Below are 228,288 nucleotides of genomic sequence, written 5' to 3'. Positions count from 1 at the left end.
ACGGGCAACAGCAAGTGGCAGATCGAGTGCAAGGCGCGGAATCTGGCGCGTCAGTGCATCGGCCCGGACGCGCGCATCCAGGTTGAGTTCAACCGCGGCCTGAGCAACGTCCCGCTGGCTCATCTGAACACCACTGCGACCTGGATGACAACCTGCCCGTCGGTTTGAACACCACCGGCCGCCTCCTCGTCACCTTCGTGAGGATCACGGCGATCGGCTGACCGGAGACCGCTCAGGCGGTCCTACCATGTTCCCGAAGACTCGGGAACGGGCCACATCTGTTTCGCCTATTCCTTTCCAGCGTGAGATATCACCGCTCCCTTAAATGGATGGTGTTGCCGCTGGGTCTCGCCTGCGGTGCGGGCGCCGCGACAGTTCCCACGGTGCGGCGATGATCGCTCCCAGCAGGGCGCTGAAGACGAGGTGGACGATGTACACCAGCATCACGCCGCCGGAAGTGCCGGCCTTCTGCAAGTCAGAGTGCCAGGCGCTCAAGTCGACGACGTTCCACACCACGTACGCCATTGTGACAACGCCGCCGGTGACGAGTTCGAATCGATCACGTCGGATGGCCGCCGCGACAACGTTGCTCACCGTCCAACCGCATGCAAGGGCGTAGGGCAGGGGTGGGAACACGATGTCCAGCATGCCGTAGGAGATGAAGGCCGCCCCGCGTCCGCCGGTGTGCTGATAGACCTCCCAATAGCCCAGGTTCGCCAGGACCAGGATCAGTCCGGGGAGGAGCCAGAGGCTCAGCCGCCGCCGAGCCGCCAGGAACGCCGTAACGAGAACGGTGGCATAGGTGACCACATCGATCCCGCCCGCTCTCACCGACATGATGGCCGGGTCGAAAACGGCGGCCACCACGCGCAGAAGCGCCCCAGTGATCACGGTGGCCATGAGCCCGCGAGCAACCGGGCGGAGCCGGGATGGAGCGGGCTCCAGGGAGGATCCGCCCGGCTCGACGGCGGTCGGGAACGCATCGCCCTCGTTCCGCGGCGGCCCCGGCGGGACGGTGCCGGCCGCCGTCCCGGCGTCGTCGCCCAGCCCGGCGGCGTCGTCCAGTGCGGGCCGGCCGCTGCCCAGCAGAGTGCTCAAGACCTGGCGCGCGGTCGGCCGGATCCGCGGGTCCTTGGCCAGGCACGCGGCCAGCGTCTCCCGCAGCGGCGAGGCGATCGGACCCAGTTCCGGCTCACCGTGCAGGACCCGGTGGAACACGGCCGACACGCTGTCGGCGCCGAACGGAGGCCTCCCGGTGGCCGCGTACACGATGGTGCAGGCCCAGGCGAAGACGTCGGCCGCGTAGCCGACCGGTTCTCCGCTGATCTGTTCGGGGGCCATGTAGCGGGCGTTCCGACGCTGCGGCTGACGGTCCCGCTCGTCGCCTCCAGACTGCGGGCGATACCGAAGTCGATGACGCGCGGTCCATCCGGCCCCAGCAGCACGTTGCCGGGCTTGAAGTCGCGGTGCACGACCTGAGCCTGGTGGATCGCGACCAGCGCGGTGGCGGTGCCGATCGCGAGCCGGTCCAGGTCCGTGTCCGTCCGGGGGCCCTGCTCGCGAACCACGCGCTGCAGCGACGGCCCGGAAACATACTCGCTGACGATGTACGGGACATCGCCCTCGACGTCGGCGGCGAGGATGCGCGCCGTGCAGAATCCCGCCACCTTGCGTGCCGAGGCGAGCTCCCGTTCGAAGTACCGGCGGGCCTGGTCGTCGTGCCCGAAGCCGGCGTGCAGGAGCTTGACCGCGACCGGGAGGCCGGACTCCGATTCGCCGAGGTAGACCACGCCCTGCCCGCCGCGCCCCAGGCGGGCGGCGAGGCGATACCCGCCGACCTGAACCGGGTCGTTCGGCAGCAGTGACTCTCCCGCCGGCGTGGGAGGCTGCGCACCCATGCTGAAGATCCCGATCGTCCAAGGGTGATCACGTCGGCGCCATGATGTCACGTTCGCCGGGCGATATACGTTGACCGGTACGCGATTCCAGCAGAAATCAAATCCATGCGGCGGGTAGGAGGGTGGGTTTGAGTTAGGCCCGCTGGCGGGAGTCTCCGGGGACCTTGCGCAGTCAGAGTGACCAGTCAAACCTTGTGGGGTCAGTGTTGATCCGGATTCGCATGGTGACAACAAGGCCGGTCAGGATTGCAACTCGGGCCAGCCGAGGTCTTGGAGCATGTGGCGCCACCCCTTGTTACCGCCGCTGTATCGTTTCCCGCCCAAGAACAGCGCCGGGACGCCGTCGTCCACCACCAGAAGCCGGGCCCACGCGCCCTCGTGAACGCTCCGGCGCCGCCACCCCCCGAGTATCCGCTGCGCCATACCCGTGCGCCCGGTGGAACATCGCATGAGGTGCAGGCTGTATCCGAGAGTGGTCTCGCCGGACTCAACACCCCAGTCTCCGGCGAAGTGCTGCTGGTTGAACCGGTAGAGAAGGCCCTCCTCGCCTGGCCAGGGCCGCAGCTCTTCCGCGGGCCCGTCCAACTCGTGCTCAATGACCACGAAGTACCTCTCAACACGTGCCGCGCGTCGCTGCTTGCTGTTGAGTTCCGCAATGGCCAAAGCCAGGTGTGGCGCAGCTGCGGACAAAACCTCCAGCGTCAGGCTGCGCTCGCGCGACATGCTGCTCCTCCACAGGCCCAGCGGTTATCGTCAACGCGACTGTAGAGCGAGCCGTCCGAGGTCGTCGACAAGCCAGTCGAAGATCCGCTTGGCGGGGTGGCGCTGCTTGTGGAGTGCGTCCAGATCGGCGCAGACGGATACGGACAGTCGTATACAGGGCAGTTCACGGCCGTCGGCCGCGACGCCGGTCTCCACTCGGCTGTGATGACCGAGAGACAGGGGTCGTCGAGGGCGCACTGCGGGCGTCGCGCGGTGGCCGAGCGCACTGAGTGAGCCGGGAGAGGTCCCGGGCCACCGGTATAGCGTGCCGTACATGGCATGGTTCGGTAGGAAGGGCTTTGCGGGCGTCACCGGTCCTGACCTCATGGCGCGGATGCCGCCGGTCACCGAGCCCAGCAAGACAGAGCAGTTTGCGGAGCATGCACGCCGGCAACACCGGGCGGACGAGCCCTGGACCCACATTCAGAACTTTTCCTACACAAAGCTGCTGTGGGACAGGGATGACGCGCCGCTCTATGTTGGGGTGAGTGGCAGATCGGCGATCCTGCTGCGCCTGTCCGGTCAGATGCGCGCGAGCCTCGACGGGCTCGGCGAGCTCATCCGGCGCAAGGGCGCCCAGTTGTTCCTGCAGGGCCACCGTCTCGGGCAGTACGCAATGGTGCGGGTGGTTCTTGAGCTGCCGGAGCACGACCTGATCTTCGAGACGCCGCTGACGCTGGCGCACGGCGATGTGCAGGAGTTCCTTTCGGCCGGGTGCCAGAACGAGGCAGTGGAGTTGCACGTGGCTCACACCAACGATGCGCGGCCGCTGCGGCTGGCCTGCCAGGCTGCCGGAATTCGCCCCGTCGTGGATGCCGCACTGGACGTTGTGTGCGGCCTCGACCATCCGACAACACCGGCCGAACAGGCCGCACCTGCTGCCGAACTGGAAGCCAGGTTCCCCAGAATCAGCGATGGGCTCAGTGGCCGGACTCGGATACGGCTGACCGTCACCGGGGCGGCGGACGAGGTCGTGAGGGTGGAGACGCGCAACTGACGTGAATAGGAGTGGCGCGAGCCGCTGCGCCCCCTGGGCTCGGCTGCGGACGTGCGCGAATAGCACCGGCAAGGATCCGCGACACCGCACCATCGACCGGCCCACCATCGACCGTCTCATTGAACACGTCGCTGTCTTCGTCGAACCGCCGCATCATCACTGCCGCGCCTCGGCCCGGCTTTGAGCCCGACCATGCCCGCCAGCGCCGCCGGGGCCGACTCGATTCATCGACCGGCACCACGCCTGACCGGAGCCGACCGGACAAACCTCCACACCCCGTCGGGGGAGGCGGCGCCGAACCGCTCACGAAACACCGGGTGAGGCCGTCTTGGGTCCCGCTGATGCTCTCGGGGTTCGGTGACCTCGGCCAGGCCGCTGTCGGCGGTAACTCGCCCGAGTCCTCCACAACTTCCTGACCTGGGCTCCCGACCCGCCTCACGATCTGCGCACCCTGGTCCGCTCCGCCGCCCGCCTATGCCGCTACCTACGCGAAGAGGTCCTGGAAGTGCTAGCCGACCCGGGTGTGCACGTTCTGCCGTGGATCGGGAGTATCAAGATTGTTGGCGGATGCGGTTCCGGACGGTCTGCGGGTGGGTGTGCAGGCGGGCGGCGGTGCTGTGTCTCATCAGGGCGGCGTTCTGCTCCTGCATGACCGCCAGCAGCAGAACCCGCTTGGACGGGAAATGGTCGTACATCACCGCCCGCGCACTTTTCGAAGGTGGTCGGGGGTTCGGCAGACGCTCTGTGGCGTGGGCTGTCTGTGCGATAAGGGTGCTGAGGAAGCTCTCTGGTCTCGGCGGATTCTACGAACGTCCTCAGCAAGTGACACAGTTACTTCATGCCAGTGAAAATGCAGAGGATGGGCAGGCGACCAGTGCGGAATGCGGATGATGCCTATGGTGCCCGCGCCAGTAGTTGCTGGTCTGTGTGACAAGTTTCCGGCGCCGTTCTGAAGGCTGTCCGTAACGCCGAGCATCAAGATTGTTGATCTCGATGTGGAGCAGGTGATCCGGGCCGATCGGGACGAGTGGGTGCCGGTGTTCACCGGCCTGTCAGTGCGGCAGTTCCGCCGTCTGGTGCGGATCGTTGCAGGTAGGGGTGGTGAGCAGACCGGCACCGGGCGGCGGTGGAGCCTGCCGCTGGTCGACCGGGTTCTGCTGATCGCGGTGTACTACCGCATCAACCTCACCTCCGGCAGGTCGCGCTGCTGTTCGGGGTATCCAAGTCCGCCGCGCACCGGGTGGTCGAGCACCCCGCGCCGCCGCTCGCACTTGCACCGGTCACCCGCCGGCACAGCCCCGACACCGTGCTGATCGTGGACGGCACGCTGGTGCCCGTCCACGACCGGACGATCACCGCCTCGTCCAAGAACTACCGGTACTCGGTGAACATGCAGGTCGTCATCGACGCCAACGCCCGGCCGGTCGTCGCGTTCGGATGCCCGGTGCCGGGCAACCACAACGACTGCACGGCGTTTCGCGACTCGGGTGCTGACCGGTCCTGCCACGGCGCCGGCGTGATGGCCGACGGCGGCTACCACGGAAACCAGCAGGTCATGATGCCCTACCGGCGGCCCCGCGACGGCAGCGAGCCGCCCGCCTGGCAGCACGAGCTCGACACCGTCCATAAGCGTGTCCGGGCCCGCGTCGAGCACGCCTTCCTCGCCAGGTTGCGCATGAGGGCGATGCCGCGGGTGGCGGCCGGATCCCGGTGAGCTTCATGCGGGACGTGGGGGGATGCGGCCGTTGGTGCGATTTCGGCCTCAGGTGCCGGGTCGTGCCCAGGCGCTGCGGAGTGCGGAGGCGGTGCGTTGCAGGGCGTCCTTGGCAGCCGGGATGGCGGCCGGCATAACGAAGAATGCGTGGATCTGGTCGGCGTAGCGCACGTGCTCGACCGTGACTCCGGCTTCCCGCAGCCGGTTGGCGTAGGCTTCGCCCTCGTCGCGCAGCGGGTCGTTCCCGGCCGTGATCACTAGCGCTGGGGGCGCGGCCGCCAGCGTGGCGGCGTCGGTGTACAGGGGCGACACGCGCGGGTCGCGTGGATCGGCGCCGCTGCGGAGGTAGTGGCCGGTGAACCAGTCGATCGCCGCCTTGGTCAGCAGCAGGCCCTCACCGTTCTCCTGGATCGACGGGTGTGAGCCGGTCAGGTCGGTGGCCGGATACACCAGGACTTGCAGGGCGAAGATTTCTGGCAGTTGGGCGGCGAGGACGGCGCTGAGGGTGCCGCCGGCCGAGTCCCCGCCGACGGCCATCTTCGAAGGATCGCCGCTCAGGGAGTCGATGTTGGCCGACACCCACTTGGCGGTGGTGATGACGTCTTCGACGGCGGCCGGGAAGGGATGTTCGGGTGCCAGCCGGTAGTCGACGTTGACCACCAGGCAGCCGGCGCGTTGGCACAGCTCACGGGCGGTGGTGTCGGATGCGGCGGCGCTGCCTAGCACCCATCCGCCGCCGTGGATCCAGATCAGGACAGGGTGGGGGCCGTCGCCGTCCGGCCAGTACAGGCTGACCGGGACTCCGTCGGCCGACGCGTCCTCGGTCCGGGCCACCTGCGGCGGTTCGCCGGCCAGGTCGGACAATTGGGCGTAGGCCTCGCGGGCATCAGGCACGGGCAGTTCGTTGAGCGGAGGCACACCCGGTGCCTGGATCATGTCCAGCACGGCCCGGGCTGCAGGGTCGAGGCCCATCGTCTTCTCCTGTCCTGGCAGGTAGGCCCGCTAATCGAGCCAGTGAGGCAACGTAGCGTCGCCCCCTTGTGCGTGTAAGGGTGGATCAACCCGTTCTCATGCCTGTCTTGTGTCTGGGCCGTCAGGGTGACCGAGTGCCGCGTCCCGTGCGCCTCGACCGTGGACTCGCGCCGGCTTGGCCGCCACCGCAGGGCCGGGGCCGCGCGGCCCCAATGAACGCGACCACGCTCTGGTTCGCAGAGACGCGTGATGACCACGGCCCTGTCAACCGGTCGGCGTCCCGCCCAACTCCGTCATGGTCGCGAGGACGTGGAAGCCTCTGGGCGTCACCGATTCCGGCCGAGGGCGCCGACGGCACCGACCATCGCGTCAGCCGTGAGCCGTGAGCCGTGAGCCGTGTGTCGCGGTGACGTCATATGATGTGGGTCTCATGTCCGGAACGGCGTCTGCGACTCGGCACGCGGGCAATCTGCGGGTCGCCGTCACCAGCTTCGTGGGCCGGCGGCGCGAGATCAGCGAGGTGCGCCGGCTCGTGTCGGTGTCGCGGCTGGTGACGCTGACGGGTGTGGGCGGAGTGGGGAAGACCCGGCTGGCGCTGGAGGTCGCGGCGCGTTCGCGCGGTGCTTTCCCCGACGGGGTCTGGGTGGTGGACCTGGCCACCGTCGAGGACGGGGCCGAGGTGGCACAGGCCGTGGCCGACACGATCGGGATCGCGGACCAGTCGGCCCGGCCGCCCGCAGACAAGATCGCGGGGCACCTCCTGCACCGGCAGGTCTTGATCGTCCTGGACAACTGTGAACATCTGCTGGACGAGTGCGCCGCGCTTGCCGACCTGGTGCTGCGGGCCGCTCCGGACGTGCGGGTGCTGGCCACCAGTCGGCGGGCGCTGGCCACGGCCGACGAGCACTTGTTCACCGTGCCGCCGCTATCGGTGCCCGATCCAGAGCGTTTGCCGGATGCCGCGGTACTGGGCCGGTACGACGCCGTGGGCCTGCTGGTCGAGCGGGCTTCGGCCGTCCTTCCGGGATTCACTGTCACCGCGGCCAACCATCGCGATGTTGCTCGGCTGTGCGCCCGCTTGGACGGGATCCCGCTGGCGATCGAGCTGGCGGCGAGGCGGTTGCGGTCGTTGTCGGTGGGGGAGTTGGCCGGTCGGTTGGAGGACCGGTTCGCGCTGCTCACCGGCGGTGACCGGGTGGCGCTGCCGCGGCAGCAGACCCTGCGGGCCCTCATCGACTGGAGCCACGGGTTGTGCTCGGAGCGGGAGCGGCTGCTGTGGGCGCGGCTGTCAGTGTTCTCCGGCGGGTTCGACCTGCCCGCCGCGGAGGGTGTGTGCGCCGGTGACGGGCTCGCCGCAGGGGAGATCGTGGATCTGCTCGGCCGCCTGGTCGATCAGTCGATCGTGCTCGGCGAGGACCGTGACGGCGGGATGCGGTACCGGCTGCTGGAGACGGTCCGGCAGTACGGCCGGGAGAGACTGGCCGGTTCCGGTGCCGAAGCGGTGCTGCGCGGCCGGCACCGCGACTTCTATCTCGCGCGCGTTCGCGGCGTGGCCGGTGCCTGGTGCGGTCCCGGCCAGGAGGCGGCGCTGGCCCGGCTGCGCGCCGATCACGGGGATCTGCGCGCCGCGTTCGAGTTCTGCGCGGCCGACCCGCAGGGGGCCGGCCCGGCGTTGGAGATGGCGGCGGTGCTGCGGCACCACTGGTATGCGGGCGGCTTCCTTCCCGAGGGGCGCCGCTGGCTGGACCGTGCCCTCGACCTGCCCGACCAGCCATCCGGGGCGCGCGCCACGGCGCTGTGGGTGGCCGCGTGGGTGTGCCTGCTCCAGGGCGGCCACCGTGTCGCCGCGGATCGGCTCACCGAGTGCGAGGCCCTGTCCGTCGACCTCGGCGACAGCACCTGCCTGGCGTATGCGACGAGCCTGCGCGGCACGGCGGCGCTGTTCGAAGGCGATCCCCAGGCGGCCGTCGAGCACTTCGCGGAGGCCATAGCCGAACTCCAGGAGACGGGCGACGTGCACGGCGCCCTCATGGCGATGTTCCAGATGGCGATCTCGCTGGCCCACCTGGGCGACACCGATCGCGCGGCCGCGGTCTGCGAGCGGGCTCTGGCGATCAGCGCGGAGCGGGGCGAGCGGTTGGTCCGCTCCTACATCCTGTGGGTGCTGGGCTTCACCACCTGGCGCCGCGGCGACCCGGTCGGCGCGACCGCGCACACCCGGGAGGCTCTGGCGATCCAGCGCGGTTTCAACGACCATGTCGGCGCGGGGCTGATGATCGAGCTGCTGGCGTGGCTGGCGTCCGCGCGGGGGCAGGACGCTCGAGCGGCGCGCCTGCTCGGCGCCGCGCGTTGCGTCTGGGCCGGGGCGGGGACCACGATCTCGGCGATCGGGCCGCACCTCGCGGCGCATCACGACAGCTGCGAGCAGCGGACCAAGCGGGTGTTGCCCGACGTCGAGCACCACGCGGCGCGCGCGGGCCTTGAGGAGCTCACCGTCGCCGAGGCGATCACCCGTGCGCTCGATGAGCAGGCTCCCCGGACCGGCGGTGCCGCGCGGGCGGCCACAAGCTCGGCGCCGGCCGTGTCGCCGGGGCCGGACGCCGCGGACGGGTTGACGCCCCGTGAGCGTGAGGTCGCCGGGCTGGTCGCCCAGGGTATGAGCAACCGGGCGATCGCGCAGGCGCTGGTGATCTCGCCGCGCACTGTGGACGGTCATGTCGAGCACATTCTGGACAAGCTCGGCTTCACCGGACGGGCCCAGATCGCCGCCTGGGTGGCCGAGCGGCGTGCCGGTACGACAGGTACGACAGGCCACCCCTGACCGCCGCCTCTGGCCGCCGGTGAGCCACGTCCCGCGTAAGGCTGGGAACGGGTACTCGTATGGGTGGTTCTACCCGCGCCCGACGCCGCCGGCCCCTGTGACGCTGACCACAGCCCATGGCCGGTACGACGAGGAGGAGGACCCGGAATGACGGTGACAGGCGGATCGGACGGCGTCGCCGAACGGCACGGGGGCCTCGAGGTGCCGCCCGGGCGGCTGTTCATCGGCGGCCAGTGGCGGGCCGCAGCGGACGGAAGCGTCACCGAGATCCTCGACCCGGCGACGGGCGCGGTGATGACGACCGTCCCCCGGGCCGGGGTCCGGGACGCGGCCCGGGCGGTCGAGGCGGCGCGTATCGCGTTCGACGAGGGCTCCTGGTCGGGAATGAACCCGCGGGAGCGGGGACGAATCCTGCTGCGCGCAGCCGAGTTGCTGCGCGGCCGCGCCGCAGAGTTCGCGGCCTTGGAGTCCGTCAACGCCGGCAAGCCGATCACCTTCACCCGCAACATCGACGTTCCGACGCTGATCGAGACCTTCGAGTACTACGGCGCCCTGGCATCCGGCATCGAGGGCGCGGCCCGACCGACCGGCCGGCCCGCCCTGGCCTACACGCGCCGCGAGCCGGTCGGTGTGGTCGCCGCGATCACGCCGTTCAACTTTCCGCTGATCCTGTCCGCCACCAAGATCGCGCCGGCACTGGCGGCCGGGAACACCGTCGTGCACAAGCCCGCCGAGGAGACCCCGCTGAGCGCCCTGAGGCTGGCCGAGGTGCTGCGGGACGCCGGCGTCCCCGACGGTGTCCACAACGTGGTCACCGGCGACGGAACCGCCGGGGAGTCGCTGGTGCGCGACCCCCGCGTGGACAAGGTCGCCTTCACCGGCTCTACCAGCGTGGGCCGGCGGGTCGCCCAGGCCGCCTCCGAACGGCTGGCCAAGGTGACCATCGAGCTCGGCGGCAAGGGCGCCAACATCATCTTCGCCGACGCCGACATCGTCGCCGCGATCCAGACCGCGATCCAGGCGTTCGTGTTCAACACCGGCCAGTTCTGCATGAGCGGCAGCCGCCTGCTGGTCGAGCGCCCCGTCTACCGGGACGTGGTCGAGGCCCTGGCGGACGCCTGCGGGCACATCCCCGTCGGTGACCCGTTCGCCGAGGACACCGTGGTCGGACCCATGGCCGGACCCAGGCACCTGGCCAAAGTCCGCTCCTACCTCGACCGAGCCGCGAGCGACGGCAGCGTGCGCGTGCTGGGGGGCGGGAACACGCCGGCCGACTCGGGCGGCTTCTACCTCGCCCCGACCGTGCTGGACGGCGTCACCCAGTACTCCCCCTACGTCCAGGAGGAGATATTCGGCCCCGTGCTCACCGTGCAGCCGTTCGACACCGAGGAGGAAGCGGTCCGGCTCGCCAACGGCACCCCCTACGGTCTGGCGGCCGGCCTGCAGACCGGCGACATCGGCCGGGCCCACCGGGTCGCGGCGGCGCTGCGCGCCGGGATCGTGTGGGTCAACGGCTGGGCCGTGCTCGATGTCGCCATGCCCTTCGGCGGCTGCAAGCAGTCCGGCTACGGACGCGAGAACGGCCCCGAAGGGCTGGAGGAGTACCTGCAGACCAAGTCGGTGGTCGTCGCGCTGGGCTGACCCCGCGCTGACCCGACGCCGAACGAGCGACGCGAAACGAGGAGGAACACAGCAGTGATCACGACAACCGGCGCGGTGGTGGACGGCCCCGGTGCGCCGTTCACCATCCAGGAGATCACCGTGGACGCCCCGCGCGCAGGCGAGGTGCTCGTCCGCATGGTCGCCGCAGGACTGTGCCACACCGACCTGACCGTCCGGGCCGGTGGGATCCCGTTCCCGCTGCCCGGCGTCCTCGGGCACGAGGGCGCGGGCGTCATCGAGCAGATCGGCCCCGGCGTCACCAAGGTCGCCCCCGGCGACAAGGTGCTGCTGACCTTCACCTCCTGCGCGCACTGCGCCGCCTGCCGCGCTGGGCACCCGGCGTACTGCGACACCTGGCTGCCGCGCAACCTCATCGGCGGTGCCCGCGATGACGGCAGCGCCACCCTCTTCCGTGGCGGCGACCCGATCGGCGGGCGCTTCTTCGGCCAGTCCTCGTTCGCCCGGCACGCCTTGGCCGACGAACGCAGCGTGATCCGGGTGGACGCCGACGCGCCCCTGGAGATGCTTGCGCCGCTGGGCTGCGGCGTGCAGACCGGATTCGGCGCGGTCTGGAACGTCCTGTGCCCGACGCCTGGATCAACGCTCGTGGTGTTCGGGGCGGGCGCGGTCGGCCTGTCCGCCGTGATGGCGGCAGCCCAACTGCCGCTGTCGGCGATCATCGCCGTCGATCGCGTTCCCACCCGCCTGGACCTGGCGCTCGAACTGGGCGCCACGCATGTCGTCGACGTCTCCACCGCCGACACCGGCAAGGCGGTCATGGACATCACCGGTGACCGCGGTACCGACTACGCGATCGACACCACCGGCAACCCGAGCGTGCTGCGCACCGCCGTGGACACCCTGTCCATCCGTGGCGCCTGCGCGGTTGTCGGCGCCCCGCCCGCGGGCACCGAGGTTGCACTGGACGTCCAGGGCCTGCTGGTCGGCAAGACGATCATCGGCGTCACCCTCGGCGACGGCGAACCCGGCACGTTGCTGCCACAGCTGGTCGACCTCCACCGACGCGGCCGACTGCCCCTGCACAGGCTCGTCCGGCACTACCCGCCGGAGGAACTGGAAACCGCCGCCGCCGACATGCACCAGGGCGCCACGATCAAACCGGTGATCCGCTTCTGACCACCCCGGCCGGTCTCGGACCTCCTCTCGGCGAGGACGGACGGCGGTGACCCACCGCCCGGTGTGCAGGCGCCGGGTCCGCCTCGGCGAAGACGGCCCGGACGTGATCGTGGGCGGCGGCGCTGCGGCCATCCTTTTCCGCCTTCCGCCAAACGGAGTACAAGTTCCTCCTCGGCGGCATGCTGCAACGCTGCTGCAACATCAGCCATGCCTGATGACCCCGTTGCGGAACACGACGATACTGCGACGAGCCGGCCTTGAGCACGTTTCGCCGGATGAAAGACCTTAAGGCTCGCCATCGCGGGTCGGCCGGTTGCCTGATTCTGTTAGCCATGAACGTTGAGAGCGCACTGACCCTTTTTCATCCTCGGGTGGCCTGGTAGTTCTGCAGGACGGCGATGGCTTTGACGAGGTGGCCGGCCTTGCTGGGGCTGCAGCGCAGTTTGCGGAGGATGCGCCAGCTTTTGAGGTGGGCGTTCGCGCGTTCACCTGGTCCGCGGAGCTTGGCGTGGGAGCGGTTGGCCAGCTTCTGGGACTCGGGCTTGTCCTTCCCTTTGTACGGCGTGATGACGACCGAGGATCCGGCTCCTTGGTACGCCTTGTCGGCCAGGGTGAGGATCCCGGCGGCTCGCAGTGCGCGCGGAATGCCCCACACGCGGGCGGCGGTCAGGTCATGGGCGCGGCCGGGCAGCGCCCCTGACGTCCAGATGATCGTGCCGTCGGGGCTTGCGATGACCTGGATGTTCATCCCGTGGTGCCGGTGTTTGGCCGAGTAGTAGGGCCGGTCGGCTCGCACCCGGTCGGTGGCGATGAGCGTTCCGTCCAGGACCAGCAGATGCAGCCCGTCCTTGCTGGCCGTCCGCAATGCTCGTCCACCAGCACGTCGCGCACCTGACCGCCATGCGCGGTGTCGGCGTCATTACCGCAGCTCAAGCCTGGGTGTCGTGGTCAGGTCCCGGCCGCTTCCGCAACGAGGCCGCTTTCGCCGCTCTGGCCGGTGTGAGCCCGATCCAGGCCAGCAGCGGACGGAACGTCCGGCATCGCCTCAACCCCCACGGCGACCGAGCGCTCAACCCGTGCCCTGCACCACATCGTCAAGTAGTTACGGGTGGGTGAGCGGTGGACCACGCGTCAACTGCCGGGGTAACGGGGACATGACCCCGGTGGCGTGCCATTCGGATGCTGGTCCGTGCGGCGCGGTGCGAGTGGAGTCAGTATGGGTCGCACGCTGAGCTGCGGCCGGTCACGGCGACATGGGCTTGTGCACCGTGGTCTTGGCCATGCCGATCAGCTCATCGCGAGCAACAAACGGCAAGCTGATCGCCTCCGAGCCCTGGCTGACCACGGCGAAGCAGGCGTTGACGCGCTCGCCTGAGCTCGTCGCTTGGGCGTCACTTGCAGAAATCACCTCGGGAGTGCCGAGGAAGTCGGTTGCTGCGAGTACCGACACCACTCATGCTGCTGCCATGGCAGACGGCATCGTCAAGTTCTTCAAACCTGAGAAAGGCTGGGGAGCGATCTCCTCTCCAGCGCTCCCGGATGGCCTCGACGCCTGGGTCCATTTCAGCGTGATCGAGATGGACGGTTACCGGGTTCTGGAAGCCGGAGATCGAGTCGAGTTCGACTACGAAGCTGCTCAACAGGACAGCTTCCGATTCCGAGCGACCCACGTCCGCAGGCCGGGGAGATGACCCGATCAGCTCGGTGCGATGTCTTCCAGCCCGTCTCGAGGAACAACTGCTCGGTGTAGACGCTGCCGGGCTTCATCCCCGCCGACTCGGCCCCCGGGCCCGACACCAGCATGGTCCGAGCGCCGAGCAGCCGGTGTGTGCCGGGCTGCAACCGAGTTCGGTGTCGAACGTGCCGTGTTCGTCCGAAGTCGGTGCGGTCAGTGCGACCGTGGTCCGTCCTCGGAGATCCTTTACCTTCTCGGCGTTATGGATGCCTGATGTGTAAGACCGCCGCGGCAAGCTTGGGGGAGGCGGGCCGGGGCCAGGAGGCCGCCCGCGCTGGTGAGCACGCTACTCGGGCCGCCTTGGCCCACGGGCTGAGCGGTTGCCGCCGCAGCCCGTGCCGATCACCGGCGAGCGCCTCGCGTTGCGCCTGAGTGAGCGGTTGCGGCGGGCAGGCCCGGGGGTCGGCCAGCGCGCCGCTTCCACGCACAGGCCAGCGCGGCCCTGTGACGGCTCCTCTCCGTCGGCGTCATCCGGATGAGGTGCCACTTATTCGGGGTGGTGGCCTGCTGGTATCGGCCGTTGGAGAGTAGGTGTCAGGTCGTCGGCGGTCCCGCCCGCTGCCAGGCCACCCGGTCCGCGGAATCGCGCCAGCGAACGGGCTGCGGAAGACGTCATCGTCCTGGCCTGTCCGCGCTGTCCATTGGTCGTTCTCATGACGACGCCGTTGATCACACAGTCGCCCCTTGCGGTGTGGTACGCCCTCGCCGGTGATCGCATGGCTGTGTCAGTACCTTCCGACGGACTCGGAGGCGGCCTTATGCGAGGCGGTGAGCAGGGTCTGCCGGGCGGTCTGTTCCGTGGTTCGGGCGTTCTCGGGCACCGGAGCCCTCCGCTCGCCGCGATGGCGGTCGCGGCCGGTTTCAGCTTTTCGGCACCTGGCGCAGGTCAACGCCATACCCGAATCCGGCCACACCTGTGCGTCCGGGTCCTTCTCTTGCGCCCCCGCCCGATGTCGACGAACTGGCCCTCGCCGTTCTCGGCTGGGCATCCGATCGTGTTCGGTCTTTTCTTCGTCTCATCTGTAGTGCGAACGGGTCGGCCGGACATGAGGGGGTGCGAGGCCGACCCCGTGGTCTTGCGGAAGGACGTGGTGATGCTGGATCCGCATGACAGATTCGCCCGGGCGTATGAGGAGCATTATCCGGCGATCGTGCGTTACGCGGCGCGCCGGATCGATACGGAGCGCGCCCGTGACGTGGCGATGGAGACCTTCCTGGTCGCCTGGCGGCGGCTGGAAGAGTTGCCGGAGTCCGCAGACGCTGTGCGGCCGTGGCTGTACGGGGTCGCCCGGAAGGTGCTGGCCAACGAACAACGCGCCAACCGGCGGCGGGACCGGCTGCTGGGCAGATTGCACACGGCCCGTGCGCCCGTCGCCGAGCCAGACCACGCGATCTTGACGGTCGAGGCCATGGGCGTGCAGGAGGTCATGCGCCGGCTGTCGCCGCGCGACCAGGAGGTGCTGCAGCTCATCGCCTGGGAGGGCCTGGATGTCGCGACGGCCGCGCAGGTCGTCGGCTGCTCAGCGAAGACGTTGTCGGTGCGGTTGCTGCGTGCCCGCAGGCGCCTGGAATCGGTGCTCGCCGCCGATGACGCTCACCCGTCGGCGGCGGCCGCGCCGCCCGGACGTTACGCCACCACCGAAAGGAGCCGGTCATGACCAAGTTCGGTGCGACCAACGCCGACCAGACCATCGACGAGGCGGTCGCGTACACCAGGAACGTCCTGGCGTGGGGGAATCCCGTGAACGACACCGACTTGTCCGACGCCGCCCACGATGAGCGCGGGAGGGCGGACTTCTACCGGATCCTGAACAGCCAGGAGCCCTCCAAGTCCCGCAGCCGGCGTCGGCGCTGGACGGTCGTCGCGGCCACGACGCTGATCCTGGCGGGGTTCGGAGCGACGGCTGACGCCACCGGCATCGTCCCGACCGGGGTCATCAAGAGCTTGCGCGCCGGCGGCGACAGCAACCTGCGGCCGCTTCCTGACAAAGCCGAACTGCGTAGCCAGACCCGAAGCCCCGACGGCGATGTCGTCCAGTACTGGGAGGCGCCGAACAACACCAAGGGGATCTGCTCCTACATCCGCGTCATCGCGCACCACGGCAAGGAAGAAACAGACGGCGGTGGCGTCAGCTGCGCGATGCCCGACAACACCCCAGGCGTACAGAAGACGGCATGGGACCGCGTGGCGCATATCGAGTGGGAGCCGGCCTTCGGTGATCGGATGGCCGCATACGGGCACATCCAGCCCGGGCTGAAGACGGTGACGCTGCAGGTGACGCTGACCGACGGCAGGCGCCTGGCCGTCCCCGTCCAGCGGGACGGCTACTTCCTGACGATCCTCCCGGCCGATGTGGAGACTCAAAAGATCCCGGCCGATGTTCAGGCCCACGGACAGCCCGCCATCAGCGCGTGGCTGCGGACCCACCCGGGAGTCCGAGTCCAGACCGTCGCCGCGCTCGACGCGAACGGCAAGACCCTGGTGACCGACCACGAGGACATCTCGGCGCCATAGGCACCCGCGCGGTTCCGGCCACCAGATCCGGACAAACGGGGCAACGGTGTCCCGTCCCGCAAAGGGATGGGACACACCCACGCCGTGCGTAGCGGCAATGTCCGAGCAGCAAGGTTGGGCATCAGCGATCTGCCGCTCCGGGACCGGTGATCAGGGTTTCCTCGCCGGCTGAGCCGCCCCACACACGATTGAGCCGCCCCACACACGATCACGAAAGCCGGCGGATGTCCGTGGAGAACGCCGCGGTGCAGCGGACCGGCCGGTATCACTTGTGGCCGTTCTCGGCAGGGAAGGAACGCGAGTTGTCCACCGTGCGGCCGACGAGGACGGCCGCGCCTGCGCGTTGAAACTGCTGAAGTCCGAACTACTCGCCGAAGACCTTCGGTGTCGCGCACGCCGCCGAGCCCATGTGACGAGGGACGGGCAGGCCCGCCTCCGCTCCAGCAAGTCGCTCACGCAATTCCGCACGCTCCGCAGAGGGGCAAGGAGCCACACGCATGTCCATCGTGTTGATCTATTACCTGCTGCTCGCGGCCGGCTGCGTCGCCGTATTCGGTCGGCTCGTGGTCGAGCAGCGCCGTCACACCCGGAACCTCGAGCGGATCCCCGTGCGGATCATGGTGAACGGGATCCGCGGCAAGAGTTCGGTCACCCGTCTTACCGCCGGGGCCTTGCGCGGGCCGGGCCGTACGGTCGTGGCGAAGACCACCGGGTCCGCGGCGCGGTTCATCGCGCCGGACGCGACCGAGACCCCGATCTCCCGCCGGTTCGGGGTGGTGAACGTCATCGAGCAGGTCGACGTCGTACGGCGCGCGGCCGAGCTGGACGCCACCTGTCTGGTGGCCGAGTGCATGGCCGTGCAGCCGGACCTGCAGGGGTTGAACCAGAACAAGCTCATCAAGTCCACGATCGGGATCATCACCAATGTCCGCCTCGACCACGTCGAGGAGATGGGCCCGACGCTGGAGGACATCGCCCGGTCACTGTCACGGTCGATGCCCTGGGACGGGGTGTGCTTCACCACCGAGCGCGAGCACTTCAACGTCCTGGCGTACGAGGCGCTGCGGCGGAACTGCACGCTCATCAGCGTGAACCCCGACAACGTAACTGACACGGAGATGGCCGGCTTCGACTGGATCACCTTCAAGGACAACGTCGCCCTCGCCCTCGCCGTCGCCGACTACCTGGGCGTCCCACGCCGCGAGGCTCTTGCCGGGATGTACGCCGCGCCGCCGGACCCGGGCGTGCTGCGGGTCGAGCGGCGGCAGGTCGGTGGCGCCGAGCTGCACGCGGTCAACCTGTTCGCCGCGAACGACCCGCAGTCAACGCTGATGAACATCGAGCTGCTGAACTTGACCGGTCGGGACGTGCAAGTCGTCATCAACTGCCGGGCCGACCGGATGGAACGCAACGCTCAGATGGGGGAGATCGTCGCGGCGATCGACCCGTCGCAGGTGTACCTGATCGGCTCCCCGACCCGCTCGGCGTACCGCGCGATCTCCCCGTCGCATCAGCCCCGTGTCGTCGACCTGGGCGGCGAGGAGCACACCGGCCCGGCGCTGCTGGAGCGCATCGGCGCGCGCCTTCGACCGGCCACGACCCTTCTCATGATCGGCAACATCCACGGCCGGGGCGAGCACCTGCTCGACGCCCTCGGCATGGGCTCAGTGAACTAGGAGACCTCCCCATGAGACTGATTCCCGCGGTCGGCATCGATGTCGGCCCGACCCTGTCCGCGGTGATCCTGGCGATCGGCCTGCTCTGCGCACTCATCTGCTACCTGGTCACCAACCTGTCTCCAGGCGGGCTGATCGTCCCGGGGTGGTTCGCCCTCACGGTGGTCGAGTGGCCCAAGACCCTGCTCATCGGCGCCGGCGCGACCGTCGTGACCTACCTGGTGATGATGCTGCTGCGCCGGAACGCGATCCTGTACGGCAAGCGGCTGTTCGCGGCGACCGTCTTGGTCGGTGTCCTGATCGAAGTCGGCCTGTTCCTCACCTTGCGAGGGCGATTCCCCGGATTGTTCCCGCATGACACTCTCGGGCTGGTCGTGCCGGGCCTGATCGCCTACCAGGCGTCCAAGCAGCGGATCATGCCCACGCTGGTGTCGCTGGTGTCGGTCGCCGCGGCGGCTTGCGTGATGCTCACAGCGGGGGTCGCGCTGTCATGAGGAAACCCATCATCGGCCTGGTGGCCGTGGCCAGTGCGGCGGTCATCGCGTTGGTCCCGCAGATGAACCACGCGATCGTGGATGCGAAGCAGCGCGCACACGTCGGGCACTCGGCACGGCCGTTGCTTCCCGGTTACCGGTACATCCGGTCCCAGCGCCCGGACCGTACGAACGTGTACAACGAGCGGGACCACCTGGTCGCGACCCTGACCGAGGGCGCCCGCACCGTGGTGTTCCGGCCGAGGGAGCGCACGTTCTCAGATCCGCAGGCGGCCGCGCCCGTCCGCACCAATGCGTGGGTCCGGTTCGCGCCGACGCCGTGGCGGTTCGGCCAGCAGGACACCACGGCGTTCCGGGCCTGGTTCGCGCGCGAGGTGACCAACACATCGCCGGACCTGTTCGCTCACGCGATGCGCTACCTCACCGGGCACGCCGAGGACGCCGGGTTCGGCCGGTACGCCAAAGATGATGTGCACCGGGTACGCGGCGCGGACTGGAACGACTACCTCGGCGTCGCCTGGGGCGATCTCCAACCCGATCCGCGCCTACGCCGGAACCTGGACTGCTCCGGGTACGTGCGGCTCGTCTATGGCCACGACATGGGCGTCAAGCTGTACCCCGACACCGGCTTGCACGCGGACGGCCTCGGCCGGTTCTCGCGCTCGATGGCGGCCGGTACGCCAGGCGTGGTCATCGCCGACAGCCGCCCCGAACAGCTGACCGACCTCGACGAGCTCCAGCCGGGAGACCTGGTGTTCTTCGCCCTGCACTCGCGCACGCGAATCTCGCACATGGGGTTCTACCTCGGCCGGGACGAGCAGGGGCACCGCCGGTACCTGTCTTCGCGGATGCGCGCGAACGGCCCGACGTTCGGCGACGCGGGCGGCGCAGCGGTTCTGGACGGAGACGGATACTACGCCCGGCACCTGCGGCTCGTGCGACGCCTGTGACCGCTCCCCGACCGCCGGCGGCTGGGCAGATGCTCGCTGCTCGGTGCCCGACGGCACCCCAGGCGTACAGAAGACGGGCATGGGACCGCGTGGCACATATCGCGTGGGAGCTGGCTTTCGGTGATCGGATGACCGGATACGGGCACAACCGGCCTGAGCTGAAGACGGTGACGCTGACCAACGGCAGGCGTCTGGCTGTCCCCGTCCAGCGTGGAATCCAGGGGAACGTGCTGCAGCGGAGGCAGGCGCCGCGGTCGCTGTGAACGTTCTCGGCGTCATCGTCTTCACGCTGGCGTCGCTCTCAACAGCCAGATGACTGATCTTCGGCCGTGCGCCATCACGGTGGGCATCAGCGATCTGCCGCCCCGGCCCGTGATCAGGCTCTCCTCGGCGGCTGAGCCGCCCAACAATCGATCAAGAAAGCCAGAGGACTTGCGTGGAGAACGCCGTAGGGCAGCGGATCGGCCGGTACCGCCTCGTGACCGCGCTCGGCGCGGGAGGCATGGGTGTCGTCTACCGAGCGACCGACCAGCACGGCCACCAGTACGCGCTGAAACTGCTGAAGCCCGAACTGGCCGAGCACGCCACCTTCCACAGGCGGCTGGCCCGTGAGGTCGACACGATGCGCCGGGTGCGCAGTCCGCACGTCGCGGAGGTGATCGACGCGGACGTGACAGCGGAGCGGCCGTACATCGTGACCCGCTTCATCGACGGCCAGCCCCTCGATACCGTCGTCCAGGCGATCGGGCCGCTTCACACCGAGCTACTCCTGCGGCTGTCGGCAGGCCTGGCCGAAGGGCTCGTCGCGATCCACGAGGCGGAGATCGTCCACCGCGACGTCAAGCCCAACAACGTCATGCTCGTCGACGGCGACCCGGTACTGATCGACTTCGGTATCGCACACGCCACCGACGCCACCCGCCTCACCCAGACCGGGATGTTCATCGGTACGCCGGGCTACCTGGGCCCCGAAGTCATCGAGGGAAAACCGCCCGGACCAGCGGTGGACATCTACGGATGGGCCGCGACGGTGGCGTTCGCGGCGACCGGCCGGTCGCCATTCGGCACCGGATCGCTGCACGCCGTGCTCGCCCGCGCCATCTCCGGCGAACCAGATGTCGAGGGGGTGCCCCCGCAGCTGGAACCGCAGCTGAAAGCGGCTCTCGCCCGTGACCCGCGGGACCGCCCGTCGGCGACGCAGATCGCGGCCTGGGCACGTCGGGGCCACGCCGCCGCGCCGGCACTTCCCACCGCACTCACCCCCGCCGACCAGGCGGACTCCACGACGCCGACCGCCATTGCCGTGGACTTCGGTCCGGTGGCCGGTCACCCATCACCGGACTGGCCCGCACCGAAAGCCGCCCGATCGCCGACTGCGGTCCGATCGGCGAAGACACCCGGGTCATCGGCGGAACATCGCTCATCGGCAAATGCCGCGCCACCGGCCCGACCGGCAGTCGCGGCCGAACGCACAACGGCGGCGCACCGCAGACCGACCCGGCGCCGCAAGCCGCCGTCGCGTTACCCCAGGAAGACGATATCGACCGCGCACATCGCCCTCACGCTCGTAGCAACCGCCTGGATCTTCTGGAAGCTCACTCCGGCGCCGTCGGGGTACCTGCCGATTGATGGACCGTCCGGCTACATGCACATCCTGTGGTTCAAGATTCTCTCGCTGATTCCCGGCTGAGCCGACCGGCGATCGAACCACCCGGATCGTCGATCTGCCGTACTCCTCAACAGACGCCAGACCCGGCGTCACGGGTTGTGCGCGCTGGCGACGGTGCCCGGTGCCCCAGACAGCTGCGGCGGCCGATGAGGAAACGAGTGTGACGTCAGCAGGGCTGGTCGCCGGGTCCGGATCTGTCCGGTGGTCGTGAGATCCCGTCGGCGATGCCGGCCAGCTCGTCGAGTGTCGTGTCGACGCGGTCGAGTGGGATGCCCGGCGGCCGGGCCCTGATCCATTCCCAGGTCACGATGGACGTCCCGGAGGCACGCCACGCCCGGCCGGTGCCCTGGAGCAGCATCGGGGCCAGTGCGCTCACCGCCCAGGACGCCCATGCGGGATCGGCGGTGTGGACGTGGAAGCGCTCGTCGATGCGCGGGTCCGCCGTGGTGATCCCCGGCCGTGGCGGCAGCATGGCGGTACGGGGCGTGAGCTGCAGGCGGGGGACGCGTGCCGGCAGGTCCACCAGCGCGGCGATCCAGTAGCTCGAACTCTCCCGGCCGCGCCGGCCGAAACCGTCGTCGAGGATTTCCTGCTCGGCCGTGTAAAGGAACACCACCGCCGATCCTGCGCGGTGGGCACCGCGCATGACGTGGAACAGCCGGTGCCGTCGCCGGCCGGGCACGTAGTACGGCGTCGGTTCGGGGAGTTGGGGGTGGAACGGTTCACCGTGCAGCCGTTCCAGGAGGGCTCGGTGCTCTTCCGCCGAGGTGATCAAGGTCCAGCCACGCGCCTCCGCGAACTCACGGACGGCCCGGACGCCGTCGCGATGGTCCCGCATGAATCCCACGGATCGCACTGTAATCCCACACCCGGTCATCACCGGCCACAAGACCAGCCCCAATCAACTCGACCCATGGCACCACCGCAGCCGACAGCAGGGTGTGTGGGCTCGTCATATCCGACTCGAGCGGGGGTTCACCGGCGGCCGCCGTGTCTGCCCTTGCGGGCGGCGTCCAGGCCCTCGCGAATGGACTCGCGGATGCTATCGCGTTCGGTCTCGGTCATCGCGGCGAAGAAGCTGAATAGGATCCGGCCCAGCCGGACGGGTCGCAGATGCCCGGCAGCCGGCTGGCGAGCATTTCGGTGGGGCCGTCAGTCGGCGAGCGCTGTCAACTCGGCGGCATCCCACCACAGTTGCCGGCGCTTTCCGGCGGAATTCAGCGCGCGGCGTGGCGAGTGAGATTTCCCTGGCGGGAAATTCCAGGGCGGGTACGAAGAAAGATGATCAATGCGCCGAGACCTGAGGCCAGCGATATCAGCATGAGAGGCGCGCGCACCGCGTACTCGCGTATGACGCCGATGCTGTCCGCGTACGCAATCGTGGACGGGTGTCGCGGATCGTAGACGACGGCGAGTTTCTCGCCGGTGCGCGCATACTTACACCCGTAGAACTTTTCCACCTCGATCTTCGGCGTGCCATGGCTCCGGTCGACGAAAGTGATGTCGCAGGAGTTGCCCGTGGATCCCAGCACATCGGCAGTGACCCGGACGCCGTGGTGTCGGAGCAGCTCGGCGTGCCGCTGGGCGTCGCGGATCGCGAAGGTCGGCAGTGTCACCGCGATGGCGGCGAACAGAAGACACCACACCCAGTTGGCGGCGGAACGATGAGTACGGAGGTTTCCAGCCGGTCCAACAGCCAAAGCAGTACTCCCTGTGCCATGCCGCGTTCGGTCCCCGTGCCGCACCGCAGATTGAGGGGCCCCGCGCTTTCCGGACAGCTGACTGATGGGTGATCCGCGGGCAGATCTACGCTGCTTGCTGCCGGCCCAGATACTCTATGTGGACCTCAAGAGGGGTCCGATACCCGTTCGCGGAATGAAGTCTGCGTCGATTATAGAAGCCCTCGATGTATTGCACAACCGCGCGGCGTGCTTTGCTGCGTGTGGCAAATACCATACGGTTGAGCCACTCGTTCTTCAACGCTCCGAAGAACGATTCCGCCATCGCGTTGTCCCAGCAAACCCCGGTTCTTCCAACCGACCTGCGCATGCCGTATCGGCGCAGGTGCCGGCCGAACTCATCGCTCGTATGGTTCGACCCGCGATCGCTATGGAAGATGCAGCCCTCCTCGATGTTGACGTTTCCGGCTGCCGAGTCCAGGGCGGTCATGATGAGCGAGGTCTTGAAGTGATCGGCCATCGCCCAACCGACCACCATCTTCGAATGGCAATCGATCACGGTCGCCAAATATAGAAAGCCTTCCCAGGTCGGGATGTATGTAATATCACCGACCAGCTTGGTGCCTGGACGCTCGGCGGTGAAGATCCGGTTGACCAGGTCGGGGATCGCACCGGGCTCGCCGGCCTGGGTGGTGACCGGCCGCCACGGCCGCGGCTGCACCGGCACAAGCCCCAGCTCGCGCATCAACTGCCGCACCAGCTCCGGCGAGACCTGCTCACCCGAGCGCGCCAGCACCGCGTGGACACGCCGATAGCCGTAGGTCTCGTGGTTGGCCTCGAACACCGCCTCGATCATCGGCTTGAGGCGTTCCCGGCGTTCGGCAGTCGCCGACAACGGACGAGTCCGCCAGTCATAGAAGCCGGACCGGGAAACGCGCAGCCAGGCGCACATGTCAATGATGGCGTGGTTGGCCTTCTCCGCATCGATGAGCTCGTACTTGGCGCTCACCGATGATCCTTCGCGAAGAAGGCCGCGGCTTTTACCAGAAAGGCGTTCTCCTCGCGGAGCCTCCGGTTCTCCCGCTCGAGCTCAAGTTCCCGGGCGCTCTTCTTCTCGCCGCCGCCGCTTTCCGTCGACGCGTCGCCGCCGTGCCGCCTGCGGTAGTCCTTGACCCAGTTACCAAGCGTCGTGTCGTGGATCCCGACCTCACGGGCTACATGGGCGATGGGGCGTGGGCCGTCCAGGACCATGCGGACGATCTCGTCCTTGTGCTCCCGGGTGAAATGCCGCCTCTGTCGTGCCAACGACCTTCCCTTCCGGTTCTCCTCAACCCTAGTTGGGGACCTGTCCGGAAGATCCAGGGCGCCTCAGTACAGCGGATGAGGTACCTGGCAGCCGTGCGTCGGTGGCGACTTCACGGACTGTTACAGCGACCTGAAGAGGGTCGGATCTGCCCGCAAAGGAGAGGAAGCATCATGCCGCAGTCACCGCGCGCCCAAGCGAACAAGGAAGCAAGGGATGCGGGAACCGCTGCCAACGTAGCCGGCTGCAGGGTCGTTACCGCAGCCCAGCAGCTGGTCAACGACCGCTACTCACCCGCTGCGAAGCAGCGGCTGGCGGACGCCATCGCTGAGGGGGAAAAGGCCATGGCGAAGGCGGACGAGAAAACACAAGAGGCCATCGACACCAAGTGAGGCCCTGGGGGCCAGCTAGGTAACGGACGGCCGGTACTGGCACCTTGGGAACCCGGCAAGGGCCGGAACTGATCTATCCCTGTTTCGGTGGTTCGTCGCAGCCATCGGAGCAGGGATTTCCTTTCGCCCGGGCTGGCCGTCTCGCCGGTGATCCTGGCGTCCGAGTCGGCCTTCGGGCCCACGGCGGTGCCGTCGGCCCCGTCCCGCGCGTCGTGCCGTCCCCTCGCCCGGCGCCCGCTTCCCACGGCCCTGGCCGCCTCGAAGTGACGATGCTGACCTGCGCGGTCCGCGCTGTGTCGATGGGGCTGCAAACGCTTGGCGCGCCTTTGACCACGTGCACGGTCCACTCCGGCTCCGCCCAGAGCACGCGGGATGGTTCGGCCAGTGGTCAATGGCCAAGCTAAGGACTCGTGTCACCGGGACGCCGGGCTTCGTGGGGCCCGGAGGGTTGCCGCAGTCTGCCGAGTGCGGTGGCGATTTCTGGGTCGTCTCGGCCGTGCCGGCTGGTTATCCAGCGTGTCATTGCGTCGGCGTCGGCGTCTCTCAGGACGCGGTCGCGCAGCCGCTGATGCAACCGTTGGCGCAGCGCCACAATTCCTGGCGCGCGGGAGGCGGGCAGCAACGGGCCCGGGTAGCGATCCAGTAGTTCGGCCAGCCCTGCAGCGGCGAGGTCACGGTCGAAGTCGATGAAGTCGGCCTGGATCGGGCCGGTCAGCCGGTACGGCTCCGAGGCGAGGCGATATCCGACCAGGCGGCGCAGCCGTGCCAGCTCGGCGCGTATGGTGACCGCCTTCCCGCCCGGGCCGTAGATCTCGTGGGCCAGTTGCTCAGCGGTCAGGCCGCTGGGAGTGGACAGCAGAACGGCCATCAACTCGCCGTGACGGCCACTGAGCTCGTGGCCGACACCGTCCACCCGCAGCCACGCACGGCGGGCTCCCAGCCCACCGAAGACCAGGACGTCTTGATCTGCGATCGTGGTGGGCTGCGCCAAGACGAAGAAAGGACCGCCGGGCGCCAGTCGTTCGGCGATCATCGTTCGCCCATCGGGCAGCAGTGTGAGGCCCTCCGCCATGGGTTCGGGCAGCCGCCGCGGCAGCCAGCGGGGTGGGGAGGCTTGGATGACGTGGCCGTCCGGGGTGACGATCGCGCTGTTCACGCCCGTACGACGGGTCAGGCGGTCGAGGTAGAGATCATGCTGTCGTGCATGCTCGCGGGCGGCCGCCTCACGCAGACATGACTCGGCCACGCGGGCGGCACTGGTCACCGCCGCGAGACTCAGTTCACGAGGGACTTTCACACTGTTGGTGAGGTCGACGACCCCCAGGAGAGAGCCGGTCAGCGGATCGCGAATCGGCGCGCCCGAACAGGTGAAGGAGGTCGCCACGGACATGTAGTGCTCGGCGCCGTATACCTGGAAAGGTCGCTGCGTCACCAGGGTGGTCCCGACGCCGTTGGTCCCGGCGGCCTTCTCGTTCCAGGACGCCCCCAAGACCAGGTGCACCCGCTCGGCCTGCCGCAGCGTGCTCGCCTCCCCCGCCGACCACATCAGGTTTCCGGAGGCGTCACTGACGAAGAGGATGTGACCAGGTTCGGAGACTGCCGCACGCAGGGTTCCCAGCAGCGTCGGCCAGACCTGGGCGAGAGCATGCTCACGCCTATGCGCCACCACGTCGTCCTCGGCCAGCAGCACCGGGGGCAGCTGCCGGTCGGGGTTCACTCCGCTGCGCCGGGCGCGCTCCCAGGAGTGGAGTACGGCCTGCCGCGCTGCTGCGGCGTTCCCGCCAAGCGCCAGCTCACGCTGCCGCTCCAGCCGACGGATCTCAGATCGCTCATCCATAGGACCGCTTGTCAAGTTAGGGTGCCGCACCCGGGCGCGCAACCCCATTGCAGCCCCGGTGGCCACCTGTTCTCCGGCTCGGCGTGCGACCCATACTGACTCCACTCGCACATCGGAGGATCTGATGCCCTACTTCGAACTGACCGGCGGCGTTCCGCTCTACTACGAAGATCACGGCAATGGCGCGCCGGTGGTGCTCCTGCACGGCTGGACGATGAACAGCACCTTCTGGGGGGACAACGTCCCAGCCTTGGCAGCCGGCAACCGCGTCATCACGGTCGACCTCAGAGGCCACGGATCGTCGGGCAAGACACCGGAAGGACACACCCTGGGGCAGTACGCACGCGACGTTCGGGCGCTCATCGAGCACCTCGAACTCGATCACGTCGCCCTTGTCGGCTGGTCGATGGGGACCGACGTCATCCTCTGGTACGTCCATCAGTACGGCTGCGACCGGCTGCGGTCGGCCGTCTTCGTCGACCAATCGCCCCGCTTCCTCAACGCCGACGACTGGGATTTCCCTCTGCTCGGCAACTACACGCGCACCGACTTGGCGGTGTTCGCCCAGACCGTGCGCCATGCCCGTCCGGACGCCATCAAACCCTTCATCGCCGCATGCTTCGCCGAACCTCCAACCAGCGATGTGATCGATGCCGTCTATGCCGAGACGACCAAAACCCCCACTGAGGCGGCCCTGAGCGTGTGGATGGACATGGCCCACGCGGATCTGCGCCCCCTTCTGCCCCAGGTGACGGTGCCGGTTCTGCTCGCCTACGGCCGGCGAAGCAAGGTCTTTCCCGGCGACCTGGCCGGCCTGCTCGCCGAAGCCCTGCCCGATGCCCGCTCTGTCCGCTTCGAGCACAGCGGCCACGTTCCGTTCGCTGAAGAGGCCGAGCGCTTCAACGAGGTCCTCGCTGAGTTCCTCGCCAAGCCAGAGTGACCACATGGGCCTCGCCGACCCCTGCTTCGGTCCTACTGGACCCGTTTCCCGCCTTTCAGTGAAACTCTTGCCGGGCGGAAGGTGTGCGCATCAGCATGTGGCCAGGAGCGGATCGGGCCTGCAATGTGACCGACGACGAGCATGCCCTGCGCCGGTTCGCCGATACGCCTCCGACCCTCGACGCGTGGACCAGCCATCAGGGGCTCCGGGAATGCAGTGCACTCACCGTAGCGGCACTGGTCCGATTAGAGGTCTGGAGCACAGAAAACCATGATGAGCCGCAACGGAGCGGATCGGTCCGCGGTTTGTGTGATGGGGCGCCAACGACCGGGCGGCGTCGACGCCGGTCAGCCGAATCTGGCACGGGTGTACAACCGCCTCCTAGGCGGGAAGGACAATTTCGCAGCCGACCGCGAGTGCGTGGACGGGATCCTCAAGATCGTTCCGCAGTTCGGTCATATCGCCCACGCCAACCGCAGGTTCATGGAGCGGACGGTGCGGTACCTGGCCAGGATGGGAATCACACAATTCCTCGAACTCGGCTCGGGTCTGCCCGCCAGACCGAATGTGCACGAGGTCGCGCAGGCCGTGATTCCCGGAACTCGCGTGGCCTACGTCGACAACGACCCCGTCGTGGTCAGTCATGGACATGCGCTGCTGGCCGTCGACGGTGCGACCACGATGATCGAAGCCGATCTGCGGGACCCCGTCGCGCTCTTGCACCGCCAAACCCTGCTCGACCTGGAACAGCCGGTAGCGGTGCTGCTCTTTTCCGTTCTCGACCACATCAACGACGGGGACGATCCTGCCGGCATCGTTGCCTGGCTCATGAGCCAGGTCGCCTCAGGCAGTCACCTGGTCCTGTCGCATTTCACCAACGACTTCGACCGAGATACATGTACGACCCTTGCTGATTTCACACACGAGAACGACATCTCAATGACCATCCGCAGCCATGAAGATATTCAGGGTTTCTTTTCAGGTCTGACGCTACTTGAACCCGGCCTGGTGCAGTTGCCCCAGTGGCGACCGTCGCTGCGAAGGAGCGACACCAAAATCCGCCCCGCCACCGACCGCATATGGGCGTATGGCGGTGTGGCGCGCAAACCTTAACGACGGCCGACGGCGACGACCCCCGAGACGCTGGCGCTCGTCGCGCACCATCTGCGTCAGCCACCCGAGTATGACCAGGACCTGCGCAATCCGCTCCCGTTGCACCGCGCTCGCATGGCGGAGGAGTACATCCTGCCGCTCGTCGACGAGCCGGAAGATGATGTTGAGGCCGCAACGGACGAGTAACCAGCCGCCCGGCTCGCGCAAGACGTATACGTCCCGATCAGACCGGCAGCGTTCCCCCGGCACTGCAGGCCGTTGGGCACCTCTGCCGGCCACCGGCACTGTCGCCGACCGCTGGCTCGGCCGGGCCGATGAACTGCTGACCGCCCGACGCCAGCCCGACGACGCGGCCTTTCTGCGGTTCTACACCCCCGAGTATGGCGTATTGCAGCGCGCCACTTACTACATGTCGAGGCCGCGGGCTTTACCAGAGATGCGCAGTCCGCTCGCCGACGTCCACGGCCGGGACGGGCGCGAGGGCTTCGTAGTGGTGCGTGCGTCCAAGTTCTCCTGCTCGGCGACCGGGCGCCGGTGGGGCGGTTCGTTTCTGGTGCACGGTCCGGTTGATCAGGTCTCTCAAACCGACTCCCCGCGGGCGACGAGTGCGTGCCGACGACGTCGATGTTTCGGCGTCATAGCTGACGGCTCATGTCGTCAGATCGGTGTGCCACCTCATCCCCCCGGGAGGCCTCTACGATGGTGATCCGAGAACAGACGTCTCATGACCCGTTCGGCGAGTGGGCGAAGCACAAGGGGCGAACTGGCCGCCGGAAGGTCGCCAGTGGTGCCCGACCGGCCGGGAATGGCCTGCGCTTCGCCTTCTATGGGCGGACCTTGACCACCGGTCATCAGGATCGGCGGACGTCGTACGGGTGGCAGCGTGAAGTCGCCGACTCCCTTATCGCCGACGAAGGCACGATCGTGGCCGAGTACTTCGACGCCGATGCTCACGCGAGGCGCCGTGGTTACGACGTCCACGGGCGGCGGCACTGCTCGAAGCCCTGACGGCCCGCACCTTCGGTTGTTGGAGGTAGGCAAGGGGCGAGTTTGTTCAGCCTCATGGTGCGCAGGTTCGAACCCGGTGCGGGACACACACAGCATCTACGCAGCCACGACCAGGCACAACACGTGGCCGTCTGGTCGTAGAGGCTCAGATATCTCTGAAGTGAAGACGGCGGATCTGGGAGCTAGGCCCGTGACCTCTACCGTGTCAAGGTCGTCCCGGTCAACCAATGACCTGCACATTGTCGAAATGCCGCAGGTCAGTGTTGGTCGTTAACGTTTGTTAACGCCTGTTCAGGACGGTTCGGGAACCCTGCGTGCTCCCGCCGTTCCCCGCCCCGGGCGGGAGCAGCGGGAGCACGCAGGGGCAGCGGCGGTGTGCGGCTTCCTCGTTTCGGGCTAAGTAGGGGAGCTTTGCCCTCTGGGTCTCTGCAGACGGTCGCTCATCCTTTGGTGCACCCCTTCCACATGTCACAGGCATCGTCAATGTCCTGACCACGATGAGTGTGGTGTGCACCGTGAGCAGCGCCTCGACATCGAGACCGACCCGCTCGGCGGTCTGCGGCGCAGGAGACGCTGGCGTTCGGCCAGTGGGGCGTGGCCTCCTCAGCGGGCGACGCTTCGACGTACGAGGGGAGCCGGGCCGGTGGCCGCCTTCTCGGACGCCGTTTCGATCACTTCGTCTAGGACGTCGCGGGAGCGAAGCAGATCGGCGATCATGCGCTCGATGCGCGCGCGCTCCGCGGTGAGTTCGTCGACCAGTCGTGGGGTGGCGATCTCGTTCGGGCGACCGTCGGCGTCTTTCATGCAAGGCAGCAGTTGTGCGATCTTCCGGCTGTTCAGGCCCGCGGCATAGAGCGTCTGGATGCGTATGACGCGGTCGACCGCCCACTCGCCGTACTCCCGGTGGCCGCCGGGTGTCCGCTCCGCGCGCAGCAGTCCTTGTGCTTCGTAGTAGCGCAGGGAACGCTCACTCACACCGCTGCGCCGGGCCAGTTGGCCGATCCGCATTCCGCACCTCGGGTGACGATGACTTGAACCTGACACTGATGACAACTTTTACCATGCCGGCTGAGCGACTCGTTTGCGAGGAGGCATTGATGAGTGATTTGACCGGCAAGGTGGCGCTAGTGACCGGCGGCAGCCGTGGGATCGGCGCGGCGGTATCAAGTCGGCTGGCCAAGCAGGGGGCGGCGATCGCGCTGACCTACGTCCAGGGCTCGGACCAGGCGCGCGAGGTCGCCAAGCAGATCGAGGCGGACGGTGGCAGGGCGGCGGTCATCCAAGCCGACCTGGCACATCCAGAGGCGGCAGCGCATGCAGTGGAACAGACGGTGAGAGAGCTAGGCGGCATCGACATCCTGGTCAACAACGCGGGCTTTCTGACCTACGGCCCGGTGGCGGAAGTGTCGGTCTCGGACCTGGACCGGGTGCTCGCCGTGGACGTCCGGTCGGTGTTCCTGGCCGCCCAGACGGCCGCCCGGCACATGGGCGAGGGCGGGCGGATCATCAGCGTCGGGTCGTGCTTCAACGGACGCGTTCCCGGCTCGAACTTTGTCCTGCAGGCGATGGCCAAATCCGCGCTCATCGGGCTGACCAAGGGACTGGCCCGGGAACTGGGGCCGCTCGGGATCACCGCCACCATCGTGGACCCGGGCCCGATCAACACCGACATGAACCCGGCCGACGGCGATACAGCGGACTTCCAGCGATCCCTCACTGCCCTGGGACGGTACGGCGAGGCCGAGGACATCGCCGCCGCAGTGGCCTACCTGGCTGGCCCCGGTGGCCGCTATGTCACCGGCACCTCGCTCGCCGTGGACGGCGGGTACACCGCCTGACGGGGTCCCCACGCGCCCTCGCGGAATCCGCCGCAGCGACCCCAGTGCGGCCGAAGCGAACAGCACAGCGGTCCAGACGAGCGTGGCGTCGGCCGAGGGAGTGGGGTGTTCGCGTCGAAGAGTACGCGCTCTTGAATCCGCAGCTGCGGCCCGGCGCAAATGCCGGCCGCCATGGTCCTTGTGACTGGGAAGACGGTCTACCGGATCCGCCACCGTAAACGTCGACGCGAGTGGTGAAGGTAGGGGCGCGGCGATGGTCCCGCCCCGGATGCGGACGTCAGTACGTCTCTCAGAGGCCAAAGTCGACAGACCTCGTGAACCTCCTGAAGGAGTAGCCCTGCACGACCTTGTGGAGTTCGGTGAGGCTCTCCCACAGGAGCCCCGCCCCGTAAGGGTCGACCAAGGCTATATCCCGCTCTTCGCTGGCGATCTCGCGGCCGACGTGGCCAGCAGGTTCACCAGAGGCGAGAGGGCACCGCAGGTCCGCCACGACCGGCCTGAGCGTCGTCGACTCGTCGAATTCTGGGAAGTCGAGCCCGAACATCAGGACTACCTGCAGAAGTACCCAAACGGCTACACGTGCCATTTCCCCCGCCCCAGCTGGAGGACTGCCCAAGCGGACCGCCGGAGCCTGACGCTGCGGGACGGCGCGGGCGTCAGTGCGCACCGTTCTCGGCGATGCGCTGGGCGACCTCCCGGCCGGGTGACGAGGGCGCGCGGTGGCCGGTGGACCATCCCCGCGTGCCCGGGGAGCACCGTAGCCGAACCGGGTTCGCCGACGCCGCATCATCCCGCGTGCACGGGGAGCACAGTTCCAGCCACCGGCCGTCCGTGCCGGCGATGGGACCATCCCGCGTGCGCGGGAGCACCGACATACCGGAGGCGTCCGGGGTGACCGTGGAGGACCATTCCCGCGTGCGCGGGGAGCACTACACCGAAATGGTGCCCGAGACGTTCGCTGCGGGACCATCCCCGCGTGCGCGGGGATGGTCCCGAGGCCGCCATCGCGCGGGTCGCTCCCAGGCCGTGCTCCCCGCGGAGCGTCGCATGGTTGAACGCGTCGACCTGTGCGAGGTCGAGGAGGTCGACTCCGACGACCCGTGGGTGTGCGAACTGCCCGCCGCCCATCCGGGAGGGCACAGCTTCGAACTCGAGTCCGGTGGCGGACGCGCTCTCACGCCACAGCGTGAAATGCAGATGGTGGACGCGGTTCGTCGCGTTCTGGCCGAGGACAGGGCCCGTGAGGAGCCTGAGCGCAGGAATTAGCGGCAGCCCGTCGAGCTCTCGGTTCGGGCAGGGGGATGACGAGGTGGAGAACGAGAATCCGCGCTACGGGCGGGTCTCCGGGCACGGCACGATCACCGAACCCGTTCCGCACGCGGTCACCGAGGGTGCGCGTGTCCCGAGCGGCGGACGGGTTCCGGTCCGGGCACGGCGGGATAAGTCGGGCGGGAAGCGCGGTGACGCGGCCCGATAACCGGCGCGACAGGGTGAGGAAGAACAGCGCCGCCGCAGGTCGGCGGCGGGTCCGGGGCGCCTGGTCGAGGCCCTGGCCGCGGTCGGCTTCAGACGTTATGTCCACCCGCCCGTCACGGCCGGTCACAGCCCGCGCGACGGGCATTCGAACGAGAAGTCGCGCCACGGCACCCCCGGGCGGCCGCCAACCGCGACTTTTCGTTCTCATGCTCGTCATGGCCCGAGGCAGGCGTACCAGGAGGAGGGCCCGTACACCTGAGCGCCTGTTCCTAATCCCCAGAGTGATCGTTGACCTTGATGGTGATACCGCCGCGTGGCGACGCTGATGGCGGTGTGGACGGTGCCTCGCGCGCCGTGAGACGACGCGCTTGGAGGAGATGGGCCCGCTTGATGCGGCGGAACGTCGGGCTCGCGCGGGCTTACCGCTGGGATGTCAGCATGTCGATCTCACCGCCTGGTGCGAAGGGGTCGAAGCCGTGCTCGATCAGCCAGCGGATCGGTCGCAGGGTTCGTAGCGACCACCATGCGCGGATCACGTCAAGGTCGACGTCGGTGCCGTAGCCGGCGATGACGTCGCCGAGGTGTTCTTGGTGTCCGAGTGTCAGGGTGGCGAGGTCGAACAGGGCGTCGCCTTGGGCCGCCTCGGTCCAGTCGATCACACCGGTGATCTCGTCACCGTCGGTGAACACGTGGGTGACCTGGAGGTCGCCGTGGGTGAACACCGGTGTCCATGGCCGGAGTGCGGCCTCGGCGATCCGGCGGTGGCGCGTGACCACGTCGGCGGGGAGGACGCCGTTGGTGATGAGCCATTCGCATTCGCCGTCGATGTGCGAGGCGACCTGGTCGGGGCTGCGACCGGGCCATGGCGGCAGTGGTGCGTCGTGCAGCTTCCGTACGGCGGAGCCCGCCGCGGCCCACGCCGCCGGCGACGCGGTCGGCGGTTCGCCGAGGCGGCCGAGTGCCTTCCCGGGGAGGGCGGCGAGCGCGAGCACGGGTGGTTTCCGCCAAAGGACCCGCGGAGTCGGGATCGGCGCCATGGCCATCGCCTCGACCTCGACATCGGTACGCGTCTGATCAGCGTCGATCTTCAGGAACACCTCACCGACGCGCAGGGTCGCGCACTCGTGATGGGCGACGACGACCTCGACCTCATCCACGTCTTCCACGCCGGTCATTATCGACGGGGATGACCACCGACGTCGCCGAGCTTTTTCCCGCGCGACCGCGCGTGGGGCGGGCGTGCCTGGGTCGCGTCCAGTTGCCCGCAGGTGGTCAAGCGGGCGGTAGCGGTGCGGCTTCAAGGTCGGGTTGCCGAGTGCGGATCGTCTGCGGACTGTCTCTGTTGCCCCTTCATTCGGAAGGTGCGCACATGCACAGCATGCGTGGTCAAGAGAGAGATCGGGAGATACGACCATGATGGCCAATGGTGATCCCAAACCTGATCCGGCCCCCCCGGTGCCCATCCCACCGATTCAGCCGGATGAACCGAGCGACCCCGCGCCTATCCCGTGGCCTCCGCCGTGGGCAAAGTGAGGCGTTCGTAGGACAGTGAACTGGCACCCCGGGGGAGTGGTATCCCCGCTCCTCCTGGGGTGCATTTTCGTTAAGGCCGTCGAGGTCGAGCACACGATGATGTGGCTGCTGGCTGCTGGCTGCTGGCTGCTGGCTGCTGGCTGCTGGCGGGTGGGCTGGGAGAATCGTGGGTGTGGGCGCGCGTAGGGGTGTGCAGGCGTGCGCGAACTGCGGGCGTTCGTTGAGCTCGCTGGCGATCCAGTCCAGGTCGGTCTGATCCAGCTTCCGGAGGTCGGCGTTCTTAGGCATGTACTGGCGCAGGAGCCGGTTGGTGTTCTCGTTGGTCCCGCGTTCCCGGGGACTGCGCTTGTGGCAGAAGTAGACCTGCATCCCGGTGTCGGCAGCGAGCGCCTGGTGCTCGGCCATCTCGCGGCCGCGGTCCCAGGTGAGCGTCTGCCTGAGTGGTTGGGGAATGCGCAGCAGTCGGCGGGTGGGGTAGGGGCGGACCTCGTGGGCCTTGATGCCGTCGGGTAGAGCGACCAGGGCGGTGAACCGGCTGGTGCGCTCCACCAGTGTGGCGATCGCCGACGGGCGCGTTCCCATCATCAGGTCGCCCTCCCAGTGGCCGGACAGGACGCGTGCGTCGACCTCGGCTGGGCGGGCGCTGATGGAAACCATGTTCCGGATGACGCCGCGGCCGGTGCGCTGTTTGGCGCATTTGGGCTGCCGCATGGGGCGTGTGGTCCGCAGTCGTTGGGTCAGTGTCCGATCGAGGTTGCGTCGGCGGCGCGGGTCGAACAACGACAGGTAGATCGCCTCGTGTGAAATCTGCAGATCGGGATCGTCGGGGAAGCTGCGGCGCAGCCAGCCGGAGATCTGTTCTGGAGACCAGTGCGGGGTGAGCTTGGCTTCCACGATCGCGCACAGCTTCGGGGTGCGGGTCAGCTTTGGCGCCTTGGGGCGGCGGGCGCGCTGGTAGGCGGCCTGATCGGCGGTGACGGCGCGGTAGGTGTCCCGTCCGCCATTGCGCGCGATTTCGCGTGAGATGGTCGAGGCGGCCCGGCCGAGCCGGCGCGCCAAGAGGCGGGCGGATTCCCCTGCTGCCAGGCCGCGCGAGATCTCTTCCCGCTCGGCGCAGGACAGGTGCTGGGTGGAGCGTTGCTGAGGCTGATGGCGGATGCCGCCGGTCTGCGCGAGGTATCTGCGGATGTGATGCATCGGCACGCCCAGCACGCGTCCCATCGAGCTGAACGACTCACCTGCGCGCCATCGCTGCCAGATCTCGTCCTGCCGAGCTGGTGAGAACCCGTAGTCCCGCACACGACCCTCCATCACCACAAGATCAACTTATGGCGATGCACTGATCATTTGAGCCCAAGATCGTTTGTGAGAGCCGGGGTGACCGCCACGGCGACGATGACGGATCAGCACCCCGACTGCCCCACCAATGGCAGACTCTGTCGGGAATCCTTCTGTGGTTCGTTCCGGCATGGTCGAGGCAAGGCCGCATGCTGCCGGCCGAGTCGTGGTCCACCTGTTTCTGCTGTCTCAGCAGGCCATCGGCGCAGGCGATCGTCGACATGTCTCCTCGGCGCCGACCAGGGCGACGAGGCCGCCGCCCTGACGTCGTCCGCAATCGAGGCCCTGCACGCGGAAGTCGAGTGGATCGCGCTGGACAACATGTCCAGCGAAGAAATGCGGTACATCGTCGTACTGCGCGGGACGGAAGGGCCCCGACTCGAGGCATCCGGCAACGTCACGTTGTCCACGGTCAGGTCCGTCGCGCAGACCGGGGTCGACGCGATATCCGTCGGCGGCATCACGCACAGCGCGCCGGTCTTCGACCTCAGTCTTTTGTTGACACCGACGACGCTCGCGGGCGAATCGCCGCGCGCCGCGGCCGATGGACGCCCGACGCAGAGGTTCGGATGAACCACCGGGAAGCGTACGGTGCGTCGTGGCTAGGCGGGAATGGAGCCCGCATCGCCGGCGGCCGGATCCGGGGCACGGAAGGTGCGACGGTACGCCGCCGGGGCGACTCCGGCCTCCGCCGCGAGGTGCCGCCGCAGCGAGGTGGCGGTGGCGAATCCGACCTCGTGGGCGACGCGTTCCACCGGCAGATCGCTGGACTCCAGCAGGTGCCGGGCCCGCCGCAGCCGCTGCGAGGTCAGCCAGCGGCCGGGGCTCAGACCGGTCTCCTCCTTGAAGCGCCGGGCGAAGGTACGGGTACTCATCGCCGCGTGCGCGGCCAACTCGTCCAGCGACAGCGGCAGTTCAAGCCGCTGCAATGCCCAGTCGCGGGTCGGCCCGGTGCCGGTTGCGCCCGTCGGCGGCAGTGGCCGCTCGATGTACTGTGCCTGCCCGCCGTCCCGGTACGGCGGCACGACGCAGAAGCGGGCGGCCTGGTTGGCGACCTCGGTGCCGTGGTCCTGGCGCAGCAGGTGCAGGCAGACGTCGAAGCCGCTGGCCGCCCCCGCTGAGGTCAACACGTCACCGTGGTCGACGAAAAGAACGCCGGCGTCGAGCTCGACCCGGGGGAACAGTTCCCGGAAGTGGTCGCTGAGCGCCCAGTGGGTGGTGGCCCGATGCCCATCGAGGAGACCGGTGCCGGCCAGCAGGAAGGCACCGCTGCAGATCGACACCAGACGGGTGCCGGGCCGGACCCTGGAAAGCGCGTCCAGGGCCTTCGAGTCCGTGGCGGCGGCCGGGGCCTGGGTGATGGCGTACCCAGGGATGATCACGGTGTCCGCCTCGGCCAGCACCTCTGGGCCGTGCCCGGGGGTGACGGTCAGGTCCGAGACGGTGCGCACGGACTTCCCGTCCACGCCCGCGGTCACCACCTCGTAGCGGCCACCGGCGGAGCCCAGGACGTGTTGAGGTATGCCGAGTTCGAAGGGGTAGATCCCGTCGACTACGAGGACGACCACCTTGTGGGCGGCGGGCCGCGGTTCTGGGCGCATCGCGCGATCCGGTTCGGCGGTGCGACCGGCTAGGTCGCGGGCGCCGGGAGTACCGGGGGCGGCATGGCGGATGGGCATGGCGAGAATGTATCGGAGGCTGACCTTTCTGCCATGGCCGAGGCCGGCTCGAACGGCAAGGATCGAGGCATGACCTCGAAGGAGGCATTTGAGAACCCGCCCCCCGGGCCGTCGTCGGGATCGAGCAATCTGAGTGTCAATTCGAAGTCGGACGTGTCCGGCCGAGCACAGGAGGTTTCCATGGCCAAGGGCTACTGGGTCAGTGTCTACCCCGCCATTTCCGACCCTGAGGGGCTGACTGCCTACAACGAGCTGGCGGGTCTGGCTGTCCGGGCTGGGGGCGGGCGCGTCCTGTCCAATTTCGGTCGAGTCGTCGCCCACGAGGCCGGAATCACCGAACGCGTCGTTCTGATCGAGTTCGACAGCTTTGAACAGGCGGTCGCGGCATACGAGAGCGAGGCTTACCAGAAGGCGCTGGTGGCCCTCCCCGACGGCTTCGAGCGCGACTTCCGCATCATCGAAGGCATCGACTGACCGGCGCCCAGCCATCGCTGAGCATCCGTCACCTGATACGCACGCGGTGCTGAACGACGACTCACGAGACGAGGTCCGGGCCGGCTGGACTGTCTCGCTGACCTCGTCGACGAAACTCACGCTCGCCCGAAGTGAACCGCGAACCGCTTCTCACACGACAGATCGGTTCAGCGAACACACGGCTTCGATGACCAGGGGCGCATCCTGCATCCATCTGCCGTGTGCCCCGTCGGGCTACTCAGGGTACTGATATACAGTTTGAAGAACCGCAGGTCAAGACCTCTTTCGGGGTGGTTTCGACCGGCGGTTTTTCTGTTGTTGAAGTAGCCCAGGGACGCGCCTGACTGCGCCAGGCTGTCGTAGAGAGCGTTCGCCATCTTGAAGCAGATGGTCAGGATGCTGGCGTGACAGGGTGCGTGGGTGCTCGTACTGGCGGTGGGCGGGTGTCTGGAGCGTAGATCGTCCGTCAGGGTGGTTCGTGGCGGTTCCGGCTCGCGGTACGTGACGCGGCTCCTACGCTCACCCCTATGTCGGATTCCGGGATGCTGGAGCGGATCGTCGCTCGCCGAGTCGAGCTGGAGGAGCAGGAAGAGCGGCTGGTCAAGCAGCTGGCCGAGGTGCGGGTCGAGCGGGACGAGCTGGTGGTGGCCGAGCGTTTCGCGCAGCGGGTCAGCGACCGCGGATGACACACGCGCAGCCTGGGAAAGCCCAGGTCAGTCCAGGGCCTCGTCGTCCTCGTCCAGCTCGGACGCATCCGGGTCGCGCAGCGGGGCGCAGGTCCCGGCCGGGGCTGCTGGCCTTGATGTTGAACAGGTAGCGGCCCAGGAAGTTGATGTGCCGCTCCTTGAGCGGGGAGAGGCGGGCGACGTCCTCGTCCTTGATGCCGTGGCCCTCGGTGCGGAGTTGGGCGACGGCGGCATCCAGGTAGCGGGTGTTCCACAGGACGACGGCGTTGAGGACCAGGCCGAGCGCGACGAGCTGGGCCTCCTGGCCCTCGCGGTACGCCTGGCGGATCTGGCCCCGGCCGCCGTGGCAGATCGCACGGGCCAGGCGGTGGCGGGACCCCCGCACGGTGAGCTGCCGGTTCATCAGCCGCCGGCAGGTGTCGTCGACCGGGTCGACCACGGCGAGCGGGTGCATGGTCTTGTCGATCCGGCTGTACTCGGCGAACGCGGCCCCCAGCGGGGTGGGGTGGCCCTCGCGGCCGAACATCCGCAGCAGGTCGTACGCGCGCACCTGGTTGGTGATCAGCGATCCGGCGACGCGGAGCATGTCCGACCAGTGCGTGACGATCCGCTTGAGGTTGACCTTGTTGCAGGCTACTGCGTCCAGCGGCCCGTATCCCGACGGTTCGTCGCCGTCGGGCAGGTCCGCGCGCCAGAACCGCTTGTCGTTCAGGTCATGGAAGCGCGGGGCGAAGCGGAAGCCGAGCATCTTGTACAGGCCGAACGCCATGTCGGAGTAGGAGGCGTTGTCGGTGGCGACCATCTCCGGCTTCACCCCGCGGTCCAGGTTCAGCCGGTCTTGGGGAACATCGGTACAGCCGTTATCGGTGAGAACGATCATGGTCCGACTGTGGTCGCCGGGAGGGCGTTGACGCGGTTCTCGTACTCGCGGCGGGCCTGCGCTGTGCCGGGATGGCCGGGGTGCCGTCGAGGGGCTGGCAGCGGTCGAGGAGAGCGCGATGGCCTGCGGGCGCGGCGCTCACGCGGAGGGTGTAGCCCTGGCCGCGCCGTACGATCACACCGTGGTCGAGCGCGACCCGTTCGGCGTCGTCCAGCTCGGCGGCGTGGAGATAGTCAGCGACCTTGCCCGGCATGTCGAGGGTGACCGGCAGCTCCGGGGTCGCCGGGGTGTTCTCGTGGCAGGCCCCGGTGTGCTCGGGCATGAGGTCGGTGATGGCGGTGCGGATGGCGCCCGGCTGACGCCGTGCTCGCGGGCCAGGGCGGCGATGGACCGGCCCTCCAGGTAGGCGGTGCGGACGGCGGTGGTCTTCTCAGCCGCGATGGCCGGGCGTCGGCCGCCCTGTGGCCTTTGGCCTGGGCGGCCCGCAGTCCGTCGTAGGTCAGCTCGCGTTGGAGGTCGCGCTGGAGTTCGCCGGCGGCGGCGAGGGTCTGCACCATGAACTTCACCGTGGACAGCAGTTCTCCGGTGCGCGGGTGGCGGGCGGTGAGGTCCATGGCGGAGAAAGCGCCGTCGTGGATGCGCAGGGCGAGGCGGTCGCGGTGCAGGACGTCGAGCACGTCGAGGATGTGCTGGGTGCCGCGTACGAGGCGGAACATCTCGGAGATGTGCACGGTGTCGCCCGGCCGCGCGTAGTTGAGCAGTTCGCTGAACTTCGGCCGCTGGAGCGGGTGGATGGGGCTGGAGGTGCCGGCCTGTTCCTCGAAGGTGACTGGGTCCTCGATCTAGGCCTCGTCGAGGACGAGGTGCTGCCGGGCGGTTGACTGCTGGTCGGTCGAGACCCGCTTGGCCTCGAAGGTCATCGGGGATTCCTGGGAGGCTTGTGGAGGAAGGGTTCGAGGCGGGCGGCGGTCTGGCGGTATCGGCTGACGGGGACGAGGTGGACGCCGTCGAAGGCGCCGCTCTCGCGGATGGCCAGGACGTGGTCGCAGGCGGCGGCGATGCCGGCGTCGGGGTCGGCTTCCACGGCTTGGACGAGTGCGTCGGGGATGGTGATGTCGGGGATGGTGGCGGCGAGGTTGCGGGCCATGGTCGCGCTGGCCAGGACCATCACTCCGGCGTAGACGGGTGCGTTGATGGTGATGGTCTCGCGCCAGCGCAGCAGGTCGTCGAGGCTGTAGCTGACCTGGGCGAACACGAAGTCGGCCTGCTGCTTCCAGGCGGGCAGCGGCCGCATGCCGGAGGTGACGCCGATCTGGAACTCCGGATGCCCGGTGAAGACGGGGTCGGAGGTTGCGGCGCGGGCTTGGTCGAGCATGGACCGCACGGTGAGTTCGCCGGTGCGGTTGCCGGAGGCGGGCTTGTCGCCGTAGACGAACAGGAACCGCTGGACACCGTAGGCGGCGGCGGTCAGCAGGTCCCGTTGAAAGCCGAGCAGGTTGCGGTCGCGGGCGTTCAGGCAGGCGATCCCGGTCGCTCCCATCGCCTGCACCTCGTGGGCGACCGCCACGCTCGACACCGTCGCCCGCCCGATGTGGTTGTCGGGGATCAGAAACGCGTCCGCGACGGCGTCCAGTACCCCGATCTGGTGTCGTACCCGCCGAAGATCCGGTCGGGTCGGCGGCTCGATCTCACACACCACCTCGAACCCACGTGTCATGCCCCTCACCCTAGACGGCCGGCCACCGGGCCCGTAGAGCCATGATCAATCTCAGCGCCATCGGTTGTCCGCAGGTTCCTCAACCCCGTACCTGGCGGCTGGGGACACGTTCGGGAGCGGAGGGCACACGGCGGGTGCTTACACCCCGAGTCGCGGAGCCAGGGCGGCAGCGGGAGATGAATCAAGCCGGATGAAGAGGACTACGGGAATCCGTGCAGAGGGCTACGGGAACCGACAACCTCTGCACGACCGGACGCGGCCTAGAGGTGTCGAAAAACGTGTCGGGAAGTCGAAGTGTTCAACTAGTCGGGCAGCACCTTTTTCGTACAGTCGCCGCTCCTTGGAGGGACCGCATCGTGACGTCGTGACGAACACCGAACTCCCGGCCGGCCCGTCGCTGGAGGACTCGCTGGCCCCCGAACCCGCGATGGGCGGCGGCATGTTGATCGGCTACGCCCGGGTGTCGCCGGCGGGCAGCGGCTGGACCGGCAGACCGCCGCGCTGAAGGCGGCCAGGTCCCGGATCTACGCCGACAAGAAGTCCGGCAAGAACGTCGAGCGCGAGGAGCTGGCCAAGGCGCTGGAGTAGGCCCGGCCCGGCGACACGTTGGTGGTGCCATCGCTGGACCGCCTCAGCCGGTCCCTGCAGGACCTCATCGCGATCGTCGCCGAGCTGCGCACCCGCGAGATCGGGTTCCGCAGCCTGCATGAGGCGATCGACACCACCACGTGCGGGGGCCGCCTGGTCTTCCACGTGTTCGCCGCGCTGGCCGAGTTCATCCGCGAGCTGATCGTGGAGCGCACCCGCGAGGGCCTGGAGGCCGCGCAGGCCCGCGGGTAGCGCCTCGGGTGGCCGCCGGCGCTCACGCCGGACCAGGTCCGCCAGGTCCATACCCTGTTGGCCTGTGCGGACGAGTCGGTCTCTTCCATCGCCCGGCTGCTGCAGGTGAGCCGGTCCACGCTCTACAAGTACGTGCCCGAGGCCAAGGGCGGCGCCCTGGCCGTCACTGCGGACCAGGTCCGGCCGGGACCGATCCGGAGCCGGACCATGATGTCGTCCGCGACGCCGTCAGCGACGCCGTCCGCGACGACGAGGACGCCGACGCCGGGGCCGGGTGGGCAGCGCGGTTGTCAACGTGGCCGTCGCGCTCCGGGCGGCCCGGCGGCACGGAGCCCCCGGTGCGCCCTGACCCGGACGGGTTGAGGGCGTCCGCCACGGCCGGTGTCGGGTTGATCATCCGGACGGCGGCGCTGCGCGTCGTCCTCACAGTCGAGACGTCGATCGCGGCGCGGCCGCCCAGCGCGCTACATCAATATCAGGAACCCAGAAGGCACTGCCCACCGATTGGAGCTCTTGAACCGGGTGACGCACGGAGGCCCGTTGCTTAGCGTGACCGGCTTCGGCGGATGTTCAGAGACATGATCGTCCCCGGCCTGGGCCCACGAGCGAACATCGAGCGAACATAGGGTTTGGATCGATCCAAATCAGCCAGAAACACTCTCGAACTCGGCGAGAATGGGCTGGTCGGGCGGGGTGCGCCGTCAGGGACTTGAACCCCGAACCCGCGGATTAAGAGTCCGCTGCTCTGCCAATTGAGCTAACGGCGCGTGTCGGCGCGGGTCTCGGCCGTGGCCGGGGCCCCTCGCGACAGGAAGAACAGTATCAGGACCTGTGGACCAGTGCGAACCGGTTTAGTCGCGGACGGGGAGGACGCTCATCATGCCTCGCCAGAGGGCTATGGCGGTGGCGCGGGAGCTCACGCCGAGCTTGGCGTAGATGCGGTTGACGTGGTTCTTGACCGTCTTCTCGCTGAGGAAGAGCTGGCGGGCGATCTCGCCGTTGGAGCGTCCGGTGGCGATGAGGTCCATGACCTCCGATTCGCGGGCGGACAGGCCGAGGCTGGTGCGGGACGCGTGGCGGACGCCGCGGAGGAGGTCGTGGGCGGTGAAGGAGCCGGGGACGAGGTGGCCGCAGGCGCCGGAGCGGAGGGCCGCCTCGGCGCCGGGGGCGTCGTCCGCGGCGAGGATGAAGACGCGGGAGGACGTGCTGAGCGGGGAGGTGTGGGCGGCGGCGCCGGCGTCCAGCAGGACGATGTCGGGCCGCAGCCGTTCGGCCAAAGGGAGGGCCGCGGAGGGGTCGGGGGTGTCGGCGACGACCTCGAGCTCGTCGCTGGCGTCCAGCAGGGAGATCACGCTCGCCCGGACCCGCGGGTCGCCGTTCACCACGATCACCCGCAGTGGGGCCGTCTCGTCGACACTCATCCGTCGCCCTTGGCGTGTCGCTGACATCTCTTAGGGACGGAGCATAACCGGACGATCATCGAGAGTCGATCGGACACGGCGGACGGCCGGGGCCCGGGAAGAACCCGAGACCCCGGTCTGACGACCGGGGTCTCGGGTCTGGGGTGAGTGAGGGGACTTGAACCCCCGACATCTTGGACCACAACCAAGTGCTCTGCCAGCTGAGCTACACCCACCGTGGCCGGGACCGATCCCGGCTCCAAGTAGTGTAGCGGCTCCCGGAGGGTGGGTCAGCCGGAGGTGACGCCGGCGGCGATGCCGCGGGCGGTGTCGGAGTCCGGGCCGGGCTGCGGGACGAAGACGGCGGCGCGGTAGTAGCGCAGTTCCTGGATGCTCTCGGTGATGTCGGCGAGGGCGCGGTGGCCGCCCTTCTTCTCCGGGCTGGCGAAGTAGACGCGCGGGTACCAGCGGCGGGCCAGTTCCTTGATGGAGGAGACGTCCACCATCCGGTAGTGGAGGTGGCCGTCGAGGGCCGGCATGTCGCGGGCGAGGAACGACCGGTCGGTCGCGATGGAGTTGCCGCAGAGGGGTGCCTTCTTGGCGTCCTTCACGTGGCTCCGGACGTACTTGAGGACGATGTCCTCGGCCTCGGCGAGGGTGACGCCGCCGGGGAGCGCCTCCAGGAGACCGGACTTGGTGTGCATGTCGCGGACGACCTGGGTCATCTGGGTCACCGACTCGGGCGGCGGTTTGATCACCACGTCGACGCCCTCGTCGAGGATGTTGAGCTCGCTGTCGGTGACCAGCGCGGCTATCTCGATGAGCGCGTCGTTGCGCAGGTCGAGTCCCGTCATCTCGCAGTCGATCCAGACCAGCCGCTCGTTCATGGATTCACCCTACGGCCATGAACGACTGCGCGGGGCATTGCGGGCGTTCGATTTAGGAGGTCACGCGGCGGGTGATATGTCCGGGGACGGGGATGCCGGGGCGGAGGAGAGGGTCGGGGGCGGGCGTGCCGAACGTCTGCCGGACGGGGAGGACACCGGCCCAGACGTCCAGGTCGTAGTCGGATTCCTCGTCTCCGGGCGGGCCCTGCCGCACCTTGACGGACGCCTCGTCCAGGGAGAGGGCCAGGACGGAGACACCGGCCATCTCCTTGCGGGTCGGCAGGCGGGCCACGTCCCACTGGCCGGGGGCCAGTTGCTCGGTGACGACGCGGAGGCCGGTCAGCTTCTCGTCCGGGTCGTCCACGAGCCGGGGTGTGCCGAAGATGACGGCGCTGCGGTAGTTGATCGAATGGTGGAACAGGGAGCGGGCCATGACGATCCCGTCGAGATGGGTGACGGTGACGCAGATGTCCTGGGACGGCCCGGCCATGAGGCTGCTCGCCCCGCTGGAGCCGTGCACGTAGAGCGTGTCGTCGAGACGCCCGTAGCCGGTGGGAATGACGCGCGGCGAGCCGTTCACGGTGAGGCCGAGGTGGCAGATCATGCCGTCGTCCAGGATCTCGTACAGGACGGAACGGTCGGCGCTGGAACGTTCCGGATAGCGGCCCAGGCGTGTGCGTGCGGTCGAGGAGAGTGGGTTCATGTCCGTTTACGCTAGGAGACGAGTGGCCTGGCGGGTATGGCCACTTGATGCGTATAGCCGGAGACCACTTTGTCGATCGATCTGCCCCTCTCCATCGAGAGGGACGACAAGGAGCCGATGAGCGCGCAGCTCGTCGCTCAGTTGCGCGCCGCCATGGGGGAGGGACGGCTTGCCGCGGGGGAACGGCTGCCGTCCAGCAGGGCGCTGGCCGGCCTGCTCGGTGTGAGCAGGACGGTCGTGACGGGGGCCTATGAACAGCTCTATGCGGAGGGCTGGCTGGAGGGCCGGCATGGCTCCGGCACGTACGTCACCGAAGGTGTCGCAGCCCCACCGACGCCGAGATCACAGAAGCCCAAGACGAAACCAATAAGAAGGACAGCGGCCCCACACGAGATCGACCTGAGGCCCGGTATCGCGTGGATCGGAGCGCTGGACACGCCCGCATGGCGCAGAGCCTGGCGGCTGGCGGCGGGAATGCCTCCGCAGCAACGTCAAGACCCGCACGGGTTGCCGGGCCTGCGACGAGCGCTCGCCGATTACATCAGACGCAGCCGCGGTGTGACCTGCCCTCTGGACGGCCTCCTCGTCACGCGTGGGGCGACGAACGGGATCGATCTCCTGGCCGCGACCGTGCTTCGTCCGGGGGACCGCGTGGGCGTCGAGGAGCCCGGCTATGGCAGAGCACGCGCGGTCCTCAGGGGACGTGGCGCTGAACTGGTTCCCTGTCCTGTCGACGAGCACGGCGTCATCGTCGATGGTCTTCCCGATGACCTGCGCATCGTCTACACGACGCCGTCGCACCAGTATCCGATGGGCGGCGTCCTGCCCGTCCCGCGCCGGCAGGCCCTGCTGGCGTGGGCGAGGCGCAACGGGGCGCTCATCGCCGAGGACGACTACGACGGCGAGTTCCGCTACGACGTCGCGCCCCTGCCCGCGCTCTACGGCCTGGACCCGGACGTGGTCGTCTACCTGGGCACCACGGCCAAGATCCTCACCGCGGACATGGGCGTCGGCTGGCTGGCCGGACGGCCCGACCTCGTGGCGGAGGTGGCGCTGCGCCGCGAGGAGTTGAACGACCGCACCGCCATCGTGCCGCAGGACGCGTTGAGGGTGCTCCTGGAACGCGGTGATCTCGACAGGTACGTCCGCCGGATGCGCGGCGAGTACGCGCGCCGCCGCGAGGTGGTGGTGCAGGCGCTGAGCGGGCTCCGCCTGCTGGGTGACACGGCCGGGCTACATCTCGTCGTGGACGTTCCGGAACACGTGGCCGACCGCGTCGTCGGCGAAGCGGCCGGACGGGGGGTCGTGGTCGAGACGCTGGACCGCCACCACATGGGGCCGGTGCGGGCTTCCGGCCTGGTGATCGGTTACGGAGCCGCCGCGACCCTGGCCGAGCTCCGCAAGGGCTGCGAGATCGTCCGGGATCTGGTCGGGTAGCGCGCAGCGCGAAAGGGCCACCGGCGCGGGCACGGGCCGGTCTCCAGCCGGGACGGTCTCCCGGCCGGGCCGGTCAGTTGGACATGGCGGGCGGGCCGACCGGCACGGGCTCCGAGGCCGGGTGCAGCGGTGCGGGGAGTCCCGGGGGCGGGGGATCGTTCTGCGGCGGGCGGACGGTCTCGGGAGCGAGTGGGCGCGGCGGCAGCAGCCGGGGTCCGCCCGGAGCGGCCGGAAGGCGGGGCTTCGGGATGGGCGCGACCGGGGTCTCGGGACCGGTGATGCGGCGAATGTCGATGCCGCCGGGATCGGGACGGTCGAGCAGCGGCACCTGGGAGGCTCCGTAGTGCCCGCCGCGCGCCCAGTCCCTGCGGCTGCGGTGCGCGTGGTACGACTGCGGCGACGGCAGCGGGGGACCGGCCGGCCAGCGGCGCGCGACGCCCCACGCGTCCAGCCACTGGACGATCGCGTCGAGTCCGGCCAGCGGCGATCCGGTGAACGGTGACCGGGACTGGCCGATCACCATGATCTGCGCGCAGACGCGTCCCTCCCGGCCGACCCGCCCGCCGAGCAGCCGGGCCGCGCGGGTGATCGGGAGCAGTTGGACGATCTGGCCGGTACCGGGATGCCACACGAGGTGCGCCGGCCGTTCCTCCTTGACGAGGTCGGCGGCCACCGAGCGCGCGGAGACGGTGTGCGGGTCGTGCTCACCGGCGCACCAGACCGCGCGGGGAGCACCTCCCCGCAACGCTCCGCCGTCGTGTCGTGCCGGCATGCGGCCGGCTCCCGGCAGCCATGCGTCTGCCACGGTGCGTCCCCCCCAATCGGGCGGTCTAGGCCCCCGAATGGTCTAGTCCTCTTCTCTTAGCCCAGCGAGACTCGTAAGTCCAGCCTGCCGTCTTATGGGCCGGGATGACGGCTCTCGGCACCCGTGCCTGGTTGGACCCAGTCTGCTCGGGTGTCGGTGCAGATGAGTACCCCCGGTGTAAGAGGATTCCACCTTGCGTCACCATTTTCCTCTGAGACTCTCACGAAATCACCCGTCCGGTATCGGACGTCGCGATGTCGGCGCAGGTCAGCGCCGATTCTGGAGAGAAGGTGAGGTTCGCCTCCAAGTCGGCCGGAAGTGGCCGGGAAGACACCGCCTGCGGATGGTAGGGGGGCGGGGTTCACAGCCCGGACCGAGCCGCGTTCTAATAGAGCGTCATGACCGTTGACGCAGAACTTCCCGCCGGAGTGCCCGGCATCGACGTCCCCCGGCTGGCGGCCTGGCTGGCCCGTGAGCTGCCCGGATCGGGACGGATCGGCGCGATCGACCTGATCGCGGGCGGGCGTTCGAACCTCACGTACGGGATCACCCTGGACGGCGACCGCCGCGTCGTGCTGCGCAGGCCGCCGCTCGGGCACGTCCTGCCGACGGCGCACGACATGGGACGCGAATACCGGGTTCTGTCGGCGCTCGGCAGCGGGACGTCGGTGCCCGTGCCGAGGACGCTGGCGTTCTGCGACGACGAGGAGGTCATCGGCGCCCGCTTCTACCTGATGGACTTCGTCGAGGGACGCGTCCTGCGGACCCGGGAGGACGCCGCGGACATCACCCCCGGGCAGGCGCGCGGACTCAGCGAGGCGCTCGCGGCGGCGCTCGCCGCGATCCACACGGTCGACGTGAAGGCGGTCGGGCTGGGCGACTTCGGCCGGCCGAGCGGTTACATGGAGCGGCAGCTCAACCGCTGGGGCAAGCAGTGGGACGGTTCACAGCAGGCCATCCGGGCCACCGGCAACACCCACGACCTGCCCGAGTACGACCGTCTCGTCGCGCGGCTCGCCGAACGGCTGCCCGCGGACGCCCCGGCCCGCCTCGTGCACGGGGACTTCCGGCTCGACAACGCGCTCGCCCGGCTGGAGCCGCGTCCCGAGATCGCGGCCGTCGTCGACTGGGAGATGTCGACGCTGGGCGATCCGCTGTCCGACCTCGGGCTGACGCTCGTCTACTGGGCCGAGGCCACCGACGACCAAGAGCTCCCGGTCGGCGCGACCATCACCGCGGCGCCCGGCTTCTTCGGCCGCCGGGAGTTCACCGAGCGGTACGCGGCGCTGACCGGCTTCGACCTCGCCGACCTCGACTTCTACGTCGCGTTCGCGTGCTTCAAGCTCGCGGTCATCCTGGAGGGCATCCACGCCCGCTACCTGCAGAACGCGACGGTCGGCGAGGGCTTCGACCAGATCGGCGGCGGTGTGCCGCTCCTGCTGGAGCGCGCACACCGCACCCTCGACGCCGGCTCTCTCTGGTAGGGAACCGGGATCATCCTCCGGGCAGGCCCGCCTAGCAGATGTAGGACACCGACGCGGATCCACCGGGCGAGACGGAGACGGAGCCGGTCTGCTGGCCCAGGCAGAAGCCGCTCGCGCGCGACACCCGCACGCCACTGCTCTGCCCGGCGCCGAGGTGCCCTGAACCTCCGGCCCGGACGGGCCCGGACGTGCCGGTGACCTGCCAGTCGACCGGGCCGCCGACCGCCCTGATCGTGACGGTGCAGGAGTCGCTCCTGCCCATGTTGCAGCCGGAGACCGACAGACGTCCGGGGGACGGCGGCTGCGGCGCGCGTGTGGTCGTCGGCGGCACCGGCGACTTGGTCGACGGCGTCTCCGACGGGCTCTTGGACGGCGACGGCGACTCCGACGGCGACTTCGACTCGGTCGGGGACGGCGACGTCACCGTGGGCGACGGGTCGGTCGGGGCGGGCTCGGGCGTGCCCGAGTCCCCCGGCGAACCGCTGCCGCCGGGCACCGCCGGGCCGGTCGCGGCCGCGTTCGTGCCGTCGTCGCCACCGCCCAGCCAGGTCATCGCGCCGGCGAACAGCACCAGGACACCGACGCCCACCGCGACGGCGGCGAGCAGCGGCCCGCGCCGGCGGGGCGCCCGGTCACTCCGCCGCGGCGCGGTCTGCTGGTAGGGCAGCGGCCAGCCGTACTCGTCGAACGGCTCGGTCCAGGCGGCGATGGCGCGGCGGTTGCCGGCCCGGTCCTCGGCGGTCGCGGCGGTCAGCACGTCCAGCCGCAGGTCGGCGGGGATCGCCGCGATCGGCAGCACCGACAGCAGCCGGTCCGGCGGCAGCGCCGGCGTCTCCCGCGCCCCGCACACCGGGCAGTTCTCCACGTGCCGGACGAGCGCCGCCGACGTCTGCGGGTCCAGCGGCCACGACTCGGTCAGCGCCGCGACGCTGGGGCAGTCCTTCCAGTGGTTCTGCGCGATGAGGGACGCGTGCAGTGCGGCGGCGAGGTCCTCGCGGGCCTTCTCCACCAGCGCGAGGGTCTCCTCCAGCGGCATCCCGAAGATGCCGGCCAGGTCCACCTCGTCCAGTTCGTGCCGCACCGACAGGTCGATCGCCTCGCGCTGCCGCCCGTTGAGCGCGGCCAGCGCGCTGTGCGCCAGCAGCCGGCGCTCCTCGCGGCGGGCGAGCTGCTCGGAGGTCAGCTCGTCGTCGGCCTCGGGCGCCTCCTGCCCGGTGTGCCGGTTCGGGCTGTCGCGGCGCCGCATGCACTCCTTGCGGGCGATCGCGTACAGCCAGCCGCGCAGCCGCGCCGGCTCGGTGAGCCGGTCCACGTGCTCACGGGCGGCGATGACGACGTTCCGCAGGGCCCCGGCCGCCTCGACGCGGTCGCGCAGCAGGCCGTGGCAGTAGTCGTAGAGGAACGGCGCGTAGGTGTCGTAGACCTCGGTCAGTGCTATGACGTCCCCGGCCCGCAGCGAGTCCGCCAGCCTGATGTCGTCGCTCTGCCCGGGCCCTGGCTCACCGGCCACGGGAACCCTCCCAGTCGAGTTTTTCGGTGTTCAAGAACGTGCCCCCGGTCGAGCCCCGAACCCTGTCGGCCGACTCCGGTTGCCTGATCTTGCCACCAAGTCGCTGGAATTTCTCCCCTATGTGAAGATTTCCGTGACGAATGCGGCACGCGCCGTGGCCGAATCGCCTTGTGGGACGGCCCTTGCGCAAACAAAAGTGATCTGGATCACGTTTGAGCTCAGTGTCGCCTCAGCCTCTGCCCTCGCCCGGCCGGCACGTCCACGAGACCGCCGCGCTGCCGTTCGGTGAGAAAGTGACGGCTCCGTTGCCTGACCTGGTGCAATCCTCGGGAAGGCTGACCGTGGCGGTGCTCGTCCCGCCGCTGGGCAGTGTGCCGCCGCCGCTGACGGTGAGGGGGGACGGTGCGGACGCGGACCATGTGACGCTCCCGCCCACCGCGCGCACCATGATCGAGCAGTCTTCTCCGGGAGAAAGCTGGCAAGAGCCGCTCACGACGAGCCTGCCGGTCTTCGGAGTCGTCTTGGTCGCCGTCGGCCGGGGCGTGCGGGACTGTGTCCGCGTCCGTGTCGGGGTCGGCGTCGGTGTGGTCGTCGTGGGGGTGGGCGTCGGCGTCTCCGACTCGGTCGGCGTTGGGGAGTCGGACGGGCTCTCGGACTCGGCCGGGGAGGACGGATCGAGGACGGACGCCGACGCCCTTCCCGAGGGGCCGTCCGCGCTCGTCCGCCCGCCGGACGAGCCGGACATGACGAAGTACGCCCCCGCCACGACGACGATGACGGCCGCCGCGGCGGCCAGCGCGGCCCAGAGCCCGCGCGGGGCGCGCCGTCCGGAGGAGTCGTGCGCGGCCTCCCGGTCGACCATGGAGGGCCAGCCCCATGGGTCGAGCGGCTCGGCGCGGTGCGCGATCGCGGCGAGGTCGGCCGCGAGCGCGGGGTCGGTGGCGGTCGCCATGACGAGGCCGCGCAGGTCGGTCGGCATCATCGCGACCGGCAGCACCTGCAGGAGCCGCGCCGCGGACACGGTCCGGTCGCGCCGCGGGCCGCAGACGGGGCACGACGCGATGTGGTGGACGAGCCTGCCGACGACCTGCGGCGGCAGCGGCCAGCCCCCGTCGTCGGCGATCGCGGCGACGTCGGGGCAGTCGTCGCGTCCGACGCGGGCGATGTAGGCGGCGGCGAGCGCCTCGTCCAGGCGGGCGTGCGCCTCGCCGGTCAGGTTCGTGGCCTCCTGCGCGTCGATGCCGAGGACGCCGCCGACCTCGCTCGCGTCCAGGCCGTGCCGCAGCATGAGGTCCAGCGACTCGCGTTCGCGCCCGCGCAGCCCGGACAGGGCGCCGTGGACGAGCCGGCGGGCCTCCTGCCGCCGGGCCAGTTCCGCGTCGTCGAGGAAACCGTCCTCGACCTCGGGCGCCTCGTGACGTTCGGCGGGTCGGCCCGGGGCGCGCAGCCGCCGCATGGACTCGTTGCGGACGAGCGCGTACAGCCATCCGCGGAACCGGTCGGGCTCGCGCAGCACGGACACGTGCGCGTAGGCGGCGATCAGCGCGTCGTGCAGCGCGCCGGCGGCCTGGTCCTGGTCGCGGAGCAGCGCGTGACTGTAGTCGTACAGGCGGGCCGCGTAGTGATCCATGACCTGGATGAGGGCGCTCGGATCGCCGGCGGCCAGCGACCGCGCCAAGCGCTCGTCGTCGGCTCGATCGAAATTAGGCCAACCGGACACAGGGTCCTCCCGCGGGCTGTGCTAGGAATCCTCGTCCGCATCGTCAGGGACGGGCTTGAAATTCGAAGAAGGGGAGCGGATGCGCTCTCCCGGCTCCGGTCGCGGACCGGGCGCTCTTCCCCGTCACGGGCCAGGGAGGAAAGCAGGTTGGAGGCCCGACGGCCCCGCTCCCCGTCGGGCCTCCATAGAAAAAGACGGTCGACGGTCGCACCCGGTTGACACCGATGGCGGGAAAAATCCAGAACTACCTGCCGCAGCCGGAAGATCACCGAGCGCTGGTCACCGGATCACTGGATCCGCCGGGACAGCATCTTCAGGAAGATCTTGGAGATCTCCTGCGGGGTCTGCGCGACCTGGACGTTGCCGTTCGTCGCCGCGGCGATCTGCTCCAGTTCGTTCCGGTCGACCCCCTTGCCGAACCCGATCATGTTGACCTGGATCGGCTTGTTCGGGTCCTGCATGTCCTTCAGCTGCTTCAGCGTCTCCGCCAGCGACGGGCCGCCGTCGTCGTCGTTCTTGCCGTCCGTGAGCAGCAGGATCGAGTTGCCGAACTCGGGCTTGTAGGTCTCGTTCATCTTCTTGTAGGCGGCCAGCATCGTCCGGTACAGGCCGGTGTCGCCGTTCGGCTTCGGCTGCATCTGGTTGAGCGTCGACAGGACGAGCCCGCGCCGCGTGTTCGACCCGATCCGGTCGCCGAGCGCGCCGATCGGCACCGTCTCCTTGTACGGCACGTCGCCGTTCATCTTCGTCGAGAACAGCCACTGGCCGAGTTCGGTGTCGTTGGACATCATGCTGAGCCCGCCCTGCGACACCTGCGCGATCGCCTGCAGCCGGTTGGTGTCCGGCCCGACCTTCTCGGCCATCGACCCGGACACGTCGATCAGCGTGAGCATGCGCAGCCCCAGCGACAGCTTCGACCACGCCTGCATGACCTTCGCCACGTCGGCGCTCTTCGGCGCGGGCAGCTGCCGCGGCCGGGCCGGGCTGACGCCCGCCGCCTGGGTGAACCCGGACGGCGCCTTGCCGTCCGTCGTCCGGAACCCGGCCTCCAGGACGTCCTTGCGGGTCGCCTCGGTGCCCAACGCCTGCTCCAGCAGCCGGGCGCCCTTCTGCTTGGCGTCGTCCTTGCTGGTGACGGTGAACGGGTAGTCCATGGACAGCGTGCCCTCGATCGGGTACAGCGCCACCGCGGGCTCGGCCGGCTTCGTCCGGTTGTACTGGTAGAGGGCCTGCTCGGACGACAGCGAGATCGGCTGCTTGCCGCTGCGGTCCTTGCGGAAGTGCTGGAACTCCGCCTCCACGGTGGGGACGGTGCTCTCCCGGACGGTCCGGACGATGCCGGTGAAGATCGAGTCCCGGTTGGGGTCGTTCGCCAGCAGCGTGCTCGTGACCATCAGCGAGCCCATGCCCGCGGCGTTCTTCATCGGGTCCGGCACGACCAGCCGCACCGAGCCCGCCGGGATCATCTGGTTCTTGGTCACCGCGCCGCCCGCGACGCCGCCCGCCGCCTTCAGCAGGTTGTCCCAGGACGGGCTGGCGGTGATGCCCTGCTTCTTCAGCTGCTCCGCGAGCGTCTGCGGCAGCCCGACGACGATCGGGCTCTGCGCCACCGAGGTCTTGGTGGAGATGACGCTGCCCTTGTCGCCCTTCTCCTCGTTCGACTGGGCCAGCGAGCTCCACAGCGACGAGTCGGGGATCCACACGTCCGGGCGCTCGTTGGACGCGTTCGCCACGGCCTGCCCGGACAGCACCGTCGTCACGGCGGAGGGCTCGGCCTTCTTCACGGTGGCCTTGACGCACTTGCCGTCGACCTTGTGCTTGGCGTCGTTGAACCGTCCGGCCGCCTTCTCCACGACCGGCGCGATGTCGGGCGCCGCCGCGACCGACAGGTTCATCGCGTCGTCGCCGGAGCAGCCGCCGCCGCTCTCGGCGAACGCGTAGACGCCGACGCCGAGCAGCAGCGCCAGGCCCACCGCCCCGGCCATCGGCCCGATCAGCGCGGTCGCGCTCCGCTTGCGCTTGCGGCGCCCGTACTCGTAGCCGCCGGACCCGCCGCCATAGCCGCCGGACCCACCGGAACCGCCCGAGTCGCCGGACCCGCCGCCGTAGCCGCCGGAGTCGCCCGGCCCACCGGAACCGCCGAAGAATCCCGACGGGCCGCCGTCCGAGCTGCGGATGGAGTCGTACTCGCTGTACCCGGTCCCGGCGAGCGGCGAGGACTCCGGAGCGGGCCCCTGCGGCGACGCGGCCCTCGGCTCCCGGCCGTAGCCGCCGGACCCGGCCGGGCCCGGCCGCCCGAGCCCGTAACCGCCCGCGTCGGACGCACCGCTGAATCCACCGGACCCGAAGACCGGCTCCTCGCCCGACTGCCGGGGCGTGAACCACTCGGGGGTCTCACCCGACGCCCCCGGGGCGACGCCGGGCGGCGCGCCCTGCGGGCCGGCCGGGGGCTGGGCGAGCGGCTGGCCCTGCCCGTCACGCGAGCCGAACCAGTCGGACGACCCGTCGTTGGCCGGGCCGAAGACGGGCGTGGACGGGTCGTACCCGCCCTCGCCCGTCCCCTCGGGGAAGTCATTGCGATGACGTCCGCTCATGGCCTGCCCTCGATTCACCAGAAACCCGCCGATGTTCCCCGGCACTGTAGTAGTACGAACCAGAGGTTACAAAGAACTCAAAACTGATAATGCCGCAGGTCATGAGCCTATGCCCGGATGATCCTGGCATGGCCGCCCCCCGGTCACACGCAGCGACCGGGGAGGTACGAGGCGGTATGGACATCCCGCGGAACAGGACATTCGGGACCGTCCGGCGGCCGGATCCGGCCGCCGGACCGCCGCGCGGTGCCGCCGCATCCCGTGTCCGGCGGCAGACTGGGACGATGGCCAGCCTGATCCCGGTCTCCGACCCCGCCGACCCGCGCCTCGCGGACTTCGTCCGGCTCCGCGACGTGAACCTCCGCAAGAGCCTGGAGGCCGAGCACGGCCTGTTCGTCGCCGAGGGCGAGAAGGTGATCCGCCGCGCGGTCGGCGCCGGCCACCCCGTCCGCTCCCTCCTGATGGCCCCCCGCTGGGCCGATCCGCTCGCCGACCTGCTGGACGGCCTGGCCGCCCCCGCCTACATCGCCGACGACGCCACCATGGAGTCCCTCACCGGCTTCCAGGTCCATCGCGGCGCCCTGGCGTCCCTGGAACGCCTTCCACTGCCGCCCCTCGAAGCCGTCCTGGCCGGCGCCCGCCGCATCCTCGTCCTGGAGGACCTGGTGGATCACGCGAACGTCGGCTCCATATATAGGTGTGCCGCGGCACTGGGCATCGACGCCATCATCCTGTCCCCGCGCTGCGCGGACCCCCTGTACCGGCGGTCGGTGAAGGTCTCCATGGGAGCGGTCTTCGCGATCCCCTACATGCGCATGGCCAACTGGCACGACGGCCTGGGCAAGGTGCGCGCCGCCGGCTTCACCTTGCTGGCCCTGACACCCGACCAGACGGCGACACCCATAGACACGGCATCGACGGGCGACCGTGTCGCTCTCATGCTCGGCTCGGAGGGGGACGGCCTCTCCTCACACTGGCTTGACGAGGCGGACGAGCCGGTGTGCATTCCCATGAGCCCGGACGCGATGTCCGCCGGCGTCGACTCCCTCAACGTCACCGCGGCCGCCGCCATCGCCTGCCACTCCCTCATGCACCAGGGCGCATCCCGGAAACAATGAGAGAACGCGCCTGCGGTCGCCATTTCCGTCGTGGGATATGCTCAACCGGCCAGTCGGCTCGCCAGCTGCTCCGCCTCCATGAAGGCCCAGTCCTCGGGCTCGTCCTCCCAGTCGATGCGCTCGGAGGCATCCAGCGTGGACAGGAACTCCTCGTGGAGGCCGCTGTCAGTTCCCGAACATGCCGTGGCGGGGCCGCCGGTGCGTACCCTTCACGCGCTTCGGCACCCCGGCCGGCAGGCGGCGGCGCCCCAGCCGCAGCTGCGTCAGCAGGAGGGAGAACGCCACCATCAGCGCCGCCAGCCATGCGATCTGCGTGCTGGCCATCCGCTCGAACGTGAGGTCCTGAGCGATGGGCGCCTTGTTTCCCTGCAGCCGGCTCTGCGGCGTCCCCGACCCCGGGACCGGACTCGGCGCGACGGACGGGCTGGGCGCCTGGATCGACGGCAACGCGACCTGCGGATTCTGCGGATCGAACGACGAGTTCGGCGACGGCGGCACATACCCGTTCGCCCCCGCCCCATTCCCACCGGACCCGTTCCCGCCGTTCGAACTACCGCCCCCACCGTTGGACGTCCCGGACGAAGACGTAGCCGTCGCCGTGGGCGAAGGCGACTTCGTCGGAGTCTTGGTGGGCTTCTTCGTCGGGGTCGGAGTCTTGGTGGGTGTCTTCGTTGGCGTGGGCACGAGGTAGGTGATGGTCGCGGACTCAAGCGTCGGGTCGATGTCTGCGGCGTCAACAGTGACAGTGATCGTGAACTTCACGGTGCTCTTGGGACCAGCCTTCGGGACCGTCACTGTTGAGTCGACGGAGCCGCCCTTTCCGCTGGAGATGTCGCCGATGTCGCATGCAGGCGCGGTGAACGGATCTCCGCAATCGCCCGCGATCTCCGTCCCCTCAAGGGCCGACGTGATCTTCGTGACCTTGACGCCCGCCACGTTGCCATCGACAGCATTGACGCTGGTGAGAATCTTCACGGAACCACCTGGGGCCACGGTGGCTCTGCTCGGCTGGACGTCCACGCTGAGTTTGCCGGTGGCCGGGGACGCGGGATCCGACTCCGAGGAAGAGGAGGAGGGGGACGAGGTGTCGGCCACGGCGGATGCGCCTCCGGCGGCGAGGATGGCCGCCGTGCCCAGCCCAACAAAGATCGGTTTCACCGCCGATCGGCAGATCACTGCCGCCGCACCTCCGTCGCGTCGCCGTTGAACGCCGTGCTCGCTGCTACCCGAGGGATCGCCTCGGGAGACATGCGAACACGGATCAACGCACCAAATCAACCCCGTTCGGGATCAGATGAACTCTTCGCGGATGTCCTCGATCTCCGAACGCGGCGCCCAGGTCTGCCAGACGCCCAGGTCGATGCGGTCGAGCCCGAGTCTTTCGGCGACCGGCGCCCGTCCGCCCGCATACTCGACGCGCAGCCACGTTTCATGCTCCCCGACGATGACGAAGCGTTCCCCGCGCCACCGGCACGTCGTCCGGGCGTAGCGGAGGTCCTCGACCTCGGACGCGGGGACGATGCGGCGGTAGCGGCCGGGGCGAAGCTCCTCGAACCCGTCCGTCGGCCCGGGCGCGTACAGCCTGATCTCGCCGTCGGCGCCGGGTGCGGCTTCGAAGTCACGGCCCAGCCACCGCGCGACGTACCCGTCCCGGATCACTGCGTGGCCTCCGTCCGCCCGTTCCACGCCTCGGCGTTGGCGTCCGGCCGCAGCCAGGCGAGCCGGTCGGGGTCGTACATGGCGATGAACCGCTCGGACCGGTCCCTGGCGAGGTAGTACATCTCCGCCCCGTACGGCAGCCGGACGCTGTCCACCTTGTATTCGCGGATGGACCCGGCGCTTCCCGGCGCGAAGCCGCTTCCCAGGAAGGGCGGCCGTTCGACGACCCAGCCGGCCTCGCCCCAGGCGGCCATCTCCTCCTCGGTCCGCCCGCCGAACGGGACCCGGTACAGGTCGGGGCAGTACGCGGGCCACCGGATGACGTACACGCCCTCGTCGGCGGCCGAGAAAGGCGAGTCGGCGTACAGCAGCCCCAGCGTCTCGTACAACTGGACGGGCGTCTGCAGTTCGGCCACGTCGCCCGTCGAGTGCACGAAGCCGCCGACGCGGTCGTATCCCTGCTCCAGGTACCAGGCGACATGTCCGTGCGGGACGACCTTCTGCATGATCGTCGGCGTGGCGACGCGGTCGTCCGGGTCGGGCGCCGTCTGTGGTGCGGGCTCGCGCCGCGGCGGCGGAAGCGGAACCTCCGGCCGCGCCGGGACGAGCCCGACCCGCACCGCCCAGTCGCTCAGCGCCTGCACCTGGTCGCCGCGCAGCGAGGCCCCGATGCGCGTCCCCGGGTTGAGCACCATGGCCCAGTCCTCCCGGGGCCACGCGCCGATCAACTCCCGGAAGTCCGCGTAGACGAACCGGGACTCCGGTAGCACCTCGCGCAACCGGACCAGCGACGTGAACACCTGCACGGCCGACCCGCTCCGCAGCGCGGCGTCCCACCGGAACTCCTGCTGAACCGGTGTCACCTCAAGCGGGGCGTCAGCGGGAATCGGCACGAGCACGTTCGCATTGAGCAGCACCCGCAGGAACGCGTCCGAATCCCCGCTCGCCGCCGCCTCGTAGAGTTCCTGGTCGATCCGGTTGCCCGGCTCGAACGCCGGCTCGGGTTCCTCCACGGCCCGCAAGGCCCGCTCCGGCCTGTCGCCCGAACCCGGGCCGGGGGGCGCGGCCTCCTGCTCGCCGACCGAACCGGACTGCGCACCGCCATGAACTGCGCCGGGCCCACCCGTCTGGCCACGACCCGCTTCTCGCGCGCCGTCCGCCGGTCCGCCGGGCGCATGGACACCGGGCACGGCCTCCTCGGCCACGCCATGGTCGATGATGCGGTGCCCCGCCGTATCGCCGGGAGACGTGGTCATCTGCGGCATGCCGGAGTGACGACCCCCCGCACCCGACGCCATACCGCCCGGTTCGTTGACCGGCGGCGTGCGGGCGGGGTCGCGGGTCTCACCTGCGGTGCTTGGGGTCGGCGGCGCTCCTGCGTGTCCGCCTGGGGCTTCGTGAGGCGCGGACGGGCCTGCCTGTTCCGGCACGACGGGGATGCCGGGCGCCTGCCCGCCGGGCAGCGTTGTATCGCGTCCACCGGCTGCACCGACTTGTGGCGCGTCGTGCTGGGGGCCTGGTTGCACGGGCCTGCCGGGCGTGAGTGGGGTTGCCTGTTCTGGCATGGCGGACGCTTGCTCACCCGGTATGGCTGCGTCGTGGTGGCGGGCTGGGTGATCGGGCGTGCCGGGCGTGGGCAGGCCTGGCTGTTCTGGCATGGCGGGGATGCCGGATGCCTGCTCGCCGGGGGCCGTTGTGTCGTGTCCACCGGCCGCGCCGGCTGGTGGCAGGTCGTGGTGGGGGGCTGATGGCTCGGGGGTGCCGGGCGCGGGCTTTTCTGGAGGGGCGTTGGTGTGCCGTGCCTGTGCGGGATGCTCTTCACCAGGTCTGCCGGTGGCAGGCCCGGACACGGGGTCGTGAGGCGCGCCGCCGTGGCGGCCGGCGGCTTCTCCAGGTGTGCTTGGCGTCGACTCGCCCGGTTCGTTGGCCGGTGGTGTGCTGCCTGGGGCTTCGTGGGGTGCGGGCGGACCTGCCTGGTCCGGCATGGCAGGGATGCCGGAGGACTGCTCGCCCGGCCCGGCTGCGTCGCGTCCACCGGCCGGGTCGGCTTGTGGCACGTCGTGCTGGGGAGTTGGTCGCCCGGGGGTGCCGGGTGCGGGTTGGCCTGCCTGGTCTGGCATGGCGGGGACGTCGGAGGACTGCTCGCCCGGTACGGCTGTGTCGTGTCCACCGGGCGCGCCAGCTGGTGGCACGTCGTGGTGGTGGGGGGCTGGGTGCACCGGGGTGGCGGGCGCGGCTGCCTGTTCCGGGGTGGCAGGCATGTTGGACGCCTGCTCGCCGGGCGGCGTTGTGTCACGTCCAGGGGCCGCGCCGGCTTGTGGCAGGTCGTATGGGGTTGGTCGCCCGGGCGTGGCCATTTCTGGAGCGGCCTTGGCGTGCCATGACTGTGCAGGACGCTCCTCACCAGGTCCGCCGGGGGCAGGCCCGGACACGGGGTCGTGAGGCGCGCCGCCGTGGCGGCCGACGGCTTCTCCAGGTGTGCTTGGCGTCGACTCGCCCGGTTCGTTGGCCGGTGGTGTGCTGCCTGGGGCTTCGTGGGGTGCGGGCGCGCCTGCCTGTCCTGGCATGGTCGGCATGCCGGGCACCTGCTCGCCCGGCACGGGTGTGTCCCGTCCATCGGGTGCGCCGGCTTGTGGCACGCCGTGTCGGGGGGCTGGTCGCCCGGGTGTGCCGGGTGCGGGTGGGGCTGCCTGTTCCGGCATGGCCGGCATGTTGGACGCCTGCTCGCCGGGCGGCGTTGTGTCGTGCGCAGAGGCCGGGTCGGTTTGTGGCAGGTCGTGGTGGCGGGTTGGGTGCTCGGGCGTGCCGGGCGTGGGCAGGCCTGGCTGTTCTGGCATGGCGGGGATGCCGGAGGACTGCTCGCCCGGGGCGGCGTCGGCGTGGCGACCGCCTGGTTCTCCGGGCGTGGCCTGTGCCGGCCCGCCGGCCACCATCGGGTCGGGAGCGGGCCCAGGGGAGGGGACGGCTGGGGCCACCGGGACCGCCGGGGTCTCCGGGGGCGGCGGGGTGGCGGCCGAGGGGGGAGTGGCCGGCCCGCGGAGGGTGCGGACCTGTTCGCCCGGCATGGACGCGTCGATGGGCGTGCCCGGGTTGAGGACGAGCGTCCAGGCGCCGTCGGGCCAGGCGCCGACCATCTCCTGGACGCTCGGCATGATGAAGCGGGACGAGCCGATGGCCTCGTTCATCCACTTCAGGGACGTGAAGATCTGGATTGACGTGCGGCCGTGGACGGGGATGGGCCGCCACGGGAACTCGCGGTCGCCGGGGACGATCCCCCAGGGTGTGTCGGCGTCGGCGGGGACCAGCACCTGGGCACCGAGGAGGATCGTGAAGAAGCCCTCGGTGTCGCGGCGGCGCGCGGCGTCGAAGAGGCGCTGCTCGATGTCGTTCTGCGGCTCGAAGCGCTCTGTCATGCGCTGGGCGGCGCGCTGGTCGGCCCAGGTGGCGAGGCCGGGGAGCTGCTGGGCGAGGACGGTGCCGCCGGCGGGGGAGCCGGAGTTGATGGCGAGGAGCCAGTCGTGGTTCGGCCAGTACCGCAGCACGACGGTGAACGGCAGCATGATGGACTCGGTCCCGGACCCGGCCGCCTCGGCGAGCCGTTCGGGCGAGGTGAAGACGGGCACCACGGTGGAGCCGTCGACCTTCCGTGTCTGCCACGGGAAACCGGGGCGGCCCGGACGCAATGTGAAGTCCATGTCGTCCGGGACGGGCAGCAGTACCTCGGTGCCGGCGAGCGTCTGCAGGAACAGGTCGTGGTCGTTGTTGGCGGCGGCGCGCAGGAGTTCGCGTTCGACGTCGTTCGCCGGCTGGAACTCGGACCGGGCCGTCTCGCGGGGCAGCTCGCGGTGCTGGCCGCTGAGCTCCTCCCACGGCGCGGACGCGCGGCCGACCTGCGGCGGCCGGCCGTCGCCCTCGGCGACCTGCCGGACGAACCAGGACGGCAGCCGCGCCTCGATGGGCAGGGCGGCGCCGACGCCGCGGGCGGGCGCGTCGATGGCGAGCCACCAGCGGGCGTCCGGCCAGGTCTCGGCGATGTCGCCGAACCGGACGGTCATGAAGTGCTGGACGGACGGGCCGAGGCAGGCGCGCATCGCCGCCGCCGACGTGTAGACCAGGACGTGGACCCGGCCGTCCTCCTCCTGGGTCGGCCATGACGGCTGGGTCTCGCCCGCGAGCACGCCGTCCACCATCTCGGGCGGGACAGGTACGACCAGCTCGCTGTCCGCGATGAGGCGGAAGTAGCTCTCCTGGTCACCGGCCCGTACGGTCTCCTGCAGTCGGCGTTCCAGTTCCGACGTGGGTTGCCACGCGTCGGCCACGGCCGCCACCCCCTGTTTTTCTCCGTGCTCGTCCCCGCGCGACTGCCTACGCTACATGGGCGAACAGGACCAAAGAGCATAATCATCTGTCCGCCCGGGAGAGTCCGCAGGTCAGCGCGCCGCCAGCTCCGCGAGGGCGGTGAGGAGGCGGTCGATGTGCTCCTCGCTCGTCCCGAGGCCGACGCTCGCGCGGACGGCGGTCCGCTCCCCGCCCAGCAGGTGCCGGACGAACGGGTGCGCGCAGAACTTTCCGTCCCGGACGCCGATGCCGTGCTCCTCCGACAGGGTAAGCGCCACGTCGCGCGCGTTCCACCCGTCCACGATGAACGACACGATCCCGACGCGCGGCGCCCGGTCGCCCCACAACCTCAGCTCCCGGACGTGCGGGAGCGCCGCCAGCCCCGAGCGCAGCCGCTCCACCAGCGCCTCTTCGCGGGCGGCCACGTCCGCCCAGGCCGGGGACAGCGTCTCGCACGCGGCGGCCAGCGCGATGGCGCCCAGCACGTTCGGCGATCCTGCCTCGTGGCGCTGCTCGGCCGACGCCGCCCACCGCGTCGTCGGCCCGACCGACGCACTCGCGCCGCCGCCCTTCAGGTACGGCTCGGCGGCGCGCAGCCAGTCGGCTCGCCCGGCGAGCACGCCCGCACCGAACGGCGCGTACAGCTTGTGGCCGGAGAACGCGACGTAGTCCAGGTCCAGCGCGGTCATGTCGAGCGGACGGTGCGGGACGAGCTGCGCCGCGTCCACCGCGATGCGGGCGCCGTTCCGGTGCGCGACCCGCGCCAGCTCGCCGAGCGGCCACAGCTCGCCGGTGACGTTGGACGCGGCGGTGACGACGAGCAGCCGCGACCCGGTCGGGGATTCGCGCAGCGCGCGGTCGGCGGCCGAGATGGCCTCGGCCGGGGTGGCGGGCGCCGGCAGCCGGACGGCGCGCTTCCACGGCAGCAGCGACGCGTGGTGCTCGGTCTCGAACACGACGACGCTCGTCCCGGCGGGGACGGCATGCGCGAGCAGGTTCATCGAGTCGGTCGTGTTCCGCGTGAACACGACCGCCGACCGCCGCCACGCGCCGAGGAACGACCGGACCGTCTCCCGCGCCTCCTCGTACGCGCCGGTCGTGACCTGGGACGCGTAGCCCGCCCCGCGGTGGACGCTGCTGTAGTACGGCAGCGCACGGGTGACGGCCTCGTTCACCGCCTCCAGACAGGGCGCACTGGCTGCGTAGTCGAGGTTGGCGTAGGGGACGTGGCCCCCGTCCCGCAACGGCACGGGGACGTCCGCGCCGACGACGCGGGGAATCGGGCGAACCCGGACCCCCTCGGGACGCGTCACAGCGGGCGTGATGGGAGCGAGCAGCGTGGGCATGCCGGAACCTTCCGGGTCAGGGACCCCGGGATGTCCGTCGGGATCCGCGCTTGCCGGGACGCGATGCCGCGTCCGGCCAGGTCCTCACCCGGGGCACCCCATCGCGGACGAAGGGTTGCCGGCCAGCAAGCCGGGGCTTGACGCTGGCGCTCATGACCTAGTGCGGAAGTATATGCGGGTCCCATCGGGGAGCAAGAGGGAGGGTGCGATGCGGTACGGGGTGGTTCGGGCGCTGGCCGCCGGCGCGGTGACGCTCGGCGCGTCCGGTCTGCTGGGCGCGTGCGGGATGGCGGGCGGCAACTCCGGCCAGGTGTGCACCGACACGAAGAAGGCGTTCCAGCAGTACATCGCCCAGGTCCGGAGCATTCCTGCGGCGGAGCCCGCGCGGTGGCGGCAGGCGACCGAGCAGCTCGCCGGGCGCGTCGACGGGCTGGCGAAGCAGGCCGACGACGACGCCCTGAAGAAGGCGCTGACGACCGAGGCGGACCGGCTCCGCGCCGCCGCACCGGGCGTCGGCGGCGGCGACGTCTCCCAGCTCGACGCCGTGATGAAGGACACACCGGCCCGCATCGGCAAGGCCTGCGCCTGAAGGCGCAGGCCTGCGCCTGAGGTCGGTCCCTAACCGCTGGAGCCGAGACGGCCGATCGGGCCGTCGCCGGTGCCTCCGTCCCCGGGCCCGCCACCATCGCCGGTGCCCGGGTCACCTCCGTCTCCGTCGCCCCCGCCTGGGTCGGGCGGGATGATGGTCGGCAGGCCGGTCGGCGGCGCCGGGGTGTCGGGCGCCTCCGTGGACGGCGGCGGCGCGGACGGGCCGGTCGGCCCCGGCTGCTCCGGGCCGCCCTGGGTCGGCTCCTGCGTCGGCGCGCCGTAGCCGCCGCCCGGCGTCATCGACGGCTCCCCGAACGACTCGGGTTCGTAGCCCTTGATGTTCACCGCGTCGGTCATGTACGAGCGCCAGATCTGCGCGGGCAGCTGCCCGCCGTACGACCCGTAGCCGGGGATGTTCAGCGGCTTGCCGTCGCTCCGGAACATCGCGACGGTCGTCGCCATCTGCGGGATGAACCCGTTGAACCAGATCGCGCGGCCCTCGTCGGTGGTGCCGGTCTTGCCGGCGACGTCGCGGCCGTCCGGCAGTTGCGCGCCCGTCCCGGTGCCGCCCTGCACGACCTTCTGCATGGCGTACGTGGCGTCCCGCGCGTTCTGCTGGCTGAACGCCCGGTTTCCCTTCTCGGTGAACGTGCGCTTGTGGTTCTCGTTGTCGGTGACGGACTTCACGACGAACGGCGTCCGGTGCACGCCCTCGGACGCGAACGTCGCGTACACGCCCGCCTGCTGGACGGGGTGCAGCGACACGATGCCGAGCGGGAACGTGGCGGCGTCCCGCTGCGCCGGCTTCATCTGGGACGAGGGGATGCCCATCTTCTCGGCCATCTTGACGATCTGCTCGTTGCCGATGTCCTGGCCGAGGTTGACGTAGGCGGTGTTGATCGAGTGCTCGGTGGCGGTGACGAGGTTCACCATCCCGAAGTTCTCGCCGCTGTCGTTCTTGATGGACGAGCCGCCGAAGTACTGCGGGGAGCTCCCGTCGTAGGTGGTGGCGAGCGACTTCCCGTCGTCCAGCGCGGCGGCCAGCGCGATCGGCTTGAACCCGGACCCGGCCTGCGCCCAGTCGCCGAAGGCGCTGCTCAGCGCCTCCTCCAGGTAGCCGCGGCCACCGTAGAACGCGAGCACCTGCCCGGTGGACGGGTCGACCGACACGCCCCCCGTGCGGATCTTCTTGCTCATCCCGGTCGGGGTGTTCTGCGTGACGGACCGCTTCATCGCGTCCATCAGCCGCTTGTCGAACGTCGTGGTGATCTTCAGGCCGCTGCGGTTGATCTCGTCCTCGCTGTAGCCGCGGCGCTCGGTGAGCTCCTTCTTGGCCACGTTGACCATGTAGCCCCGCTGGCCCTTGAGGACGTCGGTGATCTTCTCCTTGACCGGGACCGGGAACTTCAGCGACGCCGCCTCGGCGGAGCTGAGCGCCCCGTCCCGGACCATGTTGTTGACGACCGCGCGCCAGCGCTGCTCGGCGTAGACGCGGTTGGCCCCGGTCGGCTCGGCGAAGTTGCTCGGCTGCTGGATCGCGGCGGCGAGGTAGGCGCTCTCCGCGGGCGTCAGCTCCGAGACGTCCTTGTCGTAGTAGGCCTGCGCGGCGGCCTGCACCCCGTAGGCGTCGCGCCCGAAGTAGATGGTGTTGAGGTACTGCTCCAGGATCCAGCCCTTGGACTTCTCCCGGCCCACCTTCAGGGAGACCATGACCTCCTTGAGCTTGCGGGTGACCGAGCGGTCCTTGCCGATGCCGCCGTAGTAGTTGCGGACCATCTGCTGCGTGATCGTCGAGCCGCCCTGCAGCTGCCGGCCGCTGACCGTGGACCAGAGCGCCCGCGTGGTGCCCTGGACCGACACCCCGGGGTCGCTGTAGAAGCTGCGGTTCTCCGCCGCGATCACCGCGTCCTGGGTGCTCTTGGGGATCCGGTCGAGTTTGACCGCGTCCCGGTTCACGCCGGTCTTCGCGATCTCCGTCTTGCCGTCGGAGTAGTAGAACGTCGGGCCCTGGGCGATCGCCTGCTCCTGCGCCGACGGCACCGGTGTGAACAGGTACGCGACGGCGAACGCGGCGATGCAGAACCCGATGAAGCCGAGCAGCAGGAACAGTGTCCGGCGGAGGAACTTCCTCCTGCGGCTGCGCGGCTTGCCGGGCCCCTTGCCCCCGCCGCGCCCGCCGCGTCCCGGGCCGGTGCCGGGCGGCGGCCCTCCGTGGCTGGACGAGCCGTGCTTGGACGAGGCGGCGGGCATGGTCTTGGTATCACCGGTCGCCGGCTTCTCGACACCATCCGGCGCCGTCGCATCGGATGCGGCGGTCGCGGCAGCCTCGGCAGCCTCGGCGGGCTCGGCGGGTTCGGTCGTCCCGGTGGGCTCGGCGGGCTCGGCGGGCTCGGCCGTCTCGGCGGCGGACGATTCGGCGTCGTCCGCGCCATCGTCCGCGCCATCGGCCTTGCGCGATTCGGCCTCGTCGCCCGCGCCGCCCGCCTCTCCGACGCTCTTGTCGCCGTTCTGAGATATGTCGGCCTCGTGGGCGAATTCTGCGTCTTGGGTGGATTGTTCGGTATCCGATGCGGTGTCCGCGGTCAGCGTCGCGGTCGCGGGGCCGTCCGTGCCGGCCGGCGCCCCGCCGTCGGTGTCGTCGCGGTCCACCTCGCCCGTCCCGGTGGGCTCCTCACCCTCCGGGCTCTTTTCGCTGTCGCTCACAAGCCCCCCGTGGTCAATGCGTTACAGACGATACCTGAGGGGATCCGTGCGCCGGGCCGCCCAATGCGCATCTCATGGCCTCCCAATAGGGAGACGGGCAATCCGCCTCTCCGGTTGTCGTGACGGATGTCGCAACACCGTTTTCCGGAGAACGCCGAGCGGCGGGCACCCGGCCGGGTGCCCGCCGCTCGCGCGGCTACGCCGCGGTCAGCTCACTTGTAGACCTTGGCGAGGATGTCCACGACGAACACCAGGGTGTCGTCGCCCTTGATCTTGGGCGGGCTGCCCTTCTTGCCGTACCCCTCGTCCGGCGGCAGCACGAGCAGGACCCGGCTGCCGACCTTCGCGCCGGTCAGGCCCTTGTCGAAGCCGGGAATGGTCTGGCCGGTGCCGATCGGGAAGGTGGCCGGCTGCTTGCTGTCCCAGCTGGAGTCGAACTTGTCGCCGGACTTCCAGATCTTGCCGGTGTAGTTGACGACGGCCTCGTCGCCCTTGGCCAGCGCCGGTCCGTTGCCCTGGACGAGGGTCTTGACCTGCAGCTTGCCGGGCGCGTCCTTGCCCGGGACCGTCACCTTCGGCTCCTTGCCGGCGCTCTTGTCCTCGACCTTGGGCAGCGACTTGTCGTCCAGCTTCTGCGCGGTGCCCTGCGGCTGCTGGCTCTTCGGGACGACGGCCTGGACGTCCATGACGAACAGGATCGCGTCCTTGGCGGAGATCTGCTGCGGGCTCAGCTGGGTGAGCTCCTTGGACGGCGGGAGCTGCAGGACGAGCCGGCTGCCGGCGGTCTTGCCGACCAGGCTCTTGTCGATGTCCTTCAGCCCGCTCTTGCCGACGACGAGGTGCATGGGGCCGCCGCCCTGCGGGTTCTGCTGGCCCTCCTCGTAGGACGAGCGGACCTTCTCGCTGGAGCTCTTCACCCGCGAGTTCTCCTCGTCCTTGTCCTTCGACCACTTGTAGGTGGCGAACTGGACGTAGACGGTGTCGCCGTCGGCGGCGGCGGGACCGGTGCCCTTGATCGGCGTGGTCACCTTGAGCGTCTTGGTGGGCGCCAGCTTGGTCGGGATCTCGACCTTGGGCTCGGCGGCGAACTTGCCGGTCACCTTGACCTCGGGGTCGGGCCGGTTGACCCACCAGTAAACGCCGCCGGAGATCGCCAGCGCGGCGACGACGATCCCGGCGATCATCATCATCCGGCGCTTCTTCGCCTCCTTGGCGGTCAGCGCGGACGGCCGGTTCAGCCCGCTGCCGCGGCCGGCGCTGATCCCGTGCGGGGTGAACTCGGGGCTGCGGATGCTCTGGGCGTTCGGGATCTTCGCCTTCGCCTTGACCGCCGGCTTGCCCCGGGGCTTGTCATCCTCGGACATGTTTCCTCACTTGCTCCGGGTTCGACGACACCACGAACGTGACCACCCTTCCAGGGCCGGGCTAAGCACAGCGTGAAAACCATGTAAAGGAGGCCGACCCGCAATCTACCGGTCACGCGCAAGAGGCGGAGCCGTCTGGCAGGGGACAGGGGAAGCCGCCAGGATAACGCCGCCCGCCACCCCTTCTCACGCCCCCACGCCCGATGTGGATGGCAGGCTGGGAGGATGCGGCTCGCGACGTGGAACGTCAATTCGGTCAAGGCACGCCTTCCGCGCCTTCTCTCCTGGCTGGACGAGACGAGGCCGGACGTCGTCTGCCTCCAGGAGACCAAGTGCCGCGCCGACCAGTTCCCGGCCGCCGAGGTGGAGGAACTCGGCTACGAGACCGCCGCGCGCGGGGACGGGCGGTGGAACGGCGTGGCCGTCCTTTCCAGGGTCGGCATCGAGGACGTCTCCGAGGGCTTCCCGGGCGAGCCCGCCTACGAGGGCGAGGCGGAAGAGCAGCTGAAGCTGTCCGAGCCCGTCCCGCTCACGCCGGAGGCCCGCGCGCTCGGCGCCACGTGCGGCGGGATCCGGGTCTGGTCGCTGTACGCGCCGAACGGCCGCACACCGGATTCGGCGCACTACGCCTACAAGCTCGCGTGGTTCGCCGCCCTCCGCGAGGCGCTCGCCGCCGAACTGGCCGGCGGGACACCGCTCGTCGCGTGCGGCGACTACAACGTCGCCCCGACGGACGAGGACGTCTGGGACCCGGCCGTGTTCGTCGGCTCCACCCACGTCACACCCGCCGAACGGCATGCGCTCGCCGAACTCCGTGACCTCGGCCTGCACGACGTCGTCCCGACCCCCATGAAGGGCCCTCACCCCTACACGTACTGGGACCAGAAGGTACCTTGATGTAACTCCAGACCACAAGACAAGAGCCCCCGGCCTGTACGGCTCGGGGGCTCTTGTCTTACGCAGGGCCTCTGCCCTGGGGCGCGCCACTCAGGGCATGTCGTGGGTCCCGCGCTTGATGTCGGCCGCGAGCTGGCGGAAGCACGCGGCCGAGAGCGCGAGGTTGGGTCCGCTTGGGTCCTTGCTGTCGCGCACGCCGATGTTTCCGGAGAGGTTCGCAACCTCCACGCAGTCGGACTGCGCGCCCGTACCGCTGCGCTTCGATTTGCGCCACTGGGTCATGTGTACTTCTCCAATTCGGCCTCCAGGAAGGCCCGAGTTGGGCCGACCGGGGCGGCTATGTCGCTAACCAAGTCGTACCTTACTGCCACTTCTTGCACATCAAAGGGGTCCGTGAGGAAGCGGCCACGCGTCGCTGCTTCGGTGTAGGCGAGATCTCGATCCCCGACTGTGAGGATCTTGAAGGGACCGTCGAGCCCCGGATGCGCACCCGCGCTCTTCTCCACAACCCGGACGCTGACGTGGGGAAGCTCGCTCAGCTCGATCAACCGAGCGAGTTGGCCGCGCATGACATCAGCGCCTCCCACCACTTGCTCGACTGCTGCCCAGCCAAGCAAGGCCGTCACCCTCGGCGGCTTCGGCTTGTCGAACACGGCTGCCTGTCGTGCCAGCCGCCGCTCAAGGGTCGCTTGGGGGTCGTCCGCCGTTCCGGCGTTCAGTGCGGCACGCGCATAGTCCGGCGTCTGGAGCAATCCAGGAACGACTGACGCCTCCCACATCCTGATCCGTGTTGCGCGGGCCTCGAACTCCGCGAGTTCCACCAGCCAGTCGCCGTCGTCAGCGCGCTCAGCGAACCCGATCAGGGCCGTGAACATGCCTTCTGTGTTCCACACGCGGTCGATGATCTCCGCGTGCTCCCGTTTGAGCCTGAGCCGGTCAGACTCGTACCTGGAAACAGTGGAACGGTCGCACTCAAGTAGGTCGGCAAGAGCCTGCCCTGACATCTGATGCGCTTCACGGTAGCGGCGCAGGTGAACCGCGATGAAGTGCCAAATCGACCTTGCCGGGTCGAGCGACTCCCGCGCGTGCATGGCTTCTCCCGCGTGTTGCGGACCGTTCCGGAACGTAGCGAGCGTAGCCCGACGCAGGCACGCTTGACAGCCAAAGCAACCGCAGACGTTCCGAAGGTCGTAGCGATGCCTGCACCCGCCCCCGAAATCCCGACACTCCTCCTTGATCCCACCGATCGCGCGCCAGCCCTGGCGAGGAACTTCCTCGCGGTGCAGTTCCACGCATGGGGATGCGCGGACGACTACGTGGGTCGCCTGGTGGCGTGTGAGCTGGTGACCAACGCCTACCGGCACGGTGAGGGCCCGATCATCCTCCGCGTCTTCCGCGACGTACACGCGGACCTGGCGGTGATCGAGGTGTGGGACAAGGGGAAGGGCCTGCCGGTGGTCGGCTCGGAGGACTTCTCGGCGACGTCCGGCCGGGGCCTGCTGCTGATGTCGCAGCTCGTACGCGACTGGGGAACGCGCCCGATCACGGAAGGCGGAAAGATCGTATGGGCCAAGTGTGCCCTCTGAGTAAGCGAGTGGAGCGCTGTGTTCTGCGCTGGCGGACGCTTCTGGGACGCACCACCGCAGAGCGGAATCTTGACCTGCTCGCCGTCGCGCTCCAGCCACGCGGCTGGCGCTTGGTCAAGCTGTACCGCTCCCAAGAGTTCCCGGTCTCCGTGCCGCTGCTCTGGGTCTACGCCAGTGGTCCGGCCGGAGTGGTCGGCCTGGTGGTGAGCGTGCTCGCCACCTCCGGTGGCATGTGGGCCTATCACGACGCAGAACGCGGACGGTGCGGCTACCTCTTCCCCTGCGGGGACACGAAGGCGGCGGCTGAGCAGGTAGACAGCCTTCTCGTACACCGCATGTTCTCCGACGCCCGGTAGACCACGAGAGGGACGAGTCCAGGGGAGCGGGCCTAGAGAGGGCCGTCCTTCTTCTATGGGTGGTGATGCTTCGTCCTTGCTGGGGAGAACGGGCGACCGTCGCCACACCGCTCCGCCTCCGCACGGTGCTCCCACAGTGCGGAGGCGGAGCCCAACATGAGCACCTCTGACCGCCTCTGCCTGGTGCGGTTCCGCAGACACGAGGGCCGCGGCTTCCCTTGCGTGCTGACAGGGAAGGGGCCGACGGAATGGCCGCAGGCCACCCCGTAGGGGCGACCGTGAGGGAGTTCGGCCGGCGCCGTGTCGGCAATTCCGTCTCAAGCGTCGCCCGGACTGGAAGCCGCTGCCCGGCACTTGTACGGCCTGTCTTTGCGCGGGGGCTGCCTCGGCTTGCGCGGTGCGGCACGTGCGGGCCGTCCACGGCGGGCGGGGCGGTGGTCGGGGCCGCGCCGCGAACGGCCCCCAGGCCGCACGCGCAAGGCGCGGCGGCCGTCCACGGTCCCGCCCTGCGGTGGACGGGCCCAACCACGCACCCGCCCCCGCGCCCCCTGGAGAGATCAAAGCCATTCGCGTCAGATGCGCCGCGCGTTGAAGCTGGACGGTTCCGGACTTGCGCGGGGGCGGGGCCTCGTAGCCTTGACCGGCGGACGGGCGGCACCTGCCTGCCCGCAATGGCCCGTCGCGAGGCCCCGCGAGGGGTCCCCGTGCAAGCCCGGAACCGGCCTGCGGCACCACCACCTTGATTGGTAATGATGAGATCTGGCGCGAAAAAGAACCGGTTTCCACGCCAGGGGCGTGGAAACCGGTGGTTGTGCTACCGAGAGTCGCGCGGTGCGCGGCTCTTACAGGTTGTTGATCTGCTCGTCAGCCGCCTCAAGGGCCTCTTCCGTGCCCTCCGCCTCGGCGGCGTCCAGGATGTCGTTGATGGTCGGGTCCGGCGTGAAGGGGCCAGGCTCGGTGGTCATCTCGTTCTCCTCGGTTTTCTGGTACTCCTTGCGAGTACGCGATCCGCTCTGGATCGACTTCTACGATCGTCCTGGATGCTTCGGGGACGGCAACCACCTCTGCCAGAGCGTGACTCAGTTCACGATTCCCCTGCTGAGACTGGGCGGCGGCCAGCGACCGCGTAGCGGGCGCCTTGACCCTGTAATGAAAGTCCTCGACGCCTGGTGGTCCGGGCTAGCTCGCTATCCGCTCTTCGTCACGCTCGGTGAGCTGATTCCGGATGGCTCTCGCCTTCTGGACGCGGTCGCGGGCCTGCTCCGCCCAGAAGTGCTCACCGTGGAGCAGACCGCTTCCGAGGTACTTCCATCGCCCGGTGGTCACCACGTTCCGATCAGGATCGGGCTCGGGGCGTCCTTCGGCCTGGCGGGCGGCTTCGGCTGCGTGGTCGGTGCGGGCCTGGCGTAGCTGGGTGAGGGTGACCGAGTAGCGGCGGGACTTGGAGGAGAAGTGCCCGCCGTACCCCAGCATGTGAGCCCAGTTGCGTAGCCGTAGGTCGTGGTATTCCGGCAGATCGGCGAGCGTGAAGCAGGTCCAGATCATGCGGCGGGCATGCTCGGATACCTTCAGCGAGTTGATGTGTGTGGCATACGGGATCGGTCGGTCCACCGTGCCGGAATCCTCGGCTCCCTTGGTGGCGTACTTGGCGATGTAGCGGGCTACGTGCTTGTCGGCGATGCCGTCCAGCTCGGTGGCAACCCGGATGGCCTGGGTATCGAGTTGGCGGCCCCACCGCAGGACGTGCGGCGGGCTGGCCTCGTCCCCGTGTGGGGCGGGTACCTCGACCTGTGCGGCGGCGGTGCGGAGGGTGCGCTCCAACAGTTCGGTGGTCGCCCATGTGGGCGGGGGCTGGTCGGGGCCGTCCGGTCCGTCCAGGCGCACCACGGCGTGGAAGTGGATCAACCCGCGCCGCTGGTACTCGATCACTCGGGCGTAGGACAGGCGGGCCTGCTCGCGTAGGGCCTTGTGGGTGATGCCCAGCTCGGCCGTGATGAGCCTCGGCACAGTGAGGGTCAGGCGTCGCCACAGCTCGGGGGCGTGGGCGTTCCACAGCACGGCGGCGGGGTAGTCGTAGCAGTCGACACAGATCGGCTGCCCTGCCTGCGGGTCGTCGGCCTGGTGCCGTGCCCGGCATCCCTCCGGGCGGCCATGCGGGCACACGGGGTCGTCCCTGCGGGGGCGGCATGGCTGGGGCTTGCTGGCCTTGGCTCGGTGGGCGTGGACGGCGCCGAACGAGGGCGCGGTCAGGGTGAGGAACACGCGGGGGTGCTGGCTGACCTCTTCGGGGACTCCCTTCCCGCCGGTCAGTCCGGAGATGATCAGGTGGTAGGTGTCGTCCCGGTAGACCTCGGCGCAGGCGGCGCAGCGGGACGCGCGGCGGTTTCCGCAGGCGGTGATCAGGTAGCCGGTCGGCTCGTCGTCGGTGGAGTAGGACTCGATCAGCTCTCCGGTCTCGCCGTCCAGGGTGATCCGCTCGCCGCGTAGCCGTACCGGCTGCTCGCACCCTCCGGTGGACTTGATCATCTGGTGCCAGCGGGGGAAGTCGGGCATGGCCGCGCGTTGGACGGCGGCGGCCACCTCGGGTGGGAGTTCGGGCATCTGCGGGGCGCTCATGCCGCGTCCCGCATGATCTGGTCGTCCTGGTCGTCGTCGGCCTGGTCCCGCTCGGTGGGGAAGGCTTCGGGGGACAGCACAACCCCGAAGATCGTCCCCACCCTGCGCCACTTGGCATCGGTCCAGCGTGGGGAGCGCTCGGCCTGGCGCTTGCCCCATGCGATGGCTTCCGGACTGGGTTCCACCCCTGTCGCTCCTTCTCTCGGCGGAAAGAGCGCGCGGTGTGCTTCGAGCCGAAGCATCTGACGGCGGGCATGCTGACGCCAACCCGAATGGTCAGATGCTTCTCGGCGAGTGGCGTATCTGAGAGAAGTTGTCAGGGCTGTCGGTTTATGAGGCTCTTATCAGCAGGAACGCCTTCCTGCCTGGGCGCCTGTTCCCGGTGCCGGAGCCCACCCGGCCTGGCTGCTGCCTGTGCGTAGATGATGTTGTGCGGCTGTCCTCTTGGTGTGAGGTCCCCTCACGGGGACCCCGGTGCCGGAGCCGACCCGGCATGCCACTTGCCTGTCACGAAGACGCTCGCGCGACTCCATGATCAAGACTGCCACGGCGTAGCGACAACCGAACCCCGACAAGGCCCCACCCGTAGGGCCTTTCGCGCTGTGCGGTGTTGTCCGTGAGTGACCGCTGGCGTCCGGTGGCGTCCGCTGATGACTGCTGGCGCACGGCGACATAGGCCAAAGGAGAGACGTAGATCACACACGAACGCCCCGAGAGTCCGGCTCCCGGGACGTTACGCGCGGTCTGGGATCAGTCCTCGCGCCAGATGGGATCCAACAGGTCCGGGTTGAAGGGACGGCGTCCCTTCCCGGCGGGATGGACGATGATCGCGTGGAGTGCTTCGCGGACGTAGGTGCGCTTCTGCGATATGTCCAAGCGGTCGTCATCCGTCTCGGAGTACCAGCGTCGGCGGATGTCCGTGACGTCTTTTGCGGCTCGCTGGGCCGCAAGGGAATGCTGCTCTCGTTCGGTCCGTAGCCGGTGAATCTCGGGTTCCAGTCGTTCGACCTCGCCAAAGAAGAGGCTGTTGGAGATCTTGTGCGCGGCGAATCGCTGGCGAAGCTCTCGCATCTGCTCTAGCTTCTGGTCCAGCTCGCGCTGTCCGGGCCAGGGACCTATGTCTGCGGAACTTGCGTTCCGTTCCTCCAGCTTGGCGAGAACGGCCTCCGAGACGAACTCGTCAACAAGGTCGCCTCGTCGGGTGAGGCGTCCGCATCCGCCCAGCACTGGCGCAACACAGGCATACCTGTGCCAGCCTGCCGACTTGACGAACCCCGCGCGCAGACCCTTGCCGCACATGGTGCCGTCCGCCAGGATCACGCCGCATCGGAGGATGCCGCTCAAGAGGTACGAGTGTTGACGGTAGTCCTGGGGGTGAGGCCCCGCGATTGACCCGTCGTGGCGTACGAACATGCCCTGTCTGGCGGTGAAGAGCGCGTGAATCGCTCGCCACTGTTCGGGCGTGATGATCGGCTCCCACTGCCCGATGACGGGTTCGCCCCGATCGTCAACGATCAACTCTCCCCTGATCATGCGGAAGCCGCATAGGCGGGGATTCACCAGTGCGCGGGACAGCGTCCGGTACACCCACTTGTTTCCGCGAGGAGTCTTGATGCCCTTGTGGTTCCACTCGGTACAGATGCCACTGGTCGATCCTCCTGCCAAGACCCGTTCGACGGCCTGGCGCAGCATGGGTGCTTCAACCGGGTCGAGCGTCTTCCGGTCGTCCTGCCATCCGAACGGGCGGCCGCCCGGTGTGAGGGCTCCTTCGCTGGCGCGGATTCGGTGCCATTCGCGCACGCGGCGACGGATCTTCTTGATCTCCATGCGGGAGACGACTGCCCCCATCAGGCCCATGCTCTCGACGTCTTCGCTGTAGAGGTCCTTGAAGCCTCGTTTGTCGGCGTAGACCCTGCCCTCTTCGTAGGTGAGGGCGTCAACGAACCGCTCGTAGTCTCCGGTCTTGCGGACAAGACGGTCGTCGGCGGTGACGATGCAGCCCATGACCGGTGTTCCGTCGGAAAGCCTGCCGTTGCGGATGACACGGAGCATGCTCTCGAAGTCGTCGCGCACGACTCCTTCCTTCATCGCAGACTTGTCGTTGTCCGCGAACCTGGCGACGATCTTGCAACCGAGGCGCTTGGCCGTCTGCTCGTTGGTCTTCTGCTGGGCCCTGACGGTGTGCTCGTCCTTCTTCTTGTCGGCGCTGGCGCGGGCGTAGTCCACTACGGGAATCAGGTCACTCTCGGTCATCGCCACGGGGAGCCTCCCTAAAGGTGCATGAGGATACCTTCCGGGATTATCGCGCCGGAATGTTCCACAAGAACATGGGCATGCGGATCGACCTGTTCTACGCGACCGAGGACGTCGCCCGGCGGGTCGGTTCGGCCTACGTCGACCGGGAGGCCCGCAGGGGCAAAGGGCCGTCCGACCACGCCCCCGTCGTGGTCGACCTCGGCTAGCCTCCCGAACGGGCGAGGAAGCGCCGTTTGCCGGCGCCGTCGGCCTGTTCCAGGACGGTGAAACCGTCCGGCAGGAGGGAAGCGGGTTCCCCCGCGCCGAGGCACCACGCGGCGGGCAGATGCGGCCGGTCCCGCCGGGCCTCTTCCGTGAACGCCTCCCAGGCGAGCAGGCCACCGGGCAGGACGGCCCCGGCTGTGCGCTCGAACACGGCGCGATCCCAGAACCCGGTGCACAGGACGAGCGCGTACCCGGCCGGGTCCGGCCGCCAGGCGCCGAGATCGGCCTGGACGACGGTGATCAGCTTTTCGAGTCCGCGGCGCCGGGCCTCGGCGCCGAGCCGCCGCAGGGCGGTCTCGGAGATGTCCACCGCCGTCACATGACGCCCCGTCTGGGCCGTCAGCAGGGCGCTGCCGGACGGCCCGGACGCGAGATCGAGCGCCGCGCCGTCCGGGATCTCCAGCGACAGCGACCGCTCCGCCAGCGGATGGGCCGCCGACAGCCCGGAGGCGTCCTCGTACTTGGCGTTCCACCGGAGCCTGTCCGGGTGCCCTGCCAGTTCCGCCGGGACGTCGTCCATGCGAACGACCCTAACGGCGCTCCGCGATCAGGAGCATGAACATGGCCGTGGGGAAGCCCTTGCGCCACCACGGATCGTCCCGGAGCTGCTCGTCGGTCGGGTGCGGTTCGCGCAGGTCCGCGATGACGAATCCGGCGTCTCGGAGCGTTCCAGCGTAGTACTCCAGCGGCCGGAGCCAGCTTGTGATCATCGAAGGGGATTCCAGGCCGTCCACCAGGAACCGCTGGTCGATCCCGCGCGAGGCGAAGTACTGCGACGCCGGGACGCTGTTCGCCGCGCCCTGCTCGGCGTTCTCCACGTAGAAGCAGGGGTGCAGGGTGAGCAGGATCAGCCGCCCGCCGCTCTTCAGCACGCGGGCGAACTCGCCGATGGCGCGGGTCGGGTCCTGCAGGTGGCTGAACAGGTGGTTGCAGAGGACCAGGTCGAACTGCGCGTCGTCCAGCGGCAGGTCCTCGACGCTGGCGCGGGTGAACGTGGCCGTCCCCTCGGGCGAGGGATGGGACGAGGCCGCGTCGATCAGCCCCTGCGCCGCGTCCACCCCCGTCACGTCCGCCCCCATGGAGGCGAGCGTGCGGGACAGGTAGCCCTCGCCGCAGCCCGCGTCCAGGACGCGCAGGCCCGCGCAGGGCCCGACGGCGTCCAGGACTGCGGCGTCGGTCAGTTCGGTGCGGTACCGGTCGCGGCGCTCCCTGATGACCTTGACCCAGTACTGCGCGTTCGCCTCCCACCGCTCACGGGTCAGATTCGCGATGGCTTGCGCCGTGTCCTCCACCGGCTCCCCATTCTTCGAAAAAACCTGGTTCAGGCGATGCCCTTGAGCCGCCGCACCAGCGTGTTGCAGGTCTGTCTGATCCTTCTGTCCCGGCAGTCGGCGACGCGCAGTTCCAGCGCCTGCGCCAACTCGGTGATCTTCCCGCCGAACGCGGGGTCGCGTTTGAGCGCCAGCGGAATGTACGTCGACACCAGGTAGTACAGGTAGGCGTCGTTGTAGGCCGCGATCTCGCGCAGCACCTCGGTGGCCGTGTTGCGCAGCGAAAGGGAGCTCGGAAGGGTGAAGTCGCTGCTGATCCGGCCGTCTCTGGTGTAGGTGGGGAACGCCCATTCCTCAAGGGCGGCGTACACGGGCGTCGCGTCGAGTTCCTGGCGGTAGCGCTCCGCCAGCTCGACGTCGTTCGAGCTGATCAGCGAGCCCATCACGACGCCGCGCATCATGAACGCGGTCTGCCGTCCGGGGACCTCGAAGCCGAGGTCCGCCTCCAGCGACCCCGTGACCTTGCTGACCTGGTGCGTCAGGATGTTGAGCGCCAGGATCGAGTGGAACGAGTAGGTCTTGCGGTTCAGGCGGGGAGCCAGTTCGACGGACGAGTCGAAGAGTTTCTGCGGGTCTTTCAGGAGGCCCTGGCCGGCCTCGACGGAGTAGAGCGCCTCAAGCGCGGTGTCCTGCTCGCGTCCCCAGAAACGGGCGATGAACGAGGACGTCTTCTGCGTCGCCTGGCCGCGCATGATGTAAAGCGCCGCCTCCAGAGCGTTCAGCAGATGCTGCTGGGCGACGGCCGAGCGCTCCAGGGCGTCCAGGTTGACGGTGAGCCCTTCGCCGTTCAGGTCGCTGACCAGCCCGTTGCGCCTCTTCCGGACGGCGTGCGCCATCGAGTACTCGGCGATTCCCGGGACGGACGACATGAGGCTCTGCAGCGACCGTCCGCTGACCCGGTCGAGCCATTCCGCGTTGTCCCACAGCCGGAAGATCGTGCTCTCGTCGAGGCCGGAGAAGGCCGCCACGTCGGACATGTTGAGTCCCATGTCCTTGGTGATGTCGGAGAGAGACTTCGGCTCACCGTCCGTTGTCATCACTCGCCCTAGATGTGGCATTTGTTGACGCTTCGATCGTAGCGAAGCGCCGGGCGCCCGGGACGGACGATCCGGAGATGTGCCCGTCCTGTCACCGTTCGCGGTGAGCCGGCCGGAGGGCAGCGTCACGGAGGCCATTGCCGCCGATCACCCCGGTACGCGCCCGATGCAGCCGACGAGCGGCATCGGGGCGGTGACGTCGGCGGCGCGGGGGAGCGGCAGCCGGGCGGGATAGGGGTCGATCATCCGGAGGCTCCGGCAGATTCCGGCGATCTCGTCCTCGCTCCGCGGCCGGAACGGCGTGTCGACCGGCTGCCGCGGCCCGGAGATCGGGTCCAGCGCCGGCGACCGCTCCGCATGGGTGACCACCACATGGCTTCCGGGGGCGAGCCCGGCGGCCAGCGCGTCCACGATGCCGCGCGGGTCGTCCTCGTCGGCGATGAAGTCCAGGACACCGAGGAGGAACACCGCGGCGGGCTCGCCGAAGTCGATCAGCCGCCGCAGCCCGGGATCGCCCAGCAGCGCGGCGGGGTCGCGGACGTCTCCGGCGAAGGCGCCCATGTTCTCGTCGACGGCGAGCAGCGCCCGCGCGTGCGCGACCACCATCACGTCGTTGTCGACGTAGGCGACGCGGCAGGACGGGTCGGTCCGCCGGACGATGTCGCCGAGGTTGTCGTCCGCCGGCAGCCCGCAGCCGATGTCGACGAACTGCCGGAGGCCGGCGTCCCCGGCGAGCAGCGCGGCGGCGTGGTCCAGGAAGCCCCTGTTCGCCTGGACGAGCCGCGGCACGATCGGACAGCTGCGCAGGACCCGCTCGGCGAACTCGCGGTCCGCGGCGTAGTTGTCCTTGCCACCGAGGAAGTAGTTGCACATTCGGGCGACGCTGGCGGACGGGCGGCGTCCGGCCCTGGGCGGGGGCGTCTCGGCCCCCTGGGTCAGGCTCAGCGTCGACCCCGATGTCACGGCAGCCGCCACCCCTCCCGGACGCCCACCCCGAACCAGAAGGTGGACGTGCCGTTCTTTCCGCGGCAGGTGCCGAAGTCGGTGGCGAGCGCCTTCATCAGGACGAGCCCGCGCCCCCCGACCGGGAGCTGCTCGTCCACCGGCCGCGGCGGACCGGGGGCGGCGCCCCCGTCGGTGACCTCGACGCGGACGTACCGGTCGACGTGCAGGACCGACAGCGTGATCGTCCCGTCCCGCCGGGGCCGCGCGTGCACTACCGAGTTCGTCATGGCCTCGCTGGTCAGCAGTTCGAGGTCGCCGAGCTCGGACCGGTCGGCCCCGAAGTGCTGGCCGACCAGCTCCCGGACGTAGGACCGGGCGAGCCGCACGGCGGGCGGCGTGGCGGCGAGGTCGATCTCGCCGATGAGGCGCCCGGACGACTTGCCGTTGTTCCAGGCGGACGGGATCCCGATTTCCAGCGAGGGAGCGGGCGGGGGGACCAGCACGGGCGCCCCGGACCACGCGTCTGATGCGTTCATGGCGTCGTTGGTTTCACGTCTCCGTGTCGCGCTGTAAGCGAACATGTGTTCTTCGGCCTGGTCGATTTCGGACGTGGAAGTGAAACAACACACACTCTGACGCACCCCTCGCCGACCAGTCACCAACGCTTGCGCGCATGCAAGGACCCTGCTGTGACCTGTGTCGCGTCACCTATCGTCCAAGATCCGCCACGACCTGCCACTTCATCCCTGGACGCGGTGCACGGTGAAGCCCGGCGCGCCGTCGCCGAGGGCGTCACGGACCTGGTCGAACGGCATGAGGACGGCGTATCCGCCGTCGATTCCCACCGGCCTGCCCGGAAGGTTCGCGGCGATCTGCCGGCCCTCGCCGTCCAGGGCGAGGTACTGGGCGGCCCCGCCCTGGACGGCGGGCTCCCGGACGGCGAAGAACCAGGCGCCGATCGCTCCGTAGCGGGTGAGCATGCCCGTCTCCAGCAGATCGTGGATCTTCGTGACGCCGCCGCCGGTCCGGATCGTCACCGCGCGCCGGCCCGGGTCGAGCCCGGTGGCGGCGCCCGCCTGGCAGACGATCAGCTCGTCGGTGTCGCCGTCGCAGCGGACGAGCGGCGCGCTCGTCCTGGCCAGCTCGCGGCCGGTGGCCCGGTCGAGGACGACCCCGCCCTCGGCCGTCTTGATCACGACGGTCTTGCCGCCCCCGTCGTGGAGGAGTTCGGGATCGCGGTAGCGCCCCGCGAGGTTCCACCGGCGCTTTCCGTCCGAGGCCCCGTAGGCGATGACATCGAGATGCTCGACGGTCCAGTTGTCGCCCTGATCGGTCTTGGCGGCCAGGACGAGACCGCCGCCGACGCTCGCGGTTTCCACGCCGCGCTTGCGCCACAGCTCCCGCCGAGACCCGGTCGCGTACACGACCATCTCGTCCTGCGCGCCGTGCGACGCAGTGACCGTGAACGTGTCGTCGTCGGCTTCTTCCAAGAGCACGTAGCCGTCCCCGGACAGAACCTGTTTCTTCCAGCGGAGGCGGCCGTCCTTCAGCGAGAGCGCCGCGATGCCGTACTCGTTTCCAGGTGCTTCGTAACCCACGAGCGACAGCGCTTCGGCGCCCTTGCCGACGATGTGGGGGACGCCGACGAAATCCGCCTTGACGCCGCCGCCGAGCGACGCGCCCTTTCTGACCGACCAGCGCACCTCGCCGGTCCGCACGTCGGCGACGACCTGCCTGGTGACGTGCTCGTCCTTGCGTTCCCTGCCGGTGTAGACGAGCGCGTCGCCGGCCAGCTCGGTGCTGATCACCGAGCCCAGCCCGGTGTCCTTGACGGGCGGCCGCGCGGGTGCCGGTCCCGCACCGGCGGTCCACAGCGCCGCCGCGTCGATCCGCGGCGGCCGGAGCGTCGGCTTGGCCGGCGGGGCCGGCTCGGACGGTTCGGCGCCGGCGGCCGCCGCGCGCATGACGATGCCGTCCGGGGTGGACGAGGACGACCCGGCCCGCCTCACACGGAACGCCGCCACGCCCTCCGACACGGCGACGACCTCTCCAGGGGGCCCGGACCCCAGCCGGTTCGCGGCCCGATCGACGACGGCGTACCGCTCGGGCTTACCGTCGCTGGACGATCCCTCGATGAAGATGCGGTCCTTCCAGACCATCACCACCTGGGCCATCGTGTCCTCGCCGAACGGTTGCTTCTTCGCGGCGACGAGCCGCCCGCGACCTCCTGTGCGGATCGTCACCAGCCGCCCGGACAGGCCCGAGCAGGCGATCAGCGTCGCGCCGTCGTCGGCGCAGCCGTAGAGGTCGGACGTCCCGGACTCCCGCGGACCCTTCACGACCTGGCCGGTGGTGACGTCGGTGAGCACGGTGCGTTCGTCGGCGTAGGTCCGGCCCGGAACTCTCTCGCGCACCGTGACGGCCGCGGTCCTTCCGGCGACGGCCTGCAGGTGGGAGCCGTCGAAACGCCCGTCCAGGCTCCAGCGCCTCTGGCCGGTCCGCACGTCCAAGGCGAAGACGTCGGTGCCCTCGCGCTGCTCGCCCAGCGTCGACGGCGGCTCGGCACCGGGTGTCTCCCCGAGGACGACCTCACCGGACACCCGGTAGGCCCAGCCGTCCGCGTTCTCCCACAGTTTGCGGCCGGTGGCCGGATCGAGCGCGATGGTCTTCGGGTCGAGGCCGTCCTTCGATTCCACGCTCGTGAGCACGACGCGCGCGTCCGCGGCCAGGAGCCTCACCTTCTTGTCGCGGTCTTCGTCACCGTCGTCGCCGGAGCGCGGACGGATCAGCTCCTGCTTCCAGCGGACGGAACCGTCCTTTCCCGAAAGCGCCGCGACCCCCATCTCGGTCTCGCGTCCTTGGCCGCCCTTCGTGTACTGGACGAGAACCGTCCAGTCGCCTCCCTGGCGGTGCACGACCGGCTTCCCCGTCGCACCGCGCAATTGCTCCGCCTTATAGCCGGGCTGCGGATAGGCCACGGCCCCCTCACCGCCCTTCAGCGGGTAGCCGGTGTCGACGACCCAGCGCGGCGCCCCGGTCCGCGAATCGACGGCGGCGAGCCGGGCGCCGCCGAGCCGCACGTCCCCGGCGACAACGGCGACATCACCGAGCAACTCCACCCCGGCGACACGTTCCATGCCGAGCTTCCGCTCGTCCCACAGCGGCTTCTCACTGAACGCGACCGGCTCCGGCTGCTTCTCCCCGTCCGGCAGCGCCTCCCCGCCCGTCCCGCCGCACGCCTTCACCGCGATGACAACGACCAGGAGGATCGCCAGCACGGCACCGCCCCACCACAGCAGGCGAGGACGGCTCGTCATCGGGCCCAGGCGAGATCGCAGCATGCGAGTTAGATCGCCCGGGTCCGGGGGCCGGTTCCCGGCGCCCGCCGCGGATGTTCAGAGCATCCAGTGGCCGCCCGCGTGCCAGCCGAGGAACCGGCGGCCCTGCGGCGGCGTCCCGGCGTCGAGGCTCCCGCCGGTCAGGACGTGCCGGAGTCCCGCCAGCACGGGATCGAGCCGCCGGACGACATGGGACGGCTGCCGGTCGAGTTCGTCCTGCATCCACGCGACGACGGCGACCTGCTCCTTCACTCCGCACAGCGCCAGGAAGAAGACGGCCTGCCGCCACGCGTAGGCGGCGTCCTTGACGGCCCTCAGCGGACGCGGGTTCCCCTCCATCTGCTGCACCTGCAAGCACGCGACGCCGAACGCGCGCCGGGCGAGGTCGCCCCAGCCCTCCGCCGGATCGACCGCGACCGGGTGGACGAGCGCGGCCAGGTTGTGCGTGGTGAGGATCTGCGCCTGCTCGATCACCATGCCGTTGGCGGCGACCCACGACGCCCCTGCGCGGTCTCCGGCGCGGTCCTTGCAGATGTCCGCGAACCCGTCCTTGAGCGCCCGGACGGCCGCGTAGTCGATGCCGTAGTACCGCTCGTACAGCGAGCCCTCCAGCACTTCACCCGCGAGTTGTGCCGCCCTCAGGAACTTCGGCGAGAACGTGCCCATGAAGATGTCGGCCGCCAGCTCCTCCACGAACGGCACGCGCACGCCGGCGCGCTCGGCCAGCGCGCCCAGCGCACTGACCATCGGGTTGGGCACGATGGTCCCGGGGAAGCCGTCCAGCGTCAGTTCAGCGAGCTGCACCAGAACGGTGCGTGCGTCGGCCTGCGCGGCCTCGTCCGCCCGCCGGTACTTCGCCACTGCCGCCACCCACGGCAGCTCGTCCAGCCGCACCTGGTGCTCTAGGTTGAAAAGCAGCAGCGACCGCCTGTTGCGGAACGCCGTGGACACGGCCGTCATCAGCCTTCTCAGCGCGGGATCCGGGTAGGACAGCGCCGTCGTCGACGCCACCAGTTGCGGCACGAGTTCCGCCAGCACCTCCGCGGACGGGACGATCCCGCGCTCGACCAACGTGCTGACCGGCGCCCGCAGCGCGTTCTCGACCACGTGCCGGAGCCGTTCCGGCAGCTCGACTTCGCGGCCGTCGACGGCGACGGGCGCCAGGAACGGGTCGGTCGACGGCACGCCGTCGTCCTGCGGGACCGAGCCCAGCCGCTCCGCCACGACCTGTGCCAGTACGTGATGCGTCGGCCGAGCGGCGTCGGCGGCCTGCTGCTCCCGGACGGCGGTGTGCCCGGCCGTCCCGGGCGCCCCCCGCTTCGCGACCATCGAGTCGACGGCGTGCTGGAGCAGCCCCGGAGGCCGCCGCCCGGCGAGCACCTCCTCCAGCGACTTCCGCAGGATCGCGAGATTCTCCTTCGGCTTGCGATGCTTCCCGCACAGCGTGTGCTTCCGGGCCAGCTCGGCGTACCGGTCCAGCAGCGCGGCGCCCCGCTCCCGCCACCCGTCGGGCTCGGCCGCGAGGACGCGCCCGTCGCGGACGGTTTCGAGCCAGTGCTCCAGCAGCTCGTCCGCGAACGGGTTCCACACCGACAGCGCCTCGTTCATCGTGGCGACCGCCGTGTTCGGCCGCCGCGCCGCGAGCCGCCTCCGCACGCCGCCGGCCGTCTCCCGGCAGGCGAGCGTCGGGTCGCCGGGCCGTCCGCGGCCCGGCCTCGGCAGGAACCGCAGCCGGGCCGCGAACGGCCCGAGGGCCTCCAGGACGTCCAGCGCCGCGACCCGGTCGCCGGCCCGCAGCAGCCACGCGACGACGAGCAGCGCCGCCTCCTCCGGCACGGCGGCCTCGAACCGGCCGCCGTCGAGCAGCTCGTTCAGCTCCCTCAGCCCCGCGTCGGTCAGGTGATGCGCGAACAGGGCGTGCCGTTCGGCCGGGATCCCGGCTCGGCGCGCGGTCTCTGCCTCGTACTCCTGCAGCGGGCCGCCGGCGGCGGCGTCCCCGGTCGCGAATCCGCCCCGCACCACCTCGGGCGTGACCCAGGCGGGAAGCCCGGCGACGGGCGTCCGGGACCCGATGGCCAGCGACCCGTCCTTCATCCCGGCGACGACCCGCTCCCAGCGGTCCAGCCGCTGCTCGGCCAGGCGGCGGGTCTCGTCGTCCTCGTGGGTCAGCGCCGTCACCAGCGCCTTGGCCATCTGTCCCGCCGCGTACCCGGGATTCGCCCGCACTTCCTCGTCCATAGCCAGCGTGGCGGGTTCCGCCCCCGCGCCCTCCGAGTCCCTAGCCCGGTGCTCTTCTGCTGAGCTACACGCTGTCGGCGGCCACGATATTGATCAGGCGTTCCCGGCCGCAATCAGGATTTGCGGCCCCAGGCGGAGATGAGCGGGCCCATGGTAGGTCGAGGCGGCCTGAAGCGATCGCGGATGCCCGCGCCGCGTCCTCAGGGGAGGAGTTCCGGAAGGAGGGTGTCGCGCAGGTTCGCGAGGGCCGTGCTCTCGGACGTGGCGGCCTCGACCCGGCGTGTCAGCGCGGTCGCGAACTCGTCGAATCTCCGGGCTCGGTCGTCGCCGGGCCAGGGGACCTCGAAGGCGGCGATGTCCTGCCATCCGGCGCGGGGCATTCGCGTGCCGTCGCCTATGGCGGAGGCGTGCGCGACGACTTCGTCGCTCGACAGGGCCGCGAGCAGCCAACCCCGGTGAGCGGGTTCTTTCGGGCGGACGACGAGGATGTCCGTCGACGCGACGCCGTCCACGAAGGCGAGACCGACCTTGTGGAAATAGGGGCGGAGCTTGCCGAAGAGCACATCGCCCGGTGCGAAGCACTTCTTCGCGCTCGTGACGGCGGATGCGTCGGTCCATGCCGAAAGCCACATGTGCCGTTTCGGCATGTGCTCCAAAGCGATGTAGTTCTCGTCGCTTGCGATGAGGTGGGGCGGCACATTCGAGCGCACCGACTCGCCGAGCGCGCCGATCGGTATGCGGGACGTGGACGCCGATTCCTCGTACCGGGCGCGGATCAGTGCGTCACTGCAGGAGGCGATTTGGCCGTTCAGGGCGATCTTGTCATCGAGGGCCCCGAGAACGGACGCCGCCGCGTCCTGTTCCGCCCTGGACAGGCGGCGCACGGTGAGGCGGTTCAGGATCCCGTGGGTGAGGAGCGGCTGCCCAGACCCGATGCGATATCGGTTCAGGCCGAGCCTCTTGAGGAGGTAATAGACGTAGCGGGGATTCACGTCTTCCTTGGCCGTGGCGATGATGGCGTTGTCGGTGACCCAGCATCGGTCAGGGCTGTAGTGGACGGCGCCGCAGTAGGTCCCGACCCGTCCGATCACGGTGGCGCGGGGCCCGGCGTTGAATCCGCCGGAAACGGCGATGACACCGTTGGCGCCGTAGGTCGTGTAGGCCGTCCCCTCGGCCGGGCGCGATCGGCCGTTCGAGAACGCGACGAGTTCGCCCAGGGTGACGTGGCCGTCAGCCATCCAGGCGCCCGAGTTCCGCCCGGACGACCTGGTCAAGGCGCGCCGACTCCTCGAAATGCGTGAACAGCTCCTTGGTGAGCCGCTCGACCCGGTCGGCCGCGGGCTCGTCACCGGTGTCCGGCTCGATCGCGCCGACATAGCGGCCGGGCGTGAGGACGTGGTCGTGCGACCGGATCTCGTCCAGGCCCGCGGAATGGCAGAACCCGGGAACGTCCGAATGGCCTTGGCCGCGCCAGGACCGGTACGCGCCGGCGATCCGCGCGATGTCGTCGCCGGTGAGAATCCGCTCCGTGCGGTCGGTCATCGTGCCCATGTCCCGGGCGTCGACGAAGAGCACCCGGCCCGGCGTGTTCTTGCTCCTGTCGAAGAACCAGAGGCACGCGGGGATCGGGGTGGTGCGGAAAAGCCGGTCGGGCAGCGCGACGACGCACGACACCAGGTCCGCCTCGACCATCGCCGCACGGATCTCGCCCTCACCGGAATGCCGGGACGACATCGAGCCGTTCGCCATCACCACCCCGGCGCGCCCGTGTGGGCCGAGCTTGGAGACGACGTGCTGCATCCAGGCGAAATTGGCGTTCCCGGCCGGCGGGACGCCGTACCGCCAGCGCGGGTCGCCGGGATCGCGGTACCAGTCCGACATGTTGAACGGCGGGTTGGCCAGGATGTGATCGGCGGCGAGCCCGGGATGCGCGTCCGCGAAGAACGTGTCGGCGTACCGGATGTCACCCGCGATCTCGTGCACGGCCAGATTCATTCTGGCCAGCCGCCACGTCCGCTCGTTCGCCTCCTGGCCGTACACCGCGATGTCGTCCAGCCCTCCGCGGTGGCTCAGGACGAACTTCTCCGCCTGCACGAACATTCCGCCGGAACCGCAGCACGGGTCGTACACCCGCCCTTTGAACGGCTCCAGAATCTCGACCAGGAGCTTGACCACGCTCGATGGCGTGTAGAACTCGCCCCCGCGTTTCCCCTCGGCCCGGGCGAACTTCTCCAGGAAGTATTCGTAGACCTCGCCGAGCACGTCACGCGCGGACCTCTCGCCGAACTCCACTTCCCCGATCAGATCGACGAGTTCACCGAGGCGCCGCTGGTCGACCCCGGCGAAGATCTGCGGAAGCACGCCGTCCAGCGACGGGTTCGCCCGCATGACCGCGCCCATCGCGGAGTCGATCCGTTCCCCGAGCGAGCCCTCCCGGTTCCCTGGCTTCGCGGCGACATCCGTCCACCGCGCCCCGTCCGGAATCAGGAAGGCCCCGTCCGACACGTACTTGAGGAAGACGAGCCCGAGAACGAAGTCCTTGTACTGCGCCGCGTCGACGGATCCGCGCAGCTTGGCGGCGGCCTTCCAGAGGACCTCGTCCATCCGCGTGACTCTAGCGCGGACCTGCTCGACCAGCCGGTCATGGTGTTGGACGGACGAGTCACCGGGTGCGAGGCTGCGGTCCGTGGTGGTCGTGGGTGTTCTGGCCTTGGCGGCGCTGGCGGGGTGGCTGTATCTGGCCTTCGGCCACGGCGCGTTCTGGAGGACCGGTCCCGGGCTCCCCGAGGCGGCACGACCGGACGAATGGCCGGAGGTCGTGGCCGTGGTCCCGGCCCGCGACGAGGCGGCCGTCCTGCCGGAGACGCTGCCGACCCTGCTGGCCCAGGGGTATCCGGGCGTGTTCCGGGTGGTCCTGGTCGACGACGGGAGCGGCGACGGCACCGCCGAGACGGCCGTCCGGCTCGCGGGAGGGAACCCGCGCCTGCGGGTCGTCGCCGCCAGCGAACGCCCGCCGGGGTGGGCGGGCAAGGTGTGGGCGATGTCGGAAGGCGTCCAGGCGGCGGGCGAACCCCGCTACCTCCTCTTCACCGACGCCGACATCGCCTACGAGCCCGGCGTCGTGGAGAAACTGGTGAGCGCCGCCATCGCCGGCGACCGGGATCTCGTGTCGCAGATGGCGACGCTGAACACGCGGACGCGCTGGGAACGCGTGATCGTTCCCGCCTTCGTGTACTTCTTCGCCCAGCTTTACCCGTTCCGCCGCGTCACCCGGGACGGGACGCGCACCGCGGCGGCGGCCGGCGGCTGCATGCTCGTCCGCCGCGGTGCGCTCGCCGAAGCGGGCGGCCTCGCCGCGATCCACGACGCGCTGATCGACGACGTGGCCCTGGGGCGTCTCATCAAACGCGCTGGCGGACGCTGCCGACTCGACCTCGGCCGCGAGGTGATCAGCCGCCGTCCCTACCCCCGGCTCGCCGATCTCTGGACGATGATCGCCCGCAGCGCCTACCACCAGCTCCGGTACTCGCCGGCCCTGCTCGCCGGCACCGTTCTCGGGCTCCTGCTCCTCTACGCCGTCCCGCCCGCCGCGACGATCGCCGGGCTGGCCGCGCGCAGCGGTGTCCCGCTCGTGGCGGGCGCGCTCGCCTGGACGCTCATGGCGGTCACCTACGCGCCCATGCTCCGCTTCTACGGCCTGTCGCCCCTGCGCGCGCCGGCCCTGCCGTTGGTGGCACTGATGTACGCGGCGATGACCCTGGACTCCGCACGCAGGCACCGCGCGGGGAGGGGCGGCGCATGGAAGGGACGCACGGCCGCGACTCCGTCGCGGAGATGAGGCCCTGGCGAGGGCCGTTTTGTCGGGAGGTCACAAATCCGGTGCCTCCGATGCGTCCCCGGCCTCATTGGAGTAAGTGTCTAGTTACGTTAGGGTCGGGTGGCCGTCACTCCGGCGGCAGGGGCGACGACGAAGGGTTACCCGCCATGTCCATCACCGTCCGCCTTGTCCTGCGCACAGTGGTGGCGTCCTGCATCGGGATCGCCATGACGGCGGCCGCCCTCCAGGGCCCGGCCGCCGCGGCCCCGCAGAACACACCGCAGAACGCCACGACCCCCGCCGAGGACCCGTTCTACAAACCGCCGTCCCCGCTCCCGGACGGCAGGCCCGGCGACGTCGTCCGGTCGCGGCCGGCGGCGTTCACCGTGGACCCGATCGGCCGCTCGCCGTACGAGGGCGTCAAGTCCTGGCAGGTGCTGTACCGGTCGGAGACCGCGGAGGGACAGCCGAACGCCGTGTCGGGCATGGTCCTCGTCCCCGCCAAGGCGTGGACGGGCCAGGGCAAGCGCCCGCTTCTCTCCTACGGGGTGGGGACGCGTGGTCTCGGCGATGCGTGCGCCCCGTCCTACACCCTCACCCAGGGCATCGACTACGAAGAGCTGTTCATCGCCGACGCGCTCAGCCGCGGATGGGCCGTCGCCGTCACCGACATGGAGGGCCTCGGCACGCCCGGCCAGCACACCTACGAGGTCGGCGGCTCCCAGGGCAAGGCCCTCCTGAACGTGGCGCGGGCCGCGCAGCGTCTCCCCGACGCGGGCCTCGGCGGAAGCCCGATCGGTCTCTGGGGCTACTCCCAGGGCGGGACGACCGCCGGCTGGGCGGCGCAGCTCGCGAAGACCTACGCACCGGAACTCGCCGTCAAGGGCGTGTTCGCCGGCGGCGTCCCAGCGGACCTGCGCGCCGTCGCCAAGGGCCTGGACGGCTCCCCGTTCGTCGCGCTGATGTTCATGGCGGCGGTCGGCTACGACGCCGCCTACCCCGAGCTCGACCTGGACAAGTACCTCAACGACAACGGCCGAGAACTGCTGGACAAGACCAAGGACATGTGCCTGGTCAGCTTCGACGGCCCGGCCACGGTGCTCCAGACCGCGTTCAAGCACATCGGCGACTACACCACCAGCGATCCGATGGCCACGCCGCAGTGGCAGCGGCGCCTCGACGCCAACAAGCTCGGCTCGACCGCCCCGAGCGCCCCGGTGCTCCAGACGCAGGCCGTCTACGACGAGATCATCCCGTTCGAGCAGGCCGACACCCTTCACAAGGCGTGGTGCGCGAAGGGCGCCAACGTGACGTGGAAGACCTACACCTTCGCTGAGCACGCCACCGGCATGCTCTGGAGCGAGCCGGACGCGATGACGTTCCTCGCCGACCGTTTCGCGGGCAGGCCGGCCACCGGCAACTGCGCCGCCTGAGGGGAATCCATAAGGGCCATCCCGCTCCCGCAGGGGGCAGGATGGCCCTTATGGATCTGGTGGAGTTCCTCCGAGCCCGGCTGGACAAGGACGAGCGGATCGCCCGCGCCTGCTCCGGCACCCCCTGGAAGGCCACGCCCTCCGGAACGGTCAGCACGGACACCGACGAACCCGCCCAAGTCGCGACGGTGGACAACGACGCGTACGCCGAGCACATCTCCCGCCACAACCCGTCCCGGGCGCTCGACGAGGTGACGGCCCGCCGCCAGATCCTCGACGAGTACGAGAAACAGTCGTGGATCCTCGGCCAGGGGCACCGGACACCGGAACTGGAAGCCGCCCAGGCCGTCCGCGAGACCGTCCTCCGCCTCCTCGCCCTTCCCTACGCTTTCCATCCCGCCTACCAGGAGGAATGGCGTCCCCTTGCCTCGCCCTGACCGCATCGTGGAACGCGACTGACAGGGCGGATCGGGGGAAGGTAACCTCGATGTTGGCCGAGAGGCGCTGCAACGGGCGAGAGCCCGCCACGCTCGGCCCCCTCCACACCGACTTCCGCAAGGGCGCCTCCCACATGACCTGGGAGGTGCTCGGAAAAATATGACTCAGACGAATCTGCGCGAACTTCTTGAGCGGCGGATCGCGGTGCTCGACGGCGCCTGGGGCACGATGCTCCAGGGCGCGGGCCTCACCCCCGGGGACTACCGCGGCGACCGCATCGGCGACGACCACCCGAAGGACGTCACCGGCGACCCCGACCTGCTGAACCTGACCCGGCCGGACGTGATCCTGGACGTCCACCGGCAGTACCTCGACGCCGGCGCCGACATCACGACGACCAACACGTTCACCGCGACGAGCATCGGCCAGGCCGACTACGGCCTTGAGGGCCTGGTGCGCGAGATGAACGTGCAGGGCGCCCGGCTGGCCAGGCAGGCCGCCGACGAGTACGAGGGCCGGTTCGTGGCCGGCTCCGTCGGGCCGCTCAACGTCACGCTCTCGCTGTCCCCGCGGGTCGAGGACCCGGCCTACCGCGCCGTCACGTTCGACCAGGTCAAGGACACCTACGCCGAGCAGATCGCCGGTCTCGCCGAGGGCGGCGTCGACCTGCTGCTGATCGAGACGATCTTCGACACGCTGAACGCGAAGGCCGCGATCGCCGCCGCCCGCGAGGTGGCGCCCGAACTGCCGCTGTGGATCTCGGTGACGATCGTCGACCTGTCCGGCCGGACGCTCTCCGGCCAGACCGTCGAGGCGTTCTGGCGGTCGATCGAGCACGCCGAGCCGCTCGTCGTCGGCGTGAACTGCTCGCTCGGCGCCGACCAGCTCCGCCCGCACGTGGAGGAGCTCGCGCGGATCGCCGGCACCTACACCGCCTCCCACCCGAACGCCGGCCTGCCGAACGCGTTCGGCGGCTACGACGAGACCCCGGACGAGACGGGCGCCAAGCTCGGCGAGTTCGCGTCGTCCGGCATGGTCAACCTCGTCGGCGGCTGCTGCGGGACGGGCCCCGCGCACATCGCCAAGATCGCCGAGGCCGTCCGCGGGACGGCGCCGCGCGAGGTCGCGCGGCCCGCGAAGGCCAGCCGGTTCAGCGGCCTGGAGCCGTTCGAGATCGGCGCCGACACCGGCTTCATCATGATCGGCGAGCGGACGAACGTCACCGGCTCCAAGCGGTTCCGCAAGCTCATCGAGGCGGGCGACCACCAGGCGGCGGTGGACGTGGCGCTGGAGCAGGTGCGCGGCGGCGCGAACCTGCTCGACGTGAACATGGACGCCGACCTGCTCGACAGCGAGCGGGAGATGACGACGTTCCTGAACCTGATCGCGACCGAGCCCGAGGTGGCCCGCATCCCGATCATGGTCGACAGCTCGCGGTGGAGCGTGCTGGAGGCCGGGCTGAAGACGGTCCAGGGCAAGGGCGTCGTCAACTCGATCTCGCTCAAGGAGGGCGAGGAGCCGTTCCTCGAGCAGGCCCGCCGCATCCGCGACTTCGGTGCCGGCGTCGTCGTCATGGCCTTCGACGAGAAGGGCCAGGCCGACACGACCGAGCGCAAGGTAGAGATCTGCGGGCGCGCCTACGACCTGCTCACGCAGACGGCCGGGTTCCCCGCCGAGGACATCGTGTTCGACCCGAACGTCCTCGCCGTCGCGACCGGCATCGCCGAGCACAACGGGTACGCGAAGGCGTTCATCGACGCGCTGCCGCTCATCAAGGAGCGCTGCCCGGGCGCCCGCACCAGCGGCGGCATCTCCAACCTGTCCTTCTCGTTCCGGGGCAACGAGGTCGTCCGCGAGGCGATGCACTCGGCGTTCCTGCTCCACGCCGTCCGCAACGGCCTCGACATGGGCATCGTCAACGCCGGGCAGCTCGCCGTCTACGAGGACATCCCCGCCGACCTGCTCGAACTCGTCGAGGACGTGCTGTTCGACCGGCGTCCGGACGCGACCGACCGGCTCGTGTCGTTCGCCGAGAACGTCAAGGGCGAGGGCACCAAGCGCGAGGTCGACCTGTCCTGGCGGAACGCGCCGGTGGCGGAGCGGCTGTCGCACGCCCTCGTCCACGGCATCGTCGACTTCATCGAGGAGGACACCGAGGAGGCCCGGCGGCAGGCCGCCCGTCCGCTGGACGTCATCGAGGGCCCGTTGATGGACGGCATGAAGGTCGTCGGCGACCTGTTCGGCTCCGGCAAGATGTTCCTCCCCCAGGTGGTGAAGAGCGCCCGCGCGATGAAGCGGTCGGTCGCCTACCTGGAGCCCTTCATGGAGAAGGAGAAGGAGGAGGCGCTGCGCGCCGGCCGCGTCGAGGAGGACCGCGGCCAGGGGAAGATCGTCCTCGCGACGGTCAAGGGCGACGTGCACGACATCGGCAAGAACATCGTCGGGGTCGTCCTCGGCTGCAACAACTACGACGTGGTCGACCTCGGCGTGATGGTGCCCGCCGCGAAGATCCTCGACACCGCGGTCGCCGAGAACGCCGACGCGATCGGGCTGTCCGGCCTGATCACCCCGTCGCTGGACGAGATGGTCTCCGTCGCCGCCGAGATGGAGCGGCGCGGGATGCGGCTGCCGCTGCTGATCGGCGGCGCCACCACGTCCCGGCAGCACACCGCCGTGAAGATCGCGCCCGCCTACGACGCCTCGACCGTGCACGTCCTGGACGCGTCCCGGGTCGTCGGCGTCGTCTCCGACCTGCTGGACGAGGACCGCGCCTCGGCGCTGGACACCGCCAACCGGGAGGAGCAGGCCCGGCTCCGCGAACAGCACGAGAAGAAGCAGCGCCGCCCGCTCCTCACCATCGAGCAGGCCCGGGCGAACCGGGAGCAGGTCGACTTCTCCGACGTCCCTGCGCCCGGCTTCACGGGCGTCCGGATCGTCCAGCCCGACCTGGCCGCGATCCGCGAGATGATCGACTGGCAGTTCTTCTTCCTGGCCTGGGAGCTGAAGGGCAAGTACCCGGCGATCCTCGACCAGCCCGTCGCGCGGGAGCTGTTCGACGAGGGCAACGAGCTGCTCGACCAGATCGTCGCGGACGGCTCGTTCGAGGCCCACGGCGCCTACGGCTTCTGGCCCGCCCACGCCGACGGCGACGACATCGTCCTTCCGGGCGCGGGGAGCTTCCCGATGCTGCGGCAGCAGACGTCCAAGCCCGAGGGACGCCCCAACCGCTGCCTCGCCGACTACATCGCCCCGTCCGGCGACAACCTCGGCGGCTTCGCCGTGACGATCCTCGGCGCCGAGGACCTCGCCGCGAAGTTCGAGGAGCAGAACGACGACTACAAGTCGATCATGGTGAAGGCCCTGGCGGACCGGCTCGCCGAGGCGTTCGCCGAGTACGTCCACCTGGAGGCCCGCCGCGCCTGGTTCGAGCCGGACGCCGACCCGGCGCTGGAGGACCTGCACGCCGAGCGCTTCCGCGGCATCCGCCCCGCGCTCGGCTACCCGGCGAGCCCCGACCACAGCCTCAAGCAGACCCTGTTCGACCTCCTGGACGCGGGCCGCCTCGGCATGAAGCTCACCGAGTCGTTCGCGATGGCGCCCGCCGCCAGCGTCAGCGGCCTCATCTTCGCCCACCCGTCGTCGCGCTACTTCACCGTCGGCCGCGTCGGCAAGGACCAGATCGAGGACTACGCCCGCCGCTGCGACCTGCCCGTAACCGAAGTCGAACGCTGGCTAGCCCCCAACCTCGCCTACGACCCCGCCTGACGTCCCCCAAAACCCGCCTGACCCCGCGCCAAGCCGCGACCGTCAGGCGGGTTTTTCTATGTCGAATGTCGACAAATAGTCGGATTTCTACTCGAACATTGAATTGTAAAAATCGAAAAAGCGTAGCGTTGCCAACTGATTACCAATAGTCTCCATCCATGCCCACGACAGAACACGAGCTGCCTCTGGAGATGGTCCGCAACCGGCCGCAGCTCGTCCCAACGATCCTGCGGACCGTCTTCGGCCTGAATCTGCCCGAGGGTGGACGGATCACGCTGACCTCGGAGTCCTACGCGGAGCTGAGCCCGGCCGAACTGCGCTGTGATGCCACCGTCCTGCTCGATGACCCCGAGACCCCCACCCACGGCATCGTCGTGGAGTCCCAGACCCGGTTCGCCAAGGACAAGCGTTTCAGCTGGCCGGCCTATCTGGCCCTGCTGAGGCAGCGCCGCAGGTGTGGGGCGATCCTCCTGGTCTTCTGCATTGACCAGGCCGGCGCGCGAGCCTGCGCCGCTCCGATCGACATGGGGCACCCCGGCTGGGTGCTCAAGCCGCTCACGGTCCACCCCGGAATGCTCCCGCCCGTCACCGACCCGGAGCAGGCCCGCAGACTCCCCGAGCTGGCGGTGCTCGGCGCTCCGGCCCATGCCGACGGACCGCATGCGGAAGCCGTCCTGACCAGCGTGACCGCCGCGCTCGGCAGCCTCAGCGGCGACACCGGCGCTTTGTACCATGATTATCTGATGACGCGGTTCTCTGACGCCGCCCGCAAGATCCTGGAGGACACCGTGGACATCAAGAACTACGAGTGGCAGTCGGACTTCGCAAAGAGCCACATTGCGAAGGGCCGTGCGGAGGGCGAGGCGAAGGGGGAGGCGAAGGCGCTCCTGCTCGTGTTGGATGCGCGCGGTATCTCCGTGCCCAATGACGTCCGTGAACGTGTCATCAGCTGCACCGACACCGACCAGCTCGATCGCTGGGTCCGGCGCGCGGCCGTGGTCCACTCGGCCGAGGAGCTTCTCGACTGAGTTCAGCGGCCCGTGTGTCGGTGGGGCGTGCGATCATCCTGCCCGTGGAGATCGAGAAGCTGGTGGCGCGGCTGGCCGGGGCTGAGCAGAAGTCCGCGGGCGATGCCCTCGTCACGATCGGCGGTCCGGCCGTGCGTCCTGTCCTGGACGTCCTCTGTGACGAGGGCTCGCCGGTCGATTGGGCCACCAGTGCCATGGTGCTGCGGCGTATCGGGCGTCCTGCCCTCGATCCGCTGATCGAGGCCATGGCCGCGGCTCCCACTCCCGAGGTGGCGCGCCGCTGTGGCTGGGCCCACTCCGGGCTCGAGATCGACGACCTGTCCGCGTTCGTGCCCGGTCTGAGCCATCCGAGCCCGGAGGTTCGCGACAACACGGCCTATGTCCTGCAGCTCAAGGGCACCGCCGCCCTGCCGTACGTGCCCGGCCTGATCGCCCTCCTGGGCGACCCGGACGCCGACGTCCGGCGACGCGTCATCTGGGCTCTCCAGGAGATCGGCCCGGACGTGGTCCCTCTCCTTCACGACGCTCGCCGCTCCGGCGCAGGCCGGCTTCGGCGTCCCGCGCTGGAGGCTCTCGCCGCCGTCGGTGGCCCGTCTGCGCTGGACGACCGTGACCGGGCCCTCGTCCGCCGTCTGATCCGCGTGAAGCTCGCGACCGAGACGCCCGAGTCCATGCATCTGTGCGGCACCTGGTACGCCGTCCCGAGCGGCGACCAGCCCGCCGTCCTGGACGCCTTCGACCTGTCCGACCCCGAAACCGTCACGATGCGGCTGGGCGCGTCCGCATGGAACCACGACCACCATGCCTGGAGCGGCGAGCACCGCTCATGCCGTCGGGTCTACGTGACCCCGCGGATGGACGGCTGGACTCTCATCTTCGGCGAACCCTTCGACTCCCATGACGAGGAAGTCGACCCCGCCGCGGTCCAGGGCCACTGCCGCGAACTGAGCGGCCGCTTCGGCGCGGCTCACTGGTACGGCGCGAGCTGCGGCGACAGCTGGACGGCCTGGTGCGTCGCCGAGAAGGGTGAGATCGTCCGCTACTACGACATCGAGGACCCGGACGACCAGATCGGCTCCCACTCCGCCGAGGACGACCAAGTCCTTCCACACATCGACGCCTTCCCCGGCGGCGCCTTCGACGGCGTCGACTACAACGACAGCGACGCCTTCCTGGCCCGTTACCTCCAGGTCAAGAAGGACCTCGGCATCCCTGACAGCGCCCACGCCACGACCTTCGCCGCCCGCGCGTCGGTCGACCCGGCCGCCCTGGGCCCGGCAACGGACGTCCAGGGCCATGGCGTCCTTGCGCTGACATCATGCGGCCGGGAGCACGGCCATCCTCGGGGAGCCCTCGACATCTGAGGCCGCTTCCATGGGCGGTAGATCTTTTGTTTTCGCTGGTCGGCTGTGGTTTTAGCCGTTTTGTCGCGGATTCTCGGGCTATGTCCTCGGAGTCAGGCGATGTCAGCGAGAGAGCGAAGTACTGATCATGGCGGAGGCGGACACCGGAGGCGGCGGCAACGACAAGGCCCAGGACCTCCCGGTCGCGGAGCTCAAGGAGGCCGGCCGCGAGTTCGTCCAGGCGGTCATGCTGCGGACGCTCGAAAAGGCCAGCGGCAGGATCGAGGGACTGACCCAGCGGCTGAACGACGCCGCGGACGGTGGCGGAGCAGGGAAGAAGGCGGCGGCCGCCGGCGCGAAGAAGCTCGCCGAAGGCGAATCGCCGCTCAAGGCGGGCCTCAGCGCGGGCGCGGCCGGTGCGAAGGAGAAGGTGAAGAGCGCCGTGGGCGCCGGCTCCGGCGACGGCAAGGGGGACGGCGGCGGCAAGGGGAACGGCGGGGGCCCCAAGGTGGTCAACATCATGGAGGAGTTCGATGTCGGACTGCCGCGCCGGGTCGCCTACGACCAGTGGACGCAGTTCGCCGACTACCCGAGCTTCACCAAGAAGGTGGAGAGCGTCGAGCAGGAGTCGGACGAGAAGATCAACTGGCGGGCGCAGATCTTCATGTCCCATCGCAACTGGGAGTCCACGATCACCGAGCAGATCCCCGACGAGCGGATCGTGTGGACGTCCAAGGGCGCGAAGGGCTACGTCGACGGCGCCGTGACGTTCCACGAGCTCGCACCGACCATGACACGGATCCTGCTGGTGGCCCAGTACCACCCGGACGGCTTCTTCGAGAAGACCGCCAACCTGTGGCGTGCGCAGGGGCGCCGCCTGCGCCTGGACTTCAAGCACATCAAGCGCCACATGATGACGCACACCCTCCTCAACCAGGAGGAGACCGAAGGCTGGCGCGGCGAGATCCGTGACGGCGAGGTGGTCAAGACCCACGAGGACGCCCTCAAGGAGGAAGAGGAGGCCCGAGGGCGAGAGGACGGCGACGAGAAGAAGGCGAAGTCCGAGGACAAGACGGAGTCCGAGGAGAAGGCCGAGTCCGAGGAGAAGGCCGAGTCTGAGGAGAAGGCCGAGTCTGAGGGCAAGGCCGAGTCTGAGGGCAAGGCCGAGTCTGAGGGCAAGGCCGAGTCCGAGGAGAAGGCGGAGTCCGAGGAGAAGGCCGAAAGCGCCAAGGCCTGACGTTGTCGCTGGTGAGGATGGCCCTGGAGGGGGATGTACACGCGGGAAGCCGTGGGGCAGACCGAGCATCGGGGGAATGATGGGCGACGGCAAGCTGGAGCCTGAACGTGAACGGGACGAATCCGGCGGCGAGGAGGAGGGCCTGACCGGCAGGACGCTGACGCCGGACAAGCGGTCGCGCTCCGAAGGCCCGGACGTCTTCCTGGACGTCCCGTTGCTCAAAGTGGACGAGATCTCCCTTGAGGTCGAGAACCTGGACGCGCACGTCTCGCTCGTCGCCGAAGTCCTCGACCTGCTCAAGCTGAACGTGGGCGCGGATGTGTTCCTCGGCAGGGTCAAGCTGGAGATCAAGGGGGTCGAGGCGCAGGCGCAGCTCGAAGTCCGCCTCGACAACGTGGCCCTCATCGTCGACCGCGTCCTGACCACCCTCGACCGCAACCCCGAGATCCTCCAGCACATCGGACGCGGTGTGGAGTCGGCGGCCCGCAACATCGGCGCCGGAACCGGGACCGCGGTGGGCGAGGTCGGCAAGGGCGCGAGGGGCGCCGTCGAGGACGTCGGCCACGGCGCCGGCGAGGCGGTCGAGAGCGTCGGCGAAGGCGCCGGTGGTGCGGTGGAGAGCGTCGGCGAGGGTGCCGGCGGCGCCGTCAAAGACGTGGGCAAGGGTGCGGGCGGCGCGGCCGAGAGCGTCGGCGAGGGTGCCGGCGGCGCCGTCCAGGACGTGGGCAAGGGCACCGGACGCGCGGCCGAGGAGGTGGGCAAAGGCACAGGTGAGGGCGTCCGCGACGTCGGCAAAGGCGCCGGTGGCGCGGTCGAAGGCGTCGGTGAAGGCGCTGGTGGCGCGGTCGAAGGCGTCGGTGAAGGCGCCGGCCAAGCGGCGGAGGCCACCGGGAAGGGCGTCGCCGACACCGCGGAGAAGGCCACGGGAGCCGCGACCGGCAACGGAGGCGACACCGAAAAGCCGGAGCAGAAAGACACCGAAGAGCCGAAGCCGAAGGACAGCGAAGAGTCGAAGCCGAAGGACAGCGAAGAGCCGGAGCAAAAGGACGCCGAGAACCCGGGCGCCTCCGACGACGACGAGGAGAGCACGGCCCTCCAGACTGCTCTCCACGAGACCGAGGAGTCCGTGCGCGACCTGGGACGGGCACTGCTCCGCATGGTCTCCCAGCGGCGAGGAGACGAGTGATCATGGACCGCGACGAGCTCCGCCCGACGGTGATCCGCTTCACGGCGAAGGTGAAGGCCGACGAACTCCGCTTCGACGAGGCGCCCGAAAGCTCGGTGGTGTTCACCGGGGACGCCGCCGACGAGTCGACGTCCGGCAGCGACCGGACGAACCTCCCGGACAAGGTGGAAGAGAACGTCACCTACCGCGACGTCCAGGTCCACTACACGATCGACGTGAAGCTGCGCCCCATGGACGACCGCTGAACCCTCAACGCGGAGTCACTCTGTGCTGCGCCCTGGTGGGATGTCGTTCGGGGTCAGTGCGGGTCAGTGGGGTTGGGTGGTGATGCGGTCGAGCCATTCGCGTAGGAGGGTCTGTTCTCCGGCGGTCAGGGCCGTGGTCTGGGGGAGCGCGGCGCGGAGGGCGGTGGCGGCGCCCGACGGGCCGGGGGACGCGGTCGCCGGAGTGCCGGTGGTGATCGCGGCGATGATCGCCTCGCGGGCGAGGACGGACAGTGCGTGGTCGCGCTCGTCGGCGGGCATCGCGATCAGCGTGATGACGGTGCCGCTGCCGGCGGCGTGGACGAGCCGGACGGCGCGTTCCTCGCCGACGCGCAGCCGGCCCGCGGCGGCGATCCGGCGGATGTGCCCGGCGAGGATCTCGATGCCGGCGACTGCGGCCGGCGGGACGGCGCCCGGGCGCGGCTCGTTCATCAGCAGGTAGAGCGCCGGGTTGGCCAGGCCGAACTCGATGTGCATGTCCCAGCCGGTGCGCAGGTCCTCGACCGGGTCGGCGGTGGGCTCCACGCCGGTCTTGTCGTTCAGGTAGGCGGCGAAGCCCTCGGCCGCGACGGCGTCGAGCAGTCCTCGCTTGTCGCCGAAGAGCCGGTAGATCGTCGGGGCCTGCACGCCGGCGGCGGCGCTCACCGCCCGGGTCGAGACGGCCTCCCGGCCGCCGTCGGCGAGCAGTTCGGCCGTGGCGGCGAGGATGCGCTCCCGCGGTTTGTCGCCACCGGGCGAGTCGGCTACCTCCATGTTAGTGACGATAACAGGATTCTATTAGCGATGGTTCTGTATCAGTGCTAACGTCGACGCGTTATCAGTGATTCATGGTCGTCGACGGTGACTCGCCGCGACCGGACCATCGGGAGGACGTCGTGATCGTCGTGACCGGAGCCAACGGGCTGCTCGGGCGGGAGATCGTCGAGCGGCTGGCGGAACGCCTGCCCGCCGCGCGGATCGGAGTGAGCGTCCGGGACCCCGAGAAGGCGCGGGGCCTGGCGGAGCGGGGCATCCGCGTCCGCAGGGGTGATTTCGCCGATACCGCCGGCCTCGCGCACGCCTTCGAGGGGGCGTCGCAGGTCTTGATCGTGTCCATCGACGGCATCGGGGAGACCGCGGTCCGCGCGCACAGGGCGGCGATCGACGCGGCCGGAACGGCGGGCGCCAAGCGGATCCTCTACACCAGCCATATGGGCGTGAACCCGTCCTCGCCGTTCCCGCCCATGGCGGACCACGCCGCCACCGAGGCGGCGCTTCGCGACTCCGGCATGATCTTCACCGTGCTCCGCAACGGCTTCTACGCGTCCACGACGGGGCTGCTGCTTCGCGCCGCCCTTGCGAAGGGTGAGCTGGCCGTGCCGGAGGACGGGCCCGTCTGCTGGACGGCCCACGCCGACCTGGCCGAGGCCGCCGCCGTCATCCTGGCCGAGGAGCCGTTCGACGGTCCGAGCCCCGCGCTGACGGGAAGCGAGGCGATCGACATGAACGGTGTCGCGGCGCTCGCGTCCGAGTTGACCGGACGCACGATCCGGCGGGTGGTCGTCTCGGACGCCGACTACCGGGCCGCACTTGCCGGTCACGGCGTGCCCGAGCCGGCCGCGGACATGCTCGTGGGTATGTTCGCCGCGAGCCGGCAAGGCGAGTTCGCCCAGGTCGACCCGGCACTTTCGGGTCTGATCGGCCGTCCGCCGACATCGCTGCGGGACGTCCTGAAGGCGACCCTCGCGTCGACCGGCTGAGCCGCGGCCTCCGTACCGGCGTCTTTGTCGGTGGTCGTCGCTACGCTCGCAGCCCTTGCGGGAGCCGGACGGGAGGACAGGGTGATCGTCGAGCGGACAGGGGACCTCCTGCGGGACGACGCGCAGGCGCTGGTCAATCCGGTCAACACCGTCGGCGTCATGGGCAAGGGGCTCGCGCTCCAGTTCAAGCGCGCCTTTCCCGCCAACTTCGCCGCATACGCCGAGGCGTGCTCCGAGGGCCGTCTGCGTCCAGGCGAGATTCTGTGCGTGCCGGTGGAGGGCGACCGCTGGGTCCTCAACTTCCCCACCAAGCGCCATTGGCGGGCCCGCTCCCGTGTCGAGGACGTCCGAACCGGCCTGGATGCCCTGGCCCGCGTCCTGGGCGAGCGGCACATCGCGAGCGTGGCCGTCCCGCCCCTCGGCTGCGGCCACGGCGGCCTCGACTGGGCCACCGTCCAGCCGATGATCGCCGCGGCGCTCGGCTCGCTGAAGGTCGACGTCCGCCTCTACGTCCCGCCGCCGGCACCGGGGACGTGAAGGCCGAACCAGGGCAGGCGCGGGCGCGTCGGTAGGGGTGGTTCTCGAAGGGAGAGGGATGCTGAATCTGGACGGGTGGAAAGCGATCGACGGGGTGCTCAAGGCGCGGTACGGGGACGCGAAGCGGCTGGAGTGGGATGCGCCGATGCCGTATCGGCCGATGGGGCCCATGCCGATGGGGCAGTTCGTCACCAACACGATCGCGATCTATCCGCGGGACGAGCCGGTACCGCACTGGCATCTCGTCGGCTACGCACTGACCGCGCCCTTCGAGGAGCGCGGCTACGAGTTCACGTTGCGGGTGCCGCGCCATCCGGAGGAGGAGGGCCCGCCGAACTGGGCGCTGGCCCAGCTGGAGAACCTGGCGTCGTACGTGGTGAAGAGCGGCAACGACTTCAAGGCCGGGCACTACATCGAGTTTCCGGATCCGCTCGATCCCGAACGTCCGGGCTCGATGATCCGGGCGGGGGCGCTGGTCCTCGACCCCGAGCTCGGGCAGGCGCGGACGGACCTCGGGGAGGTCGCGTTCCTGCAGTTCGTCGGGATCACCACGGATGAGCTTCACGCGGCGCAGTCGTGGCACGTCGAGGGGCTCGTCGACGCCCTCGCGCCGCATCTCCCGGCGCTCGTCACCGATCTCGACCGGATGTCGCTGGCGGACGTTCCCGGCGTCGCGAGCACCGTCCGCGAAGGTTCCCGGCGGGACGGGTCCGGTACCGGCCTCCTGTTCTTCCAGCAGCTGGCCGCCGACACGTCCAACGGCGTCACGCTGGAGATCGGGGCGCGGCACGTTCCGCAGTTCACCCGGGTGCTGCCGGCGCGCGTGCCGCACGGGAACCCGCTGATCCTGCGCGGCCCCGGCATGCCCGTCGTGCTGCTTCCCGGGCGGGCGTTCGGCCACAGCGAAACCGAACAGGCCCTTGAGATCACGCTGCCGGACGCGGTGAGCAGGGCCGTCGCCGATGCCGTCCAGCCGCGGCCCGGCGCCTACCGGGTCGGCCCGCTCACCGTGAACGTCGTGCCTTAGCCCGGTTGCTCCGTGAGACGGCCTTCGCGGGCAGGCCGCGCGAAGGGGCGCCCGCCGGGGGCGCCCCTTCTGAACACTCAGTGGCGCGCGAGGACGGGGGCCTCGGTGATGGTGACGCCGGGGGCGACGGCGCTGCGGCCGTTCTGGAAGTTGCGTTCGACCTCGGCGACCTCGGCGGGGTTCGGGTCGGGGTTGCGGCAGGACGTCCCGGCGCTGGCCCCGGACATCAGGTCCGAGCACAGGCCGGTGCGCCGGTCCGGCAGGCCGAGGATGTGGCCGAGCTCATGGGACGCGATCCGGACCGTGTAGTGCCCTTCCTGCACAGCCTCTCGGCCCATCCAGACGGTGCCGCGGCCGAGCCCGGCGGGCTGGGTGCGGGGCCAGCCGTCGTCGGCGTAGACGACCACGTCGGCGGGGGTTCCCGCCACGAACCGGACGTTGCCCAGGTGCTCGTTCCAGATCCACGCGCCCTCGTCCACGGCGGACCGGAACTCGGCGGCGCGGCTCGCGTCGTACCTGATCGTGCGTACGGCGGCGTGCCGCGGATGCGGGGACGCCGAGGCGGGCACGCCCGTCCCGGTGAGGAAGGCCAGGCCGAGCAGCAGCGCGGCGCACGCCCTCAGGAGCTTTCTGGAAGCCATGGGAGAGACTCCTCGTGATAGCGGGGGGTTCTCCCGACTATTGATCAGCAACGCGGAAACGGCCAATGCCGGACACCGCCGGCGGCGCCGGAACAGAAGCCCTCCTGTTCGCCCCGCCGGGACGACCTGCGGACTTTCTATGAGCGTTCCGGGCAACTGAAAATCGAGGCGTTTTTCAAACCCGTTGAACTCGCCGCGTCGACCGCCCTCGCGGTGCGGGGGCGACGAGTCCTAGGCCGATCGGACGTGCCGGAACGGGACCGGCGGCCGACGCGGACGGCCCCTCCCGGCGAACAGCATGAACGCATGACCGCAACAGACCTCACCGCCAAGGCCGCGGCGCGGCCGGCGTCGGCGACATCCGGCTGGGCCGCGCTGCTCGCCGCGTCCATCGGCCAGTTCCTCGTCGTCCTGGACATCTCCGTCGTCAACGTCGCCCTGCCCCACATCCGCGAGGGCCTCGGCCTCGGCGTCACCGGCCTGCAGTGGGTCGTCAACGCCTACTCGCTGACGTTCGCCGGGTTCCTCCTGCTCGGCGGGCGCGCCGCCGACCTCTTCGGCCGCAAGCGCGTCTTCATCGCCGGCCTCGGGCTGTTCACCGTCGCCAGCCTCGCCGGGGGGGTCGCGCAGGACGGCGCCATGCTGATCGCCGCCCGCGCCGCGCAGGGCCTCGGCGCCGCGATCCTCGCGCCGGTCACGCTGTCGCTGGTCACCGCGACCTTCCCGGAAGGCCCGGCGCGCACGAAGGCGATCGCCATGTGGACGGCCGTCGGGACCGCGGGCGGCGCCACCGGCGGCCTCGTCGGCGGACTACTGACGGACTACCTCAGCTGGCGCTGGGTGCTGCTGATCAACGTCCCGGTCGGCGCGGTGGTCGCCGCGATCGCCGCCCGCTGGCTCCACGACGAGCGGGACACGGCCGGGCGCCGCCGCCTCGACGTGCCCGGCGCCGTCCTCGTCACTGCCGGCGTGGGGCTGCTCGCGTTCGGCATCGGGCAGACCGAGGACCACGGCTGGACCTCCCTGATCCCGCTCACCGCCGGGCTCGTCCTGCTCGCCCTGTTCGTCGCCGTCGAGGCGCGCGCCCCGGAGCCGCTCGTCCAGCTACGGCTGTTCCGGCTGCGCAGCGTGGCGGTCGGCAACCTCGCCACCCTCGTCGGGACGATGGCGGGTTTCGCGCTGTGGTACTTCCTGTCGCTTTACATGCAGAACGTCCTGCACTACAGCGCGGTCCGCACCGGCCTGTCCTTCCTGCCGCACACCGCGGGCATCATCATCGGCTCGCGGCTCGCCCCGACCCTGATGGCCCGCATGGACGCCCGCCTCCTCGCCGGGATCGGCGGGCTCATGGCCGCGGCCGGGTTCGCCTGGCAGAGCGTCGTGCTGGACGCCGACGGCACCTTCCTGACCGCCGTCCTCGGACCCGGTGCCACCATGGCGCTCGGCTTCGGCCTGCTGATGACCCCGCTGGTGGAGGCGTCGACCAGCGGTGCGGACGCCTCCGAGGCGGGCGCCGTGGCGGGCGTCGTCAACACCTCCCGCACGATCGGCGGCGCGATCGGCCTCACCGTCCTCGGTACGGCCGCCGCCAAGGCCGGCCCCGACCTCGTGGACGGCTACTCGGCGGCCTTCCTGATCGCGGCGATCATCACCACCGCCGGCACGGCCATCGTCCCGTTCCTGCCGAAGCCCCGGCGAGCGGGTCAGGAGGACGCGGCGGCGGCATGACGCACGGCACAGGTCAGCGGGTCACAGCAGAACGGGCGCCGCCCGGATGGGGTGCGCCCGTCATGCGAAGTGCGAGGAGAGCGAAAGGGCTGGACCATTTCAAAGATGAGAAGGAAGCCCCTTCATGGCCTCGCGGAACCGACGGTAGCAGTCAGGCCGGGACCAGGTCACCCAGGTTTTCCGGCGTGAAGACCCGCGAGTCCTCGTGCAGTCCTTCGGGACGTTCCAGGCCGATGAAGGTGACCGGCCCATCGGGTGCCGAGCCGTCCCAGAGGGTCGTCTTCTCCGCGTCGAGGAGGTCCGTCAGGTAGCGGACGTCGAGGTGGCGGCGCTCAACGATTCCGCGCACCAGCATCGACGTCGTCACCCGGTTGTTCTCCACCTGGTTGAAGTTCGCGCCGCCCTTCAGGTGCAGGTGGAGCCACTTGGCGCACCACTGGCCGTCGTCGCCGCGTATGAACACCATCGGGAGCGCCACCCGGCCGGGCCCGCGCAGGTCCGACTTCATCCGGACGGTCCGCGCCTCGAACGGGCGTCCCTGCTGCTCCTCGTCGCGCAGCATGAAACCGAAGAACGACTCCTCGACCTCCTCGAAACCTTCCCCGGAATAGATGTGCACCTGCGGAACGATGAACCGCGACCTGACCCTCGCCAGCGACAGGTTGATGAATTCCGAGGCCCCCTCGGGCGCGTCGGTGATGTCACCGGAATGCTCGCCCTCGACGGTCGTGAGGTTCGTCCAGGAGAGCCATTTCGGGTTGCGGTAGTCCTCGTCGAGCATGAGCGCGGAAAGGTCGAAGTCCGTGGTGAGCCTGCGCTGCCGCCAGTAGACGAAGAACCGCAGCAGTTCGCCGTCGACCGCCGAGACCGAGCCGCGCGGCAGGACGCCGAAGCCGTTCCCGGCCGCCTTCCCGCTGAGCGGCAGCGCGACGTCGAGCGCGTCCGGGTCCACGACAAGATGCCCGGCGGACGGGAGCCGGCCGCGGATCTCCTCGTCCAGGAACGCGGAGAGCCGCGCGACGACGTCCGGGTCCAGCGGCGGGCGGGTGTCGGGCGCCGTCACGCCGCGGCCGAGCCGGTTGGCGAACAGCCGCGTCCGGCCGGTCGCGCCCGCCCGGTTGAGCAGGTGCTCGCGCACCGACAGCAGCACCCGCCCGGACACCCGGCCGGCCACCGATCCGGCCGCGTCCAGCACCGCGTCCTCGGCGCCCGGCGCGAGCCGAAGCAGCCGGTCGAGCGACCGGAACAGCATGCCGGGCGCGCTCTTCGCCACGTTCGCGGCGCCGGCGACGTCCCCCGACGCGAGACGGGCCTCGATGCGCGCGGCGAAGGACGGTGCGCGCTTCTCGCCGCGCGCGACCGCGAACACGTCCGCCGCTCCCGTCCACTTCGGGTACTCGTGCGGGTGGAGCCTCTCGCCGAGACGCTTCCAACGCTCGTGCCAGGCCGCGACGTCCCCGAGCTTGCCGGGGTCGTCGCGCACCACGCCGTCGAGCGCGGCGAGCAGCGCCCGGCGCACCGGACGGGACATGGACACGAACCGCGTCGGCTCCTGGAGGGTGACGTCGCCGTCCGACAGCTCGCACGCCAGGCGCAGCACGTCGGTGACCGTGTCGACGATCGGTTCGCCGCCGCGTGCCAGGCGCGCCCGGTTGACGACGGCGCGGTTCTCCCGCACGGGGACGCCCCCGGGAACTTCGGTGGCCTCGTACCGTCCGGCCAGCTTGCGGAGTGCCGCGAGCTCGTCCTCCTTGAGGGGGGTGACGCTGCCGGCCAGCTCCAGATAGAGCCGCTCGCCCTCCTCGTCGACATCGCCTCCGAGATGCAGGACGGTCACCCGGTCGCCGGCGGCGGCGATCAGCTCGTCGTGCGCGGCGAGCATCTCCTCGTAGGTGTGCTGGTAACGGCCATAGCCCTTCAGGGTGAGCAGGTTCAGGACGCCGTGCCGCAGCGATTCGGTGGCGGCCGGCGCGGTCTCCGGGTCGCGCAGCGTGTTCCGGAGAAGGCCCGTCCAGAAGTCCAGGGTGTCGGGGACGTTGCGGGGGAAGTCCCGGAAGTACGCGTTGTGCCCGACATGGCCGCCCGCCATTTCCCGGGCGGCCGGCAGCGTCCATTTCGCGATCCTGATGACGGTGTCCTCGGGCAGGCCCGACAGCGCGGTCATCAGGTCGCCGGACAGCTTGAACCCGGCCGACATGAGCGCCGCGTCGAACCGCCGTGCCGCCGTCGCCGCGGCCCCGGACGGTTCGTCTCCGGACGGTTCGTCTCCGGACGGCACGGGAACGCGGAGCGTGCGCATGACGATCTGCTTTTCCAGCCAGGTGCTCACCGCGCCATGGTGACAGAGCACCATAAATCAATGCACTCGGTTAAATTCGCCTGATCAGGATGCGATCGGCTGCGGTTCCAACCGTGTGTCCCGCACCGGCGGACGGGTGAGCCGGCGTCCCAGACGCTGCGCGGGCGCTTCGATCCAGCGCTGCGACGCCCAGCTCACCGCAAGCAGGACCAGCACGAAGAATCCGAAGCCCACCGCGTCCTCGCGGCCGGATACGCCGAGGAACTGCGCGGCCACCATCAGCAGCAGCGGATGGAACAGGTACACCGAGAAACTGATGGTGCCGAGACCGGTCGCCCAGCCGGGGAATCGCCGGTGCCGCAGCCGCCACGCCGCCGCGAAGGCCCCCGCCGCCGCCAGCACCGCGCCGCACCAGACCAGCTGGGCGTGCCGCCCGTAGGGAGCCGCGTTCCACACACCGGCCGCGAGCGCGCCCGCCAGGACCACGGCTCCCGTCAACGCGGCCGCGCGGCGGGTGATCTGACCGTGCTCGGCGCGGTGGATCGCGGTGCCGGTGAACATGGTCGCCAGCATGACGAGGCCCTCCCACGCGCTGATCCGGCCGTTGACGGTCACCAGGACGGCGGCGACCAGCCCGCCGAGGAGCCCGCCCGCGACCCGCGGCGCGGGCCGCCGGGACACCCCCGCCCCGATCGCCACCAGCAGCGCGGCGGCCGTCACCGCGACCACCGGGCCCGTCCCCACGGTGCGCGACAGCAGGGCCGCCGGCGCGTGCGCGCCCGTCAGCAGCCCACCGGCCGTCAGCATGACGGCCACCAGCGCCACCACCGTGAGGACGACGGCGGCGGGTGCCGACCGGCGATGCCCGCCGACGACGAACAGCGCGACGATCAGCAGGTAGAAGGCCATCTCGTAGGACAGCGTCCACAGCACGTTCATCGCGTTCGGGACGTTCAGGACGTCCTGCAGCATCGTCACGTGGGCCAGGAGGGCCGTGGCGGGGGAGTACCGCTCCAACCCCGCCCGCAGCCCGAGCACACCCAGCAGGAACGGCAGGACGGCGAGGAAGCACGTCACCGCCAGCAGCGGATAGATGCGGAAGAACCGGCCGATCCAGAATCCGCGGACGCTTCCGCGCCGCTCCAGGGACGCGGGAACGACGTATCCGCTGACGAGGAAGAAGACGAGCACGCCGAAGAGTCCGGGATCGAACCAGTCGGCCATCCGCACGCGTAGCCCAGGGAGGTACACATAGCTCGCGTGATGCAGCGCCACCGCCAGGGCCGCCCCTCCCCGCAGCGCGTCAAGCCACCCAAGCCGGGACGTTACGGGGGAAACACCCGACACGGGAACCATTCCGACAGACTAGACGCTCCATCCCCATCCGCACCGGGCACCATGGAGATCATGACGACACCGCCGCTGACTCCCGACCACCTGCTGACCACGACGCGCACCGTGCGCAAACGCCTCGACCTGCACCGCCTAGTCCCGATGGACCTCGTCCGCGAATGCCTGGAGATCGCCGTCCAGGCGCCGAGCGGGAGCAACCGGCAGGGCTGGCAGTGGATCGTCGTCACCGACCCCGGGACGCGCGCGGCGATCGGCGAGTACTACCGGCGTTCGTTCGCCGCCTACGCGCAGGCGGGCGGTTCCGGGGCCGCGCTCTACCAGGACGATCCCGACCGTGCTGAGGTGCAGCGCCGCGTGGGGGAGAGCGCCGCCCACCTGGCCGAACGCATGGGCGACGTGCCCGTCCTGGTGATCGCGTGCCTGCGCGTGCCCGGCGGGCGGCTCCCGGCCGGCAACCAGGCCGGCCTGTGGGGTTCGCTGCTGCCCGCCGTCTGGAACTACGCCCTCGCGGCGCGCGCCCGCGGGCTCGGCACCGCGTGGACGTCCCTGCACCTGACCTACGAGCGGGAGATCGCCGAACTGCTCGGCTTGCCCGAGGACGTCCGCCAGGGCGCGCTCATCCCCACCGCGTACTACACCGGCGACACCTTCCGCCCCGCCCCGCGCGTCCCGCTGGAGGAGATCCTGCACCTCGACCGCTGGTGACGGGGTTTCCGAAAGGTCGACGCGCCTGAGCCTCGGCCCTTTGCGGGCCGAGGCTCTCCGTGGCGGGTCAGAAGCCGGCGGTGATCTTGGTGAACTCCCACTGCTGCTGGTCGATGCCGCTGCAGTTGGACGTCACGCCGCCGCCCGCGCAGGGACGGTCGCGGTTGGCCGACCAGTACGCGAGGCGCGCAAGACCATGGGACCTGGCCCAGTCCCGGATCTGCGTCCACGTCGCCGGGGACGTCAGTTCCTGCTGGTCGGACAGGCCGTTCATGCCGGAGATGCCCATGTGCGAGTAGGCAGTGGCGTCCGACCATCCGAACGCCGACTTGAGGGCGTTCTTCAGACCCTCGGACGCGTTGACGGTGCTGCCGTACATGTTCGAGCCGCCGCCGAAGTCGAAAGGCATGATGGTGAAGACGTCGACGTTCGCCTGGAGCGCGGCGGCCTGGTCGATGAGCCGGGTGCCCCAGTAGTTCGGGCCGGTGGTGGAGGTGCCGAACGTCAGGATCGTCTGGATGCCGGGGTTGTTCTGCTTGACGATCTTCAGCGCGCCGAGGATGCGGTCCTGGACGGTCGCGTTCTCGAACTCGTCGCTGTTCTCGATGTCGATGTCGATGGCCTTGAGGCCGAACGCGTCGATGACCTTCTGGTAGGCGCCGGCGAGCGCCTCGGCGGATGAGCAGTTCGGGCCGAGCTTGTTGCCCGACCAGCCGCCGACGGACGGCAGCACGTCACCGCCGGCCGCGCGGATCTGCGATATCGCCTGCGCGTCCACGCCGCCCTGCAGCGGGCGGTTCCCGTCCCACGCGGGGCTGCAGCCGCCGCCGGACAGGATGAACGCCATCGTGAACCACTTGATCCCGGTCGCGTTCATGACCGTGGACGGGCTCGGCGGGTCGCCCCAGCCCATGTACAGGTAGGGCGCGGCGCGCCGGGTGGCGGCGGGCGGAGTCGTGCAGCCGGACGTGGTGGCCGACACCGGGCCGCTCGCCGCGGACTCGCCGGCCGAGTTGTAGGCCCTGACCGTGTAGGTGTGGTCCGAGCAGGTGGCCAGGCCGCCGACGGTGGCGCTCGTCCCGGTCACGGTGGCCCGGACGGCGGAACCCTCGTAGACGCGGTAGCCGGTGACCGTGCCGGACGAGGCGGACCACGACAGCGTCAGCGAACTGTTCGTCTTCGCGGTCACGGCCGGGGCGCCCGGCGCGGAGGGAGCGCCGGGGGTGCCGCCTCCGCCGGTGCAGGCCGAGCCGTTGATCGTGCAGTTCTGCGGCGTCCCCGATCCGCTGACGATGAAGCCGAACGAGACGGTGGAGCCCGCGGCGACGCTGCCGTTGTACTCGCGGTTGGTGAAGGCGGCATGCTGCCCCGACTTGGTGAGCAGCGCGTCCCAGTAGGTGCCGACCGAGGAGCCGGACGGCAGGTCGAACTCCACCTTCCAGCCGGACACGGCGGACGCGGTCTCGTTCTTGATCGTGTACTTGGCCTCGTAGCCGGAGCCCCAGTCGGACGACTTGGTGAAGGTCGCCGTCACGGACGCGGCGCCGGCCGGCACGGGGACGAGCAGGGCGAGGAGCAGGGAGCAGAGGGCGGTGAGCAGGAAGCCGGGCAGAAGTCTTCTTCGCAAGGTCACTCCCGGGTAGGAGACGTGGACGAGCGGGAATCCCCCGAACCCCGAGTCGGTCGTGATGCTGCGCTCAGTACGCGGCGGGAGGCGGGCGTGGCACGGTGCGGTCCTCTGATCTAATAGGAAACTTTCCTATAAACTCGACTGAACGGTAACCATCCGGGCGCCGCCACGCAAGACCCTGGGAACGCTTCGCCCGCACCGCGTCCAGACCGGAACCGGTCGGGCCGCCCATTCCACTGGAGAGTCGGCGAAGTCATGCCGCGGTCGGAGAACGGGTTTCGACCGTGGTCGGATGACCGGGAGACGCGGGCGGCCGAAGCTGGGCGCCATGACACAACAGACGAAGGCCACCCCGGCGATCAGGGCCGAGGGGCTGACGAAACGGTACGGCCGGCGCACGGTGGTCGACGATCTGACGTTCACGGTCAGGCCGGGCGCGGTGACGGGCTTCTTCGGCCCGAACGGCGCGGGCAAGACCACGGCGCTGAAGGCGGTCGTGGGGCTGGCGCGGCCGTCGGCGGGCGCGGTATCGGTGCTGGGGGCGCCGGCGGCCTCGATGGTGCCGGACGCGCGCCGGATCGGCGTCCACATCGAGCCGTGCGGCGCGCACCCCGCCCGGTCGGCCCGCGCGCATCTGCGGACGCTGGCGCTGTCGGCGGGGCTCCCGCGCCGCCGCGTCGAGGAGGTACTGGAGATCGCCGAGCTGACGGGGGCGGCGGGCCGCCGGGTCGGCGCCTTCTCGCTGGGGATGCGGCAGCGGCTCGGCCTCGCCGCCGCGCTGCTGGGCGACCCCGAGATCCTGGTGCTGGACGAGCCGGCCAACGGGCTGGACCCGCAGGGGATCCGATGGCTCCGGACGATGCTGCGGGACCGGGCGGCGAGGGGCGGCACGGTGCTGCTGTCCAGCCACATGCTCGCGGAGGCGGCGCAGACGGTGGACGACGTGGTCGTCATCGACCGTGGCAGGCTGGTGCACGAAGGACCGATCAGTGAGGTGGAGTCGCTGGAGGACGTGTTCCTTGAGCTCACCGGAGGGTTGGAGCGATGATCGGCCTGCTTCGAGGGGAACTGCTCAAGTCGGTGACGACCCGTGCCGTGTGGGGGTTCGCGGCCGGGGGGATGGCCTTCGCCGCCCTGAACGCGGTGCTCGTCGCCGTCGCGTCAGGAACGCTCGACGAGGTGCCGGAGAAGAAGGAGGCGCTGTCGGGGCTACCGGTCCTGCTGCTGCTGTGGGGACTGGTCGGCGCGGCGGGCGAGTACCGGCACCGGACCGCCGCGCCCACGGCGCTGGTGGCCCGGCGCGGCCGCGGCACCGTCCTGGCGGTGCGGATCGCGGCGTACGCGCTGACCGGGCTCGGGCTGGCGCTGCTGATCAACGCGGTCTCGGTCGGCGTGGCGCTGCCGCTGCTGGCGGACCAGCCCGGCCCGGACCTGACGTCCGGCCAGGTGACCGAGGTCGTGGCGGGCAACGTCGGGGCCCTCGTGCTGGCGACGGTGCTGGGCGCGGCGATCGGTGCGCTGATCCGCGTCCCGGTCGTCGGCGCGGTGGTCCTCCTGATCCTGGACCTGGTGGTGCAGCCCCTGGTGAGCGGGTCGTGGGAGCGTGAGGCGAACCTCTCGCCGTTCGGCGCGGCGGGCGTCATGACGGGCGGCACCCACAACACGACACTCACGGTCGCGCAGGCCGGCGCGGTGTTCGCGGTCTGGACGGTCCTCGTGGCCCTGGTCGCGGTCGCGGTCGAACGACGGCGTGACCTGGCGTGAACGTCGCGGAGCGGATCCGGGCGGTGCGGGGCCTGCAGGCCGCGCACCGCCCGGTGCTGTTCGACATCGCGGTCGCCGTGGCAGCGACCATCGTGGAAGTGGGGCTGCTGTTCAACGACGGCACCGAGGCCGTGCCTCTGCCGATCGCGGTGACCGTCCTCACCGGTGTGGTACTCCTGGCCCGCCGCCGGTTCGGGGTGGCGGTGACCGCGGTGACGGTCGCGTCGGCGGCCGCGGTGACCGCGGCCGGGTACTCGCCCGGGGGCGCGCCGGCCGTCGTCGCGCTGTGGTCGCTCGCCGAGACACGCGACCGGCGCGTCTCGCTCGCGGTGCTGGCACCGGTGGCCGTGTTCCTGGAGGTCGACAACGTCTGCAGCCCGCCGGTGTCGATCGGGGCGTGGATGCTGGGCGCCTACATGCAGACGCGCCGCCGCTACGTCCAGGCGGTAGAAGAAAGAGCCGCCACCCTCGAACGCGAACGGGAACAACTCGACCTGATCGCGGCGCAGCGCGAACGCGGCTCGATCGCCCGCGAACTGCACGACATCGTCGCCCACTCGGTGACGGTGATGCTGATCGGGGTCCGCGGCGCCCGCGACGTCCTGGAAACCGAACCGCAGGTGGCCGCGCGGACGCTGGAACGGGTGGAGACCAGTGCCGAGCAGAGCCTGGCCGAGCTGCGCCGGATCCTGGTCCTGCTGCGCGGGCGGCACGCCGCGGAGACGCGACCGCAGCCGTCGCTGGCGGACCTGGACGAACTGGTCGCCGGGTACCGCGCGGCGGGACTGCCCGTCCGGCTGGAGATCGCCGGGGAACCGCTGGACCTGCCGAGCGGAGTGGAGCTGTCCGCCTACCGGATCATCGAGGAGGCGTTGACCAACGCGCTGAAACACGCCGGGGCGACACTGGTCACGGTACGGCTGAGCTACGGCGGAGCGGACCTGGAGGTGCGGGTGCACGACGACGGGACGGGAACCGGCGAGCCGGGCCCCGGCGGGCACGGCCTGGTGGGGATGCGGGAGCGGGTCGCGGTGCTCGGCGGTGAGCTGGAGACGGGCCGGGCCCCCGGCGGCGGGTTCCGGGTCGCGGCACGGCTGCCGATCGGGGAGCCCGCGTGACGATCCGGGTGCTGATCGTCGACGACCAGGAGCTGATCCGGATCGGTTTCCGGCTGTTCCTGCAGACCCAGGCCGACCTGGAGGTCGTCGGCGAGGCCGCGGACGGCCGCGAGGCCCTCGTGCGGGCGGCCGAACTGCGGCCCGACGTCGTCCTGATGGACGTCCGGATGCCGCGGATGGACGGCGTCGAGGCCACCGCCCACCTCACCGAGCTCCGCTCGACCGACCGTCCTCCAGCCCCCGCCCACCGCCATTCAACGGACGAGCTCCGCTCGGGCGACCGCCTGCCTCGCGTGCTGATCCTCACCACCTACGACCTCGACGAATACGTGTTCGGCGCGCTGCGTGCCGGGGCGTCGGGATTCCTGCTGAAGGACGCGCCCCGCGAGCGGCTGCTGGAGGCGATCCACGTCGTCCACCAGGGCGAGGCGCTGCTGTCCCCGTCGATCACCCGCCGCCTGATCGAGGACTACGCCGACCGCACCGACCCGGTCCGGCCGGCACCGGACCTGCTGACCGCGCTGACCCCGCGCGAGCGCGAGATGCTCCTGCTCGTGGCCCAGGGCCTGTCGAACCAGGAGATCGCGGCGCGGCTCGTCGTCACCGAGGCCACCGTCAAGAGCCACGTCGGCAGCGTGTTCGCCAAGCTCCACCTCCGCGACCGCGTCCAGGCCGTCGTGCTGGCCTACGAGCACGGCATCGTCGTCCCGGGCCGCCCTCCCGGCCCGCATTGAATGATCACGCATCACCTCGCGGGCCGGAGTTCGGGGAGGGGGCGCAGTCCGGGGGCCAGGGCGAGGGTGATGGTCACCGAGGCGGCGGCCATGAGCGCCATCGCGGTCGCCGGGGAGGTCGCCTGGGCCACGCCGCCGGCCACGGCCGCGCCGACGCCCTGCATGGTGAGCATGCCGGACGAATGCAGGCCGAGGGCGTGGCCGTGCACGGAGATCGGGGTCAAGGCCATGAGGCGTTCCTGGAGGAGCAGGGTCGCGGCGTAGCCGATCGAGGCCAGGAGGACGGCCGCCGCGCCGATGGGCAGCGGCGGGTCGACGGCGAAGAGCAGGTACGGGACGGCCAGGAGGAGGCGCAGCGGCGGGCCGAGTCGTTGGCGCAGGTGATGGGGGACGAAACGGCCCGTCACGGTGTCGCCGATCAGCATGCCGACGGCGGCCACGGCGAGCAGGAGGCCCGCATGGTGCGGGGAGTACGAGACGAAGAGGGCCTCGCAGCCGACGATCAGCCCGTTCGGCACCCACATCGCCAGATAGGTGTAGCGGCGCGGCGCCGAGGAGAGCAGCCGCACATTGGTGTGCCAGGTTTCGCGGAGACTCGGGCGGCCCGCGGCCCGGGGCGGGCGCCGGCTCAGGCCGGCCACGGCCATCGCAGCGGTGAGAAGGTAGAGCGCGGCGCCGGTGAGCAGGGTGCCCCGGGGCGAGAGCGCGACGACGAGGACGCCGCCGACGGCGAATCCGCAGATCTGCATGGTTCCCACGGACATGTTCAGGACCGAGCGGCCGATGAGGTAGCCGTCCTTGGGAAGGATCTCGCTCAACAGCCCGTAGCGGACGCCGCTGCCGAGCGAGGCGACCAGCCCGAGGCCCAGCACGAGGACGAACAGGGCCGCCACCGGGAGGCCGGGCACCGCCAGGACGGCCGTGCCCGCGGCGAAGATCAGGGCGGTGCAGGCGAGCGCGGCCCTGGGCGGCAGCCGATCGGCGGCCGACAGGAGGGTCAGCGCGCCGATCATCTGGGCGAACGAGCCGCCGAACATGCTCAGCGCCGAAAGCAGCGGCGACCGGGTCGCGTCGTACACCAGGGTCCCGAGCGCCAGCGCGCTGACCGTCTGGGCGGACGCCTGGACCGTGAACGACGCGAAGAGCGGCGTGTACTCGGGGGTGCGCAAGAGGGCCCGATACGTGTGCATGATCCAAAGGGTCCGAGGCCCCGCCGGGCCGCCGGTAATGTTTCGCGCGGAGGCGAAACATGGGGTGGTGGCTGATCAACGCGGACACGCTCGCGGGCGGGCGGTTCGTGGTCTCGGCCCTCGCGGAGACCACCGCCTGTATGAAGGTCCTGGACAGGGGCGATGCCGCGCATCCGGGAGAGCGGGCATGGCTCGACGCCCATCTGGACGCGTACCGGCGGATGCTCAGGCAGGAGCCGATCACCGCCGCGCTGCTGAAGGCGGCCCTCGGGGCCAAGACCAGGTGGATCGCCGACTTTCTCACCCCGCCCCACCCCGGCGTGGGCTCGCCGACATTCCATGGGGAACTCGCCACCGTTCGCCGGACCCCGCCTGAGCGGGCGCATGCCGACCTGGACGTCTCGCTGGGGCACCCCCTGCCCGCCGAGTTGCGCCGTCCTGACGTGCCCGAGCGGATCGCCGGGCTGCTGGAGTGGGTGTGGACGCACATCGTCGAGCGGGACTGGGAGCGCCGCCGCCGCGTCATCGAAGCCGACGCGGTCGCGCGCGCAGGGCAGCTGAGCCAGGGCGGGTGGGCCGCCGCGCTGGACGACATGCGTCCGGGGATGCGCTGGCTCGGCGACGGCCGCCTGCAGATCAACGTCCACGACTTTCCACCGCGCGACATCTCCGGCGCGCGGCTGCTCTTCGTCCCCGTCACGCCACGGGCGGGCTGGGTGGCGTGGGAGGAGCCGGACCCGAACCGGTACGTCATCGTCCATCCGTGTTCGGGCCCCTTGGCCGGCGCGGGCGGCGCCGAGGTCCCCGAGGCGCTCGAACGGCTCCTCGGTGCGGCGCGGGCGAGCGTTCTCGTCCTGCTCGCGACACCGCTGAGCACCACGCACCTGGTGGCACTGACCGGCCAGGGGCTCGGCTCGGTCGGCCGCCATCTCAGGGTGCTGCTCGACGCCCGCCTGATCGACCGGCGCCGCGCCGGACGCTCCGTCCTCTACTACCGCACGTCCGTCGGCGACGCCCTCGTGAAAGCGCAGGCCGGCGGTCCGGGGTGACGCCGGCACCGCCAGGCCGCGCCGGCGGCGGGCTCACCCGTTCCCCGGTGTCACCAGCCCGGACTCGTAGGCGAGGACAACGAGTTGCGCGCGGTCGCGGGCCCGGAGCTTGATCATGGCCCGGTTGATATGGGTCTTCGCGGTCACGGGGCTGATCACCATGCGGCCGGCGATCTGGTCGTTGGACAGGCCCCGCGCGGCCAGGGCGACGGCCTCGCGTTCGCGGTTGGTCAGTTCCCGCAGCCCCGGGCCGGGTCCCGTGGTGAGCGGCTCGGCGACGTACCGGCTGATCAGCATCCTGGTGATCGACGGTGCGAGCAGCGCGTCCCCGCGCGCGGCGACGCGCACGGAGTGCAGGAGGTCGTCCGGCTCGATGTCCTTGACCAGGAATCCGGCGGCCCCGGCGCGCAGCGCGTTGAAGACGTACTCGTCGAGGCCGTAGTTGGTCAGGATGACGACGTGCACACCCGCAAGGTCCGGGTCCGCGGCGATGCGCCGAGTCGTTTCTATGCCGTCCATGACCGGCATCTGGATGTCGACGAGCGCGATGTCGGGCGAGTGCTCCCTGATGAGCGCGAGGCCCTCGGCGCCGTCGGCGGCCTCGGCCACCACCTCGATGTCGTCCTCGGCGTCGAGCAGCGCCCGGAATCCCCTCCGGAGGAGCGGCTGGTCGTCGACCAGCAGGACACGGATCACGACGGCCGGCCGACGGGGAGCTCGGCCTGGACGCTGAAGCCGCCCTCGCCGCGCGGTTCCGCGCGCAGGCGGCCGCCGAGGGCGGTGACCCGCTCGCGCATTCCGAGCAGTCCGGCGCCGGGCACCGGGGCGGTGCCGGGTTCGGCCTTGCCGTCGTCGTCGACCCGGATCGCGAGGGTGCCGGGACGGTAGTCGATCCGGATCGACGCGGTGGCCGCGGCCGCGTGGCGGGCGGTGTTGGTGAGCGCCTCCTGGACGATCCGGTAGGCGGTCCGGTCCACGGCCGTCGGCACGTCGTGCCGCTGCCCTTCGATCGTCAGGGTCGTGTTCAGGCCGATCCCGCGAGCCCGTTCCACCAGGTCGGGGACGTGATCGAGGCCGTGTGAGGGGGTCCCGGCGTCGTCGCGGAGCGTCTCCAGGGTCGCGCGCAGCTCCCGGGTCGCCTCCCGGGCGGCCTCCCGGATCGCCAGCAGCGACTCGGGCACCTCCTCGCCGCGCTTGCGGGCCAGGTGGACGGCGACCCCGGACTGCACCTTGATGATCGAGATCTGGTGGGTGAGCGAGTCGTGCAGCTCCCGCGCGATGTGCAGCCGCTCCTCGGTCGCGCGCAGCCGGGCGGTCTCCTCGCGGGTGCGCTCGGCCTCGTCCGCGCGCCGCTCGGCCTGCCGCAGCGCCTCGCCCGCGGCACCGGCGGCGACCAGCCAGGCCAGCTCCAGGACGCCCCGGGCCTGCGCGATCGCATCGACCGCGGACCCGCCCGCCGGGGAGGCCATGACCGCGAACGGAAGAACGGCAAGCAGGGCCACGCTCAGCGCCAGCGTGACGACCCGATGCCCCGACCGCACGGCGGTGTACACCGCGAACAGGTACGCGACGGCGGGCACCTCGAAACCGAGCGCGCGATAGCCCACCGCGCACAGCCCGGTGACGACCAGGACGGGGACCGGCGCACGGCGTCCGGCGGCCAGCGCCAGGCCGCCCGTCACCACCAGCACGTAGCCGAGTACGTCGAGGTCCGTGGCGGAGTGATCGTCGGCCAGTGCCGTGACGAGCAGCACCGCCGCCACGCAGAAGGCGATCACCCATCCGCCGGTCCTGGCCCAGAGACGGGACGGTCCAGAGGTCATAAGCGCACCCTAGCCAGGTCTTTCCGCGTGCGACTCATGCCCGCGCACGAGTGCCCGGCTACCGCGCACGCAGTACTTCCGCGCCGCCTGCGGCTTCCGCGGTAACGGGATGCGCCATCGGCCGTACCGCGAATTGCCTGCGTCAGGGGGACGACCCGCATCGCCGCCGGCGGGCACGATCGGGCCACACTCCGGCCGCCGGACCAGCGGCTCGAAAGGGAAGAGGAAACCGAGCATGGAAACCGAGACTCCCCGGACGGATGGAGCTCTGGCGGGACTGGCCCGGTTCTGTTACCGGCGCCGGCGCCTGGTCCTCCTGGCCTGGATCGCCGGTGTGATCGCCGTGGCGTTCGCCGGCTTCGGCTACGGCGCCGCGTCCGACAACGAAGTCTCCGGTGGAGACACCGGGTCGGCCAAGGCACAGCGGCTCATCGAGGAGCACTTCCCCGAGCGGCAAGGGGACACGCTGACCCTCGCCATCAAGGCGGACGAGGGAATCGACGACCCCGCCGCCCGGCAGAAGATCGAGAAGGTCATCACCGCTCTGGACGTCTCGCCCATAACCGGACCGGTGAGGTCGCCGTATCAGGACAAGAACCTGGTGACGGAGGACCGCCGTATCGCCCGTATGACCATTCCGCTGACCGAAGAGAGGGCGGAGAAGCCCAAGGTCGAGCCCTTGGTGACCACGGTCAAGGACGCCTCCGGTGACGGCGTGACGATGGGGCTGGGCGGGGAAAGAGCGGAGAAGGCCGAGACGCCCCCGCAGGGTCCGGCCGAGATCGTGGGCCTGCTGACGGCAGCTGTGATCTTGTTCATCGCCTTCGGGTCGCTGGTGGCGATGGGCCTGCCGATCGTGACGGCCCTGCTGGCGCTCCTCGGCGGCGTCGCCCTGATGAAGCTGGTGGGCTACGTGGTCCCCGCGCCGGATTTCGCAGTGATCTTCGCCGCGATGATCGGGCTCGGTGTCGGCATCGACTACGCGCTTTTCATCGTGACCCGGTACAAGGACGCCCTGCAAGACGGCGACGAACCCGAGAGCGCCACGGTCAAGGCGCTCACCACCGCGGGTCGCGCGGTGCTGTTCGCCGGCACGACCGTCGTGATCGCGCTGCTGGGCCTGGTCGTCATGGGAGATCGGATGATGACCGGCCTGGCCGTCGCCACGTCGGTGGCCGTGCTGGTCACGGTGATCGCCGCGGTGACCCTTTTGCCCGCGTTCCTGGGCTTCACAGGCTACAAGATCAACTCGCTGCGCCTGCCCCGCCGCTCGTCCCGCCGCGCGTCCCATCGGGACGAGCCCGGCACGGCCCCGTCCCGGGAGCGCCGTACCCTCGCCGAGCGCTGGGCCTATGTGGTGCAGCGCAGGCCGCTGGCCGCCGCGATACTGGCCGGCGCGGTCATGCTGGCGCTGGCCGCACCCGCGCTGTCGATGCGGCTGAGCATGCCCGACGCCAGTGTCCAGCCCCACGACAGGAGCAGCTACTCCTCATACGAGATCATCTCTGAGGGCTTCGGGCCCGGTTACGGCGCGCCCCTGATCTTCGCCACCGAGGTCGACTCCAGGGACGCCGACCTGCGTCCCGTCGTCGAAGCGGTCAGGAGGACCGAGGGCATCGCCTACGCCACCCCGCCCCAGGTCAGCAGGGACGGGCGGGCCGCCACGTTCATGGCCTTCCCCACGACCGGATACCAGGACGAGGCGACCGCGGACCTGGTGCACCACCTCCGCACCGACGTGCTACCGGAGACAGCCGCCGGCCAAGGGGTCTTCGTCGGCGGCCCGAACGCCGCCACCATCGACTACGCCGACGGGGTCGGCTCCCGCCTGCTCCCGATGATCGCGATCGTCATCGTGATGTCCCTGGTGCTGCTGATCGCGCTGGTCCGGTCGGTCGTGATCGCTCTGCAGGCCGCCGTGATGAACCTGCTGTCGATCGGCGCCGCCTACGGCGTGATCGTCGCGGTCGTGCAGTGGGGATGGTTCGGCCCGGCCCTCGGATTCCCCACCGAGATGCCGGTCACGACCTTCATACCGATGACGATGTTCCCGCTCCTGTTCGGCCTGTCCATGGACTACGAGGTCTTCCTGATCTCGCGGGTCCGGGAGGAGTACGAGCGCACCGGGGACACCCGGACGGCCGTCACCCGCGGGCTGGCACGGACGGCCAAGGTCATCACGGCCGCGGCCGCCATCATGATCGCCATCTTCACGACCTCCCTGCTCGGCCCCGACGTCTCCCTCAAGCAGGGAGGTCTGGGCATGGCCGTCGCCGTGCTCATCGACGCCACCATCGTCCGGATGGTCCTCGTCCCCGCGGTGATGGAACTGTGCGGCAAGGCCAACTGGTGGATGCCCAGACGGACGCCGAAGGCGGCCTCTGTTCCAGACCCCGAGGTCGGAGAAGAGGCCCGGGTCTGAGCCGCCGGGTGCCGGTCGTCTCCGCCCTTTCGGCTGGAAAGTATGTCCCGATACGTCGAATCCGCTACTCTCAGAGACCGCTCGCTTCTCATCCGTCGCGTTGTGCACTAGAGTCCCGTTCTCAAGCGTGCTACGGACGGCCTGTCTCATAGTCCGCTCCTGGAACGGCTGCTCCCCCGGCCACCTCACGCGGAGGTCACATGCACGGCGACCTGGAAACCCTCTACGACGCCCACGCGCACCGCCTGTACGCGCACTGCTGGTCGCTGCTCGGCGACCAGGGCGCGGCGGACGCGCTCGGGGTCACGCTCGCCGAGGCGGTGCGCTACCCGGCGCGCGGCGAGACGGTGCTGTGGCTGCACCACCTGACCCGCACGGTCTGCTCCGAGCGGGGGGCGTTCAGCCGCCACGGCCGTCCCGTCTTCGCCCAGACGGACGCCGACCCGCTGCTGAAGGCGGTCGGCGAGCTGTCGGCCGGCCACCGCGAGGCGCTGCTGCTGTCCGCGGGCAAGTGGCTGGAGTTCCGCGACATCGCCAGCGTCCTGCGCGTCTCGCTGGGCACCGTGCGCGAACTGGTGCACGAGGCCCGTACCGCGCTTGAACGCCTCGTCCTGGACGCCCTCATCCGCGGCGTCGCCGACCCCGCCAAGCACATGGACGTCATCGCGGCGTTCGAAAAGGGACGGCTCCCGCACCTGCTGGCCCGCCGTGCCCCCACCTGGGCGCCCGCCCCGCTGCGCGACCATGTGCTGACCACCGCCGACCCCGAGCGCGATGAGATCGGCCGTGCGCCCGCCGCCGCGACCGGCCAGCTCGTGGTGATCGGCTCCGAAGCCGGGAAGGCCGAGCGGAGACGGGGAGGCGCCCACCGGCGCAAGCAGGCCCTCAAGGCCGTCGGCGGCGCCACCGGGGTGGCGGCCACGGTCGCGGCCGGCCTGCTGATGACGTGGCCGTCCGGAGGCGGCGGCGCGGCGAACGCCCTCGGACCGCACGAGGGCAACACCCGTCCGGGCCCCGTCCCGGCGGGCGGCGTCACCGACGAGCCGTCGAAGGCCCCGGGAGCCGGGAAGCAGGACCCCGCCCCCACCGCGACGCCGACGACCGCGAAGCGGGCCCCGGTCGCCGAGGAGCCCACGGGTCCGGACGGCGGATCGAACCGCCCGGCGAAGCCCTCGGAGCCCGAGCGCGACACCCCGTCCGCGCCGCCCGCCACCCCGCCGACCTCGCGGCAGCAGACACCCCCGCCGCCCCCGCAGAAGTCACCCGAGCAGCCGCCGGACGACGGATCAGGCTCGGACAACCCGCTCAAGCCCATCACCGACATCGTCGGAGGCGTCACCTCCCCGATCGTCGGAGGCCTGACCGGCCGCTGACCCGACCGCCCCTGCCGGATGCCACCCGGCCGCCACTCCCGACAGTATTGGTTGAGGCCCTGCGAGGGGACAGGACCTGTCTCGCACAGTGCGGGACTCAACCGAAACAGGGAGCAGAAGATGATGAGGGACGGGGACTACCTGTCGGAATATCCCGCGGTGCGGGCCGCCCTCCGGGAGGCCCGGGCCACCCGTCGCACTGTGACGGTGGGTATCACGATCGACTATGTCGTGACCGCGGTCGTCGATGTGACGTCCAACCGCACCGAACACGACATCGACTGCGAGATCGGCATGAAGATCACGCGTGCCGACGACCGCCGTTGATGAGACCGAGCTGATCTGAGCCTGCCGAGATCGGCGGGCTCACCAGCGACGACAGCGACTGGACACCCCCAGCGCTTCACCTGGGCCCGGCCCCCCGAGGGGTCGGGCCCATGCTGGTGTAAGCCCGTCGCGCTGGGGAGCCCCGCCTCAAAGTGCACTCCGCCGCCCTGGACGCCCCAGGGCGGCTTTCGCAGTAGGTCGCCCATTCGTTGATAGTGATGATTTCTCCCTATTTGGGAGTGGGTGCCCGTGGCGGCGCGAGCCGTGGGGATGAACGTGCCTTTGGGTAATACGGTGTAGACCTTTAGTTGAAATGTTGATTTAAAGGATGATCTTCAGGGTCTTGCCTTGGCGTTATTTGGATCGGTTTCACCGCATGCGAGGATCGGCTTTGGCGGAATGGAGAAATGTCGGCTGAGTAATTGATCGGCGGGGGGCCGGATGTACGAGACCGAGCGGCGCGAGCGCACTGTGGGCGGGGCTCCTCCGGCGGGCGGGTACGAGCGCTACGTCGGCGGCAGTCCCGAGGTCGAGCGGGTGCACTTCGAGAAGCTCGCCCGCGACATCATGCGCGTCCAGTCGAAGATCAAGAAGCGTGGCCGCGCGGCGGAGATCGAGCGCGCCTTCCACGCGAAGGCGATCCTCGGCGTCGAGAACGCAAGACTGACCTTCCGTCCGGATCTTCCCGACGACCTCCGCGCCGGCTTCGCCCAGCCCGGTGCCGCCTATCCGGTCACCGTCCGGCTGTCCAACGCGAGCGGCACGCGGCAAGCGGACTTCGCGCCCGACCTGCGCGGTGCGGCGCTGCGGATACAGGTGGGCCCCGACGAGGCCCATGACCTCCTCATGACGAACTTTCCCGTCTCCCACGCGCGTAACGCGCGCGAGTTCGTCGCGTTCGCACAGGCGATGGCGGGTGCGGACACGAACCTGCGCAAGGGGGTGGCGCTGTTCCTGAAGCTGCCCGTGGCGGTGGGCTGGTCCACCGCCACGCGTATGCGGCGAAACGTGTCCGCGGGCGTCCGGCACAAGGTGCGGAGCCTCGCCCTGGAGACGTACTGGAGCCGTGGTGCGATCCTGTGGGGCGACGGCGGCCCAGTGCGTTTCCGGCTCCGGCCCTCCGCGGCGGCAACGCCGGCACCTCCACCGTCGCAGACCGATCCCGACTACCTGACACGTGAGATCTCCGCACGGCTGGCCGGCGCGGACATCAGCTTCGAACTGGCCGTCCAGCGCTATGTGGACCCCCGGCGGACGCCCATCGAGGACGGCGCCGCCGACTGGGCGGACGAAGACGCACCGGTCGTCCCGGTGGCGACGCTGACGATCCCGAGGCAGAACGTCGACACCGCGGACGCGCGCGCCACCGCCGCCCGGGTCGACGAAATGTCGTTCGACCCCTGGAACACCACGGAGGAGTTCCGGCCGCTCGGCAACATGAACCGCGCCCGCAAGGCCGCGTACGAGGCGTCCAGCGCCCATCGCCGGGGACTCCGGTTCAGCACGTCGCCCCCGAAGCGCAACGTCGTCGCCGGACGGCTCCTGCGGACCGGCTTCCGCGCGCTCAACAAACGCGTTCCCTGGCACAGGCTGCCGACCCCGGCCGGTCTCCTCAACATCGAGGTCGTCCGGCAGGAGCTGCGCCGCCGCAACCTCATCGACACCGAGGTCCGCGAGGCCCCTCCGGGTGCTCGTCCCGTGCCCCCGCCCATCGATGAGCAACTGCGGGTCAGGCGCAGCTACGACGGCACGTACAACGATCTGTCCGCGCCGTCGATGGGCTCCATCGGCTCACCGTTCGGCCGCAATCTCACCCCCGTCTATCAGCCCCATCTCTTCAACGAGCCCAACCCGGTGACCGTCAGCAGGGAATTGCTCCACCGCAGGGAGTTCATCCCGGCACGGTCGCTGAACGTCATCGCCGCCGCGTGGATCCAGTTCCAGGTGCACGACTGGGTCGCGCACAAGCGGTACCCGACCGGGACGCAGAATGTCGAGGTGCCTTTGCCGCCCGGCATGACATGGCACAACACCCCGGGCGGAGAGGCCGAGCGCGTGATGCGCTTCGCCGACAACGAGGGCGTCCACCCCGGAGACGCGGCGGCCGGGCCGCCGATCCTGTTCTCCAACATCGCCTCCCACTGGTGGGACGGCTCAGAGGTCTACGGCGGCGACGAGACCATGGCCCGCTCCCTGCGGGAGCCGGACGGGGGCGCCGCCCTGCGCCTGGAGGACGGCCATCTGCCGGGTGGCGCGGACGGCATCCCGCTCACCGGCTTCAGGGAGAACTGGTGGCTCGGCCTCAGCGCCATGCACACCCTTTTCGCCCGTGAGCACAACACCGTGTGCGAGGCCTTGCGGAGCGAGTATCCCCGCATGGACGAGGACAGCGTCTACCACACCGCGAGGCTCATCGTCTCCGCCCTCATCGCCAAGATCCACACCATCGAGTGGACGCCGGCCATCCTCGCCACCGATCTGATCGAGATCGGCCTGAACGCCAACTGGTCGGGCCCGCCGCAGAACTGGCTGAGCCGGCTGGGGCTGTGGCTGGTCGACACGCACGCGCGCACCGGCATCCCCGAGACGCTGCCGGACCACCACACCGCGCCGTACTCGCTCACCGAGGACTTCGTCACCGTCTACCGGATGCATCCGCTGATCCCGGACGACTACGAGATGGCCGATCACGGGTCCGGCCGGACGCTCCGCACCCTGGGCTTCACCGACCTGCAGGGCGGCGCCACCGAAGGGGTCATGCGCGACGTCGGGCTGACGAACACGCTCTTCTCGCTCGGCATCGCCAACCCCGGTGCGATCACCCTGTACAACTACCCGCGCGCACTCCAGGCGTTCGAACGGGACGGAGAGGTGATCGACCTGTCCGTCGTCGACCTGGTGCGCACCCGCCGGCGCGGCGTCCCGCGCTACAACGACTTCCGCGCCGGCCTGCACAAGCCCCGCATCCGGCGCTTCGAGGATCTGAGCACCGATCCGGAGACGGTGGCGCGGCTCAAGGATCTCTACCGGAGCGTCGACGAGATCGACACCATGGTCGGTCTCTTCGCGGAGAACCCGCCCGAGGGCTTCGGGTTCAGCGACACGGCCTTCCGCATCTTCATCCTCATGGCCAGCCGCCGGCTGCAGAGCGACCGCTTCCTCACCGTCGACTTCCGGCCCGAGATCTACACGCCGCTCGGCATGGACTGGATCGAACGCAACGGCATGACGAGCGTCATCTTGCGCCACTGCCCCGAACTGGCCGCCGTCCTGCCGAGGGACACCAGCGCGTTCGCGCCGTGGCGGCGGGCCGCCGCGGACGGGCACGCACCCGGTGTCCGGCACGGCTGAGAGGAGGACGACATGTCCGTGGATCACCTGACCGGTCACCGGGGCCTGGAGGCCCTCCGCTCCCAGCCGGTGCTGGAGACCATCTGGAGGCGGCGGACCCACCGGGTCAGCCGGGGCGCGTCCGTCCCCGCCGGTTCGATGAGCTACCGCTCCCCGCACCGGCCGATGCCGCTGGAGGACCTGGAGGAGGCGGTGCTCATCGCGCTCACCGGCTGCTCCGGCCTGACCATGCCGGACCGCCTGTTCGAGGACCCGCGGGACGGGACGTCGATCATGGCCAAGCCGAACCTCACCATGGAGGGGCGGACGGCGGGCAGCCCCGACAACGCGCAGGGCACCCACTTCTTCATGATCAACGACACCGGGACCTACTTCCTGCGGAAGCTGCCGCCGTCGCCGGACCTGCCGTTCGACGCCGCCACGCTCGTCGACCGGGCACGCCAGGCCAAGGTGAAGGTCCTGGACCACCGGCTCGACGTCGCGGAGGGCAAGCGCGACTTCCCGGCCTACCTCGACTCCAACCGCTTCCTGTCCAACATTCCGGGAACCACGGTCTTCCTGCCGGTCGTCGACCTCTCCCACCAGTACATCAACGCGCTGATGTACCTGCTCACCCAGCCGGAAGGGGCCCGGCCCGTCATTCTCGACGACCGCAACTTCTACCGCCCGGCGGGCGTACGGAAATGGGTGCAGAACGGTTTCCTGAACGCCGACATCAAACTGCCGCTCGGCGCTCTGGGACCGATGCGCACCCAGATCGAGGCCGACCTTCTCCTGCAGAACATGATGCTGGTCTCGGATGCGATGGGCCTGGGCGCCTGGATCCACGCCTCGATCCACCCGCTCATCGCGCTGGGCGATCCGAAGTTCTCCCGCACCTACGGCCGGATGCTGGGATTCGACTTCGTGACGCCGCGCTTCCGTCCCGCCGACATCCTCCGCTGGCACATACCTCTGCCGAAGTACGCCTCGGCGCGTTCCCATCCGATCGGGCTGCGGGCCGACGGGGAGCACCTCATCAAAGCCGCCTGCCCGCCCAACTATCCGTCCATGGAGAAGGCGGTCGACGCCGTCGTCGCGGCGAAGTTCGGGCCTAACGGCGTCTACGCCGACAAGGACCTCTTCGCCCGCATCTACAAGGGCGACTACGGTCAGCGGTACCTGGCCGAGGCGAGCGCGTACGACCAGCGGGTGATCGACTGCGCACGCGACATCTGCACGTACATCCACGACACGCACGGGCGGTTCCCCGCACATGCCGACGCCATTCATGTGCCCGGCATATGGCTGCAGACGCACCATATCGAGTCGGAGTACTACGAGCGCTTCTTCGTGAACGGAACGACCGACGCGCACGCCCGGCATTCGGAGCGGTGGCACGGCACGCCGGACGGCGGGCCACCGCCGTGAATCCACGCGGGCGGCGGACCGCGGCCGCCGCCTGACCGAAGGGGGGACGATGCAGGTCTACGAAGCACTCGTCAAAGGACTGGAAAGCGCCGGCGTCGACACCGCGTTCGGCGGCAACGGGGAGAACGTCGCCTCCCTCATGCTGGCACTCCGGCACTCGCGGCGGATCAGGCCGATCATGACCCGCCACGAGCAGGCGGCGTCGTTCATGGCCTGCGGGTACGCGATGTACACCGACAGGCTGGGCGTCTGCTTCGCGACGGTCGGTCCGGGCGCGTTCAACCTGTTCTCCGGTCTAGCGGTCGCGCTGTCGGACTCCTACCCGGTACTGGCGATCACCGGTTACGTCGATCTCGCCTGGCGCGGGCGCGGCGCGGTGAACGACACCTCCGGGCTGAACGGCACGCCCGACTCGCAGGCGATGTTCAGCGCGACGACCAAGAAGTCCTTTCTGCTCACCCACGCCGGCGACACGAGCGACGTCCTCGAAGAGGCCGTGAACATCGCGTTCGAAGGACGTCCCGGGCCGGTGCACATTCATGTGCCGCAGAATCTCACCCGTGAAAAGGTGACCACCGGTGATTATCACGACGTCGCCGTCAATGTGGCACCGGTGCTGCCCGATTCGGAAGAGGTCGAGGCGATCGCGGACGTCCTGGCCGGCGCGCTGCGCGACGGCCGCAAGATCGTCGTCCTCGCGGGCTTCGGCGCGATCCGCAGCCATGCGGAGAAGGCGGTGCTCGGCCTCGCCGAACGGTTCCAGATCCCCGTGATGACGACGCTGGACGGAAAGGGGATCATCGCCGAAACCCATCCGCTGGCGGTCGGGGTGTTCTCCGAGAGCGGCCACGCGAGCGCGTGGAAGGCGTTCCGCGAGGCCGACGTGGTGCTGGCCGTCGGCAACTCCTTCAGCCAGCATTCGACCTTCGGGCTGCGGCCGGACCTGTTCGACGGCAAGAAGCTCATCCAGGTCAACATCGCGGCGAGTGAGATCGGCAAGTTCTACGTTCCCGCCCACCGGCTCGTCTCCGACGCGCGCCCGGCGGTCGAGGCGATCGGCGACGCGCTGGCGGAGCGGGCCGGTCCGGCCGAGCCGGCGCGGGTCGAGGGCCAGGACTACGAGGCACGGCGCATCGTGAAGCTTCCCGGCGAGATCCATCCGGGCCGGCTGGCGCAGCAGATCGGCCGGATGCTGCCCGAGCGCGCGATCCTGCTCGCCGACGCCGGCGCGCACCTGGCCTGGCTCGGCTACTACGTGGACCTGGAGAAGGGCCAGAACTTCCGCAAGATCGGCGCGTTCGGGCCGATGGCCGGGAACGTCAACGGCGCCATCGGGGTGAAGCTGGCGCAGCCCGACCGGACGGTCGTCGTCGGCTGCGGCGACGGCTGCTACGCGCTGGCCGGGTTCGAGCTGCTGACCGCCGTCCAGTACGACGTGCCGGTGATCTGGGTGATCTTCAACGACGACGAGTACAAGCTCGTGAAGCTCTACCAGCTCGCGACCTACGGGGAGTCCGCCCTGGTGGAGTACCAGAACCCGGACTTCGCCGCGTACGCGCGCCTGTGCGGTGCGGACGGCCATCGCGTGACGACGATCGACGAGTTCGAGGACGCGTTCCGGACGGCCCTCGGATCGGGCCGGCCGACCGTGATCGACGCCAAGATCACCCGATGGGCCCTTCCGCACTACAGCACCTCGCCGAAGGGCGTGCTCCACGGCGCCTGGGAGACGCTCGAAAAGCGGCTGCGCCATGAATGACGGTCCAGAAAGGCAGGGAACGATGAGGGTTTACGAGGCCATCGTCCAGGGACTGGAGGACATCGGCGTCGAGGCCGCTTTCGGCGGTGCCGGGGAGAACGCCGCCGGGCTCATGCTGGCGCTGAAGCACTCCCGGCGGATCAGGCCGATCATCGCCCGGCACGAGCAGGCGGCGTCGTTCATGGCGTGCGGGTACGCGATGTACACCGGCAGGCTGGGCTTCTGCTTCGCCACCGCCGGGCCCGGGGCCTTCAATCTGTTCTCCGGTCTGGCCGTGGCGATGTCCGACTCCTACCCCGTCCTCGCCGTCTCGGGATACGCCTCCCGGAAATGGCAGGGATGGGGGTCGCTCAACGAGACCTCCGGCCTGAACAGAACGCCCGACTCGCAGGCCATGTTCGCGGCCACGACCAAGAAGTCGTTCCTGCTCACCGACGCCGCCGACACCTGCGACGTGGTCGAGGAAGCGGTCAACATCGCGTTCGCCGGGCGGCCGGGCCCGGTGCACATCCACGTGCCCGAGGATCTGACCGAACGGGGGGTGGAGGTCGGGAACGTCCGGCCGGTCCGGCTCGATGTCGCGCCGGTCCTGCCCGATCCGGCCCGCGTGGAGGAGATCGCATCCGTTCTGGCGGACGCGATCGCGAACCGCAGGCGCGTCGTGGCACTCGTGGGGTTCGGCGCCGTCCTGAGCGGGGCGGGAACGGAGATCAGGCGGCTCATCGAGCGGTTCCAGATCCCGCTGCTGACCACGCTCGACGGCAAGGGCATCGTGTCGGAGGGGCATCCACTCTCGGTGGGCGTCTTCGCCGACAGCGGCCACGCGAGCGCCTGGAAGGCCTTCCGGGAAGCCGATGTCGTCCTGTGCATCGGGAACGCCCTCAACCAGCACGCCACGTTCAACTACCGCCCGGACCTGTTCGACGGCAAGACGCTCATCCACGTGAACATCAGCGACACCGAGTTCCGCAAGGCGTTCAAGCCCGACCACGAGCTCCTGTCCGACGCCCGGCCCGCCGTGGCGGCGTTGCACGATGCCCTGGAGAAGAAGGTGGGCGAGGTCTCCGACGCCGAGGTCGACGGCCGGGACTGGGAGGCCCGGCACATCGTCCACCTGACCGGGAAGATCCACCCCGGGGAGCTGGCGCAGGCGATCGGCCGGATGCTGCCGGAGCGCGCGATCCTGCTCGCCGACGCCGGCGCGCACCTGGCCTGGCTCGGCTACTACGTGGAGCTCCAGGAGGGCCAGAACTTCCGCAAGGCCGGTTCGTTCGGGCCGATGGCCGGGCACGTGAACGGCGCCATCGGGCTGAAGGTCGCCCACCCGGACCGGACGGTCGTCGTCGGCTGCGGCGACGGCTGCTACTCGCTGTCCGGTTTCGAGCTGATGACCGCGGTCGAAAATGACATCCCCGTCATCTGGGTCATCTTCGACGACCGGGAATTCAAGCTGATCAAGATCTTCCAGATCGCCACCTACGGCGAGTCCGCGCTCGTCGAATTCGAGAACCCGGACTTCGCCGCGTACGCCCGGGCATGCGGCGCCGACGGCCACCGTGTGGAGACGCTGGAGGAGTTCGAGGACGCGTTCCGCACGGCGCTGGCCTCGGGCCGTCCAACGGTCATCGACGCCGTCATCACCCGGTGGGCCATCCCGCACTACAGCCCTTCGCCCGAGGGCGTGATCGCCGGCCTGGTCGAGACCTTCGAGAAACGCTTCCGCGACCGATGACGTCATTCACGGAGGAAGGCATGCGTCATCTCATCATGTGCTGTGACGGCACATGGAACACGCCGGAAATGGAGTCCGTCACCAACGTGCGCCGGCTGTACAACGCCCTCGACCACACGGACGAGGACGGTCACCGGCAGTTGTCCTGCTACCAGCCGGGTGTGGGCACCTTGCGGAACAGGCTGCTCGGAGGCGCGTTCGGGCTCGGGCTGTCGGACAACGTGATGGACGCCTACCGCTGGCTCGTCGGCGAATACCGCCCGGGCGACCGCATCTGGCTGTTCGGCTTCAGCCGCGGCGCGTACACGGCGCGCAGCCTCGCCGGCATGATCTCGTCCTGCGGGCTGATCGACACCACCGGGACGGGCGAGGCGACGGTCCGCGAGAAGATCCGGCACGTCTACGATCACGGCTACCGCGAGCGCGGTACCGGCCGGCGATGGCGGCGCGGCCTGGCCTTCCGGTACGACCCGGACGACCGGGAACGGATTCCGGTGCACTTCGTCGGAGTGTGGGACACCGTCGGCTCGCTCGGCATCCCCGACTACCTGGGCTGGCTCAATCTGCTCGACCCGTCCCGCGGCCATGACTTCCACGACCTGAGACTCAACCCGTACATCAAGCACGCGCGGCACGCGGTGGCCATGGACGAACGCCGCGCCCCCTACGTCCCGGCACTGTGGGCCGAGCCGTTCACCCCCGGGCAGGACGTCAAGCAGGTGTGGTTCCCCGGCAGCCACAAGGACGTGGGCGGCGGCCACCTGCGCACAGGCCTGAGCAATGGTGCGCTCCAGTGGATGATCGACGAGGTGCGCGGCGGCGAACTCCCGCTCGGCTTCCGCAAGACGATGGTGGACCAGATCCGGCCCGATCCCCTCGACGTCCTGCACGATGACGACCGCGGCATGATCGGAGTGGTCGAGCCTCTGGCCGACCTCAAGCTCCGGCCACTGCTCGAAGTCGCCCTACAGCCGCGGCCGCGCGCGGTGCCCAAGATCGACCCGAGCGAGCGCGACCCGGCCGTCCATCAGTCGGTGTACGACCGGCAGCGGCGGTCGCCCATCACCACCGGACCGTATCGTCCTACCAAGGTCCTTTCGCAGGGGCGGCCGGAGACCGTCGAGGTCTTCGCAGGGGAGCCGTGGAACGAGACAGGGCTCTACCTGGAGGCCGGTGAGTACCTTTTCACCGCCGAGGGCGAGTGGCTGGACGGCGGCGTCGTGTCCGGCCCCGCCGGCACCGGCGGTCTGCGCCGCTTCAACCCGCTGACCGAGCGGCTCCGGCTCGTGCGAACCCTGCTCGGCGGGGTGGAGCGGCTCTTCGGCGCGGCGACCGGGAACCGGGCGGCCCACTCGATGGGGGCACGCCGGGACGTGCGCCTGCCCTGGATGTCGCTCGTGGGCGTCGTCGCCAACGACGCGATGACCGTCCAGGGCGAGATCACCGCCCATGAACGCATCGCGATCGGTGCGGGAGCACGCCGGCGGGTGCGCAAGAGCGGCTACCTGTACGCGTTCGCCAACGACGCCTGGGGTTCCAGCGGCAACAACCGGGGCAGTGTCCGCCTCACCGTGACCATGCTCTCCGCGGGCCGTGGCGTGCCGGAGGAGGGCGGGGAGAGGCGACGGCCTCTCCCCGCGAGTGGATGACGGTCGGATTGCGGTACGCGGGACGCGTACCGCAGCCCGATGTTCCGCCCCGGCCGGCGTGACCGCCGGCAGGACCTGTGCTACGGCCCTCCCTTGACGGGAAGGCCGTCGTGTGGCGGCTCCTGGTTCGGGAACGGAAGGCGCTTGGCGGCGTACGCGGCGCCCACCACGATCACCATCCCGATCCAGCCCCAGACATCGGGTGCCTGCTCTCGCAGAGGACCGAAAGAGGCGCCCAGAAGGCCGACGAGATTTCCGATCGGGCTGTCGAGCAGGTAGAGCATGCCCGACACCGACTCCTTGACCTTGCCTCCCGTCCAGGCGGCCATGATCGTCGGAATCATGAAGGCCACGATGCCGGCGATGGCGCCGAAGAGAAGCACCTTCGGCGACAGCGCGGCGTATCCGCCTCCGATGGCAAGGCTCGCCACCCACACCGCGACGGCGATGACGGGGAGCGAGACCAAATCGGCCACCGCTACGAATGCCAGCCTTTCCTCGTCCGAGAAAACATTGCCGTAGACGCAGCGGAGGTAGTTCCAGTAGCTCCAGGCGCTCAGGAGACCGCAGACGAGACCGAGCAACATGTCCATGTGGAAGTCCCCGAACGCTTCCCACGGTTTGTTGACGACGATCACGCCCACGATCATGACACCGCGAAGCGCGATTTGCAGTTTCGCAATGCGAGACCGCCTGTTCTCCCACAGTTGGCGGCCCTTGACGCACAGGGGGCCGAGGGCCGTCATCGTCGCGATGGTCCCGATGCCCACGGAATGGACACCGTAGACGAACGGGACGTTCACGATCACGTTCCCCCACATGAGGCGGCGGACGATCACGCGCTGGTAGTCGGTCAAGGCCCGGAAAGGGAGGGCCTTCCGGGTTTTGATCCTCGCGAAGAGCGAGACCCCCAGAGCGCCGACCGTGGCCATGACCAGCCCGCCCGCGAGCGGATCGATCACGGCGGTGAAGAGGAAACCGATCGTTTGGATGATCAGTTCCAACACAACAACCAATGACATGGTTGCTCCTTTGGACACCCCCCCGCCCCGAGGACGGAGGGTGGTTGTGATCCCGTGGATCACGGCGTGCCCTGGCCGATCGCGCCAGGACACGCCGGGATTCCGTGGAATCCGGACATGTCCCGGCGCTCGGGCCAGAACAGTCAGGACCGTGTCGAGGCGCGCGCCACGCGCCGTACGACCGGTGAAGAAAAGACGAAGGTCACATTCGGGGCGGAGCCGTTACCTTCGGTGCGCCGAGTGGACAATGGAATGAGACGTCAATGCCAATGGAGGCAGGCGTGTGAGAACTGTGACGGGCGGGGGTGCGAAGCGCCCCCGCCCGTCGACGATCTGCGGCCGCGCCGCCACAGATCCGCCTGTCACCTGGAGCCGCCGGTTCAGAGGCGGCGGGACTCCAGGACGCGGCTGAGGAACTCGCGGGTGCGCGGCTCGGTGGGCTCCTCGAAGATCTGCTCCGCCGGGCCGTGTTCCAGGAGGACGCCGTCGTGGAGGAAACAGACGGTGTCGGCGATGTCGCGGGCGAACCCCATTTCGTGGGTCGCCAGGATCATCGTCATGCCGGACTCCTTGAGCTCCCGGATGATGCCCATGACCTCGGTGACCAGTTCGGGGTCGAGCGCGGAGGTCACCTCGTCCAGCAGGAGCAGGCTCGGCCGGGTGGCCATGGCCCGGATGATCGCGACACGCTGCTGCTGGCCGCCTGACAGCCGGTCGGGGTACTCGCCCGCCTTGTCGGCCAGGCCGAACCGTTTCAGCAGCTCGTGCGCCTGTTCGGCGGCCTCCGCCTGCGGCCGCTTGTGCACCCGGAGCGGGGCGAGGGTGATGTTGTCCAGTACCGACATGTGCGGAAACAGGTTGTAGGACTGGAACACCATCCCGATCCGTTTGCGGACCTGGTCGGGGTCGGCGCCGGGGTCGGTGATGTCGTCGTCCTCCAGGAAGATCGCGCCGTCGTCGACGGTCTCCAGGACGTTCACGCAGCGCAGCAGTGTCGACTTGCCCGATCCGGAGGCGCCGATGAGGCAGACGACCTCGTGCGGTGCGACGTCCAGGTCGACGCCGCGCAGCACCGGGTGGGCGTGGTAGGTCTTCCACACGCCCTCGATGCGCAGCAGAGGTTCGCTCATCGGCCGCCTCCAGGGGCGCGGCGGCGTTCGGCGCGCGCCGCGAGATGGTCGGTGAACCGGGCCATCGGCACCGTCAGCGCGACGAACAGCACCGCCGTGGCCAGGTAGGGGGTGTAGTTGAAGGTGTCGGCCGAGTGGATCTGCGCCTGCCGCAGCGCCTCCAGCGGGCCGAGCACCGCGACCAGCGCCGTGTCCTTCTGCAGCGAGGCGAAGTCGTTGAGCAGCGGCGGGACGACCCGGCGCACGGCCTGCGGCAGTACCACGTACCGCAGACTCTGGGCCTGGCTGAGCCCCAGCGAGCGGGCCGCGGCGCGCTGGCTGGGGTGGATGGAGTCGATGCCCGCCCGGAACACCTCCGCGACATACGCTCCGTAGGAGAGGACGAGGGCGAACCCGCCCAGCACCGCCGGGCTTTCGGGGACGCCCTGCAACCGCAGCGCCGGGAGCCCGAACCCGACCAGGTACACCAGCAGGATCGTCGGTATGCCACGGAACACGTCGGTGTAGGCGACGGCGAGCGCCCGCAGCGGGAACAGCAGCGGGGTCCTCAGTCCCCGCGCGAGCGCGACCAGCAGCCCCAGCACCAGGATCACCACTTCGGCGATCAGGAAGATCCGCACGTTCAACCAGAAGCCGCGCAGCACGTCGGGGAACGACCCGGTGAGCTCGCCCCAGTTGAAGAACGTCTCGTGCACACGCGGCCAGCCCGGCGACCCCACCACGACGACGAGCACGATCACGGCGCACAGCACCGTCGACGCGGCGGCCACCGATCCGGACCGGACGTCGGCGCGCCGCCGCCGGCGCTCCCGTTCGAGCTGCCGCTCGCTCTTGACCCAGGCGGTCTTCCCGCCCGCAGGCGCGGTCACTTCAGGACGGGCGCGCCGGCCGACGAGGTCAGCCATTGCTGCTGGATCTTCGCCAGCTCACCGGACGACTTCAGCTGCCCGATCGCCTGGTTCAGGCACCCGGCGAGCCCGCTGCCCCGCTCCATCAGCAACCCGAAATGCTCGGCCGTGCCGCCCTGGGACTGCGGCAGCTGACCGACGATCTTCGAGCCGTCGATCTGCGCGGCGGTGACATAGAAGGCGGTCGGCAGGTCCACCACCAGCACGTCCACCTGCTTGTTCTTCAGCGCGTTCACCGCGTCGATCTGCGTGTTGAAGATCTTCGGCTCGTCCGCGGGCTTGATCTGGTTCTTCACCGCCTGCAGCGCCGTCGTCCCGACCTGCACCGCGATACGCGCCTTGCTCAACTCCGCGACGGTCGCCGCGTTCTCGTACTTGCCGCCCTTGAGCGTCACAACGCCCTGCTGCACGTCGTAGTAGCCGTCGCTGAACGCCACCGCCTTCTCACGCGCGGGGGTGACCGAGATCTGGTTGATGTCGAAGTCGAAGGTCTTCGGCCCCGGCGCGTACGACGACTCGAACGACTGGGTCTTCCACACCACCTGGTCCTTGCCGAATCCAAGCCGGCCGGCGACCGCGTAGGCGACGGCGCCCTCGAAACCCTGCCCGTTTGACGGATCGTCGTTCTTGAACCACGGCTCGAACGCGGGCTTGTCGGTCGCGACCGTGAGCTTGCCGGCCGACTTCAACGGCAGCTTGTCCTTGGCGCAGGAGGCGGGACTCTTGCTCGCCGAGGCGTTGGACTCCTCATCCTGCGGAGCGCAGGACGAGACGGCGAGGGCGAGTGCGGCGACACCGGCAAGCGTTGCCACGAAGGGACGGCGAATCACAGGAGATGCCTCCAGCAGTGAGGGGTTACGGGTCATGACTGCGGGACTGCGCGCAGGGTGAGGCTCCGCGCTCCGGCCAGGCCGAGGACGTCGGCGGCCCGTCCCTGATTGACGCCCAGGCCGAGCCAGCCGGACGAGTCGATCCACAGCAGGGGCTCCCCCACGGCGACGCTGCCGAAGGTGAGCTGGAACGGGACGCGGACCGTGCGGGACGCCCCGTCTGCACCGTTCCATTCCACATCGAGCGGAGTGCCCGGCTCCAGTGCGCCGAACGCCGCCGCCAGGTCGCCTCGCTCGGCGCCCAGCACCTGACTACCGAACCGGTCGGTGTACAGCACCGGAACGGTCAACTCGTCATCCTCCGCCACCGCGGCCGGGACGTTCAGCGGCAGCGGGTCGACGGCCGCACCGAGGTCCGCCACGTCCACGCCGGCCGCGACGTGCGCGGCGGCGGGGGAGAAGACATCACGTCCGTGGAAGGACGTCGAGACCCCCGGCAGCCGGTAGGCGGGATTCTCCAGCGCATGTGCGCCGACGATCCCACCCAGCATCTCCGCCGCCGGCACCAGGAGCCCGTTGTCCGGCCCGACCAGCACGTCACCGCGCCCGGTCGCGATCGCCACCGGCCGGCGCGAGGTCCCCACCCCCGGATCCACGATCCCGACGTGCACCCCCACCGGCAGATACGGCAGCGCCTGCCGCAGCAGCATCGCCCCTTCACGCACGTCGAACGGGGTGATCTCGTCGCTGAGCACCAGCACGTTCGCGCTCGGCGCGATCGTGTAGACCACCCCCGCGCAGATCGCCGTATAGGCCGCGCCGAAGTCGGTCGCCAGGCTGACGAACGGGCGACTTTCAGACATGGGCGACCTCGGCGGGAAACGACGGGGATGCGGAGAGTGAAGCTGAATCCTACCAAAACGATAGAGTAGCCAGCCCCCACCCAGGCGGCCCCGCCGCCCTCCCAGCAGTCCAGCACGCTCTCCGTGGGCAGACGCGGAGAGCGCAACTTCGTCATGAGCCCGGGCCGGAACTCAACGCAGGACTGGAAGCGCATTCGTGCCGGACGACGCCGTGCTGGAACTGCTGGGCTCGTTCGAGGGGCCCGGCGGCCCGCCGCTGCTGCAGGCCGCGCAAGCGCTCGCCGACGTTCCGGTCGAGGTGCTCCGGGGGTTCGGCCAGGCCGTGGTGGAGTTGCGCCGCGGTGACCTGAAGCGGATCACCGCCGAGAAGGACGACTCGGACGCGGCGGCCGGTGCCGCGCGCAACGACCTGCACAGCGCGGTGCTGGCGGTCAGGGGGCTGGAGATCGGCAGCGCGACCTCCATGGTGGGGGCGCTGAACCTGGAGGGGCTGGAGATGACGCCCGCCGGGATCGAGCGCGGCGAGCTTGTCGGCACGGTCCCGCTGGCCCCGCTGGAGCAGACCGCGGTGACGCGGAAGGAGTGGTCGGTCCAGAAGAAGGAGTTCACCTCGATCGTCACCGACTCGCTGGAAACGCTGAGCGAGACGGGGGTGACCGACAACACCGAGCTTTCCCAGTCGACGAACTCCCAGCAGGAGCACTCGAACCAGTTCAACATCACCGGCACCGTCTCCGGTGGGATCCCGGTGATCTCCGGGTCGGTGACGTCGTCCTTCACCGGGCAGGGCAAGGAGTCGCAGTCGGCGACCGAGAGCCGCAAGCACGCGACCGGCCTGACGCAGAAGGCGTCCTCCCGCGCCAAGCAGGAGCACAAGGTCACCATCGCGACGACCACGGTCACCGGGACGTCGCAGAGCACCACGCGGACGCTGCGCAATCCGAACGACACCGACCCGATCCGCGTCGACTACTACAGCATGATGCGCAAATGGCGGGTGCGGCTGTACCGGTACGGGCTGCGCTCGACCTACGACATCGTCCTGCCCGAGCCCGCCGCGTCGATCCGGCGGTCCTACGCCGAGCTCGCCGCGCTGAAGGCCCGGCTGGGTCCGTTCGTGTTCAACCTCCCCCACAGCGACATCACGGCCGACATCCGCAAGGACGATCCCAAGCCGCCGGTGACCGACCCGCCCACCCCGGATCAGCCGCACCACCTGGTGCTGGCCGATCGGTTCCACGCACCGGCGCCGCCCCCGCCGCCCGCGGCGAAGAAGATCCTCACGCTGTCCGTGGAGGGGCTGGACCTGGGGGTGGGCCGCCACGGCGGCAGGTCACGGCGAACGTGCCGCCGAACTACCAGATCGCGTCGGTGGTGCTGAACGCCAGCATGGAGCACGCCGAGCATGACGGAAGGTTCACCGTCATCGGCTCCGACCTCAGCTTCGAGCCGTGGGGCCACCACAAGGACTACGTCGACGAGGCCCTCGTCGCCCACGACGGCACGACCCCCTTCCTCCTGGGCGCCACCGACGCGCAGCCCATCCGGTTGCTGTTCGAGGACGTCAACTCGGCCACGATCACGTTCACCGTCAACTGCGTCCCCACCAAGGAGTCCATGGAGCGCGCTCGGACGTGTGGAACGGCTTCTACAACGCGGCGCAGGCGCAGTACTTCGCCGAGCAGCAGGAGATCGCGGGCAGGATCGCGGCGTTGGAGGAGCGGCTGACGAACGTCGACACCCTCACGCTGCGGCGCGAGGAGAACGACGAGGTGATGAAGGGGGTGCTGCGGTATCTGCTCGGCAATCGCTTCCCCACGATGCCGGGCGACGTCCTCAAAGCGTTCACGGATGCCAAGGTGGACGTCGAGCATGGCACGGGCTTCGACACGGGCGTCATCAAGCCGGACTCTTCCGAGTGGACCCTGGTGCGGCAGTACGAGGAGATCGTCCGGTTCGTCAACCAGGCGATCGAGTGGGAGAACGTCGTGACGTTCCTCTACTCCTACTTCTGGGACGTGCCGGCCAGCTGGGACTTCATCAGGCAGATCGAGCACCCGGACGCCACGCGCCAGGCGTTCCTGCGCGCGGGCAGCGCCAGGGTCGTGCTCACCGTCCGGCGGGGCTGGGAGACGCGGTGGGCGAACTTCGTCGACCGCGGCCTGCTCGACGACCCGACCGCGCCGGACCCCACGTCGCCGTACTGGACCATCGCCCAGGAGATCGCAGCCTACGACGACCGCAACTACCCCGGTATCCCGCCCGCCAACCCCGGCAAGACGGCGGCACGGCTGGAGGACGCGGTGTTCACGACCTCCCCCGTCAGTGTCGGCCCGAGCACGGGCCCGGTCTCGATTCAGGTGGCCAACAGCGCGGGCTTCCTGGTCGGGGCGCAGGTGGTGATCGACTCCGTCCGGGGGCTGGACCACAGCCAGGAGGCTCAGACGATCGTCGACATCCCGGATGCGACCCACATCAAGGTGGGCCGGCTCCGCAAGGCGCACACGGGCACGGCGGCGTCCCCGTTCCCGGTCACCCAGCCGGGGGAAAAGGGTGAGCTGATCGCCGAATGGAGCGAGTACACGCCGACGTCCGGCATCGACATCACCGTCGCCAGCAACCCGGCGCAGGACGGCTGACGTGCCGCCGAAGTCGTACGGACCACCGAAACCGTTCACCACCTGCCAGGAGGACGCGGACGAAGTCGCCAAGCTCCCGCACCGACCGGCCCTGGACGCGTCGGATCCGGCGTCCGCCGGAAAACACGAGCTGGTGAAGGAGCAGATGCTCCGCTGGTACGGCCGGCCGGGGCCGCTGCCGACGATGGGCAACGCCGTCGTCCCGTATGTCTACGGCAGGTGCGCTTTCGTCGACATGGGCACCGCGATCGCCACCGCCACGTCCCTCGACCACCGGGTCTACATCCTCGGCTGGAGCGTCGACCCGGCGGTGGTCATGCTGGAGAAGACGGGCAGCGCCTCGGCGGTCACACTGGGCGATCTGCTGCGGAGGGCTAAGGCCCAGGTCCGGGGCATGTTCTGGGACAACCCTGGTGTCGAGACAGAGCCGGACATGTCGCCTTCCACTGGCAACAACGTTCCCATCACGCGATTTCTCGACGGCCTCCCCAATGGTGCGGCGATCCTGGACCGGAAGCTGCCGTTCCTGCGGTACGGCGGCGCTCCCGCCGGGCGGCTGGGCGGCGGCGCTCATCACCAGAAACTGCTCGTCGTGTACGGCGCGCTCGATACGGGTTCGCGCCGTCGGGGGAGCGGACCGCCTGGGAGCTGATCAAGAAGGCGGTGAGTCAGGCGCGCCACTACATCTACATCGAGGACCAGTACCTGGTGAGCCGGAGGCTCAAGGCGCTGCTGGTGGACCGCCTCCGCGATCCCCAGTTCAAGTTCCTTCTCATCCTCATGGAGAACTCGCGGTCCTTCGAGCACGACAAGGAGCTCATCACCCCGGCCGGCAAGTTCCCGAACGAGTTTCCCTATCTCATCGGCGCGCGCAACGAGATGCGGGCCGACTTCGCCAAGGCCGATCCCGGGGGGCGGAAGTGGCGGATGTTCTCGCTGACCAGGAGCCCGGACGATGAGCGCCGGAAGTGGTGCGGCCCCTACGTCCACGCCAAGACGTGCCTCATCGACGACGAGTTCGCCGTCATCGGCACCGTCAACGTCGACGACCGCGGCTACACCTTCGACAGCGAGATCGTCGCGGGCATCACCGACGACATGATCGGGAGGATGAGCGGCCGGCGGTTCGCCCGGGACCTGCGAGTGAACCTGTGGCACAAGCACCTGGCCGTCCCGCACACTCGGCTCGCCACCTGGGAGTCCGGCCTGAAGATCTGGCAGAAGCCGCCTCCCGAGGCGATGGTCGTCGACAACACCGCGCTGGAGTACAGCCCGCTCCTCGGAGCGAAGGGGCTGGTGCGGGACGACCCCGTCGCGGACGGGATGTGGGGGGAGTCCATCGACCCGGATGCCGACCGGCTGCCGTGACCTCGCGGCCGGCCACGCCGATGCCGAAGCCATCATCTGCTCTCTTTCAAGCACGGGTCGCGACCCACCGAGGTCCGGTCATGACGAAGGCGTGCCCGCTTGATGGGATGCCACGCATTCTTGTAATGATTTGATTTGATTACTGCGATGAGAGTGGCAATGCGTGGCACTCGTCGCGGGATTCGTGTTCAAATGAATTCGGCGAGGGAGATCACTTAGAATCCGAAAAGGGAGCGTCGAGATTGGGACGTGTAGCGCCTTGTTTCATCGCGCTGGTCGGAGTCATGGCGGCCGTCGTGCCGGCCGGGTATGCCTCGGCGGCCCACCGGCGTCCGGGAGCGGTACTGGTCAACGAGTCGTTCACCGGAGCCACCGCGGACTCACGCTTGATCGGGTACGGGGCCGCCTGCCTGACGGGCGCGCGGCGTGGAGGCCGGCTCGCGGAGGGCGCGAATCACCCGCTCGGCGGATGCCACCCGGATCCGGCCGGTCCCGTCCCCCCGGCCGGTGCGGCGCCGCACGGATATCTCCAGCTCACCGATGCCCATTTCGAGGAGACCGGCGCGGTGCTGTTCGACTCGCCGGTTTCGGCGAAGGGCGGGCTGGAGGTGACCTTCGAGCAGTGGCAGTACGGCAGCACCACGCGGACGCCGGCGGACGGGATCTCCTTCTTCCTGACCGATGGAGCCAGACGGCTCACCACGCCGGGCGCGTTCGGCGGAAGCCTCGGCTACGCCCAGAAGGTGCCGGACGGTGGATCCGGAGGCCAGTTCGTCCCGGGTGTCGACGGTGGATATCTCGGTATCGGGCTTGATGTCCTGGGCGACTACTTCGGTGATGGAGAAAAGCGCGGGAATGGCTGCCAGCGGCGATCCCCGGCCGGGACGAGGTTCCAGGCGCCTTCTCCGGGCCCCAACATCGTGACCGCCCGCGGTCCGGGAAACGGCGTCGAGGGATACTGCTATCTCGACGCTTCGACGAGCAACAAGGCGACCGTCGGCCCCTGGGCGTCCGCACTTCCCGGACGACTGCACGGCAATCTGAAAAAGATGCCCGCCCGCGTCACACCGACACGATCCGAAGCCCTGCTGGAACCGGTGAAACGGGCGGTCCGCATCGTGATCCCACCTGGTCCACGCCCGGTGGCGACGGTCGACATCGACTTCCGAGACGGCGATGGCTTCCAGCGAGTGCTGCGATTCCGTGCTCCCGAGCCCGTCCCGAGCACTTTCAAGTTCGGGTTCGCCGCCTCCACGGGACCGCTCACCGACGTGCACCTCATCCGAAAGGTCACCCTGCGCTCCGTGACTTGACCCGCCCGGGCGAACGGCTACCGGGCGGGGCGGGTCGGGTGCCCGGTACCAGAGGTAGTGGGATCAGCCGTCCACTGCTTCGACGGATTGGATGCGGGAGTAGTGAAAGTTCCTTTCCTCCTGGTGTCCCGTCTCTGCGCTGCGCATCTCGCAGATCGCTTTGAGCAGCTTCTTCTTGTTCATCTGCACCAGCTCGTAGGGAGGGCCGATGACCCGATCGGTCTCCACGCCGTTCTGGTCGACGTAGGTGATCCGGACACGGTCGTTCTCCGCGACGGCGTGAGCGAGCAGCCGGATCTCATCGGACTTGAGCTCGCGGGCCTCGCGGGTGATGACGCGTTGCGCTCGTTCCAGAGCCGAACGTCCGCGGGATCGGCGCGGAGGGCGGGGCGCGGCCGACCGGGTTCGAGCAGGGGACCGCGGCGGGACGTGCGGATCCTTGCGCAGCCGTTCGGCGAGTGCGTCGAAGTCGGGCGGCGGCTCGTCGGAGGCCAGAGGGGGAAGCGGCCCGGGAACGGGGTCTTCAGCCGCGGCGTACCCGGCGGCGCGCAGCGCCGCGAGCACGCTTTCGCGCGGGCTCGTGGCGATGAGGAGGCCGGGTGCGAGCAGTCGCACGCCGAGGTTCTGGAGTGCCGGATCCCGGACGGCCCGCGCGAGCAGTTCGGTGTCGGCACTGTGGAAGACACAGGTGGCCGGCACCTCCCGGAGCCGGGGCGACGGGACGTGGCCGCCCGCCGCCTCCGCGATCTTGCGCCGCAGCAGCCGCGGGAGAGGTGCAGCGCTGATCGCGGCGAGGCCCGCTTCCAGGTCGGCGGCGCTCATGCCCGACTCCAGGGCCCGCCGGAGGCTCTGGTCGCTGATCCTCCAGACCGGTCCGATCAGACTCTCGGCGACCGCGTCGAGGTCTTTCGCCAACTGCCTCGACGGTGTTCCCCGGACGGTCACCATGAGGTCCGAAGCGATCGTCGCGCGCTCGGTGAACGCCGGAAGCAGCGGGGACGCTCCTCGCGCCAGACCGGCATGGTCTCCGGCGGCGAGGAGCACGCCGAACGAAGAGAGCACCCCATGCACGACCAGCCCGAGCAGCACGACCTCTTGCAGCAGCGCGCTCTGCGGCGGGTGGTCGCAGGCAAGCGGCCGGTGCCAGTCGAGCGCCTTGGCGAGATCCTCGGGCGCCTGCACACCTTGCCCTTCAGGCACCCCCTCCAGGACTGTCACGAGTTCGTGCCGCACCTGGACGCAGCCGTCACAAACGGCCTTCGCGCTCAGGGGATACAACTGCTTGCCATCGCTCGAACGGGTACGCGTCGGCGCGGACGGCAGCCTCCACCACGCGAGCAGCAGCCGAGCGGCCTGTTCAGCCGGCGGCAGTAGCGTGAACGCATCACCCGCTGGCGACAAGCGAATGTCCGTCCCGTCGCTGACGAACAGCCCAGCGCGCTGAGCACAGGCCAACGCGGGCCGTGCGGACGCATCGCTGCAACGCGCGGCCCGCATCACCCGCTGAAGTGCTTTCGGCTGCACTCCGGCCACCTTGAAGGCCTGCAACGGCCGCCTCGCGCACTCGGCGAGCACCCCTGCCGTATGCCCGACGAATTCTCCGAGCTGCGCAGCAGCCGTGCGCTTCACCCGTTCCGGATCGACCAGGACGGTCGGCAGCCCGGGCGGAAACGGGTCCAACGGCGCCCTCTCCGCCGGTCCGCGCCGCCTGGGCCACCGTTCGCGAAGTGCTTCGGCAACGTGCAGTACCCCGCCCTGACCGGGCCACACGAGCGCATGCCGCTCCAACGTCGTCAACGCGTCGTCCACCACACCACCGGGCCCGCCCAGCAGCGCCGTGATCCTCGCCCTGGTCGCGTCCTGCCCGAGCGCCGCAGCCGTCTCCGCAACCTGAAGACAGGGCCGCGTCAACCGCTTGAGCGCCCACTCCACCGACTGCGGCTGCTGGAGCCGCTCGGCCAGATCGCCCCACCCGCCCGGCTCGCCCGTCCCGCAGACATCGGCCCGAACCGCCAGCACCTCAGCCAGCGCGCCCTGTTCGAGCGTGGCCAGCCAGTCCGGCAACGGCGTCCCCGTCATGCGCGTTCTCCCTCCGCGGGCCACCGGATTCGGTAAGCAAACGAGCACCACCCAAGCGCAACGCCCCACCCGCCGCCACAATCCGAGAAGACGGCCGGGCCGGGCGCGGCGGCCCGCGCCGCACGTGCCGTCGCCGGAGCCGCCGGGGCGACGGAGTTCACCGTCGGTATCCCGCCGGGTGTACCGCCCGGCCTGCCCGGACGGCTCCGTGCGGCGGCCCGGCGCGCGGGCGTGCGGCCGGTGTTCGAGGACGCCCCGACCGACCGGCAGCTGACCCGGCTCCACCGGCGTGCCCTGGACCTCGGCGTTCTCACCCTGCTGTCGCTACCGAGGGGCTGACCTGCGAAATCGTGCATGACGAGCCGCTCGGCGCGCTCCTGGCGGACGATCACCGGCGCCGTCCGCTACGAGATCATCGAGTTCGTGACGACCCGCTCGGCGATCCCGGGCATCCGTCCGCTAGCAGAGACGGAAGCACGTCCAGCATCGTGATGCGGGGAAGAGCGTGGTCGGCGATTCTCATCCACCTCCGCAGCGGCAGTCTGCGAAACGGCGCGGGAAGGGAACGCGGCGGGGTGAGGTACGGCGGGCTGTGGGGCGGCTTCGGGTGATGGTGTCGGCTACACGGCGTGCCTCGGCGGGGTGCAGGCGCAGGTTGCCGTTGAGGGACGGCCGATAGCCCACGAACCACAATCCCGGCGCGGCCGCGGCCGTCGGCAGGCCGTCGGTGTCCAGCACTCCCAGATGCCCGACCATGGCTTCCAGGCCGGGCCGGTAGCCCGTGGCGGCGAGCACGATGTCGGGTCGCAGGACGCGCCCGTCCCGCAGGACGACCCGGGTGCCGTCCAGCCGGTCGATCTCGGGAACGATGGTGAGCCGGCCGGCCTTGAGATGAGCCGCGAAACCGCGGTCGACGGCGGCGGTCACGCCGGAGGTCCGCAGCCGCTCATAGGGACCCTGTGCCGGGGCGGGGAGCCCGAAGGGCGCGAGGTCGCCGAGGGCCAGCCGGGAGATCCGGCGGGCGACCGCGTCCCGCCACTTCTCGGGCAGCCGGGCCAAGGACACGGCCACGGGCTGCAGCGGAACTCCCGCGACCTGGAGCGGCATGAGGGTCGGCGGGGTGCGCATCGACAGCCACAGCCCGGCCACTCCCGCGCGGACGAGCTGCTCGGCGAACTCGATCCCGGAATTGCCCGCGCCGACCAGCAGGACGCGCTGTCCTGCTAGACCGGCCACACTCCGACGCGACGAGGTGTGGGCGACCGGCACTGCGAAGTCGTCGAGTCCCGGCCAGCCGGGCGTCCACGGAAGGTGTTCATGCCCGGTGGCCACCACGATGTCGTCGCATCGGACGTCGCCGCCCGAGGTGGTGGCCACCCAGCGGTGGCCCGCGGAGGGGACGATGCGGGTGACCTCCGCCCCGAAGCGGACGTCGAGGCGGTGATGGGCGGCGAAGGCCTCGAGGTAGGCGACGTAGTCGTCCCGGCTCACCCAGCGTCCGAGCCTCGGTGAAGTCTGCGGTCGGCGCGCCAGGGCAGGACTGCCGCCCGGACGTCCGCAGAGGTAAGTTACAAGTGACTTACTAGTACCTTCCTGGGAGGTGGCCGTGGCCGTAGAGCGCGGCAAACGGCTGGCCGGCGCCGACCGCCGCGAGCAGGTGCTGAGGCTCGCCGCGGAGGAGTTCGCGCAGCATGGTCTGCACGGGGTGTCGGCCGAGGTGATCGCGCGTAAGGCGGGTATCACGCACGCCTACGTCTTCCGCCTGTTCGGCACCAAGAAGCAGCTCTTCCTTGAGGTGGTGGGCCGCGCGTTCGCCGAGATGGCGGACGGACTCGCCGCATCCGCCGGCACGGCCTCCGGCCTCGATGCTCTGGCGGCCATGGGCCGGCGGTACTACGACAGCCTGCGGAACCACACCCTGCTTCTGCTCCAGTTGCAGGCCTTCGCCGCATGCGGTGATGCCGAGGTGCGTGAGGCCGTGCGCGAGAACTTCGGCCGGCTGTGGCAGACCGTCAGCGACGCAACCGGCCTCGACGCAGTGCAGATCAAGACGTTCATGGCGTACGGGATGCTGCTCAACACCAACGCCGCCCTGGCCACCGCCGACATCGACGCCGACTGGGCAAGCCAGGCGACCACCCGCATCCACGCCGGTCTGTTCGCACACCTGACCGCCGAGGCGAACCTGTGACCGCGAACGGCGGCACGCCCGCGGCCGCCACCGGGCGTCTGCTGGTGCCCGCGCTGATGTTCATCGCGCTGGTCGTCGCCGTCGTCGGCAGCCTCGGCGCGCCGCTGATCACCCCGGTGGCGGACGAGTTCGAGGTCTCGCTGGCCGCCGCGCAGTGGACGCTCACCGCCCCGCTGCTGGTGGGTGCCATCGCCACCCCGGTGCTGGGCCGGCTGGGCGCCGGCCCGCGCCGCCGGCAGGTCGTCCTGGCCACCATGGGCGTCACGGTGGTGGGCAGCGTGCTGACGGTGGTGCCGCCGTCCTTCGGCTGGCTGCTGGCCGGACGGGTGGGCCAGGGGGCGGGACTGGGGCTGACGGCGCTCGTGATGGGCGTCGCCCGCGACCACCTGCCCGCCGGGCGCTCCGGCCAGGCGATCGCGCTGCTGTCGGTGGCCTCGACCATCGGCATCGGCATCGGCTACCCGCTGGCCGGGCTGCTGACCAGCGTGGCCGGGCTGCGGGCGGCGTACGGGCTCGGCCTGCTGATCACCACGGTCGCGCTGGCCGCCGCCTGGCGGTCGGTGCCCCACCCGCCGGCCGGCCGCTCCGCGGCGCTCGACGTGCGGGGCGCGGTGCTGCTGGGCGGTGGCCTGCTCGCCCTGCTCCTGGCGATCAGCCAGACCACCATGTGGACCCATCGCCCGGCGTTCGGCACCGCGCTCCTGGCCGCCGCGGCCGTGCTGATCGGCGCCTGGGTGCGCCGCGAACGCCGGTACGCCGTCCCGCTGGTGGATCTCGCCCTGCTGCGCACCCCCGCAGTGGCGGGGGCCAACGCGGTCATGCTGCTCGGCGGCGTCGGCATGTATCTGCTGCTGACACTGGTCACCCGTTATGTGCAGACGCCCGAGTCGGCCGGCTACGGGTTCGGCGTCGACGTCTTCGTCGCGGGCCTGGTGCTGGTCCCGTTCTCCGCACTGGGGTTCGCCGGCGGGAGGCTGGTGCGGCCGCTGCACAAGCGGCTCGCCCCGTCCGCGGTCCTGGCCGTGGGCGGTGCGGCGGTGCTGGCGGCGCTGGCCCTGTTCGCCCTGACCCGGAGCCAACTGTGGCAGGCGTTCACGGTCATGGGCGTGCTGGGTCTGGGCGTCGGCGTCTTCTCGGCGGCGATGCCGACCGCGATCCTCGCCGTCACCCCGGTGCAGGAGACCTCCAGTGCGATGAGCTTCAACCAGGTCGTCCGCAGCGTCGGCTTCTCCATCGGCAGCACCCTGGGCGGCCTGACCCTGGCCGCTCAGACCCCGGCCGGTTCGAGGTTCCCCACCGACGGCGGATACACCACGGCCTCCTGGCTCGGCGCCGCGATGATGGGCATCACAATCGTCGCCGCGCTCACGCTCCGGCGAGCGCCGGGCTCGGCAGCGGCTGAACCGCAGAGCAACGACAGCCCTGCCGCCAGCCGCTGAACGGGCGGCGGCCCCGGCTCACCGGTCCCTGCCCGCACCACGTGAGGGGTGGGCGACGTGGAATCCGGGCTCGGCGAATCCGCGTCGCCGGAACGCGTCCTCCACGGCGGCCTCGACGGATTTCCGGCCGGCCCGCTCGACCAGTGCGATCACCGACCCCCCGAAGCCGCCGCCGATCATCCGGGCGCCCAGCGCGCCGGCGGCGAGAGCGGCCTCGACGGTCACGTCGAGCTCGGGGACGGTGATCTCGTAGTCGTCGCGGAGCGAGGCGTGCGAGGCGGTCAGCAACGGACCGAGTTCCCGCACCCGTCCCCCGCGGAGCAGTTCGACGGCGTCGAGGACCCTTGCGTTCTCGCGCACGACGTGCCGGACTCGCCGTACGGCCACCGGATCGGTGAGGCGGGCGAGGGCGTCGTCGAGGTCGGCCACGTCGCGGAGGTCCTTCAACCCGAGGGACTCTGCCGCCTCGTGGCAGGTCCTGCGACGGGCGCCGTACTCGCCGTCGGCGTGCCGGTGCCGTGACCGGGTGTCGACGATGACGAGATCGAGCCCGCTGGACGCGAACTCGCAGGGCACCGGCTCGGCGGTCAGATGACGCGCGTCGACGAGGATCGCCCGGTCGGCCTCGCCGTAGAGGGAGGCCATCTGGTCCATGACCCCGGTGGGGGCGCCGACGTACTCGTTCTCTGCGTGCTGCACGATACGGACCAGCTGGTCGCGGCCCAGGTCGAGGTCGTGCAGGCCGTCCAGGGCCAGCGCGACGGCGCACTCGAGCGAGTGCGACGAGGACAGGCCCGCACCGTGTGGAACGGCGCTGTGGACACGAAGGTCGGCTCCGGACAGAGCGGCCCCCGATCGGCCCAGCGCCCACGCCACGCCGGCGACATGGGCGCCCCAGTCGGTGACCTCGCCGGGGCGGGTCGCGACGGGGAACTCCACCTCGCCGTACCCGTCGGACGCCACCGTGATGCGGCCGTCGGCGCGGAGCCGGGCGTGCACCACGGTGCGCTGGGCGAGGGCGAAGGGCAGGGCGTAGCCACCGCTGTAGTCGGTGTGCTCGCCGATGATGTTCACCCTTCCGGGCGCGGACCACGTTCCCGTGCGCACGGCTCAGACCTCGCGCAGGCGGCGGGCCACCTGCTCGGGGAGGGTGTCGGTGACGAAGGCGCCCATCCCCGACTCGGAGCCGGCGAGGTATTTCAGCTTGTCCGCGGAGCGCCGTATCGAGAAGAGCTGCAGGTGCAGGTAACCGAGGTCGTCAGGGTCGTCGACCGGCCCCTGGTGCCACGCCGAGATGTAGGGCAACGGCCGGTCGTACAGCCGGTCGAGGCGCGCGAGCAGATCCAGGTAGATCGCCACCAGCGTGTCGCGTTCCGCGTCGTCGAGGTCGGGGATGGACTTCACCCTGCGGCGGGGGTAGAGGTGGACCTCCAGCGGCCAGCGTGCCGCCGCCGGCACGAACGCCGACCAGTGCTCGTTCTCGGCGACGATACGGATGCCGGACCGGCGTTCGGCGTCGAGCACGTCGGTGTGCAGGTCTCCGCCGGTACGCCGGCGATGGTGCGCGGCCGCCTGGAACATGCGCGACGTCCGCGGCGTCGTGAACGGGTACGCGTAGATCTGGCCGTGCGGATGGGACAGGGTCACGCCGATCTCCTCTCCGCGGCTCTCGAAGCAGAAGACCTGCTCGACGCCCTTGACGCCGGACAGCGCCAGGGTGCGGTCCGCCCACGCGTCGACCACCAGCCGTGCGTGGCCGGGCGGGAGGTCGGCGAACCTCCGGGAGTGATCACTGGAGAAGCAGACCACCTCGCAGCGCCCCACGGCCGGGCGGACCTCGGCCGGCGGGTGGCCGCCGCCGGCGTCGTCCAGCGCCGCGCTGGTCGAGAGGCTCGGGAAGCGGTTCTCGAAGACCACGACGTCGTAGTCGTCCGCGGGGATCTCGGTCCGGTGCCCGTTCACCGAAGGGCACAACGGACACTCGTCGGCCGGAGGGAGGAAGGTGCGGTCCTGCCGGTGCGACGCGATCATGACCCACTCCTCCAGCAACGGGTCCCAGCGCATCTGCGCGGTCGTGCTGACCGGCGGCAGCGACCGCGGGTCGGTCCTTCTCCGCCGTGCGCCGGCACCGAGGTCGAAGTAGATCAGCTCCCGTCCGTCGGCGAGCGTCGTGGCGGTCTTGTGCGGCGTCATGCTTCCTCGGGACGGGTGGTGGCGACCGTGCGGAATCCGGCGTTCCCCATGGACGAGTCCGGTGTGTTCGAGGAGCGGGCGGCGTTGCGGTAGCGGTTGCAGTAGGAGTCGTGGCAGAGGTAGGAGCCGCCACGGAGCACCCTTGTCGTGCCTCGGCCAGGGCCCTGCGGGTTGTCGCTCGGCGAGGTCCGGTAGTAGGACGGGTCGAACCAGTCGGCGCACCACTCCCAGACGTTCCCGACCGTCTGCCAGAGCCCGTAGTGGTTGGGCGTGAAGGAGCGGACGGGCGCGGAGGTCACCCAGCCGTCCTCGGCGCTGTTGTGCGCCGGGAAGTCGCCCTGCCAGATGTTGGTGCGCCACACGCCGTCCGGCTTCAGTTCGTCTCCCCAAGGGAATCGAGCACCGGTGAGGCCGCCCCGGGAGGCGAACTCCCACTCGGCCTCGGTGGGCAGCCGCCGCTCGCTCCACGTGCAGTAGGCGACCGCGTCGTCCCAGCTCACGTGGACCACCGGATGGTCGTCCAGCCCTTCCAGGTCGCTGAACCGTCCGCCCGGGTTCCGCCAGGACGCGCCGCGCACGCCGAGCCACCAGGGTGCGCCGGCGGCCGGCCCCATCACGTCCGAGGGGTGAGCCGCGAGCGCCATGTGGAACACGGCGGAGAAACCGTGCGACTCCGCGTCGGTGACGTAGCCGGTGGCATCGACGAAGGCGGCGAAAGCGCCGTTCGTCACCGCGGTGGCGTCGATGGTGAACGGATCGACGTGGACCTCGTGCACCGGGACCTCACCGTCGGCCGGGTCGCCGTCGCCGAGGCGGTCGCCCATGAGGAACCGGCCGCCCGGAACGGAGCACTGCTCGGCGGGCGAGGTCGCGGTGCCCCGCCCCGGATCGATCGGCCGGGGCCCGCGCTGGCCGTCGTGCTGGAGGGTGGGTGAGCAGCACGGCTCCTGGCGGGCCCGCCTGGGATCCGCCCCGAGTGGTGCCGAGGCAGCGGCCATGGTGCCCTCGGTCATTGGTCGAGCTTCTGATAGGTGGCTTCGTCCAGACCGCTCAGCGTGGGGTCGTACGCCACCTCGCCGACGTCGTACATGGACGTCATCCAGTGATAGAAGTTGTCGCCTCGCTCACACAGCACGGTGTAGAGGCGGCGCATCATGTACGTGCGGATGTCCTGCATTTCAGGGTGCTCGTAGCGGTTGAGCAGCTCGTCCGGGTCCGTCTCCAGGTCGTAGAGCTCGTTGATCGAGTCGGGGTTCACCACCAGCTTGTACCGGTCCGTGCGGAGCATCCGCTGGGGATAGGGGAAGTGGTGGCCGTGGAACTCGCACACGATGTCGTCGTCCCATTCGGCCTCCTCACCGCCGAGCAGGGGCAGCAGACTGCGCGAGTCGACCGCCGTCTTGGGATCGAGGCCGGCGAGTTCGAGGATCGTCGCGGTGCAGTCGAGCAGGCTCACGAACTCGTCCCGGATCACACCGCCGGGCCGGCCGGGCACGCGAAGCAGCCCCGGCGTGCGGTAGATGTCCTCGTACATCGCCGGGCCCTTGTCGTGCAGCCGGTGCGCACCGGTGAACTCGCCGTGGTCGCAGGTGAAGAAGACCGCGGTGTCGTCGACGAGCCCGAGCCGCTCCATGGCGTCCACGACCCGGCCGATCTGCCGGTCGATGAGCGCGACGTATCCCCAGTAGACGGCGATCAGCTTGCGCGTGGTCTCGATCGGCATGGTGTCGAACGTCCAGTGGGCGCTGTAGTTCTTCTGTACCGGAGGCTTGCCTTGGAAGGTCTCCGCGACCGACCGCGGCAGTTCGATGTCGGCCGGGTCGAAGAGGTCGAAGTACTCGTCCGGCAGGATGTACGGCAGGTGGGGTCCGAAGAAGTGCAGGGCCAGGAAGAACGGCTTCTCCCGGTTCCGCACGTCGGCGGCGTACCGTTCGAGCGTCTCGATCGCCCGGGTCGCGAGGTAGTGCTCGAACGTCGCCTCCACGGGCTGGTGCAGCCGGGCGGCGAGCAGGTTGCCGGGGCCGCCGTTGGGCAGCGTGCCGCGGATCCGGTCGGAGATCTCGTACGCGGGCAGGTCGTGTTCGGCGAGATAGGCCAGGTAATCGGGGTTGTCGACGGGGTTGTGCCAGCCGGGCAGATCCGGCCCGTCGAAGCCGAAGTCGCGGGCGGTCTTCTCGGTGCCGACGTGCCACTTTCCGATGAGGCCGCAGTTGTAGCCCTTCTCTCGGAGCGCCTGCGAGAACGTGAACTGTCCCTCGGCGAGGTCCTCGATGTAGCCGACGTTGCGCTCGTGGTTGGCGAGCAGCTTGTGCCGGAACGGCGCCTGCCCGGTGAGCAGGCTGGCACGCGCCGGTGTGCAGATCGCCGTCGGCGTGTACCACCGCTCGAAGCGGGTGCCGCTTCTCGCCAGCTCATCGAGGACGGGCGTCGCCGCCAGCCGGTTGCCGTACGCACCGAGGGTGTCCGCCCGGTGCTGGTCCGTCATGAAGAAAAGGATGTTCTTCGGATTCGTCACTTGGTGCCCGCCGTGAACAGGTCGCCGGTGTAGTAGGTCTTCGGGGCGACGGGCGACTTGAGCTTGCCCGCCTCGACGAAATAGCCGTTCATCCCCGTGAGCCATTTGTCGATGGTGCCGTCCTTGGTCATCGTGTCGAGTTCGTCGACGGAGAGGACCTTGACGTTGGCGGCGTCGGCCTTCACCTGTTCGACCGGCACGTTGAGCATCTCGGCGGTGAGCTCGATCGACTTGTCCATGTGGGCGGTGCGGTACTCCATCGCCTCGCGGAGCGCCGCGATCGTCTTCGCGGTCTTGTCCTTCTCGCCGGAGACGAACTTGTTGCCCGCGACGAACGCGGTCGGGAAGGCCATCTGCGACTCGAAGTCGGAGTTCTTGGCCAGCTCGGTCAGGCCGGGGACCCGCTTCTTGATCGTCGCGATGGCCGGGTACCAGAATCCCGCGGCCTCGATCTTCTTGGAGGAGAAGGCCGACACGATGGTCGACGCGTCCATGTTGACGACCTTGATGTCCTTCTTCGTGAGGCCGGCCTTCTTGAGGGCGAGGGTGAGGATCATGTCGCCCGAGGTTCCCTCGGGAACCCCCACGGTCTTGCCTCTGAGCTGCGCCAGTGAGGCGGTGCCGCGCTGCGCGATGACCCGGTCGGCGTTGCCGAGCGTGTTGATCGCGATGATCTTCGACTGGCCGGAGGCCGGAAGCCAGAACGCGCCGGGGCCGATGTACCCGACGTCGAGATCGCCCGTGCCGAGCGCCTGGATCTGCAGCGGACCGTTGGTGAACACCTTGGCGTTGACCTTGAGACCGTGCTTCTCCCAGATCTTCTGGTCCTCGGCGATGGCGAGCAGGCTGGTGCCGTTGTAGTCGGCGATGTAACCGAAGTCGACCTTCTGCTCGTCTCCACCGCCGCCAGAGCCGGTGCCGCAGGCGGAGAGCATCATCACGGCGGCCAAGCCGAAGGAGGTCGCGGCTGAGAGCGTGCGTGGCAGTGACATGTCCGTCCCTCGGGGTCAGGCCGTTGTCGATGACGGCATGGGGTGCTTCGAATCGGCGGCGGTGCGGCCGTCCTGGTGGTACACGGAGTGCCAGACGCGGTTGCGCAGTGCTGCGAACTCCGTGCTGAGCCGGAACTCCTCGGACCGCGGGTAAGGAAGGTCGACCTCGACCACGTCGTAGATGCGGCCTGGGTCGGCGGCCATCACGATGACGCGATTGGCCAGGAAGACCGCCTCGTCGACGTCATGGGTGATGAACAGAACGGTGCGCTGCTCCTTGCTCCAGGTGTCGAGCAGTTGCTCCTGGAGCTTCACCCTGGTGAGCGCGTCGAGGGCGCCGAAAGGCTCGTCCATCAGGAGGATCGAAGGGTTCACGGCGTACGCGCGGGCGATCGCGCAACGCTGCCGCATTCCGCCGGACAGCATCTTGGGCAGCGCGTCGGCGAACTGCTCCAGCCCGACCATCTCGATGAAGTGCTGGGCCCGGTCGCGGCGCTCCGCCTTGGGCACGCGCGCGGTCTTCAGCCCGAACTCGATGTTCTTGCGGACGGTCAGCCAGGGGAAGAGCGCGTACTGCTGGAAGATGACGCCGCGCTCGGGACCGGGACCGGAGACCGCCGAGCCGTCCACGAGCGCCTGCCCCTCCGTGGGCTCCTCCAGGCCGGCCAGGATGTTGAGCAGCGTGCTCTTGCCGCATCCGGACGGGCCCACGACCGTGACGAACTCGTTGTCCGCGATGTCGAGTGAGACGTGGTCCAGCGCGGTGAAGGAATCCTTGCCGAGCACGAAGGTCTTGGTGATGCCCTTGACCGAGATCTTTGGCGGGGTGGTCATCGGCGCTCCTGCCATCCGGTGAGTTTGCGTTCGGCCAGCAGGAGCACCCGGTCCATGAGCAGGCCGAGGATCCCGATGGTGATGAGTCCGACGAAGATCGTGGGCAGGTCGTAGTAGAGCTGCGCGTTCTGCATCCTGAACCCGAGGCCCTCCTGGGCGGCGATGAGTTCGGCGGCGACCAGCGTCGCCCACGCCGAGCCGAGCCCGACCCGCATGCCGACGAGGATGAACGGGGTCGAGGCCGGCACCACCACGCGCAGGAAGATGCCGGCGTCCCTGGCGCCGAGCACGCGGGCGGCGTTGATCAGGGTTCGGTCGACGTCCACCACGCCCTGGAACGTCGAGATGACGCAGACGAGGAACGCCGCCAGGAAGATGACGAAGATCTTCGGTGTCTCGCCGATGCCCATCAGCACGATGGCCAGCGGGATGATGGCCAGCGGCGGGATGGTGCGGAAGAACTGCACCCAGGGTTCGACGAGGCCGCGGACGAAGCCGTACCAGCCCATGAGGAAGCCCACCGGGATCGCGAGGGCGGTCCCGAGGGCGAAACCGGCGAGTACCCGGCCCAGGCTGGCGAGGATGTCCTTCTGGAGTGTCCCATCCGAGAGGAGCGTGCCCGCCTTCGACACCACCTCGCTCGGCGTCGGGAGAGTGAAGCCCGCCGCGGCCAGCCCCCACCACAGGGCGATGCCGAACCCGACGGACACGGCGTTCAGCAGCAGGGAGAGTCCCCTCCGGCGCGGGCCCGCCGACCTGCTCGAACGACCCTCGCCGGCTGATGCGTTCGAGCCGCCCCGGCCGATGCGGCTCGCTTGGGGGCCCTGGTCACTGAGCACGGCCATAACCCACTCCTCTGTTCGTTGCCTTTCGTGCACGCTCGATCGACGCGGAACCGGCGGGGTTCGCCTCGGGGGCCTCCGGATAGGCCGCCAGCAGCGGTGAGCTGTGAAAGAGCGCGGCGAGGGCGCCGAGCGCGCCGTCGTCGTCGGAGAGTTCGGCTCGACGCACGACGGGCTTGGGCGCGCCTGGGAAATGCTCGGGCGCGATGGTGGCGGCGGCCGCCTGGAGCAGCGCGGGCGCCACCCGGGTGATCTCTCCGCCGATGACGATGTCCGCGGGATTGAGGATGAGGGACGCGTCGCCCAGGACCCGGCCGATGGCCGATCCGGCCGATCGCAGCACCCGGTCGGCGATCGGGTCGGAACGCTCGACCGCGGCGGCCAGGTCGTCGAGATCCCGGAGGGCCAGACCCTGCTCCCGGCAGGCTCTCAGGATGGCGGGAACCGACGCCAGGGTCTCGACGCAGCCCTTCTTACCGCACCGGCATTCCAGCCCGTTCGGGTCCGCCGTGATGTGCCCCAGTTCGCCGGCCAGCCCTGACGACCCGGTGACCAGGCGTCCGCCGACGACCAGCCCTCCGCCGACGCCATCGGAGATCCGCAGGTAGAGAAGGTCGTCGACGGAGCCGTGGCCGAAGACGACCTCCGCGAGCGCGGCCAGCCGGGTGTTGTTGTCCACGATGACGGGTGCCCCGAACCGCGTCGCGAACGCGGCCTGCGCCGCCGCCTCGGGGGCGTCGGCCGCCGCCGGTTCGCGCGGCGCCGTCACGAGAACGCCCGGCGTCGCGCAGTACGGCCCGGGGACCCCGATGCCGATGCCCTGGAGCGCGCCGTAGTGCACTCCGGACTCGGCACCGAGGCGGTCGATGAGCCGGAACGCCATGTCGAGCCGGACCGGCCACGAGGCGTCGTCGTATCGGTCCGACCCGGAGACGACGATCTCGTGTGAGGCGTCCGCAACCGCCACCTGGACCCGCCGATGGCCGAAGTCGACGCCCATGAACTGCCCGGAGGCGGGGTCCAGGGCGAGCCGCTCGGCGGGCCGGCCGCTGCCCTCCCGCTTGGCCGCGTCGGTGTCGACCACCACGATGGCGCCTCGCTGCAGAAGGCTGCCGGTGATCTCGGAAAGGGTGGTGCGGGACAGGCCCACGGCGAGGGCGATCTGTCCGCGGCTCAAGGCGCCGTGCTCACGCAGGACGCGCAGGACGCGTTCTTCGTGAGTGCGTCTTACCAGCGCATGCACTCCGGCCGACGTTGTCATGGGGCAACGCTGACAGTGGCGGATTTTTCCGTCAACACTCCGACAGAAAGATCCTGCGTTTCCGAACCGGTGCCGTAACCCGTCTCAGCACGCGTTCAACGACCTTTCTGCCGTGTGTTCACCGACGGAATGAGTCTCTATAACGTCTCCTCCCAGGCAGGGCACGGGCGTCCTGCGCGACGAAGGAGGAGTGAGTGATGACCAGCTCCGATCACGGCCTGCACCTCGGCCGACGGTCCTTGTTGATCGGTGTCGCCGGCTCCCTGGCCGGGGCGGTACTGCCCGCCACCGCCGCGCAGGCGTCCCCGACGGAGGCCGCGTCGATGCGGCGGTACCCGTCGAATTGGCCCGACCTCAAGCCCTACGGTCTCGCCGACACCCGGCAAGACCTGTGGCCGCGTAGTGACAACTCCTTCATCCTCCCGCTGGAGTTGCGCCCCCGCGACCGGGAACGCGGCCTGGTCTGGATGCGCGACACCTACGTCAACTGCTTCGTCGTCAAGGGACGCCCGCTCTACGTCGCCACCGGGACCACCCGCGTGCCCGGACTCGACCGAGCCGCCCCGTGGAACGACGGCATCTTCGTGTGGGTGTCACCGTCACTGCGGGGGCCGTGGCGGCTGGTCGACACGACCAAGGTCCGGTCCGACGCCGAGAAGGGGAAGGTGTGGTCCCCTGAGTTCGTCGGCGAGAATCGGTCCGGACGCACGATCGTCGCTCCGTGGCAGGAGTACTGGTACGACGACCAGTTCGGGAAGCGCGGCGAGGTCTGGGCGCCGGAGCTGCACTACTTCCGCGGGACGTGGTACATCGTCGCGTGCATGGGCGACCACTCCCGCAAGGTCGGCTCGTTCATGCTGGTGAGCGAGGGCGGGATCGAAGGCCCGTACCGGCTCGTCGAGGGCAACCACGACAAGCCGTTCGGCGACCCCGTCACGGGCGGACCGAGCTTCATCGAGCCCGGCGCCTACCACCACATCGACGGCGGACTCTTCGCCGAGAACGACGACGCGTGGCTTGTGCTGCACAACGACCTGTACGCGAAGTTCCGCGACGACATGGAAGACATCGTCCCCACGACCAACCTGCCGAAGTTCCAGCAAACGCCCTACTCGCCCGAGCCGTACCTCGAAGGCGCCTACGTCTTCAAGTTCGGTGGCAAGTACTACCTCATGCACGCCGCGTGGGATCGGACGTCGACCGATTCCGAAGGCGGTACGCGCTACGCCTACGATCCGCCCGGCCCCGGCCGCACGCAGTACCAATACGACGTGATCGCCGCTGTGTCGGACACCTTCGAGGGCCCGTACTCGGAGCGGTGGACCGCGGGCGTCGGCGCCGGCCACAACAACTTCTTCACCGACGGCGGCGGCCGGCCGTGGTCGACGTTCTTCCGCAACCCGAATGCCGGCTACTTTGCCGACCCGTCGCGGATCGCCGACGCCGCTGTGCCCGGTGTCGTCCGGCTGGAATGGACCGGCCGCGAGGGCGGCCGCCTGTACGTCCAGCGCCGGAACCAAGGCCGTTCGACCAACGGCTGACGATCACTCGCGGACTCGTAGCCGACGCATCACACGCCGCCACACCACCCGGATCTTCACCATCGCCGGAGTCCTCGCCGCCCTGACCGCCTGTTCCCTCGGGTCTCCCGCAGCCGGTGACGCGGGCGGCGGCCAGGTCGAGCCGCTCCCCGCGCTGGGCGCGCTCGGTGCCAACTACAACGGAGCTCGTGTTCCTGGTCGGCTCTGCCGACCGTACCGATCGTGGCGCCGCCTGTCGGCGAGCGCAGCGTCTCGATCGACGGCACCGACCTCGAAGATGTGCCTGTGGCCGAAGTTCGTCGCCTGCTTCGGGCTGATCTCTATTCGGCCGTGGCGAGGATCTCGGCGAGGGCGCGGACGGCCGTTTCGGCGTCGGGGCCTTCGGCCTGGAGGGTGACCGTGGAGCCGGCGGTCGCGCCCAGGCCCAGGAGAGCGAGGATTCCGGCGGCGTCGACGGTGCGGTCCTGGTGGCGGAGGGTCACCGAGGAGAGGAACCGCGCGGCGGCCTGGGCCAGGTGGCCGGCGGGCCGGGCGTGCAGATGGGCGGGGAGGACGACGTCCGCAGCGGCCGTGGTCACGGTGGGGTCAGAGCTTGTCGGCATTGCGGGCCTCCTCGGCGGCGGCGACGACGGTCTTGAGGTCGGCCGTGGCCGCCAGGACGGCGGCGGCGACGGCGCCCTCCACGAAGGGCGCGTCGGCCATGATCACGGTCGGGGCGGAATGGTCGGTCAGGACGGCGCGCGTGGTGAGCACCGAACTGCCCAGGTCGGCCAGCACCGCGACGCCGGCGCCCCGGTCGGCCGCGGCGATCGCCTTGCGGACCTTCTCGTAACTCGTGCCGATCCTGCCGTCGTCGGTGCCGCCGGCGGGCTGGACGGGCACTTCCTCCGGTGCGACCTGGCGGACGAGGTCCGCCAGCCCGTCGGCGAGTTGGGCGCTGTGCGACACGAGTACGATGCCAACTGGTTGCTGCATGAACAGAGACTCTAGATTCCGGAACGTCGTTCAGCAATACCGAACAAGTAGGTAGTTGATGATCCAGTCTGTGCAACGGGCCGTGGCGATCCTCCGGGAGCTGGCGGGCGGAGGCCGGCGGCTCGGCGTCACCGAGCTGGCCGAGCGGCTCGGGGTCGCCAAGCCGACCGTGCACGCGATGCTGCGCACGCTGGAGGCGGAAGGCCTGGTCGTGCAGGACCGCGAGTCCAGCCGCTATGCCCTCGGCCCGGGCCTGGTACTGCTCGGCAACGCCTACCTGGACGGGCACGAACTGCGCACCCGCTCCCTCACCTGGGCCGACCAGCTGGCCGTGCAGACCGGGGAGGCGGTGTGGGTCGGCGTGCTGGCCGGCGACCACGTCCTGATCGTCCATCACGCGTTCCGGCCCGAGGGGGCCGTGCAGATCCTGGAGGTCGGGGCCAGCATCCCCTGGAACACCTGCGCGCTGGGCAAGGCCATCGTGGCCTTCGAGGCCGAGGCCGTCGAAGCCGGGTTGCTCGGCGGCGAGCTCGCCGTGCTGACCGGCGCCAGCGTGACCTCGCCTGAGCGGCTCGCCGAGCAGCTCGCGGCCGTCCGGCAGCGGGGATACGCGGTGGAGGACCAGGAGTCCGCGCTGGGCGAAGCGGCGATCGCGGCCCCGGTCGTGGACCGGTCGGGGCAGATCGCGGGCGCCGTCGGCGTGGTCGGACCGGTCGAGCGGCTGCTGGCCGAGGGGCGGCTGGAGGAGTTCGCGGTGGCGGTCCGGGAGACCGCGCGCAACCTGTCCCGTGACCTGGGCGCGGGCCGCGGCCTGCTCCGGCGTGCCGCCGGCTGATCATCCCTTCCCTTCATGTGACCCTTGACACACCCTCCCGCCTCCTTTAAGTTCCGTTCAGCGTTCATCAATGATGAACACTGTTCCGACTTATCCTGAGGAGGTGAGCCACCGGGCGGCACCGTCGGCCGGTGGGGAACCATGGAAGAGAACAGTCGCCCGCAGAAACTCCTCGCAGAGGTGCTCGGCACCGGGATGCTCGTGTTCATCGGGGTCGGCTCGGTGCCGGCCACCCTCATCTTGGGCGGCGACGCGCCGTTCACCATGGCCCAGCTCGGGATGATCTCCCTGGCCTTCGCCACCGCCGTCATCGCGGCCGTCTACATGATCGGCCACATCTCCGGCTGCCAGATCAACCCGGCGATCACACTCGCCCTCGCCGCGACCGGGCGGATGCCCTGGCGCGAGGTGCCCGGCTACCTGCTCGCCCAGCTCGCCGGGGCGGTGCTCGGCAGTGCGGCCATCGTCGGCGTGCTCGGGCACAAGGCGATCGACACCGGCCTGGGCATCGCCGCGTACGGCGCGGGCGTCGGCCCCGGCCAGGCCTTCACCGCCGAGGCCATCGGGACGTTCCTGCTCGCCCTGGTCGTGTTCGGCGCGATCGACCGCCGCGCACCCGGCGGGTTCGCGGGCATGGCGATCGGCCTGGCGGTCTTCGCCATCATCATCCCGGTCGCCCCGGCCACCGGCGCCTCGATCAACCCGGCCCGCACCCTGGGCCCGATGCTGGTCGGCCAGGCCGGCGGCACGACCGTCCACTGGGACCAGCTGCCCGTCTACCTGGCCGCGGAGATCGTCGGCGCGGTCGTCGCCGGGCTCGTCTACGTCGCCGTGCTCAACCGGCCGCCACGCCCGCGGCACGTCCGGCAGACCGCGGCCGACAAGGAGGCGTTGGCGTCATGAAGAAGTTCATCAACGCTCCCGACACCGTCCTGAAGGACGCACTGGCCGGGGTGGCCGCCGTGCATCCCTCGCTGTCCGTGGACACCGTCAACCGGGTGATCACCAGGGCGGAGGCGCCCCGCGCCGGCAAGGTCGCGCTGATCTCCGGCGGCGGCTCCGGCCACGAGCCCCTGCACGGTGGTTTCGTCGGCACGGGGATGCTCGACGCCGCCTGCCCCGGCGAGGTCTTCACCTCCCCGGTGCCCGATCAGATGCACACCGCGGCCAAGGCCACCGACGCCGGCGGCGGGGCGGTGTTCATCGTCAAGAACTACACCGGCGATGTGCTGAACTTCCAGCTCGCCACCGAGCTCGCCGAGGACGACGGCATCGAGGTCCAGACGGTGCTCGTCGACGACGACGTGGCCGTGCAGGACTCCACCTTCACCGCCGGACGGCGCGGCACCGGCGCCACCCTGTTCGTCGAGAAGATCGCCGGAGCGGCCGCCGAGCAGGGCGCCGGCCTCGACGCGGTCGCCGACCTCGGCCGCCGGGTCAACGCCGCCTCCCGCTCCTTCGCCGTCGCCCTGACCGCCTGCACCACCCCCGGTGCGGGGAGGCCCGGCTTCGACCTGCCCGACGACGAGATGGAGGTCGGCGTCGGCATCCACGGCGAGCCGGGCCGCAGCCGGGAGAAGCTGCGCCCCGCCCGCGAGATCGTCGCCTCCGCCCTCGACGCCATCCTCGACGACCTCCCGCCCACGACCGGCACACCGGCCATCGTCATGGTCAACGGCCTGGGCGGCACACCGCTGATCGAGCTCTACCTGCTGTACGGCGAGCTCGCCGCGCAACTCGCCGAGCGCGGCGTGCAGATCGCCCGCAGCCTCGTCGGCGACTACGTCACCAGCCTCGACATGGCCGGTGCGTCCTTCACCATCTGCCAGGCCGACGGGCGGATGCTGGATCTGTGGGACGCCCCGGTGAACACCCCGGCCCTGCGCTGGGGCACCTGACCCGATGACCCCGGTGGGGTACGGCCCGTCCCGGCGGGCCGTACCCCACCTCGCCGCCCCAGCCGCTGCACGAAGCCGTGCCGGCTCCCACACCAAGGAACCACGTGGACACCTATTTCGACAGCGACACCGCCCTCATCTGGGTGCGGGCCATCGCCGCGGCGATCGAGCGCGACGCCGACCACCTGACCCAGCTCGACTCGGCCATCGGCGACGCCGATCACGGGATCAACATGCGGCGCGGCTTCGACGCCGTCCTCGCCGCCCTCGACGGGCCGGACTTCAGCACACCCGGCGAGGTGCTGGTGAAGACCGGAACGACCCTGATGTCCACCGTCGGCGGGGCGGCCGGTCCGCTGTACGGCTCGGCGTTCCGCGCGGCCGGCAAGCAGCTCACCACGCCCGACGTGACGGCCGACCGGCTCCTCGCCGGCCTGCGCGCGGGCGCGGAGGCCCTCCAGCGGCTCGGCGTCGCCCGGCCCGGCGACAAGACCATGATCGACGCATACCTCCCCGCCGTCGACGCCTTCGCCGAGGCCACCGCGGGCGGCTCCACCCTGGCCGAGACCGCGAGCGCCGCCGCGGACGCGGCCGAGGAGGGAATGCACGCCACCATCCCGATGATCGCCCGCAAGGGCCGCGCGTCCTACCTCGGCCCCCGCAGCGAGGGCCACCAGGACCCCGGGGCCACGTCCATGGCCCTCATCTTCCGCGCCCTCGCCGAGGCGGTGAAGCCATGACGACGGGGACGACGACGCTCATCGGTGAAGTCGCGGCGCCGGGGACGGCACTCGGATTCGCGCACCGCACCGACCGGCAGGCCGAGGCGTCCCTGCCGCGGCGCGCAGCGGGCGATCCGGTACGGCGCATCACCGACGCGTTCGCGGCCGTCGCCGCGGACCTCGCCCGGCTGGCGGAACGGCTGCGCACCCGCGGCCGGCCGCACGACGCCGACATCATGGAGGTCACCGGGTACATCGCCCGCGACCCCGATCTCATCGCGGCGGCGGTACGGCGGGCCGAGCAGGGCGTCCCGGCGACCGTGGCGATCAGGCAGGCCGTCACCTGGCACGCCGACGCGATCGCCGCACTCGACGACCCGACCCTCGCCGAACGAGCCGCCGACGTTCGCCAGGTCGGCCGGCGGGCGCTCGCCCGGCTCGACGGACGCGCGTCGCGTATCACGGCAGGACCACTCGTGCTCATCGCGCAGGAGATCGGCGCAGCCGACCTGCTCGACGCCGACGCGCCGATCGTCGCCGCTCTCTCGGTGACGGGCGGTCCGAACTCGCACGCCGCCATCGTCGCCCGGTCTCTGTCCATCCCCCTCCTGGTCGGCATCGATCCCGCCGTCCTGAATCTGGAGGACGGTGTCGAACTGCTCATCGATGGTGAACACGGACGCATACAACTCGATCCGCCCGCCGCGGAGCGGGAGGCCGTGCTGGCGCAACTGGCGCACGTCCGGGCCCTGCAGGAGGCCTACGCATCCGAACGTGAGCAGCCCTGCCGCACCGCCGACGGCCACGGGGTGACACTGCGGGCCAACATCGCCACCCCCGACGAAGCGCGGGCAGCGCTTGAAGTCAAGGCCGACGGCATAGGACTGCTCCGCACCGAACTGCCCTTCCTTGACGCGACCCGGTGGCCGACCCAAACCCTCCACACCCGGGCCCTGCTACCGATCCTCGCCAAGCTCGCGGGCGAGCCGGTGACCGTGCGCACGCTCGACTTCGCCGACGACAAGCTGCCGCCCTTCCTCGCCCACGAGCGTGAGGGGGAACGGATCGCCCGGTGGCTGCCGGAAATGCTCGCCGTCCCGGACGCCCTCGGCGCCCAGTTCCGCGCCATCCTCAGCGCCGCGCCCGCCGGCACCGAGCTGCACGTCATGATCCCCATGGTCGCCGACCTCGCCGAACTGCACACCTGCCGGCGTCTCCTGCACGAAGCCGCCGCGGCCCTCGCCGTGCCGCCGCCCCCGCTCGGGATCATGATCGAACTCCCGCAGGCCGTCGAGCGCGCCCACGAGCTGACGGCGGCCGCTGAGTTCGTCTCGATCGGCACCAACGACCTCACCGGCCAGATCCTCGGCCTCGACCGCCGCGACCCCGCCGCCGGGCCCGCGATGACGGCCCATCCGCGGGTGCTGACGGCGATCGGCCGCGTCGTCCGGGCGGCCCACGGCCATGGCCGCACGGTTTCGGTCTGCGGCGACGCCGCCGCGCACCCGCTGGTCATCCCGCTGCTGCTCGGCCTCGGCGTCGACATCCTCTCAGCGGCCCCCGCCCGCGTTGACGAGATCCGCCACCGTATCCGCCGGCTCCGCATCGCCGACTGCATGGACATCGCCGAAGCCGCTCTGAAGTGCGACACCGTCCAGCAGGCATGGACCCTGGTCCGCGAACGCGGTCAGGGCGAGGGCTAGCGGCGGGAGAACTCGGCCCTGACCTTGCCCGACCAGATGAACGGCTGGGTGCCGAGCCAGATCAGGCCCAGGAGCATGAGAGGGGCGAGGAGGGGGGCGTTGTGGTCCGAGTCCAGGTCCAGGCCCGAACCTGCCACCTCGTAGACGGGCACGACCCAGAGCAGGGCCACCAGGCCTTCGACGAGCACGGTCACGGTGAGCAGGGCACGGCGGGCGGGCGGGTCCGTCACCCGTCGGGCGAGCGACGGGTTCACCGCGGCGAAGGCGAGCATGAACGCGAGCGTGCTCAGCAACCAGGAGATCTCGAATCCGACGTTGGGTTCGATGACCGAAATCCTGCCGGACCGTCGGTACGCGAACACCATGAGGGCTTCCAGGTGCAGGCCGCCGAGGATCGCGAACACCAGGGCTAGGACGAGCGTCGGCCTGTGCGGCAGGAACCACAGCCCGCACATGAGGATGAACGCCACGACCACGGGCAGCAGCACAATGAGCACGTCGTTCGTGTACAGCTCGATGGGAGGCTCTTCGCTGGTCCCCTTCCACGGCCCGGCCAGGAAGGCCAGGGCGGCGAGCGCGGTGCACAGGAGGGCGGCTCTGACGAGGGCTGTTCGGTAGCGCGGCGGCGGGATGTCGCTGGTGGGCGGGTGGAGGAGCGCGGTGCGGGGCGGCCGGTGGGGGATGGGCGGTCCGGCGTCGGCCGCGGTCTCGGCGGTGGGGTCCAGGGCGGCGTTGAGCAGGTCGCGGACCTGGGCGGGGGAGAGCCGTTCGTCCGGGTCCTTGCGCAGCAGGCCGTTCAGGGCCTGCGCCAGCGGGCCGCCGCACCGGGGCGGGGGCGGCTGCCGGGTGGCGATCGCGACGAAGACGGCTCCGTGGCTGGGCCCGTCGAACGGGCGGCGCCCCTCGACCGCCGCGTACAGGGTGGCTGCCAGGGACCACAGGTCCGAGGCCGGGGTGACGGCCTTGCCCTCCACCTGTTCGGGGGACATGTAGGCGGGCGTGCCCAGCACCATGCCCGAACGGGTGATGGTGACGTCGCCTTCCAGCGCCGCGATGCCGAAGTCGGTGAGGAGGACCCGGTCGCCTTCTAGGAGCACGTTGGCGGGCTTGACGTCGCGGTGGACGACGCCCTGCACGTGGGCGGCCGAGAGGGCGTCCAGCATCGCGAGCCCGATCGCGGCGACCTGGCTCTGGGGGATCGCCTTCCGCTCGGCCAGCAGCTGTTCGAGGGAACGGCCGCGGACCAGTTCCATGACGATCCAGGGGCGGCCGTCGTCGCCCTTCACCCGGTCGTAGACGGTGACGATGCCGGTGTGCCTCAGCCGGGCGGCGGCGCGGGCCTCGCGTTCCATCCGGGCGTACCAGACGCGCCGCTCCTGGTCGGTGACCTGTTCGGGCACCCGGAGCTCCTTGACGGCGACCTCGCGGTCGAGGTCGACGTCATGGGCGCGCCACACCGAACCCATGCCGCCCTGGCCGATCCGGCCGAGATTCCGATACCGGCCCGCCAGTACCCCGTCACCGTCCCAGCCCATGATCAGAATCTATCGGTGCGGAACGTCCGGGAGAAGGTGATCCGGGCAACTGACAGACATCTGTGTCTGTATGTCCGCATGGTTGTCGTACTCGCGGCGGGATGTATCCCAGCGCGTCCTGACGGCCGCCCGATCTGACCTGGGGTGCCCGGGTCAGGCCGGGCGCAGGAGCTTCACGTCGCGGGCGGCGAGGTGCAGGGTGGTGAACGGACCGGCGCCGGACAGTTCGTCGCGCATGGGCGCCGGCAGTTCGACCGTGGCCTCGGTGGACCCGTGGTTCAGGACGACGTAGCGAAGGCCGTCCGCCGACCGCCGGGCCCGCGCCTGGACGCCGTCGGGTAGTCCCGGCAGGACGGGGCCCACGCCGGCCTCCTCGCGGACACGGTCCAGGAGGGCGCGCATCGTCGCCGGAACGGGCCGGGTGGCGAGGTACCAGGCGGTGCCCCGGCCGAGGCGGTTCCGGGTGACGGCCGGTCCGCCGGCGAGGGCGCCGCTGGTGAAGGACGCGACGGCCTCGGCGCCCTCCAGGACGACCTCCTCGGTCCAGACGCCGCCTGCGCCCTCGGAAAGCCCGACCTGCTCGTCCTCGGCGAGCGGCCGGAACTCCTCGACGCGCAGGCCGAGCGTCCGCCGGAAGGGCGCCGGGTAGCCGCCCATGTGGACGCGGTCGCAGGGGTCGACGATCCCGGAGAAGAATGACATGACCAGGGTGCCGCCCTCCTCGACGTACCGTTCCAGGTTGCGCCCGGCTTCCTCGGACACCAGGTAGAGGTTCGGCACGAGGACGAGCGGGTAACCGGACAGGTCCGCGTCGGGACGCACGACGTCGCAGGCCACGCCGGCGTCGTACAGCGGACGGTGGCAGGCCCAGGCCGCGTCGAGGAAACGCAGGTCCGAGCTGGGGTGGGCCTCGCCTTCGAGCGCCCACCAGCTCGGCCAGTCCAGCACGATCGCGGCCCCGGCCCGGGGCGCCCGCGCGCCGGCCAGGGCGCGGGCGGCGGCCAGTTCCCGGCCCAGCCCGCGCACCTCTCGGAAGGTCCGGGTGGACGGACCGCCGTGCGGGACCATCGCGGAGTGGAACTTCTCCGCGCCGCCCCGGGACTGCCGCCATTGGAAGAACATGATCGCGTCCGCACCGTGCGCCACGGCCTGCCAGCTCCACAGCCGCATCGTCCCGGGCGGCTTGGCCGCGTTGCGGGGCCGCCAGTTGACCGCGCTCGGCGCCTGCTCCATCAGCAGCCAGGGCTGCCCACCGCGCAGTGAGCGCATGACGTCGTAGTTGAAGGCGACCTTGGCCGCGGCGTCCGGGTCGGCCGGGTCGGGGTAGGCGTCGTAGGCGATGGCGTCGACGTGCGGCGCCCACGTCCACAGGTCGACCGGACGCAGCGACGGCGGGAAGTTGGTCGTCACCGGGACGTGCGGCGTGACGCGTTCCAGGACCTCCTTCTCGACGAGGTAGCAGGCGAGCAGTTCGTCGGAGGTGAACCTGGCGTAGTCGAGGTTGTGCGCGGGGTTGCGGAACGGTGCCGGCGAGCGGGGCGGCAGCACCTCCTCGAACGAGCCGTAGCGCTGCGCCCAGAAACTCGTCGACCAGGCGTCGTTGAGCTCCTCAACGGAGCCGTACCGGGCTTCCAGCCATCGCCGGAACGCCGCCGCGGACACCTCGCAGTGGCACGGGATGACGTTGCCGTACTCGTTGCCGACGTGCCACATCGCCAGCGCCGGATGCCCCGCGTAGCGGACGGCGACCTCTTCGGCCAGGCGGGCGGCGTGCTCCCGGTAGACCGGGCTGGACGGGCAGTAGTGCTGCCGCCCGCCCGGCGTGATCGTCTGCCCGTCCGCCCGGACGGTGAGCATCTCCGGATGGCGGGCGGTCAGCCAGGGCGGCGGCGACGCCGTCATGGTCGCCAGGCAGGCCGCGACGCCGCCGCCCGCCAGCCGGTCCAGGACGCGGTCGAGCCATCCGAAGTCGTACTCCCCGGGCCGTGGCTCGACCGAAGCCCACGAGAAGATGCCGACGCTGACCAGGGAGACGCCGGCCTCCTTCATCAGCCGGACGTCGTCCTCCCAGACCTCCTCCGGCCACTGCTCGGGGTTGTAGTCGCCGCCGTAGGCGATGCCGAGGCGGTCCCGCAGCCGGGCGATCATGTCCATTCCGTGGTTCTCCTTGGCGTGGTCAGGAGGTGCGGTCATCGCTGCGGGTCGATCCTCTCCAGCGGCAGCCAGAGCCGCAGCCCGCCGCGCTCGGTCGCGATGCCGGCGTCCGGCACCGCGCGGTCGTAGACCCGGACGTCGGAGATGGATCCGTGGAAGCGGTAGACGCCGTCGAGGCGCTGGCCGACGTGGATCCCGTCGATGGTGAACTGCTTTCCGAGGGTCACCGACCCGCCGGGGTCGGTCGCGGACGCCGCCTGCCCGTCGACGCTCAGGGTGAGCTTCCCGCCGGAGCGCCGCAGGACGACCTCGTGCCACTGCCCGTCGTTGTACGCCTGCGCCGTGTCGACCACGACCTGGCCCCGCTCGGTCTGGATCACGCCGCGGATGCGGTGGCTCGCCGGCTCGGCCCGCAGCCAGATCTGCGGCGCGCCGCTGCCGACCCGGTACGCCCACAGGATCGTGCGGGTACCGCCGGTGTCGGCGTAGCGGACGCGCGCCGCCCAGGTGAAGTCGCCGTCGTCCAGGTCCAGCGACCTGTTCCATGGCACCTGGACGAAGTCGTCGACGCCGTCGAACTCGCCCGGCGTGTTCATCCCGCCCCGGACGTATCCGTTGTTCTCGTGCCCGGACCGGTCGGGCGTCGTCGGGCCGGGCTCCGGCGGCTTCGGCAGCCCCGGAGGGGTCCCGTTGGGCGTGTCCAGGTAGGCCTGGTTGAACTCGGCGAAGCGGATCGACTCGTACGGGGACGTCCGGCCGGCCTCGTACATCAGGCCGATGCGGCCGCCGCCGAGGTCGGCCATGTCGGAGTAGGCGGACGGACCCCAGTAGATGACCTTGCCGACCTTCTGCCAGTTCCGCCCCTCGTCGGACAAGGAGCGGACCGCCATGACCTCGCGGGTGACGGGGTGGGCGGGGACCGACAGCAGGAGCCTCCGCCCGACCGGGAGCACCGAGCCCTGCACCTTGGGCGCGTCCAGCTTCGGCAGGGTGCGGAACGGCGCGTCGAAGGTCGCGCCGCCGTCGCTGCTGATCGCGGTGTTCCGGTTGCCCGGGTCGGTTCCGGTGTTGTCGCGCGCGTTGACGTAGATCCGGCCGTCGGACAACTCGGCGGCGCTCAGCTCGCCGGGGCTGACATCGTTGGACGTACGCGTGTCGTCCGCGCCGATCCTCCAGGTGAGGCCGCCGTCGTCGCTGTAGTTGAGGTGGCCGCCCTGCGGTCCGCCCTTGGGGGCGCCGCCGCCGCCCTCGTGGTTGGCCGGGACGATGAGGCGCCCCGCGTGCGGGCCGTGCCGCAACTGGATGGCGTGCCCGGGCCCGGTGGCGTACCAGGAGTTCCACTCCGGCTTGCCGATCTGGTCGGTGAGCTCGCGCGCGGCGGGCAGCACGACCTGGAGCGGCCCCCATGTGCGGCCGCCGTCGGTGGAGCGCCGCAGCACCAGGTCGATGTCGCCGGCGTCGCCGCAGCCGCTCACCCGTCCTTCGGCGAAGGCGAGCAGGGTGCCGTCGAGCGCCTTGACGATCGCGGGAATGCGGAAGCAGAAGTAGCCCTCGGTGTGCTGGGCGAAGATCACCTGTTCGGAGAACTCCGGTGCCGTCGGGGACCCTTTCGCCGCCGCGCCGGCGGCCGTGCAGGCGAGCGCGGTGACGACCGCCGCCGCGGCGGCGGTCGTCCGGCGCAGGGACATGCTGAAGAGGGCCACGCTGGCCTCGCAATCCAAGGGGGCCGCCCGGCGGATCCACGCCGTTCGTCGGTCAGATGAGGGCGGCTTCGGAGAGGTAGGTCTTGACGCGGGAGATGTCGTCGTCGTCGAGCGGGATCTGCGGGAGGGCGGTCGTCGGATGGTCGATGACGCCGCGCAGGAAGAGCGCGGCCTTGAAGGCGCCGAGCGCCGAGGAGCTGCGGCCCATGTGCGGGCCGCCGACGTGCACCAGCCGGAAGAGGCGGAACAGCCGCTCCTGCTCGGTGCGCGCGGTCTCCCAGTCGCCGCGCGCGGCGGCCTCGTAGAGCCGGACATAGCCGTGCGGGTCCACGTTGCCGAGGCCGGGGACGACGCCGTCCGCGCCCATCCAGAGGGCCGAGTCGACGGTGAGCTCCGAGCCGGTCAGCACCGCGAACGACCGCAGGCCGCGGTCGCGGCGGCCGATGATCACTTCGCGGAGACCGGCCTCGTCACCGCTGGAGTCCTTGAGGCCCGCGAGCACGCCCTCGGCGGCCAGGTCCAGCAGCAGGTCCGCGGTGAGCTTGCTGTGCACCGACACCGGCAGGTCGTAGGCGTACAGCGGGACGTCCGCGGCCTCCGCGACGGTCCGGAAATGGACGGCGATCTCGGCGGGATGGGTGCGGGTGTAGAACGGCGCGGTGGCCACGATGCCGTCCGCGCCCGCCTCGGCCGCCGCGCGCGCGTGGTCGGCGACCCGGGGCGCGGTCATGTCGATCACTCCGGCCAGCACCGGCACCCGTCCCGCGACATGGCCGAGCACGGTCTCCAGGGCGGTCCTGCGGTGCCGGTCCGGCAGGAACGCGGTCTCCGACGAGGAGCCGAGCACGAACAGCCCGTGCACCCCGCCCGCGAGCAGATGGTCGACCAGCCGGGTCAGCGACGCGGTGTCCACCTCCCGGTCGGGGGTGAGCGGGGTGCACACCGGGGGGACGACGCCGGACAGCGGTGCCGCGTTGGTCATGAACGCTCCTGTGCTTGGTGGATCAGTTCGCGGTCCGTCGCTCCGGCGCGGACCGGGTGATGGCAGCGGAAGAGGCCGTCATCGTCCAGCTCGGCCGCGGGCATCTCGGCGGCGCAGCGGTCGTCGGCCTTCCAGCACCGGGTGCGGAACGGGCAGCCGCTGGGCGGGCGGGTCGCGGACGGCACCGGGCCGGCCAGGGGGATCGGGTCGATGGGGGAGAGCAGGCCGGGCGTGGCGGAGAACAGCGCCCGGGTGTAGGGGTGGCGCGCGGCGTCCGGGACCGCCTCGGCCGCGGACTGCTCCACGATCCGCCCGAGGTACATCGTCACGACCCGGTCGCTCATCCGGCGCACCGTCTGGATGTCGTGCGAGACGAACACCATCGCCAGCCCGAACCGCCGCTTCAGGTCCTCCAGCAGGTTGAGGATCTGCGCGCGGACCGACACGTCCAGCGCGCTGGTCGGCTCGTCGGCGACAAGCAGCCGCGGCCGCAGCGCGAGCGCGCGGGCGATCGCGACGCGCTGGCGCTGCCCGCCGGACAGCTGCCCGGGCAGCAGGTCGGCGGTGCTCGCGGGAAGTCCGACCAGGTCGAGCAGCTCGCGGACCCGATCGTCGCGCTCGTCCCGGGTGCCGGCGCGGTGGACGTCGAGCGGGTCGCGCAGCACCTGCCGGACCGGCAGCCTGCGGTTCAGCGCTGTGGACGGGTCCTGGAAGACCATGCCCACGTTCGTGCCGATGGCGGTGCGGCGCTCGCCGCCCGGCATCGCCCAGACGTCCCGGCCCTCGAACCGGACCGCGCCCGCGGTCGGGCGCTGGAGCCCGACCAGGACCTTGGCCAGCGTGGACTTCCCGCAGCCCGACTCGCCCACGATGCCGACGGTCTCGCCGGGCGCGACGGCCAGGTCCGCCCCGGTGAGCGCGTACACGCGGTCGCGGGTGAGCAGGCCGCCGGAGCGCGCCTTGTGGACGACGTGCACGTCCGCCAGCTCGACCAGCGCGTTCGTCGTCATGATGCCTCCGGAGGGTCGGCCGGCGCGAGAGCCGCGCCGGCGGGCGCGGGAGCGGTGATGTCGACCGCCGGGTGGTGGCAGGCCACCGCGTGCCGGTCCTCCCGCCCCTCCAGCGCGGGCGTCCGGGTGCGGCAGATCCCGGTCGCGGCCGGGCACCGGTCGGCGAACCGGCAGCCGGACGGGAAGTCGGCGGGGGAGGGCACCACACCGCGGATCTGGGCCAGCCGCTCGGCTCCGGACTCCATCGACAGCACCGAGCCGAGCAGGCCGCGGGCGTAGTGGTGCGCGGGCGCGCCCACCAGTGCGGACGTCACGCCGGTCTCCACGATCCGGCCGCCGTACATCACCGCGACGCGGTCGGTCACGTCGGCGACCAGGGCCAGGTCGTGCGAGACGAGGATCAGCGCGAAGTCCAGCTCGGCTCGCAGCCGCAGCAGCAGCTCGATCACCTGGGCCTGCACGGTGACGTCGAGCGCGGTGGTCGGCTCGTCCGCGATGATCAGCTTGGGGTCGCGGGAGAGGGCCATCGCGATGAGGACGCGCTGGCGCTGGCCGCCGGACAGCTCGTGCGGGTAGGACGAGAGCGTGCGGCCGGGGTCGAGCCCGACCAGCTCCAGCAGCTCCGCCGGGCTGCGCCGCCCGCCGCGCCGGACGACCTGCTTGAGCTGGGCCCTGATGGTCATCGCCGGGTTCAGCGAGGACAGCGCGTCCTGGTAGATCATCGCCATCTCGTGGCCGAGCAGCCGCCGCCGCGCGGACCGCGGCAGCCGCAGCAGGTCCTTGCCGGCGAACCGCACCTGGCCGCCGACGCGGGCGCCGCGCGGCTGCAGGCCCATGATGGTCAGCGCGGTCAGCGACTTGCCGCAGCCGGACTCGCCGACCAGCCCGAGCACCTCGCCCGGGCGGACGTCGAAGGTGACCCCGTCGACCACGTTCACGCCGTCGTGGCGGTCTTCGAAGCCGATGGTGAGGTTCTCCACGCTGAGGGCCGGGCGGCCCTCGGGCAGCGGACGGGCCCGCTCCGCCAGGCGCCGGGCGGCCTCCGCGAGGCCGGGCAGCTCGGTCGCGCGGCCGGTGACCTGCGCGTCCGGGGCCGCTTCGTCCCCGCCGGGCTTCGGCTCCGCGCGCTCGGAACGCCCGGCGCCCCTTTCGGCGGGCGCGGCCCAGGCGTCGGAGATCCTCTCGGCGAGGATGTTGAGGGCGAGGACCGTGACCAGGATCAGCAGGCCGGGGAAGACGGTGCCCCACCAGCCGCCGAGGAGCACCAGGCTGCGGCCGTCGGCGATGACGCTGCCCCACGAGGGGTCGGGCGGGCGCACGCCGGCGCCGATGAACGACAGGGACGCCTCGAAGACGATCGCGTCGGCCACCATCACCGTGCAGAACACCAGCACCGGGGCGGCGCAGTTGATCGCCACGTGCCGGCTCAGGATGTGCGGCGCGCGGGCGCCGATGACCCGCTCGGCGGCGACGTAGTCCTCCCCGTACTGGGACAGCACGTTCGCGCGGACGACGCGGGCCACGGCCGGGGCGTTGAGGAAGGCGATCGCCAGCACCAGCACGGGGATGCCGCCGCCGAACACCGCGACCAGCACGGCGGCCAGCGCGATGCCGGGGAAGGCCATGATCACGTCCAGTGCCCGCATGATCGTCTCGTCGGCCCACCGGGGCGCGGTCGCGGCGGCGGCGCCGACGACGGCGCCGCACACCAGGGCGACGGAGGTGGCGCCGAGGCCGATGACGAGGGACCAGCGCGCCCCGTACAGCAGGCGCGAGAAGATGTCGCGGTTGGCGCTGTCCAGGCCCATCCAGTGGGACGGGCTCGGGCCGCCGCCCGCCGCCTCCTGTACGTACGGCGAGTGCGGCGCCAGCACCGGCGCGAGCACCGCGGCGATCACGATCACGACGACGATGCCCAGGGAGGCCCAGGCGGCCGGGCCGAGCCGGCGGAAGCCGACGCGTCGGCTCGACAGTCTTTCCGCAAGTCCGCGGCGCATCAGGCGGCGCTCCTCAGCCGGGGGTTGACCAGGAGGTAGAGCAGGTCGATGACGAGGTTGACCACGACGAACCCGGTCGCGATGGTGAGCACGACGCCCTGGACGACGGCCGGGTCGCCGTTGCGCACCCCGTTGATCATGAGCTGGCCCATGCCGGGCAGCGCGAAGATCGTCTCGATCACGACCGCGCCGCCGAGCAGGTAGCCGATCCGCAGGCCGAGCACGGTGAGCGGGGTGATCAGCGCGTTGCGCAGCACGTTGCGGCCGACCACGACGATCGGCGGCAGCCCGCTGCCGATCGCCGTGCGCACGTAGTCCTTGTCGAGCTCCTCCACCATCGAGGTGCGGATGATCCGGGTGAGGTACGCGGCCACCGGCAGTGACAGAGCCAGCGCCGGCAGGGTGAGCGAGCGCAGCCAGCCGCTCGGCGAGTCGGCCGGGTTGACGTAGCCGCTGGTGGGGAACCAGCCGCGGTCGACCGCCAGGTACTGGATCATCAGCAGCGCCAGCCAGAACGCCGGCGCGGCCACGCCGACCAGCGACACCAGCCGGACGAGCTGGTCCGGCCAGCGGTCCCGGAAGAGCGCCGCGGTCACGCCGAACACCACGGCCAGCCCGATCGCGATCAGCACGCCGAACGCGGTGAGCTGGAGCGTCAGCGGCATCGCCGTGCCGATCGAGGTGCGCACCGGCGCCTTCGTCAGCGCGCTCGTCCCCATGTCACCGTGGAGAAGGTCGCCGACGAACCGGATGTAGCGCAGCGGCAGCGGGTCGAGCAGCCCGTTCTCCACCTGGAACTGGTGGATCTGCGCCTGGGTGGGGTTGGCGCCCTGGAAGTAGGCGTACTCCGGCTTGTTGTCGGAGAACCGCATGACGGTGAACACGAACAGGACGACGCCCAGCAACAGCGGTACGAGTATGAGGACGCGGCGCACCAGCATTCTGGCGATCGATGCCACGGAGGCCTCCTGGGAGTCGGGCGGGACGCCGGGAAGGGGCGTCGAGAGGGCGCGTCCGGACGCGGGCGTCCGGACGCCGATCGCGGATGCGGCGCGCGGTCAGACCCGCTTCGCCTGGAGCAGGGTGACGCCGGGGTAGGCCTGCGCCCGGACCCCTGTGAGCTTCTTGGGGTTCCACGCGGTCATCAGCTCGGTGTGCACGACCGGGTAGAGCACGGCCTGCTCGGCGATGACGTCGATGTACCGGTGCACGAGCGCCAGCTTCTTGTCGCGGTCCGGCTCCTGGATGGCCTTGTCCATCTGCTCGAAGAGCGACTTGGCCTGCGAGCTCTTGTCCCACTTGGTGTACTTCATCCAGGTGCCGCCGGGCGTGTAGTTGTACCGCAGGATCAGGTCGGCGTCGAGGCCGAACTGGTTGGGGTTCGAGGCGGCCGCGACCACCTGGTACGACTGCGACTGGTCCATCTTCGTGAACAGCGCACTGGTGTCCTGCGGCTCCAGCGAGGTCTTCACACCGATCGCGTTCCAGGAGTTGGCGATCGTCGGCAGGCAGTCGGCGACCCAGCTCACGTTGACCGCCATGAGGTTCACCGACAGGTTCTTGACGCCCGCCTCGGCGAGGAGCGATTTGGCCTTGTCCGGGTTGTACTCGTAGACCGTCTTGGCCTTGGCGTACGACGGGTTCTCCTGGTTGAGGAAGCTGGTGGCCGGGGTGCCGTGCCCCTTCAGCGCCACGTCGATCATCTTCTGCGTGTCGATCGCGTAGAACAGCGCCTGGCGGACCCGCACGTCGTCGAACGGCTTCTGGGCGGTGTTGAACATCAGGAACATGTGGTTCATGCCCTTGCCGCCGCTCACGGTCAGCCCCTGCTTGCTCAGCTGGTCGATGTTGGCGTACGGCACGTTGTCCGCGATCTGGGCCTCGGCGCCGCCGCCGGAGATCTTCGCGACGCGGGCGGAGGCCTCCACGATGGACAGCCAGTTCATCTTCTTGATCGCCGGCTTGCGCGGGCCGTTGTAGCCGGCGAACGCCTCGAAGGTCGTGTTGGACTTCGGGTGGTGCGCGGTCATCTTGTACGGCCCGGAGCCGACCGCCTTGCCGTTCTTCGCCGCGTCCCAGGCGCCCGGGGCGCCGAAGACGTGCTTGGGCATGATCTTGGCGATGGTCAGCCGCGGCAGCGCGTCAGGGAACGGGAACTTGAAGACGAGCTCGACGCTGGTGTCGTCGACCTTGCGGACCTCCTTCAGCCAGCTCCGGAAGAACGAGGAGGCCAGGGTCGAGGGGTCGAGCGCGCGGTCGAAGGAGAACAGCACGTCGTCCACCGTGACCGGCTGCCCGTCGTGCCACTTGGCGCCCTGCCGCAGCGTGAACTTCCACGTGGTGGCCGAGGTGTCGGCCGGCAGTGCGGTGGCCAGCGCCGGGTACGGCGCGCGGGTGATGGGGTCGGTGTCCACCAGCCCCTCGTAGATGTGGTTGTTGCCGGCCATCGCGAAGGCCGACGCGGTCATGCTCGGGTCCCAGGTCTGGTCGTTGCCGTAGCCGATGACCACGGTGACGAGGTCGCTGTCGCCGCCGGCGCCGGCCGAGCCGGTCGAGGCGGGTCCGCTGCAGGCGGCGATCGTGCTGGAGATGACGGCCGCAGCGCTCAACGTCCCGCTGTAGCGCAGGAAGTCACGGCGGCTGAGGGGTGGGCGACGGGCACTCACGGTGTCTCCTGATGGGTGCGGCCGGGCTCGGGGTGGAATCGGAGGGAGGACGTCCCACGTCCTATAACCTGCTAGCGTTGGACATTAGAAGTCCGTTCGGCGCGAAGTCAAGAGCTGATGAGCAGGAGAACCCACGTGACGCTGCGAGACGATCGCCGCGGCCCCGCCGCGCCCGCCACGCCCGCTCCCGCCCGGAGACGGCGCCCGAGCCGGGCACTGGAGGTGCAGGAGGCGGTCAAAGAGATCATCGTCCGGCGCGGGCTGGCCGCCGGAGACCCGCTGCCGACCGAGACCGAGCTCATGGAGGAGCTCGACACCGGGCGCAACTCGGTGCGCGAGGCGCTGAAGGCGCTCCAGGCCGTCGGCATCGTCGACATCCGCCACGGCTTCGGCATGTTCGTCGGCCAGATGTCGCTCAGCGGCCTGGTCGACGAGCTGGCCTTCCACAGCCGGATCTCCCCGCAGGACGAGCCGAACCACCTCGCCCACCTCACCGAGATCCGCGAGGTCCTGGAGAACGGGCTCGCCTCCCGCCTGATCGACCGGCACGGCGGCGCCCTGGAGGAGCTGCTCGGTCCGGTCCGCGAGGTGGTCGAGCAGATGGAGGCCGAGGCGCTGGTCGGCGCGGTCGCGCCCGAGACCGACCGGCGCTTCCACGACCTGCTGTACCGCCCGCTCGGCAACCCGCTGGTCGGCCGGCTGCTCGGCGCGTTCTGGCAGGTCTACTACCAGCTCAGCGACGACCTGGGCACCCCCGACGAGAGCCCCGAGTACGTCGCCCGCAAGCACCGCGACATCTACACCGCCGTGATCGAACAGGACCGGGCGGCCGTCGAGGCGGCGATGAGCGCGCACTTCGCCGGCATCCGGACCCGGCTCGACCGCCTCCGCGGCGCCTGAGCCCCCGGCGGGGAGGCCCTCTTTCTCACCTCGGAAGGGAGATCATGCCGATCGATCCCGTCGTCCGCGCGAGACTCGGCTCGGTCACCGCCGACGTGCCGCTGCACGTGGCCCTCCAGGATGTGACGGCCGGGTACCGGATGCCCGAAGTGAAGATCGAGGAGACGGCGATCGACGGCCCGCGGGGCCCGATCCGCATCCGTCTCTACCGTCCGGCCGGCGCCACGTCTCCCCGTGCCGGGCTGCTCTGGCTGCACGGCGGCGGCTGGGCCCGAGGCGACCTGGACATGCCCGAGGCGCACGTCGTGGCCGCCGAGCTGGCCGCCCGCCCGGGAGCGGTCGTCGCCTCCGCCGAGTACCGGCTCGCCGCCGAGACCAGCCGCTACCCGGTGCCGCTCGACGACGTCCACGCCGCGTGGCGGTGGTTCACCGGGGCCGCCGCGGAACTCGGCGCCGATCCGAGGCGCCTGGCGATCGGCGGCTGCAGTGCCGGCGGGAACCTCGCCGCGGGAGCCGCCGCCCGGGCCCGGGACGAAGCGGACACCCTGCCCTCGGCGCTCCTGCTCGCCTATCCCTTCCTGCATTTCCCCGTGCCAGCGCCCCCCGGCGGCCTCATCGACGACCTCGGGTCCCTGCCGGAACGGCTGCGGTTCACCGCCGAGACCGTCCTGTCCCTGACCCACGCCTATGTGGGACGCGTGTCGGGCATTCCGGCCCACGCCATGCCCGGCAACGGCGCCGTCGGCGGACTGCCCCGCACCTTCATCGTGCTGAGCGAGATCGACGAACTGCGCCCGTCCGGGGAGCTGTTCGCCCGCCAGCTCCGAGAGTGCGGCATCCCCGTCGAGACCATGACCGCGCGGGGCCTGCCGCACGGGCACCTCAACCTGGCCCCCGTCGACGCGCTGCCCGAGATCCGCCGTTCGATCGACTTCCTCGGGTCCGCCCTTGCCTGAGACCGCCGCCAGGACGGCGCTCGGCCGCCACGGTCATCGCGACGCCGCCCACTCCTCGAAGGTGATCTCCCCGCTGCGGAAGTCGCCGACCGGCAGCGCGCCACCGTTCGCCATCGCCTTACCGACCGGCACCGTCAGCACCAGTTCGCCTTTGGCAAGGCGCCGCATCATCGATGCCATCTTCAGCACCTCGGGGCCTGACAGCCCGGTCGCCCGTCCCTGGGCGGGGCCCTCGGCCAGGCGTACCAGCTCGGCGGCGGCCTCGGAGGCCGCGACCGGCCGGCTCAACATCAACGGCGCCACCTTCACCGCGCCGGGCACCCTGTCGAGCATCTGCGCCGCGAGTCGCGGACCTGAAGGGCGCGCGTGGACGGGAGCCTGGGGCCGCCCGAGACCGCAACGCCGCCGTCGAGGTCCGCGAACGAGAAGTCGGCGGACGCCGCTGCCCCGGGCCTGATCCGGCCAGCGGACCCCGTGATGGCACGGTGGTTCGCGAAGTCGGCCGAAAATACGCTGATTCCGCTGTGAGGTGACGAGCGTACGGAGGGCTATGTTCTCCCACGGGCACGCCGATGATCCTGTGGCGATGCGGCGCGATCTGGTCAAGCAGCTGGCCCTCCTCCTCATCGACTGGGAGCACCGGCAGGGGCGGGCGGTGGACCGCGCGGACCTGGCCCGGCGGATCAATGTCTCCCGGAGCAGCCTCTACGCCTACCTGAACGGCACGACGCTGCCGTCCACCGCCGTCTTCGACCAGTTGCTCACCGCGCTGGGCGCGGGTGCCGAGCTGCAGCGCCGGCTGAGCACGTTGCGCGACGCCATCGAGGTGGCGCCGCAGCGCGGAGCGCGCAGTGCCGTGCTTCCCGCACCGCGCCAGCTCCCGTGCGTGACGGAACGGTTCGCCGGGCGCGGCGCCGAACTCGACCGGCTTGCGCACCTCCTGGACAAGCCCGGCGGCGTGGCGACGGTCATCGTCGCCATCGATGGAGCGCCCGGGGTCGGGAAGACCACGTTGGCCCTGTGGTGGGCGCACCAGCTGAAGGAGCGCTACCCGGACGGCCAACTCCACGTCGACCTGCACGGTTTCGAGCCGGAGGGACCGCTCGACCCGGGCGAGGCGCTGCATCGGTTCCTGCACGCTCTGGGCGCTGCCCCGGAGTCGATTCCGGACGACCTGGACGGCAAGAGCGCGCTCTACCGCACCCTGCTGGCCGACCGGAAGATGCTGGTCGTCCTGGACGACGCGAGGTCGTCCGACCAGGTCCGGCCGCTGCTGCCCGGCGCCGGCCGCTGCCTGGTGATCGTCACCAGCCGGGACCGGCTCGACGGCCTGGTCGTCCGGGAGGGCGCGCATCGCGTCACCCTGCCGGTGCTGCCGCGGCGGGAGGCGCGCGACCTGCTGCGGAGGTGGCTCGGCGCGGAGCGGGTCGCCGCCGAGGAGGGCGCCGTGGACGAGCTCATCGGGCTGTGCGCCGGGCTGCCGCTCGCGCTCAGCATGGTCGCGGCCCGGGCGGCGGACCGCCCGGACTGGCGGCTCTCCGCACTCGTTTCCCGGTTGCGCGAGGCGCCCGATCGGCTCGGCGCGTTGGGGGAGGGCCCCGCAGACCTCGACCCGCGCACGGTGTTCCGCGCCTCCTACACGCTGCTCCCCGAGCGGGCGGCACGGCTGTTCCGGCTGATCGGCGGCGCCTACTCCGACATCGACGCGCACGCCTGCCGCGCGCTGCTGGACGCCGACGCGCCGCCCACCGCCGAGCTCGAAGCCCTGAACCGGCCGATGACCTGCTCACCGAGCAGGTCATCGGCCGGTTCTCCGCGCACGACCTGCTGCGGGAGTTCGCCCGCGACCTGGCGCGGCGCGGTGCTCCGGAGGAGGGCAGGAGCGCGATCGGGCGCGTCCTCGACTACTACCTGGGCACGGCGATTCGGGCGGCCCGGACGATCGAGCCATGCCGCGAGGCCGACCTGCCGCCCGCGGGACCCGGGCGGCCGGGCCCCTTGCTCCGGGACCGGCCGGAGGCGATGGCGTGGTTCGCCGTCGAGATGCCCGCGCTGCAGGCGGCGATGAATCAGGCCGCGGCCGCAGGCTTCGACCAGCACGTCTGGCGGCTCGCCTGGGCCGCGACCGTCTTCCTGCGCCGTAGCGGGCGGCACACCGAGCGGGTGGCGTTGCACCGGATCGGGCTGGACGCCGCGCGACGCGCCGGGGACCGTGCCGTCCAGGCCACGTCGATGCGGCTGCTCGGCGACGGCCTGAACCGGCTGGGACGGCAGGGGGATGCGCTGCCGCTGCTGCGGACGTCGCTGGCGGAGTGCGAGAGCATCGACGACACGAGGGGCGTGTTCCAGACTCACCTGTCGCTCACCCGCCTTTACGACTCCCTCGGGAGCAACGCCGAGGCGCTCGCGCATGCGGAACGGGCACTGAGCGCGTCCGCCGCGGTCGGCGATCCACTCGCCCGTGCGGACGGGATGATCCACGTCACCAAGCAGCGGGAACGGCTCGGTTTCCACGACGAGGCGCTGCCGCTGGGCCGCCGGGCGCTCGGCCTCTACCGGCGGATCGGCTACGCGGAGGGCGAGGCCGACGCGCTCCGTTCGCTGGGGCGGATCGAGCAGCGGCTGGGCCGTCTGGAGCAGGCGATCGTGCGGTTCGAACGGTCGCTGGAGCTCGACCGGCTGCTCGGCGACCGCTTCTGGACCGCGCATGTCCTCCGGGATCTCGCCGCGGCCCACCGGAAGGCCGGGAACCTGGGACGCGCCCGCACGTGCCGCGCGGAGTCCCTCGCGATGTTCGAGGCGATGCGCTACCCGGTCACGGACCTGATCGGGGCGGAGGCTCACTAGCGTCCCGGCCGGCTCGGTCAGCCCGCCCGGGGCCGCCCGGATTCTGGAAGACGCCGGAGGAAGGCGGGCTGAATGGCGCAGGTGCGCCATACCCGCGGGTAATCCGGTCCTCCGGACCGGTCGCTCCTTCTCCGGGCCGGCCATTCCAAGATCAGTGATCAATTGACTGGCCTGCGCCTTCTCGAAGGCGGGAGGAAATTGACGAGTCCTGGCCCGAGCCGGGGCACATCCTTTCCGCCGCGCCTTGGCCGCTCCCTGCCGGAGAGGACCAGGATGAAGGCGTTTCGGACGTCTTTCGAGGAGAGTCCCGCGACGGCGGGGCCGACACGGGACACAGCGCAACACAAACGGGAGGTTGCCCGGTCATGACCGAGTACTCGCAGATCGCGGTCATCGTGGTCGCCGATATGGAGGGAAGCGCGTCTCGCAACGACATGGAGAAGCGCCACGCGCGGAAGGAGATGTACGCCTGGCTGGAGCGGACGCTCGGCCCCGAGTGGTCTCGATGCGTTCGCGGAGACCGCGGCGACGGCCTCCTCATGCTCTGGCCGCTGTCGGTGCCGGACCCGGTGCCTCCGAAGGTCATCGTGTCCCGGCTGCTGCGGTTGCCCGAGACGGCCCCCGCCGGTCCGGGGCGTCCGCGCCTGCGCGTCGCGATCCACATCGGGCAGACGTTCAGGGACGACCAAGGCTTCGTCGGCGCCAGCATCGATGAGACGTTCCGGCTGAACGAGGCCGGCACCCTGAAGGCGTCGCTCGCCGAGGCGCGCGGTCCGGTCGCCTATCTGCTCTCCGAGGACATCCACAAGGCCGTGGTCCGGTACGGCTATGAAGACTTCGACCCGTCCGGCTTCCACCCCACCGTCGTGAAGGTAAAGGAATCGACGCTGGAGGCCTGGCTTCACCTGCCGGCTGAGGACGGACTCGCGGCAAGGCTGGCCGCACAGGGCACCGCACCCGCCGACCACCGCACCGCCCCCGCCGACCAACCCACCGGTGAGCCGCGGCAGACCAACGGGGTCCATATCAACATCGGCGGGAACGCGCAGATCTCCGACACCTCCATCTCGGGGAGGGACCTGTACCTATGACGACAAGGGCCCGAGCAGGCAAGGGCGCGGAAGTGGAGGCGTCCATGGGCGAGCCCGGAGGCGGCCGGGCGCGGCGGGCGCTGCTGAGGATGCTGGTGATCCTGCTGGCCTGCGCGGCCGCCGGTGCGGCAGGGCGGATCTTCGGCGGCGACTGGGTCTGGGGCGGGTTCGCCGCCGCCCTGACGCTGACCACGGTGATCGTCCTGCGCGGCGCATGGCAACCGGCCGGCCGCGGGACCATCAACGCGCAGGCGGCCACGCGGGACGCGTACATGACTCACAACCGCAGCTTCACCCTGAACGCGGGCGGGTTGAGCGCCGTCGTGGGCGCGGCGCTCATCATGGCGGTCAACGGCCTGCTGGTCGCGCACGTGTCGACGGATGTGCCCGGCGGGCGGTACTACCGGCCGACGAGCCCGGAACCCGGAGCCGATCGGAAGAGCCCGCCCGCCACCGCTGTCACACCGGTCTTTCTGCGCGACCTGCCCGCGGAGCAGATCAGCCCCGCGACGGGGGTGTCCGTCGCCGGCGCCCGCATCACTGGGAGGCAGTGCTCCCGCAGCATCTATCAGCCGGTGTCCACGATCGGCTTGGCCCACGTCATCACCCTCACCCCCACCACGAGGTACCGGCGGTTCATGGCGCTGGCCGGGATGCCTGACGACGAGGACCTGAAGGCAAGCGTCGAGTTCGAACTGCTCGGGGACGGGCAGCGGATGATCGGCCGCAAGACCGTGAGCCCCGGCAAGCCGGCCGAGTTCGACCAGGACATCTCGGCCTACGCGACCCTCTACCTCCGGGTCACCCTGATCACATCGAAGAACGGCACCGAGTACGGCGGCGACTACCGGGCGGTCTGGGGGGACGCGCAGCTCCTTCCCGCGAACGGGCAGCCCAGCCTCTGTCCGACCGCCGCCGGGAACTAGGCGGAGGAGATGAGCATGCCGGCGGAGAAACTTGCGTCCGACGCGGTCGAGGTCCTCGCCACGGCCATCCTGGACCCGGCGGCCGTGGCGCGCCCCACCGAGCTCCACGACCTGGTGCGGCGGTGGTTCCGGCTGAACGGCCGGCTCCCGGCGTTCGAGGCGTTCGCCGCGAATCCGAGGGACGACGCGTGGATTCGCGACCTGCTTCGGCAGGCCGTCGAACGCGATGCGGCCTTCGCGCGCTCCCTGTCCGCCGCGGTCGACCAGGCCCGCGCCGCCGCGCCTTCTCAGAACAACAGCGCGCACCTGTACGCCGACGGGGCACGCGGCGGGACGTTCCAGGTATCCGGACGCGACTCCCATCGCAAGGTCGCCATCGACATCGGCGGCAGTGGTCTCGCCCTCCTCACGGTGATCCTTGTCATCGGGATCGTCTTGGCCGTGCTCGCGCTACAGCACTGACGTCGGTTCAACGGAACACGAAACCGGCCTTCCATCCTAATTTGCACAATTGCCAGCCACTCCCTCCCCGTCGAAACTCGTGTCGCAAATCAGACAAACTGGCCGAGTTCCTAAGGGGCGACGGCGGGCAGTTTTAGCGCATTCCAGAGTTGTCCAGCTTTGTACGTGCTCGGAGGAACCTTCGGTGACCCTGGTGTGGCTTCCCCGCACCACCCCAGACAGGGAGCCGACCATGACCGAGCAGAATGCCCCGTACCAGCGCGCCGACGGCCGGCCGGACGACACCTCCGACAGAAGGCCGACCTCGGAAGCTCCCCCGCAGCCGAGTCCTCCTCGCCCGCAGCCGGGCGCTTACCGGCAGCCCGTGCCGATGGCTCACCCGAAGACGACCTACATCGGTTTCTACTTCTGGTGGTGGCTGGGCGTCACCGTGCTCTTCCTGCTGGGGAGCGTCGGCGTCTTCGCCGGCGGAGCCGTCGGAGCAGGGTTCATCGGACTCCTCCTCACGGCGCTCTCCGCCCTGTACGTCCGCTACCTCTTCCGGGGCGGCCGTTTCCGGATGATCTTCATCATCTTCTGACCGCGGGGCCGCCCACCGGCCGAAGGCACGCCCGGGCCGGCCGATGCCTCACACGCACGGCCGGTCCGGTGCCGGATATGGGCGGGATTTCGCTGATGGACGGAACACAAAGTGCGTATCGAAGAGAGCTTGAAAGCACACCATGGCGAATCGCCGCACGTCCTCCCTGCGCGGCGGCCTACGAGGCCTGCTCCCCGCGGTCCGATGCGGCGCGCGCCCCGGCCGGGCAGGGGGCCGGTGGACGACTTCTGGAGCCAGCTGCGCGCCGAGTGGCGCAACGCCCTTTCTGAGACGGGACGGCTCCGGGCCTGCCGGGCGGGCACCGAACTGTGCGTCCAGGATCGCCGCAGCGATGCCGTCCTCATCCTCCGGTCGGTGCACGCGCGTGTCGTGCGCCGGACCGGACAGGGCGAGGTCTGGCTCGCGCATCGCGGGCCCGGCGACATCGTCGGCGAGATGTCACTGGTGGACGGCGGGCCCCACTCGGCGACGGTCGTCACCGTGGACGCGGGCAACGTCCTGGCACTCTCGCACGAGGCATTCGACCGGGTCGTGCGGCGGTACGACGGGCTGGGCCGGGTGCTGCTGCGCGTGGCCGTCCAACGACTCCGGGACGCCGACCTGCAGCGCGGCATCGGTGAGGAGGCGCCGCTCACGCGGCTCGCCCGGCTGCTCGACCAGGACCGGCGGAGCGACACGGCCGAACCCTCCCTGCCGCGCCTCCAGCGCGAGATCGCCGACCTTCTCGGAATGTCGCGCGCCTCGCTGGTACGCGCGCTGCACTCGCTGCGCCGGGACGGGATCGTCACGACGGGCCGGGGCCGCATCACCGTCCTCGATCCGGCCGCGCTGGGCCTGCTGCTGGCGAGGAGCGAACGCAGTGCCACTCGCCCCACGACCGCGCGTAAGTCGCGTTGACCAGTCCCGCCGCGCTCCCCAGGGTTGGGCCGTCCGTTCAAGGGGGAATCGTCATGGAGCACACCAGACCACCGGACTTCGAGGAGTCCCGCCCCGGAGTATCGCTCAACGTGGGCGGGAACGCTCGCGTGAAGAACGGCCGTATCGCGGGCCGCGACCTGTTCTCGGTGGCGGGGAACAGCGTCGGCATCAACGGGACGAGCCTGATCAACAGTTCGCTCGTCATCTGCAACGGATCGCGTTCGTTCGCCTTGCCGATGCTCGCCGTCGGGGGCGTCGGGGTCGTGCTCCTGCTCGTTCTCGGCTTCGGCCTGTACGGCACCATCGCCGCCGGTTCAGGGATCGACACGCGCGTGGTGTTCACCGAGGGCGCGTCGGGCGCGCGCAAGACCCTTGAGTCGTTGAAGAAGGCCGAAAGGTCCGGAAACGCGCAGGCCTGGTGCGAACTGGCTCAGCCAGGCCAGGAGAACTGCGCGCAGAAGATCTCTGCGGCGTTCGAGCGGGCCCCGGAGTCGTATCGCAAGGAGATCGACAAGGTGGACGCCGGCAGCGTCTCGGTCAGCGACGGCACCGCCACCGCGATGATGCGCTTCCGGGGCGAACAGCAGGGCACCGCGCACCTGGAGTGGTCGCGGAACCGGTGGCAACTGAACCCCGGCGAGTACACGGTCCTTCTTTGGGCGGGCGGCCTCTACCTGTCCATCGTGGACGCCGCGCACGGCAACGGTCCGTTCGATCACCTTTTCCCGGGGCTCGGGGGGACCTGACCGCCTTTCCCGGGGAGCGCCTCCTGTGTCGATACCTCTGTGTCGACGGCTCCCATGTGACGCACGCACGCCCCCCGCCGCATCCACCGAAGAAAGGCAGGGGCTCCTATGACCAAGTACGAGATCTTCTCGATCCTCTCCGGATTCGTCCTGATCGGCGCCGCGTTCATGCCGGGGATGTCCGTGAAGGACCGCATGCGGATGGGTGCCGGCGGCGTGCTGTTCGCCGGTTACGGCTTCTTCGTCGCCGCCCAGACGAGCGGCACCTGGGAGTTCCCGTGGATGATCTTCGTCATCCCGTTCATCGGGCTCGGCTACGCGGGCGTCAAGGCGTACGAGTGGTGGACGAAGGAGACGCGGGAGGAGCGCCGCTGACCGGTCACAGCGCCGAGAGGATCCGCTCGACGGCGTCCGCCCAGGTCCAGCGGGCGGCGAGGTGCCGCCGGAGGGCGGCGGCCCTCGCGAACGACGCCGGACGGTCGCGCAGCTCCGCGGCGATGCGATGACCCCACACGGCGGCGTCCTTGGGCGTGTCGCGGACCGGCACCACGATGCTCCTGCTCTCGCGGGGTGCGAGCTCGGTCAGAAGCATGCCCAGGCCGCTGTGCTCGCTGACAAGGGCAGGGGTCCCCATGGTGATCGCCTCGTGACCGACCAGCCCGTACCCTTCGACGAGCGACGGCATGAGCAGCAGGCTCGCCCGGCGCAGGTCCCGCCGGACCGCGTCGATGCCTGGATCGAACGCCTGGACCATCACGCGCGCCGTACGGTGGCCGATCCAGCCGACGACCTTCTTGCGCGTCTCGGCCTCGGTCTCGGCGGGGGTGCCGCGCACGAGAAGCTCCCAGTCGCCGGCGTCCGGAGCGTATCTGCGGGCGTGCCCGACCGCCCTGGCGGCGAGCTCGACGCCCTTGAGACGGACGTCGCCCATCCGCCCCATGATCATGATCAGCGGTCGCCGTTCGCCCTTCGGCACCGCACGTTCGTCCGGGCCGACCTGGTCGAAGCCGGGGTCGAGCGGGACGACCGGGGTTCCGCCGTCGTCCAGGTCGCGCACGATCCACTCGTACAGGCGCGGTCCGACCGGAACCGCCGCGGCCGCGCCGGCGGCGAGTCCGAGTTCAACGGCCGTCCGCTCCGCGGCCCTGGTGCCCGCCTCGCTGTCGCCGTCGAGCTTGTGCCACTCGATCTCCTCAGGAGACATATGGACGAGATGGATGCGCGGGGCGCCTCCGAAGAGGTCCTCGGCGAGCGCCTTCGCGACGGGCCCGGTCACCCTGCCGTGGCCCACGACCAAGTCGGGCTCGACGCCGTCCGGCAGCACCGGCCTGCGGACCAGCGCCTCGCGCTCGGTCATGCCAGGCGCCCGCAGCGCGATGATCGGACGCACCCCGGCGTCCTCCATATCGCGGCGTTCGTCGTCGGTCAGAGCAGGGACCAGGCAGAACACGTCGACACCCGCATTGGCCAGGGCCCGGCACAGGTAGCGGTTCAGGGCACTGAGGCCACCGCGTGCCGGGAACCATTCGTCGGCGACGACCAGCACGGTACGGATACGGCGGCCCGGCGTCCGAACAGGCTTCGGGAGGGCCGGCTGCGGTGAAGTGGGCGCCGTAGAACCAGATACCTGGGAATCAGGCGCCGGGGAGTCGTCGTATACGAGGTTCTTCCAGCCATCCTCGATCCGTCCGGTGTTCGCGTCCTTCATTCACTCCCCCGTTTCTGTTCGCGTGTGCGAGCCATCATCACCGGGCGGCACCCGCGTTCCCACCCAGGCGAGGAGCGCGCACACCGTGTCCGAGCAGGAGCCCGGCTGCGGACCTGCGGGTTGTCGGCCTCGACCATGCCCGCGCGATTCCTGCTCAGGTGCCGACTGTGGCTCAGGTGAGCCACAAGTCGGTTTGATTCCGTTCGACCGATGCACCCTGGTCCCGCCTGCGACCTGCGAAGGTCCGGAAGAGGCGGGTCGGGGGGCCGGACGGGCCGTTGCGGCTTCCGTCCGCGTTGTCCAAAGTCGTGCTTCTCCGACGGGGAATTGGGGGCACACATGGACGACAACTCGCGGCACGTCCCGCCGCACATGTCGCCGCATATCGAGTCGGGACAGGACATGGACCTGTCCGACGTCAACATCGCAGGGCGGATCGCGGGGAGGGACGACCGGTGAAGAGCGTGCGCGTGATCACGGCGGCCGCAGTTCTCCTGCCGACTGCGCTGGTGGCGGGGTGCGCCGACACGGGACCGACCGACCTGGACGACCTGTGCTCGGCCTACAAGCACTTCCGGTCGGAGTACACGCGGCCGCATCCGTTCTCGAACAAGGGCATGTTCGATTCGCTGAAGGATCTGGGCGACGTCGCTTCCCGCTATACCGGTGACGACTCGGTGAAATCAGCGGGGCCGCGCCTGAAGAAGATGGGCGAGTCGGACGAGTTCAACATGCTTGAGGTCGAGATGACCATGGCTCCGATCAGCGCGGAGTGCCGCGAATCCTGAGCGCGAAGGGACGGTCAGGCGGGTCCCGCCGAACGCCGGGTCGACACTGCGGTCCGGGTGAGAAGCTCAAGCCACCTGGGGCATCAGCACACTTGAAACGCTGGCTCTGTCGCCACCGGCTGTGTTAGTCAGAATGAAAGGGTGGCAGGACCTCGGGAGGGCGCGTGGCCGGGCGAAGCGATCCATACCGCTGCGGTGTCGCGCCCGAGGGCTCGTCCGGTACAGGATGTGTGCTCTTGGTCCTGGTGATAAGCGGTGTGCTCGCCTACTTCACCGTCAGTTCCGACCCGACTGAGGGACTGGACTACGCGTCCGGCGATGCACCCGAAGAAATGAGGCAGTCAATCTGCTTCAGTGACTCCGGTCCCTGTCCGCCGACCGGCTTCAAATGGAGCATCCCCGCGTCAGGCGTCATCCAGACGCGGTTCGAACGGGAAGACATCGACGACCGCACAGAGTTTCGAGGCTGGTTCCGCCTGGAGGCGGCGGAGTTCATCCAGGAAGAGGTTCGGGATTGCTCAACCGCAGTGGACTGGTCGCTGCTGGCCGACGACAAGCCCATCGCGCACGGCACGATCACAGCGGGGAGTAAAGACCAAGAAGTCACCGGCACTCCGCCGCATGAGGCCCGGTTCATCCAGCTCACCGCGCAGCGCACCGACTCCTTGGCCTGTCGCTCCACCTTGCAGTGGATCTACGCGGGCCTCGACTGACCGCACGGCCTACCGTCGCCGGCGCTCAGCGGCGGTGCGGCTGTGAGGATCCGCGGACCGCCCGGGCGGTGGGCCGCGGCTTCCCGCGGCTTCAAGCGAAGCGCAGCCATCCGTTAGGGCAGGGGCGTGTCAGCCCTCGTTACGGATAAGGGCTTGGGCGACGATGACCCGGTCGCCGTTGAATGTGAGGGATGGGGCACCGTGCAACGCGTACCCGAGATCGAGTGCTTCGCTGACCCGCCAGCAGAAAGTATCGTCGTCGGGGCCGGTGAGAACGCGGTATCGGGGGAGTCGTTGATCCTCAGCCATGCGGCGATTCTATGTTGGAGCCGAGCTGGGGCCCGGCGTTGGATGCGGGGGTCCTCAGCCCGCGGAGCAGAGCGAAGATCACCGTCTCGACCTCGTGCGAAGTGGCCGCGGCGGCGGAATCATCCGCCGCGATCAACAGGACGGCATTGCAGTACAGGGAGAAAAGGATCTCCGCAGCGGCATCGAGCGAAAGCTCAGGGACCGCGCCGGTCCGCATGAGGTCTTCAAGCGCCGTGCGCAGGAGCGGCAGTGAGGTCTCCTCGTCGATGGCGCGAACGCGGTTCCAGCCCAGGACTTCGACGGCCTGGCGGAGCAGGGCACGAGCCTGACGGTCGACGGCATAGCCGCGCAGGAACGCGCAGGTCGCCTCCTGCACCTGGTCCCACGGGCTGTCGGAGTCCGCGACCGATCCGATCGCAGCCCGTATGACCGCCGTCTGAGTGGTCCTGAAGACCTCGGCGAAGATCTCGCGCTTGTCGCTGAAGTGGTGGTAGACCGCGCCCTTGCTGGTCTCGGACAGCCGCGCGATGTCGTCCACCGAGGTGGCTTCGAACCCCTCGGCGGCGAAGAGCTCCTTGACGCCACCATCGGCTACCGGGTACTGGGGCAGGGCCGGCCCGTCGTGTTCATCCACGGTCTGCTGACCAACGGGACACTGTGGCGCAATGTCGCGGACGGGCTTCATGGCTCGTACCGCTGCCTCGTCCCGGACTGGCCGCTCGGCGGGCATACCGCCCCGGTCGGCGCGAACGTCGATCTCAGCCCCCGGGGCGTGGCACGGATCGGCTCGGGCGGCTCGTCCTGACGCCGTGTGACGCGTTCGAGAACTTCCTGCCGCCGTGGTTCCGCTCGTTGCAGTACGCCGCGTGGATGCCAGGCACCGTGTACCTCGCCGTCCAGGCGCTCCGGCTACGGTCGGCGCGGCGCCTGCCGGTGGCTTTGGGACTGCTGGCCAAGCGGCCGATCCCGGATCACATCGTCGACGGCTGGTTGCGGCCCGCGCAGCACAGCCGCGCGATCCGGCGCGATACGGCGCGCTTCCTGCGCGCGGTCGACGCGGTCGACACGCTGCGCGCGGCCGCGCGCCTGCGCTCCTTCGATCGGCCTGTGCTCCTCGCCTGGGCCACGGAGGACCGCGTGTTCCCCTTCGAGCACGCCCGGCGGCTGGCCGTGATCCTGCCGCATGCCACGGTCGCCCCGATCGACGACAGCTACGGCTTCGTCCCCGAAGACCAGCCCTTGCACCTGGCTGAACTTGTCGATGACTTCGTCCGCAAGACATCCCCGCCTTCGCGAACGAAAAGCGATAGCACGCATGAGCGAGACCCGACGTCCTCAGGAACCGGCGGCGCCGAGGCCGGAGGTGCTCGGACTGATCCCTGAAGATCCCGCCGCGTTCGGCGCCCGGGCGGTGCAGGCGACCAACACCTGCGACATCGATTGGCCGATGACGGTCCACGCTCCGGCCATCCGGCTGGAGACGATCGGCGACGGCACGGCTGCGCACTGCGGGGTCGGTGCCGGCCTCGCGTGTCACGAGATCGTGATCTGGGCGGGCCGACGCCGGTCGGTCAGCTGGTCGCCCAGAGAGCTGCGGCGGTACAGGACGTGCCGTCCGTCGCGAGCCCGAGTGACCAGGCCCGTGGCGTACAGCACCCGCAGGTGCTGAGACACGGCACTCGGGGTCACCCGGAGACGGCGGGCGATCTCCACCGTCGGGAGCGGTTCGGCGAGGAGATGGAGCAGCCCGGCTCTGGGTGCGCCGATGAGTGAGGCGAGAGCGGTCGCGTCAGCGGCCGGATTCGGCGCCCAGAGCGTCGCGACCGCACGGCTGGGGTAGGCGAGCATCGGTGGTTCGTCCGGGCTGACCGGAGGCGCGGGCTTGTGCGCGAACACCGACGGCACCAGCAGCAGCCCGCGACCAGCCGCCGCGACGCGGTGCCTGCCGATCATCTTGTCGATGTGCAGCACTCCGTCGTGCCATCGCAGGTTCGGGTGCATGTCGGCGAAGAGCAGGCGGGCGCCGCCGACGGCCAGTTGCCGCGCACGGTAGGTCATGTCGGCTTCCAGCACGAGTCGCATCTGCGGCCAGGCCGGCTCGATGGCGAGTTCCCAGTACCGGCGCAAGAGCTCGCAGACTGTATCGCGGAGCCTGACGACGGGCTCGTCATCGGGATCGATGGCGTCTTGCAGAGCTTCGGGAAGCGGGTCCGGTGCGTGTGCGGCCAGCAGGTCGCGGCGAACCAGGCCGGGCGATGCACGGCGGGCGGCGGCCAGTTCATCGTCGAAGGCCGGGGCGAAGTCCATCGGCCGCGGGGTCAGGAAGTCGGGAAGGGTGTGACGCCGTCCGACCAGGGACATCAGCAGGCCGGTGTCGAGCGCGCCGAGCCGGGGGAGAACGGACCTGCGCCATGGCAGGTGCAACGCGGACAGGCCAGGATCGCGCAGCACCCGCAAGCTGAGCACGGTCTCGTGCAGGGGTGAGACGGCGAACCGGGTGTCGGCGAGGTCCTCGACGCCCAGGACAAAGCTGATCATTAAGCCATATGCTACATCGATTGGCAGGGCGGCGCCGGTGCCGTGGACTTCACCACATGACGCACACTGTCCATGGGCAACGTACGGCGGCCGCCACGGGCGCGGCGTGCAGAACCGGCGCCGCGGCGGGGTTCGTCTCCGGCCAGGCCGTCCACGTCGCCGGTGGACCGAACACGCCCGGTGACCTGGATACACCCAAGCCCCAGGTGGGCCGCGGGGTGATCCTGCTCCTGGCCCTCACGTGCGGGGTAGCCGTGGGCAACGTCTACTTTCCGCAGGCCATCACCCCCTCGGTCGCCTCCGGCCTGCAGGTCACCCCCGACTCGGCGGCTCTGGTGGTGACCGCGACACAGTTCGGCTACGCGGCCGGGATCTTCCTGCTCGTGCCGCTCGGCGACCGGCTTCCGCACCGCCGCTTGATCGTCGCCCTGCTCGGCCTCACCGGGCTCGGGCTGCTCACCGCGAGCGCCGTGCCCGGGCTCATGCCGCTGGTCGGCGCAAATGCCCTCGTCGGTGGCACGACCGTGGTCGCCCCGATCATCGGTCCGATGGCGGCCGGTCTGGTGGCCGAAAACCGTCGCGGCGTGGTCAGCGGAACCCTGCTGAGCGGTTCGATCGGCGGCATGCTGCTCTCGCGCACCCTGGGCGGGACCCTCGGTGAGCAGCTGGGATGGAGGGCCCCGTATCTGACGGCCGCGGCACTCGCCCTGATCCTCGCCGTGTTCTTGGCCCGCGCGTTGCCGGCGACGTCCCCCTCGTCGCGGCAGCGGTATCCCGCGCTGCTGGCCCAGCCGCTGAGCCTGCTGCGCTCCGAGCCGGAGCTCCGGCGCTCGTGCTTCTACCAGGGCACGATCTTCGCCGGGTTCTCGGCGGTCTGGACGGGCATCGCGCTCCTGCTGACCGGCCCCGAGTACGGCCTGAGCACGAGAGCGGTCGGGGCGCTCGCCCTGGTCAACGCCGGGACCATGCTCTGCACGCCAGTAGCGGGACGCCAGGCGGACCGGCGGGGGCCCGACGCGGTCAGCCTCGTCTGCATGCTCGGCGTCATCGCCTCCGCGGTCATTCTCGCGGCCGGCGGTCTGGGCGGGGCGTTGGGCATGGCGGCACTGGTGCTGGGTTCGCTGCTGCTCGACGTCGCCATGCAGTCCGGGATGGTCGCCAACCAGGTGCGAAACTACGCCCTGCGTCCGGAGGCCCGGAGCAGGGTCAACACCGCCTACATGACCTGCGCCTACCTCGGCGGCAGCGCCGGCTCCTGGCTCGGGGCATGTGCCTACGGACGGGTCGGATGGTGGGGCGTGTGCGCTCTCGTGGCGTTGCTCGGCGCACTCGCCCTGGCCCGCCACCTGATGGCGCTGCACGGCCGGAGGGCCCGGCTGGGCGAGGACCCGGTCATGAGCCGGTGTTGAGAATCGATCCATGGAGGGCGTCCGGACGTGGGCAGATCGTCGGTGCGGGGGCGCTCGTGCCGGGCTCTGTCGCCGGTCCAGTGGCCGGGCAGACGTCGGCTGAGGCAGGGGTGCGAGTGCTCAGTGCAGGACGGTGAGCAGGCCCTCCACGCCGCGTTGGAACGCGGCGCCGACACTCTCGACGCCGTCGAGGTGGGCGCCGGTCATGGCGCCGTCGCGCATCATGACGAAGTGCCTTGCGGCGTGCTCTGGTCGGCCGCGCCGCGGTGAGTCCCCGAAGACCTGCGCGAACAGCTCCGTGAGTGTGGTCATGTACCAGGCTCGGTGATCGAGGACCACCTGCCGCACCGGGTCGTTGGGGTCGGGGTACTCGTTTGCGGCATTGAGGAAGGCACATCCGCGGAACTCTGGTCTGGCCAGGTCGTCGGCGACGGCGGTGCCGATCGTGCGCAGCGCGTCGGCCGGCGACGGCGCGGCTTCGACGGCGGCCTGCGTGTCGGAGCGGATATGGACGTCAACACCGCGCAGGTAGGCGAGTACGAGGTCTTCCTTCGAGGGGAAGTGCCGGTAGAACGTCGCTCGCGTGGCCGGGGCCTCGGCGAGGATCCGCTCGACCCCGACCGCGCGGATCCCCTCGCGGTAGAACAGGGCGCTGGCCGTGGACAACAGTCGTTCTCGGGCCTCGGACCGCCCCTGCCTCCCCGAGCCGCTGTTCTGGCCGTCGTGCGCGGGCCGGATCGGTGTCGCCATGAGTCGACCGTAGCAGAAAGAACGATCGGTCTCGCAATCACCGACGACGTCTGCCAAGCTCGGCTCTGCAAGAGAGAACAGTCTTTCTGCCTGAAGATGCCATGCCGAGCCGAGACGCCACCCAGCCGGTGGCAGCGCGACCTGCTGCGCGGCAAATGAAGGGAATCTGTCATGACCACCACCGCCCCGGCTGCGATCGGTGTCGCAGCGACACTTCGGCGGCTCTACTTCGTGCGTTTCTGGTTCGCCCTCGTCTGGGCGGCCCTGCTGTTCCCGACCGCGTCGAGCATCAACCTGCCGACCGCGGTGCTGATCGTGCTGTACCCGGCGTTCGACGTGGCCGCCGCCGTCGTCGATGCCCGCTCCGCGCGGGTCGACGTGGCCGGCGGATCCGCGAAAGCGTCCGCCCCAGGCCTCTACGTCAACATCGCGATCAGCACCCTCACCGCCGTCGGGCTCGGCGTCGCCCTCACCTCCGGAATCCCAGCCGTCCTGCGAGTCTGGGGGGCATGGGCCGTCGTGGCCGGCATCGTGCAGCTCGTCGTGGCCATCCGGCGGCGCCGATTGGGGGGCCAGTGGGCGATGATCGCCAGCGGGGCGATCTCCGTGCTGGCCGGTGTGTCGTTCTTCCTCATGGCGTCGAGCGCAGGAGCTTCTCTGGCCAATGTGGCCGGCTACGCCCTGCTAGGCGGCGTCTTCTTCCTCGTCTCCGCGCTGCGCCTCGGACGGACCGTCAGCCAGAGCACCAGTAGGGGAACTCACATGACCGACCACACCACGGAGTGCGCAGCCGGCCCCCAACCGCTGGGCCGGGCGCCGTCCACACCTAGCTGATCCCGCCCGGACGGCTCAGCATGTGGCCTGGCCGCCGTCGCGCTCCCTGTGCACACGTTGTACGACAGAACGGGACCGGCTAGGCGACGGGACGGCGCCTGTGGGCGCGCTGGCGGCAGGTGGGACCGCAGTAGCGGGCCGGACGCCCAGTGGCACGGTCACGCAGCCGTGCGCCGCATTCCGCGCAGTACCTCAGGATGGTGGTTTCGTGACGTGGAGAAGCAGAGTCACGGAATATGTGGTCTTCCGTGACAGTCTGGGGTCGCAATCCGTCCAGCAGAAGCCGCACCAGACCTGTACCGCGTGCCCGGTCCCGGTGTGCCGAACGCAGTGCAGCACCACCGGCGACCAGCGCGGACAGATCGTCGGCCCGTACGTCGGCGCGTATCGCGCCAGCCTGCTTCGCTTCGTAGAGCAAGCGCTCCAGAGCCTCGCGGAACCGCTGCGCCGCGGCGGCCAGCACGGCGCGCGGCCAGCTTTGGTCGGCGGTGAGCGCATCGCAGACGTGCTGGCGGCCTGCCGACTTCTCGATCACTTCGAGCAGGAATCCGAACAAGGCCTCACCGGGTGCGGCGCGGGCGGCCCAACGGTCGGCGGCGGCCACCAGCCCCTCGACGTGTCGGGCGAGAACCGCCTCGACCAGGATCTCTTTGCTCGGGAAGTGCCGGTAGACGGTCCCCGCGCCGACCCCGGCGCGTTGCGCGATCCGGCCAAGTGACACCTCCAGCCCCTCTTCGGCGAAGACGCGCATCGCCGTGCGGAGCACGATCTCTCGGTTACGGCGGGCATCGGCGCGCCCGGCAGGCGCCACATCCGGTGTTGCCGTCATGTCACGAAATCCTTGTCCTATGTTGAAACGGGTGGAACATTCCGGATCACGTCAGTATCCATGATCTCCGGAAAGGGCACCATGACCACCGCGAAACCGGCCGACCCCGAGTCCCCGATCCTCGTCACCGGCGCCACCGGCAAACAGGGCGGCGCCACCGCCCGGCGGCTCCTTGCCGGAGGGTGGCCGGTCCGAGCTCTGGTGCGCGACCTGAAGGCACCCGCCGCGGTAGAGCTGGCAGCCGCAGGCGCCCAGCTCGTGCGCGGCGACTTCGACGATCCGGCGAGTCTGCCGCCCGCGCTCGACGGAGCCGCAGCCGTGTTCGGCATACCGCCCGTCGCCTTCGGACCGGCCGGACCCGAAACAGATCTCGAAGTGGCCCGCGGCCGGGTGCTGATCGACGCCGCGGCCAAAGCCGGGGTCGAGCAGCTCGTGTTCAGCACCGTCGCTTCGGCATCGACCGCGTCACGGGGTTCGCGGGGGAAAGCGCTGATCGAGGAATATCTGCGCGACCACATCGCGCTTCCCACCATCTTGCGCCCGGTCCGGTTCACGACCAACTATCTCGGCGCCGGCGTGACCGGCATCGACGGCATCTCGCACGGCGTGCACCGGCACCTGTTCCCGCCGCATGAGCCCATGCAGATCATCGCGCTGGAAGACGTCGCCGAGTTCGCCGCGCTGGCGTTCGCCGACCCGGCCCGGTTCGCCGGACGAACCCTGGAGCTGGCCGGCGACGAACCGACCCCGGTCGAGGCCGCCGCCGCGATCACCGAGGCCACCGGCATCACGATCAGGTACCGGCAGCTCACCGACGACGAGGCCGCCGCACTCAGCCCGGAGATCGCCGAGACCAGAAAGCGCTGGCAGGCCGGTCACCGCTGGCACGCCGACATCGAGGCACTGCGCGTCATCCACCCTGGACTGCGCACCCTCACGGACTGGCTCACCGAATCCGGCGCCGCCGCCCTCCGCGCCCACCTCACCGACTCCTGACCCGCACACGGGCCTTTGCGGCATCAAAGCCGTTGGGCCTGGTCCGCAGTGAGGTCCTCCCGACCACGGAGGGATTCATCGCGCTGATCTGCGGACATCCCTTCACCCACCGTGCTGAAGCAGCACCCGGGATAGATCATTCGGCCAAGGACCGTAGGTAGGTCATGAGGGCCTTGCCGCGCGGGGAGAGCCGGTAACCGGTCTCCAGGCTTTCGGTGAGCCCGAGGGCTTTGAGGCGGCGGACGTCGGCCTTGAAAGGGAGTTTGTCGCGGTCCAGGTGTTCGGCCAGGTCCAGGGCACGCAGGCCGGGGTGTTCCTCGATGAGGCGGAGTACCTCGCGGGTCCAGGGTGCGCGGCGGCTGCGGGTGTCGATGGTGTCCAGGGCGGCTTTGAGGTCGGCCAGTTCCTGATCGGTCATGTCGGCGTTCCCGGCCAGCTCCGATCGGGGGTCGGGGCCGCCCAGATGGAGCATGACGCGGTGGTATCCGCCCTCCTTGGTGCTCTTGGACAGGGCGGTGAGCAGCGCCGCGCGGCCTTTGAAGCCCGAACGCAGGGCGTCCTCCTCGGTGATCTCCTCGGGGGTGACGGCCGTGACCGAATCGATGACGATGATCCCCGCCCAGGTGCGCTGGGTGCTCCCCGCGCGGACCCGGGGCTCGGCCCACACCCGGAACACCCGGTCGATCCGTCCGTCTGCGATCCCCTCAAGGACCTCCCGCCTGAACAGCATCGTTCCCTCCCGGGTGATACGCCTCTCTTTCTGCAATCTTCTTCGATCAGCGGCGTCTGGAGCGGATCGGCACCCCAATGGCCGTCGCCCTCATGCCCGAGTTGGTCATCGAGCAGGAGCCGGTGGGAGGCGTCCCGGAGGATTTGATCCGGTTTGGATGTCGGGGAGCGGGCACCGCTGCGTCGCCTTGGACAAGGGGCTGTGCACTCCAACTCGATGGACAGCCAACGGCCTCCTCGACCTTCCGGCGCAAGCGGGCGGTGTTCAAGCACGCGCTCGGCTATCCGGTCGAACTGGGTGACCTGGTGGCGAATCCCCTGGATCGTGTGAAGTGACGTCCGCCGAAGGACTGCGAACTTCCGGCAACTGGCTGGGCCTGATCACGCTCAAGAAGACCCGTCCTCAGATCAACAAGCGATGCACAGACTCGGGGGAGACCTTCGACGATCGGGGTTCGACCGCGGCCGCAGGGTCCTTCAGCGTCAGCCGACCTTGAAGCCGAGCACGATCGATGAAGTGGGCTCCGACAAGTATTGGGTGTAGATGCTGACTTTGCTGATCTTCGGCGCACCCTTTGTCAGGACTGTGAAACTACAGCCGGGGTTCTCGTCGCATTCGCTCCTGGGATCGTTAAGGGTCGCCGACCGTACGCTGGGCTGTGCCCGTAGCCAGTTGATGACGGCGGTGACCATGCTGTCCACGTCGCATCCGTTGTTGGAGAAGGTGGCGTCATCGCACAGTTCTGACTCCGCGTAAGCTTTGCCGCCCTCATCGCTGGATCTTCGGAGAGTCACTAGTTTGCCCGGGATTGACGTCATTCTTTCAACCGTTTCCCTGTTCGCCTCGTAGCGCGCGTCCTCCTGCTTTTCCCGGGCCTTCTGCTGCCTGTCATCAACGAACGCCGCCCCGGCCGCCACGAGGATGAGTGCCAAGACGGTGGCCGCCGAGGCCAGGATGAGGCCGACGACTTTCCTCTTACGTGAGCGGGCCGGGCGCGGGAGCGGCACGGGCCGTTGGACGGCGGTTGATGGCGCGGGTGGCCGACTCTGGGCGAGCGAGGTGAGCTGGGCGTGCAGGTGATCGGCGGTCGGGCGTTGCGCCGGATCACGGAGCATCAGCGTCCGCAGTACCGGTTCGAGGAAACCGGCGTGCACAGGCGGAGCGGGATCCTGGGTGGCGATGGCTATGAAAACTGCGCCGGCGCCGGCGCCCTCGAACGGGGGGCGCCCCTCCACCGCGGTGTAGAGCGTGAACGCGGGGGTGCCCAGGACCGCGCCCGTTGCGGTCAGGGTCGCGTCACCCTCGACGGCCGCGATGCCGAAGTCGGTCAGCACAACGCGGTCTTCCTCCAGCAGGACATTCGCGGGCTTGATATCGCGGTGGGTGATGCCGGCCCGATGTGCCGCGTTGAGGGCCTCCAGCATCTGCAGCCCGATCTGCGCGACCCGGCCGGGTGGTAGCGGCCCCTCGGCCGCCAACAGGTCGCCCAACGAACGCCCGCGCACCAGTTCCATGACGATCCAGGGGCGCCCGTCCTCACCGATGACGCGGTCGTGCACGGTCACGATCCCCGGATGCCTGAGCCGAGCGGCCGCGCGCGCCTCCCGGTCCAGCCGGGCCATCCAGGTCTGCCGGCCGGCATCGTCCAGCTGCTCGGGCAGGCGCAGTTCCTTGACCGCCACATCACGGCCGAGCTGCTCGTCGTGGGCCCGCCAGACCATGCCCATGCCGCCCCGCCCCAACAGCTCCGTCAACCGGTACCGGCCCGCAAGCACCTGCCCGTCCGCGTCCGTCACCTGGCGCGGACCGTCCTGCCGCAGCGGCTCCAAAGGCGACACCCCTCACACAGACATTCATGTCTGATCGACATTTGAGATCATCTCAAAAGCCGACCACCCATGCCTCATCGGCCGGCAACGCGTTCGCCTTGGCGACATCGACGCCGTCGGCGGGGCGATGTGACCTCGGGACGCGGGGGCCGACTACCTCGTCGACCGCGACGAACTCCGGCTGGTCGAGAAACCGAACCCCCTGGCCGGAAGGCGGAAGGCCGACAACCGCCTGCACGGCGGCGTGTCAGGGACCGCCTGGTGGCCGCGGCCAGAGCGACCGCTGGGTGGGCGAGCGCAGCGATTCGCGGGGGTAGCGGCGGCAGGCCGACGTAAGCGCTGTCCCCTTGTCATTCCAGGTGCCGAACCCTTGCACGTGCGGGTCGTGATGGAGATCGGGACCCCGCCGGGTGCACATCGTGGGCGTTACCGCCGATCCGACCGGTGCCTGGACTGCCCGAGCAGGCCCGCAGCCTGCTCATGGACTTTGGAGAGCGGGCTGATCGGTTCTGGTTCCGGCTCCGCGCCCGCGATGCCGGCTCAACGCGCGTCGAAGGGGTTCGAGCAGCGCCGACACGGGGTTGACGGTGCCGATGGGTCAACCTACGCTCCAGAAAGCGCTCTCTGGAAGCGCTTTCTAAAGGGTGATGAAGGGCTCCGGCAGTCGTCGGCGCTTGCTCACCTGCGGCTTTAGAGGAAGCCATCGAAGGCCGCCATCGTGGCGACGCGTTTCGGAGGTGTCCGTATGGTCTCGGCCAGTCCATCGATTCGATCGTCGCCGAGTTCGTCGCCGATGAAGGACCCGTTCGATGCCACTCCCGTGCCAGGTTCCGCGGCCTCACCACGGCCACCACCGCTCTCGCACTCCCGGCCACCGTGGCCGGCCTGTCGGCGTCCTCCGCCGACGCCCGGCCGCGGGTGGTCATAGACCACTACGTCGACGCCGGTTCTTCGGACCCAGCGCCCTGGCGCCTGAACACCTCGGACAACCTTGCCGACGACGAGGTCCCAACGCCTCTGTCCGACAGGCCGATGGCCCTGCCGCTCGGCGGCGATCGAGGCGGTCGGCTCGATGCCGGACCGGCTCGGCACCCCGGATGAGGATCCGGACCAAATGACCTGCACACAGACCGGTGATCGGGCAGCAAAGGAGCGAGGAGATGGAGACAGGACGGCGCGCGTTTCTCGCGGGGACGCTGGGCGCGGCACTGGCAGGCTCGGTGCCGGGCTGGGCGGCGCCGGGATGGGCGGCGCAAGGACCGACGGCCGGGACGCTCCGTCTGGACTTCGGCGGCGCGACGCCAGTACCGGCGCCGGGTTACGCGCGGATGGGAACTGAGGCCTACACCGAGGCGCGGGGATACGGCTGGGTCTCGACGGCCGGACTCAGCATCCGTGACCGGGGCGGTGATGCTCCGCAGCGCGACTTCGTGTTCGGCGCCGCTGCACGCGTGTTCCGGATCGGAAGCCTGGCGCCGGGCCGCTACCGCCTGCGCGTCCTGTCCGGCGACCTGACGTTCGCCGACCATTTCACCCGGCTGCAGGTGCCAGGGGTAGACGGCGGCGAGCCGCTTCCGGTGTTGCATCCGAGCTACGCGCAGTTCGCCGAGCTCACCGCGACGCTCGTCGTACCGGAGGGCGCCACGAGGATCGACGTCACCATGGACTCGCCTGCGAACAACTGGGTCGTCAATGCGCTGGTCCTCGAGCCGGCGGCGGATCCGGAGCCGGTCCGGGTCACCTTCACCGATGCCCCGATCTCGAGCACCTGGGGGCCGATCCTGGTCTCGCCGGACCCGACGGCCCCGCTGCTCGACGGCCACCGGTCGCGGTCCGCAGGCGATCGGATCCGGCCCACCGGTCTCCGACGGGGCGACTACCTGCGGCTGATCGCGAGCGAGGTGGATTTCTGGAAGAACAAGCAGGACGCCGACGGCGCGATCATCGATCCCTACCGGAATCGTGAGTTCCAGTACAGCACGCCCGCCTTCGCCCACGCCGCCGCGACCCTGGTCGCGTACGCCGGACGAAAGGACCTCCTGAAAGCAGCTGCGCTTGCATTGGACTGGTCGGCCTGGGAACTCGCCGAGCGCACTGCCGCGGATTCCCACGAGGACTTCTACGCGCCGATGCTCGCCCATGCGATCCGGCTGCTCGAGCCGCATGTACCCGCGGGGCGCTCGGCGGCCTGGAAATACGACATCGGCCGGTTCGGGCCGTTCCTCACCTACCGTTCGGCCGTCGGGAGCAATAACTGGAACATCGTCGCCGCGAGTGGCGAGGCGCTGTTCCAGAAAATGGGTTTGCGGGTGGCGTCCGATCGCTACACCGAGGCGAGTTTCGCCGCGCAGGGCGTGCACTTCGACACCTCCTACGGGCTCTATCTGGAAGGCCCGATGCCCTACGACCACTTCCCCCGCCTCTGGCTCGGAGACCTCATCGGGCGGGGCTACACCGGGCCGTACCGGGCCGAGCTGACCGAGGCCCTGCGTCGTGCGGCCATCAGCAGCCTGTTCATGCAGTCGCCGACCGGCGAACTGCCCGCCGGTGGCCGGTCGGCACACCACCAGTGGAACGAGGCGGAGCAGTGCGTGACCTACGAGGTCTTCGCGGCACGCGCGCTGGCCGCCGGCGACAGAGAGCTCGCGGCGTACTTCAAGCGGGGTGCGCACCTCGCGTTGCGTTCCATGTTCCGCTGGGTGCGTCCGAGCGGGGAGATGCAGGTCGTCAAGAACTGGATGGATCCGGCGCAGAGTTTCGGATACGAGTCCTACTCCAGCCACTCCCAGTACAACCTGCTGCCGATGTCGATGCTCGCCATCGCCTACGAACACGCCGCCACGACCGAGGACGTCAGGGAGCGGCCCGCCCCCGCGGACACCGGTGGCTACGTGCTGCACATCGAGCCGCTGCACAAGGTCTTCGCGAACGCCGGTGGCGGCTATGTGGAGATCGACACCGCCGGCGACCACCACTACGACGCGACCGGGTTCATCCGGGCGCACTTCTCAGGTCACTCACCGCAGCTCGGATCGAGCGACTCGTTGCTGGCCTCGCCGAGTTATCGGGTGCCGGACGGCCCCAAACCGCCGACGACCGGGATGGGTGTGGCGTGGGAGGTCGGACCCGGCCAGTGGCGCCACTTCGGCGAGCTCGAACCGAGCCTGACCCAGGACGTCGTCGTACTTCCGACACGGCTGCGCGGCGACGACGTCAGGTTCACGGTCCGCTACAACGGCGACTTCGGTGGTGGCGTCACCACGGTCGAGGAGCGCTTCGCCGTCATGCCGCGGGAAACCCGGGTCACCACGATCCTCCGCGGCTACGACGGTCCGGTGCGGCGCGTGGTCCCAGTGCTCTCCCACGACGGACGCACTCCCGGCACGATCCAAGTCCTAGGGGACGAGGTGCGTGTCTGGCAGCAGGGCGAGCACGGCACCTCCAAGCTCACCTACGACATGCCCGGCGCCACGTCGGTGCTGGTCGGCAGCGAAGAATACGGCAACCACAACGGTCTGATGCGACTCGCCGTCGGCGAGTACGCCGAAGGCGCGGGCGCCGCAGGCGTCACCCTCGTCATAGCCCCGCAGGGCGACGGGCGGATCTAGCTCCTCGCCCAAAGAACGTTGTACGACCGCGCTTGATGCTGGCAGGAGTGCTGAGGTGATGCGCGGCCGACCAGGCGGCCTCGCACCACACAACGATGAACACGGCCCAGACGATCAGGGCGAGGACCGCCATGCCGATCGCGTCCTTGCGATTATCCGCAAATACCAGCGGTCTGTGAGGCCGCTTTATTTCGCCTACTAACACGTTCCGCACATGCGAGCAAACAACGAGTGAACATGGCTGCCCGTCACGTTCGCCCCTGTCGCTGGGGCACCTCAAGCTCCGGGATAGGGGCCTCGGTTGGAGCCACGGAAGTGAGGAATCGGCCGACGCAACCCGGTGCCCCGAGTGGCCGGTCCCGCTCACTTCTCCTCTCGGGCCAGTAGGTGAGGGGCAACCGGATCACAAAAAAGGAGGCGGGGAGTGGTTCCTCCCCGCCACCATTGACGGCGCCTTTCAACACCGTCTCAGTTGTCGATCAGACCGTCTTCCTTGGTCAAGGTGGCGCCAGCGCCGGCGACGCAGATGAGGCCCATGCCGATCCACCCGGAGGTGGCCGGCACCTCACTCAGGAACGCCAGCCCCAGCAGGGCCCCGATGACGGGCTCGGTGGCCAGCAGCACGGCGCTGCGGGCCTTTCCCACGCGAAGTTCCCACGCCAGGTTCATCAGGAGTGGCAACACGTAGGCGGTGAGTACTCCGCTCATCGCGGCGATGATGAGCACCCGCCCGTCGATCCCGGCGCCACCCCCGATGAGGGCCTGCGCGGCGTACATGATGACCAGGGTGGGCAGCATTGCCCGTGCGGTGCACGGGTTGCGCTCGTCGTCGGCCATGTCCGCCGTGATGAGGGTGTAAGCGGCGTAGCCGCATGCGTTCACACCGATGGCGATCAGGCCGACAAGGTCCAGAAGCCCCTCTCCCCACGGAGGGGCCAGCGTCACGGCACCGGCCAGAGCGAGCCCTGGCCAGACCAGATAACTCCACCGGCGACCCGCGATGATGACGAAGGTCGCCAGGACCATGGGCCCACTGACATACCACAGGGACATGGCCGTTCCCAGCGGTAGCCGCTGCACGGCGTACAACCCCGCGACCGCTTGCGCCGCATTGCCGACGCCCAACAGCAGCGCCGGCCGCCACACCGCCCAGGTCGCCCAAAGTGTCGGCCTGGTCGTCAGCAGCCGGGCTCCCCATGCTCCCGGCAACCTGCTCGGCAGCCACGTTAACGGCGCCCACAGGCTCGGCCTGATGGTCAGCCACATCAGCACCGCGGCCGAGGTTGTCTGCAGGCACGAGACCGTGAGGGGGGCGACCCTCTCGAAGAGAGACTTCGCGAGGACATATCCTCCCTGGGCCACCCCCAGGGCACCGACCATCGACAGCGCGGCGATCGGCGGATTCGGCTGCAGCGAGCGACCTGAATCGCGTTTGAGCAGCACTTTGTGAATCACCTTCTCTTCTTTGTTCAAAGCCCGACTTCGGGCAGCAATGACCGTCCGTGATCGCGCGCTTGCCGCAACAGAGCATCGGCGCAGCGCCACGGTCCGGCACTGAAGCGATCTGTCGACCCTGTCCCGCTCGAAAACTCGGTTTCGTGCCGTGACCTGGGGTTTCGCTGCGAAATCGGTGGCGTGGCTGGGACCATCTCGGGGTGCTGTTTTCGCTGGTCTACCGTTTGCTCAGATGCCTGTTCGGCTTGCTGGTGATGCTGCTTCGGTCGGACTTGTCCAAGGAGGCCGAACTGCTGGCGCTGCGGCACGAGAACCAGGTGCTGCGCCGGCAGGTTCGCGGCCGGCCGCAACGGGATCACCTCGACCGGCTCTGGTTGGCGGCGTTGTCCCGGTTGGTGCACCGCCGCCGGTGGGCGGAGGTCTTCCCGGTCACCCCGGCCACGATCCTGCGCTGGCACCGCCGGCTGGTCGCCCGGAAGTGGGCGTACACCGATCGTCGCCGGCCGGGACGGCCGCCTACCGGCGTTTCGATCAGGACCCTGATTGTTGGGATGGCGCGGGAGAACCTGACCTGGGGACACCGGCGAATCCAGGGTGAACTGGCCCGGCTTGGGTACACGATCGCCGCGTCCACCGTCTGGGAGATCCTGCACGCCGCCGGCATCGATCCCGCACCCCGTAGAGCAGGTCCAACGTGGCGTCAGTTCCTCACCGCCCAGGCTCACGCGACCATCGCCTGTGACTTCCTGGTGGTGGAGACGGTTCTGCTCAAACGGTTGTACGTGCTGGTGTTCATCGAGCACGGAACCCGCAGACTCCACCTGGGCGGTGTGACGGCGCACCCGACCGGGGCGTGGGCGGTGCAGCAGGCCCGCAACTTGGCCATGGACCTGGGCGACCGCATCGACACGCTGCGGTTCCTGATTCACGACCGCGATCCGCTCTTCACGACCGCGTTCGGTGAGGCCTTCAAGGCTGAAGGATTGCAGATCATCACGACCCTGCCGCGGGCGCCGCGGATGAACGCCATCTGCGAGCGCGTCATCGGAACGCTCCGCCGCGAGCTCTTGGACCGGATCCTGATCCTCGGCGAACGACACCTGGCTCTGGTGCTCGGTGAGTACCTGATCCACTACAACCGTCACAGGCCGCACCAGTCCCGGCAGCAGCGCCCGCCCGACATCGAAGCGCAACCGATCCGGGATGCTCCCGAACCCATCGACCTACGCCGCATCCGTCGAAAACGCGTTGTCACGGGCTTGATCAGCGAGTATCGCCACGCCGCATAGCCGCAGGTCAGACCACATGACCCAATAATCGAGCGCCACACCCTCGGCGGCTGAGTTTTTGGCCCGGGGAAGCGGAATTTTCCTGATTATTGCAGTCGGCCGGCATCCTGCCCCCGCTGGGCGGTAGGGCGTAGTCGTGGGGAGCCTGCCGATGTATCCGCCGATGTTGGCCGTGTTGGGGGAACTGCCGACCATGGAAGGGTGGGTGGCCGAGCTGAAGTGGGACGGAGTCCGCGCTGTCGCCTACATCCGCGACGGACGGTTACGGCTGATGTCGCGCAACGACAAGGACATCACCGTCGCCTGGCCCGAACTCGCGCCGCTCGCTGCCGCTGTCGACGTGCCGGTGGTGCTGGACGGGGAGATCGTGGCGTTCGGACCGGACGGCAGGCCGTCGTTCAAGGCGCTCGGCCCACGTATGCACCTGCGTCGGCCACACCGCATCCAGGCCCTGGCCCAGTCCGACCCGGTTTCCTATGTGATCTTCGATGTGCTGCACCGCGGCGACGAGTCGCAGATCGCCCTGCCCTACGCCGAGAGGCGCAGGGTTCTTCACGCACTCGGACTGCAGGGACCGCGCTGGTTGACGACCACTTCCCATGACGACGTCGCGGACGTCTTCGCCGAGTCGTCCCGTCTCGGCATGGAGGGCGTGGTCTCCAAGCGCGTCGACTCCCCCTACCGGCCGGGGAAACGGCATCGGGACTGGACCAAGACGAAGAACCTCCGGACCCAGGAAGTGGTCGTCGTCGGCTGGAAGCCGGGGGAGGGCCGCCGCGCCGACCGGATCGGCGCGCTCCTGCTGGCCGTCAACGACGAGCGGGGACGGCTGAGATATGCCGGTCATGTCGGTACCGGCTTCACCGAGGCGATCCTGGACGATCTCGCCGAGCGTCTCGCGCCGTTGCGGCAGGACGACCCGCCGGTTCCCGACGTGCCCCCTCAGCATGCGCGGGACGCCCGCTGGGTGCGACCGGAGCTGGTCGGTGAGGTCGCCTTCACCGAGTGGACCGGTGATGGCCGGCTGCGGCACCCGAGTTGGCGTGGCGTCCGCACGGACAAGGAACCGGGTGAAGTCCACTGCGAATAGGCCGGCGCGCCCGGCCGGTCACTCCGGGTTCTCGTAGCGGACGTTCAGTTCCTCGTTCGCGACCGTGATGTGGATGGTCGCGCCGTTCCGGACGTCCCCTGCGATGAGTGCGCGGCCGATGCGGGTCTCGACCTCGCGGGCGATGAAGCGGCGGAGCGGGCGGGCGCCGTACACCGGGTCGAAGCCCTGCTCGGCGATCAGCCGCCGGGCGTCCTCGTCGATCGCCAGGTGCATCTGCCGGTCGGCCAGCCGGGCGCGAAGGTCGTTGAACATCAGGTCGACGACCTGCTCGATCTGCGGCAGCGTGAGCGGCTTGAACAGGATGATGTCGTCGACCCGGTTGAGGAACTCGGGACGGAAGTGGCGGCGCAACTCGCCCATCACCCGGTCGCGGGAGTCCGGCTCGATGTCGCCCTCCGAGGTGACGCCCTGCAGCAGATGCTCCGATCCGATGTTGGACGTCATGATGATGACGGTGTTGCGGAAGTCGACGGTGCGGCCTTGCGCGTCGGTCAGGCGGCCGTCGTCGAGCACCTGAAGCAGCGTGTTGAAGACGTCGCCGTGCGCCTTCTCGATCTCGTCGAACAGCACGACCGAGTAGGGCTTGCGCCGGACGGTCTCGGTGAGCTGGCCGCCTTCCTCGTATCCCACGTAGCCGGGGGGTGCGCCGACCAGCCGGCTGACGGTGTGACGCTCCTGGTATTCGCTCATGTCGATGCGGACCATGTTCTCCTCGGTGTCGAACAGGGCCGCGGCGAGGGTGCGGGCCAGCTCGGTCTTGCCGACGCCGGTGGGGCCGAGGAAGACGAACGAGCCGATGGGGCGGCGCGGGTCCTTTATGCCCGAGCGGGCGCGGATGATGGCGTCGGACACCAGCTGGACGGCCTCGTCCTGCCCGACCACTCGCTCGTGTAGAACCTTGTCGAGCTTGAGCAGCTTGTCCCGCTCGCCCTCCTGCAGACGGCTCACCGGGATGCCCGTCCAGCGGGACACGATCGCCGCGATCTCCTCTTCGGTCACGACCTCGCGCAGCAGCCGGCCGCCGTTCTGCTTGTCGGTCAGCCGCTCCTCCTCGGCGCGCAGCCGCCGCTCCAGCTCCGGCAGCCGGCCGTGCCGCAGCTCCGCGGCACGGTTGAGGTCGTAGTCGCGCTCGGCCCGATCGGCCTCCTGCCCGAGCTGTTCGATCTCCTGACGCAGTGCCTGCACCTTGCGGAGCGCCTGGCGCTCGGCCTCCCACTGGGCGCGCATGGAGCCGGCCTCGGCGTGCAGCTCGGCCAGTTCCTTCCGGAGTTTCTCCAGGCGGGCCTTGCTCGCCGCGTCCTCCTCCTTGGACAGCGCGGCCTCCTCGATCTCCAGGCGCATGACGCGGCGGGTGAGCTCGTCCAGTGGCGCGGGCATGGAGTCGATCTCGGTGCGCAGCATGGCGCACGCCTCGTCGACCAGGTCGATGGCCTTGTCCGGCAGGAACCGGTCGGAGATGTAGCGGTGGCTGAGGGTCACGGCGGCGACAAGGGCGGCGTCCTGGATCCTCACGCCGTGGAAGACCTCAAGGCGTTCGCGCAGGCCGCGCAGGATAGAGACGGTGTCATCCACGGTGGGCTCGTCGACCAGGACGGGCTGGAAGCGCCGCTCCAGGGCGGCGTCCTTCTCGATGTGCTTGCGGTACTCCTCCACTGTCGTGGCGCCGATCATGTGAAGTTCGCCGCGGGCGAGCATCGGCTTGAGCATGTTGCCGGCGTCCATGGCCCCTTCGGTGGCACCCGCGCCGACGACGTTGTGGAGCTCGTCGACGAACAGCAGGATCCGGCCCTCGGCCGCCTTGACCTCGTTGAGCACGGCGGTGAGGCGTTCCTCGAACTCGCCTCGGTACTTGGCGCCCGCGACGAGCGAGCCCATGTCCAGATTGAAGATCGTTTTGTCGCGGAGGCCCTCGGGGACGTCGCCGTCGGTGATGCGCCGGGCGAGCCCCTCGACGATTGCGGTCTTGCCGACGCCCGGGTCGCCGATCAGCACCGGGTTGTTCTTGGACTTGCGGGACAGGATCTGGACGACACGGCGGATCTCGGTGTCCCGGCCGATAACGGGGTCGAGTTTGCCTGCCGCGGCGTCGGCCACCAGGTCCCGGCCGTACTTCTCCAGCGCCTCGTAGGCGACCTCGGGCATGGCGGACGTCACCCGCTGGTGGCCGCGGATCCGGGTGAGGGCCTCCAGGAAAGAGCCCCTGGTGACGCCGTGACGGTGCAGCAGCCGGCCCGCCGCCGTCGCCGAACCCTCCTCCAGCAGCGCGATGACCAGGTGCTCCACGGAGACATAGTCGTCCTTCAGTCGTTCGGCCTCCTGCTGGGCGGTGTCGAGCAGGCGGGAGAGCCGCTGAGTCACCAGCACCTTGCCGGGCTCGGTCCCCGGACCGCTCACACTCGGGCGGCGGCCCAGCTCGGCCTCCAGCGCCTCCCGCAACCGTGCCGGATCGGCCTTCGCCTCGGTGAGCAGCCGCGGGACCAGTCCGCCGGCCTGGTCGAGCAGGGCGAGCAGCAGGTGCTCGCCGTCCACTTCGACGTGCCCGAAGCGCAGGGCCTTAGTCTGGGCGTCGTGCAGGGCCTCCTGGGATTTCTGGGTCAGGCGGTTGGGGTCCACGTTCGGCCTCCGGTGTGGTGTTGGATGCGTAGTTCCCGCTCGAGTTCGGCGATGCGGTCGAGCAGTTCGACCACGAGTCCCAGCGCGGCGTAGTTGAGGCAGAGCCCCGTCCGCAGGCGTTCGAGGCGTGCGTACGCGGCGACTTGCGCGGGCGGGAACCAGAGCCGGCCGGACGGGTCGCGTTCGGGGTCGAGCAGCCCGAGACGCACCAGCCGGCGTGCCAGCTCGGGATGGATTCCGGCGGCATCGGCGAAGGCGTCGAGGTCCATCCGCCGGGGATGGGTCGGGATGATGGCGTAGACCGTGCCGGGCAGCAGATGTTCCATCACGATCTCCTCGGGTCGAACGGCGACGCTGAGGCGAGCTCCTCGAGCAGCCGGCGTTCCATTTCGGACGGCTCGGGCGGCACCACGATCCGGACCTCGGCGAACAGGTCACCCGGGGCACCGCGGGGGTTGGGCAGCCCGCGGCCGCGCAGCCGGAGCCGCCGCCCGCTGGAGGTGCCGGGGGGGACCTTCACCTTGGCCTCGCCGCCGGGCGTCTGCAGCCCCACCGTCGTGCCGAGGGCGGCCTCCCACGGAGCGAGCGGAAGGTCGGTGTACACGTCGCGACCTTGGACGCGGTAGCGGTGATGTGGGGCGATCCGCACCATCAGGTAAAGGTCTCCAGCGGTGTCACCGCCCCCGCCCTGCCCGGCCAACCGGATGCGCTGGCCGTCGGTCACACCGGCGGGAACGGTGACGTCGAGGTTCCGCGGGCCCTCTGGACGCTCGAGGGTGATGGTGCGTCTGGTCCCCCGGTACGCCTCCTCGACGCTGACCTCGATCTCGGCCTCCTGGTCGGCGCCGCGCGACGGCGACCAGGCGGACCAGCGGCCGCCCCGCCGGCGGCCACCGAAGATCCCGCCGAACAACTCCTCCACGTCGATGTCCTCCCCGAACCCGCCGGTGTAGACGCCGCCCGTGGTGGCGTAGGGACCGGCGCGGCCGGCGCCGGCGGCGGCACCCGCACGGGAGCGCGCCCACGTGTCCGGGTCGACGTCCTCCGGAACCTGCCGGAAGTCGGGCCCGAAGACGTCATAGCGGCGGCGCTGTTCCGGATCGGACAGGATGGCGTAGGCCTCGGAGACGTCCTTGAACTTCTCCTCGGCTCCGGGGTCCTTGTTGATGTCGGGGTGATGGGCACGGGCGAGCTTGCGGTAGGCGCGCTGGATCTCGTCCTGGTCGGCGTCCCGGGACACCCCGAGCACCTCGTACGGATCTTGGACGGCCATCAGTCACCGGCCTTGGCCGACACCGACACCAGCGCCGGGCGCAACTGGTTCTCGTCGTCGCCGTAGCCCGGCTGGTGGACCTCGACCACTGTGCCGGGCGGAACGTCGGGGTCGGTGCGCACGGCGACCGCTGAGTGCCGGGCCGGGTCGAACGGGACCCCCAGGTCATCGCGGCGCGGGTAACCGAGATCGCGCAATGTCGCCACGGCCCGGTCCCGGACGCTGCGAACGCCCTCGAGGACGCTCGCCGGGTCGGACTCGGCGTGCTGGAGGGCGCGTTCGAGGTCGTCGAGAACCGGCAGCCACGCCGCGGTGACCTCCGCCCGCTGGGCACGGCGCTGCGTCTCCAGTTCGCGCGTCATGCGCTTGCGCAGGTTGTCGAGGTCGGCGAGCGCGCGCCGCCACAGGTCCTCGAGTTCCTCGACCCGCGCCCTGAGCCGTTCGACCTCGCCCGAATCCCGTCCGGCCGCCTCGGCGGCCCGTTCCTGCTCGGGCTGCTCGGCGTGCGCGGGCTGCTCGAGCGGCCGGTCCCGGCCGGCCGGCTGCCCGGTCTGCTCAGTCCGTCGTGAATTCGGCGTCGATGACATCCTCGTCCGAGCCTTCCGTCGTGGCCCCAGCGGGACGCTCGCCCGCGCCCGCTCCGGTGGTCGTCCCCAAGCCGTGCAGGATCTGCTGGAGTTCGGAGGTGAGCGTGCGCAGCCGGTCCAGCGGCGCCTCCTCCTTGATGGCCTGCCGGGCGTCCTCGATCAGCCCCTCGGCCCGCGCCTTCTCATGCACGGGCACCGTGTCAGCGAGTTCGCCGAGCCGGTGTTCGACCTGGTAGATGGCCGAGTCCAGCTCGTTGCGCGCGTCGACCTGCGCGCGCAGCCGGGCGTCCTCCTGCCGGTTCTGCTCCGCATCGGCGATCATGCGCTCGACCTCGCTCTCGTCGAGGTTCGAGCTCTGGCTGATCGTGATGCGCTGCTCGGCGCCGGTGTCCTTATCGCGTGCGGAGACATTGAGGATGCCGTTGGCGTCGATGTCGAACGTCACCTCGATCTGCGGCTGGCCGCGCGGCGCGGGGCGGATGTTCTCCAGCCGGAAGCGCCCGAGCACCCGGTTGTCGGCGGCCCGTTCCCGTTCACCCTGCAGGACCACGACGTCGACCGCGTTCTGGTTGTCCTCGGCGGTGCTGAACGTCTCGGTGCGGCGGGCGGGGATGGTCGTGTTGCGCTCGATGATCTTGGTCATCACCCCGCCCATGGTCTCCACACCGAGCGACAGGGGTGTGACGTCGAGCAGCAGGACGTCCTTGACCTCGCCCTTGAGGACGCCGGCCTGGGTCGCCGCGCCGAGCGCCACGACCTCGTCGGGGTTGACCGACATGTTGGGGTCCTTGCCGCCGGTCAGCCGGCGGACGAGGCTCTGCACGGCAGGGATCCGGGTGGACCCGCCGACCATGATGACCTCGTCGATGTCGTCGGCGGTGACCTTGGCATCGCTCATCGCCCGCTCCACCGGGCCGACGCAGCGCTCGATCAGATCCGCGGTGATCTGCTCGAACGTGGAGCGCATCAGCGAGGTGTTGAGGTGTTTCGGGCCACTGGCGTCCGCCGTGATGAACGGAAGGCTGATCTGTGTCTGGGTCACCGTGGACAGCTCGACCTTGGCCTTCTCGGCGGCCTCGAACAGCCGCTGCAGGGCCTGGGGGTCCGCCCGGAGGTCGATCCCGTTCTCCCGCTGGAACTCATCGGCGAGGTGGTCGACGATCCGGCGGTCGAAGTCGTCGCCGCCGAGATGGCCGTCACCGGAGGTGGCGCGGACCTCCACCACGTCGTCGCCGATGTTCAGCAGGCTGACGTCGAACGTGCCGCCGCCCAGGTCGAACACCAGTACGGTCTCGTTGGCCTTCTTGTCGAGGCCGTAGGCCAGTGCCGCCGCTGTGGGCTCGTTGATGATGCGCAGGACTTCGAGCCCGGCGATCTTCCCTGCGTCGCTCGTGGCGGTCCGCTGGGCGTCGTTGAAGTAGGCGGGCACGGTGATGACCGCCTCGGTGACCTTCTCGCCGAGCGACTTTCCGGCGTCGTCCGCCAGCTTGCGCAGTACCTGGGCCGAGATCTCCTCCGGCGCGTACTGCTTGCCGCGCACGTCGAAGCGCGCAGTCCCGTCGTGCCCTGCGACCACGTCGAAGGAGACCGCGTCCTTCTCGGTCTCGATCTCTTCGTAGCGTCGTCCGATGAAGCGCTTCGCCGAGGTGATGGTGCCCTTCGGGTTCAGGATCGCCTGCCGCCGGGCCAGCTGCCCGACCAGCCTCTCCCCCTGTTCGGTGAAGGCCACCACGGACGGGGTCGTCCGTGCTCCTTCCGCGTTGGGGATGACCCGGGGCTCACCGCCTTCGGTCACCGCGATGACCGAGTTGGTGGTGCCGAGGTCTATGCCGACTGCTCTGGCCATCAGCTTCCCTCCGATGGTTCTCACCGGGCATCCCGGTGATGGCGTGCACTGCTGCCGGAGATGGAAATGCCTTCGTGACCGACGCTGCGTCATCAGGAGATCCGGCGCATCCACCGACCGTGTAGGTCTGTGCTCGCGCCCACCGCGGCGCGTCCGTGAACTCGCCGTGAACGGAAGGGCACCCCGGCAGGCGGGCTCGCGGGGTCAAGCACCTGACTGGCCCGGGCGCACGGCCTTGTCGCGCGGATCTGGTCCTACAAGATCTGACGATGTAACGCCCGCTCCGAGCGGGAAGGCTGTATGCAACTTCCTTCTCCTCCTTTCGGGAGACGACAGGCGAGGTAACTGGCATGGCCGTGATAGGAATCAGCAGGTTCGAGCGCTTCTTCAGGGCGGCCGCGGGGCTGGATGTCGATAAGAACGATCTGCGGCGCTACCACGAGTTCCTTGACGCAAAGCTGTACGATCTGCTTCTCATCGGACAGGCCACGGCGAAGGCGGACGGGCGTGACGTCATCGAGCCGTTCGACCTGCCGATCACGAAGGGCCTGCAGGAGAGCATCCACCGGTTCCGTCGGCTGGACGCGGAAATCGAGGTCGAGCCGATCCTGGAGCTGACGGCCAGGCGCCCGCCGCTGGATCTCGCGGTCCGCGATGTCACCGATGAGAGGCTCCCGGAGATCGCGGGCGGCCTCTCCTACGCGCTGTCGCAGGCCTTCCGGATCATGTTCCCGGACCGGCGCAATCCGCAGACCACGCAGTGGCAGGGGGTCCAGCGGATCTTCGATCTGCTCTTGTGACCCGGCCGCCGACCCGCCTTTGCCGGATCTTGGTCTCTGATGGGGCAAGAAGAGGACAGCGGCGTTGATGGTCATGCATCGTTCCTGCGGGTTGCGGGCACGGTCCCTGCATGGACGGGAGGCCCCCGACGGGGGCCGCGACCTTCGGTCGCCGACGGGAACGAGCGAGCGTCGACGAGCTGCTGACGCGCGTCGACGGGCCGAGGATCATGCTCGTCGAAGGGGAGCCGGGCATCGGGCGGACCCACCTGCTTGAGGAGGCCGCACGGACGGCCGCCGACGGAGGCTTCGCGGTGGTCGTGGACACCGCGCCCGAACTGCGTCGGCCCGCGACCCTGGAGTTGTTACTGTCGGCGCTCGACGAGCCCGGCACGGACCCGCCGCCGATCGGCGAACAGGACCGGCCGGCCGAATGGTTGTGGGCCGCGCTGGAGCGGCGGGCCCAGACCACCCCGCTGCTGGTCGTGCTGGACGATCTCGAATTGGCCGAGCCGGCCATGATCCTCACGCTGCGGACGCTGCCGATCCGGCTGGCGTCGTCTCCCGTGTGCTGGATCCTCGCACGCCGCACCGGCTCCGGTGGCGCCGAACTCGATCGGCTGTTCCTCCGGTTGCAGACTGCCGGGGCGGACCTGGTCCGGCTCCGCCCGCTGTCGGACGAGGCCGTCTTCGACCTGGTCACCGCCGCCTTAGGGGCGCGCCCTGATCCCGACCTGCTCGTGCTCGCGGACCAGGCGGGCGGCAACCCGCTCCTGCTTCTTGAGCTGATGAACGGACTGCGCGACGAGGGCGGGGTGGCGATCTCCCACGGCCACGCCCGGCTCGTGACCTCCAGGCTGCCGGAGCGGGTCCGCATCGCCGTCCAGGACAGGCTGGACGATCTGGATCCGGCAGCCCGGCGACTCCTCGAGGTCGCGGCGATGCTCGGGCCCGCGTTCCACCCACTGGTCGCCGCCGACCTGCTGGGCATCACCCCCGCAGAACTACTGCCGTCACTGGAGGCGATACTGGCGACCGGGTTACTGACCGCGCATGAACACGCTCTGACGTTCCGGCACGACGTGGTGCGCGAATCGATGATCACGAATCTTCCCGGTCCCGTCCGGCAGGCGCTGCATGTACAGATCGGCAGGACGCTGCTGGAGCACGGCGGCCGGGTGAAGGCCGCGGCGGCCCACCTCATGGCGGGGGCGGTCCCGGGCGTCCCGGAGGTCCTCGAGAGCCTGGACCGGGCGAGCGCGGAGATGCTCGACACCCACCCTGCGATCGCCGCCGATCTGACCCACCGGGCGCTCGACCTCACCGAGTTCGCCGACCCGCAGTGGTTCGCGCGCACGATGACGGCGATGCGCACGCTCGTCGCCGCCGGTGACCTGATGGGAGCCGCGGCACTCGCGGAGGGCGCGCTCGACCACTGCGCCTCCGGCCCGTCCACCGCCGAACTGCTGACCGCGCTGTCCTTCGTCCTGGTGCCGATGGGCCAGGCCGTCAGGGCGTCGGACACGGCCAGGGCCGTGCTGGACATGCCGGATTTGCCGGGCGAAATGCGCGACCGCGCCGAACTCGCCCTCCTGCAGGCCGAGGTCGGGCTGCCCGCGAGCGCGGGCGTACTGGACCGGGCCAGAGCGATCGTCAAGCCGGGTGACCCGCAAGGCCGGGGCCTGGTGACCGGGGCGCTCATCCTCCTTGCGCTGAACGGCTGGGACAAGGGCGAGCTGAACGGCGCGCTCGACCTCGCGCGGACCGGTGCGCGGCAGGCGTCCAACGACGGCGTGCAGGAGTGCCGACTCAACCCGGGCCTCGTCCTGGCCGCGTTGCTGGTGGACGTCAGGCTCATGAACGAGGCACGGCGGACGATGGGGCTGGGGGCCGGTGGGGCCGACGGGATCGGCCGGGACGGCTGGGCGGCCGGACCGGCGATCGTGCGATCACGCATCGATCTCGCGGAGGGTCGTCCAGGAGAGGCGATCCGCCAGGCGAGGGCGGCTTTGGAGGCGGCCGAAGCGGTCGGCGCGGACCTCCTGGGCGCCTCCGCCCGGTCCGCGCTGTCCGTCGCGGCGCTGCGCTCTGGCGATCTCGAGACGGCCACCGAGCACGCCCTCGGCGAAGAAGACGCGGCCGGGCCGACAGCCCCTCCCTTCGACCGGACCCGAAGCGAGCTGACCCGGGCACAGGTCACCGAAGCGCGCGAGGGGCCGCAGGCCGCGATGAACGGGTTGAGTCGGCTCCTCGACGGCCTGACGGAGCACAACCAGGCGCTGATCTGCGATCCGACCGCGGCGGCCTGGCTGGTCCGAACGGCGGTCGCGGCGGGTGAGACCGGACGGGCCGAGAAGGTCGTCACGGCGGCCGACCGGCTCGCCGACATGAACCCGAGGCTGCCCAGCCTGGCCGCCGGCGCCGGGCACGCCCGCGGGCTGCTGCACGGCGATCCGGATCTCCTGCGACACGCCGCCGCGGAGCACGCCGACAGCTGGGCATCCGCCTCCGCCTACGAGGACCTCGGCATGCTGCTGGGCGGGGGAGGCACCGCACGCGACCGGACGATCCAGTATTTCGACCAGGCTCTCTCCTGCTACGCGGCGGCCGGCGCCGAGCGCGATGCCGCCCGGATCCGGGGGCGTCTGCGGGGGATGGGGGAACGCCGGCGGCACTGGAACCGCCGCGACCGGCCCGAGTCCGGCTGGGACAGCCTCACCGGGACCGAGCGGCGGATCTCCGGGCTCGTCGCCCGGGGGCTCACCAACCAGCGCATCGCCGATCAGCTGTTCGTCAGTGTCCACACCATCGCGTTCCACCTGCGGCAGGTCTTCCGAAAACTCGACGTCCGTTCGCGCGTCGAGCTTGCGCGGCAGGTCCTCGAACATTCCGATGACCTTCCCGACGCGCATTCCAGGGAGAGTTCCGACGACACGGAGGCCGAGTCGCCCCCTGCCCACCGACGCCCTAGACAGGAATGAGCGGGCGCAGGTCCCGGGAAATGCTGGACTTGATGTCCTCCCATTCACCTTCTGTGACGTAGTGCCGCAGCGCCTGCAGGACGGTGGACACCAGCTGCTCCATGCCAGCGTCGACCTCGTGCGGGAAGCCGCGCCGGACATGTTGGAGGAACTCCTCCTTGTCCATCTTCACCGGTACTCGGCTGGGGTCCCAGCCCTCGTAGTACATGCCGCGGACCAGCAAGGGAAGCTGGGCGGAAAGATGCGCGCATTCGTCCACGGTCAGCCGGTCGCGCAAAGCGTGCAGGACGGCGCGCAGCGCATCGTAGGACCAGTTCCGTTGCTCCTTTGACCACCCGTGGGCATGCTCGATCTCCTTCAGCACGCGGTTCGTCTTGTCGATGGTCTTGTCGAAGGTCGAGAATCCCGTAGCGCTCATACGAGCCTGCCTTCCGGATGATGGGACCTTTCGTCCCAGAGCGTGGTGCGGGGCCGGGTGAGAACGCGTCACCCGGTGAGGGTGATGCCGGAACCGGGTCCGTTTCACCCGGTATGGGCGACGTCCGCTCACCCCCTCACTCAGACGCTGGCCGATGACAGGACCCGCTTTCGAGGGGGTAATGGAATGACGAATGCTGGCGAATTGGGCACGGTTCAGACCCAGATTCCCGCTCGGCTGGATCGCCTGGCCTGGACGCGGTTCCACTGGAGGATCGTGATCGGCCTCGGCACCGTCTGGATCCTGGACGGGCTGGAGGTCACGATCGTGGGTTCGATCGCCGCCCGGATGACCGAGCCGGGCAGCGGCATCGACATCTCCAGCGGTGACATCGGCACGGCCGCAGCCTTCTACGTTGCCGGCGCATGCCTCGGCGCGCTTCTCTTCGGCCAGCTCACCGACCGCTTCGGACGCAAGAAACTGTTCATGATCACACTGGGGTTGTACGTGGCGGCGACCGTGGCGACCGCGTTCGCGACCGAGGCGTGGTACCTGTTCCTGTTCCGCTTCCTCACCGGGGCCGGCATCGGCGGTGAGTACGCGGCCATCAACTCGGCCATCGACGAGCTGATCCCCGCCCGCAACCGCGGCCGGGTGGACCTCGCCATCAACGGCAGTTACTGGCTGGGCGCGGCCATCGGAAGCCTTGGCAGCGTGCTGCTCCTCAACGATGCCCTGCTGTCGGCGGATCTCGGCTGGCGGCTGGCCTTCGCCATCGGCGGCGTCCTAGGCCTGGCGATCATGGTGGTGCGCCGGAACGTCCCGGAGAGCCCTCGCTGGCTGTTCATCCATGGCCATGCCGAGGAGGCGGAACGGATCGTCGACCGGATCGAGCGGGAGGTCCAGGCCGAGACGCGGGAGCCGCTGCCCCCTCCGGCGCAGAGCATCACCGTGCGGCAGCGCAGGCAGATCAGCTTCCGCGAGATCGCCCGCGTGACCGCCAAGCGCTATCCCAACCGCACCGTGCTCGGGCTGTCGCTGTTCGTCGGGCAGGCGTTCATGTACAACGCCGTCACGTTCGACCTGGGCACGATCCTCAGCGACTTCTTCGACGTCGCGTCCGGCACGGTGCCCTACTTCCTGGCCGCGTTCGCGCTCGGGAACCTGATGGGGCCGCTCCTGCTCGGACGCCTCTTCGACACCGTCGGCCGCAAGCCGATGATCGCCGGCACCTACTTCGGCTCCGCGGCGCTGATCGCGGCGACCGCCGCCCTGCTCATGGCCGACCAGCTGACCTCGACGACGTTCATCATCCTGGTCGCGCTGAGCTTCTTCGTCGCGTCGGCCGGGGCCAGCTCCGCCTACCTGACGGTCAGCGAGATCTTCCCGATGGAGACCCGCGCCCTCGCCATCGCCCTGTTCTTCGCGGTCGGCACCGCGGTCGGCGGGATCACCGGCCCGGCGCTCTTCGGCCAGTTCATCGGCAGCGGCCAGCTGAACCTTGTCGCCCTCGGGTTCTTCATCGGGTGCGGGGCGATGATGCTGGGCGGGTTCGCCGAGCTGATCTTCGGCGTCCGCGCCGAACAGCAGTCGCTGGAGAACATCGCCCGCCCGCTGACCGCGGAGGAGGCCGAGGCCACCACGCCGCAGGAGCAGGAGAGCCTCCGGCGGGCCGAACTGAAGCGGGAACTGCCGGCCGAGGACAGGCGCCTTGCCGCCGAACGCGATAGCCGCGCCCGGGAGCGTGCCGCGCGGCGCCGCAAGCGGGAGATGGCGACGCCGCAGCGCTTCCGTCCCGGGCCTGGTGGCTCGCAGACCTACTCGCCGGGAATGATGGGAACCGCGGGCACGCCGAGCCGGGCGACGGCGGTCTCCGAGCGCGAACTCGACCGTGAGATCGATGATCTCGTCCACGCGACCGGGGCGGGCCCGGTGGAGCGGCGAGACCTGGCGAAGCGGGTCAGCGCCCGAGGCTGGGGCCCCGGCCGGTTCAGGCAGGCGCTGGGCGAGGCGATCAAGGAGGGACGCCTACGGCGGCTGACGCGCAGCAGGTACGGCCCCGGAGACTCCAGGAGGGACGAGGAGTGACGCTCGCCTGCCGCCTTCTCGGCCATCGTCCGCGGTTCACCAGTGAGGGGAGCACTCTGGTGTGGATCTGCGACCGAGAATGCGGGGCCAGAGGGTCCAAGGAGTACGAGACCGCCGCGGACGCCGCCCGTTACGCCCGTGCCTTCGACCGGGAGGATCGCGAGGATCTGGGCAGGCGGGCCCCGCTGATCGGGCTCTTCCCGCTCCGCCTGTTCCGAGCCTTCCGGAACCGCAGCGGTCAAGGGAGCGGCCGCGGCGGCGGTCAGAGAAGCTGAGCCTCCCGGGCCTTGCGCACCGCCTCCCGGCGCCGGGAGGCGGTGAGCTTCCGGTAGATGTGGCGCAGGTGCGTCTTCACGGTGTTGACCGAGACGTGCAGTTCGGCGGCGATCTCCTCGGTCGTCAGGACGCTCTGGAGATACCGCAGCACCGTCAGCTCACGCTCGGTCAGCGGCGCGACGGGGCCGTCGATCCGCTCGGCGGCGCACTCGACGATGTCCATGACGAACGGCCAGTATGCCGTCCCGGAGTCCAGGTGGGCGCTCAGCAGCCGCCGCGCGGCCGGGCCCTCGCGGATGAACACACCCCGGAAACGCTCCTGATCGGCGAGTTGCAGGGTCTTCTCCAGGGCCGTGGACGCGTGCCGGTCCTGGCCGAGACGGTCGGCGGCCAGCGCTTCGAGGACGCCCGCCTCCAGGCTGACCCCCAGTTCCGTGTTCGGCGCCCCGGCGGCCGTCTGCATCGCCGCGTCCAGATCACCGTTTCTCAGCTGTGTGCGCGCGAGCGCGACCGCCAGCGGCGCCGAGCCGCCCGACGCCCCGGCCTGGTCGGCCAGTAGCCTTGCGGCCGTGCCGGTGTCCCCGAAGTTCGTCCGCAGCGCCGCCTCGGCGGCGGTGAACCGGTGGGCGATGTATCTCGGCACCGCCCAGCCGGTGAGCTGGTGGCGGGACTCGCGCAACACCTCGTCCGCTCCGGCGTGGGATTCGCCCGCCTGGAGCAACCACAGCCGGACGATGCTGATCAGTGCTGCGAGCAGCTGGTCGCCGGTGCTGTCCGTGAGATCCAGATATCGTGCCGCCTCGTCCCTCTCTCCCCACTCGTGGTGCGTGATCGCCAGCGCCAGATGGGCGTAGCCGCAAGCCGTGGGCGTCGTCGCGAAGCCGAGCGAATCCTGAGCGGTCTGTCCCGCGAGATGGAGTTCGCCGAGCAGCGCACGGGTCACGGCGAGCCTGCCGAGGCACGCGGCCCGGACCCGTTCCAGGCCCGCCCGCTCGGCCGCGGCCAGCCCGTCGTCCAGCGCCCGTTCCGCCGCGCGCAGATCGCCGGTGGCCAGTTGGGCCGTGCCGAGTGCGGAAAGGGCGACGGAGCGGGCGCGTTCGCCATCTTCCCGGTGCGCGAGGAGCCGTGACGCCTGGGAGAACGTGGCAGCGACGTCGCCCACCGCCACCGACCGGGCCAGGCGGATCGCCGTGACCCTGTCGTCGTCCGCCTCGTTGGTGCGGTCGCCGGCTAGCCGCAGATAACGGTCGGTTCCTCGCTGATCACCGAGAATCTGCTGGTTCAGTGCGCAGGCCAGCGCAAGGTCCGGGTTGGCGCGAAGGGCCCCTTCTGGTGGCGCGGGGTCGGACGCGCAGAGCGGCCGGTCCGGACCCGACACCACGAGATCGGGCCAGTGGTCGGCCAGCAGATCCGTGGCCATCCGCCAGTCCAAGGACAGGAGGGCGTGGTGCAGCGCGTCCGGGGGCGAGCCTCGCGCGGCGTACCAGGCGGCCGCGCGCCGATGCAGGTCGGGAACTCGCCGCGGTTCCCGCCTGGCCAGCTCACCGCGAAGGAACTCACCGAGAAGATGGTGGTAGCGATACGAGGAGCGCCGGTCGCCGACCGGGTCGAGGAAGGCGCCCGCGTTCCACAGCTCGGCCAGGATCCGTTCACCGTCCGACCGGCCGGTCAGGGCGTTCGCCAGGCTGCCGTTGATCCGCTCCAGCACAGAGCCGCACAGCAGGATCTCCAGATGCCCGCCGTCGAGTCCGTCCAGCACTTCCGAGGTGAAATAGCCCGCGATGGTCTCGTGGTCGCCGGTCAGCCCGTCGACGAAGCGCAGCGGATCATGATGTCCTTGCATGGACAGCCCCGCCAGCCGCAGGCCCGCCGGCCAGCCCTCTGTGCGCCGGAGCAGGATGCGCGTGTACCGGTCAGGCAGTTCCAGGCCCAGCGCGGCCAGCAGTTCGACGGTCTCCGCCATGGTGAAGGACAGCTCCGCGGCCTCCAGCACGGTGACCGCCCCGGCGAGCCGCAGGCGCGCCAGTGGAGGTCCCGGACCACCGCGCGTCACGATGACCACCCGTAGTGCCTGCCCGGCGTGCTGAACCAGATACTCCAGCCCCTTCAGGACCCGCGGGTCCCGTATTCGATGGAAATCGTCGAGGACGATGCACACGGGTTCGCACAGATCGGCCAGTACGGCCGCCAGCCGGGTCAGGAACACTTCATGGCGCATTTCGTCCGGCGACGGCAGGGCATGCCCCCCGAAACCCCCCGTGGAGATCAGTACGGCCCGCAGATAGGACCAGAACCGGGGGTCGTCCCCGTCTTCGATGCCGAGCCAGCCGACCCGGAGGTCCGTCGCCCTCGTCCACCAGCTCAGCAGCACGGATTTCCCCCAGCCGGGCGGAGCGTTCACCAGCGTCATCGGGTGTTGCCGCCCGGTGTCGAGGACGCGGCCGAGGCGTGGCCGCTCCACCAGCCCTGGTGGAGGGGCGGGCGGCTCCAGCTTCGAACCCAGCAGTGGTACCTCGGTCACTCCCATACCCTGCGTGTGCCGCCATGCGCCTCGTATCCTCAGTCTGGGTAGCAGCCGTCGCTGAGCTCGATGCGACCCGGCGGTGATCGCCGGAGGATCAGTCCCGCTTGCACATTTCACTACCTGCGGGTTCGGCTGGACGGGGCCCCCGCGGGAAGGCCGCGATCATGGGTTCGGAATCCCTGTTCATCGTCGGCCTGGCCGCGACGGCCGTGCTGCTGCTCTCCCGGGCCCTGTCCGCGCGCCTAGGGATACCCGAAGCGATCCTTCTCGTCGTGCTCGGCGCCGCGGCCGCGTTCCTGCCCGGCATGCCCGAGATCGAACTGCCACCGGAAGTGGTGCTGCTGGGCTTCCTGCCCCCGCTCGTCTACTACGCCGCGTTCTTCAGCGCCCCGCGCGAGGCGAAGGCGGACGCAGTACCGATCACGGCGCTCGCGATCGGCCTGACGACAGTGACCACCTTCGCCGTCGCCCTGGTCCTGCGCTGGGTCCTGCCCGACCTGGGCTGGGCGGCGGCCGTCGCCCTCGGTGCCGCCGTGGCCCCCACCGACCCCGTCGCCGCGATCTCGATCATGAAGCGGCTGAACGCGCCCGGCCGGATCGCGACCATCGTCGAAGGGGAGAACCTCATCAACGACGCCGTCGCGCTCACCGCCTTCGTGCTGGCCGTCGAGGCGCTGACGACGCCCTTCACCGTCGGCCACGGCATCGCGCGGTTGGCCGAGGTGGTCGCCGGCGGCGTGGCGTACGGCCTGGCGGTGGGTTTCATCGCCTCCCGCCTGCGCCGCCGGATCCGCGATCCCGGAAGCCAGATCATCGTGTCCCTGCTCACGCCGTACCTCGCGTTCGTCCCGGCCGACGAGCTCGGCTTCTCCGGGGTGCTCGCCACCGTCTGCGCGGGCTTCTACCTCGGCACCCGCGGAGAGGGCATGCTCCAGCCGGCGTCCCGGCTGCCCGGGCATCTGTTCTGGCAGGTGCTGGTCTTCCTCCTGGAGTCGGCGCTGTTCGTGCTGCTCGGCCTTGAGATTCGCGTCATCGTGCGCGAGCTGACCGGCTCGGCATGGTCGCCGGCGATCCTCGGCGCGGCCGCGGTCACGGCCGTCATCGTGGCCCTGCGGCTGGCCTGGACGCAGTTCGTCTTCCCGCTCTCCCGGTACCTGCCCGGCCGGCACATCGCCTTCGACCATCTGCCCTGGCGCGACCGGCTCGCCATCGGCTGGAGCGGCATGCGAGGCGCGGTCTCACTGGCGATCGTGCTGTCCCTGCCGGCGTCGGCGCCGGGCCTGCCGCCGGAACGGCGCGGCGAGCGGCTCTTCGTGACCGGCGCAGTCGTGTTCATCACGCTGCTCGGCTGTGCGACCACGCTGCCCGGCCTGCTGAGACGGCTCGGCCTGGCCCAGGCCGACCGAATCGAGATCGAGTACCAGGAGGCGCGGAAGGCAGTGGTGGAAGCCGCCCTGGCACGGCTCGACGAGCTCATCGAGAACGGCGAGGTCGACGATCGCACCGGCAGGACCTTCCGCCACCTGTACGAGGATCTCCTGGACCAGATTCGCACCGAATTCGACGAGGACCTCGACGAGGAGGTCACCGACTCCCTCGGCCTCCGCCGCGAACTGGTGCGGACACAGCGCGAGAAGCTTCGCCGGCTCTACACCAAAGACAAGATCAGCGCGGAGGTCCTGCGGGCCGTGGACCGGTGGCTCGATCTCGAGGACCCCGACATCCGGGAAGTCGGCTGACCGGGCGCCCCGTCTAGACCTGTCAACTCTGAGGATGTGCCGGACCGGCCGGACGGGCAACGTCCCATTCAGAGAACGTCCCCAACGAGAGGATCAACCATGGCACTGCCCAGTATCCGCCGCCCGGGAGACACGATGCTGACCCCGAGGCCGCGGGCGTTCGACCCCCTCTACGAGCAGATGGAACAGCTGGTCAACGCGGCCTTCGCCGGTACCGCGACCGAGATGCCCTGGGCGCCCGCGGCGGACGTGAGCGAGACCGACGACGCCTACGTGATCGAGGCCGAACTTCCCGGCCTGAAGAAGGACGAGCTCGACGTATCGCTGCACGACCGGGAGCTGACCATCACAGGGGAGGTCAAGGAGCGGGAGAGCCGTGGGCTGCGGCATCGCAAGCAGCGGCGCACCGGCCGGTTCGAGTACCGCGTGTACCTGCCCGGTGACATCGACGCCGAGCGGGTCGACGCGAACCTGGGCGACGGCGTGCTCACCGTGACGGTCCCCAAGGCCACGACCGAGAAGGACCGCCACATCGAGGTCAGGGACTAACCCTCACAGGCACTTCGCCCACACCCGCGGGAGGGGCCGATGATCATCCGTTGCGAGCACTGCGGCAAGAAGAACCGTGTGCCGGCCGCCGCCGACGGCGGTCCAGTCTGCGGCAACTGTCACCGGCCGCTCCCATGGATCGCTGAAGCCGGAGACGAAGACTTCGCCGAGGTCGCCGAGCGCTCCTCAGTCCCGGTCATCGTCGACCTGTGGGCGACTTGGTGCGCCCCGTGCCGCACGGTCAGCCCGGTACTGGAACGCGTCGCCCACGAGATGGCCGGGCGGCTGAAGCTCGTGAAGATCGACATCGACCGGGCGCCGAAGATTCAGGAGCGGTTCGCCGTGCGTGCGGTTCCCACGCTGCTGCTGATGCGTGACGGGAAGGTGATCGACCAGAGAGCGGGCGCCGTACCTGCCGGTCCACTCCGAACGTGGGTGGAGGAAGTCCTTGGAAGAGACACCTGATCTGTACGGCGCCTACCCCCGACTCGACCGGGAGCAAATCGGGCTGGTCGCGGCATATGGGGAGCGACGTCCGACCCGCCGTGGCGACGTCCTTTTCTCCGAAGGGGATCGTTCTTACGACTTCTTCCTGATCCTGGCCGGGACGGTGGCGATGCTCGACAACGGCGAAGTCCTCCGGGTGCACGGTCCGGGACGCTTCCTCGGCGAGCTGGGCCTGCTGACCGGTCAGCCCACGTTCCTCACCGCCCGCGTCGAGGAGCCCGGCGACGTGATCGCGGTGCCGCCGCGACGGCTGAGCGAGCTGGCCGGCCGGGAACCCTGGTTCGGCGACCTCGTCCTGCGCGCGTTCCTCATCCGCCGCTCCCTGCTCATCGAGCAAGGCGCCGGGCTGCGGATCATCGGCTCGCGGTTCTCTCCCCGTTGCCGGCGCCTACGCGACTTCGCCGCGCGCAACCGGCTGCCGCACCGATGGATCGACGTCGAGGACGACGAGGACGCCGAATCGCTGCTCACGGAGCTCGGCGTCCCGGCCTCGGAGACACCCGTCGTGATCCTGAACGGTGAGCGGGTGCTGCGCAATCCGGGGGACGACGAACTCCCACGGCTCCTCGGGCTGCCACCACCGGCACCGGCCTCCTCGGCGCACGACATGCTCGTCATCGGCGCGGGCCCGGCCGGGCTGGCCGCGGCCGTGTACGGCTCCTCGGAGGGCCTGGACACGATGGTCGTCGATGCCATCGCCACCGGAGGACAGGCCGGCACATCATCCAAGATCGAGAACTACCTCGGTTTCCCCACCGGCATTTCGGGTGCGGAGCTGACCGATCGGGCGGTCATCCAGGCCGGGAAATTCGGGGCCAGGCTCCACGTGCCCGGCGACGCCACGGGCCTGCGGGTGGGCAATGGCCGCTACACCGTCGACCTCGCCGGAGGCGGCGAGCTGTCCGGACGCACTGTCGTCATCGCGACCGGTGCCCGCTATCGCCGGTTGGACGTCCCGCACCTGGACGACTTCGACGGCGCCGGAGTGTACTTCGCGGCGACCCAGGTTGAGGCGCTGCAGTGCCGGCACGTGCCTGTGGCCATCGTCGGCGGCGGCAACTCGGCTGGTCAGGCGGCCGTGTTCCTGGCCCGGCACGCCACCCGCGTGTCACTCTTCGTCCGGGGCACGGAGCTCGGCGAGAACATGTCGCGCTACCTCGTCGACCGGATCGAGCACTGCCCCGAGATCGAGGTGTTCCTGCACACCGAGATCCGTGAAGTGCACGGTCACGATCTCCTGGAGGAAGTCGTCACGGAGAACAACCGGACCGGTGAAATCCGCCGCTTCAAGGTGCGCGCATTATTCGTCTTCATCGGAGCCGACCCCTGCGTCGCCTGGTTGTCCGGCACGGTCGACCTCGATGACAAGGGATATGTGCGCACCGGCGGCCCGCAGGCCCTACCGCTGGAGACCAGCCTCCCTGGCGTGCTGGCCGCCGGCGACGTGCGGAGCGGCTCGATCAAGCGCGTCGCCTCTGCTGTGGGAGAGGGGGCGATGGCCGTCCGCCTGGCGTTCGAGCGCCTGAACCGATGACCGGCCGTCGGGTGTGAGATGAGCGGTGACCAGCGGATACGTGCGGCAGCCCGCACCGCCGTCACACCGGTGCGGGTGCGACTGAAGCGGCTGCGCACACAGCCTACGGCCATAGTGATCGCCCGCCTCGCCGTGACAGCGGTTCTTTCGTTCCAGCTCGCGTCATGGCTGCCCGGCACCAGCCCAAGGCCCGTACTCGCTCCTCTGACAGCGATCCTCGTCGTCCAGGTCACGCTGTACCAGACCATTCACCATGTCTGGCAGCGCGTCGTCAGCGTCGTGGTCGGTGTGCTGGTCGCGGCACTGCTGTCGAGCCTGGTGGGATTCAGCTGGTGGAGCCTGGGCCTCGCCATCACGGCCGCGCTGATCTGCGGATTCGCGATGCGGCTCGGCAACTACATTCTCGAGGTGCCGATCAGCGCCATGCTCATCCTGTCCCTCGAAACCGGCGCCGCGGCCGAGGGACGGATCGTGGAGACCCTCGTCGGCGCGCTCACCGGCCTGGTCGCCGGGATCCTGACCTCGCCGGTCAGGATCCAGGCCGCGGAGGAGGCGCTGGAGGACCTCAGCGGCACCATGGCCCGTCACCTCCACGACATCGCCGGCGCCGTGGAGAAGCGCCCCGAGCCACGCACATTCGACGAGTTGCTCTTTCAGGCCCGCTCCCTCAGCCGGGAAGTCCAACGCGTGGACGGCGAACTCGTGCATGCCGAGGAGAGCATCCGCCTCAACCCGCAGGGCGTCGGAATGCTGCGGTCAATGGTGGCGTTGCGGGAGACCTTGGTCGCACTGGAACACTGCGGGATCACCATCCGCGGCCTCGCACGTTGCCTCGCCGACCATGCCAACGAGCCTGACCAGGAGCGCGAGGACCCACTGTCCAAGAGCGACACCCGCATCCAGCTGGCCACGACCATAGGACACCTGGCCTCGGCGATGAGCACCTACGGGCGAATGCGCCGGCAGCAATTCGCGACGGGAACCACCGAATTCGAGGACTTGCTCGCCTCCCACCTGGACGCCGCGCGCGAAGAGCGCGCCAAGCTGACCGAGATGCTGCGGGCCGACAGTGCTGACTGGCCGCTCCATGGCGAACTCCTCGTTCACCTCGACCGCCTGAGAACCGAACTGGAGTCCGAGCGACGGATGCGAACGCAAGGACGCCCGAGCCGCCGACTCCGCATTCCCAAACCTTCGCCGCCCGCCACGCTCAGCCCGATCCGGCGGCGAACCGACCTACGCCGAGCACGCTCCTGACCCGGCACTCACCGTCAACACCACCAGACCACGTCCGCATCGCTACGCCCCCATCAGCCGCCGCAGACGCACCAGCCTGTAAGGCGTCGCTGACGCGCAGCCCGGTGGCAAGTTTGCCGCGTTCCTCAGGGCCGGTCGGCTCATCTGGAGGTTCTGGCAGCAGCAGACAGAGACAATGGGCCGAAAACGCTATACGTCGCGTCGAGCGCTTCCCCGCGTCATGGGTCCGGACCAGCGAATGGGGCCAGGTCTGCCCACGTCTTCCGAAGAGCTCGCGTCGTGCGATACGGCACATGAGCTACGAGTCTTCGGCAGAGTCTCTAACGTCTCACCACCCTCCTCTGGGGACGTGGCGGGCTAGCTCCGCACCTGCCTAGACGTAGTGCGGGGCCGGCGGGCCGACGGTGCGGGGTTATCGCTCTGTCGGCTGGCTCGCGGTCAAGGGCGCGGTGGATTTGCGGTGGTGAGAGGCGCGGGCTTTGGCGCGGTTTCCGCAGATGTCCATGGAGCACCAGGTCCGGCGCCGGTTGCGGGAGTGGTCGTAGTAGGCCCATCGGCAGCTCGGTTCCCGGCAGGCCTTCAGCCGCGTCCAGGTGCCTTCCGCCACGGCCTCGGCCACCACGGCGAGCAGCCTGGCCAGCGCCGCCTCCACCGGCGCCCGGGTACGGGCGACCAGCCGGGGCGGGGAAGCGGTCACGTCGAGCATCAG

200 protein-coding genes, 3 tRNA genes, 7 pseudogenes and 1 riboswitch (2 of these 211 running past the window's edge) are annotated in these 228,288 nt (G+C 70.0%); of the genes and pseudogenes, 109 read left to right on the top strand and 101 right to left on the bottom strand.

Going from position 1 to position 228,288, the window contains the following annotated elements; translation table 11 throughout:
- A protein-coding gene (locus tag ACQPXG_RS35605; protein ID WP_433463527.1) for a hypothetical protein crosses the window boundary here: on the top strand, positions 1–168 show its 3' portion. Its footprint begins 87 nt before the window's first position; the window shows 168 of its 255 coding nt (coding positions 88–255); its start codon lies beyond the left edge, outside the window; it ends in the stop codon at positions 166–168.
- Between the two features lie 153 nt (positions 169–321).
- Here ACQPXG_RS35605 and ACQPXG_RS35600 read toward each other — a convergent pair.
- Positions 322–1,898: pseudogene (locus tag ACQPXG_RS35600) on the bottom strand (serine/threonine-protein kinase).
- A 240-nt stretch (positions 1,899–2,138) separates the two neighbouring features.
- The gene (locus ACQPXG_RS35595; protein ID WP_433463526.1) at positions 2,139–2,621 is read right to left on the bottom strand and encodes a hypothetical protein; all 483 of its coding nucleotides are present in this window, start codon (positions 2,619–2,621) and stop codon (positions 2,139–2,141) included.
- A 313-nt stretch (positions 2,622–2,934) separates the two neighbouring features.
- Here ACQPXG_RS35595 and ACQPXG_RS35590 point away from each other — a divergent pair, with 313 nt between their 5' ends.
- Positions 2,935–3,657 (top strand): hypothetical protein, encoded by a 723-nt coding sequence (locus ACQPXG_RS35590; protein ID WP_433463525.1) that lies wholly within the window; start codon positions 2,935–2,937, stop codon positions 3,655–3,657.
- A 551-nt stretch (positions 3,658–4,208) separates the two neighbouring features.
- Here ACQPXG_RS35590 and ACQPXG_RS35585 read toward each other — a convergent pair.
- Positions 4,209–4,355 (bottom strand): hypothetical protein, encoded by a 147-nt coding sequence (locus ACQPXG_RS35585; protein ID WP_433463524.1) that lies wholly within the window; start codon positions 4,353–4,355, stop codon positions 4,209–4,211.
- A 297-nt stretch (positions 4,356–4,652) separates the two neighbouring features.
- Here ACQPXG_RS35585 and ACQPXG_RS35580 point away from each other — a divergent pair.
- Positions 4,653–5,332: pseudogene (locus tag ACQPXG_RS35580) on the top strand (transposase); the annotation flags it as partial.
- Positions 5,333–5,419: 87 nt separating this feature from the next.
- Here the strand turns inward: ACQPXG_RS35580 and ACQPXG_RS35575 are convergent.
- Positions 5,420–6,343 (bottom strand): alpha/beta hydrolase, encoded by a 924-nt coding sequence (locus tag ACQPXG_RS35575; RefSeq protein WP_433463523.1) that lies wholly within the window; start codon positions 6,341–6,343, stop codon positions 5,420–5,422.
- 430 nt (positions 6,344–6,773) lie between these two features.
- Between ACQPXG_RS35575 and ACQPXG_RS35570 the strand changes: the two genes are divergently transcribed.
- From ACQPXG_RS35570 to ACQPXG_RS35560, 3 genes are all read left to right on the top strand, one after another.
- Positions 6,774–9,164 carry an ATP-binding protein gene (locus ACQPXG_RS35570; protein WP_433463522.1) on the top strand — a complete coding sequence of 797 codons (2,391 nt, stop codon included), beginning with the start codon at positions 6,774–6,776 and terminating at the stop codon, positions 9,162–9,164.
- 147 nt (positions 9,165–9,311) lie between these two features.
- Complete coding sequence (locus ACQPXG_RS35565) at positions 9,312–10,805, top strand: aldehyde dehydrogenase family protein (RefSeq protein WP_433463521.1); 1,494 nt, start codon at positions 9,312–9,314, stop codon at positions 10,803–10,805.
- Between the two features lie 54 nt (positions 10,806–10,859).
- The gene (locus ACQPXG_RS35560) at positions 10,860–11,963 is read left to right on the top strand and encodes an NAD(P)-dependent alcohol dehydrogenase (protein ID WP_433463520.1); all 1,104 of its coding nucleotides are present in this window, start codon (positions 10,860–10,862) and stop codon (positions 11,961–11,963) included.
- A 361-nt stretch (positions 11,964–12,324) separates the two neighbouring features.
- Here the strand turns inward: ACQPXG_RS35560 and ACQPXG_RS35555 are convergent.
- Positions 12,325–12,831, bottom strand: a pseudogene (locus tag ACQPXG_RS35555) (HARBI1 family protein); the annotation flags it as partial.
- Positions 12,832–12,863: 32 nt separating this feature from the next.
- On the opposite strand from ACQPXG_RS35555, the pseudogene ACQPXG_RS35550 reads away from it, so the two are divergent.
- Positions 12,864–13,037: pseudogene (locus ACQPXG_RS35550) on the top strand (transposase); the annotation flags it as partial.
- A gap of 169 nt (positions 13,038–13,206) precedes the next feature.
- On the opposite strand, the gene ACQPXG_RS35545 reads toward ACQPXG_RS35550, so the two are convergent.
- Positions 13,207–13,413, bottom strand: coding sequence for a hypothetical protein (locus ACQPXG_RS35545; protein WP_433463519.1), 207 nt, complete (start codon positions 13,411–13,413; stop codon positions 13,207–13,209).
- Positions 13,414–13,429: 16 nt separating this feature from the next.
- Between ACQPXG_RS35545 and ACQPXG_RS35540 the strand changes: the two genes are divergently transcribed.
- The 8 genes from ACQPXG_RS35540 (at position 13,430) to ACQPXG_RS35505 (ending at position 21,023) form a co-directional block, all read left to right on the top strand.
- Positions 13,430–13,654 (top strand): cold-shock protein, encoded by a 225-nt coding sequence (locus ACQPXG_RS35540; protein ID WP_433463518.1) that lies wholly within the window; start codon positions 13,430–13,432, stop codon positions 13,652–13,654.
- Positions 13,655–14,792: 1,138 nt separating this feature from the next.
- Positions 14,793–15,356: an RNA polymerase sigma factor gene (locus tag ACQPXG_RS35535; RefSeq protein ID WP_433463517.1), complete on the top strand. Its 564-nt coding sequence runs from the start codon at positions 14,793–14,795 to the stop codon at positions 15,354–15,356.
- Positions 15,353–16,213, top strand: a complete 861-nt coding sequence (locus ACQPXG_RS35530) for a hypothetical protein (RefSeq protein WP_433463516.1) — start codon at positions 15,353–15,355, stop codon at positions 16,211–16,213. The genes ACQPXG_RS35535 and ACQPXG_RS35530 overlap by 4 nt, the downstream gene beginning before the upstream one ends.
- A gap of 497 nt (positions 16,214–16,710) precedes the next feature.
- Positions 16,711–17,889 (top strand): poly-gamma-glutamate synthase PgsB, encoded by a 1,179-nt coding sequence (gene pgsB, locus ACQPXG_RS35525; RefSeq protein WP_433463515.1) that lies wholly within the window; start codon positions 16,711–16,713, stop codon positions 17,887–17,889.
- 11 nt (positions 17,890–17,900) lie between these two features.
- On the top strand, positions 17,901–18,383 hold the full coding sequence (locus ACQPXG_RS35520; protein WP_433463514.1) for a poly-gamma-glutamate biosynthesis protein PgsC/CapC: 483 nt from the start codon (positions 17,901–17,903) through the stop codon (positions 18,381–18,383).
- A complete protein-coding gene (locus ACQPXG_RS35515; protein WP_433463513.1) occupies positions 18,380–19,333 on the top strand; it encodes an NlpC/P60 family protein in 954 nt (317 codons plus the stop codon). Before ACQPXG_RS35520 ends, ACQPXG_RS35515 begins: the two co-directional genes overlap by 4 nt.
- An 89-nt stretch (positions 19,334–19,422) precedes the next feature.
- Positions 19,423–19,596 carry a hypothetical protein gene (locus ACQPXG_RS35510; protein WP_433463512.1) on the top strand — a complete coding sequence of 58 codons (174 nt, stop codon included), beginning with the start codon at positions 19,423–19,425 and terminating at the stop codon, positions 19,594–19,596.
- Between the two features lie 215 nt (positions 19,597–19,811).
- On the top strand, positions 19,812–21,023 hold the full coding sequence (locus tag ACQPXG_RS35505) for a serine/threonine-protein kinase (RefSeq protein ID WP_433463511.1): 1,212 nt from the start codon (positions 19,812–19,814) through the stop codon (positions 21,021–21,023).
- A 145-nt stretch (positions 21,024–21,168) separates the two neighbouring features.
- Here ACQPXG_RS35505 and ACQPXG_RS35500 read toward each other — a convergent pair whose 3' ends face one another.
- From ACQPXG_RS35500 to ACQPXG_RS35490, 3 genes are all read right to left on the bottom strand, one after another.
- Positions 21,169–21,849, bottom strand: coding sequence for a hypothetical protein (locus ACQPXG_RS35500; protein ID WP_433463510.1), 681 nt, complete (start codon positions 21,847–21,849; stop codon positions 21,169–21,171).
- A 370-nt stretch (positions 21,850–22,219) separates the two neighbouring features.
- Positions 22,220–22,702 (bottom strand): hypothetical protein, encoded by a 483-nt coding sequence (locus ACQPXG_RS35495; RefSeq protein ID WP_433463509.1) that lies wholly within the window; start codon positions 22,700–22,702, stop codon positions 22,220–22,222.
- Between the two features lie 106 nt (positions 22,703–22,808).
- A protein-coding gene (locus ACQPXG_RS35490) for an IS3 family transposase (RefSeq protein ID WP_433463508.1) occupies positions 22,809–23,986 on the bottom strand; the annotation gives its coding sequence in 2 pieces (ribosomal slippage) (positions 22,809–23,725 and positions 23,725–23,986; 1,179 coding nt in all).
- 171 nt (positions 23,987–24,157) lie between these two features.
- Here ACQPXG_RS35490 and ACQPXG_RS35485 point away from each other — a divergent pair.
- Positions 24,158–24,376, top strand: coding sequence for a hypothetical protein (locus ACQPXG_RS35485; protein WP_433463507.1), 219 nt, complete (start codon positions 24,158–24,160; stop codon positions 24,374–24,376).
- 400 nt (positions 24,377–24,776) lie between these two features.
- On the opposite strand, the gene ACQPXG_RS35480 is transcribed toward ACQPXG_RS35485, so the two are convergent.
- Positions 24,777–26,213, bottom strand: a complete 1,437-nt coding sequence (locus ACQPXG_RS35480) for a hypothetical protein (RefSeq protein WP_433463506.1) — start codon at positions 26,211–26,213, stop codon at positions 24,777–24,779.
- A gap of 124 nt (positions 26,214–26,337) precedes the next feature.
- Between ACQPXG_RS35480 and ACQPXG_RS35475 the strand changes: the two genes are divergently transcribed.
- The 4 genes and pseudogenes from ACQPXG_RS35475 to ACQPXG_RS35460 all read left to right on the top strand — a co-directional run bounded on the left by ACQPXG_RS35475 (position 26,338) and on the right by ACQPXG_RS35460 (position 29,274).
- Positions 26,338–27,153 carry an alpha/beta fold hydrolase gene (locus ACQPXG_RS35475; RefSeq protein ID WP_433463505.1) on the top strand — a complete coding sequence of 272 codons (816 nt, stop codon included), beginning with the start codon at positions 26,338–26,340 and terminating at the stop codon, positions 27,151–27,153.
- Positions 27,154–27,423: 270 nt separating this feature from the next.
- The gene (locus tag ACQPXG_RS35470; RefSeq protein WP_433463504.1) at positions 27,424–28,266 is read left to right on the top strand and encodes an SAM-dependent methyltransferase; all 843 of its coding nucleotides are present in this window, start codon (positions 27,424–27,426) and stop codon (positions 28,264–28,266) included.
- Between the two features lie 24 nt (positions 28,267–28,290).
- A pseudogene (locus ACQPXG_RS35465) lies at positions 28,291–28,452 on the top strand (RNaseH domain-containing protein); the annotation flags it as partial.
- Positions 28,453–28,965: 513 nt separating this feature from the next.
- Positions 28,966–29,274, top strand: a complete 309-nt coding sequence (locus ACQPXG_RS35460; protein ID WP_433463503.1) for a hypothetical protein — start codon at positions 28,966–28,968, stop codon at positions 29,272–29,274.
- Between the two features lie 603 nt (positions 29,275–29,877).
- Here ACQPXG_RS35460 and ACQPXG_RS35455 read toward each other — a convergent pair.
- Positions 29,878–30,282, bottom strand: a complete 405-nt coding sequence (locus tag ACQPXG_RS35455) for a MerR family transcriptional regulator (protein ID WP_433463502.1) — start codon at positions 30,280–30,282, stop codon at positions 29,878–29,880.
- Between the two features lie 23 nt (positions 30,283–30,305).
- On the opposite strand from ACQPXG_RS35455, the gene ACQPXG_RS35450 reads away from it, so the two are divergent.
- Complete coding sequence (locus ACQPXG_RS35450) at positions 30,306–31,112, top strand: SDR family NAD(P)-dependent oxidoreductase (protein ID WP_433463501.1); 807 nt, start codon at positions 30,306–30,308, stop codon at positions 31,110–31,112.
- A gap of 289 nt (positions 31,113–31,401) precedes the next feature.
- Here the strand turns inward: ACQPXG_RS35450 and ACQPXG_RS35445 are convergent, their stop codons facing one another.
- Positions 31,402–31,656, bottom strand: coding sequence for a hypothetical protein (locus ACQPXG_RS35445; RefSeq protein WP_433463500.1), 255 nt, complete (start codon positions 31,654–31,656; stop codon positions 31,402–31,404).
- Positions 31,657–32,159: 503 nt separating this feature from the next.
- On the opposite strand from ACQPXG_RS35445, the gene ACQPXG_RS35440 reads away from it, so the two are divergent.
- Entirely contained in the window at positions 32,160–32,378 is a 219-nt protein-coding gene (locus ACQPXG_RS35440; protein WP_433463499.1) for a hypothetical protein, read from the top strand.
- A gap of 629 nt (positions 32,379–33,007) precedes the next feature.
- Here ACQPXG_RS35440 and ACQPXG_RS35435 read toward each other — a convergent pair.
- Both ACQPXG_RS35435 and ACQPXG_RS35430 read right to left on the bottom strand, forming a co-directional pair.
- Positions 33,008–33,754, bottom strand: coding sequence for a phosphotransferase family protein (locus tag ACQPXG_RS35435; RefSeq protein ID WP_433463498.1), 747 nt, complete (start codon positions 33,752–33,754; stop codon positions 33,008–33,010).
- A 565-nt stretch (positions 33,755–34,319) separates the two neighbouring features.
- A pseudogene (locus tag ACQPXG_RS35430) lies at positions 34,320–35,420 on the bottom strand (IS30 family transposase); the annotation flags it as partial.
- 78 nt (positions 35,421–35,498) lie between these two features.
- Between ACQPXG_RS35430 and ACQPXG_RS35425 the strand changes: the two are divergent.
- The gene (locus ACQPXG_RS35425; protein WP_433463497.1) at positions 35,499–36,032 is read left to right on the top strand and encodes a hypothetical protein; all 534 of its coding nucleotides are present in this window, start codon (positions 35,499–35,501) and stop codon (positions 36,030–36,032) included.
- A 29-nt stretch (positions 36,033–36,061) separates the two neighbouring features.
- On the opposite strand, the gene ACQPXG_RS35420 is transcribed toward ACQPXG_RS35425, so the two are convergent.
- Positions 36,062–37,060, bottom strand: a complete 999-nt coding sequence (locus tag ACQPXG_RS35420; RefSeq protein ID WP_433470106.1) for a GlxA family transcriptional regulator — start codon at positions 37,058–37,060, stop codon at positions 36,062–36,064.
- A 111-nt stretch (positions 37,061–37,171) separates the two neighbouring features.
- Here ACQPXG_RS35420 and ACQPXG_RS35415 point away from each other — a divergent pair, with 111 nt between their 5' ends.
- Both ACQPXG_RS35415 and ACQPXG_RS35410 read left to right on the top strand, forming a co-directional pair.
- Positions 37,172–37,612 carry a DUF1330 domain-containing protein gene (locus tag ACQPXG_RS35415; protein ID WP_433463496.1) on the top strand — a complete coding sequence of 147 codons (441 nt, stop codon included), beginning with the start codon at positions 37,172–37,174 and terminating at the stop codon, positions 37,610–37,612.
- A gap of 527 nt (positions 37,613–38,139) precedes the next feature.
- Complete coding sequence (locus tag ACQPXG_RS35410) at positions 38,140–38,298, top strand: hypothetical protein (RefSeq protein WP_433463495.1); 159 nt, start codon at positions 38,140–38,142, stop codon at positions 38,296–38,298.
- A 27-nt stretch (positions 38,299–38,325) separates the two neighbouring features.
- On the opposite strand, the pseudogene ACQPXG_RS35405 reads toward ACQPXG_RS35410, so the two are convergent.
- The 4 genes and pseudogenes from ACQPXG_RS35405 to ACQPXG_RS35390 form a co-directional block, all read right to left on the bottom strand.
- A pseudogene (locus tag ACQPXG_RS35405) lies at positions 38,326–39,130 on the bottom strand (Tn3 family transposase); the annotation flags it as partial.
- Positions 39,131–39,158: 28 nt separating this feature from the next.
- Complete coding sequence (locus ACQPXG_RS35400; RefSeq protein WP_433463494.1) at positions 39,159–39,500, bottom strand: hypothetical protein; 342 nt, start codon at positions 39,498–39,500, stop codon at positions 39,159–39,161.
- A complete protein-coding gene (locus ACQPXG_RS35395; RefSeq protein ID WP_433470105.1) occupies positions 39,412–39,939 on the bottom strand; it encodes a recombinase family protein in 528 nt (175 codons plus the stop codon). Before ACQPXG_RS35395 ends, ACQPXG_RS35400 begins: the two co-directional genes overlap by 89 nt.
- Positions 39,940–40,094: 155 nt before the next feature.
- Positions 40,095–40,895, bottom strand: a complete 801-nt coding sequence (locus ACQPXG_RS35390; protein ID WP_433463493.1) for a methylenetetrahydrofolate reductase — start codon at positions 40,893–40,895, stop codon at positions 40,095–40,097.
- Positions 40,896–41,259: 364 nt separating this feature from the next.
- On the opposite strand from ACQPXG_RS35390, the gene ACQPXG_RS35385 reads away from it, so the two are divergent.
- The 3 genes from ACQPXG_RS35385 (at position 41,260) to ACQPXG_RS35375 (ending at position 42,098) form a co-directional block, all read left to right on the top strand.
- Positions 41,260–41,400, top strand: coding sequence for a hypothetical protein (locus ACQPXG_RS35385; RefSeq protein WP_433463492.1), 141 nt, complete (start codon positions 41,260–41,262; stop codon positions 41,398–41,400).
- 107 nt (positions 41,401–41,507) lie between these two features.
- Positions 41,508–41,735, top strand: a complete 228-nt coding sequence (locus ACQPXG_RS35380) for a recombinase family protein (protein ID WP_433463491.1) — start codon at positions 41,508–41,510, stop codon at positions 41,733–41,735.
- A 57-nt stretch (positions 41,736–41,792) separates the two neighbouring features.
- Positions 41,793–42,098, top strand: coding sequence for a helix-turn-helix domain-containing protein (locus tag ACQPXG_RS35375; RefSeq protein WP_433463490.1), 306 nt, complete (start codon positions 41,793–41,795; stop codon positions 42,096–42,098).
- A 331-nt stretch (positions 42,099–42,429) separates the two neighbouring features.
- Here the strand turns inward: ACQPXG_RS35375 and ACQPXG_RS35370 are convergent.
- The 5 genes from ACQPXG_RS35370 to ACQPXG_RS35350 form a co-directional block, all read right to left on the bottom strand.
- Positions 42,430–42,502 (bottom strand) — tRNA-Lys (locus tag ACQPXG_RS35370).
- 84 nt (positions 42,503–42,586) lie between these two features.
- Entirely contained in the window at positions 42,587–43,156 is a 570-nt protein-coding gene (locus tag ACQPXG_RS35365) for a response regulator transcription factor (RefSeq protein WP_433463489.1), read from the bottom strand.
- A gap of 139 nt (positions 43,157–43,295) precedes the next feature.
- Positions 43,296–43,371: transfer RNA gene (locus ACQPXG_RS35360), tRNA-His, on the bottom strand.
- 54 nt (positions 43,372–43,425) lie between these two features.
- Complete coding sequence (gene orn, locus ACQPXG_RS35355) at positions 43,426–44,022, bottom strand: oligoribonuclease (RefSeq protein ID WP_433463488.1); 597 nt, start codon at positions 44,020–44,022, stop codon at positions 43,426–43,428.
- A 52-nt stretch (positions 44,023–44,074) separates the two neighbouring features.
- Positions 44,075–44,725 carry a pyridoxamine 5'-phosphate oxidase family protein gene (locus tag ACQPXG_RS35350; protein ID WP_433463487.1) on the bottom strand — a complete coding sequence of 217 codons (651 nt, stop codon included), beginning with the start codon at positions 44,723–44,725 and terminating at the stop codon, positions 44,075–44,077.
- Positions 44,726–44,794: 69 nt separating this feature from the next.
- On the opposite strand from ACQPXG_RS35350, the gene ACQPXG_RS35345 reads away from it, so the two are divergent.
- Positions 44,795–46,162 carry a PLP-dependent aminotransferase family protein gene (locus tag ACQPXG_RS35345; protein ID WP_433463486.1) on the top strand — a complete coding sequence of 456 codons (1,368 nt, stop codon included), beginning with the start codon at positions 44,795–44,797 and terminating at the stop codon, positions 46,160–46,162.
- 73 nt (positions 46,163–46,235) lie between these two features.
- Here ACQPXG_RS35345 and ACQPXG_RS35340 read toward each other — a convergent pair whose 3' ends face one another.
- Positions 46,236–46,934 carry a hypothetical protein gene (locus tag ACQPXG_RS35340; protein ID WP_433463485.1) on the bottom strand — a complete coding sequence of 233 codons (699 nt, stop codon included), beginning with the start codon at positions 46,932–46,934 and terminating at the stop codon, positions 46,236–46,238.
- 431 nt (positions 46,935–47,365) lie between these two features.
- On the opposite strand from ACQPXG_RS35340, the gene ACQPXG_RS35335 reads away from it, so the two are divergent.
- The gene (locus tag ACQPXG_RS35335) at positions 47,366–48,451 is read left to right on the top strand and encodes a phosphotransferase family protein (RefSeq protein WP_433463484.1); all 1,086 of its coding nucleotides are present in this window, start codon (positions 47,366–47,368) and stop codon (positions 48,449–48,451) included.
- Between the two features lie 31 nt (positions 48,452–48,482).
- Here ACQPXG_RS35335 and ACQPXG_RS35330 read toward each other — a convergent pair whose 3' ends face one another.
- From ACQPXG_RS35330 to ACQPXG_RS35320, 3 genes are all read right to left on the bottom strand, one after another.
- Positions 48,483–49,961, bottom strand: a complete 1,479-nt coding sequence (locus ACQPXG_RS35330; protein WP_433463483.1) for an RNA polymerase sigma factor — start codon at positions 49,959–49,961, stop codon at positions 48,483–48,485.
- Positions 49,962–50,190: 229 nt separating this feature from the next.
- The gene (locus ACQPXG_RS35325; protein ID WP_433463482.1) at positions 50,191–51,681 is read right to left on the bottom strand and encodes an RNA polymerase sigma factor; all 1,491 of its coding nucleotides are present in this window, start codon (positions 51,679–51,681) and stop codon (positions 50,191–50,193) included.
- 287 nt (positions 51,682–51,968) lie between these two features.
- A complete protein-coding gene (locus ACQPXG_RS35320; protein ID WP_433463481.1) occupies positions 51,969–54,275 on the bottom strand; it encodes a substrate-binding domain-containing protein in 2,307 nt (768 codons plus the stop codon).
- Positions 54,276–54,559: 284 nt separating this feature from the next.
- On the opposite strand from ACQPXG_RS35320, the gene ACQPXG_RS35315 reads away from it, so the two are divergent.
- Positions 54,560–55,393, top strand: coding sequence for a TrmH family RNA methyltransferase (locus ACQPXG_RS35315; RefSeq protein WP_433463480.1), 834 nt, complete (start codon positions 54,560–54,562; stop codon positions 55,391–55,393).
- Between the two features lie 165 nt (positions 55,394–55,558).
- Here the strand turns inward: ACQPXG_RS35315 and ACQPXG_RS35310 are convergent, their stop codons facing one another.
- Complete coding sequence (locus tag ACQPXG_RS35310; protein ID WP_433463479.1) at positions 55,559–55,717, bottom strand: hypothetical protein; 159 nt, start codon at positions 55,715–55,717, stop codon at positions 55,559–55,561.
- 25 nt (positions 55,718–55,742) lie between these two features.
- Between ACQPXG_RS35310 and ACQPXG_RS35305 the strand changes: the two genes are divergently transcribed.
- Together ACQPXG_RS35305 and ACQPXG_RS35300 are read left to right on the top strand one after the other, a co-directional pair.
- Positions 55,743–56,084, top strand: a complete 342-nt coding sequence (locus ACQPXG_RS35305; protein WP_433463478.1) for a hypothetical protein — start codon at positions 55,743–55,745, stop codon at positions 56,082–56,084.
- A gap of 60 nt (positions 56,085–56,144) precedes the next feature.
- Positions 56,145–56,600 (top strand): hypothetical protein, encoded by a 456-nt coding sequence (locus ACQPXG_RS35300; RefSeq protein ID WP_433463477.1) that lies wholly within the window; start codon positions 56,145–56,147, stop codon positions 56,598–56,600.
- Between the two features lie 83 nt (positions 56,601–56,683).
- On the opposite strand, the gene ACQPXG_RS35295 is transcribed toward ACQPXG_RS35300, so the two are convergent.
- The 3 genes from ACQPXG_RS35295 to ACQPXG_RS35285 all read right to left on the bottom strand — a co-directional run bounded on the left by ACQPXG_RS35295 (position 56,684) and on the right by ACQPXG_RS35285 (position 62,736).
- Positions 56,684–57,052, bottom strand: coding sequence for a hypothetical protein (locus ACQPXG_RS35295; RefSeq protein ID WP_433463476.1), 369 nt, complete (start codon positions 57,050–57,052; stop codon positions 56,684–56,686).
- Entirely contained in the window at positions 57,049–61,371 is a 4,323-nt protein-coding gene (locus tag ACQPXG_RS35290; protein WP_433463475.1) for an SseB family protein, read from the bottom strand. The genes ACQPXG_RS35295 and ACQPXG_RS35290 overlap by 4 nt, the downstream gene beginning before the upstream one ends.
- A 111-nt stretch (positions 61,372–61,482) precedes the next feature.
- Entirely contained in the window at positions 61,483–62,736 is a 1,254-nt protein-coding gene (locus tag ACQPXG_RS35285) for an aminotransferase class V-fold PLP-dependent enzyme (RefSeq protein WP_433463474.1), read from the bottom strand.
- 41 nt (positions 62,737–62,777) lie between these two features.
- A riboswitch (SAM riboswitch) is annotated at positions 62,778–62,894 on the bottom strand.
- A 50-nt stretch (positions 62,895–62,944) separates the two neighbouring features.
- On the opposite strand from ACQPXG_RS35285, the gene ACQPXG_RS35280 reads away from it, so the two are divergent.
- On the top strand, positions 62,945–63,325 hold the full coding sequence (locus ACQPXG_RS35280; RefSeq protein WP_433463473.1) for a hypothetical protein: 381 nt from the start codon (positions 62,945–62,947) through the stop codon (positions 63,323–63,325).
- Positions 63,326–63,354: 29 nt separating this feature from the next.
- Here ACQPXG_RS35280 and ACQPXG_RS35275 read toward each other — a convergent pair whose 3' ends face one another.
- Both ACQPXG_RS35275 and ACQPXG_RS35270 read right to left on the bottom strand, forming a co-directional pair.
- On the bottom strand, positions 63,355–66,027 hold the full coding sequence (locus tag ACQPXG_RS35275) for a transglycosylase domain-containing protein (RefSeq protein ID WP_433463472.1): 2,673 nt from the start codon (positions 66,025–66,027) through the stop codon (positions 63,355–63,357).
- A 212-nt stretch (positions 66,028–66,239) separates the two neighbouring features.
- The gene (locus ACQPXG_RS35270; RefSeq protein ID WP_433463471.1) at positions 66,240–67,391 is read right to left on the bottom strand and encodes an FKBP-type peptidyl-prolyl cis-trans isomerase; all 1,152 of its coding nucleotides are present in this window, start codon (positions 67,389–67,391) and stop codon (positions 66,240–66,242) included.
- 225 nt (positions 67,392–67,616) lie between these two features.
- Here ACQPXG_RS35270 and ACQPXG_RS35265 point away from each other — a divergent pair, with 225 nt between their 5' ends.
- Positions 67,617–68,288 carry an exodeoxyribonuclease III gene (locus ACQPXG_RS35265; protein WP_433463470.1) on the top strand — a complete coding sequence of 224 codons (672 nt, stop codon included), beginning with the start codon at positions 67,617–67,619 and terminating at the stop codon, positions 68,286–68,288.
- A 90-nt stretch (positions 68,289–68,378) separates the two neighbouring features.
- On the opposite strand, the gene ACQPXG_RS35260 is transcribed toward ACQPXG_RS35265, so the two are convergent.
- A complete protein-coding gene (locus tag ACQPXG_RS35260; protein WP_433463469.1) occupies positions 68,379–68,570 on the bottom strand; it encodes a DUF397 domain-containing protein in 192 nt (63 codons plus the stop codon).
- On the bottom strand, positions 68,567–69,379 hold the full coding sequence (locus ACQPXG_RS35255; RefSeq protein ID WP_433463468.1) for a helix-turn-helix domain-containing protein: 813 nt from the start codon (positions 69,377–69,379) through the stop codon (positions 68,567–68,569). Before ACQPXG_RS35255 ends, ACQPXG_RS35260 begins: the two co-directional genes overlap by 4 nt.
- Here ACQPXG_RS35255 and ACQPXG_RS35250 point away from each other — a divergent pair.
- The gene (locus ACQPXG_RS35250) at positions 69,296–69,874 is read left to right on the top strand and encodes an ATP-binding protein (RefSeq protein ID WP_433463467.1); all 579 of its coding nucleotides are present in this window, start codon (positions 69,296–69,298) and stop codon (positions 69,872–69,874) included. The two genes, ACQPXG_RS35255 and ACQPXG_RS35250, sit on opposite strands and share 84 nt — an antisense overlap.
- An 8-nt stretch (positions 69,875–69,882) precedes the next feature.
- Positions 69,883–70,230, top strand: coding sequence for a hypothetical protein (locus ACQPXG_RS35245; protein ID WP_433463466.1), 348 nt, complete (start codon positions 69,883–69,885; stop codon positions 70,228–70,230).
- Positions 70,231–71,072: 842 nt separating this feature from the next.
- Here the strand turns inward: ACQPXG_RS35245 and ACQPXG_RS35240 are convergent.
- The 4 genes from ACQPXG_RS35240 to ACQPXG_RS35225 all read right to left on the bottom strand — a co-directional run bounded on the left by ACQPXG_RS35240 (position 71,073) and on the right by ACQPXG_RS35225 (position 75,099).
- Positions 71,073–71,195: a hypothetical protein gene (locus tag ACQPXG_RS35240; protein WP_433463465.1), complete on the bottom strand. Its 123-nt coding sequence runs from the start codon at positions 71,193–71,195 to the stop codon at positions 71,073–71,075.
- A gap of 214 nt (positions 71,196–71,409) precedes the next feature.
- A complete protein-coding gene (locus ACQPXG_RS35235; RefSeq protein WP_433463464.1) occupies positions 71,410–72,846 on the bottom strand; it encodes a replication initiator in 1,437 nt (478 codons plus the stop codon).
- Positions 72,843–73,031, bottom strand: a complete 189-nt coding sequence (locus tag ACQPXG_RS35230) for a hypothetical protein (RefSeq protein ID WP_433463463.1) — start codon at positions 73,029–73,031, stop codon at positions 72,843–72,845. Before ACQPXG_RS35230 ends, ACQPXG_RS35235 begins: the two co-directional genes overlap by 4 nt.
- Positions 73,032–73,596: 565 nt before the next feature.
- Positions 73,597–75,099, bottom strand: coding sequence for a recombinase family protein (locus tag ACQPXG_RS35225; RefSeq protein ID WP_433470104.1), 1,503 nt, complete (start codon positions 75,097–75,099; stop codon positions 73,597–73,599).
- Positions 75,100–75,158: 59 nt separating this feature from the next.
- Here ACQPXG_RS35225 and ACQPXG_RS35220 point away from each other — a divergent pair, with 59 nt between their 5' ends.
- On the top strand, positions 75,159–75,308 hold the full coding sequence (locus ACQPXG_RS35220; RefSeq protein ID WP_433463462.1) for a hypothetical protein: 150 nt from the start codon (positions 75,159–75,161) through the stop codon (positions 75,306–75,308).
- Here the strand turns inward: ACQPXG_RS35220 and ACQPXG_RS35215 are convergent.
- From ACQPXG_RS35215 to ACQPXG_RS35170, 10 genes are all read right to left on the bottom strand, one after another.
- The gene (locus tag ACQPXG_RS35215; protein ID WP_433463461.1) at positions 75,305–75,886 is read right to left on the bottom strand and encodes a methyltransferase domain-containing protein; all 582 of its coding nucleotides are present in this window, start codon (positions 75,884–75,886) and stop codon (positions 75,305–75,307) included. The two genes, ACQPXG_RS35220 and ACQPXG_RS35215, sit on opposite strands and share 4 nt — an antisense overlap.
- A 10-nt stretch (positions 75,887–75,896) precedes the next feature.
- The gene (locus tag ACQPXG_RS35210) at positions 75,897–76,658 is read right to left on the bottom strand and encodes a class I SAM-dependent methyltransferase (protein WP_433463460.1); all 762 of its coding nucleotides are present in this window, start codon (positions 76,656–76,658) and stop codon (positions 75,897–75,899) included.
- Between the two features lie 29 nt (positions 76,659–76,687).
- Positions 76,688–77,734, bottom strand: coding sequence for a hypothetical protein (locus ACQPXG_RS35205; protein WP_433463459.1), 1,047 nt, complete (start codon positions 77,732–77,734; stop codon positions 76,688–76,690).
- A gap of 147 nt (positions 77,735–77,881) precedes the next feature.
- Positions 77,882–78,697, bottom strand: coding sequence for an SAM-dependent methyltransferase (locus ACQPXG_RS35200; protein ID WP_433463458.1), 816 nt, complete (start codon positions 78,695–78,697; stop codon positions 77,882–77,884).
- Positions 78,694–79,215, bottom strand: a complete 522-nt coding sequence (locus ACQPXG_RS35195; RefSeq protein ID WP_433463457.1) for an ATP-binding protein — start codon at positions 79,213–79,215, stop codon at positions 78,694–78,696. Before ACQPXG_RS35195 ends, ACQPXG_RS35200 begins: the two co-directional genes overlap by 4 nt.
- Before the next feature lie 204 nt (positions 79,216–79,419).
- On the bottom strand, positions 79,420–81,996 hold the full coding sequence (locus ACQPXG_RS35190; protein ID WP_433463456.1) for a PQQ-binding-like beta-propeller repeat protein: 2,577 nt from the start codon (positions 81,994–81,996) through the stop codon (positions 79,420–79,422).
- Between the two features lie 78 nt (positions 81,997–82,074).
- Complete coding sequence (locus ACQPXG_RS35185; protein ID WP_433463455.1) at positions 82,075–84,255, bottom strand: transcriptional regulator; 2,181 nt, start codon at positions 84,253–84,255, stop codon at positions 82,075–82,077.
- 2 nt (positions 84,256–84,257) lie between these two features.
- Positions 84,258–84,329, bottom strand: a tRNA-Pro gene (locus ACQPXG_RS35180).
- Positions 84,330–84,455: 126 nt separating this feature from the next.
- Positions 84,456–85,493, bottom strand: a complete 1,038-nt coding sequence (locus tag ACQPXG_RS35175) for a hypothetical protein (protein WP_433463454.1) — start codon at positions 85,491–85,493, stop codon at positions 84,456–84,458.
- Entirely contained in the window at positions 85,486–86,859 is a 1,374-nt protein-coding gene (locus tag ACQPXG_RS35170; RefSeq protein WP_433463453.1) for an N-6 DNA methylase, read from the bottom strand. The genes ACQPXG_RS35175 and ACQPXG_RS35170 overlap by 8 nt, the downstream gene beginning before the upstream one ends.
- An 82-nt stretch (positions 86,860–86,941) precedes the next feature.
- On the opposite strand from ACQPXG_RS35170, the gene ACQPXG_RS35165 reads away from it, so the two are divergent.
- The 9 genes from ACQPXG_RS35165 (at position 86,942) to ACQPXG_RS35125 (ending at position 98,747) form a co-directional block, all read left to right on the top strand.
- Complete coding sequence (locus tag ACQPXG_RS35165) at positions 86,942–88,093, top strand: glycosyltransferase (protein ID WP_433463452.1); 1,152 nt, start codon at positions 86,942–86,944, stop codon at positions 88,091–88,093.
- Positions 88,094–88,239: 146 nt separating this feature from the next.
- Positions 88,240–89,505, top strand: coding sequence for a lipase family protein (locus ACQPXG_RS35160; protein ID WP_433463451.1), 1,266 nt, complete (start codon positions 88,240–88,242; stop codon positions 89,503–89,505).
- 50 nt (positions 89,506–89,555) lie between these two features.
- The gene (locus ACQPXG_RS35155) at positions 89,556–89,942 is read left to right on the top strand and encodes a DUF6221 family protein (RefSeq protein ID WP_433463450.1); all 387 of its coding nucleotides are present in this window, start codon (positions 89,556–89,558) and stop codon (positions 89,940–89,942) included.
- Between the two features lie 160 nt (positions 89,943–90,102).
- Positions 90,103–93,708, top strand: coding sequence for a methionine synthase (gene metH, locus ACQPXG_RS35150; RefSeq protein WP_433463449.1), 3,606 nt, complete (start codon positions 90,103–90,105; stop codon positions 93,706–93,708).
- Between the two features lie 158 nt (positions 93,709–93,866).
- Positions 93,867–94,736, top strand: a complete 870-nt coding sequence (locus ACQPXG_RS35145; RefSeq protein WP_433463448.1) for a hypothetical protein — start codon at positions 93,867–93,869, stop codon at positions 94,734–94,736.
- A gap of 44 nt (positions 94,737–94,780) precedes the next feature.
- Positions 94,781–96,100, top strand: a complete 1,320-nt coding sequence (locus ACQPXG_RS35140) for a HEAT repeat domain-containing protein (protein ID WP_433463447.1) — start codon at positions 94,781–94,783, stop codon at positions 96,098–96,100.
- Positions 96,101–96,227: 127 nt separating this feature from the next.
- On the top strand, positions 96,228–97,316 hold the full coding sequence (locus ACQPXG_RS35135) for an SRPBCC family protein (RefSeq protein ID WP_433463446.1): 1,089 nt from the start codon (positions 96,228–96,230) through the stop codon (positions 97,314–97,316).
- A 76-nt stretch (positions 97,317–97,392) separates the two neighbouring features.
- The gene (locus ACQPXG_RS35130; protein WP_433463445.1) at positions 97,393–98,502 is read left to right on the top strand and encodes a hypothetical protein; all 1,110 of its coding nucleotides are present in this window, start codon (positions 97,393–97,395) and stop codon (positions 98,500–98,502) included.
- A 2-nt stretch (positions 98,503–98,504) separates the two neighbouring features.
- Positions 98,505–98,747, top strand: coding sequence for a hypothetical protein (locus ACQPXG_RS35125; protein WP_433463444.1), 243 nt, complete (start codon positions 98,505–98,507; stop codon positions 98,745–98,747).
- 63 nt (positions 98,748–98,810) lie between these two features.
- Here ACQPXG_RS35125 and ACQPXG_RS35120 read toward each other — a convergent pair whose 3' ends face one another.
- The gene (locus ACQPXG_RS35120; protein ID WP_433463443.1) at positions 98,811–99,518 is read right to left on the bottom strand and encodes a TetR/AcrR family transcriptional regulator; all 708 of its coding nucleotides are present in this window, start codon (positions 99,516–99,518) and stop codon (positions 98,811–98,813) included.
- 74 nt (positions 99,519–99,592) lie between these two features.
- Here ACQPXG_RS35120 and ACQPXG_RS35115 point away from each other — a divergent pair, with 74 nt between their 5' ends.
- The 3 genes from ACQPXG_RS35115 to ACQPXG_RS35105 all read left to right on the top strand — a co-directional run bounded on the left by ACQPXG_RS35115 (position 99,593) and on the right by ACQPXG_RS35105 (position 102,068).
- Positions 99,593–100,504 carry an NAD(P)H-binding protein gene (locus tag ACQPXG_RS35115; RefSeq protein WP_433463442.1) on the top strand — a complete coding sequence of 304 codons (912 nt, stop codon included), beginning with the start codon at positions 99,593–99,595 and terminating at the stop codon, positions 100,502–100,504.
- An 81-nt stretch (positions 100,505–100,585) separates the two neighbouring features.
- On the top strand, positions 100,586–101,041 hold the full coding sequence (locus ACQPXG_RS35110; protein WP_433463441.1) for a macro domain-containing protein: 456 nt from the start codon (positions 100,586–100,588) through the stop codon (positions 101,039–101,041).
- A 58-nt stretch (positions 101,042–101,099) separates the two neighbouring features.
- The gene (locus ACQPXG_RS35105) at positions 101,100–102,068 is read left to right on the top strand and encodes a suppressor of fused domain protein (protein WP_433463440.1); all 969 of its coding nucleotides are present in this window, start codon (positions 101,100–101,102) and stop codon (positions 102,066–102,068) included.
- A 77-nt stretch (positions 102,069–102,145) separates the two neighbouring features.
- Here the strand turns inward: ACQPXG_RS35105 and ACQPXG_RS35100 are convergent, their stop codons facing one another.
- Positions 102,146–102,709: a snapalysin family zinc-dependent metalloprotease gene (locus ACQPXG_RS35100; RefSeq protein WP_433463439.1), complete on the bottom strand. Its 564-nt coding sequence runs from the start codon at positions 102,707–102,709 to the stop codon at positions 102,146–102,148.
- A 306-nt stretch (positions 102,710–103,015) separates the two neighbouring features.
- On the opposite strand from ACQPXG_RS35100, the gene ACQPXG_RS35095 reads away from it, so the two are divergent.
- Positions 103,016–104,437, top strand: a complete 1,422-nt coding sequence (locus tag ACQPXG_RS35095) for an MFS transporter (RefSeq protein WP_433463438.1) — start codon at positions 103,016–103,018, stop codon at positions 104,435–104,437.
- Between the two features lie 151 nt (positions 104,438–104,588).
- Here the strand turns inward: ACQPXG_RS35095 and ACQPXG_RS35090 are convergent, their stop codons facing one another.
- Together ACQPXG_RS35090 and ACQPXG_RS35085 are read right to left on the bottom strand one after the other, a co-directional pair.
- Positions 104,589–106,766, bottom strand: a complete 2,178-nt coding sequence (locus ACQPXG_RS35090; RefSeq protein WP_433463437.1) for a hypothetical protein — start codon at positions 106,764–106,766, stop codon at positions 104,589–104,591.
- A gap of 54 nt (positions 106,767–106,820) precedes the next feature.
- Positions 106,821–108,092: an acyltransferase family protein gene (locus ACQPXG_RS35085; RefSeq protein ID WP_433463436.1), complete on the bottom strand. Its 1,272-nt coding sequence runs from the start codon at positions 108,090–108,092 to the stop codon at positions 106,821–106,823.
- Positions 108,093–108,143: 51 nt separating this feature from the next.
- On the opposite strand from ACQPXG_RS35085, the gene ACQPXG_RS35080 reads away from it, so the two are divergent.
- Positions 108,144–108,794: a nitroreductase family protein gene (locus ACQPXG_RS35080; RefSeq protein WP_433463435.1), complete on the top strand. Its 651-nt coding sequence runs from the start codon at positions 108,144–108,146 to the stop codon at positions 108,792–108,794.
- 67 nt (positions 108,795–108,861) lie between these two features.
- Here ACQPXG_RS35080 and ACQPXG_RS35075 read toward each other — a convergent pair whose 3' ends face one another.
- The gene (locus tag ACQPXG_RS35075; RefSeq protein WP_433463434.1) at positions 108,862–110,421 is read right to left on the bottom strand and encodes a cellulose binding domain-containing protein; all 1,560 of its coding nucleotides are present in this window, start codon (positions 110,419–110,421) and stop codon (positions 108,862–108,864) included.
- Between the two features lie 331 nt (positions 110,422–110,752).
- Between ACQPXG_RS35075 and ACQPXG_RS35070 the strand changes: the two genes are divergently transcribed.
- Genes ACQPXG_RS35070 through ACQPXG_RS35055 form a run of 4 tightly spaced genes read left to right on the top strand, consistent with a single transcriptional unit; the run spans position 110,753 to position 114,040 of the window.
- Positions 110,753–111,472 carry an ABC transporter ATP-binding protein gene (locus tag ACQPXG_RS35070; RefSeq protein WP_433463433.1) on the top strand — a complete coding sequence of 240 codons (720 nt, stop codon included), beginning with the start codon at positions 110,753–110,755 and terminating at the stop codon, positions 111,470–111,472.
- Positions 111,469–112,188, top strand: a complete 720-nt coding sequence (locus tag ACQPXG_RS35065) for a hypothetical protein (protein ID WP_433463432.1) — start codon at positions 111,469–111,471, stop codon at positions 112,186–112,188. The genes ACQPXG_RS35070 and ACQPXG_RS35065 overlap by 4 nt, the downstream gene beginning before the upstream one ends.
- Positions 112,185–113,306, top strand: coding sequence for a sensor histidine kinase (locus tag ACQPXG_RS35060; RefSeq protein WP_433463431.1), 1,122 nt, complete (start codon positions 112,185–112,187; stop codon positions 113,304–113,306). The genes ACQPXG_RS35065 and ACQPXG_RS35060 overlap by 4 nt, the downstream gene beginning before the upstream one ends.
- On the top strand, positions 113,303–114,040 hold the full coding sequence (locus ACQPXG_RS35055) for a response regulator (protein ID WP_433463430.1): 738 nt from the start codon (positions 113,303–113,305) through the stop codon (positions 114,038–114,040). Before ACQPXG_RS35060 ends, ACQPXG_RS35055 begins: the two co-directional genes overlap by 4 nt.
- Before the next feature lie 11 nt (positions 114,041–114,051).
- On the opposite strand, the gene ACQPXG_RS35050 is transcribed toward ACQPXG_RS35055, so the two are convergent.
- Positions 114,052–115,230: an MFS transporter gene (locus ACQPXG_RS35050; protein ID WP_433463429.1), complete on the bottom strand. Its 1,179-nt coding sequence runs from the start codon at positions 115,228–115,230 to the stop codon at positions 114,052–114,054.
- Positions 115,231–115,289: 59 nt separating this feature from the next.
- Between ACQPXG_RS35050 and ACQPXG_RS35045 the strand changes: the two genes are divergently transcribed.
- Positions 115,290–116,279, top strand: a complete 990-nt coding sequence (locus ACQPXG_RS35045) for an ArsR/SmtB family transcription factor (RefSeq protein ID WP_433463428.1) — start codon at positions 115,290–115,292, stop codon at positions 116,277–116,279.
- A 33-nt stretch (positions 116,280–116,312) separates the two neighbouring features.
- On the opposite strand, the gene ACQPXG_RS35040 is transcribed toward ACQPXG_RS35045, so the two are convergent.
- Positions 116,313–116,975, bottom strand: a complete 663-nt coding sequence (locus ACQPXG_RS35040) for a response regulator (protein ID WP_433463427.1) — start codon at positions 116,973–116,975, stop codon at positions 116,313–116,315.
- Positions 116,972–118,102 carry a sensor histidine kinase gene (locus ACQPXG_RS35035; protein ID WP_433463426.1) on the bottom strand — a complete coding sequence of 377 codons (1,131 nt, stop codon included), beginning with the start codon at positions 118,100–118,102 and terminating at the stop codon, positions 116,972–116,974. The genes ACQPXG_RS35040 and ACQPXG_RS35035 overlap by 4 nt, the downstream gene beginning before the upstream one ends.
- Before the next feature lie 235 nt (positions 118,103–118,337).
- Between ACQPXG_RS35035 and ACQPXG_RS35030 the strand changes: the two genes are divergently transcribed.
- From ACQPXG_RS35030 to ACQPXG_RS34995, 8 genes are all read left to right on the top strand, one after another.
- Complete coding sequence (locus tag ACQPXG_RS35030) at positions 118,338–120,524, top strand: MMPL family transporter (RefSeq protein WP_433463425.1); 2,187 nt, start codon at positions 118,338–118,340, stop codon at positions 120,522–120,524.
- Positions 120,525–120,724: 200 nt separating this feature from the next.
- Positions 120,725–121,897, top strand: a complete 1,173-nt coding sequence (locus ACQPXG_RS35025) for an RNA polymerase sigma factor (protein ID WP_433463424.1) — start codon at positions 120,725–120,727, stop codon at positions 121,895–121,897.
- 120 nt (positions 121,898–122,017) lie between these two features.
- Positions 122,018–122,224, top strand: coding sequence for a hypothetical protein (locus tag ACQPXG_RS35020; protein WP_433463423.1), 207 nt, complete (start codon positions 122,018–122,020; stop codon positions 122,222–122,224).
- A 441-nt stretch (positions 122,225–122,665) separates the two neighbouring features.
- Positions 122,666–125,575, top strand: coding sequence for a peroxidase family protein (locus ACQPXG_RS35015; RefSeq protein ID WP_433463422.1), 2,910 nt, complete (start codon positions 122,666–122,668; stop codon positions 125,573–125,575).
- Positions 125,576–125,587: 12 nt separating this feature from the next.
- The gene (locus ACQPXG_RS35010) at positions 125,588–126,985 is read left to right on the top strand and encodes a hypothetical protein (RefSeq protein ID WP_433463421.1); all 1,398 of its coding nucleotides are present in this window, start codon (positions 125,588–125,590) and stop codon (positions 126,983–126,985) included.
- A 49-nt stretch (positions 126,986–127,034) separates the two neighbouring features.
- Complete coding sequence (locus ACQPXG_RS35005) at positions 127,035–128,744, top strand: thiamine pyrophosphate-binding protein (RefSeq protein ID WP_433463420.1); 1,710 nt, start codon at positions 127,035–127,037, stop codon at positions 128,742–128,744.
- A gap of 22 nt (positions 128,745–128,766) precedes the next feature.
- Complete coding sequence (locus ACQPXG_RS35000; protein WP_433463419.1) at positions 128,767–130,476, top strand: thiamine pyrophosphate-binding protein; 1,710 nt, start codon at positions 128,767–128,769, stop codon at positions 130,474–130,476.
- Positions 130,477–130,496: 20 nt separating this feature from the next.
- Positions 130,497–132,125: a DUF2235 domain-containing protein gene (locus ACQPXG_RS34995; RefSeq protein WP_433463418.1), complete on the top strand. Its 1,629-nt coding sequence runs from the start codon at positions 130,497–130,499 to the stop codon at positions 132,123–132,125.
- Between the two features lie 80 nt (positions 132,126–132,205).
- On the opposite strand, the gene ACQPXG_RS34990 is transcribed toward ACQPXG_RS34995, so the two are convergent.
- From ACQPXG_RS34990 to ACQPXG_RS34970, 5 genes are all read right to left on the bottom strand, one after another.
- A complete protein-coding gene (locus ACQPXG_RS34990) occupies positions 132,206–133,147 on the bottom strand; it encodes a hypothetical protein (RefSeq protein WP_433463417.1) in 942 nt (313 codons plus the stop codon).
- A gap of 380 nt (positions 133,148–133,527) precedes the next feature.
- Complete coding sequence (locus ACQPXG_RS34985) at positions 133,528–134,277, bottom strand: amino acid ABC transporter ATP-binding protein (protein WP_433463416.1); 750 nt, start codon at positions 134,275–134,277, stop codon at positions 133,528–133,530.
- Entirely contained in the window at positions 134,274–135,182 is a 909-nt protein-coding gene (locus ACQPXG_RS34980; protein ID WP_433463415.1) for an amino acid ABC transporter permease, read from the bottom strand. The genes ACQPXG_RS34985 and ACQPXG_RS34980 overlap by 4 nt, the downstream gene beginning before the upstream one ends.
- A complete protein-coding gene (locus ACQPXG_RS34975; protein ID WP_433463414.1) occupies positions 135,143–135,997 on the bottom strand; it encodes an ABC transporter substrate-binding protein in 855 nt (284 codons plus the stop codon). Before ACQPXG_RS34975 ends, ACQPXG_RS34980 begins: the two co-directional genes overlap by 40 nt.
- Positions 135,998–136,047: 50 nt before the next feature.
- A complete protein-coding gene (locus ACQPXG_RS34970; protein WP_433463413.1) occupies positions 136,048–136,878 on the bottom strand; it encodes an SAM hydrolase/SAM-dependent halogenase family protein in 831 nt (276 codons plus the stop codon).
- A gap of 196 nt (positions 136,879–137,074) precedes the next feature.
- Here ACQPXG_RS34970 and ACQPXG_RS34965 point away from each other — a divergent pair, with 196 nt between their 5' ends.
- From ACQPXG_RS34965 to ACQPXG_RS34940, 6 genes are all read left to right on the top strand, one after another.
- Positions 137,075–138,259, top strand: a complete 1,185-nt coding sequence (locus ACQPXG_RS34965; RefSeq protein ID WP_433463412.1) for a hypothetical protein — start codon at positions 137,075–137,077, stop codon at positions 138,257–138,259.
- Positions 138,223–138,606 (top strand): hypothetical protein, encoded by a 384-nt coding sequence (locus ACQPXG_RS34960; RefSeq protein WP_433463411.1) that lies wholly within the window; start codon positions 138,223–138,225, stop codon positions 138,604–138,606. The genes ACQPXG_RS34965 and ACQPXG_RS34960 overlap by 37 nt, the downstream gene beginning before the upstream one ends.
- The gene (locus ACQPXG_RS34955; protein ID WP_433463410.1) at positions 138,513–139,517 is read left to right on the top strand and encodes a hypothetical protein; all 1,005 of its coding nucleotides are present in this window, start codon (positions 138,513–138,515) and stop codon (positions 139,515–139,517) included. Before ACQPXG_RS34960 ends, ACQPXG_RS34955 begins: the two co-directional genes overlap by 94 nt.
- A 1-nt stretch (position 139,518) precedes the next feature.
- A complete protein-coding gene (locus ACQPXG_RS34950) occupies positions 139,519–140,169 on the top strand; it encodes a hypothetical protein (protein ID WP_433463409.1) in 651 nt (216 codons plus the stop codon).
- An 11-nt stretch (positions 140,170–140,180) separates the two neighbouring features.
- The gene (locus tag ACQPXG_RS34945) at positions 140,181–140,885 is read left to right on the top strand and encodes a phospholipase D-like domain-containing protein (RefSeq protein ID WP_433463408.1); all 705 of its coding nucleotides are present in this window, start codon (positions 140,181–140,183) and stop codon (positions 140,883–140,885) included.
- A gap of 284 nt (positions 140,886–141,169) precedes the next feature.
- Complete coding sequence (locus tag ACQPXG_RS34940; RefSeq protein WP_433463407.1) at positions 141,170–142,198, top strand: lectin-like domain-containing protein; 1,029 nt, start codon at positions 141,170–141,172, stop codon at positions 142,196–142,198.
- Between the two features lie 63 nt (positions 142,199–142,261).
- Here the strand turns inward: ACQPXG_RS34940 and ACQPXG_RS34935 are convergent, their stop codons facing one another.
- Positions 142,262–144,562 carry a helicase-associated domain-containing protein gene (locus ACQPXG_RS34935; RefSeq protein ID WP_433463406.1) on the bottom strand — a complete coding sequence of 767 codons (2,301 nt, stop codon included), beginning with the start codon at positions 144,560–144,562 and terminating at the stop codon, positions 142,262–142,264.
- Positions 144,563–144,631: 69 nt separating this feature from the next.
- Between ACQPXG_RS34935 and ACQPXG_RS34930 the strand changes: the two genes are divergently transcribed.
- Positions 144,632–144,769, top strand: coding sequence for a hypothetical protein (locus ACQPXG_RS34930; RefSeq protein WP_433463405.1), 138 nt, complete (start codon positions 144,632–144,634; stop codon positions 144,767–144,769).
- A gap of 27 nt (positions 144,770–144,796) precedes the next feature.
- Here the strand turns inward: ACQPXG_RS34930 and ACQPXG_RS34925 are convergent, their stop codons facing one another.
- A complete protein-coding gene (locus ACQPXG_RS34925; protein WP_433463404.1) occupies positions 144,797–145,903 on the bottom strand; it encodes a flavin-containing monooxygenase in 1,107 nt (368 codons plus the stop codon).
- Between ACQPXG_RS34925 and ACQPXG_RS34920 the strand changes: the two genes are divergently transcribed.
- A complete protein-coding gene (locus tag ACQPXG_RS34920) occupies positions 145,884–146,468 on the top strand; it encodes a TetR/AcrR family transcriptional regulator (protein WP_433463403.1) in 585 nt (194 codons plus the stop codon). The two genes, ACQPXG_RS34925 and ACQPXG_RS34920, sit on opposite strands and share 20 nt — an antisense overlap.
- Positions 146,465–147,907 (top strand): MFS transporter, encoded by a 1,443-nt coding sequence (locus ACQPXG_RS34915; RefSeq protein ID WP_433463402.1) that lies wholly within the window; start codon positions 146,465–146,467, stop codon positions 147,905–147,907. The genes ACQPXG_RS34920 and ACQPXG_RS34915 overlap by 4 nt, the downstream gene beginning before the upstream one ends.
- 18 nt (positions 147,908–147,925) lie before the next feature.
- Here ACQPXG_RS34915 and galK read toward each other — a convergent pair whose 3' ends face one another.
- The 8 genes from galK to ACQPXG_RS34875 are packed head-to-tail and all read right to left on the bottom strand — an operon-like array spanning position 147,926 to position 156,544.
- Complete coding sequence (gene galK / locus ACQPXG_RS34910) at positions 147,926–149,014, bottom strand: galactokinase (RefSeq protein WP_433463401.1); 1,089 nt, start codon at positions 149,012–149,014, stop codon at positions 147,926–147,928.
- 3 nt (positions 149,015–149,017) lie between these two features.
- Positions 149,018–150,100 carry a galactose-1-phosphate uridylyltransferase gene (gene galT, locus ACQPXG_RS34905; protein WP_433463400.1) on the bottom strand — a complete coding sequence of 361 codons (1,083 nt, stop codon included), beginning with the start codon at positions 150,098–150,100 and terminating at the stop codon, positions 149,018–149,020.
- Positions 150,097–151,113, bottom strand: coding sequence for a formylglycine-generating enzyme family protein (locus ACQPXG_RS34900; RefSeq protein WP_433463399.1), 1,017 nt, complete (start codon positions 151,111–151,113; stop codon positions 150,097–150,099). The genes galT and ACQPXG_RS34900 overlap by 4 nt, the downstream gene beginning before the upstream one ends.
- Positions 151,110–152,615 carry a sulfatase-like hydrolase/transferase gene (locus ACQPXG_RS34895; protein ID WP_433463398.1) on the bottom strand — a complete coding sequence of 502 codons (1,506 nt, stop codon included), beginning with the start codon at positions 152,613–152,615 and terminating at the stop codon, positions 151,110–151,112. Before ACQPXG_RS34895 ends, ACQPXG_RS34900 begins: the two co-directional genes overlap by 4 nt.
- Positions 152,612–153,607 carry an aliphatic sulfonate ABC transporter substrate-binding protein gene (locus tag ACQPXG_RS34890; protein ID WP_433463397.1) on the bottom strand — a complete coding sequence of 332 codons (996 nt, stop codon included), beginning with the start codon at positions 153,605–153,607 and terminating at the stop codon, positions 152,612–152,614. Before ACQPXG_RS34890 ends, ACQPXG_RS34895 begins: the two co-directional genes overlap by 4 nt.
- A gap of 15 nt (positions 153,608–153,622) precedes the next feature.
- Positions 153,623–154,441: an ABC transporter ATP-binding protein gene (locus ACQPXG_RS34885; protein ID WP_433463396.1), complete on the bottom strand. Its 819-nt coding sequence runs from the start codon at positions 154,439–154,441 to the stop codon at positions 153,623–153,625.
- Positions 154,438–155,286, bottom strand: coding sequence for an ABC transporter permease (locus ACQPXG_RS34880; protein ID WP_433463395.1), 849 nt, complete (start codon positions 155,284–155,286; stop codon positions 154,438–154,440). The genes ACQPXG_RS34885 and ACQPXG_RS34880 overlap by 4 nt, the downstream gene beginning before the upstream one ends.
- Positions 155,270–156,544, bottom strand: a complete 1,275-nt coding sequence (locus tag ACQPXG_RS34875; protein WP_433463394.1) for an ROK family transcriptional regulator — start codon at positions 156,542–156,544, stop codon at positions 155,270–155,272. The genes ACQPXG_RS34880 and ACQPXG_RS34875 overlap by 17 nt, the downstream gene beginning before the upstream one ends.
- Positions 156,545–156,741: 197 nt before the next feature.
- Between ACQPXG_RS34875 and ACQPXG_RS34870 the strand changes: the two genes are divergently transcribed.
- Entirely contained in the window at positions 156,742–158,085 is a 1,344-nt protein-coding gene (locus ACQPXG_RS34870) for a family 43 glycosylhydrolase (RefSeq protein WP_433463393.1), read from the top strand.
- Positions 158,086–158,405: 320 nt separating this feature from the next.
- Here ACQPXG_RS34870 and ACQPXG_RS34865 read toward each other — a convergent pair whose 3' ends face one another.
- Both ACQPXG_RS34865 and dhaM read right to left on the bottom strand, forming a co-directional pair.
- On the bottom strand, positions 158,406–158,687 hold the full coding sequence (locus ACQPXG_RS34865) for an HPr family phosphocarrier protein (RefSeq protein WP_433463392.1): 282 nt from the start codon (positions 158,685–158,687) through the stop codon (positions 158,406–158,408).
- Positions 158,671–159,060: a dihydroxyacetone kinase phosphoryl donor subunit DhaM gene (gene dhaM / locus ACQPXG_RS34860; protein WP_433463391.1), complete on the bottom strand. Its 390-nt coding sequence runs from the start codon at positions 159,058–159,060 to the stop codon at positions 158,671–158,673. Before dhaM ends, ACQPXG_RS34865 begins: the two co-directional genes overlap by 17 nt.
- Before the next feature lie 58 nt (positions 159,061–159,118).
- Between dhaM and ACQPXG_RS34855 the strand changes: the two genes are divergently transcribed.
- The 5 genes from ACQPXG_RS34855 (at position 159,119) to ACQPXG_RS34835 (ending at position 164,218) form a co-directional block, all read left to right on the top strand.
- Complete coding sequence (locus ACQPXG_RS34855; protein WP_433463390.1) at positions 159,119–159,895, top strand: IclR family transcriptional regulator; 777 nt, start codon at positions 159,119–159,121, stop codon at positions 159,893–159,895.
- A 141-nt stretch (positions 159,896–160,036) separates the two neighbouring features.
- Positions 160,037–160,798, top strand: coding sequence for an MIP/aquaporin family protein (locus ACQPXG_RS34850; RefSeq protein ID WP_433463389.1), 762 nt, complete (start codon positions 160,037–160,039; stop codon positions 160,796–160,798).
- Positions 160,795–161,793, top strand: a complete 999-nt coding sequence (gene dhaK / locus ACQPXG_RS34845; protein ID WP_433463388.1) for a dihydroxyacetone kinase subunit DhaK — start codon at positions 160,795–160,797, stop codon at positions 161,791–161,793. Before ACQPXG_RS34850 ends, dhaK begins: the two co-directional genes overlap by 4 nt.
- Positions 161,794–161,897: 104 nt before the next feature.
- Positions 161,898–162,533 (top strand): dihydroxyacetone kinase subunit DhaL, encoded by a 636-nt coding sequence (gene dhaL / locus ACQPXG_RS34840; RefSeq protein WP_433463387.1) that lies wholly within the window; start codon positions 161,898–161,900, stop codon positions 162,531–162,533.
- Complete coding sequence (locus ACQPXG_RS34835; RefSeq protein WP_433463386.1) at positions 162,530–164,218, top strand: putative PEP-binding protein; 1,689 nt, start codon at positions 162,530–162,532, stop codon at positions 164,216–164,218. The genes dhaL and ACQPXG_RS34835 overlap by 4 nt, the downstream gene beginning before the upstream one ends.
- Here ACQPXG_RS34835 and ACQPXG_RS34830 read toward each other — a convergent pair.
- The 8 genes from ACQPXG_RS34830 to ACQPXG_RS34795 form a co-directional block, all read right to left on the bottom strand.
- Positions 164,215–165,753: a serine/threonine-protein kinase gene (locus ACQPXG_RS34830; RefSeq protein WP_433463385.1), complete on the bottom strand. Its 1,539-nt coding sequence runs from the start codon at positions 165,751–165,753 to the stop codon at positions 164,215–164,217. The genes ACQPXG_RS34835 and ACQPXG_RS34830 overlap by 4 nt on opposite strands.
- Positions 165,754–165,906: 153 nt before the next feature.
- Positions 165,907–167,946, bottom strand: a complete 2,040-nt coding sequence (locus ACQPXG_RS34825) for a beta-galactosidase (protein WP_433463384.1) — start codon at positions 167,944–167,946, stop codon at positions 165,907–165,909.
- Positions 167,943–169,610, bottom strand: coding sequence for an exo-alpha-sialidase (locus ACQPXG_RS34820; RefSeq protein WP_433463383.1), 1,668 nt, complete (start codon positions 169,608–169,610; stop codon positions 167,943–167,945). The genes ACQPXG_RS34825 and ACQPXG_RS34820 overlap by 4 nt, the downstream gene beginning before the upstream one ends.
- A gap of 52 nt (positions 169,611–169,662) precedes the next feature.
- Positions 169,663–170,592: a dihydrodipicolinate synthase family protein gene (locus ACQPXG_RS34815; RefSeq protein WP_433463382.1), complete on the bottom strand. Its 930-nt coding sequence runs from the start codon at positions 170,590–170,592 to the stop codon at positions 169,663–169,665.
- Positions 170,589–171,602 carry an oligopeptide/dipeptide ABC transporter ATP-binding protein gene (locus ACQPXG_RS34810; RefSeq protein WP_433463381.1) on the bottom strand — a complete coding sequence of 338 codons (1,014 nt, stop codon included), beginning with the start codon at positions 171,600–171,602 and terminating at the stop codon, positions 170,589–170,591. Before ACQPXG_RS34810 ends, ACQPXG_RS34815 begins: the two co-directional genes overlap by 4 nt.
- On the bottom strand, positions 171,599–173,599 hold the full coding sequence (locus tag ACQPXG_RS34805; protein ID WP_433463380.1) for a dipeptide/oligopeptide/nickel ABC transporter permease/ATP-binding protein: 2,001 nt from the start codon (positions 173,597–173,599) through the stop codon (positions 171,599–171,601). The genes ACQPXG_RS34810 and ACQPXG_RS34805 overlap by 4 nt, the downstream gene beginning before the upstream one ends.
- Positions 173,599–174,558: an ABC transporter permease gene (locus ACQPXG_RS34800; RefSeq protein WP_433463379.1), complete on the bottom strand. Its 960-nt coding sequence runs from the start codon at positions 174,556–174,558 to the stop codon at positions 173,599–173,601. Before ACQPXG_RS34800 ends, ACQPXG_RS34805 begins: the two co-directional genes overlap by 1 nt.
- Positions 174,559–174,657: 99 nt before the next feature.
- On the bottom strand, positions 174,658–176,265 hold the full coding sequence (locus ACQPXG_RS34795; protein ID WP_433463378.1) for an ABC transporter substrate-binding protein: 1,608 nt from the start codon (positions 176,263–176,265) through the stop codon (positions 174,658–174,660).
- A gap of 135 nt (positions 176,266–176,400) precedes the next feature.
- Here ACQPXG_RS34795 and ACQPXG_RS34790 point away from each other — a divergent pair, with 135 nt between their 5' ends.
- Together ACQPXG_RS34790 and ACQPXG_RS34785 are read left to right on the top strand one after the other, a co-directional pair.
- Complete coding sequence (locus ACQPXG_RS34790) at positions 176,401–177,165, top strand: FadR/GntR family transcriptional regulator (protein ID WP_433463377.1); 765 nt, start codon at positions 176,401–176,403, stop codon at positions 177,163–177,165.
- 44 nt (positions 177,166–177,209) lie between these two features.
- Positions 177,210–178,121, top strand: a complete 912-nt coding sequence (locus tag ACQPXG_RS34785) for an alpha/beta hydrolase (RefSeq protein ID WP_433463376.1) — start codon at positions 177,210–177,212, stop codon at positions 178,119–178,121.
- A gap of 33 nt (positions 178,122–178,154) precedes the next feature.
- On the opposite strand, the gene ACQPXG_RS34780 is transcribed toward ACQPXG_RS34785, so the two are convergent.
- Positions 178,155–178,454, bottom strand: coding sequence for a hypothetical protein (locus tag ACQPXG_RS34780; RefSeq protein ID WP_433463375.1), 300 nt, complete (start codon positions 178,452–178,454; stop codon positions 178,155–178,157).
- Between the two features lie 253 nt (positions 178,455–178,707).
- Here ACQPXG_RS34780 and ACQPXG_RS34775 point away from each other — a divergent pair, with 253 nt between their 5' ends.
- The 9 genes from ACQPXG_RS34775 to ACQPXG_RS34735 all read left to right on the top strand — a co-directional run bounded on the left by ACQPXG_RS34775 (position 178,708) and on the right by ACQPXG_RS34735 (position 186,087).
- Positions 178,708–180,189, top strand: coding sequence for an NB-ARC domain-containing protein (locus tag ACQPXG_RS34775; RefSeq protein ID WP_433463374.1), 1,482 nt, complete (start codon positions 178,708–178,710; stop codon positions 180,187–180,189).
- Entirely contained in the window at positions 180,144–180,968 is an 825-nt protein-coding gene (locus tag ACQPXG_RS34770; protein WP_433463373.1) for a tetratricopeptide repeat protein, read from the top strand. The genes ACQPXG_RS34775 and ACQPXG_RS34770 overlap by 46 nt, the downstream gene beginning before the upstream one ends.
- A 365-nt stretch (positions 180,969–181,333) precedes the next feature.
- The gene (locus ACQPXG_RS34765; protein ID WP_433463372.1) at positions 181,334–182,059 is read left to right on the top strand and encodes a hypothetical protein; all 726 of its coding nucleotides are present in this window, start codon (positions 181,334–181,336) and stop codon (positions 182,057–182,059) included.
- Between the two features lie 44 nt (positions 182,060–182,103).
- On the top strand, positions 182,104–182,985 hold the full coding sequence (locus ACQPXG_RS34760; protein ID WP_433463371.1) for an NPCBM/NEW2 domain-containing protein: 882 nt from the start codon (positions 182,104–182,106) through the stop codon (positions 182,983–182,985).
- Between the two features lie 15 nt (positions 182,986–183,000).
- A complete protein-coding gene (locus ACQPXG_RS34755) occupies positions 183,001–183,447 on the top strand; it encodes a hypothetical protein (protein WP_433463370.1) in 447 nt (148 codons plus the stop codon).
- Between the two features lie 232 nt (positions 183,448–183,679).
- A complete protein-coding gene (locus ACQPXG_RS34750; RefSeq protein WP_433463369.1) occupies positions 183,680–184,027 on the top strand; it encodes a hypothetical protein in 348 nt (115 codons plus the stop codon).
- Positions 184,028–184,264: 237 nt separating this feature from the next.
- Positions 184,265–184,945 (top strand): Crp/Fnr family transcriptional regulator, encoded by a 681-nt coding sequence (locus ACQPXG_RS34745; protein WP_433463368.1) that lies wholly within the window; start codon positions 184,265–184,267, stop codon positions 184,943–184,945.
- A 53-nt stretch (positions 184,946–184,998) separates the two neighbouring features.
- Positions 184,999–185,712: a hypothetical protein gene (locus ACQPXG_RS34740; protein ID WP_433463367.1), complete on the top strand. Its 714-nt coding sequence runs from the start codon at positions 184,999–185,001 to the stop codon at positions 185,710–185,712.
- A gap of 108 nt (positions 185,713–185,820) precedes the next feature.
- Entirely contained in the window at positions 185,821–186,087 is a 267-nt protein-coding gene (locus ACQPXG_RS34735; protein ID WP_433463366.1) for a hypothetical protein, read from the top strand.
- 4 nt (positions 186,088–186,091) lie between these two features.
- On the opposite strand, the gene ACQPXG_RS34730 is transcribed toward ACQPXG_RS34735, so the two are convergent.
- Complete coding sequence (locus tag ACQPXG_RS34730) at positions 186,092–187,258, bottom strand: glycosyltransferase family 4 protein (protein ID WP_433463365.1); 1,167 nt, start codon at positions 187,256–187,258, stop codon at positions 186,092–186,094.
- Between the two features lie 617 nt (positions 187,259–187,875).
- On the opposite strand from ACQPXG_RS34730, the gene ACQPXG_RS34725 reads away from it, so the two are divergent.
- A complete protein-coding gene (locus tag ACQPXG_RS34725; RefSeq protein ID WP_433463364.1) occupies positions 187,876–188,208 on the top strand; it encodes a hypothetical protein in 333 nt (110 codons plus the stop codon).
- 236 nt (positions 188,209–188,444) lie between these two features.
- Positions 188,445–188,921: a hypothetical protein gene (locus tag ACQPXG_RS34720; RefSeq protein WP_433463363.1), complete on the top strand. Its 477-nt coding sequence runs from the start codon at positions 188,445–188,447 to the stop codon at positions 188,919–188,921.
- 129 nt (positions 188,922–189,050) lie between these two features.
- Here ACQPXG_RS34720 and ACQPXG_RS34715 read toward each other — a convergent pair whose 3' ends face one another.
- Complete coding sequence (locus ACQPXG_RS34715) at positions 189,051–189,230, bottom strand: DUF1737 domain-containing protein (protein WP_433463362.1); 180 nt, start codon at positions 189,228–189,230, stop codon at positions 189,051–189,053.
- Entirely contained in the window at positions 189,223–189,864 is a 642-nt protein-coding gene (locus ACQPXG_RS34710; RefSeq protein WP_433463361.1) for a TetR/AcrR family transcriptional regulator, read from the bottom strand. Before ACQPXG_RS34710 ends, ACQPXG_RS34715 begins: the two co-directional genes overlap by 8 nt.
- On the opposite strand from ACQPXG_RS34710, the gene ACQPXG_RS34705 reads away from it, so the two are divergent.
- Together ACQPXG_RS34705 and ACQPXG_RS34700 are read left to right on the top strand one after the other, a co-directional pair.
- Entirely contained in the window at positions 189,853–190,035 is a 183-nt protein-coding gene (locus ACQPXG_RS34705) for an alpha/beta fold hydrolase (protein WP_433463360.1), read from the top strand. The two genes, ACQPXG_RS34710 and ACQPXG_RS34705, sit on opposite strands and share 12 nt — an antisense overlap.
- 77 nt (positions 190,036–190,112) lie before the next feature.
- Positions 190,113–190,613: an alpha/beta fold hydrolase gene (locus ACQPXG_RS34700; RefSeq protein ID WP_433463359.1), complete on the top strand. Its 501-nt coding sequence runs from the start codon at positions 190,113–190,115 to the stop codon at positions 190,611–190,613.
- Between the two features lie 150 nt (positions 190,614–190,763).
- Here the strand turns inward: ACQPXG_RS34700 and ACQPXG_RS34695 are convergent, their stop codons facing one another.
- Complete coding sequence (locus tag ACQPXG_RS34695) at positions 190,764–191,768, bottom strand: helix-turn-helix domain-containing protein (protein ID WP_433463358.1); 1,005 nt, start codon at positions 191,766–191,768, stop codon at positions 190,764–190,766.
- A 56-nt stretch (positions 191,769–191,824) separates the two neighbouring features.
- On the opposite strand from ACQPXG_RS34695, the gene ACQPXG_RS34690 reads away from it, so the two are divergent.
- Positions 191,825–193,177, top strand: a complete 1,353-nt coding sequence (locus ACQPXG_RS34690) for an MFS transporter (RefSeq protein ID WP_433463357.1) — start codon at positions 191,825–191,827, stop codon at positions 193,175–193,177.
- 120 nt (positions 193,178–193,297) lie between these two features.
- Here ACQPXG_RS34690 and ACQPXG_RS34685 read toward each other — a convergent pair whose 3' ends face one another.
- Positions 193,298–193,927 (bottom strand): TetR/AcrR family transcriptional regulator, encoded by a 630-nt coding sequence (locus ACQPXG_RS34685; RefSeq protein WP_433463356.1) that lies wholly within the window; start codon positions 193,925–193,927, stop codon positions 193,298–193,300.
- Between the two features lie 171 nt (positions 193,928–194,098).
- Here ACQPXG_RS34685 and ACQPXG_RS34680 point away from each other — a divergent pair, with 171 nt between their 5' ends.
- On the top strand, positions 194,099–194,761 hold the full coding sequence (locus ACQPXG_RS34680) for a DUF308 domain-containing protein (protein ID WP_433463355.1): 663 nt from the start codon (positions 194,099–194,101) through the stop codon (positions 194,759–194,761).
- A 79-nt stretch (positions 194,762–194,840) separates the two neighbouring features.
- Here the strand turns inward: ACQPXG_RS34680 and ACQPXG_RS34675 are convergent, their stop codons facing one another.
- Positions 194,841–195,590: a TetR/AcrR family transcriptional regulator gene (locus tag ACQPXG_RS34675; protein ID WP_433463354.1), complete on the bottom strand. Its 750-nt coding sequence runs from the start codon at positions 195,588–195,590 to the stop codon at positions 194,841–194,843.
- A gap of 81 nt (positions 195,591–195,671) precedes the next feature.
- On the opposite strand from ACQPXG_RS34675, the gene ACQPXG_RS34670 reads away from it, so the two are divergent.
- Positions 195,672–196,586 (top strand): NmrA family NAD(P)-binding protein, encoded by a 915-nt coding sequence (locus ACQPXG_RS34670; protein ID WP_433463353.1) that lies wholly within the window; start codon positions 195,672–195,674, stop codon positions 196,584–196,586.
- A 136-nt stretch (positions 196,587–196,722) separates the two neighbouring features.
- Here the strand turns inward: ACQPXG_RS34670 and ACQPXG_RS34665 are convergent, their stop codons facing one another.
- The gene (locus ACQPXG_RS34665) at positions 196,723–197,316 is read right to left on the bottom strand and encodes a hypothetical protein (RefSeq protein ID WP_433463352.1); all 594 of its coding nucleotides are present in this window, start codon (positions 197,314–197,316) and stop codon (positions 196,723–196,725) included.
- 482 nt (positions 197,317–197,798) lie between these two features.
- Positions 197,799–199,112, bottom strand: a complete 1,314-nt coding sequence (locus ACQPXG_RS34660) for a serine/threonine-protein kinase (RefSeq protein ID WP_433463351.1) — start codon at positions 199,110–199,112, stop codon at positions 197,799–197,801.
- Between the two features lie 1,193 nt (positions 199,113–200,305).
- Here ACQPXG_RS34660 and ACQPXG_RS34655 point away from each other — a divergent pair.
- Positions 200,306–202,753: a hypothetical protein gene (locus ACQPXG_RS34655; RefSeq protein ID WP_433463350.1), complete on the top strand. Its 2,448-nt coding sequence runs from the start codon at positions 200,306–200,308 to the stop codon at positions 202,751–202,753.
- 468 nt (positions 202,754–203,221) lie between these two features.
- Here the strand turns inward: ACQPXG_RS34655 and ACQPXG_RS34650 are convergent, their stop codons facing one another.
- Complete coding sequence (locus ACQPXG_RS34650; RefSeq protein ID WP_433463349.1) at positions 203,222–204,226, bottom strand: EamA family transporter; 1,005 nt, start codon at positions 204,224–204,226, stop codon at positions 203,222–203,224.
- A gap of 182 nt (positions 204,227–204,408) precedes the next feature.
- Here ACQPXG_RS34650 and ACQPXG_RS34645 point away from each other — a divergent pair, with 182 nt between their 5' ends.
- Both ACQPXG_RS34645 and ligD read left to right on the top strand, forming a co-directional pair.
- Positions 204,409–205,497, top strand: coding sequence for an integrase core domain-containing protein (locus ACQPXG_RS34645; RefSeq protein ID WP_433463348.1), 1,089 nt, complete (start codon positions 204,409–204,411; stop codon positions 205,495–205,497).
- A gap of 151 nt (positions 205,498–205,648) precedes the next feature.
- Complete coding sequence (ligD, locus tag ACQPXG_RS34640) at positions 205,649–206,587, top strand: non-homologous end-joining DNA ligase (protein ID WP_433463347.1); 939 nt, start codon at positions 205,649–205,651, stop codon at positions 206,585–206,587.
- Between the two features lie 18 nt (positions 206,588–206,605).
- Here ligD and clpB read toward each other — a convergent pair whose 3' ends face one another.
- From clpB to dnaK, 5 genes are read right to left on the bottom strand one after another with little or no spacing between them, the layout of a single operon-like run.
- Entirely contained in the window at positions 206,606–209,221 is a 2,616-nt protein-coding gene (gene clpB, locus ACQPXG_RS34635; protein ID WP_433463346.1) for an ATP-dependent chaperone ClpB, read from the bottom strand.
- Entirely contained in the window at positions 209,203–209,547 is a 345-nt protein-coding gene (locus ACQPXG_RS34630; protein ID WP_433463345.1) for a chaperone modulator CbpM, read from the bottom strand. Before ACQPXG_RS34630 ends, clpB begins: the two co-directional genes overlap by 19 nt.
- Positions 209,547–210,494 (bottom strand): DnaJ C-terminal domain-containing protein, encoded by a 948-nt coding sequence (locus ACQPXG_RS34625; RefSeq protein WP_433463344.1) that lies wholly within the window; start codon positions 210,492–210,494, stop codon positions 209,547–209,549. Before ACQPXG_RS34625 ends, ACQPXG_RS34630 begins: the two co-directional genes overlap by 1 nt.
- Entirely contained in the window at positions 210,494–211,081 is a 588-nt protein-coding gene (locus ACQPXG_RS34620) for a nucleotide exchange factor GrpE (RefSeq protein WP_433463343.1), read from the bottom strand. Before ACQPXG_RS34620 ends, ACQPXG_RS34625 begins: the two co-directional genes overlap by 1 nt.
- A complete protein-coding gene (gene dnaK / locus ACQPXG_RS34615; RefSeq protein WP_433470103.1) occupies positions 211,050–212,927 on the bottom strand; it encodes a molecular chaperone DnaK in 1,878 nt (625 codons plus the stop codon). The genes ACQPXG_RS34620 and dnaK overlap by 32 nt, the downstream gene beginning before the upstream one ends.
- A gap of 350 nt (positions 212,928–213,277) precedes the next feature.
- Here dnaK and ACQPXG_RS34610 point away from each other — a divergent pair, with 350 nt between their 5' ends.
- Together ACQPXG_RS34610 and ACQPXG_RS34605 are read left to right on the top strand one after the other, a co-directional pair.
- The gene (locus tag ACQPXG_RS34610) at positions 213,278–213,727 is read left to right on the top strand and encodes a DUF1931 family protein (RefSeq protein WP_433463342.1); all 450 of its coding nucleotides are present in this window, start codon (positions 213,278–213,280) and stop codon (positions 213,725–213,727) included.
- A 110-nt stretch (positions 213,728–213,837) separates the two neighbouring features.
- The gene (locus ACQPXG_RS34605) at positions 213,838–216,687 is read left to right on the top strand and encodes a LuxR C-terminal-related transcriptional regulator (protein WP_433463341.1); all 2,850 of its coding nucleotides are present in this window, start codon (positions 213,838–213,840) and stop codon (positions 216,685–216,687) included.
- On the opposite strand, the gene ACQPXG_RS34600 is transcribed toward ACQPXG_RS34605, so the two are convergent.
- Complete coding sequence (locus ACQPXG_RS34600; RefSeq protein WP_433463340.1) at positions 216,674–217,105, bottom strand: DUF2267 domain-containing protein; 432 nt, start codon at positions 217,103–217,105, stop codon at positions 216,674–216,676. The genes ACQPXG_RS34605 and ACQPXG_RS34600 overlap by 14 nt on opposite strands.
- Before the next feature lie 204 nt (positions 217,106–217,309).
- Here ACQPXG_RS34600 and ACQPXG_RS34595 point away from each other — a divergent pair, with 204 nt between their 5' ends.
- Positions 217,310–219,193, top strand: a complete 1,884-nt coding sequence (locus ACQPXG_RS34595; protein ID WP_433463339.1) for an MFS transporter — start codon at positions 217,310–217,312, stop codon at positions 219,191–219,193.
- A gap of 262 nt (positions 219,194–219,455) precedes the next feature.
- On the opposite strand, the gene ACQPXG_RS34590 is transcribed toward ACQPXG_RS34595, so the two are convergent.
- On the bottom strand, positions 219,456–221,990 hold the full coding sequence (locus ACQPXG_RS34590) for a LuxR C-terminal-related transcriptional regulator (RefSeq protein ID WP_433463338.1): 2,535 nt from the start codon (positions 221,988–221,990) through the stop codon (positions 219,456–219,458).
- A gap of 167 nt (positions 221,991–222,157) precedes the next feature.
- Here ACQPXG_RS34590 and ACQPXG_RS34585 point away from each other — a divergent pair, with 167 nt between their 5' ends.
- The 5 genes from ACQPXG_RS34585 (at position 222,158) to ACQPXG_RS34565 (ending at position 227,579) form a co-directional block, all read left to right on the top strand.
- Positions 222,158–223,732, top strand: a complete 1,575-nt coding sequence (locus ACQPXG_RS34585; RefSeq protein ID WP_433463337.1) for a Na+/H+ antiporter — start codon at positions 222,158–222,160, stop codon at positions 223,730–223,732.
- Positions 223,733–223,831: 99 nt separating this feature from the next.
- Positions 223,832–224,281, top strand: a complete 450-nt coding sequence (locus ACQPXG_RS34580; protein WP_433463336.1) for an Hsp20/alpha crystallin family protein — start codon at positions 223,832–223,834, stop codon at positions 224,279–224,281.
- Between the two features lie 39 nt (positions 224,282–224,320).
- A complete protein-coding gene (gene trxA / locus ACQPXG_RS34575; protein ID WP_433463335.1) occupies positions 224,321–224,746 on the top strand; it encodes a thioredoxin in 426 nt (141 codons plus the stop codon).
- Complete coding sequence (locus ACQPXG_RS34570; RefSeq protein ID WP_433463334.1) at positions 224,730–226,322, top strand: FAD-dependent oxidoreductase; 1,593 nt, start codon at positions 224,730–224,732, stop codon at positions 226,320–226,322. Before trxA ends, ACQPXG_RS34570 begins: the two co-directional genes overlap by 17 nt.
- Positions 226,323–226,340: 18 nt before the next feature.
- Positions 226,341–227,579 (top strand): FUSC family protein, encoded by a 1,239-nt coding sequence (locus tag ACQPXG_RS34565; protein WP_433463333.1) that lies wholly within the window; start codon positions 226,341–226,343, stop codon positions 227,577–227,579.
- Positions 227,580–227,991: 412 nt separating this feature from the next.
- On the opposite strand, the gene ACQPXG_RS34560 is transcribed toward ACQPXG_RS34565, so the two are convergent.
- A protein-coding gene (locus ACQPXG_RS34560; protein ID WP_433463332.1) for a CGNR zinc finger domain-containing protein crosses the window boundary here: on the bottom strand, positions 227,992–228,288 show its end. 336 nt of this gene lie beyond the right edge of the window; 297 of the gene's 633 nt are visible here — the last part of the coding sequence; its start codon lies off the right edge, out of view; its stop codon occupies positions 227,992–227,994.

The organism is Spirillospora sp. CA-128828 (assembly GCF_050945415.1).
GTDB lineage: Bacteria > Actinomycetota > Actinomycetes > Streptosporangiales > Streptosporangiaceae > Spirillospora.
Note: the sequence above shows the minus strand (reverse complement) of the source record. Positions and strands in the feature narration are given on the sequence as shown.

Bases quoted from the DNA above. Each gene is read 5' to 3' on its own strand.
- ACQPXG_RS35595 (WP_433463526.1), bottom strand. From the start codon at position 2,621: ATGTCGCGCGAGCGCAGCCTGACGCTGGAGGTTTTGTCCGCAGCTGCG.
- ACQPXG_RS35590 (WP_433463525.1), top strand. From the start codon at position 2,935: ATGGCATGGTTCGGTAGGAAGGGCTTTGCGGGCGTCACCGGTCCTGAC.
- ACQPXG_RS35575 (WP_433463523.1), bottom strand. From the start codon at position 6,343: ATGGGCCTCGACCCTGCAGCCCGGGCCGTGCTGGACATGATCCAGGCA.
- ACQPXG_RS35570 (WP_433463522.1), top strand. From the start codon at position 6,774: ATGTCCGGAACGGCGTCTGCGACTCGGCACGCGGGCAATCTGCGGGTC.
- ACQPXG_RS35565 (WP_433463521.1), top strand. From the start codon at position 9,312: ATGACGGTGACAGGCGGATCGGACGGCGTCGCCGAACGGCACGGGGGC.
- ACQPXG_RS35540 (WP_433463518.1), top strand. From the start codon at position 13,430: ATGGCAGACGGCATCGTCAAGTTCTTCAAACCTGAGAAAGGCTGGGGA.
- ACQPXG_RS35535 (WP_433463517.1), top strand. From the start codon at position 14,793: ATGCTGGATCCGCATGACAGATTCGCCCGGGCGTATGAGGAGCATTAT.
- ACQPXG_RS35530 (WP_433463516.1), top strand. From the start codon at position 15,353: ATGACCAAGTTCGGTGCGACCAACGCCGACCAGACCATCGACGAGGCG.
- pgsB (WP_433463515.1), top strand. From the start codon at position 16,711: ATGTCCATCGTGTTGATCTATTACCTGCTGCTCGCGGCCGGCTGCGTC.
- ACQPXG_RS35520 (WP_433463514.1), top strand. From the start codon at position 17,901: ATGAGACTGATTCCCGCGGTCGGCATCGATGTCGGCCCGACCCTGTCC.
- ACQPXG_RS35515 (WP_433463513.1), top strand. From the start codon at position 18,380: ATGAGGAAACCCATCATCGGCCTGGTGGCCGTGGCCAGTGCGGCGGTC.
- ACQPXG_RS35485 (WP_433463507.1), top strand. From the start codon at position 24,158: ATGCCGCAGTCACCGCGCGCCCAAGCGAACAAGGAAGCAAGGGATGCG.
- ACQPXG_RS35480 (WP_433463506.1), bottom strand. From the start codon at position 26,213: ATGGATGAGCGATCTGAGATCCGTCGGCTGGAGCGGCAGCGTGAGCTG.
- ACQPXG_RS35475 (WP_433463505.1), top strand. From the start codon at position 26,338: ATGCCCTACTTCGAACTGACCGGCGGCGTTCCGCTCTACTACGAAGAT.
- ACQPXG_RS35470 (WP_433463504.1), top strand. From the start codon at position 27,424: ATGATGAGCCGCAACGGAGCGGATCGGTCCGCGGTTTGTGTGATGGGG.
- ACQPXG_RS35460 (WP_433463503.1), top strand. From the start codon at position 28,966: ATGGTGATCCGAGAACAGACGTCTCATGACCCGTTCGGCGAGTGGGCG.
- ACQPXG_RS35455 (WP_433463502.1), bottom strand. From the start codon at position 30,282: ATGCGGATCGGCCAACTGGCCCGGCGCAGCGGTGTGAGTGAGCGTTCC.
- ACQPXG_RS35445 (WP_433463500.1), bottom strand. From the start codon at position 31,656: ATGTTCGGGCTCGACTTCCCAGAATTCGACGAGTCGACGACGCTCAGG.
- ACQPXG_RS35440 (WP_433463499.1), top strand. From the start codon at position 32,160: ATGGTTGAACGCGTCGACCTGTGCGAGGTCGAGGAGGTCGACTCCGAC.
- ACQPXG_RS35420 (WP_433470106.1), bottom strand. From the start codon at position 37,060: ATGCGCCCAGAACCGCGGCCCGCCGCCCACAAGGTGGTCGTCCTCGTA.
- ACQPXG_RS35415 (WP_433463496.1), top strand. From the start codon at position 37,172: ATGGCCGAGGCCGGCTCGAACGGCAAGGATCGAGGCATGACCTCGAAG.
- ACQPXG_RS35410 (WP_433463495.1), top strand. From the start codon at position 38,140: ATGTCGGATTCCGGGATGCTGGAGCGGATCGTCGCTCGCCGAGTCGAG.
- ACQPXG_RS35400 (WP_433463494.1), bottom strand. From the start codon at position 39,500: ATGCCCGAGCACACCGGGGCCTGCCACGAGAACACCCCGGCGACCCCG.
- ACQPXG_RS35390 (WP_433463493.1), bottom strand. From the start codon at position 40,895: ATGACACGTGGGTTCGAGGTGGTGTGTGAGATCGAGCCGCCGACCCGA.
- ACQPXG_RS35365 (WP_433463489.1), bottom strand. From the start codon at position 43,156: ATGAGTGTCGACGAGACGGCCCCACTGCGGGTGATCGTGGTGAACGGC.
- orn (WP_433463488.1), bottom strand. From the start codon at position 44,022: ATGAACGAGCGGCTGGTCTGGATCGACTGCGAGATGACGGGACTCGAC.
- ACQPXG_RS35350 (WP_433463487.1), bottom strand. From the start codon at position 44,725: ATGAACCCACTCTCCTCGACCGCACGCACACGCCTGGGCCGCTATCCG.
- ACQPXG_RS35340 (WP_433463485.1), bottom strand. From the start codon at position 46,934: ATGCCGGCACGACACGACGGCGGAGCGTTGCGGGGAGGTGCTCCCCGC.
- ACQPXG_RS35335 (WP_433463484.1), top strand. From the start codon at position 47,366: ATGACCGTTGACGCAGAACTTCCCGCCGGAGTGCCCGGCATCGACGTC.
- ACQPXG_RS35320 (WP_433463481.1), bottom strand. From the start codon at position 54,275: ATGAGCGGACGTCATCGCAATGACTTCCCCGAGGGGACGGGCGAGGGC.
- ACQPXG_RS35315 (WP_433463480.1), top strand. From the start codon at position 54,560: ATGGCCAGCCTGATCCCGGTCTCCGACCCCGCCGACCCGCGCCTCGCG.
- ACQPXG_RS35310 (WP_433463479.1), bottom strand. From the start codon at position 55,717: ATGGCCAGCACGCAGATCGCATGGCTGGCGGCGCTGATGGTGGCGTTC.
- ACQPXG_RS35305 (WP_433463478.1), top strand. From the start codon at position 55,743: ATGGGCGCCTTGTTTCCCTGCAGCCGGCTCTGCGGCGTCCCCGACCCC.
- ACQPXG_RS35285 (WP_433463474.1), bottom strand. From the start codon at position 62,736: ATGCCCACGCTGCTCGCTCCCATCACGCCCGCTGTGACGCGTCCCGAG.
- ACQPXG_RS35280 (WP_433463473.1), top strand. From the start codon at position 62,945: ATGCGGTACGGGGTGGTTCGGGCGCTGGCCGCCGGCGCGGTGACGCTC.
- ACQPXG_RS35270 (WP_433463471.1), bottom strand. From the start codon at position 67,391: ATGTCCGAGGATGACAAGCCCCGGGGCAAGCCGGCGGTCAAGGCGAAG.
- ACQPXG_RS35265 (WP_433463470.1), top strand. From the start codon at position 67,617: ATGCGGCTCGCGACGTGGAACGTCAATTCGGTCAAGGCACGCCTTCCG.
- ACQPXG_RS35260 (WP_433463469.1), bottom strand. From the start codon at position 68,570: ATGACCCAGTGGCGCAAATCGAAGCGCAGCGGTACGGGCGCGCAGTCC.
- ACQPXG_RS35250 (WP_433463467.1), top strand. From the start codon at position 69,296: ATGCGCTTCACGGTAGCGGCGCAGGTGAACCGCGATGAAGTGCCAAAT.
- ACQPXG_RS35255 (WP_433463468.1), bottom strand. From the start codon at position 69,379: ATGCACGCGCGGGAGTCGCTCGACCCGGCAAGGTCGATTTGGCACTTC.
- ACQPXG_RS35240 (WP_433463465.1), bottom strand. From the start codon at position 71,195: ATGACCACCGAGCCTGGCCCCTTCACGCCGGACCCGACCATCAACGAC.
- ACQPXG_RS35235 (WP_433463464.1), bottom strand. From the start codon at position 72,846: ATGAGCGCCCCGCAGATGCCCGAACTCCCACCCGAGGTGGCCGCCGCC.
- ACQPXG_RS35225 (WP_433470104.1), bottom strand. From the start codon at position 75,099: ATGACCGAGAGTGACCTGATTCCCGTAGTGGACTACGCCCGCGCCAGC.
- ACQPXG_RS35220 (WP_433463462.1), top strand. From the start codon at position 75,159: ATGTTCCACAAGAACATGGGCATGCGGATCGACCTGTTCTACGCGACC.
- ACQPXG_RS35215 (WP_433463461.1), bottom strand. From the start codon at position 75,886: ATGGACGACGTCCCGGCGGAACTGGCAGGGCACCCGGACAGGCTCCGG.
- ACQPXG_RS35205 (WP_433463459.1), bottom strand. From the start codon at position 77,734: ATGACAACGGACGGTGAGCCGAAGTCTCTCTCCGACATCACCAAGGAC.
- ACQPXG_RS35195 (WP_433463457.1), bottom strand. From the start codon at position 79,215: ATGAACGCATCAGACGCGTGGTCCGGGGCGCCCGTGCTGGTCCCCCCG.
- ACQPXG_RS35190 (WP_433463456.1), bottom strand. From the start codon at position 81,996: ATGACGAGCCGTCCTCGCCTGCTGTGGTGGGGCGGTGCCGTGCTGGCG.
- ACQPXG_RS35185 (WP_433463455.1), bottom strand. From the start codon at position 84,255: ATGGACGAGGAAGTGCGGGCGAATCCCGGGTACGCGGCGGGACAGATG.
- ACQPXG_RS35175 (WP_433463454.1), bottom strand. From the start codon at position 85,493: ATGGCTGACGGCCACGTCACCCTGGGCGAACTCGTCGCGTTCTCGAAC.
- ACQPXG_RS35170 (WP_433463453.1), bottom strand. From the start codon at position 86,859: ATGGACGAGGTCCTCTGGAAGGCCGCCGCCAAGCTGCGCGGATCCGTC.
- ACQPXG_RS35160 (WP_433463451.1), top strand. From the start codon at position 88,240: ATGTCCATCACCGTCCGCCTTGTCCTGCGCACAGTGGTGGCGTCCTGC.
- ACQPXG_RS35155 (WP_433463450.1), top strand. From the start codon at position 89,556: ATGGATCTGGTGGAGTTCCTCCGAGCCCGGCTGGACAAGGACGAGCGG.
- metH (WP_433463449.1), top strand. From the start codon at position 90,103: ATGACTCAGACGAATCTGCGCGAACTTCTTGAGCGGCGGATCGCGGTG.
- ACQPXG_RS35145 (WP_433463448.1), top strand. From the start codon at position 93,867: ATGCCCACGACAGAACACGAGCTGCCTCTGGAGATGGTCCGCAACCGG.
- ACQPXG_RS35135 (WP_433463446.1), top strand. From the start codon at position 96,228: ATGGCGGAGGCGGACACCGGAGGCGGCGGCAACGACAAGGCCCAGGAC.
- ACQPXG_RS35130 (WP_433463445.1), top strand. From the start codon at position 97,393: ATGATGGGCGACGGCAAGCTGGAGCCTGAACGTGAACGGGACGAATCC.
- ACQPXG_RS35125 (WP_433463444.1), top strand. From the start codon at position 98,505: ATGGACCGCGACGAGCTCCGCCCGACGGTGATCCGCTTCACGGCGAAG.
- ACQPXG_RS35120 (WP_433463443.1), bottom strand. From the start codon at position 99,518: ATGGAGGTAGCCGACTCGCCCGGTGGCGACAAACCGCGGGAGCGCATC.
- ACQPXG_RS35115 (WP_433463442.1), top strand. From the start codon at position 99,593: ATGGTCGTCGACGGTGACTCGCCGCGACCGGACCATCGGGAGGACGTC.
- ACQPXG_RS35105 (WP_433463440.1), top strand. From the start codon at position 101,100: ATGCTGAATCTGGACGGGTGGAAAGCGATCGACGGGGTGCTCAAGGCG.
- ACQPXG_RS35100 (WP_433463439.1), bottom strand. From the start codon at position 102,709: ATGGCTTCCAGAAAGCTCCTGAGGGCGTGCGCCGCGCTGCTGCTCGGC.
- ACQPXG_RS35095 (WP_433463438.1), top strand. From the start codon at position 103,016: ATGACCGCAACAGACCTCACCGCCAAGGCCGCGGCGCGGCCGGCGTCG.
- ACQPXG_RS35085 (WP_433463436.1), bottom strand. From the start codon at position 108,092: ATGGTTCCCGTGTCGGGTGTTTCCCCCGTAACGTCCCGGCTTGGGTGG.
- ACQPXG_RS35080 (WP_433463435.1), top strand. From the start codon at position 108,144: ATGACGACACCGCCGCTGACTCCCGACCACCTGCTGACCACGACGCGC.
- ACQPXG_RS35070 (WP_433463433.1), top strand. From the start codon at position 110,753: ATGACACAACAGACGAAGGCCACCCCGGCGATCAGGGCCGAGGGGCTG.
- ACQPXG_RS35065 (WP_433463432.1), top strand. From the start codon at position 111,469: ATGATCGGCCTGCTTCGAGGGGAACTGCTCAAGTCGGTGACGACCCGT.
- ACQPXG_RS35050 (WP_433463429.1), bottom strand. From the start codon at position 115,230: ATGCACACGTATCGGGCCCTCTTGCGCACCCCCGAGTACACGCCGCTC.
- ACQPXG_RS35045 (WP_433463428.1), top strand. From the start codon at position 115,290: ATGGGGTGGTGGCTGATCAACGCGGACACGCTCGCGGGCGGGCGGTTC.
- ACQPXG_RS35035 (WP_433463426.1), bottom strand. From the start codon at position 118,102: ATGACCTCTGGACCGTCCCGTCTCTGGGCCAGGACCGGCGGATGGGTG.
- ACQPXG_RS35030 (WP_433463425.1), top strand. From the start codon at position 118,338: ATGGAAACCGAGACTCCCCGGACGGATGGAGCTCTGGCGGGACTGGCC.
- ACQPXG_RS35025 (WP_433463424.1), top strand. From the start codon at position 120,725: ATGCACGGCGACCTGGAAACCCTCTACGACGCCCACGCGCACCGCCTG.
- ACQPXG_RS35020 (WP_433463423.1), top strand. From the start codon at position 122,018: ATGATGAGGGACGGGGACTACCTGTCGGAATATCCCGCGGTGCGGGCC.
- ACQPXG_RS35015 (WP_433463422.1), top strand. From the start codon at position 122,666: ATGTACGAGACCGAGCGGCGCGAGCGCACTGTGGGCGGGGCTCCTCCG.
- ACQPXG_RS35010 (WP_433463421.1), top strand. From the start codon at position 125,588: ATGTCCGTGGATCACCTGACCGGTCACCGGGGCCTGGAGGCCCTCCGC.
- ACQPXG_RS35005 (WP_433463420.1), top strand. From the start codon at position 127,035: ATGCAGGTCTACGAAGCACTCGTCAAAGGACTGGAAAGCGCCGGCGTC.
- ACQPXG_RS35000 (WP_433463419.1), top strand. From the start codon at position 128,767: ATGAGGGTTTACGAGGCCATCGTCCAGGGACTGGAGGACATCGGCGTC.
- ACQPXG_RS34995 (WP_433463418.1), top strand. From the start codon at position 130,497: ATGCGTCATCTCATCATGTGCTGTGACGGCACATGGAACACGCCGGAA.
- ACQPXG_RS34990 (WP_433463417.1), bottom strand. From the start codon at position 133,147: ATGTCATTGGTTGTTGTGTTGGAACTGATCATCCAAACGATCGGTTTC.
- ACQPXG_RS34985 (WP_433463416.1), bottom strand. From the start codon at position 134,277: ATGAGCGAACCTCTGCTGCGCATCGAGGGCGTGTGGAAGACCTACCAC.
- ACQPXG_RS34980 (WP_433463415.1), bottom strand. From the start codon at position 135,182: ATGGCTGACCTCGTCGGCCGGCGCGCCCGTCCTGAAGTGACCGCGCCT.
- ACQPXG_RS34970 (WP_433463413.1), bottom strand. From the start codon at position 136,878: ATGTCTGAAAGTCGCCCGTTCGTCAGCCTGGCGACCGACTTCGGCGCG.
- ACQPXG_RS34940 (WP_433463407.1), top strand. From the start codon at position 141,170: ATGGCGGCCGTCGTGCCGGCCGGGTATGCCTCGGCGGCCCACCGGCGT.
- ACQPXG_RS34930 (WP_433463405.1), top strand. From the start codon at position 144,632: ATGACGAGCCGCTCGGCGCGCTCCTGGCGGACGATCACCGGCGCCGTC.
- galT (WP_433463400.1), bottom strand. From the start codon at position 150,100: ATGACGCCGCACAAGACCGCCACGACGCTCGCCGACGGACGGGAGCTG.
- ACQPXG_RS34900 (WP_433463399.1), bottom strand. From the start codon at position 151,113: ATGACCGAGGGCACCATGGCCGCTGCCTCGGCACCACTCGGGGCGGAT.
- ACQPXG_RS34890 (WP_433463397.1), bottom strand. From the start codon at position 153,607: ATGTCACTGCCACGCACGCTCTCAGCCGCGACCTCCTTCGGCTTGGCC.
- ACQPXG_RS34885 (WP_433463396.1), bottom strand. From the start codon at position 154,441: ATGACCACCCCGCCAAAGATCTCGGTCAAGGGCATCACCAAGACCTTC.
- ACQPXG_RS34880 (WP_433463395.1), bottom strand. From the start codon at position 155,286: ATGGCCGTGCTCAGTGACCAGGGCCCCCAAGCGAGCCGCATCGGCCGG.
- ACQPXG_RS34875 (WP_433463394.1), bottom strand. From the start codon at position 156,544: ATGACAACGTCGGCCGGAGTGCATGCGCTGGTAAGACGCACTCACGAA.
- ACQPXG_RS34870 (WP_433463393.1), top strand. From the start codon at position 156,742: ATGACCAGCTCCGATCACGGCCTGCACCTCGGCCGACGGTCCTTGTTG.
- ACQPXG_RS34865 (WP_433463392.1), bottom strand. From the start codon at position 158,687: ATGCCGACAAGCTCTGACCCCACCGTGACCACGGCCGCTGCGGACGTC.
- dhaM (WP_433463391.1), bottom strand. From the start codon at position 159,060: ATGCAGCAACCAGTTGGCATCGTACTCGTGTCGCACAGCGCCCAACTC.
- ACQPXG_RS34855 (WP_433463390.1), top strand. From the start codon at position 159,119: ATGATCCAGTCTGTGCAACGGGCCGTGGCGATCCTCCGGGAGCTGGCG.
- ACQPXG_RS34850 (WP_433463389.1), top strand. From the start codon at position 160,037: ATGGAAGAGAACAGTCGCCCGCAGAAACTCCTCGCAGAGGTGCTCGGC.
- dhaK (WP_433463388.1), top strand. From the start codon at position 160,795: ATGAAGAAGTTCATCAACGCTCCCGACACCGTCCTGAAGGACGCACTG.
- ACQPXG_RS34835 (WP_433463386.1), top strand. From the start codon at position 162,530: ATGACGACGGGGACGACGACGCTCATCGGTGAAGTCGCGGCGCCGGGG.
- ACQPXG_RS34830 (WP_433463385.1), bottom strand. From the start codon at position 165,753: ATGGGCTGGGACGGTGACGGGGTACTGGCGGGCCGGTATCGGAATCTC.
- ACQPXG_RS34825 (WP_433463384.1), bottom strand. From the start codon at position 167,946: ATGACCGCACCTCCTGACCACGCCAAGGAGAACCACGGAATGGACATG.
- ACQPXG_RS34815 (WP_433463382.1), bottom strand. From the start codon at position 170,592: ATGACCAACGCGGCACCGCTGTCCGGCGTCGTCCCCCCGGTGTGCACC.
- ACQPXG_RS34810 (WP_433463381.1), bottom strand. From the start codon at position 171,602: ATGACGACGAACGCGCTGGTCGAGCTGGCGGACGTGCACGTCGTCCAC.
- ACQPXG_RS34805 (WP_433463380.1), bottom strand. From the start codon at position 173,599: ATGCGCCGCGGACTTGCGGAAAGACTGTCGAGCCGACGCGTCGGCTTC.
- ACQPXG_RS34785 (WP_433463376.1), top strand. From the start codon at position 177,210: ATGCCGATCGATCCCGTCGTCCGCGCGAGACTCGGCTCGGTCACCGCC.
- ACQPXG_RS34780 (WP_433463375.1), bottom strand. From the start codon at position 178,454: ATGCTCGACAGGGTGCCCGGCGCGGTGAAGGTGGCGCCGTTGATGTTG.
- ACQPXG_RS34775 (WP_433463374.1), top strand. From the start codon at position 178,708: ATGCGGCGCGATCTGGTCAAGCAGCTGGCCCTCCTCCTCATCGACTGG.
- ACQPXG_RS34770 (WP_433463373.1), top strand. From the start codon at position 180,144: ATGGCGTGGTTCGCCGTCGAGATGCCCGCGCTGCAGGCGGCGATGAAT.
- ACQPXG_RS34765 (WP_433463372.1), top strand. From the start codon at position 181,334: ATGACCGAGTACTCGCAGATCGCGGTCATCGTGGTCGCCGATATGGAG.
- ACQPXG_RS34760 (WP_433463371.1), top strand. From the start codon at position 182,104: ATGGGCGAGCCCGGAGGCGGCCGGGCGCGGCGGGCGCTGCTGAGGATG.
- ACQPXG_RS34755 (WP_433463370.1), top strand. From the start codon at position 183,001: ATGCCGGCGGAGAAACTTGCGTCCGACGCGGTCGAGGTCCTCGCCACG.
- ACQPXG_RS34750 (WP_433463369.1), top strand. From the start codon at position 183,680: ATGACCGAGCAGAATGCCCCGTACCAGCGCGCCGACGGCCGGCCGGAC.
- ACQPXG_RS34740 (WP_433463367.1), top strand. From the start codon at position 184,999: ATGGAGCACACCAGACCACCGGACTTCGAGGAGTCCCGCCCCGGAGTA.
- ACQPXG_RS34735 (WP_433463366.1), top strand. From the start codon at position 185,821: ATGACCAAGTACGAGATCTTCTCGATCCTCTCCGGATTCGTCCTGATC.
- ACQPXG_RS34715 (WP_433463362.1), bottom strand. From the start codon at position 189,230: ATGGCTGAGGATCAACGACTCCCCCGATACCGCGTTCTCACCGGCCCC.
- ACQPXG_RS34695 (WP_433463358.1), bottom strand. From the start codon at position 191,768: ATGATCAGCTTTGTCCTGGGCGTCGAGGACCTCGCCGACACCCGGTTC.
- ACQPXG_RS34690 (WP_433463357.1), top strand. From the start codon at position 191,825: ATGACGCACACTGTCCATGGGCAACGTACGGCGGCCGCCACGGGCGCG.
- ACQPXG_RS34685 (WP_433463356.1), bottom strand. From the start codon at position 193,927: ATGGCGACACCGATCCGGCCCGCGCACGACGGCCAGAACAGCGGCTCG.
- ACQPXG_RS34680 (WP_433463355.1), top strand. From the start codon at position 194,099: ATGACCACCACCGCCCCGGCTGCGATCGGTGTCGCAGCGACACTTCGG.
- ACQPXG_RS34675 (WP_433463354.1), bottom strand. From the start codon at position 195,590: ATGACGGCAACACCGGATGTGGCGCCTGCCGGGCGCGCCGATGCCCGC.
- ACQPXG_RS34670 (WP_433463353.1), top strand. From the start codon at position 195,672: ATGACCACCGCGAAACCGGCCGACCCCGAGTCCCCGATCCTCGTCACC.
- ACQPXG_RS34665 (WP_433463352.1), bottom strand. From the start codon at position 197,316: ATGCTGTTCAGGCGGGAGGTCCTTGAGGGGATCGCAGACGGACGGATC.
- ACQPXG_RS34655 (WP_433463350.1), top strand. From the start codon at position 200,306: ATGGAGACAGGACGGCGCGCGTTTCTCGCGGGGACGCTGGGCGCGGCA.
- ligD (WP_433463347.1), top strand. From the start codon at position 205,649: ATGTATCCGCCGATGTTGGCCGTGTTGGGGGAACTGCCGACCATGGAA.
- ACQPXG_RS34630 (WP_433463345.1), bottom strand. From the start codon at position 209,547: ATGGAACATCTGCTGCCCGGCACGGTCTACGCCATCATCCCGACCCAT.
- ACQPXG_RS34625 (WP_433463344.1), bottom strand. From the start codon at position 210,494: ATGGCCGTCCAAGATCCGTACGAGGTGCTCGGGGTGTCCCGGGACGCC.
- ACQPXG_RS34620 (WP_433463343.1), bottom strand. From the start codon at position 211,081: ATGTCATCGACGCCGAATTCACGACGGACTGAGCAGACCGGGCAGCCG.
- dnaK (WP_433470103.1), bottom strand. From the start codon at position 212,927: ATGGCCAGAGCAGTCGGCATAGACCTCGGCACCACCAACTCGGTCATC.
- ACQPXG_RS34610 (WP_433463342.1), top strand. From the start codon at position 213,278: ATGGCCGTGATAGGAATCAGCAGGTTCGAGCGCTTCTTCAGGGCGGCC.
- ACQPXG_RS34605 (WP_433463341.1), top strand. From the start codon at position 213,838: ATGGACGGGAGGCCCCCGACGGGGGCCGCGACCTTCGGTCGCCGACGG.
- ACQPXG_RS34600 (WP_433463340.1), bottom strand. From the start codon at position 217,105: ATGAGCGCTACGGGATTCTCGACCTTCGACAAGACCATCGACAAGACG.
- ACQPXG_RS34585 (WP_433463337.1), top strand. From the start codon at position 222,158: ATGGGTTCGGAATCCCTGTTCATCGTCGGCCTGGCCGCGACGGCCGTG.
- ACQPXG_RS34580 (WP_433463336.1), top strand. From the start codon at position 223,832: ATGGCACTGCCCAGTATCCGCCGCCCGGGAGACACGATGCTGACCCCG.
- trxA (WP_433463335.1), top strand. From the start codon at position 224,321: ATGATCATCCGTTGCGAGCACTGCGGCAAGAAGAACCGTGTGCCGGCC.
- ACQPXG_RS34565 (WP_433463333.1), top strand. From the start codon at position 226,341: ATGAGCGGTGACCAGCGGATACGTGCGGCAGCCCGCACCGCCGTCACA.